The 225,115-nt window shown below is 65.9% G+C and carries 206 protein-coding genes, 1 pseudogene and 1 riboswitch (1 of these 208 cut by a window edge); of the genes and pseudogenes, 101 read left to right on the plus strand and 106 right to left on the minus strand.

What is annotated here, in order from left to right; all coding sequences use genetic code 11:
• The 9 genes from OIN59_RS00005 to OIN59_RS00045 form a co-directional block, all read right to left on the minus strand.
• On the minus strand, positions 1 to 148 hold a 148-nt coding region (locus tag OIN59_RS00005; protein ID WP_274107136.1), incomplete at its 3' end, for a GTP-binding protein.
• Positions 149 to 290: 142 nt separating this feature from the next.
• A complete protein-coding gene (fusA, locus tag OIN59_RS00010; RefSeq protein WP_274105843.1) occupies positions 291 to 2,393 on the minus strand; it encodes an elongation factor G in 2,103 nt (700 codons plus the stop codon).
• Positions 2,394 to 2,543: 150 nt separating this feature from the next.
• Positions 2,544 to 3,017 (minus strand): 30S ribosomal protein S7, encoded by a 474-nt coding sequence (rpsG, locus tag OIN59_RS00015; RefSeq protein ID WP_005798541.1) that lies wholly within the window; start codon positions 3,015 to 3,017, stop codon positions 2,544 to 2,546.
• A 173-nt stretch (positions 3,018 to 3,190) separates the two neighbouring features.
• Positions 3,191 to 3,568 carry a 30S ribosomal protein S12 gene (gene rpsL, locus OIN59_RS00020; protein ID WP_008905797.1) on the minus strand — a complete coding sequence of 126 codons (378 nt, stop codon included), beginning with the start codon at positions 3,566 to 3,568 and terminating at the stop codon, positions 3,191 to 3,193.
• A 266-nt stretch (positions 3,569 to 3,834) separates the two neighbouring features.
• Positions 3,835 to 5,004, minus strand: coding sequence for a D-alanyl-D-alanine carboxypeptidase family protein (locus OIN59_RS00025; RefSeq protein ID WP_274105864.1), 1,170 nt, complete (start codon positions 5,002 to 5,004; stop codon positions 3,835 to 3,837).
• Positions 5,005 to 5,101: 97 nt separating this feature from the next.
• The gene (locus tag OIN59_RS00030) at positions 5,102 to 5,752 is read right to left on the minus strand and encodes an alpha/beta hydrolase (protein WP_274105865.1); all 651 of its coding nucleotides are present in this window, start codon (positions 5,750 to 5,752) and stop codon (positions 5,102 to 5,104) included.
• 87 nt (positions 5,753 to 5,839) lie between these two features.
• Positions 5,840 to 6,199: a (2Fe-2S) ferredoxin domain-containing protein gene (locus tag OIN59_RS00035; protein WP_015012182.1), complete on the minus strand. Its 360-nt coding sequence runs from the start codon at positions 6,197 to 6,199 to the stop codon at positions 5,840 to 5,842.
• A 105-nt stretch (positions 6,200 to 6,304) separates the two neighbouring features.
• Positions 6,305 to 7,408, minus strand: coding sequence for a VanZ family protein (locus OIN59_RS00040; protein ID WP_274105868.1), 1,104 nt, complete (start codon positions 7,406 to 7,408; stop codon positions 6,305 to 6,307).
• 18 nt (positions 7,409 to 7,426) lie between these two features.
• Complete coding sequence (locus OIN59_RS00045) at positions 7,427 to 7,855, minus strand: CopD family protein (RefSeq protein ID WP_274105870.1); 429 nt, start codon at positions 7,853 to 7,855, stop codon at positions 7,427 to 7,429.
• Positions 7,856 to 8,181: 326 nt separating this feature from the next.
• Between OIN59_RS00045 and hemB the strand changes: the two genes are divergently transcribed.
• Together hemB and OIN59_RS00055 are read left to right on the plus strand one after the other, a co-directional pair.
• A complete protein-coding gene (hemB, locus tag OIN59_RS00050; RefSeq protein WP_274105872.1) occupies positions 8,182 to 9,189 on the plus strand; it encodes a porphobilinogen synthase in 1,008 nt (335 codons plus the stop codon).
• A gap of 61 nt (positions 9,190 to 9,250) precedes the next feature.
• Positions 9,251 to 10,477, plus strand: a complete 1,227-nt coding sequence (locus OIN59_RS00055; RefSeq protein ID WP_274105874.1) for a magnesium transporter CorA family protein — start codon at positions 9,251 to 9,253, stop codon at positions 10,475 to 10,477.
• A gap of 89 nt (positions 10,478 to 10,566) precedes the next feature.
• Here OIN59_RS00055 and OIN59_RS00060 read toward each other — a convergent pair whose 3' ends face one another.
• Positions 10,567 to 12,117 (minus strand): tetratricopeptide repeat protein, encoded by a 1,551-nt coding sequence (locus tag OIN59_RS00060; RefSeq protein ID WP_274105875.1) that lies wholly within the window; start codon positions 12,115 to 12,117, stop codon positions 10,567 to 10,569.
• A 270-nt stretch (positions 12,118 to 12,387) separates the two neighbouring features.
• Positions 12,388 to 13,401: a porin gene (locus tag OIN59_RS00065; protein ID WP_274105877.1), complete on the minus strand. Its 1,014-nt coding sequence runs from the start codon at positions 13,399 to 13,401 to the stop codon at positions 12,388 to 12,390.
• Between the two features lie 542 nt (positions 13,402 to 13,943).
• Between OIN59_RS00065 and OIN59_RS00070 the strand changes: the two genes are divergently transcribed.
• On the plus strand, positions 13,944 to 14,624 hold the full coding sequence (locus tag OIN59_RS00070; protein WP_274105879.1) for a heavy metal response regulator transcription factor: 681 nt from the start codon (positions 13,944 to 13,946) through the stop codon (positions 14,622 to 14,624).
• A gap of 55 nt (positions 14,625 to 14,679) precedes the next feature.
• Entirely contained in the window at positions 14,680 to 15,795 is a 1,116-nt protein-coding gene (locus OIN59_RS00075) for a heavy metal sensor histidine kinase (protein ID WP_274105881.1), read from the plus strand.
• A 38-nt stretch (positions 15,796 to 15,833) separates the two neighbouring features.
• On the opposite strand, the gene OIN59_RS00080 is transcribed toward OIN59_RS00075, so the two are convergent.
• Together OIN59_RS00080 and OIN59_RS00085 are read right to left on the minus strand one after the other, a co-directional pair.
• Positions 15,834 to 16,697 carry an amidohydrolase gene (locus OIN59_RS00080; protein WP_274105883.1) on the minus strand — a complete coding sequence of 288 codons (864 nt, stop codon included), beginning with the start codon at positions 16,695 to 16,697 and terminating at the stop codon, positions 15,834 to 15,836.
• An 80-nt stretch (positions 16,698 to 16,777) separates the two neighbouring features.
• Positions 16,778 to 17,467 (minus strand): dienelactone hydrolase family protein, encoded by a 690-nt coding sequence (locus OIN59_RS00085; protein WP_274105885.1) that lies wholly within the window; start codon positions 17,465 to 17,467, stop codon positions 16,778 to 16,780.
• A gap of 171 nt (positions 17,468 to 17,638) precedes the next feature.
• On the opposite strand from OIN59_RS00085, the gene OIN59_RS00090 reads away from it, so the two are divergent.
• The 3 genes from OIN59_RS00090 to creB all read left to right on the plus strand — a co-directional run bounded on the left by OIN59_RS00090 (position 17,639) and on the right by creB (position 19,896).
• Positions 17,639 to 18,385 carry an SDR family oxidoreductase gene (locus OIN59_RS00090; protein WP_274105887.1) on the plus strand — a complete coding sequence of 249 codons (747 nt, stop codon included), beginning with the start codon at positions 17,639 to 17,641 and terminating at the stop codon, positions 18,383 to 18,385.
• Between the two features lie 177 nt (positions 18,386 to 18,562).
• Positions 18,563 to 19,198, plus strand: coding sequence for a MarC family protein (locus tag OIN59_RS00095; RefSeq protein ID WP_274105889.1), 636 nt, complete (start codon positions 18,563 to 18,565; stop codon positions 19,196 to 19,198).
• A 5-nt stretch (positions 19,199 to 19,203) separates the two neighbouring features.
• Positions 19,204 to 19,896 carry a two-component system response regulator CreB gene (gene creB / locus OIN59_RS00100; protein ID WP_274105892.1) on the plus strand — a complete coding sequence of 231 codons (693 nt, stop codon included), beginning with the start codon at positions 19,204 to 19,206 and terminating at the stop codon, positions 19,894 to 19,896.
• Between the two features lie 163 nt (positions 19,897 to 20,059).
• Here the strand turns inward: creB and OIN59_RS00105 are convergent, their stop codons facing one another.
• Positions 20,060 to 21,322, minus strand: a complete 1,263-nt coding sequence (locus OIN59_RS00105) for a porin (RefSeq protein ID WP_274105894.1) — start codon at positions 21,320 to 21,322, stop codon at positions 20,060 to 20,062.
• Positions 21,323 to 21,753: 431 nt separating this feature from the next.
• Here OIN59_RS00105 and creC point away from each other — a divergent pair, with 431 nt between their 5' ends.
• The 3 genes from creC (at position 21,754) to OIN59_RS00120 (ending at position 25,125) form a co-directional block, all read left to right on the plus strand.
• Entirely contained in the window at positions 21,754 to 23,220 is a 1,467-nt protein-coding gene (gene creC, locus OIN59_RS00110; RefSeq protein WP_274105895.1) for a two-component system sensor histidine kinase CreC, read from the plus strand.
• A 112-nt stretch (positions 23,221 to 23,332) separates the two neighbouring features.
• The gene (creD, locus tag OIN59_RS00115; protein WP_274105897.1) at positions 23,333 to 24,769 is read left to right on the plus strand and encodes a cell envelope integrity protein CreD; all 1,437 of its coding nucleotides are present in this window, start codon (positions 23,333 to 23,335) and stop codon (positions 24,767 to 24,769) included.
• Positions 24,766 to 25,125 carry a hypothetical protein gene (locus tag OIN59_RS00120; RefSeq protein WP_274105899.1) on the plus strand — a complete coding sequence of 120 codons (360 nt, stop codon included), beginning with the start codon at positions 24,766 to 24,768 and terminating at the stop codon, positions 25,123 to 25,125. Before creD ends, OIN59_RS00120 begins: the two co-directional genes overlap by 4 nt.
• Positions 25,126 to 25,473: 348 nt before the next feature.
• Here OIN59_RS00120 and OIN59_RS00125 read toward each other — a convergent pair whose 3' ends face one another.
• Both OIN59_RS00125 and OIN59_RS00130 read right to left on the minus strand, forming a co-directional pair.
• Positions 25,474 to 26,010 carry a hemerythrin domain-containing protein gene (locus tag OIN59_RS00125; RefSeq protein ID WP_274105901.1) on the minus strand — a complete coding sequence of 179 codons (537 nt, stop codon included), beginning with the start codon at positions 26,008 to 26,010 and terminating at the stop codon, positions 25,474 to 25,476.
• A gap of 286 nt (positions 26,011 to 26,296) precedes the next feature.
• The gene (locus tag OIN59_RS00130; protein WP_015012165.1) at positions 26,297 to 26,515 is read right to left on the minus strand and encodes a CsbD family protein; all 219 of its coding nucleotides are present in this window, start codon (positions 26,513 to 26,515) and stop codon (positions 26,297 to 26,299) included.
• 384 nt (positions 26,516 to 26,899) lie between these two features.
• Between OIN59_RS00130 and OIN59_RS00135 the strand changes: the two genes are divergently transcribed.
• The 3 genes from OIN59_RS00135 (at position 26,900) to OIN59_RS00145 (ending at position 31,702) form a co-directional block, all read left to right on the plus strand.
• Complete coding sequence (locus OIN59_RS00135) at positions 26,900 to 28,774, plus strand: DUF1800 domain-containing protein (protein WP_274105906.1); 1,875 nt, start codon at positions 26,900 to 26,902, stop codon at positions 28,772 to 28,774.
• 8 nt (positions 28,775 to 28,782) lie between these two features.
• A complete protein-coding gene (locus tag OIN59_RS00140; protein WP_274105908.1) occupies positions 28,783 to 30,237 on the plus strand; it encodes a DUF1501 domain-containing protein in 1,455 nt (484 codons plus the stop codon).
• Between the two features lie 88 nt (positions 30,238 to 30,325).
• A complete protein-coding gene (locus OIN59_RS00145; protein ID WP_274105910.1) occupies positions 30,326 to 31,702 on the plus strand; it encodes an NAD(P)/FAD-dependent oxidoreductase in 1,377 nt (458 codons plus the stop codon).
• 77 nt (positions 31,703 to 31,779) lie between these two features.
• On the opposite strand, the gene OIN59_RS00150 is transcribed toward OIN59_RS00145, so the two are convergent.
• The 4 genes from OIN59_RS00150 to OIN59_RS00165 form a co-directional block, all read right to left on the minus strand.
• Positions 31,780 to 32,472 carry an ABC-type transport auxiliary lipoprotein family protein gene (locus OIN59_RS00150; RefSeq protein WP_274105912.1) on the minus strand — a complete coding sequence of 231 codons (693 nt, stop codon included), beginning with the start codon at positions 32,470 to 32,472 and terminating at the stop codon, positions 31,780 to 31,782.
• A gap of 55 nt (positions 32,473 to 32,527) precedes the next feature.
• Positions 32,528 to 33,496 carry an MlaD family protein gene (locus tag OIN59_RS00155; protein ID WP_274105914.1) on the minus strand — a complete coding sequence of 323 codons (969 nt, stop codon included), beginning with the start codon at positions 33,494 to 33,496 and terminating at the stop codon, positions 32,528 to 32,530.
• Positions 33,496 to 34,371: an ABC transporter ATP-binding protein gene (locus tag OIN59_RS00160; RefSeq protein ID WP_274105916.1), complete on the minus strand. Its 876-nt coding sequence runs from the start codon at positions 34,369 to 34,371 to the stop codon at positions 33,496 to 33,498. Before OIN59_RS00160 ends, OIN59_RS00155 begins: the two co-directional genes overlap by 1 nt.
• A 153-nt stretch (positions 34,372 to 34,524) precedes the next feature.
• Positions 34,525 to 35,649, minus strand: coding sequence for an MlaE family ABC transporter permease (locus OIN59_RS00165; RefSeq protein ID WP_274105918.1), 1,125 nt, complete (start codon positions 35,647 to 35,649; stop codon positions 34,525 to 34,527).
• Between the two features lie 286 nt (positions 35,650 to 35,935).
• On the opposite strand from OIN59_RS00165, the gene OIN59_RS00170 reads away from it, so the two are divergent.
• Positions 35,936 to 37,627 (plus strand): GMC family oxidoreductase, encoded by a 1,692-nt coding sequence (locus OIN59_RS00170; protein ID WP_274105920.1) that lies wholly within the window; start codon positions 35,936 to 35,938, stop codon positions 37,625 to 37,627.
• A 14-nt stretch (positions 37,628 to 37,641) separates the two neighbouring features.
• A complete protein-coding gene (locus tag OIN59_RS00175) occupies positions 37,642 to 37,992 on the plus strand; it encodes an antibiotic biosynthesis monooxygenase family protein (protein ID WP_274105922.1) in 351 nt (116 codons plus the stop codon).
• Positions 37,993 to 38,028: 36 nt separating this feature from the next.
• Here OIN59_RS00175 and OIN59_RS00180 read toward each other — a convergent pair whose 3' ends face one another.
• Together OIN59_RS00180 and OIN59_RS00185 are read right to left on the minus strand one after the other, a co-directional pair.
• Complete coding sequence (locus OIN59_RS00180; RefSeq protein ID WP_274105924.1) at positions 38,029 to 38,358, minus strand: hypothetical protein; 330 nt, start codon at positions 38,356 to 38,358, stop codon at positions 38,029 to 38,031.
• Positions 38,359 to 38,522: 164 nt separating this feature from the next.
• The gene (locus OIN59_RS00185) at positions 38,523 to 39,875 is read right to left on the minus strand and encodes an ammonium transporter (protein WP_274105926.1); all 1,353 of its coding nucleotides are present in this window, start codon (positions 39,873 to 39,875) and stop codon (positions 38,523 to 38,525) included.
• A 342-nt stretch (positions 39,876 to 40,217) separates the two neighbouring features.
• On the opposite strand from OIN59_RS00185, the gene OIN59_RS00190 reads away from it, so the two are divergent.
• The 5 genes from OIN59_RS00190 to OIN59_RS00210 all read left to right on the plus strand — a co-directional run bounded on the left by OIN59_RS00190 (position 40,218) and on the right by OIN59_RS00210 (position 44,661).
• A complete protein-coding gene (locus OIN59_RS00190; protein WP_015012153.1) occupies positions 40,218 to 40,976 on the plus strand; it encodes a sulfite exporter TauE/SafE family protein in 759 nt (252 codons plus the stop codon).
• A gap of 274 nt (positions 40,977 to 41,250) precedes the next feature.
• Positions 41,251 to 42,015 (plus strand): ABC transporter substrate-binding protein, encoded by a 765-nt coding sequence (locus OIN59_RS00195; protein WP_274105929.1) that lies wholly within the window; start codon positions 41,251 to 41,253, stop codon positions 42,013 to 42,015.
• Between the two features lie 127 nt (positions 42,016 to 42,142).
• Complete coding sequence (locus tag OIN59_RS00200; protein ID WP_274105931.1) at positions 42,143 to 42,925, plus strand: amino acid ABC transporter permease; 783 nt, start codon at positions 42,143 to 42,145, stop codon at positions 42,923 to 42,925.
• The gene (locus OIN59_RS00205) at positions 42,922 to 43,677 is read left to right on the plus strand and encodes an amino acid ABC transporter ATP-binding protein (RefSeq protein WP_274105933.1); all 756 of its coding nucleotides are present in this window, start codon (positions 42,922 to 42,924) and stop codon (positions 43,675 to 43,677) included. The genes OIN59_RS00200 and OIN59_RS00205 overlap by 4 nt, the downstream gene beginning before the upstream one ends.
• 96 nt (positions 43,678 to 43,773) lie before the next feature.
• Positions 43,774 to 44,661: a DMT family transporter gene (locus OIN59_RS00210; RefSeq protein WP_274105935.1), complete on the plus strand. Its 888-nt coding sequence runs from the start codon at positions 43,774 to 43,776 to the stop codon at positions 44,659 to 44,661.
• 114 nt (positions 44,662 to 44,775) lie between these two features.
• Here the strand turns inward: OIN59_RS00210 and mrdA are convergent, their stop codons facing one another.
• From mrdA to OIN59_RS00230, 4 genes are all read right to left on the minus strand, one after another.
• The gene (gene mrdA / locus OIN59_RS00215; protein WP_274105937.1) at positions 44,776 to 46,716 is read right to left on the minus strand and encodes a penicillin-binding protein 2; all 1,941 of its coding nucleotides are present in this window, start codon (positions 46,714 to 46,716) and stop codon (positions 44,776 to 44,778) included.
• 93 nt (positions 46,717 to 46,809) lie between these two features.
• Positions 46,810 to 47,328, minus strand: coding sequence for a rod shape-determining protein MreD (mreD, locus tag OIN59_RS00220; protein WP_274105939.1), 519 nt, complete (start codon positions 47,326 to 47,328; stop codon positions 46,810 to 46,812).
• 43 nt (positions 47,329 to 47,371) lie between these two features.
• Complete coding sequence (gene mreC, locus OIN59_RS00225) at positions 47,372 to 48,295, minus strand: rod shape-determining protein MreC (protein WP_274105941.1); 924 nt, start codon at positions 48,293 to 48,295, stop codon at positions 47,372 to 47,374.
• A gap of 132 nt (positions 48,296 to 48,427) precedes the next feature.
• Positions 48,428 to 49,471, minus strand: coding sequence for a rod shape-determining protein (locus tag OIN59_RS00230; RefSeq protein ID WP_008907364.1), 1,044 nt, complete (start codon positions 49,469 to 49,471; stop codon positions 48,428 to 48,430).
• Between the two features lie 207 nt (positions 49,472 to 49,678).
• Between OIN59_RS00230 and gatC the strand changes: the two genes are divergently transcribed.
• Genes gatC through gatB form a run of 3 tightly spaced genes read left to right on the plus strand, consistent with a single transcriptional unit; the run spans position 49,679 to position 52,941 of the window.
• The gene (gene gatC, locus OIN59_RS00235; RefSeq protein ID WP_274105946.1) at positions 49,679 to 49,978 is read left to right on the plus strand and encodes an Asp-tRNA(Asn)/Glu-tRNA(Gln) amidotransferase subunit GatC; all 300 of its coding nucleotides are present in this window, start codon (positions 49,679 to 49,681) and stop codon (positions 49,976 to 49,978) included.
• Positions 49,979 to 49,985: 7 nt separating this feature from the next.
• Positions 49,986 to 51,488 carry an Asp-tRNA(Asn)/Glu-tRNA(Gln) amidotransferase subunit GatA gene (gene gatA / locus OIN59_RS00240; RefSeq protein WP_274105948.1) on the plus strand — a complete coding sequence of 501 codons (1,503 nt, stop codon included), beginning with the start codon at positions 49,986 to 49,988 and terminating at the stop codon, positions 51,486 to 51,488.
• A 1-nt stretch (position 51,489) separates the two neighbouring features.
• A complete protein-coding gene (gatB, locus tag OIN59_RS00245; RefSeq protein ID WP_274105951.1) occupies positions 51,490 to 52,941 on the plus strand; it encodes an Asp-tRNA(Asn)/Glu-tRNA(Gln) amidotransferase subunit GatB in 1,452 nt (483 codons plus the stop codon).
• A 118-nt stretch (positions 52,942 to 53,059) separates the two neighbouring features.
• Here gatB and OIN59_RS00250 read toward each other — a convergent pair whose 3' ends face one another.
• Positions 53,060 to 53,755, minus strand: a complete 696-nt coding sequence (locus OIN59_RS00250) for a DUF4124 domain-containing protein (protein WP_274105952.1) — start codon at positions 53,753 to 53,755, stop codon at positions 53,060 to 53,062.
• Between the two features lie 5 nt (positions 53,756 to 53,760).
• Entirely contained in the window at positions 53,761 to 54,459 is a 699-nt protein-coding gene (gene pyrE / locus OIN59_RS00255) for an orotate phosphoribosyltransferase (protein ID WP_274105954.1), read from the minus strand.
• A gap of 10 nt (positions 54,460 to 54,469) precedes the next feature.
• Here pyrE and OIN59_RS00260 point away from each other — a divergent pair, with 10 nt between their 5' ends.
• From OIN59_RS00260 to OIN59_RS00295, 8 genes are all read left to right on the plus strand, one after another.
• Positions 54,470 to 55,273: an exodeoxyribonuclease III gene (locus OIN59_RS00260; RefSeq protein WP_274107137.1), complete on the plus strand. Its 804-nt coding sequence runs from the start codon at positions 54,470 to 54,472 to the stop codon at positions 55,271 to 55,273.
• A gap of 26 nt (positions 55,274 to 55,299) precedes the next feature.
• Positions 55,300 to 57,207 carry a GspE/PulE family protein gene (locus OIN59_RS00265; RefSeq protein WP_274105956.1) on the plus strand — a complete coding sequence of 636 codons (1,908 nt, stop codon included), beginning with the start codon at positions 55,300 to 55,302 and terminating at the stop codon, positions 57,205 to 57,207.
• Between the two features lie 191 nt (positions 57,208 to 57,398).
• Positions 57,399 to 57,950: a molybdopterin-dependent oxidoreductase gene (locus tag OIN59_RS00270; RefSeq protein WP_274105958.1), complete on the plus strand. Its 552-nt coding sequence runs from the start codon at positions 57,399 to 57,401 to the stop codon at positions 57,948 to 57,950.
• Positions 57,931 to 59,598 (plus strand): sensor domain-containing diguanylate cyclase, encoded by a 1,668-nt coding sequence (locus OIN59_RS00275; protein WP_274105960.1) that lies wholly within the window; start codon positions 57,931 to 57,933, stop codon positions 59,596 to 59,598. The genes OIN59_RS00270 and OIN59_RS00275 overlap by 20 nt, the downstream gene beginning before the upstream one ends.
• Before the next feature lie 23 nt (positions 59,599 to 59,621).
• Positions 59,622 to 59,984 carry a response regulator gene (locus OIN59_RS00280; protein ID WP_274105962.1) on the plus strand — a complete coding sequence of 121 codons (363 nt, stop codon included), beginning with the start codon at positions 59,622 to 59,624 and terminating at the stop codon, positions 59,982 to 59,984.
• Position 59,985: 1 nt separating this feature from the next.
• Complete coding sequence (locus OIN59_RS00285; RefSeq protein WP_274105964.1) at positions 59,986 to 60,600, plus strand: chemotaxis protein CheC; 615 nt, start codon at positions 59,986 to 59,988, stop codon at positions 60,598 to 60,600.
• A 145-nt stretch (positions 60,601 to 60,745) separates the two neighbouring features.
• Positions 60,746 to 61,384: an MBL fold metallo-hydrolase gene (locus tag OIN59_RS00290; protein WP_274105966.1), complete on the plus strand. Its 639-nt coding sequence runs from the start codon at positions 60,746 to 60,748 to the stop codon at positions 61,382 to 61,384.
• A 246-nt stretch (positions 61,385 to 61,630) separates the two neighbouring features.
• A complete protein-coding gene (locus OIN59_RS00295) occupies positions 61,631 to 62,731 on the plus strand; it encodes a GGDEF domain-containing protein (RefSeq protein ID WP_274105968.1) in 1,101 nt (366 codons plus the stop codon).
• A gap of 16 nt (positions 62,732 to 62,747) precedes the next feature.
• Here the strand turns inward: OIN59_RS00295 and OIN59_RS00300 are convergent, their stop codons facing one another.
• Positions 62,748 to 63,599 (minus strand): M48 family metallopeptidase, encoded by an 852-nt coding sequence (locus OIN59_RS00300; protein ID WP_274105970.1) that lies wholly within the window; start codon positions 63,597 to 63,599, stop codon positions 62,748 to 62,750.
• A gap of 130 nt (positions 63,600 to 63,729) precedes the next feature.
• Between OIN59_RS00300 and OIN59_RS00305 the strand changes: the two genes are divergently transcribed.
• The 3 genes from OIN59_RS00305 to OIN59_RS00315 all read left to right on the plus strand — a co-directional run bounded on the left by OIN59_RS00305 (position 63,730) and on the right by OIN59_RS00315 (position 67,339).
• On the plus strand, positions 63,730 to 65,112 hold the full coding sequence (locus OIN59_RS00305; protein WP_274105972.1) for an AmpG family muropeptide MFS transporter: 1,383 nt from the start codon (positions 63,730 to 63,732) through the stop codon (positions 65,110 to 65,112).
• 150 nt (positions 65,113 to 65,262) lie between these two features.
• Positions 65,263 to 65,985, plus strand: a complete 723-nt coding sequence (locus OIN59_RS00310) for a response regulator (protein ID WP_056643106.1) — start codon at positions 65,263 to 65,265, stop codon at positions 65,983 to 65,985.
• Between the two features lie 97 nt (positions 65,986 to 66,082).
• Positions 66,083 to 67,339 carry a HAMP domain-containing sensor histidine kinase gene (locus OIN59_RS00315; protein WP_274105976.1) on the plus strand — a complete coding sequence of 419 codons (1,257 nt, stop codon included), beginning with the start codon at positions 66,083 to 66,085 and terminating at the stop codon, positions 67,337 to 67,339.
• 24 nt (positions 67,340 to 67,363) lie between these two features.
• On the opposite strand, the gene OIN59_RS00320 is transcribed toward OIN59_RS00315, so the two are convergent.
• Positions 67,364 to 68,608, minus strand: a complete 1,245-nt coding sequence (locus OIN59_RS00320) for a YbfB/YjiJ family MFS transporter (RefSeq protein WP_274105978.1) — start codon at positions 68,606 to 68,608, stop codon at positions 67,364 to 67,366.
• A 72-nt stretch (positions 68,609 to 68,680) separates the two neighbouring features.
• On the opposite strand from OIN59_RS00320, the gene OIN59_RS00325 reads away from it, so the two are divergent.
• On the plus strand, positions 68,681 to 69,565 hold the full coding sequence (locus tag OIN59_RS00325; protein ID WP_274105980.1) for a LysR substrate-binding domain-containing protein: 885 nt from the start codon (positions 68,681 to 68,683) through the stop codon (positions 69,563 to 69,565).
• A gap of 35 nt (positions 69,566 to 69,600) precedes the next feature.
• Entirely contained in the window at positions 69,601 to 70,692 is a 1,092-nt protein-coding gene (locus OIN59_RS00330) for an NAD(P)H-dependent flavin oxidoreductase (protein ID WP_274105982.1), read from the plus strand.
• A gap of 83 nt (positions 70,693 to 70,775) precedes the next feature.
• Here OIN59_RS00330 and OIN59_RS00335 read toward each other — a convergent pair whose 3' ends face one another.
• The 7 genes from OIN59_RS00335 to radA are packed head-to-tail and all read right to left on the minus strand — an operon-like array spanning position 70,776 to position 76,923.
• Positions 70,776 to 71,750, minus strand: a complete 975-nt coding sequence (locus tag OIN59_RS00335; protein WP_274105984.1) for a glycosyltransferase — start codon at positions 71,748 to 71,750, stop codon at positions 70,776 to 70,778.
• A gap of 12 nt (positions 71,751 to 71,762) precedes the next feature.
• Complete coding sequence (locus tag OIN59_RS00340; protein ID WP_274105986.1) at positions 71,763 to 73,046, minus strand: O-antigen ligase family protein; 1,284 nt, start codon at positions 73,044 to 73,046, stop codon at positions 71,763 to 71,765.
• Positions 73,043 to 73,858 (minus strand): glycosyltransferase family 2 protein, encoded by an 816-nt coding sequence (locus OIN59_RS00345; RefSeq protein WP_274105988.1) that lies wholly within the window; start codon positions 73,856 to 73,858, stop codon positions 73,043 to 73,045. Before OIN59_RS00345 ends, OIN59_RS00340 begins: the two co-directional genes overlap by 4 nt.
• A 3-nt stretch (positions 73,859 to 73,861) precedes the next feature.
• The gene (locus OIN59_RS00350; protein ID WP_108617894.1) at positions 73,862 to 74,065 is read right to left on the minus strand and encodes a zinc-finger domain-containing protein; all 204 of its coding nucleotides are present in this window, start codon (positions 74,063 to 74,065) and stop codon (positions 73,862 to 73,864) included.
• 5 nt (positions 74,066 to 74,070) lie between these two features.
• Positions 74,071 to 75,009 (minus strand): branched-chain amino acid transaminase, encoded by a 939-nt coding sequence (locus OIN59_RS00355; RefSeq protein ID WP_274105993.1) that lies wholly within the window; start codon positions 75,007 to 75,009, stop codon positions 74,071 to 74,073.
• A 39-nt stretch (positions 75,010 to 75,048) separates the two neighbouring features.
• Complete coding sequence (locus tag OIN59_RS00360) at positions 75,049 to 75,483, minus strand: glycerate kinase (RefSeq protein ID WP_274105994.1); 435 nt, start codon at positions 75,481 to 75,483, stop codon at positions 75,049 to 75,051.
• Between the two features lie 60 nt (positions 75,484 to 75,543).
• Positions 75,544 to 76,923, minus strand: coding sequence for a DNA repair protein RadA (radA, locus tag OIN59_RS00365; RefSeq protein WP_274105995.1), 1,380 nt, complete (start codon positions 76,921 to 76,923; stop codon positions 75,544 to 75,546).
• 126 nt (positions 76,924 to 77,049) lie between these two features.
• Between radA and hpaI the strand changes: the two genes are divergently transcribed.
• The 3 genes from hpaI (at position 77,050) to OIN59_RS00380 (ending at position 79,637) form a co-directional block, all read left to right on the plus strand.
• Positions 77,050 to 77,880: a 4-hydroxy-2-oxoheptanedioate aldolase gene (gene hpaI / locus OIN59_RS00370; protein WP_274105996.1), complete on the plus strand. Its 831-nt coding sequence runs from the start codon at positions 77,050 to 77,052 to the stop codon at positions 77,878 to 77,880.
• Positions 77,881 to 77,959: 79 nt separating this feature from the next.
• Positions 77,960 to 78,937, plus strand: coding sequence for a 2-dehydropantoate 2-reductase (locus tag OIN59_RS00375; protein ID WP_274105998.1), 978 nt, complete (start codon positions 77,960 to 77,962; stop codon positions 78,935 to 78,937).
• A 76-nt stretch (positions 78,938 to 79,013) separates the two neighbouring features.
• The gene (locus OIN59_RS00380) at positions 79,014 to 79,637 is read left to right on the plus strand and encodes a glutathione S-transferase family protein (RefSeq protein WP_274106000.1); all 624 of its coding nucleotides are present in this window, start codon (positions 79,014 to 79,016) and stop codon (positions 79,635 to 79,637) included.
• Positions 79,638 to 79,709: 72 nt separating this feature from the next.
• Here the strand turns inward: OIN59_RS00380 and OIN59_RS00385 are convergent, their stop codons facing one another.
• Both OIN59_RS00385 and OIN59_RS00390 read right to left on the minus strand, forming a co-directional pair.
• Positions 79,710 to 81,290 carry an ABC transporter substrate-binding protein gene (locus OIN59_RS00385; RefSeq protein WP_274106002.1) on the minus strand — a complete coding sequence of 527 codons (1,581 nt, stop codon included), beginning with the start codon at positions 81,288 to 81,290 and terminating at the stop codon, positions 79,710 to 79,712.
• Between the two features lie 88 nt (positions 81,291 to 81,378).
• Positions 81,379 to 81,987 carry a LysE/ArgO family amino acid transporter gene (locus OIN59_RS00390; RefSeq protein ID WP_274106004.1) on the minus strand — a complete coding sequence of 203 codons (609 nt, stop codon included), beginning with the start codon at positions 81,985 to 81,987 and terminating at the stop codon, positions 81,379 to 81,381.
• 77 nt (positions 81,988 to 82,064) lie between these two features.
• Between OIN59_RS00390 and OIN59_RS00395 the strand changes: the two genes are divergently transcribed.
• Complete coding sequence (locus OIN59_RS00395; protein ID WP_274106006.1) at positions 82,065 to 82,952, plus strand: LysR family transcriptional regulator ArgP; 888 nt, start codon at positions 82,065 to 82,067, stop codon at positions 82,950 to 82,952.
• A gap of 21 nt (positions 82,953 to 82,973) precedes the next feature.
• Here the strand turns inward: OIN59_RS00395 and OIN59_RS00400 are convergent, their stop codons facing one another.
• On the minus strand, positions 82,974 to 83,783 hold the full coding sequence (locus OIN59_RS00400) for a siderophore-interacting protein (RefSeq protein ID WP_274106008.1): 810 nt from the start codon (positions 83,781 to 83,783) through the stop codon (positions 82,974 to 82,976).
• A gap of 71 nt (positions 83,784 to 83,854) precedes the next feature.
• Here OIN59_RS00400 and OIN59_RS00405 point away from each other — a divergent pair, with 71 nt between their 5' ends.
• Positions 83,855 to 84,346 (plus strand): MarR family winged helix-turn-helix transcriptional regulator, encoded by a 492-nt coding sequence (locus OIN59_RS00405; protein ID WP_274106010.1) that lies wholly within the window; start codon positions 83,855 to 83,857, stop codon positions 84,344 to 84,346.
• A 92-nt stretch (positions 84,347 to 84,438) separates the two neighbouring features.
• Here OIN59_RS00405 and OIN59_RS00410 read toward each other — a convergent pair whose 3' ends face one another.
• The gene (locus tag OIN59_RS00410; RefSeq protein ID WP_274106012.1) at positions 84,439 to 85,317 is read right to left on the minus strand and encodes a hypothetical protein; all 879 of its coding nucleotides are present in this window, start codon (positions 85,315 to 85,317) and stop codon (positions 84,439 to 84,441) included.
• A 137-nt stretch (positions 85,318 to 85,454) separates the two neighbouring features.
• Positions 85,455 to 86,570: an alanine racemase gene (alr, locus tag OIN59_RS00415; protein WP_274106014.1), complete on the minus strand. Its 1,116-nt coding sequence runs from the start codon at positions 86,568 to 86,570 to the stop codon at positions 85,455 to 85,457.
• 156 nt (positions 86,571 to 86,726) lie between these two features.
• Here alr and lplT point away from each other — a divergent pair, with 156 nt between their 5' ends.
• From lplT to OIN59_RS00430, 3 genes are all read left to right on the plus strand, one after another.
• Positions 86,727 to 88,031, plus strand: coding sequence for a lysophospholipid transporter LplT (gene lplT / locus OIN59_RS00420; RefSeq protein WP_274106016.1), 1,305 nt, complete (start codon positions 86,727 to 86,729; stop codon positions 88,029 to 88,031).
• A 284-nt stretch (positions 88,032 to 88,315) separates the two neighbouring features.
• Positions 88,316 to 89,212 (plus strand): DMT family transporter, encoded by an 897-nt coding sequence (locus OIN59_RS00425; protein WP_274106018.1) that lies wholly within the window; start codon positions 88,316 to 88,318, stop codon positions 89,210 to 89,212.
• A gap of 72 nt (positions 89,213 to 89,284) precedes the next feature.
• Entirely contained in the window at positions 89,285 to 89,773 is a 489-nt protein-coding gene (locus OIN59_RS00430; protein ID WP_274106020.1) for a glutathione peroxidase, read from the plus strand.
• Between the two features lie 455 nt (positions 89,774 to 90,228).
• Here OIN59_RS00430 and OIN59_RS00435 read toward each other — a convergent pair whose 3' ends face one another.
• The 12 genes from OIN59_RS00435 to OIN59_RS00490 form a co-directional block, all read right to left on the minus strand.
• Positions 90,229 to 90,963 (minus strand): helix-turn-helix transcriptional regulator, encoded by a 735-nt coding sequence (locus OIN59_RS00435; protein ID WP_274106022.1) that lies wholly within the window; start codon positions 90,961 to 90,963, stop codon positions 90,229 to 90,231.
• A 99-nt stretch (positions 90,964 to 91,062) separates the two neighbouring features.
• Positions 91,063 to 91,587 carry an MGMT family protein gene (locus OIN59_RS00440; protein ID WP_274106024.1) on the minus strand — a complete coding sequence of 175 codons (525 nt, stop codon included), beginning with the start codon at positions 91,585 to 91,587 and terminating at the stop codon, positions 91,063 to 91,065.
• Positions 91,588 to 91,613: 26 nt separating this feature from the next.
• Entirely contained in the window at positions 91,614 to 92,096 is a 483-nt protein-coding gene (locus OIN59_RS00445) for a GyrI-like domain-containing protein (protein WP_274106026.1), read from the minus strand.
• Positions 92,097 to 92,386: 290 nt separating this feature from the next.
• Entirely contained in the window at positions 92,387 to 92,683 is a 297-nt protein-coding gene (locus tag OIN59_RS00450) for a DUF2798 domain-containing protein (protein WP_274106028.1), read from the minus strand.
• 173 nt (positions 92,684 to 92,856) lie between these two features.
• A complete protein-coding gene (locus OIN59_RS00455; RefSeq protein ID WP_274106030.1) occupies positions 92,857 to 93,513 on the minus strand; it encodes an alpha/beta fold hydrolase in 657 nt (218 codons plus the stop codon).
• Positions 93,514 to 93,599: 86 nt separating this feature from the next.
• A complete protein-coding gene (locus OIN59_RS00460; RefSeq protein ID WP_274106032.1) occupies positions 93,600 to 94,526 on the minus strand; it encodes a ProQ/FINO family protein in 927 nt (308 codons plus the stop codon).
• A gap of 130 nt (positions 94,527 to 94,656) precedes the next feature.
• The gene (gene glcF / locus OIN59_RS00465) at positions 94,657 to 95,919 is read right to left on the minus strand and encodes a glycolate oxidase subunit GlcF (RefSeq protein ID WP_274106034.1); all 1,263 of its coding nucleotides are present in this window, start codon (positions 95,917 to 95,919) and stop codon (positions 94,657 to 94,659) included.
• A gap of 50 nt (positions 95,920 to 95,969) precedes the next feature.
• Complete coding sequence (locus tag OIN59_RS00470; RefSeq protein WP_274106036.1) at positions 95,970 to 96,818, minus strand: YoaK family protein; 849 nt, start codon at positions 96,816 to 96,818, stop codon at positions 95,970 to 95,972.
• A gap of 28 nt (positions 96,819 to 96,846) precedes the next feature.
• Positions 96,847 to 97,974 carry a glycolate oxidase subunit GlcE gene (gene glcE / locus OIN59_RS00475; RefSeq protein ID WP_274106038.1) on the minus strand — a complete coding sequence of 376 codons (1,128 nt, stop codon included), beginning with the start codon at positions 97,972 to 97,974 and terminating at the stop codon, positions 96,847 to 96,849.
• 279 nt (positions 97,975 to 98,253) lie between these two features.
• Positions 98,254 to 99,798, minus strand: coding sequence for an ammonium transporter (gene amt, locus OIN59_RS00480; protein ID WP_274106040.1), 1,545 nt, complete (start codon positions 99,796 to 99,798; stop codon positions 98,254 to 98,256).
• Positions 99,799 to 99,834: 36 nt separating this feature from the next.
• Positions 99,835 to 100,173, minus strand: a complete 339-nt coding sequence (gene glnK / locus OIN59_RS00485) for a P-II family nitrogen regulator (protein ID WP_015012094.1) — start codon at positions 100,171 to 100,173, stop codon at positions 99,835 to 99,837.
• 43 nt (positions 100,174 to 100,216) lie between these two features.
• Positions 100,217 to 100,927 carry a TorF family putative porin gene (locus OIN59_RS00490; RefSeq protein ID WP_274106044.1) on the minus strand — a complete coding sequence of 237 codons (711 nt, stop codon included), beginning with the start codon at positions 100,925 to 100,927 and terminating at the stop codon, positions 100,217 to 100,219.
• 214 nt (positions 100,928 to 101,141) lie between these two features.
• On the opposite strand from OIN59_RS00490, the gene OIN59_RS00495 reads away from it, so the two are divergent.
• Together OIN59_RS00495 and OIN59_RS00500 are read left to right on the plus strand one after the other, a co-directional pair.
• Positions 101,142 to 102,686, plus strand: coding sequence for a YifB family Mg chelatase-like AAA ATPase (locus OIN59_RS00495; RefSeq protein WP_274106046.1), 1,545 nt, complete (start codon positions 101,142 to 101,144; stop codon positions 102,684 to 102,686).
• Between the two features lie 151 nt (positions 102,687 to 102,837).
• Positions 102,838 to 103,335, plus strand: coding sequence for a MarR family winged helix-turn-helix transcriptional regulator (locus tag OIN59_RS00500; protein ID WP_274106048.1), 498 nt, complete (start codon positions 102,838 to 102,840; stop codon positions 103,333 to 103,335).
• 60 nt (positions 103,336 to 103,395) lie between these two features.
• On the opposite strand, the gene OIN59_RS00505 is transcribed toward OIN59_RS00500, so the two are convergent.
• Positions 103,396 to 104,283 carry an amidohydrolase family protein gene (locus OIN59_RS00505; RefSeq protein ID WP_274106050.1) on the minus strand — a complete coding sequence of 296 codons (888 nt, stop codon included), beginning with the start codon at positions 104,281 to 104,283 and terminating at the stop codon, positions 103,396 to 103,398.
• Between the two features lie 160 nt (positions 104,284 to 104,443).
• On the opposite strand from OIN59_RS00505, the gene OIN59_RS00510 reads away from it, so the two are divergent.
• The 6 genes from OIN59_RS00510 to OIN59_RS00535 all read left to right on the plus strand — a co-directional run bounded on the left by OIN59_RS00510 (position 104,444) and on the right by OIN59_RS00535 (position 112,769).
• A complete protein-coding gene (locus OIN59_RS00510; protein ID WP_274106052.1) occupies positions 104,444 to 105,226 on the plus strand; it encodes a crotonase/enoyl-CoA hydratase family protein in 783 nt (260 codons plus the stop codon).
• A 40-nt stretch (positions 105,227 to 105,266) separates the two neighbouring features.
• Positions 105,267 to 107,144, plus strand: a complete 1,878-nt coding sequence (locus OIN59_RS00515) for a feruloyl-CoA synthase (RefSeq protein ID WP_274106053.1) — start codon at positions 105,267 to 105,269, stop codon at positions 107,142 to 107,144.
• A 29-nt stretch (positions 107,145 to 107,173) separates the two neighbouring features.
• Positions 107,174 to 107,959, plus strand: coding sequence for an SDR family NAD(P)-dependent oxidoreductase (locus tag OIN59_RS00520; RefSeq protein WP_274106054.1), 786 nt, complete (start codon positions 107,174 to 107,176; stop codon positions 107,957 to 107,959).
• Between the two features lie 104 nt (positions 107,960 to 108,063).
• The gene (locus tag OIN59_RS00525; protein WP_274106055.1) at positions 108,064 to 109,053 is read left to right on the plus strand and encodes a Bug family tripartite tricarboxylate transporter substrate binding protein; all 990 of its coding nucleotides are present in this window, start codon (positions 108,064 to 108,066) and stop codon (positions 109,051 to 109,053) included.
• A gap of 121 nt (positions 109,054 to 109,174) precedes the next feature.
• Positions 109,175 to 110,902, plus strand: coding sequence for an acyl-CoA dehydrogenase family protein (locus OIN59_RS00530; protein WP_274106056.1), 1,728 nt, complete (start codon positions 109,175 to 109,177; stop codon positions 110,900 to 110,902).
• 151 nt (positions 110,903 to 111,053) lie between these two features.
• Entirely contained in the window at positions 111,054 to 112,769 is a 1,716-nt protein-coding gene (locus OIN59_RS00535; RefSeq protein ID WP_274106058.1) for a tannase/feruloyl esterase family alpha/beta hydrolase, read from the plus strand.
• Positions 112,770 to 112,827: 58 nt separating this feature from the next.
• Here OIN59_RS00535 and OIN59_RS00540 read toward each other — a convergent pair whose 3' ends face one another.
• Entirely contained in the window at positions 112,828 to 113,277 is a 450-nt protein-coding gene (locus OIN59_RS00540; protein WP_108499637.1) for a carboxymuconolactone decarboxylase family protein, read from the minus strand.
• A gap of 613 nt (positions 113,278 to 113,890) precedes the next feature.
• On the opposite strand from OIN59_RS00540, the gene OIN59_RS00545 reads away from it, so the two are divergent.
• Both OIN59_RS00545 and OIN59_RS00550 read left to right on the plus strand, forming a co-directional pair.
• Positions 113,891 to 115,474 (plus strand): anti-phage dCTP deaminase, encoded by a 1,584-nt coding sequence (locus OIN59_RS00545; protein ID WP_274106062.1) that lies wholly within the window; start codon positions 113,891 to 113,893, stop codon positions 115,472 to 115,474.
• Positions 115,467 to 115,643 (plus strand): hypothetical protein, encoded by a 177-nt coding sequence (locus OIN59_RS00550; RefSeq protein WP_274106064.1) that lies wholly within the window; start codon positions 115,467 to 115,469, stop codon positions 115,641 to 115,643. Before OIN59_RS00545 ends, OIN59_RS00550 begins: the two co-directional genes overlap by 8 nt.
• Positions 115,644 to 116,272: 629 nt before the next feature.
• On the opposite strand, the gene OIN59_RS00555 is transcribed toward OIN59_RS00550, so the two are convergent.
• Positions 116,273 to 116,542: a hypothetical protein gene (locus tag OIN59_RS00555; RefSeq protein ID WP_274107169.1), complete on the minus strand. Its 270-nt coding sequence runs from the start codon at positions 116,540 to 116,542 to the stop codon at positions 116,273 to 116,275.
• A gap of 308 nt (positions 116,543 to 116,850) precedes the next feature.
• Positions 116,851 to 118,023: a 4-hydroxybenzoate 3-monooxygenase gene (gene pobA / locus OIN59_RS00560; protein WP_274106066.1), complete on the minus strand. Its 1,173-nt coding sequence runs from the start codon at positions 118,021 to 118,023 to the stop codon at positions 116,851 to 116,853.
• A 111-nt stretch (positions 118,024 to 118,134) separates the two neighbouring features.
• Here pobA and OIN59_RS00565 point away from each other — a divergent pair, with 111 nt between their 5' ends.
• From OIN59_RS00565 to OIN59_RS00575, 3 genes are all read left to right on the plus strand, one after another.
• On the plus strand, positions 118,135 to 119,028 hold the full coding sequence (locus OIN59_RS00565; RefSeq protein ID WP_274106068.1) for a helix-turn-helix domain-containing protein: 894 nt from the start codon (positions 118,135 to 118,137) through the stop codon (positions 119,026 to 119,028).
• Between the two features lie 85 nt (positions 119,029 to 119,113).
• The gene (locus OIN59_RS00570; RefSeq protein WP_274106070.1) at positions 119,114 to 119,491 is read left to right on the plus strand and encodes a VOC family protein; all 378 of its coding nucleotides are present in this window, start codon (positions 119,114 to 119,116) and stop codon (positions 119,489 to 119,491) included.
• A gap of 31 nt (positions 119,492 to 119,522) precedes the next feature.
• Positions 119,523 to 119,951 carry a VOC family protein gene (locus tag OIN59_RS00575; protein ID WP_274106072.1) on the plus strand — a complete coding sequence of 143 codons (429 nt, stop codon included), beginning with the start codon at positions 119,523 to 119,525 and terminating at the stop codon, positions 119,949 to 119,951.
• A 37-nt stretch (positions 119,952 to 119,988) separates the two neighbouring features.
• On the opposite strand, the gene OIN59_RS00580 is transcribed toward OIN59_RS00575, so the two are convergent.
• Entirely contained in the window at positions 119,989 to 120,438 is a 450-nt protein-coding gene (locus tag OIN59_RS00580) for an Lrp/AsnC family transcriptional regulator (RefSeq protein ID WP_274106074.1), read from the minus strand.
• Between the two features lie 101 nt (positions 120,439 to 120,539).
• On the opposite strand from OIN59_RS00580, the gene OIN59_RS00585 reads away from it, so the two are divergent.
• On the plus strand, positions 120,540 to 121,160 hold the full coding sequence (locus OIN59_RS00585) for a LysE family translocator (protein WP_274106076.1): 621 nt from the start codon (positions 120,540 to 120,542) through the stop codon (positions 121,158 to 121,160).
• Positions 121,161 to 121,383: 223 nt separating this feature from the next.
• A complete protein-coding gene (locus OIN59_RS00590) occupies positions 121,384 to 121,938 on the plus strand; it encodes an EVE domain-containing protein (RefSeq protein WP_274106078.1) in 555 nt (184 codons plus the stop codon).
• 497 nt (positions 121,939 to 122,435) lie between these two features.
• Here the strand turns inward: OIN59_RS00590 and OIN59_RS00595 are convergent, their stop codons facing one another.
• The 12 genes from OIN59_RS00595 to OIN59_RS00650 all read right to left on the minus strand — a co-directional run bounded on the left by OIN59_RS00595 (position 122,436) and on the right by OIN59_RS00650 (position 137,532).
• Entirely contained in the window at positions 122,436 to 126,191 is a 3,756-nt protein-coding gene (locus OIN59_RS00595; RefSeq protein ID WP_274106080.1) for a molybdopterin cofactor-binding domain-containing protein, read from the minus strand.
• Positions 126,188 to 126,697 (minus strand): (2Fe-2S)-binding protein, encoded by a 510-nt coding sequence (locus tag OIN59_RS00600; protein ID WP_274106082.1) that lies wholly within the window; start codon positions 126,695 to 126,697, stop codon positions 126,188 to 126,190. The genes OIN59_RS00595 and OIN59_RS00600 overlap by 4 nt, the downstream gene beginning before the upstream one ends.
• Positions 126,698 to 126,714: 17 nt before the next feature.
• Entirely contained in the window at positions 126,715 to 127,872 is a 1,158-nt protein-coding gene (locus tag OIN59_RS00605) for an ABC transporter substrate-binding protein (RefSeq protein WP_274106084.1), read from the minus strand.
• Between the two features lie 135 nt (positions 127,873 to 128,007).
• Positions 128,008 to 128,733: a bifunctional nicotinamidase/pyrazinamidase gene (gene pncA, locus OIN59_RS00610; RefSeq protein WP_274106087.1), complete on the minus strand. Its 726-nt coding sequence runs from the start codon at positions 128,731 to 128,733 to the stop codon at positions 128,008 to 128,010.
• A gap of 75 nt (positions 128,734 to 128,808) precedes the next feature.
• A complete protein-coding gene (locus OIN59_RS00615) occupies positions 128,809 to 129,552 on the minus strand; it encodes an ABC transporter ATP-binding protein (protein WP_274107138.1) in 744 nt (247 codons plus the stop codon).
• 2 nt (positions 129,553 to 129,554) lie between these two features.
• Positions 129,555 to 130,340: an ABC transporter ATP-binding protein gene (locus OIN59_RS00620; protein WP_274106089.1), complete on the minus strand. Its 786-nt coding sequence runs from the start codon at positions 130,338 to 130,340 to the stop codon at positions 129,555 to 129,557.
• The gene (locus OIN59_RS00625; RefSeq protein ID WP_274106091.1) at positions 130,337 to 132,244 is read right to left on the minus strand and encodes an ABC transporter permease; all 1,908 of its coding nucleotides are present in this window, start codon (positions 132,242 to 132,244) and stop codon (positions 130,337 to 130,339) included. The genes OIN59_RS00620 and OIN59_RS00625 overlap by 4 nt, the downstream gene beginning before the upstream one ends.
• A gap of 167 nt (positions 132,245 to 132,411) precedes the next feature.
• Positions 132,412 to 133,617, minus strand: coding sequence for an ABC transporter substrate-binding protein (locus OIN59_RS00630; RefSeq protein WP_274106093.1), 1,206 nt, complete (start codon positions 133,615 to 133,617; stop codon positions 132,412 to 132,414).
• 67 nt (positions 133,618 to 133,684) lie between these two features.
• Positions 133,685 to 134,269: an amino acid synthesis family protein gene (locus tag OIN59_RS00635; RefSeq protein ID WP_274106096.1), complete on the minus strand. Its 585-nt coding sequence runs from the start codon at positions 134,267 to 134,269 to the stop codon at positions 133,685 to 133,687.
• Between the two features lie 36 nt (positions 134,270 to 134,305).
• Positions 134,306 to 134,947, minus strand: a complete 642-nt coding sequence (locus OIN59_RS00640) for an amino acid synthesis family protein (RefSeq protein WP_274106098.1) — start codon at positions 134,945 to 134,947, stop codon at positions 134,306 to 134,308.
• A gap of 21 nt (positions 134,948 to 134,968) precedes the next feature.
• Positions 134,969 to 135,889, minus strand: coding sequence for a UPF0280 family protein (locus tag OIN59_RS00645; protein ID WP_274106100.1), 921 nt, complete (start codon positions 135,887 to 135,889; stop codon positions 134,969 to 134,971).
• A gap of 11 nt (positions 135,890 to 135,900) precedes the next feature.
• Positions 135,901 to 137,532: a 6-hydroxynicotinate reductase gene (locus tag OIN59_RS00650; protein ID WP_274106102.1), complete on the minus strand. Its 1,632-nt coding sequence runs from the start codon at positions 137,530 to 137,532 to the stop codon at positions 135,901 to 135,903.
• Positions 137,533 to 137,707: 175 nt separating this feature from the next.
• Between OIN59_RS00650 and fdxA the strand changes: the two genes are divergently transcribed.
• The 4 genes from fdxA to OIN59_RS00670 all read left to right on the plus strand — a co-directional run bounded on the left by fdxA (position 137,708) and on the right by OIN59_RS00670 (position 140,919).
• Positions 137,708 to 138,037, plus strand: a complete 330-nt coding sequence (fdxA, locus tag OIN59_RS00655; RefSeq protein ID WP_274106104.1) for a ferredoxin FdxA — start codon at positions 137,708 to 137,710, stop codon at positions 138,035 to 138,037.
• 76 nt (positions 138,038 to 138,113) lie between these two features.
• Complete coding sequence (locus OIN59_RS00660) at positions 138,114 to 138,890, plus strand: ferredoxin--NADP reductase (RefSeq protein WP_274106106.1); 777 nt, start codon at positions 138,114 to 138,116, stop codon at positions 138,888 to 138,890.
• A gap of 52 nt (positions 138,891 to 138,942) precedes the next feature.
• Positions 138,943 to 139,659: a TetR/AcrR family transcriptional regulator gene (locus tag OIN59_RS00665; RefSeq protein ID WP_274106108.1), complete on the plus strand. Its 717-nt coding sequence runs from the start codon at positions 138,943 to 138,945 to the stop codon at positions 139,657 to 139,659.
• A 72-nt stretch (positions 139,660 to 139,731) separates the two neighbouring features.
• Entirely contained in the window at positions 139,732 to 140,919 is a 1,188-nt protein-coding gene (locus OIN59_RS00670) for an amidohydrolase family protein (RefSeq protein ID WP_274106110.1), read from the plus strand.
• Positions 140,920 to 141,000: 81 nt separating this feature from the next.
• Here the strand turns inward: OIN59_RS00670 and OIN59_RS00675 are convergent, their stop codons facing one another.
• Positions 141,001 to 141,792: an outer membrane lipoprotein gene (locus tag OIN59_RS00675; protein WP_274106112.1), complete on the minus strand. Its 792-nt coding sequence runs from the start codon at positions 141,790 to 141,792 to the stop codon at positions 141,001 to 141,003.
• Between the two features lie 296 nt (positions 141,793 to 142,088).
• Complete coding sequence (locus tag OIN59_RS00680; RefSeq protein WP_274106114.1) at positions 142,089 to 143,075, minus strand: YihY/virulence factor BrkB family protein; 987 nt, start codon at positions 143,073 to 143,075, stop codon at positions 142,089 to 142,091.
• 332 nt (positions 143,076 to 143,407) lie between these two features.
• On the opposite strand from OIN59_RS00680, the gene OIN59_RS00685 reads away from it, so the two are divergent.
• From OIN59_RS00685 to OIN59_RS00705, 5 genes are all read left to right on the plus strand, one after another.
• Positions 143,408 to 144,181, plus strand: a complete 774-nt coding sequence (locus tag OIN59_RS00685; RefSeq protein WP_274106116.1) for an SDR family oxidoreductase — start codon at positions 143,408 to 143,410, stop codon at positions 144,179 to 144,181.
• 154 nt (positions 144,182 to 144,335) lie between these two features.
• A complete protein-coding gene (locus OIN59_RS00690) occupies positions 144,336 to 146,036 on the plus strand; it encodes a long-chain fatty acid--CoA ligase (RefSeq protein ID WP_274106118.1) in 1,701 nt (566 codons plus the stop codon).
• Positions 146,037 to 146,143: 107 nt separating this feature from the next.
• A complete protein-coding gene (locus OIN59_RS00695; protein ID WP_274106120.1) occupies positions 146,144 to 147,295 on the plus strand; it encodes a serine hydrolase domain-containing protein in 1,152 nt (383 codons plus the stop codon).
• Positions 147,296 to 147,544: 249 nt separating this feature from the next.
• A complete protein-coding gene (locus OIN59_RS00700; protein ID WP_274106122.1) occupies positions 147,545 to 148,087 on the plus strand; it encodes a shikimate kinase in 543 nt (180 codons plus the stop codon).
• 123 nt (positions 148,088 to 148,210) lie between these two features.
• Positions 148,211 to 148,360 carry a hypothetical protein gene (locus OIN59_RS00705; protein ID WP_274106124.1) on the plus strand — a complete coding sequence of 50 codons (150 nt, stop codon included), beginning with the start codon at positions 148,211 to 148,213 and terminating at the stop codon, positions 148,358 to 148,360.
• A gap of 104 nt (positions 148,361 to 148,464) precedes the next feature.
• Here OIN59_RS00705 and OIN59_RS00710 read toward each other — a convergent pair whose 3' ends face one another.
• Positions 148,465 to 148,845, minus strand: a complete 381-nt coding sequence (locus OIN59_RS00710; RefSeq protein ID WP_274106126.1) for a hypothetical protein — start codon at positions 148,843 to 148,845, stop codon at positions 148,465 to 148,467.
• 410 nt (positions 148,846 to 149,255) lie between these two features.
• On the opposite strand from OIN59_RS00710, the gene OIN59_RS00715 reads away from it, so the two are divergent.
• A complete protein-coding gene (locus OIN59_RS00715; RefSeq protein WP_274106128.1) occupies positions 149,256 to 149,735 on the plus strand; it encodes a VOC family protein in 480 nt (159 codons plus the stop codon).
• 116 nt (positions 149,736 to 149,851) lie between these two features.
• On the opposite strand, the pseudogene metH reads toward OIN59_RS00715, so the two are convergent.
• Positions 149,852 to 152,614 (minus strand): annotated as a pseudogene (metH, locus tag OIN59_RS00720) (methionine synthase); the annotation flags it as partial.
• Between the two features lie 11 nt (positions 152,615 to 152,625).
• A riboswitch (S-adenosyl-L-homocysteine riboswitch) is annotated at positions 152,626 to 152,739 on the minus strand.
• A 34-nt stretch (positions 152,740 to 152,773) separates the two neighbouring features.
• Positions 152,774 to 153,205, minus strand: a complete 432-nt coding sequence (locus OIN59_RS00725) for a PACE efflux transporter (protein ID WP_274107139.1) — start codon at positions 153,203 to 153,205, stop codon at positions 152,774 to 152,776.
• A 107-nt stretch (positions 153,206 to 153,312) separates the two neighbouring features.
• On the opposite strand from OIN59_RS00725, the gene OIN59_RS00730 reads away from it, so the two are divergent.
• Both OIN59_RS00730 and OIN59_RS00735 read left to right on the plus strand, forming a co-directional pair.
• On the plus strand, positions 153,313 to 154,239 hold the full coding sequence (locus tag OIN59_RS00730) for a LysR family transcriptional regulator (RefSeq protein WP_274106130.1): 927 nt from the start codon (positions 153,313 to 153,315) through the stop codon (positions 154,237 to 154,239).
• Between the two features lie 230 nt (positions 154,240 to 154,469).
• Positions 154,470 to 156,638 carry a TonB-dependent siderophore receptor gene (locus tag OIN59_RS00735; protein WP_274106132.1) on the plus strand — a complete coding sequence of 723 codons (2,169 nt, stop codon included), beginning with the start codon at positions 154,470 to 154,472 and terminating at the stop codon, positions 156,636 to 156,638.
• Positions 156,639 to 156,686: 48 nt separating this feature from the next.
• Here the strand turns inward: OIN59_RS00735 and OIN59_RS00740 are convergent, their stop codons facing one another.
• Positions 156,687 to 157,511, minus strand: a complete 825-nt coding sequence (locus OIN59_RS00740) for an MBL fold metallo-hydrolase (protein WP_274106134.1) — start codon at positions 157,509 to 157,511, stop codon at positions 156,687 to 156,689.
• Between the two features lie 88 nt (positions 157,512 to 157,599).
• Here OIN59_RS00740 and OIN59_RS00745 point away from each other — a divergent pair, with 88 nt between their 5' ends.
• The 3 genes from OIN59_RS00745 to OIN59_RS00755 all read left to right on the plus strand — a co-directional run bounded on the left by OIN59_RS00745 (position 157,600) and on the right by OIN59_RS00755 (position 161,325).
• Positions 157,600 to 158,598: a GlxA family transcriptional regulator gene (locus OIN59_RS00745; protein WP_274106136.1), complete on the plus strand. Its 999-nt coding sequence runs from the start codon at positions 157,600 to 157,602 to the stop codon at positions 158,596 to 158,598.
• 172 nt (positions 158,599 to 158,770) lie between these two features.
• Complete coding sequence (locus OIN59_RS00750) at positions 158,771 to 159,682, plus strand: PPK2 family polyphosphate kinase (RefSeq protein WP_274106138.1); 912 nt, start codon at positions 158,771 to 158,773, stop codon at positions 159,680 to 159,682.
• A 335-nt stretch (positions 159,683 to 160,017) separates the two neighbouring features.
• Positions 160,018 to 161,325 (plus strand): Glu/Leu/Phe/Val family dehydrogenase, encoded by a 1,308-nt coding sequence (locus OIN59_RS00755; RefSeq protein ID WP_274106140.1) that lies wholly within the window; start codon positions 160,018 to 160,020, stop codon positions 161,323 to 161,325.
• A 266-nt stretch (positions 161,326 to 161,591) separates the two neighbouring features.
• Here the strand turns inward: OIN59_RS00755 and OIN59_RS00760 are convergent, their stop codons facing one another.
• The gene (locus OIN59_RS00760) at positions 161,592 to 162,686 is read right to left on the minus strand and encodes a hypothetical protein (RefSeq protein ID WP_274106142.1); all 1,095 of its coding nucleotides are present in this window, start codon (positions 162,684 to 162,686) and stop codon (positions 161,592 to 161,594) included.
• 204 nt (positions 162,687 to 162,890) lie between these two features.
• Here OIN59_RS00760 and OIN59_RS00765 point away from each other — a divergent pair, with 204 nt between their 5' ends.
• The gene (locus OIN59_RS00765) at positions 162,891 to 163,535 is read left to right on the plus strand and encodes a hypothetical protein (RefSeq protein WP_274106144.1); all 645 of its coding nucleotides are present in this window, start codon (positions 162,891 to 162,893) and stop codon (positions 163,533 to 163,535) included.
• 91 nt (positions 163,536 to 163,626) lie between these two features.
• Entirely contained in the window at positions 163,627 to 164,223 is a 597-nt protein-coding gene (locus OIN59_RS00770) for a hypothetical protein (protein ID WP_274106146.1), read from the plus strand.
• Between the two features lie 77 nt (positions 164,224 to 164,300).
• On the opposite strand, the gene OIN59_RS00775 is transcribed toward OIN59_RS00770, so the two are convergent.
• Positions 164,301 to 165,272 carry an IS481 family transposase gene (locus OIN59_RS00775; RefSeq protein ID WP_274106148.1) on the minus strand — a complete coding sequence of 324 codons (972 nt, stop codon included), beginning with the start codon at positions 165,270 to 165,272 and terminating at the stop codon, positions 164,301 to 164,303.
• Between the two features lie 202 nt (positions 165,273 to 165,474).
• Here OIN59_RS00775 and OIN59_RS00780 point away from each other — a divergent pair, with 202 nt between their 5' ends.
• The gene (locus OIN59_RS00780; RefSeq protein ID WP_121730591.1) at positions 165,475 to 165,900 is read left to right on the plus strand and encodes a PaaI family thioesterase; all 426 of its coding nucleotides are present in this window, start codon (positions 165,475 to 165,477) and stop codon (positions 165,898 to 165,900) included.
• A gap of 45 nt (positions 165,901 to 165,945) precedes the next feature.
• On the opposite strand, the gene OIN59_RS00785 is transcribed toward OIN59_RS00780, so the two are convergent.
• The 5 genes from OIN59_RS00785 to OIN59_RS00805 form a co-directional block, all read right to left on the minus strand.
• The gene (locus OIN59_RS00785) at positions 165,946 to 167,316 is read right to left on the minus strand and encodes an SH3 domain-containing protein (protein WP_274106150.1); all 1,371 of its coding nucleotides are present in this window, start codon (positions 167,314 to 167,316) and stop codon (positions 165,946 to 165,948) included.
• Between the two features lie 146 nt (positions 167,317 to 167,462).
• A complete protein-coding gene (locus OIN59_RS00790; protein ID WP_274106152.1) occupies positions 167,463 to 168,500 on the minus strand; it encodes a M48 family metallopeptidase in 1,038 nt (345 codons plus the stop codon).
• Between the two features lie 197 nt (positions 168,501 to 168,697).
• Entirely contained in the window at positions 168,698 to 170,158 is a 1,461-nt protein-coding gene (gene trhP, locus OIN59_RS00795) for a prephenate-dependent tRNA uridine(34) hydroxylase TrhP (protein ID WP_274106154.1), read from the minus strand.
• Positions 170,159 to 170,194: 36 nt separating this feature from the next.
• On the minus strand, positions 170,195 to 171,145 hold the full coding sequence (ttcA, locus tag OIN59_RS00800) for a tRNA 2-thiocytidine(32) synthetase TtcA (protein WP_274106156.1): 951 nt from the start codon (positions 171,143 to 171,145) through the stop codon (positions 170,195 to 170,197).
• Between the two features lie 178 nt (positions 171,146 to 171,323).
• Positions 171,324 to 172,388, minus strand: a complete 1,065-nt coding sequence (locus OIN59_RS00805; protein ID WP_274106158.1) for a homocysteine S-methyltransferase family protein — start codon at positions 172,386 to 172,388, stop codon at positions 171,324 to 171,326.
• A gap of 185 nt (positions 172,389 to 172,573) precedes the next feature.
• Here OIN59_RS00805 and recQ point away from each other — a divergent pair, with 185 nt between their 5' ends.
• Complete coding sequence (gene recQ / locus OIN59_RS00810) at positions 172,574 to 174,433, plus strand: DNA helicase RecQ (RefSeq protein ID WP_274107141.1); 1,860 nt, start codon at positions 172,574 to 172,576, stop codon at positions 174,431 to 174,433.
• Positions 174,434 to 174,496: 63 nt separating this feature from the next.
• Here the strand turns inward: recQ and ipdC are convergent, their stop codons facing one another.
• From ipdC to OIN59_RS00840, 6 genes are all read right to left on the minus strand, one after another.
• Positions 174,497 to 176,155 (minus strand): indolepyruvate/phenylpyruvate decarboxylase, encoded by a 1,659-nt coding sequence (gene ipdC, locus OIN59_RS00815; protein ID WP_274106160.1) that lies wholly within the window; start codon positions 176,153 to 176,155, stop codon positions 174,497 to 174,499.
• Positions 176,156 to 176,322: 167 nt separating this feature from the next.
• Positions 176,323 to 176,970, minus strand: coding sequence for an anaerobic ribonucleoside-triphosphate reductase activating protein (locus OIN59_RS00820; RefSeq protein WP_274107143.1), 648 nt, complete (start codon positions 176,968 to 176,970; stop codon positions 176,323 to 176,325).
• Positions 176,971 to 177,013: 43 nt separating this feature from the next.
• Positions 177,014 to 177,217: an anaerobic ribonucleoside-triphosphate reductase gene (gene nrdD, locus OIN59_RS00825; RefSeq protein WP_274106162.1), complete on the minus strand. Its 204-nt coding sequence runs from the start codon at positions 177,215 to 177,217 to the stop codon at positions 177,014 to 177,016.
• A 95-nt stretch (positions 177,218 to 177,312) separates the two neighbouring features.
• The gene (locus OIN59_RS00830; RefSeq protein WP_274106164.1) at positions 177,313 to 179,331 is read right to left on the minus strand and encodes a ribonucleoside triphosphate reductase; all 2,019 of its coding nucleotides are present in this window, start codon (positions 179,329 to 179,331) and stop codon (positions 177,313 to 177,315) included.
• 256 nt (positions 179,332 to 179,587) lie between these two features.
• Positions 179,588 to 180,016 (minus strand): hemerythrin domain-containing protein, encoded by a 429-nt coding sequence (locus OIN59_RS00835; protein ID WP_274106166.1) that lies wholly within the window; start codon positions 180,014 to 180,016, stop codon positions 179,588 to 179,590.
• A 72-nt stretch (positions 180,017 to 180,088) separates the two neighbouring features.
• Positions 180,089 to 182,374, minus strand: a complete 2,286-nt coding sequence (locus tag OIN59_RS00840; protein ID WP_274106168.1) for a nitric-oxide reductase large subunit — start codon at positions 182,372 to 182,374, stop codon at positions 180,089 to 180,091.
• A 238-nt stretch (positions 182,375 to 182,612) separates the two neighbouring features.
• Between OIN59_RS00840 and norR the strand changes: the two genes are divergently transcribed.
• From norR to OIN59_RS00865, 5 genes are all read left to right on the plus strand, one after another.
• On the plus strand, positions 182,613 to 184,178 hold the full coding sequence (gene norR / locus OIN59_RS00845) for a nitric oxide reductase transcriptional regulator NorR (protein WP_274106170.1): 1,566 nt from the start codon (positions 182,613 to 182,615) through the stop codon (positions 184,176 to 184,178).
• A gap of 114 nt (positions 184,179 to 184,292) precedes the next feature.
• Complete coding sequence (locus OIN59_RS00850; protein WP_274106172.1) at positions 184,293 to 185,492, plus strand: threonine ammonia-lyase; 1,200 nt, start codon at positions 184,293 to 184,295, stop codon at positions 185,490 to 185,492.
• Between the two features lie 76 nt (positions 185,493 to 185,568).
• Positions 185,569 to 185,715: a hypothetical protein gene (locus tag OIN59_RS00855; RefSeq protein WP_165836532.1), complete on the plus strand. Its 147-nt coding sequence runs from the start codon at positions 185,569 to 185,571 to the stop codon at positions 185,713 to 185,715.
• Positions 185,716 to 185,806: 91 nt separating this feature from the next.
• Positions 185,807 to 186,517 carry a 7-cyano-7-deazaguanine synthase QueC gene (queC, locus tag OIN59_RS00860; protein ID WP_274106176.1) on the plus strand — a complete coding sequence of 237 codons (711 nt, stop codon included), beginning with the start codon at positions 185,807 to 185,809 and terminating at the stop codon, positions 186,515 to 186,517.
• A 301-nt stretch (positions 186,518 to 186,818) separates the two neighbouring features.
• Positions 186,819 to 188,690 (plus strand): phosphoenolpyruvate carboxykinase (GTP), encoded by a 1,872-nt coding sequence (locus OIN59_RS00865; protein WP_274106178.1) that lies wholly within the window; start codon positions 186,819 to 186,821, stop codon positions 188,688 to 188,690.
• A 182-nt stretch (positions 188,691 to 188,872) separates the two neighbouring features.
• Here OIN59_RS00865 and OIN59_RS00870 read toward each other — a convergent pair whose 3' ends face one another.
• Entirely contained in the window at positions 188,873 to 189,313 is a 441-nt protein-coding gene (locus OIN59_RS00870; RefSeq protein ID WP_274106180.1) for a hypothetical protein, read from the minus strand.
• Positions 189,314 to 189,450: 137 nt separating this feature from the next.
• Between OIN59_RS00870 and OIN59_RS00875 the strand changes: the two genes are divergently transcribed.
• The 3 genes from OIN59_RS00875 to OIN59_RS00885 all read left to right on the plus strand — a co-directional run bounded on the left by OIN59_RS00875 (position 189,451) and on the right by OIN59_RS00885 (position 191,822).
• Positions 189,451 to 190,428, plus strand: coding sequence for a LysR family transcriptional regulator (locus tag OIN59_RS00875; protein ID WP_116748536.1), 978 nt, complete (start codon positions 189,451 to 189,453; stop codon positions 190,426 to 190,428).
• A gap of 12 nt (positions 190,429 to 190,440) precedes the next feature.
• Positions 190,441 to 191,286: a metallophosphoesterase gene (locus OIN59_RS00880; protein ID WP_274106183.1), complete on the plus strand. Its 846-nt coding sequence runs from the start codon at positions 190,441 to 190,443 to the stop codon at positions 191,284 to 191,286.
• Between the two features lie 113 nt (positions 191,287 to 191,399).
• Positions 191,400 to 191,822: a universal stress protein gene (locus OIN59_RS00885; RefSeq protein WP_015011999.1), complete on the plus strand. Its 423-nt coding sequence runs from the start codon at positions 191,400 to 191,402 to the stop codon at positions 191,820 to 191,822.
• 92 nt (positions 191,823 to 191,914) lie between these two features.
• On the opposite strand, the gene OIN59_RS00890 is transcribed toward OIN59_RS00885, so the two are convergent.
• Together OIN59_RS00890 and OIN59_RS00895 are read right to left on the minus strand one after the other, a co-directional pair.
• Complete coding sequence (locus OIN59_RS00890; RefSeq protein ID WP_274106188.1) at positions 191,915 to 192,538, minus strand: TetR/AcrR family transcriptional regulator; 624 nt, start codon at positions 192,536 to 192,538, stop codon at positions 191,915 to 191,917.
• A gap of 117 nt (positions 192,539 to 192,655) precedes the next feature.
• Positions 192,656 to 193,567, minus strand: a complete 912-nt coding sequence (locus OIN59_RS00895) for a LysR family transcriptional regulator ArgP (protein ID WP_274106190.1) — start codon at positions 193,565 to 193,567, stop codon at positions 192,656 to 192,658.
• Between the two features lie 121 nt (positions 193,568 to 193,688).
• Here OIN59_RS00895 and OIN59_RS00900 point away from each other — a divergent pair, with 121 nt between their 5' ends.
• On the plus strand, positions 193,689 to 195,026 hold the full coding sequence (locus tag OIN59_RS00900; protein ID WP_274106192.1) for a D-amino acid dehydrogenase: 1,338 nt from the start codon (positions 193,689 to 193,691) through the stop codon (positions 195,024 to 195,026).
• Between the two features lie 8 nt (positions 195,027 to 195,034).
• Here OIN59_RS00900 and OIN59_RS00905 read toward each other — a convergent pair whose 3' ends face one another.
• A complete protein-coding gene (locus OIN59_RS00905) occupies positions 195,035 to 195,760 on the minus strand; it encodes a hypothetical protein (protein WP_274106194.1) in 726 nt (241 codons plus the stop codon).
• A gap of 88 nt (positions 195,761 to 195,848) precedes the next feature.
• Between OIN59_RS00905 and OIN59_RS00910 the strand changes: the two genes are divergently transcribed.
• Together OIN59_RS00910 and OIN59_RS00915 are read left to right on the plus strand one after the other, a co-directional pair.
• On the plus strand, positions 195,849 to 196,502 hold the full coding sequence (locus tag OIN59_RS00910; protein ID WP_274106196.1) for a TetR/AcrR family transcriptional regulator: 654 nt from the start codon (positions 195,849 to 195,851) through the stop codon (positions 196,500 to 196,502).
• Positions 196,499 to 197,074, plus strand: coding sequence for a flavodoxin family protein (locus OIN59_RS00915; protein ID WP_274106198.1), 576 nt, complete (start codon positions 196,499 to 196,501; stop codon positions 197,072 to 197,074). The genes OIN59_RS00910 and OIN59_RS00915 overlap by 4 nt, the downstream gene beginning before the upstream one ends.
• 2 nt (positions 197,075 to 197,076) lie before the next feature.
• Here the strand turns inward: OIN59_RS00915 and OIN59_RS00920 are convergent, their stop codons facing one another.
• Both OIN59_RS00920 and OIN59_RS00925 read right to left on the minus strand, forming a co-directional pair.
• Complete coding sequence (locus tag OIN59_RS00920) at positions 197,077 to 197,835, minus strand: YdcF family protein (protein ID WP_274106200.1); 759 nt, start codon at positions 197,833 to 197,835, stop codon at positions 197,077 to 197,079.
• Positions 197,836 to 197,951: 116 nt separating this feature from the next.
• Complete coding sequence (locus OIN59_RS00925; protein ID WP_274106202.1) at positions 197,952 to 198,743, minus strand: alpha/beta fold hydrolase; 792 nt, start codon at positions 198,741 to 198,743, stop codon at positions 197,952 to 197,954.
• Positions 198,744 to 198,852: 109 nt separating this feature from the next.
• Here OIN59_RS00925 and OIN59_RS00930 point away from each other — a divergent pair, with 109 nt between their 5' ends.
• Together OIN59_RS00930 and OIN59_RS00935 are read left to right on the plus strand one after the other, a co-directional pair.
• Positions 198,853 to 199,374 (plus strand): flavin reductase family protein, encoded by a 522-nt coding sequence (locus OIN59_RS00930; RefSeq protein ID WP_274106204.1) that lies wholly within the window; start codon positions 198,853 to 198,855, stop codon positions 199,372 to 199,374.
• On the plus strand, positions 199,371 to 199,961 hold the full coding sequence (locus OIN59_RS00935; RefSeq protein WP_274106206.1) for an MOSC domain-containing protein: 591 nt from the start codon (positions 199,371 to 199,373) through the stop codon (positions 199,959 to 199,961). The genes OIN59_RS00930 and OIN59_RS00935 overlap by 4 nt, the downstream gene beginning before the upstream one ends.
• A 43-nt stretch (positions 199,962 to 200,004) precedes the next feature.
• Here OIN59_RS00935 and yccS read toward each other — a convergent pair whose 3' ends face one another.
• The 5 genes from yccS to minC all read right to left on the minus strand — a co-directional run bounded on the left by yccS (position 200,005) and on the right by minC (position 204,684).
• Positions 200,005 to 202,203 (minus strand): YccS family putative transporter, encoded by a 2,199-nt coding sequence (gene yccS, locus OIN59_RS00940; RefSeq protein ID WP_274106208.1) that lies wholly within the window; start codon positions 202,201 to 202,203, stop codon positions 200,005 to 200,007.
• A gap of 82 nt (positions 202,204 to 202,285) precedes the next feature.
• A complete protein-coding gene (locus OIN59_RS00945; RefSeq protein ID WP_274106210.1) occupies positions 202,286 to 202,678 on the minus strand; it encodes a VOC family protein in 393 nt (130 codons plus the stop codon).
• Between the two features lie 108 nt (positions 202,679 to 202,786).
• The gene (gene minE, locus OIN59_RS00950) at positions 202,787 to 203,053 is read right to left on the minus strand and encodes a cell division topological specificity factor MinE (RefSeq protein WP_015011987.1); all 267 of its coding nucleotides are present in this window, start codon (positions 203,051 to 203,053) and stop codon (positions 202,787 to 202,789) included.
• Between the two features lie 3 nt (positions 203,054 to 203,056).
• Positions 203,057 to 203,872, minus strand: a complete 816-nt coding sequence (minD, locus tag OIN59_RS00955; RefSeq protein ID WP_274106212.1) for a septum site-determining protein MinD — start codon at positions 203,870 to 203,872, stop codon at positions 203,057 to 203,059.
• Positions 203,873 to 203,916: 44 nt separating this feature from the next.
• A complete protein-coding gene (gene minC, locus OIN59_RS00960) occupies positions 203,917 to 204,684 on the minus strand; it encodes a septum site-determining protein MinC (protein WP_274106214.1) in 768 nt (255 codons plus the stop codon).
• A gap of 154 nt (positions 204,685 to 204,838) precedes the next feature.
• Here minC and OIN59_RS00965 point away from each other — a divergent pair, with 154 nt between their 5' ends.
• Positions 204,839 to 205,762, plus strand: a complete 924-nt coding sequence (locus OIN59_RS00965) for a DMT family transporter (RefSeq protein WP_274106216.1) — start codon at positions 204,839 to 204,841, stop codon at positions 205,760 to 205,762.
• A gap of 219 nt (positions 205,763 to 205,981) precedes the next feature.
• Positions 205,982 to 207,490: a hypothetical protein gene (locus OIN59_RS00970; protein WP_274106218.1), complete on the plus strand. Its 1,509-nt coding sequence runs from the start codon at positions 205,982 to 205,984 to the stop codon at positions 207,488 to 207,490.
• Positions 207,491 to 207,640: 150 nt separating this feature from the next.
• Here the strand turns inward: OIN59_RS00970 and pssA are convergent, their stop codons facing one another.
• Together pssA and OIN59_RS00980 are read right to left on the minus strand one after the other, a co-directional pair.
• Positions 207,641 to 208,270, minus strand: coding sequence for a CDP-diacylglycerol--serine O-phosphatidyltransferase (gene pssA / locus OIN59_RS00975; RefSeq protein ID WP_274106220.1), 630 nt, complete (start codon positions 208,268 to 208,270; stop codon positions 207,641 to 207,643).
• Entirely contained in the window at positions 208,267 to 209,229 is a 963-nt protein-coding gene (locus OIN59_RS00980; RefSeq protein ID WP_274107145.1) for a LysR family transcriptional regulator, read from the minus strand. Before OIN59_RS00980 ends, pssA begins: the two co-directional genes overlap by 4 nt.
• 116 nt (positions 209,230 to 209,345) lie before the next feature.
• Between OIN59_RS00980 and OIN59_RS00985 the strand changes: the two genes are divergently transcribed.
• Entirely contained in the window at positions 209,346 to 211,310 is a 1,965-nt protein-coding gene (locus OIN59_RS00985; RefSeq protein WP_274106222.1) for an acyl-CoA synthetase, read from the plus strand.
• Between the two features lie 87 nt (positions 211,311 to 211,397).
• Positions 211,398 to 212,402: a Bug family tripartite tricarboxylate transporter substrate binding protein gene (locus tag OIN59_RS00990; protein ID WP_274106224.1), complete on the plus strand. Its 1,005-nt coding sequence runs from the start codon at positions 211,398 to 211,400 to the stop codon at positions 212,400 to 212,402.
• 148 nt (positions 212,403 to 212,550) lie between these two features.
• On the opposite strand, the gene OIN59_RS00995 is transcribed toward OIN59_RS00990, so the two are convergent.
• Complete coding sequence (locus tag OIN59_RS00995) at positions 212,551 to 214,623, minus strand: acetoacetate--CoA ligase (protein ID WP_274107147.1); 2,073 nt, start codon at positions 214,621 to 214,623, stop codon at positions 212,551 to 212,553.
• A 467-nt stretch (positions 214,624 to 215,090) separates the two neighbouring features.
• Between OIN59_RS00995 and OIN59_RS01000 the strand changes: the two genes are divergently transcribed.
• The 3 genes from OIN59_RS01000 (at position 215,091) to ubiM (ending at position 218,844) form a co-directional block, all read left to right on the plus strand.
• Positions 215,091 to 216,671, plus strand: coding sequence for a BCCT family transporter (locus OIN59_RS01000; RefSeq protein WP_274106226.1), 1,581 nt, complete (start codon positions 215,091 to 215,093; stop codon positions 216,669 to 216,671).
• Positions 216,672 to 216,930: 259 nt separating this feature from the next.
• Positions 216,931 to 217,362, plus strand: a complete 432-nt coding sequence (locus tag OIN59_RS01005) for a hypothetical protein (protein WP_274106228.1) — start codon at positions 216,931 to 216,933, stop codon at positions 217,360 to 217,362.
• 186 nt (positions 217,363 to 217,548) lie between these two features.
• The gene (gene ubiM, locus OIN59_RS01010) at positions 217,549 to 218,844 is read left to right on the plus strand and encodes a 5-demethoxyubiquinol-8 5-hydroxylase UbiM (RefSeq protein ID WP_274106231.1); all 1,296 of its coding nucleotides are present in this window, start codon (positions 217,549 to 217,551) and stop codon (positions 218,842 to 218,844) included.
• A gap of 100 nt (positions 218,845 to 218,944) precedes the next feature.
• Here the strand turns inward: ubiM and OIN59_RS01015 are convergent, their stop codons facing one another.
• Complete coding sequence (locus OIN59_RS01015; protein WP_274106233.1) at positions 218,945 to 219,859, minus strand: class I SAM-dependent methyltransferase; 915 nt, start codon at positions 219,857 to 219,859, stop codon at positions 218,945 to 218,947.
• A gap of 175 nt (positions 219,860 to 220,034) precedes the next feature.
• Entirely contained in the window at positions 220,035 to 220,787 is a 753-nt protein-coding gene (locus OIN59_RS01020; protein WP_274106235.1) for a zf-TFIIB domain-containing protein, read from the minus strand.
• A 167-nt stretch (positions 220,788 to 220,954) separates the two neighbouring features.
• Here OIN59_RS01020 and OIN59_RS01025 point away from each other — a divergent pair, with 167 nt between their 5' ends.
• The 3 genes from OIN59_RS01025 to OIN59_RS01035 form a co-directional block, all read left to right on the plus strand.
• The gene (locus OIN59_RS01025; RefSeq protein ID WP_274106237.1) at positions 220,955 to 222,244 is read left to right on the plus strand and encodes a solute carrier family 23 protein; all 1,290 of its coding nucleotides are present in this window, start codon (positions 220,955 to 220,957) and stop codon (positions 222,242 to 222,244) included.
• A 135-nt stretch (positions 222,245 to 222,379) separates the two neighbouring features.
• Positions 222,380 to 223,921 (plus strand): acetyl-CoA hydrolase/transferase family protein, encoded by a 1,542-nt coding sequence (locus OIN59_RS01030; protein WP_274106239.1) that lies wholly within the window; start codon positions 222,380 to 222,382, stop codon positions 223,919 to 223,921.
• 189 nt (positions 223,922 to 224,110) lie between these two features.
• Positions 224,111 to 225,115: the 5' portion of an ABC transporter substrate-binding protein gene (locus tag OIN59_RS01035; RefSeq protein WP_274106241.1), read on the plus strand. It continues 147 nt past the right edge of the window; 1,005 of the gene's 1,152 nt are visible here — the first part of the coding sequence; it begins with the start codon at positions 224,111 to 224,113; the stop codon falls past the right edge of the window.

Genomic DNA, 225,115 nt, shown 5'->3' on the forward strand with positions numbered 1-225,115 from the left:
TCTGGTCGTAGGCCTTGGCTTCGCCGCCGAACTTGGCGGACAGCACGGTAGCGATGGCTGCCGTCAGGGTCGTCTTGCCATGGTCCACGTGACCGATCGTGCCCACGTTGACGTGGGGCTTGGTACGTTCAAACTTACCTTTTGCCATTTCATTTCTCCAAAGAGCAATCCCTGTGTAGTGGTTTTACGTCTGCATCTGGTTGCTGATTCACTCCGCACAGGGAACAGAGTGGCACCGGATCGCAGACAAAACAAAGCCCGGGCCACAAAGACCCGGGCGAAGTGCTTACTTACTTAGCGCGTGCTGCCATGATGGCTTCAGACACGTTGCGAGGCGCTTCGCTGTAGTGCTTGAATTCCATCGAGTACGTGGCGCGGCCTTGCGTCGCAGAGCGCAGCGAGGTCGAGTAGCCGAACATTTCCGACAGTGGCACTTCGGCGCGGATGGCCTTGCCACCGCCTGGGATGTCGTCCATACCCTGGACCATGCCACGGCGGGAGGACAGATCGCCCATCACCGTACCGGCGTAGTCTTCAGGCGTTTCCACTTCCACGGCCATCATGGGTTCCAGGATGACCGGGTTGGCCTTGCGGCAGCCTTCCTTGAAGCCGAAGATGGCAGCCATCTTGAACGCCAGTTCGTTCGAGTCCACATCGTGGTACGAACCGAAGTGCAGCGTGACCTTGACGTCCACCACAGGGTAGCCAGCCAGCACGCCTTGCGTCACGGCTTCGTTGATACCCTTTTCCACGGCTGGGATGAATTCGCGAGGAACCACGCCACCCTTGATCGCGTCGACGAACTCGATGCCCTTGCCGGCTTCATTGGGTTCGATCTTGAGCACGACGTGACCGTACTGACCCTTACCACCGGACTGGCGCACGAACTTGCCTTCGGCTTCTTCCACCGTCTTGCGGATGGTTTCGCGGTAGGCCACCTGGGGCTTGCCCACGTTGGCTTCCACGCCGAATTCACGCTTCATGCGGTCAACGATGATTTCCAGGTGCAGCTCGCCCATGCCAGCGATCAGCGTCTGGCCCGATTCTTCGTCGGTCTTCACGCGGAAGGATGGATCTTCTGCCGCCAAGCGCTGCAGCGCGATGCCCATCTTTTCCTGGTCAGCCTTGGTCTTGGGTTCCACGGCCTGCGTAATCACGGGCTCAGGGAACACCATGCGCTCCAGAATGATCTGGGAGTCGATGTCGCTCAGCGTTTCACCGGTCGTCACGTCCTTCAGGCCCACGCAGGCAGCGATGTCGCCGGCGCGGATTTCTTCGACTTCCTGGCGCTCGTTGGCGTGCATCTGCACGATACGACCGATACGTTCCTTCTTGCCCTTGATGGGGTTGTAGACGGTGTCGCCCTTGCTCAGAACGCCGGAGTACACGCGCACGAAGGTCAGCTGACCCACGAATGGGTCGGTCATCAGTTTGAATGCCAGGGCCGAGAACTTCTCGTTGTCATCCGCCTTACGAGTGACTGGCTTTTCGTCTTCGTCGGTACCCGTCACGTCAGGAATGTCCGTCGGTGCTGGCAGGTAGTCGATCACGGCGTCGAGCATGCGCTGTACACCCTTGTTCTTGAACGCGGTGCCGCACAGCATTGGGTGGATTTCCGTAGCGATGGTGCGCGTACGCAGGCCGAACTTGATTTCGGCTTCGGAGAGGTCGCCCTCTTCCAGGTACTTGTTCATCAGCTCTTCGGAGGCTTCGGCAGCAGCTTCCACCATCTTTTCACGCCATTCCTTGGCGGATTCGACCAAGTCAGCCGGAATTTCTTCGTAGGTGAACTTCATGCCCTGCGAGGCTTCGTCCCACAGGATGGCCTTCATCTTCAGCAGATCGACCACGCCGGTGAACTTGTCTTCAGCGCCAATTGGGATCACCACGGGCACAGGGTTGGCCTTCAGGCGCAACTTCATCTGCTCGTAGACCTTGAAGAAGTTGGCACCGGTACGGTCCATCTTGTTCACGAAGGCCAGACGAGGCACCTTGTACTTGTTGGCCTGGCGCCAAACGGTTTCCGACTGGGGCTGCACGCCACCCACAGCGCAGTACACCATGCAAGCGCCGTCCAGCACGCGCATCGAACGCTCCACTTCGATCGTGAAGTCCACGTGGCCGGGGGTGTCGATGATGTTGAAGCGGTGCTCTTCGTAAGAGTTGTCCATGCCCTTCCAGAAGCAGGTCGTGGCAGCGGACGTGATCGTGATGCCGCGCTCTTGTTCCTGCTCCATCCAGTCCATGGTGGCAGCGCCATCGTGCACTTCACCAATCTTGTGGCTCACGCCTGTGTAGAACAGGATACGTTCGGTGGTCGTGGTCTTGCCAGCGTCAATGTGGGCCGAGATACCGATATTGCGGTAGCGCTCGATGGGAGTCTTGCGAGCCATGGTGGATCCTTGGATGGGTCGTGTTATTCGGGGGACAGGGCAGCCATTGTGGTGGTGCATCCCGTCAATTTTGTGACCGCCTCAATCGCCACAAGGCTGCAGGCAAAAATGCCGGCAGCCTTGCGCTTGACGACGAAGCGACTCGTCGATTTAGAAGCGGAAGTGGCTGAATGCCTTGTTGGCTTCGGCCATGCGATGCACTTCGTCACGCTTCTTCATGGCGCCGCCACGGCCTTCAGTGGCCTCGAGCAGCTCGTTAGCCAGACGTTGGGCCATCGACTTTTCACCGCGCTTGCGGGCGGCTTCCTTGATCCAGCGCATGGACAGGGCCAGGCGACGGACAGGGCGCACTTCCACAGGCACTTGGTAGTTGGCACCACCAACGCGGCGGGACTTCACTTCCACCATGGGCTTCACGTTGTTGATGGCAACGGTGAAAGCTTCCAGAGGGTCCTTATCAGGGTGCTTCTTCTCGATCAGTTCCAGGGCACCATAAATGATGCGCTCTGCAACCGCCTTTTTGCCGCCTTCCATGATCACGTTCATGAATTTGGACAGCTCTACATTACCGAACTTTGGATCCGGCAGGATTTCACGTTTGGGGACTTCGCGACGACGTGGCATTTTTCACCTCTATCTTTGCTTCAGTTGGCGTCTTTTCAGACACCGCGAGAGTCATTGAAACTCCCACTTACTCGACCCGCGCAGAACACCTGCGTTTGGGGTCACTACGCTGCACCTTCCGCGCCACGCGGAAAAACAGCACCGAAAATTCTTCAGACCAGAAGGGCCAGGGCTTACTTGGCCTTTGGCTTCTTCGCGCCGTACTTGGAGCGCGACTGCTTGCGGTCTTTCACGCCTTGCAAGTCGAGCGAACCGCGCACGATGTGGTAACGCACACCAGGCAAGTCCTTGACACGACCGCCGCGAACCAGCACGACGCTGTGTTCTTGCAGGTTGTGGCCTTCGCCGCCGATGTAGGAGATGACCTCAAAACCGTTGGTCAGGCGCACCTTGGCGACCTTGCGCAGAGCGGAGTTAGGCTTCTTAGGCGTCGTGGTGTACACACGGGTGCACACGCCACGGCGCTGTGGAGAGTTTTCCATCGCGGGGCTCTTGGACTTGGTCTTTTCGACCTCGCGCCCCTGACGGACCAGTTGATTAATGGTTGGCATGAAATACGTCCCTAAACGTGAATTTGCTTCGTGAAAGCGAAAACGTGAATCCCTTCGGAAATTCCGAAAAGCCTTCTAATGTAGCAGGATGCCTCCTTAAAGGCAAGCCTGCTGCGGCTTGCGGCACCTGCGTGCCCCCGCAGTTCCCCATGTGATCTGACAGGAACCAGCAGCAAACGGGGTGAAAACACAGGCCCAACGCATGCAGGACCTGTGCTGCCAGCTATGGTTTCAGAAGTGACTCACCGCCCTCCGCACCGCTGGCGTTACTTGATCCAAAGGCGAATGGCATCCCACGCGCGACCCAGAATGCCCGCCTGCTCCACGGCCTCCAGCGCCACCAGAGGCACTTCGCCGATGGACTGGTCGGCCAGCATGACCTTGAGGGTGCCGATGGCCTGGCCCTTGGTGTAAGGCGCCACCAGCGGATCGGGGCGAGCGATCTGGGTGGTGATCTTGCCCGCGCTGCCTGCAGGCACGGCGACCACGATGGCTTCTTCGCGGCCAATCTTCAGCACGCTGTCCTTGCCTTTCCAGACGGCGGGGGTGGCCACAGGCTTGCCCGCGTCGAACAGCTTGACCGCTTCAAACGCTGTGTACCCCCAGTTCAGCAGCTTCTGGCTTTCGTTGGCGCGCGCGTTTTCACTCGCCGCCCCCAGCACGATGGACAGCAGGCGGCGCTGGCCCACACCGGGGAATTCACGCTTGGACGTGGCCACCAGGCAGTAGCCTGCCGCAGCGGTATGACCGGTCTTGAGGCCATCGACCGTGGGATCGCGGAACAGCAGCGAATTGCGGTTGCTGCCATTCGATGCCGGGGTGCCGGGGTAGCTGTACTGCTTGGTGGAGTAATAGTGCATGTACTCCGGGAAGTCCTTCATCAGCCGCATGGCCAGCACGGAGAGGTCACGCGCCGTGGTGGTGTGGCCGGGTTCGGTCAGGCCTTCGGGGTTCTTGTAGCTCGTGCCCTTCATGCCCAGCGCCTGCGCCTGGTCGTTCATGAGCTTGACGAAGTTCTCGGCCGTGCCGCCCACGCCCTCGGCCAGGGCCATGGTGGCGTCATTGCCGGACTGCACGATCATGCCCTTGATGAGGTCTTCGACCGGCACCTGCATCTTGGGGTCGATGAACATGCGCGAGCCGGGCATCTTCCAGGCGCGCACGCTGACGGGGAGCTTTTGGTCCAGCGCGATTTTCTTGGAGCGCAGCGCGTCAAACACCAGGTAGCCCGTCATGAGCTTGGTGAGCGAGGCCTGCTCCACCGGCGCGTCGATGTCCTTGGCGGCCAGCACCTGGTTGGCGGTGACATCCACCAGCAGGTAGGTGCGCGCGGCGATTTCGGGGGGCTGGGGCGCCTGGGCCAGGGCGCCGAAGGCAGCAGGGGCCACCACAGCAAAGACGGCCAGGGATCGCAACGCAGACAGGATTCGTTTCATGGGGCAGGAAGGGGCTGGAGAGGCTCGAAAAAAGAGTGGGAGAGAAGGCGAGAGAGGGGGGACGGCGGACGGCCGGAGCCAGTCCGGGCGGCGCCCCTCAGGCGCCCGATTGCAGGTGGCGGACCACCAGATTCTTCAGAAGCGGCAATTGTCCGTGAAAGAAATGCCCCCCTGCGGGGACGACTGTGACAGGCAGTATCTGGGGCCGGGCCCAGTCCATCACGGAGGACAGCGGCACGGTGTCGTCCTGCTCGCCGTGCACGACCAGCGTGTGCAAGTGGGCTTCGGGCGGCACTGGGGCCACGGTGAAGCGGCTGGCGGCCGTGCCGACCAGCACGGCTTTTTCCACGCGCCCCGTGGGCCAGAGTTCCGCCAATGCATGGCTGGTGACAAACGAACCGAAAGAAAACCCCGCCAACGCAATGGACTGGCCCGCAGCGGCGGGAGCCACCTGCTCCACCACCGCCAACAGGTCTTGCAACTCACCTCGGCCTTCGTCGTACACCCCGGCCGTAGCACCCACACCGCGGAAGTTGAAGCGCACCGCCGTCCAACCACACTGCACAAACGCGCGCGCCAGTGTCTGCACCACCTTGTTGTCCATGGTGCCGCCAAACAGCGGGTGGGGGTGGGCAATGATGGCGACGCCACGGGGCGCCGCGCCATGAGCGAGGGTGGCGCTGTCGCGCACGGCCTCGATGGCGCCTGCGGGGCCGGACAGGGTCAGGCGTTCGGTCTGGGCATTCACGGATTTGCTACTTAATCAATAGCAGCAGGAGCATGACTATCTAGCGCCTGCTGCCAAAATCGTTTCAAGACAGGGATGGAGCCGCGCTCAGCGGCCAAGTTCCGCCGGAGTGACCAGACGTTCCACCACCTGCCCGTTCTTGAGGTGCGATTCGACGATTTCGTCGATATCCGCCGCATCCACATACGTGTACCAGGTGCCCTCGGGGTACACCACGGCCACGGGGCCGCCCGCACAGCGGTCCAGGCAGCCCGCCTTGTTCACGCGCACCTTGCCGGCACCCGCCAGTCCGGCGGCCTTGACCTGCGCCTTGCATCGGTCAAAACCCGCCTGTGCGTTGTGATGGGCACAGCTGTCTTCACCGTTGGTGCGCTCGTTGAGACAGAAAAAGATGTGGCGCTGGTAATAACCGGGCGCTGCGGCCGGTGCGGAAGGGGTGTCGCTCATCCCTGCATTTTACGGACCCACGCCCGACGGACCCTACGGAGCCCAGCCCTAAACCCCTGCGCGGCAATACAGGGCGCGAGAGGCTGTCGCCCTATGACCTATGACTCAGGCGGCGCCCTCTCGCCTAGACACCCGCAACACCACATACAGCAGCGCCACATAGGGCCACAGCCAGCCCAGCCACTGGCCCAAGCCATAAAAGCGGATGAAGCGACCCTGCTCCCAGATCTGCAGGGTCTGGGCAAAGTAGGCGCTGGTGGGCGCCTGGTTCAGCAGTGCCAGGTGCCAGGTCAGCGCCAGCAGCAGCACGGCGGCACAGGCCCGGCGCGGCAGGGCCAGCATCAAGAGGGCCAAGGCCAGTGCCGCCCACACGCCCACGCGGACGGGCAGATCCATCCACTCCCAGGCGTGCACAGGCCCCCAGCTCAACGCTGCGGACAGCGCCGTCAGCACGATGCCCACCCCCACCACCGCCAGCGCAAACAGGGCGCGCCGCCCCATCTGGCGGATCACGCAGTACCCCAGCAGGCAGGGGATGAGCAGCCCCAGCGTGACGCACAGCAGCTCGCCGCTGGGCGACAGGGGGTCCAGCTCGGTCTCGCGCAGGGGCAGCCAGTCGAGAAACGGGGTGTCGGCCAGCAGGTCGATGAGCGCAGCCTCCAGCCGCTCCAGCACCTGGCCCAGGCCAAACGGAACAGCGGCCGGAAACAGCAGCGCCAGCGGCCACAGCGCCAACAGCACCATGCCGCCCGAAGCGTCGGACACGAACCAGCGCGCCCGAAAGTCGCTCCAGCGGTCCAGCGCCCCCAGCCGCTCCAGCAGGGCGGCACTCAGCGCCCCGGCCAGCGTACCCAGCGCGTTGAGCGCCAGATCCAGGTTGGACGGAACGCGCCGGGGCAGGTAGATCTGCAGGAACTCCAAGCCCAGCGACAGCAGCGTGCCCACCAGCGTGGCCAGCGCCACTGCCCCCAGCCCCCGCCGCCAGCCCGAGCGCAACATGCCCAGCACCAGCAAAAAGCCCAGGGGGGCGTAGCCCAACAGGTTGGTGACCACGTCAAACCCCGTCCAGTACGGCGGAGGCAACCGGGCCAGCAAGAAGACCAGGGGATCGATGCCCTGTTCGCGCCACCCGTCAAACGGGAACAGGCTGGCAAAAACGACCAGCGCCGTGTAGGACAGCGCGAGCGGCCAGGCAGAGGTTTTGTGCATGCGCCCTCTGCGTCTCCGTCAAAAGGGCTTGACCACCACCAGCACCACCGCCACCAACAGCAGCAGCACCGGCGCTTCGTTGAACCAGCGGAACCACACATGGCTGCGGCGGCTGGTGCCGTCGGCCAGCTTGCGCAGCAGCACACCGCAGGCATGGTGGTAGCCGATGACCAGCACCACCACGGCCAGCTTGGCGTGCATCCAGCCATTGCCTGGGCCCCGGCCGATGCCGTAGCCCAGCCACAGCCACAGCCCCAGCGCAATGGCAGGCACGGCCAGCAGGGTGGTAAAGCGCATCAGCTTGCGCGCCATGAGCAGCAGGCGGTCGCGCTCGGCCGCCGAGCCGGGCGCCACCATCGCCAGGTTGACGAAGATGCGCGGCAGGTAGAACAGACCAGCAAACCAGCTGGCCACGAAAACGATGTGAAAGGCTTTGACCCAGAGCATGGGGGCAGTTTACGGTGCCCTGCCTACCCGCCAGCGCTGCGCCAAAAAAAAGCCCGGCAGATCCGCCGGGCCGAGAAAGCCTGTTCCGCATCGCTGCAGCCCAGGTCCCGCTCAGGGAGGAAAAGCGGGGGGCGGCAAGCCGCCCGGCCCCAATCTAGCACTGGGCATGGACGGTTACAAGCGGCTTTTCCAGGGCGCGCAGGGGCGCCAACAACCGCCGCCGCCCCCTGCCAGTGCCACCGTGGATCCGGCTCTGCCGGTCCAGGGGTGGCGCCCCCCCCGAGGGGAAGGCGCGCAGCGCCACAGGGGGGCTTCATAATCCCGTGATGCATCTCCAAAGCCCTGCCCCCTTCCCCCAGAACCGCCCCCGCCGCCTGCGCCGCGATGCCTTCACCCGCCGCCTGGTGCGCGAGAACGTGGTCACCGCCGACGACCTGATCTACCCCGTGTTCGTGCACGAAGGCCAGGGCCGCAGCGAAGCCGTCACCTCCATGCCCGGCGTGGACCGCCTGAGCCTCGATCTGCTGCTGCCCGTGGCCGAGGATTGTGTGAAGCTGGGCATCCCGGTACTGGCGCTGTTCCCGGCGATTGACCCGTCGCTCAAGACGCCGGACGGCAAGGAAGCCTTGAACCCCAACGGCCTGATCCCGCGCGTGGTGCGGGCGCTGAAGAAGGAATTCCCCGACCTGGGCGTGATGACCGACGTGGCACTGGACCCCTACACCAGCCACGGCCAGGACGGCGTGCTGGACGAGACCGGCTACATCATCAATGACGAGACGGTGGAGATCCTCACCGGCCAGGCGCTCACGCATGCCGAGGCAGGCGTGGACATCGTCGCCCCCAGCGACATGATGGACGGCCGCATCGGCGCCATCCGCGAGGCGCTGGAGGTGCAGGGCCACATCCACACCCGCATCATGGCCTACAGCGCCAAGTACGCCAGCGCCTTCTACGGCCCCTTCCGCGACGCGGTGGGCACACGCGGCGCCCTGGGCAAGGCCGACAAGAACGTGTACCAGATGGACCCCGGCAACAGCGACGAGGCCCTGCGCGAAGTGGCCATCGACATCGCCGAAGGCGCCGACATGGTGATGGTGAAACCCGGCATGCCCTACCTGGACATCGTGCGCCGCGTGAAGGACGAGTTCCACGTGCCCACCTTCGCCTACCAGGTCAGCGGTGAATACGCCATGATCAAGGCCGCCGCCGCCAATGGCTGGCTGGACCACGATGCCGTGATGATGGAAAGCCTGCTGGCCTTCAAGCGTGCGGGCGCCGATGGCGTGCTGACCTACTTTGCGCGCGACGTGGCGCGCAAGCTACAAAAATAATAGCTACCCGCGCATATTCCACAAGCGCCAAGGGCGCTTTTGACTGAAAACCACGGTGTCCATGCGCATCTTTCACATCCACGGCAGCGGCGTGCAGGAGCTGACGACCCTGCCCGCGCAGATGCCCGCACAGGGCTTCGTCTGGATCGCCTGCACCCGCCCGGCCTTCCAGATGCGGCTGGCCGAGATCCAGGGCAGGCTGCAGGCGTTGATCGGGCTGCAGCTGGTGGACCTGCACGTGTCCGACCTGCTCAACGCCCAGTTGCCCTCGCACTACGACTACACCTCGCAGTACGACCTGCTGGTGTTCCGCCGCCTGGCCACAGCGCAGGGCGACGTATCGCCCACCACGCCCCCTACCCCTGCGGCCCACGCCGCCGTGGCCGAGCCCGACAGCCCCAACACCCCCGTCAAGCGCAGCGGCCCGCCCGTGCTGCGGCGCATCGACACCAGCCCCGTGGGGTTTGCGGTGTTTGACCAGCTGCTGCTGACCGTGCACCCCACCGACTGCGCCGTGCGCGATGCCTACGCGATGCGACTGCTGGCTGCCACCCCCGCCAACGGCAACAGCACGACCACAAGCCCCAGCACCAGCCACGCCGCCCACGGCAACACGCACGGCAGCCTCAGCATGGGCGAGGGCCGCAGCAGCCCGATCTCCGGCGCCCGGCTGCCCACCAGCCCAGCCGACCTGATGCTGCGAGTGGTCAACCAGATGGTGGACGGCTACCTGGACCTGCGCCGCGAACTCACGCGCCAGCTGGACCACTGGCAGACCGAGCTGCTCAAGCCCCGCGCGCGTTTTGTGAACTGGACCTCCCTGCTCGAAGCGCGCCTGTCGCTGCACATGCTCGACGAGATCTGCGAAGACCAGCGCACTGCCGTGCAGGACTGGATCGACGCGCTGGAAACCTGGGCCCAGCCCGACACCCCGGCCGGCCTGCGCGAGCTGGACCTGCTCAAGGTGCGCAGCCGCGACGTGCTGGAGCACATCGAGCGCGTGGTGCACCACGTGCAGCGCCTGGAGCAAAGCACCGAAACCGCCGTGCAGATGCACTTTTCGGTGCAGAGCAACCGCACCAACGACATCATGCGCACCCTCACGGCGCTCACGGCCGTGTTTTTGCCGCTCAACCTCATCGCGGGCATTTTTGGGATGAACTTCGAGTTCATCCCACTGGTACACAAAGCCGATGGCTTCTGGTGGGCCATGGGGTCGATGGTGTTCATCGCCGTGGCGCTGGTGCTACTGTTCTGGCGCAAGCGGTATTTGGCGAGAACAAGATAGCTACGAGGGCGAAGGCACTCAGCTGACAGAGCCCGACAAGCCCTTGCAGCCAGACGTCCTTCGCAATCGCATCTGTGTCAACGCGGCCGTCAACCCGCCAACGCCAGGGCCAGTGGCTGCCGTGCACGAAAAGCCCACTTTGGCCCCAGGCGGAAGGCCTCCAGACTGCGTGATGAAGCGGTCGCAAAGAAGAAGTCTTCGGACAAATTCAAGCGCTCGAATACCCGCCGCTGGCGCACCGAGCGACGGCGCAGATCCCCCTCAAAGGCATTGCCATCTCCGCGCGATTGCTCAAAAAAAGCGGCCGCGCGCGCCAGGTTCTGCAGCGCCTCCGGCGTCAATGCTGGTACGGCACGCGGTGCAGACAGGCGGGCCTGCGCGATGAACGGGTTTTGCCCCACCAGCAGACCCCATGGCCGACGGCCCTCGACGGGATCGACACTCAAGGCTTCCAGCTTGGTCAAACCAAAGTCACGCGCCAGTGTCAGCCGCACAGCCAACCAGGGATCCCCTTGACGCACTTGCTCGATCGCCGCACGCGCCACCGACTCGTTGCCCTGCAGCGGCAGCACCAGTGAACCCAACAAGCGCTGCGCATGGGCATCGCCTTGGTTCGCAGCGGCATGCAGCCACGCAATGGCCTGTTCCGACTCCATCACCGAATTCGACGCGCGCAAGATCAGGGCCCCCAGCTTGCGCTGCGCCTCGGACTGCCCCGCCATCGCCGCCTTCTCCAGGAAGAAACGGGCCATCTGCGGGTTGGACACCGATGAACGGTGGTCCGCATGCGTCGCGTACAAGGCAAGCCACGCATCATCACGACCAGCATCCGCAGCGCGCAACAACAGGGCCACGCCTTTGCGCAGATTCAATGAAGTGGTCAGCCGCGCTGGCGTCAGCGTACCGCTGTCAAGGCCGCAGCGTGCACGGCCGAGCAGACAAGCAGCATCCCGGTCACCCCGTACGACGGCCAGTTCCAGGCTGGCCTCAATCTGGTCTGGCGCCAGCCCGCGCAAGGAATGCTTCTCGCGTTCGGCCCACAAGACAGCCGCCACCACCAGATCGGACAGGGCGTGCGTCAGGCGTGGCGCCACCATCAGCGCCACCCGCAGACAATCGACCAACTGGTCCAGCCCCCCTTCGTCACGCGCCTGGCGCGCAGCGATCACCGCGACCTGCACCACGTCCACTGCGGCGCTGGATTTGATCGACTCCACCAACGCCTCCAGTGCGCGGTCCGAACGTGCATCCTCCACGGCCGCCATGACCTGGCAGGCCTCGACATGGCCGGCTGCGGCGGCGGTCTCCAGCCACGGCTGCCCCGCCGCGACGCGACTGCGCGTCAACGCCATCCACACGCCCAACTTGAATTGCGCCAAGGGACTGCCCACAGCGGCGGCCTTGTGCAACGCCTCTTCCTGTTTCAGTTCCAGCAAATCCTGCAGCGGCAAACTCTCTGCAATGGCACACGCGGTTTCTGGCAACTCGCGAACGCTGGGGTGTGAGAGGTACTCAATCCCCGTGGCGACATGGCGCGGGAAGCCATCGCCCCCCACCAGATAACGTCGGCCCGCTTTGCTGCGGGCGGCTGCATCGCCCTGGCGGGCCAGGGTCAGCAATTGAATGTCTTGTCTGCGCATGCTTGGCTCTCTTCAATGTGTTGCGGGGGCGGCACACTGAAGCGGCCTTTGGCACGCAAACCGGCAAACACCCCCTGCTTTCGACAGGTTTGAAGAATAGAAATGCACGCCTGACAGCGGGATGGCGTAAACATGACATTTCGGTAATGAACCGCCTGGTTGGCCCACGCCACGCTCCATGCAAAAAGGCCCGCGTCCCCTGAGGGGAAGCGGGCCAAGCGTTTACCTTGGAGACAATTGCCCATCGCGATGGGCAAGAGGGGAATCGCCTTAGAACGTGTGGCGCAGGCCGATGTCGAAGCCCTTGGAGTTATCACCAGCACTGGTCTTCGCACCGTTCAGCGCCAGCGCAGCGCCGTTCTTGTTCTTCAGGTACGCAAAGGTGGTGTACAGGGCAGTGCGCTTGGACAGGTTGTGCACATAACCCACGGCAAACTTGTTCGCCTGCACATTGGTGTCCTGAACGTTGACACGGGACCACGAAGCGCGGACCAGACCCACACTACCCACAGGGGCCGTTGCGCCGATCAGATAGTGGCGGGCCTTCTCGTCGCGGGCCTTGGACTCATCTTGCCCCGCTTCAACCAGCAGCTTGGCCACACCGAAATCGTAGGAACCACCAATGTTGGCATTCGTCACGTCGCCATACGCGCCAAGGCTGGACACAGCGCCATAGCTCACACCCACATTGAGGGGGCCGTTTTCATAGCCAGCGCGCAGCCCATAGCCGTTTCCATCATTGGAGCCGTTGGCGGCCTCACCACGGTAATACTGCACCTGGCCAAAGAACCCACCCAGATTCTTGGGGGTGAAATACGACACGGCATTGCTGGTGCGGGTCTGCATGGCATAGCCATAGTTGCTGCCCAGCGAGGTCGTCTTCAGAAGAGCGCCAACGCCGTTGTCGCCGAATGCGTCGTAAATGTTGTTGTAGGTCGCGGTGAAGTCACGGCCCAGGCGAACTTCGCCCCAGCGGTCGTCCATCAAGCTGACGGTCGAGCGACGGTTGAAGTTGAAGGTATTACCGACGCCTGTGCCGTCGTCCAGGTTGTAACCGGCTTCCAGCCAGAAGCCAGCCTTCATGCCGCCCCCCAGATCTTCAATGCCGCGGAAACCGAGGCGATTGGAAGCCAGACCGCCGCTGCCCAGGCTGGTCCGGTTCGTTTCGCTGCCGCGGCCCACCTGCATGGTCACGTCAGCCACGCCAAACAGCGTGACAGACGATTGTGCGTAAGAGGTTGCGCTGACGGCTGCAAGCACAGCCAATGTGGCGAATTTTTTCATGGTCATCCTTGTTAAGTGGGTTCAATCGGAGTCATGTCCCACGCCTTCTTGGCAGGACATGGTGCAAGCGTAGGCATTGCTCCCTCGCACCCACAGGCCGCAAGGCTCAACGATGGGGGATGCGCATGCACAACCCCCCCGATTCAGGACCACGCCGTTTCACAGGTGCCACATTCCCTGCGGTTTGAGGGCCTGTTCACGATCTCCCGGCGGGTGCGCCGCTGGCAGCCCAGCCATCCACAAGAACCACAAGTGCCACAACGCCGCAGGCAAAGGCCGCTGCCCGACGGGTTGGCGCGAAATCGGGCCCGAACCTTGGAGTGATGACACCCCAGTTGCTGGGATGGGCATGAGCCCGTGCGGCGAGATCGCAAACAAGCGCTTGCGACTGTTCGTGAATCCGCAACAGTGCATTTCGATTCGACAAGCTTCTCAAATCCACACGGCTATCCAACAATCCACCAAAGTCAATCCACAGCTTCCCTTATTCAGCCTGCCGCCCCTCTTTTTTAAAAATTGAGAAACCGCCGGGATCTCGTCACATGCGCTTGCTTTCCATTGAAGACGAACGATCAACCGCCGCCTATCTGTACAAAGGCCTGACCGAGCATGGCCATGTCGTAGACACCGCATTCGACGGAGTGGAAGGCCTGCACCTGGCCACCTCTGGGCACTACGACCTCATCCTGCTTGACGTGGGGCTGCCCGGCGCCAGCGGCTGGGACGTGCTGCAGGGCATTCGCACACAACACCAGACTCCGGTGTTTTTCCTATCGGGCCGCGATGAGGTCGAAGACCGCGTCAAGGGGCTGCTGCTGGGGGCCGATGACTACATGGTCAAGCCCTTTGCATTTTCCGAACTACTGGCACGCATCCAGGTGGTTGCGCGCCGCCGCGCACCCATGTCCGCCCCGGAGGGGCTGCTGCGCGTGGGCGAGCTGGAAGTCGATACCGCTCGCCGGCGCGTCAAGCGAGGCAAGCAGCGCATTGACCTCACCACCCAGGAGTTTGTTCTGCTGGACTACCTGGCCCGCCATGTCGGCCAGGTCGTATCGCGCACCCTGATCGCGCAGAACGTGTGGGACATGCACTTTGACAGCGACACCAATGTGGTCGATGTGGCGGTGCGCCGACTGCGTGCCAAGGTCGACGAGCCCTTCCCGGAGAAGCTCATTCACACCGTCAGGGGCGTCGGCTATGTCCTCGAACACCAGAACGCCTAAGGCGAGGACTTTCCTACGCCGCTCTCTGCCCCTGAAAATCGCGCTGGCAATTTCTTTGATCACCCTGCTGTTGATCGCGGCCAGTTTCTGGATGGTGATCTACCTGCTGGGCCAGGATTACAACGACCTCCAGCCGCTGCTCGCCAGCGCCGGTGGCATGGTCCATATCCCTGCGGAAGATCTGCAGGCGCGGCGCCATGCCTTTGCCCTGCGCTCATGGCGTGTCTTCGCCATCACGCTCGGTATCGGTGCGCTGGCCGCCAGTCTGTTCGCATGGTGCACCGCCAGGCTCATTCTGTCCTCGGCCCACCGCCTGGCCAACACCGCCAATCGCATCAGCGCCCATGCCTTGCACGAGCGGCTGGCGCCGGAGAACAACATTGCCGAGCTGGAACCCGTGGCCAGAGCGTTCAACCACATGCTCGACCGGTTGCAGGATTCCTTCACCCGCCTGTCGGGCGTCTCGTCCGACATTGCGCATGATCTGCGCGCCCCCGTCCACCGCCTTCTGATGGTCGCCCAGGTTACGCTGGACCGCCCCCGCAGTGCCGACGAATACCGTGCGGTGATCGAGTCAGCCGTGCCGACGTATGAACGCATGGGACGAATGATCGAGAACATACTGTTCCTGGCACGCGCCGAGAGCCAGCAAAGCGCCGTCCACGCCACCCTCGTCCCGCTGGAGCAACGGCTGGGGGCCATCGCAGCCTTCTTTGAACTGCTAGCGCAGGAGCGGGGTTTGGAGCTGGCGCTTCAGGTAGAGAAGAACACCCATGTCTGGGCCGATGACACCCTGCTCACCCGAGCCACCGGCAACTTGCTGACCAATGCCATTCGCCACGCGCGCCCAGGCAGCACGGTCGTACTCTCGAGCAAGGTGTCATCGAACGGCGGCTGTCATATCTCTGTCTCCAACGAGGGCGAACCCATCGCCCCCGAGCACCAAGCCAAGATTTTTGAACGTGCCTATCGGGTCGAAAGCCCAAGCCAAGAAGAAACACCCGGCGCAGGCCTGGGGCTGGCCATCGTCAAGAGCACGATGGAACTGCATGGAGGGTTCGTCCGCGTGCGCAGCGCCCCAGGCCATCCAACGGTGTTCACCCTGTGGCTACCGCCATCGCCGCCGCATGCACCGGAGGTTGGGCCATCACGCGGGCGCATCAGCCGGTAGCACGGGGTGCGATCGGGCTGGGACCTTCGGTCGCGACGTCAGCGGGGCGCCGTGACGCCAAACAACCCCGCCCCGTTGTCCCACGCCACCTTGCGCGCCACATCGGCAGGCAGGCCGCCCAGCCATTGGCGGTAGCCCTGCATCAGGCTTTCGTAGTGTTGCCAGCGCTGGTTCACCCAGGTGTCCGAGCCGATCACGAAGCGTGTGGGGTATTTGAGCAGCAGCGCGCGCCAGGCGGGGCACAGCTGGTTGTCGTCACACACCAGGCCCGGACGGTACGAGAGTTCGCCCACCAAGCCGGGGTAGCGGGCCATCAGGGCGTCCACGCGCTCCACCGGCGCGCCGCCGATGCCGGTGTGGGCCCAGATCAGGCGCGCCTTCTGGCCTTGGGACGGGGTGTTGGCCATCAGCAGGTCGATGGCGGCATCGTCCACATGGGCCAGCACCACCAGGTCACGCTCTTCGGCCAGCGCCATCAGCTTTTTGGCCACGGGGCCGTTGGCATGAGCGCTGTCGTACAGGTGGAACTCGCCAATGCCCCGGTACGGCCCGGCCGCCGTGCCGCGCGCCAACTCGGTCTGCACCATGGTGTAAATGGTGTCGTCGGCAAACCAGCCGGTGTAGTCGGCCCGGTTGCGGTACAGCCGCACAAAGGGCACCACGGTAACGCCCGCCTCGCGCGTCTGCGGCAGGCCCGCCAGCGTGAGCGAACCCGCGTTGGGCCGCGAATTGGCCACGATGGCCCGCACGCCGCTGGCCTTCATGCGCGCCAGCACATCGGCAGGGGGGTGGGGGCCGGTTTGGCCGTCCCAGGCTTCCTCGTTGTAGTGCAGGTGGGCGTCGAACAACGGTCCGGTGTAGTCAGCCGCGTGGGACAGCGCTGCAAATGCTATTAAAAACATAGCTATCAGCGCTTTTAGTACGGGCGCTACAGGGCAAAAAAGCTTGAAACCCGCCATGGCAGCCCCCCTTGTCAGTGGTCTCAGCTCAGATGCTTGGCAAAGAAGGCCAGCGTGCGCTCGCGCGCCGTATTGGCTGCCGCCTCGTCGTAGCTGCCGCGCTGGTCGCAATTGAAGCCATGGTCGGCGGCATACACATGTACCTCGACCTCGGGGTGGGCCTTGGCGAACGCATGCGCGCTATCGAGCGGAATCCAGTGGTCGCGCTCGCCAAAGTGGGCCAGCACGGGCACCTGGGGCTTGCGCGCCACTTCGCCCGGGGTGGTCACGCCGCCACCGTAATAAGGCACCGCAGCCGACAGGCCCTGGAGCAGGCTGGCCGAGCGCCAGGTCAGCAGGCCACCCCAGCAGTAACCCACGATGCCCACCTTGCCGCCACTTTGCTGAGCGGCGTAGTCGATGGCGGCCTGGATGTCCGGCAGCACGCCCGGTGCGGGCAAGCCTTCGACCGCCGCCTTGAGCGCAGAACCCGCCTGCATGTCATCGGCCGTGTAGCCCAGATCCACACCCTGTTTAACGCGGTGGAAGGTGGACGGCGCCACGGCCAGGTAGCCGCTGGCGGCGTACCGGTCGGCCACCGAGCGGATGTGCGAGTTCACGCCAAAAATCTCCTGCAGCACCACGATGGCGCCACGGGGTGTGCCCTCAGGCCGCGCCACCCAGGCGGGGGCCACAAAACCATCGCTCGACGTCAGATCGACAAACTGTCCCATGCTGAATGCTCCTTGAAAAGAATGGTGAACGGATGGGCCGGGATGCGTGCAGAGGGACTGCGCGTCGAGCGGACCTTGCCCCTGGGGCCCGCGCCATCTGCCATCTGTCTGGCGGCCCATCAGGGCGCAGAACCTGTTCCAATGCGCCATTCTTGCAGGAGACCCCAACCGATGGAGAAGATCGCATTAATCACCGGCGCCAGCCGGGGCATTGGCGCCGCCACCGCACTGCTGGCCGCACAACATGGCTGGGCAGTGGCCGTGAACTACCTTGCCAACGAGGCCGCCGCACAGGCCGTGGTCGATGAAATCCGTGCCGGCGGCGGCACGGCCATCGCCGTGCAGGCCGATGTGGCAAACGAGGGGGAGATTCTGGCCATGTTCCAGGCCGTGGACACCCAGCTCGGCCGCATCGGCGCACTGGTCAACAACGCGGGCGTGGTGGACGTGACAGCCCGGGTGGACGAGATGAGCACCGACCGCCTGCGCCGCATGTTCGACACCAACGTGATCGGCAGCTTCGTGTGTGCCCGCGAGGCCGTGCGGCGCATGAGCAGGCGCTATGGCGGCACGGGCGGAGCCATCGTCAATGTGTCCAGCGCCGCATCGCGCCTGGGCTCGGCCCACCAGTATGTGGACTACGCAGCGGCCAAGGGCGCCATCGATACCTTCACCATCGGCCTGGCCCGCGAGGTGGCGGCCGAGGGCATCCGCGTGAACGCCGTGCGCCCGGGCCTGATCGAGACCGACATCCACGCCAGCGGTGGCCTGCCTGATCGTGTGCGCGACCTCTCGCACCAGGTGCCCATGTTGCGCGGCGGCACGGCCAACGAGGTGGCCGAGGCCATCGTCTGGCTGATGTCACCCGCAGCGAGCTACACCACCGCCACGTTGATGGATGTGTCGGGCGGGCGCTGACGGCTGCACACAGCCGCCGTCTGCTGGGCGCAAGCCCGCTGCAGCGCAACATGCCCGACGGCCAAACCGCGCAGAAAACACCGCATACTCGCGCACAGCCCGGGCGGCGCCACCCTCGCCTGCCTCCGGTCCGAGCCCGACAAACCACCCTGCCCACTTGCCCTTGGGAGCGCCCTGATGGACCTCAAACCCCTGATCACCCTGCTGGCCATCGTGAACCCGCTGGCCATCGTTCCGTTTTTCATCCACTACACCCAGGGCTTCTCGTCCCCGCAGCGGCGCCGCACCATCCAGGTGGCCAGCTTCAGTGTGTTCTGCGTGATTGCGGCCTGTGCGCTGCTGGGCCTGCAGATCCTCGATTTCTTCAACATCTCGCTGCAGAGCTTTCAGGTGGGCGGCGGCATGCTGCTGCTCATCAGCGCGATGAACATGCTCAACGCCCAGCCCGCCGAGGCCAAGCCCAGTACCAACGAATATGAAGAAGGGGCCGAGAAGGCCGCCGCTGGTAGCAGCATTGCCGTGGTGCCACTCACCATCCCGCTGCTCACGGGCCCGGCCAGCATGTCCACCGTGGTGATTTATGCCGACCGCGCCCAGACCTTCTGGCAGCACGCGGCGCTGGTGGGCTACGGCGTTGTGATTGCGCTGGCCACCGCCGTGTGTTTTGCCCTGGCCGACCCCATTGCGCGGGTGCTGGGCAAAACCGGCATCAACGTGATGACCCGGCTGATGGGGCTGATCCTGGCCGCGCTAGCCGTGGAGGTGATGGCGGATGGGCTGGGCAAGTTGTTCCCCATCCTCGTTGCACGTTGACCACCATGTCGGCCCGGCTGCTGCTGCTCGAAGACGACCCCGCCATCGCCCGCACCGTGGCCTATGCACTGGAGCGCGACGGCCTGGCCGTGACGCACAGCCTGCTGGTGCACGACGCGCGCCAGCAGCTGCAGCGCAACCGGTTTGATCTGCTGGTGCTGGACGTGGGCCTGCCCGACGGCAGCGGGCTCGATCTGCTGCGCGATGTGCGCAATGCCGCGCAGACCTCCACGGTGCCCGTGCTCATGCTCAGCGCCCACGGCGAGGAGATCGACCGCGTGCTGGGCCTGGAGCTGGGCGCCGACGACTACCTGACCAAACCCTTCAGCCCGCGCGAACTGGCGGCCCGCGTGAAGGCGCTGCTGCGCCGCGCGGGCAACGGGCACGCCCCAGCGCCTGCAGCAGCCCCAGCCCCCTTGTTCCACGACGACGAGGCCGGCCAGCGCATCAGCCTGCGCGGCCAGCCCCTGCCGCTGACCCGGCGCGAATACCGCCTGCTGGCCCACCTGCTGCGCGGCGCAGGCCGCATCCACTCGCGCGACGCCCTGCTGGCCGCCGCTTGGGGCGACGACAGCGAGAGCACCGACCGCACGGTGGACACCCACATCAAGACCCTGCGCGCCAAGCTGCGCGAGGTGGACCCGGCGCGCGAGTACATCAGCACGCACCGGGGCATGGGGTATTGCCTTAATTTTTAGAACCACACGCGCCCCAGTCGATTGCGCCAATGCAATGGCCTGCACTCACCGGTAGAGGAAATGTTGCCCGCAACACCGCGCCGCGCTGGACACAGAAAACTGTGACTGTTTGGGATAGGGCTGGCGGGGCACTGCACGCGCAAGAGCCCCTGCGCTGCAGGCCTCAGAAACGATGGCGAATCGACAGTGCCAAGCTGTTGACATTTTTTCCGGGCGATGCCGCAACGCCGCCCAGGAATCCGTTGCCGCCCAACATCTCTTGCGACGTGTTTTTGTTGTTCAGGTGTGTGAGTACGGCATTCAGGTCGGTGCGCTTGGACAGGGCATACGTGTAAGCCACACCATATGAAGAGCGATCCGCATTGAACGGGCGTTTGTCGTTCATGTTGTTATAGGCCACGACCACCGTGTGCACGCCGCTGGTGATGCGGTAGCCAATCTGGAACAGGCGTGCGTCTTGCCGGAAACCCTGGATGAATGCGTTCTGCACCAGGCTGGCAACGGGTGCCGTGGCGGGATTGGCCGACAGGACGGCGGCTATGCCGGACAGGTTGGTGGGGTGATCGTCCTTGATGGTGCTGAATTGGCCTGACAGCGTGCCCGGCCCGACATCCACCGTCGCGCCCAGAACGGCGGTCGTCAGCGACTTTTCGCCCAGCTCGTTGTTGCGGTTGTTGTAGCCACCGCCGAAGGAATAACCGTTGCCCTTGTACATGGCCATGGCACCCCACAGCCGCCCTGCGCTCGAACGGCCTGCGACTTCTCCAGCGGCGTACATCGCGGTGGCGGTGAACCCGTCTAGCTGCAGCCCGTACTGGAGGGAGTTGCTCACGCGAATATCGAACGAAGCTGGAATAGCCACCAACTGCCCAAGTGACAGGCTGGACTCGGTCTTCATCGCGTCAAAGTTGGCGTTGGCCAGGTAGCCCGGTGTGTACTGTCGCCCGAATGTGAAGGCCCCGAACGGAGTGATCAGGCCGGTGAATATTTGCCGGTCAAAGAAATTGTTGCCCAAGTTGACGCCCACGGAATTACCGATCTGGGTGGCCACGGCAGAAACGGCGGGCTGCAGCGCAGCTGGCAGGCCCAACGACCCTGCATTGCTCAGTCGGTCCGGCAGCCGCCCTTGGGAAATGGGGCGATTGCTCAGTGCGCCGGTGTCTGCTTCCAGCCGCGATTCGAGCGTGAAGACGGCGCGGTATCCACCGCCCAGGTCTTCATTTCCCTTGAATCCGAGGCGCGAGCCTTGCATGTTTCCGCTGGTGAAGCTGGTCATGGAACCACCGGATGCTCCGGTGACATGGTTGATGCCAATGTCGACGATGCCGTACATCGTGACACTGCTCCCGCCAGCCGCGCTTTGCGCCATGCAAAACGACGAAAAGCATCCGAGCACGGCTGCTGATAGGGCACGCATTTTTTTCATCACTTGTCTCCTGTTGCTGCATGAAATTGGCAGATGCCCACGCCACATCGTGGGCAGCTCCGGGTTCAGCCTAGGTGACAGGTCTCAAGCGGTAACAGCGGGTCGCTCTGGATCGTTGGAGCAGCCCAGTCGTACTGACCTGTTTTCGCGCGAAAACGTTGCACGTTTGCAACTTCTGTGGACCGCGCAACAGGCTTTGCGTCCCCAAGGTGCATCTCGCGCCAGATGGCAAGGACTGCGTCGCAGCATCACGCACAGGAAGCTCGCATCGCGTTTGCCAAGTTCACCTTGCGATTCAACCGCCTGTACGATCTGGCAAGCATGTCCGCTAGGCTGCTACGCACTGCCATCCCCATATCGTCTTGCTTCATCCCGAAACTCAGGGCTTCTGAGACGCTTTGCCGGTCAAGATTTTTTAAGAGAACTGCCCCATGCGCCTGGGCATCCGCCTGCTGTTCGCCTTCTTCCTCATCAACGGCATTGCCGCGTTTTTTGTGCTGCGCGTGTTCATGGCCGAGATCAAGCCCAGCGTGCGCGAGGTGATGGAAGACATGATGGTGGACACCGCCAACATCCTGGCCGAGCTGGCGAGCGAAGACCTGGCCGCAGGACGCCTGGCGGTGGATGCCGACAACAGCAGCGCCAGCCCGTTTGCGCAGCATGTGCGCCGCTATGCCACGCGGCCCATCGACGCGGCGATCTGGGGTTTCTCCAAGCAGTCGCTGGACTACCGCATCTACGTGACCGACACCACCGGCCGCGTGTTGTTCGACTCCGAAAACCGCGCCATCGGTGCCGACTATTCGCAGTGGCGCGACGTGGCACGCACGCTGCGCGGCGAGTATGGAGCGCGCTCCACGCGCGAGGTGGAGGGCGACGACACCAGCGGCGTGATGCATGTGGCCGCGCCCATCTACGTCAAAAGCCAGATCGCGGGCGTGCTCACCGTGGCCAAGCCCACACGCACGGTGCAGCGCTTCATCGACCGCGCCGAGCGCAAGGTGTTCATGGGCGGGCTGCTGCTGCTGGCACTCTCGGCTGCCGTGGGCGTGGCGGTGACGCTGTGGATGGTGTGGAACGTGCGCCGCCTGCGCGACTACGCCTTGAGCGTGCAAGGCCCGGCGGATGGAGAGCACCACGACCCCGCCGCCCCACCCACCACCGCCCTGGCCGTGCCCGAGGTGCCCGGCGAGCTGGGCGACCTGGCCCGTGCCATGGACCGGATGCGCGCACGGCTGGAGGGACGCGACTACATCGAGGGCTATGTGCGCGCCCTCACGCACGAACTCAAAAGCCCCGTGGCCGCCATCCGGGGTGCGGGCGAACTGCTGCAGGACGAGCTGCCCGCCGCCGACCGCACCGAGTTCGCCACCCAGGTGGTGCAGCAAAGCGAGCGCCTGCAGCGCATCATCGACCGCTTGCTGGAACTGTCCAAGCTGGAGCAACGCCACCATGCCGAAGGCCGTGCGCCGGTAGCGCTGCGCGACTGCGCCGAAGCCGCCATTGCCCAGACCCGCGCCCGCGCCGGACATCGCGGCATCACCCTGGCGCTGGAGGGCCACGGCACCAGCGGCCCGTGGGAAGCCGAGCTGGTGACGCTGGCCCTGACCAACCTGCTGGACAACGCAATCGACTTTGCGCCCGCTGGCAGCACGGTGCGGGTAGAACTGAATGGCGCCACGGTGGCCGTGCAAGACAGCGGCCCCGGCGTGCCCGACTACGCACTGGCGCGCCTGGGCGAACGCTTTTTCACCACCGCACGGCCTGGCGGCGAGCGCAGCGGCTCGGGCTTGGGCCTAGCCATCGTCCAGCGCGTGATGGCGCTGCACGGCGGCAAGATGGTGGCGCACAACACGGCCCCGGGCCTCAGGGTAGAGCTGGTGTACCGCGCCGCCTGAGCGGCGGAAGACACGGTCAACGCTCCCCACTTCACACTGGCCTCACAAACTTCATAGCGCCCTCACAGCGCGCCACAACACTGCCTCCACAACATCATTTGTGGAGGAACCCTTGCTCAAACACCCCCTGTTCATCAAACTGGCGGCGCTGCTCGCCATCACCGTGCTGCTGCTCTTTGGCCTGGGCCTGATCGAAGACGTGGTGCGCGACCGGCTGCGCTACCGCAGCATCACCGCGCAAAGCGTGGCCGAGAGTCTGGCCGGGCCGCAGACCATGATGGGCCCCATGATCCACAGCGCCTGCGTGGAAAGCTGGGATGAAGAAGTCGGCAAGGGCGACGAGCACCGCATGGTCGAAAAGCGCCGCGAGTTCATCCTGACCGCCATGCCCGAGCAGCTCAAGCTCACCACCGGCGCCGCGATGGAAGAGCGCGCACGCGGCCTGCACAAGGTGAACACCTACAACCTCAAGGCCAACGTGACGGCGCAATGGGGTTCGCTGGCCAGCCTGCTGCCCCAGAGCAGCATGAAAAATTCACGCATGCACTGCGGCGCGCCCATTGTGATGATGGCCGTGGGCGATGCACGCGGTATCCGCACTGCGCAGTTCACCATGGGCAGCCAGACGCTGGCCCTCAAGCCCGGCACCTTCCACCCCACCTACAGCCGGGGCCTGCACGCGGTGCTGCCCGAATCCGTGCGTGGCAAGGCCGATGGCCTCACGGCCACGCTGGATCTGGAACTGGTGGGCACCGAACGCCTGGCCATCGTGCCGCTGGGTGGCAACACCGAGGTGCTGATGACCAGCAGCTGGCCCCACCCGTCGTTTGCCGGGCGCTTTCTGCCATCGGAGCGCGAGGTCAAGAAGACCGGTTTCTCGGCCCAGTGGCGCCTGTCGTCGCTGGCCACCACGGCACAGGCCGACATTGCGAACGGCAAGCGCATCTGCCTGGGCGCGGATGAGGGCAGCGACTATGCACACAGTGGGGCCACACCGGGCGACTGTGCCGACAGCTTCAGCGTGGCCTTCATCGACCCGGTCAATCCCTATTCCCTCTCGGACCGCGCGACCAAGTACTGTGTGCTGTTCATTGCCCTCACCTTTGTGGCCGTGGGCCTGTTCGAGCTGATGCAGAAACTGCGCGTGCACCCGGTGCAGTACCTGCTGGTGGGCAGCGCGCTGTGCAGCTTCTTCTTGCTGCTGGTGAGCCTGTCGGAGCATCTGCCGTTTGGCATTTCGTACGCGGTGGCCGCCAGCGCCTGTGTGCTGCTGCTGGCCTATTACGCCAGCCACATGCTGGGCGGGCTCACGCGCGGGGTTCCGCTGGGCGCGGGCATTGCGTTGCTGTATGGCCTGCTGTACGTGCTGCTGCAGCTGGAGCAGACGGCGCTGGTGGTGGGTGCGATTGCGCTGTTCCTGGTGCTGGCTGCGGTGATGGTGCTGACGCGCAAGGTGAACTGGTACGGCCTGGCGTCCGGCGGCACGCCCCCGCGCGCCACCACGCCACCCGTCCAGCGCCCTGCCGCGCCCCGCACGGAGGCCGCATGAACGCCGCCGCTCAAACCACCCGCTGGGCCCAATACCTGGCCCAAGCCCAGACACTGACGCCGCCTGCGAGTGACAGCCCCGCAAGGGGCCCCGCGCTGACCGATGCCGAAGCGGCCCGTGTGCAGCGCCACCGCGACCGGCTGATGGCAGCCCTGCGGTCGCAGGACCGACGGGCCTTGCAATGCGCCAAAGAGCAGGTGCTGGACGCGGCCTTTTGCCCGCGCAGTGCAGACGCAAACCACCCCCACGGAGGACCTGCTGGTGTTGCCGCAGATTCACCCGCCCTTCGCAGGGCGCTGCGCGACCTGGCGTGGCGCACGGCAGGCCTGCTGTTGCCGCGCCACCCAGGGTTCTGAAAGCCCGGCTGCAGGGCCATGGACAGGCCCCGCCAACCGAATTTCGGTCAAATAGGGTGATAGCGCCCATGCAATATGCACTAACAGCTATCAAAAACGGAGCATTTGCACCACTATCGCCGTCCGGCTGCGTCCCTCACGTTTGGCGGTGTAAAACCCCTGGTCCAACAGGCGCAGAGGTATCCCTAGCCCTACCGGCCGCAGCGGGTCGACCCGCACGAGTCCCATGCTGAACAACAGCGCCAGCGCCGGGTCGGGCCCTGAGGCGGATCGGCACGCCACACCAGCGCCGTTGCTGCCCGGGTGAAAGCCCCGTGCATCTGCATCACGGGGGGACCAGGGCAGTGGTCAGGCGGGCACGGCGGGCGCAGTGGCGGGGTGAGCGGTGGACTCGTCGGCACCCGGAGCGTCGGAGTCCGAGCAGGTGGTGCCGCCACAACCGTGGATCAGCGCGCCTGGCAGCGCTCCGGGGGCGTGCACCACGCCCGTCGCCGGGTCAAACCCCACGCGGCGCAGGTGCAGGGCCAGCGAGGCATCCATGCTCTGCGCATGCTGCGGGAACCACAGCGCCAGTTCGCTGGCCATCACGCGCAGCACCTGGAGGTCGCCCTGCTCGGCGCGTGCCGTGCCTTCGCGCATCACCTGCAGCACCACCTTGTGCTGCATGCTGTGGCAGTTGCCCGAGGCAAAGCGGGTGGAGGACATCCAGTCGTCTTCCTGACCAAAATGCTGCTCGGTGTGCTCCACCAGCGTCCGCCAGCGGGACAGCAAGTCAGCGTCACCGGCCTGGTCCACGGCGGCCAGCAGATCGACAAACTCCCGATGGGTGTCATCCATCAGGGGCAGGTCGAGGTTCAACGCATCAGACCATTCGAGGTGGGCCATGGGACTCCTTGGGCGGGCAGATCAAACGAAGGCGCGAGCTTAGAAGCCCCCGCCCGGCCGCGTGTTGACGCAGGTCATGGCATGGCGCCATGGGGTGGATCGGGCAACCTAGCCCCTTACACCACCGCACCAGCGCATCGCCAGAAACAACAAGACCCTGCACCGCGCAGCGGGCAGGGTCTTGTCATGCTCTGAATGGAATCAGGTCAGGCGCCCTGCGCCCCGCCCCGATGGGGTCATGGCAAAAGCGGTGGCAGCCATCGGACCCGCAGCGCAGGCGGCGCTATCAGTCGTTGAAGCGGAAGTCAGGATGGCGGTCCTGCCACTCCTTGAGCTGCTTTTCTGCCGCATCGCGGGCGATGCCCTGGCGCTCTTGCAGCTTGCCCAGGAACTGCTCGCGCTTGCCGTCAATGACATCGAAGTCGTCGTTCGTGAGCTTGCCCCACTGCTCGATCATCTTGCCCTTGAACTGCTTCCAGTTGCCCTTGATGGTGTCTTCATTCATGGTGTGATTCCTCAAAAAACTTCGCTTCAGCCATCCACTCGGAATGCGTGGAACCTTTGCGTGATGCGATGAAGTTCACTGTAGAAATGATCTGGGGCAGACACCGTAGTCCATGCCACGCAGCACGCGTCAGCACAGGACTACGGGCGTGACGGACGTCACCGATGCAACGGCGCCCGCCCTCGGGGGGGATCCCAGCCAAGAACACCAAAGAAGCACCCCAGGAGTACAAAGTGTTGCAACCGCCCATCAGTCCGCGCACCGCCTGCGGGCCCCTTACCAAGGTTTGTTTCGCTTGGTAACACTTGTGTTTCCAGGCGGGCACCGCCTGTGATTTAGTCGTGGCTGTGCTTGCCCGACTGCGCACTTTTCACCACGACCAACATGACACATTCATACGAGGAGACTCTGACAACTGCGGTTGCAGAGGCACCAGAGGGCCAGCCCCTCACCCCCGAACACGCCACGACCGCCAGCGGGGCCCACGCGCCCTTGTTGACGGCGCTGTTTGCGTCCACCGCCCTGGCCGCCTGCGGTGGCGGGGGTAGCGACAGCGCGCCGGGCACAGGAACACCTAGTGCACCCGCGCCATCCACGCCCACGCTGGGCAACTACGCCCATCCCTCGGCCACGACGGACAACGAGGCCGCCCGTTTTCTGCTGCAGGCCCAGCTCTCTGCCTCGACTACCGAGATCGCAGCCCTGCGCGCCACCACCTATGCCGACTGGCTGGACAGCCAATTCAGTGCGGGCCTCAGCCAAGGCGGCTGGGACTGGCTGAACCAGCGCGGCTACGCGGACATCAGCAACGACACGGCCTACTACGACAACTCCTACCCCGCCGACTACATGATCTGGTACCAGCTCATGAAGTCACCCGACGGGCTGCGCAAACGCGTGGCACTGGCGCTGTCCGAGATCTGCGTGGTCTCGCTCAGCGGCGTGGACATCACCTGGCGCTGCCATGCCATGGCCTGGTACTGGGACCAGCTGGTGAACAACGCGTTTGGCAACTACCGCTCGGTACTGGAGAACGTGACGCTCAACGCGGCCATGGGCTACTACCTCAACACCCGTGGCAACCAGAAGGAGAACCCCGCCACGGGCCGCCAGCCTGACGAAAACTACGCCCGCGAGGTCATGCAGCTCATGTCCATCGGGCTGGTCGAGCTGAACCCCGACGGAACCCCCAAGAAAGACGGCGCCGGCAAGCCCATCGACAGCTACACCATGAACGACGTGACCCACCTGGCACGGGTGTTCACGGGCTACGACTACGACCAGACGCAAAACGTGCCCACCACCGTGCCGGGCACCACGCGCGTGGTGTCCAACACCACTTTTGCGCGACTGCCCATGGCGCTCAATGCCTCGCGCCACTCCACGCTGGCTGCCACCTTTCTGGGTACCACGGTGCCCGCCAATACGCCGGGCGCTGCGGCCCTCAAGACCGCGCTGGACACCCTGTTCAACCACCCCAATGTGGGCCCCTTCATCGGCAAGCAGCTGATCCAGCGCCTGGTCACCAGCAACCCCTCGCCCGCCTATGTGGCCCGCGTGGCGGCCGCCTTCAACAACAACGGCGCCGGGGTGCGTGGCGACCTGCGCGCAGTGATCAAGGCCATCTTGCTGGACGACGAGGCACGCTCGCCCACCGGGTTGCCTCAGCCCGGCTTTGGCAAGCTGCGCGAGCCCATGCTGCGCCTTGTGCAATGGGGCCGCACCTTTGGCATCAACTCGGTGCAGGGCAGCTGGAAGATCGGCGACCTGAGCGACCCTGGTTCGCGCCTGGGCCAGAGCCCGCTGCGTTCGCCCTCGGTGTTCAACTTCTTTCGCCCAGGCTACGTTCCGCCGTCCACGGCCCTGGCGGCTGCGGGCGCCGTGGCCCCCGAGTTCCAGCTGGTCAACGAAAGCAGCGTGGGGGGTTACCTCAACTACATGCAGGGCGTGATCCGCAACGGCATCTACGTGAACGCCCCCGAGCTACCCAACAACGGCAGCACATCCAACAACGGGTATGACATCAAGGCCAGCTACACCAACGAGCTGGCCATCGTGGCCGACGCAGACGCGCTGGTCGCCCGCACCAACCTGCTGATGTGCGCTGGCCAGCTGTCCGCCGCCACCGTCAAGCTCATTGCGGACGCACTGAAGGCAACGCCCGTCACCGCCGCCAGCACCGACGCGGTCAAGCTCGACCGCGTGGCGGCCGCCATCTTCCTGGTGATGGCTTCGGCCGAATACCTCGTTCAAAAGTAAGCCCTGCCATGCACCTGCTTCAACCCGAACTCCACACCCGCCGCGCGTTCTTGCGCCGCTCCACCCAGTTGGGCCTTGCGGGCACGGCCCTGCCCTTTGCGCTCAACCTGGCCGCCATGGGCGAAGCCGCCGCCTTCAACGCCACCGACTACAAGGCGCTGGTCTGCGTGTTTTTGTATGGCGGCAACGACTATGCCAACACCGTGGTCACCTACGACGACGACAGCTACAACCGCTACAACACCATCCGGGGCGGTGGCTCTGGCCAGACGGCAGGCGGCATTGCACTGGCCAAGGCGGCCCTCGCCCCCACGCTGCTGACGCCCACCACGCCGCTGCCGGGTGGCCGCCAATACGCACTGCACCCCGCCATGACGGGGCTGGCCGGTCTGTTCAACAGCGGTAAGGCCGCCGTGCAGCTCAACGTGGGCCCGCTGGTGGTGCCGCTGACCCGCGCGCAGTACAACAGTGCCGACCGTGCCACCTACCCCGTGCCGCCCAAGCTGTTCTCGCACAACGACCAGCAGTCGGTGTGGCAATCGTCGTCGCCCGAGGGCTCCACCGTGGGCTGGGGCGGCAACATCGGCGACCTGGCGCTGTCGTCCAACGGCAACTCGCTGTTCACCTGCATCTCGGTCACGGGCAATGCGGTGTTCCTGTCGGGCGACTCGGCCCTGCAGTACCAGGTCAGCACCAATGGGGCCGTAGCCATCAACGGTGTGAAGAACCGGGTGTACGGTTCTTCGGCGGTGCAGAGCGCGCTCGCGTCGCTCATCCAGCAGCCACGTGCGCAGACGCTGGAGAACGAATACAACCGTATCACCGCCCGCGCCGTGACGGCCGAAAGCCAGATCACCAACGGACTCGCGGGCGTGACGCTGTCCACCACCTTCCCCAACAACAACTCGCTGGCCAACCAGCTCAAGATGGTGGCCCGCCTGATTGGCGCGCGCAACAGCCTGGGCAGCAAACGCCAGGTGTTCCTGGTGTCGCTGGGCGGCTTTGACCTGCACGACAACCTGATCGCGCAACAGCCCGTGCTGATGCAGCGCGTGAGCGAGGCCATGACGGCGTTCTACAACGCCACGGTGGAGTTGGGAGTGGCCGATAAGGTCACGGCCTTCACCGCATCTGACTTTGGGCGCACGCTCAGCTCCAATGGCGACGGCTCGGACCACGGCTGGGGCAGCCACCACCTGGTGGTCGGCGGCGCGGTCAAGGGCAAGGCCTTCTACGGCAGCGCACCGCCGGTGAGTGTGGGTAGCACCGCAGCGCCCGAAGACCAGTGGCACGTGGGCCAGGGCCGCCTGCTGCCGTCCACCTCGGTGGACCAGTACGCGGCCACCCTGGCCAAGTGGTTTGGTGTGGCCGACAACGAGATGGCGGGGGTGCTGCCCAACATCACGCACTTTGGCGCAGCGGCGGGGCGGCCGGACTACCCGGTAGACCTGGGGTTCCTGTAGCCCTGTCCAGCCCTCGCAATGCGGGGGCTACCCGGCCTCGATCATGGCAAGGTCCTGGGCCACCACCCGGCTCCCCAATAATCGCCCCATGACGACTCCCTCGGCTTCCCCGCTTCACCCCCGCGTGGTCATCATTGGCTGCGGATTCGGCGGCCTTGAAGCCGCTCGGGCCCTGCGCGGCGCGGCGGTGGATGTGACCCTGGTGGACAAGACCAACCACCACCTCTTTCAGCCCCTGCTCTACCAGGTGGCCACGGCCGGGCTGTCGGCCCCGGCCATTGCGGCGCCCATCCGGCACCTGTTCCGGCAGCAGCGCAACGTGACCACCCTGTTGGGCGAGGTCACGCGCATTGACGTCGGCCAACGCACCGTGCACCTGGCGGACGGCGCGACACTGCCATATGACCACCTCATCGTTGCCGCCGGTGCCACCCACAGCTACTTTAGCCGCGACGACTGGGCGGCCTACGCGCCCGGCCTCAAGACGCTGGAGGATGCCTTCGAGATCCGCCGCCGCATTCTGCTGGCGTTCGAGGCGGCCGAGAAGGAGCCCGACCCCGCACGCCGCGCAGACTGGCTCAACTTTGTGGTCGTGGGCGCGGGCCCCACAGGCGTGGAGATGGCCGGCACACTGGCAGAGATTGCGCACCATACGCTGCCCGGCGAGTTCCGCCACATCGACCCCGCCAGCGCGAAGATCATCCTGCTCGAAGGCGGTGCACGCGTGCTGCAGGCCATGCCCGAGGCCCTGAGCCAGCGCGCCAAGGAGCAACTGGAAAAGCTGGGCGTGGACGTGCGCCTGAACGCCCGCGTCACCGCCATCGACAGCGATGGCCTGAAGGTCGAATCGCTTGCAAGCGCTAGTACATCAAGCGCAAACAGCTATCAAATAAATAGCAAATGCATTGTATGGGCCGCTGGCGTGGCAGCGTCACCTCTGGGCCGCCACCTGGCGGATGCCACCGGTGCCAGCATCGACCGCGCGGGCCGCGTGGTGGTGGAGCCCGACCTGACGTTGCCCGGCCACCCCGAGATCAGCGTGATCGGCGACCTGGCGGCGGCCAAGAGCCACGTGGCGGGCCATGAGCCCACCCCCGTGCCCGGCGTGTCGCCCGGCGCCAAGCAGATGGGCCGCGCCACGGCGGCCAACATCCTGCGGCGCCTGGCGGGCCAGCCCACCCAGCCGTTTCGCTACCGCGACTACGGCAACCTGGCCACCATCGGCCGCAACTCTGCCGTGGTGGACCTCACCTCGCCCGCCGGGCCGGTGCGGTTCTCAGGCTACTTTGCGTGGCTGTTTTGGCTGTTTGCGCACGTGTACTTTTTGATCGGCTTTCGCAACCGGCTGGTGGTGCTGCTGGACTGGGCCTGGGCATACTGGAGCTTTGCGCGCTATGCGCGGGTGGTGACGGGCATTGAACGCCATGAGACCGCGCCCCCGTCCCCGACACCGCCGGGCACCTGACGGCCACGCGCGCCGAGTGGCGCAACGGCCAAAGCCAGCGCCTTGACTGCAGGCTCTCGCCACAAAGACCTGTTGCGTTACTGCCCCACCTGCTCCACCCACGCCGCCAGCTCACTGGCCAGCTGGCCCGACGCCGCTGCCAGAGCGGCCACGCCGCCCGCCGCATCGGCCGAACGTGCGGGCTGCTGCACGATGAACACGCGCTGCCCGCGCAACGATTCGCCTGCCGGGGTCAACTCAACCACCGTGGCGCGAAGGCGCACTACGCCCGCGCTGTCGCTCGGGCTGGTGAACAGGTGGCTGAACTCCTCCAGCTCGGTGCGCAGCACCAAGGGCAACTTGTTGCCCTGGGCCGACTCGCGCGCCTGGGCGGCGCCGTCGTCGGCCTTGAGCACGGCGCGGCGCTGGCCCAGTTGTTCGCGCAGGCGCTGCTGCAGCAACTGTGCAGGCGGCTGGCTCCAGCGGGCCTGGCTGTAGGGGCGCAGCTGCTGGGCGTCGGCATAGGCCAGGCGGTAGAGCACGGCATTGCCCCCCTCGGGCAGGCCGGGTGCATCCATATCGGCCATCGCCAGCGGCGGCAGGGATGCACGGCGGTCGGTGGGCGCCGTAGCCAGCGGGCCGGGGCCAAAGTCATACAGCGCCGGGCGGGCCGGAGGCGCTGGCAAGGCAGAGCAGCCCGTGAGCACCAATGCCGCAGCCAAACCACAGCCCCACAGCAGGATAGCGCCCGATGTATATGCCTTGTTTGCTATGTCTTTAATAGTAATCATGATCACTCCTCACAGAGGGCCTGCACCGCCGATGCGGCGCGGGAGGGGGTGCAGCTCACGGGGCGCTGCCAAACCCTGGCTCACCCGGCCCGGGCGGGATGCGCCCCGAGCCATAGATGAACAACTGCGGGTTGTCGCTGATGCCGCCCGCCGCGCGGCCCATCTGGCGGGCGGCGCGGGCCGTGTCGTCGGCAGCGCGGTTCACACGGGGCAAGGTCGCTGTGCTGAACTGGTCCGCCGCACGCGCCAGGGACTGGGTGCCGGTGGTGATCTGGTCGATGGCGCCGCCCTCGGCGTTGAGCCGCTGGTTGGTCTTGCCCAGGTCCACCGCCAGGGCCGACACACTGGCGCCCGCCTGCTGCAGCGACTGCAGCGTCTGGCGCGCATCGCTGGCCAGTGGAGGCAGCGCGGCCAGGGCCGGGTCCAGGCGCTGGGCCACGGTGGCATCGAGCCGCTGGGTCAGGGTGTTGACGCTGCCTGCGGCCTGGCCGATGTGGGTGAGCGCCTCGGTGAGCTTTTGCTGGTTGTTGTCGCCCAGCAGCTGGTTGATGCGGCGCGTGGCCTCTTCGACCTGGCCCAGGATGGCGGGCGCCTGCTCGGCCAGCTTGCCAAACGGCGAGGGCTTGAGCGGCAGGCGCGGCAGGCCGCTGGGGCCGGGAGGCAGCTCGGGGTAGGGTTGCTCGGCGTCATCCAGCAGCACATGGGCCAGACCCGTCACGCCCTGGTAGCCCAGCACCGCAAAGGTGGTAGGGCTGATGGGGGCCTGCTCGTTGACCGCAATGCGGATCAGCACGTTGCCCGTGACCTGCGGATCGAACCCAATGCGGGTGACCTTGCCCACGGCCACGCCCTTGTAGCGCACGGCAGCCTGGGGCTGCAGGCCACTCACGCCGTCGCGGGTGGAGAGTTCGTACTGCTCGTAGTTGGCGTTGTCGCGCGTGAGCCAGACGGCCAGGCCGGCCAGCATGGCGGCCACCACCAGCACAAAAAGGCCTGCGGCGAGGGCGTGGGATTTGTTTTCCATCAGGGATGTTCCTTGTCGGGCGCAGGCGCGGCGGCAGTCTGCACCGGGGCTTGCTGCACAGGGGGCACGGGGGCCATGGCGCGTTGGCCACGTTCGCCCATGAAGAAGTGCTCGATGAACGGGTGCGAAAAGTGCGCCACCTCGTGCGGCGGACCGGTGACGATGACTTTCTTGTCCGCCAGCACGGCCACGCGGGTGCTGAGCGCAAACAGCGTATCCAGATCATGCGTGACCATGATCACCGTCAGGCCAAGCGCCGCGCGCAGCTCGCGCAGCAGCGCGCAGAAGTCGTCGGAGCTGCTCGGGTCCAGGCCCGCCGTGGGCTCATCGAGCAGCAGCAGCGGCGGGTCCATGATGAGTGCACGCGCCAGCGCCACGCGCTTGACCATGCCGCCTGACAGGTCGGCCGGCATGCGCGTGGCGTGTTCGGGCTGCAGGCCCACCATCTGCAGCTTGACCAGCGCGGCGTCGCGCACCAGCTCGGGCGGCAGCGTGCCCTGCTCGCGCAGCGCAAAGGCCACGTTGTCGAGCACATTGAAGGCCGAGAACAGCGCGCCGTGCTGGAACAACATGCCCACCCGGCTGGCCGCGCCCTCGCGCCCCATCTCCGACGCGGGGCGGCCCAGCACCGTGACCTGCCCGCGCGTGGGCCGGGCCAGGCCCAGAATCTGGCGCAGCAGCACCGTCTTGCCCGTGCCCGAGCCCCCCACCAGCGACAGCATCTCGCCACGCTGCACGCTGAAGTTCAAGTCCTGGTGCACGGTGAAGGTTTCGTCGCCCTTACCAAACTGCGACCAGAGGCCTTGTACGTCCACGATGGGCGGCTCGCCCGGCGCGACGGCGATGTGCTCGGGCTTGGCGATGCGCTCAGTCATGGCCGCGCTCCCCGTCCACTATCAATAGGCCCGAAGCGCACGATACCGGCACGTCCCCATGCCAGTGCCACCGTGGAGCTGGCTTTGCCAGGCCACGGGTGGCGTCCCCCCATCGGGGGGATGACGCGAAGCGGCTCAGGGGGGGCTTCCTGGTCATATTCCGATGTTCTTGAACGCTATGGCAAACAGCGCGTCCACGATGATCACCATGGTGATGGACGACACCACCGACGCCGTCGTGCCTTCGCCCAGGCTCTGGGTGTTGGGCTTGACGCGCAGGCCCCAGTGGCAACCGATCAGCGCAATGAACGCGCCAAACACCACCGACTTGGCCATGGCCAGGCCCAGGTTGCCCACCTTCACCGCCGCAGGCAGCGCCTGCACAAAATACGACGGCGAGATGTCCATGGAGATGTCGGCCGCCAGCATGCCGCCAGCCAGTGCGGCCAGCGTGGTCCACACGCTGATGAGCGGCATCGCCAGCGCCAACGCCAGGGTGCGCGGCATCACCAGCCGGAACCCGTGCGGGATGCCCATCACGCGCATGGCGTCCAGCTCCTCGGTCACGCGCATCACGCCGATCTGCGCGGTGATGGACGAGCCCGAGCGGCCCGCCACCAGGATGGCCGCCAGCATGGGCCCCAGCTCGCGGATCAACGAGATACCGAGGATGTTGACGATGAACGACTCGGCACCAAACTGCCGCAACTGCAGGCTCATCAGGTAGGCCAGCACCACACCGATGAGAAACCCCACCAGCGCCGTGATGGGCAGCGCCGTGGCGCCCATGCGGTACAGGTGACCCGACACATCACGCCACGGCCCCTTGCGCGGTGCGCGTGCCAGGCGCCCCAGGTCCAGCACCAACTGGCCCACCATCTCCAGCAGGTGGCGGGCGTGGTCCACGCCGTGCAGCACCAGCACGCCCAGGTGATCGATCTGCTCGCCCAGGCGCCAAGGCTCTGGCGGCGGTGCAACACAGGTGAACTGCGCCACCCGCGCCAGCATGGTGCGCTGGCTGTCGGTGCAGGCCAGTTGCGCGGGCCAGGCGTGCTGCCAGTGGTTCCACAGCAGTTGCGCCCCCACATGGTCCAGCCACTGCAGCTCCCGCAGGTCCCAGCCCAGTGCGGGGGCGGGTGGCGCACCACGCAGCTGGTCCGACACGGCCTCCCATTGCGCCGCGTTGCCCAGCTCGGCCGCGCCCCAGCGCCCACGCAGCTGCGCACACGGCCCTTGGGGCGTATCGGCGCGAACGATGTGGGGGGCGTGGTCGGTCATGGGTCTGGCCGCCAGGGCAGCCGCAGGGGTAGGGTCGTCAAGAAGCAGCAAGGAAGAGCGTGCATGGTAGCGGAGCAAACCTTGCACGCCCTGTCGAACATCAGTCTGCCAAGCACAGACAGGTCGCGATGGCGTGTAATTATTATCAAATCGACGCCAAGCGCAATCAATACAAGCACCAGTAGCTACAAATAATGTAGCAATAGGCACACACCCTATCGACAGGGCCTGCCCCATCCGCACAATGGCCCTCCGTGTCCACCCTTGATCTGCACCGCCCCTCACCATGAGCGATACCACGTTTGACACCATCATCATCGGCGGGGGCACAGCCGGTGCCCTGCTGAGCAACCGCCTGAGCGCCGACGGCCGCCACCGCGTGCTCCTCATCGAGGCTGGCCGCAAGGACGACTACCACTGGATCCACATCCCTGTGGGCTACCTGTACTGCATCGGCAACCCGCGCACCGACTGGCTCTACAACACCGAGCCCGACGCGGGCCTGAACGGCCGCACCCTGCGTTACCCGCGCGGCAAGACGCTGGGCGGCTGCAGCAGCATCAACGGCATGATCTACATGCGCGGCCAGGCGCGCGACTACGACCAGTGGGCCGATCTGACGGGCGACGCCAACTGGCGCTGGGACAACGCCCTGCCCTACTTTCGCCGCCACGAAGACCACTGGCGGCTGGACCAGCCCGGCGGTGTGAATGAAAATTTCAAACGCCTGCATGGCAACAAGGCCACCGGCAGCACGGGCGAGTGGCGGGTAGAAAAACAGCGCCTGCGCTGGGACGTGCTCGACGCCTTTGCCCAGGCCGCGCAGCAAGTCGGCATTCCGGCCACCGACGACTTCAACAGTGGCAGCAACGAAGGCGTAGGCTACTTCGAGGTCAACCAGAAAAGCGGCTGGCGCTGGAATACCGCCAAGGCCTTTTTGCGCCCCACCTGCTACGGCCGACCCAACTTCGAGATGTGGACCAGCGCGCAGGCTACCAAGCTCCTCATCGAGACCCAGCCCGACGGCACCCAGCGCTGCACCGGCGTGGTGGTGTGGGACGGCCACGAGATGGTCACGGCCCGCGCGGCGGGCGAGGTGATTCTGAGCGCAGGCGCCGTCAACTCGCCGCAACTGCTGCAGCTGTCGGGCATCGGCCCGGCCGCGCTGCTGCGCCAGCACGGCGTGGATGTGAAGGTGGACCTGCCGGGCGTGGGCGCCAACCTTCAAGACCATCTGCAGATCCGCGCGGTGTTCAAGGTGCAAGGGGTGCAGACGCTCAACACCATGGCCAACTCGCTGGTGGGCAAGGCCAAGATCGGGCTCGAATACGTGCTCAAGCGCAGCGGCCCCATGAGCATGGCGCCCTCGCAGCTCGGCGCGTTCACCCGCAGCAGCGCCGACCAGCCCTACCCCAACATCGAATACCACGTGCAGCCCCTGTCGCTCGACGCGTTTGGCGAGCCGCTGCACAGCTTTCCGGCCTTCACCGCCAGCGTGTGCAACCTCAACCCCACCAGCCGGGGCACGGTCAACATCAAGAGCGCCGACTTCAAGGCCGCGCCCGCCATTGCGCCCAACTACCTCAGCACCCCCGAAGACCGCCAGGTGGCCGCCGACAGCCTGCGCGTCACACGCCGCATCGTGGCCCAGCCCGCGCTGGCCAAGTACCAGCCGCAGGAGTGGAAGCCCGGCGTGCAGTTTGAAAGCGACGAAGACCTGGCCCGCCTGGCGGGCGACATTGCCACCACCATCTTCCACCCCGTGGGCACCACCAAGATGGGCCGTGACGGCGACCCGATGGCCGTGCTGGATGCCCAGTTGCGCGTGCGTGATGGGCGTGGCGGCGTGGTGGCAGGCCTGCGCGTGGTGGATGCGGGCGCCATGCCCACCATCACCAGCGGCAACACCAACTCGCCCACGCTGATGATTGCGGAGAAGGCGGCGGAGTGGATCATCGCGGCGCGGGGTCAACGGTGACTACCATCGCGCCGATGTACTCCTCCACCTTCATTTTTGCGACCAAACAGTTCGACGACGCCTTCCACCGCCTGGACCAGGCCATTGCCACCGCCGCCCGCTCCATCGATGGCTACCTGGGGGAGGAATCGTGGGAAGACACGGGCAAGGGCCTGGTGTCCAACGTGTACTACTGGCAGTCGCTGGAGGCGCTGCAAATGCTGATACAACACCCCGCGCATCTGCAGGCCAAGGCGGCGCAAGCGCAGTGGCTCAACGGCTATCAGGTGGTGATTGCGCAGGTGCTGCGCACCTATGGCGACAACAAGCTGGCCGGGCTGCTGCCCACAGCCGCGCTGTTCACGCAGGGCACGGCGCCCCACTGATCTCTCCCGCCCCCACCGCAGAGACCGCTGCCCAGTTCAGCGGATGCCACCCACGTAGCGCGGCACCTCGGGCGCGGGCTCAGGGGGCGGTGCGGGGCGCGAGCGCACAGCTTGCGCAGCCACATCCAGCAGCGGACGGCGCAACGCGACAGGGGGCGCGGCGTGCAGGGCATGCTCCAGGCGGTCAGCCCATTCGGCCAGATCGGGGGCGTTGTCTTCCGTGGCGCGCTGGCGCGCAAACCGCACGATCTCCTGCGCATAGTCCGCATTGACCGCCATCCATTCGGTATCGGTCACCCGCCCCGTTTTTCGCCGCAACAGCACATGCAGGTGGGCGGCAATTGCCAGCTTGTCGGAATCGGACATGGTCGGCTCCTTAATGCAGTTGAGTCATCCGTTGGGCTGCGTGGCACCCGTCGACCGTGGCACGGGCCTGGCTCAGACCAGTGCCACCGTGGAACTGGCTTCGCCAGGCCACGGGTGGCACCCCCTGCGGGGGAAGACGCGAAGCGGCTCAGGGGGGCTTCCATCTAGCCGCCGAGGCGCTCGCGGTGCTGGGCAATGTCCAGACCCGTCTGTTCGCTTTGTTCATCCACCCGCAGGCCCATCGCAAAGTTGATGACCCACAGCAGTGCGGCCGTCACCACCAGGCTGTAGGCCGCCACGGCGCCCACGCCGATGGCCTGGGTCAACAGGCTGCCCGCCACCCCGCCCACGGTCTTGCTGGCCAGCACACCGGTGAGCAGTGACCCCACGATGCCGCCAACGCCGTGCACGCCAAACACATCGAGCGAGTCATCCACACGCAGCAACCGCTTGAGCCCTGTCGCGCCCCAGTAGCAGGCCAGCCCGGCCACCAGGCCAATCACCACGGCCGAGCGCAGCGTGACAAAACCCGCTGCGGGCGTGATGGCCACCAGCCCCGCGACCAGCCCCGAACACAGACCCAGCAGCGAGGGGCGTCCGCGCACCACCCACTCGCCCAGCATCCACGACAGCGCCCCGGCGGCGGCGGCCAGGTGCGTGACCGCCATGGCCAGCCCGGCACGCCCATCGGCTGCGACGGCAGAGCCTGCGTTAAAACCAAACCAGCCCACCCACAGCATGCCCGCGCCCGCCATGGTGAGCCCCAGGTTGTAGGGCTCGAACGGCTCGCGCCCATACCCTGCGCGGCGGCCCAGGAACCATGCACACACCAGCCCCGCCACACCGGCGTTCACGTGCACCACCGAGCCGCCTGCAAAGTCCAGCGCGCCCATCTGCGCCAGCCAGCCACCCGGCTCCCACACCCAGTGCGCCACCGGCGCGTAGACCACCAGGGTCCAAAGACTGATGAACACCAGCATGGCCGAAAACCGCATGCGCTCGACAAACGCGCCCACCAGCAGCGCGGCCGTGATGATGGCGAACGTGAGCTGGAACATCGCGTACACCGACTCGGGAATCAGCGGCGCAATGTGGCTCACGGCCAGCTTGCCCGCCTCCAGCTGAAAGTCGAGCCCTGCAAAGCCAGCACGGTCCCAGCCACCCAGCCAGGAGCTGCCCGGTGTGAAGGCCAGTGAATACCCCGCTGCAAACCACAACAGGCTGACCAGCGCTGCAATGGCCACCACGCTGGCCATGGTGTTGAGTACGTTCTTCCTGCGCACCATGCCTGCGTAAAACAGCGCAATGCCTGGCAGCGTCATCAGCAGCACCAGGGCGGTGGAGGTCATCATCCAGCCGGTGTGGGCGGCATTCACCGTGTCCTGCGCTACCAGGGTGGGGCGTGTGAGGGGCGCCGCCACGGCAGGGGCCTCCGGCACACTCTGCGCCAGGGCGCAGGTACACAGCCCCAGACACAACGACACGACCGTAACGACCCGATGGTTGACTGCACGCATGCACGCTCCCTTTCGCAAATTGTTACAAGCGCATTGCACGAGCCATGCCAGCCAACTGCCACCGAATCGGGGCACAAGACGCCCCAGCACGCCCTCCGGCGCCCAACAAAGGGGGGCGGGAAACCCCCAATGCACCAGCAAAGTGCAGCCGTTACAGTTGCGGCACTCGAAAGCGCGCTTCGGTGTGCCAAGCGAGGGGCCCGAGGAGACAACCTTTCTACCAACAACCACATTCCAAACACCCAACGAGGTGTGCACCCTTTCAGGCGCTGGCGATCCCAGCGCCTTTTTCTTGCCCGTTCGATCCTGAATCGATAGCAGACCCGGTGCGACAATCCTGCGATGGAATGGATTTTGATGACCCTGGCCTCGCTGCTCGCGGGCTTTGTGGATGCGATCGTGGGGGGCGGGGGACTGGTGATGGTGCCCGCGTTGTTTGCGGCTTTTCCGGGGGCGCCCCCGGCCACGCTGCTGGGCACCAACAAGGCAGCGTCGGTGTGGGGCACCGCCATGGCCACCTGGCAATACAGCCGCAAGGTGCAAATCCGCTGGTCGGCCATGCTGCCCGCCGCAGCCGCCGGTTTCGCCGGGTCGTTTGTGGGCGCCTGGGCCGTCACGGTGGTGTCGGCCGACTTCTTGCGCAAGCTGCTGCCCCTGGTGCTGCTGGGCGTGCTGCTCTACACCCTGGCCAAGAAGGAGCTGGGGCGGCACCACACCCCCCGGTTTGCAGGCCGGGCCGAAGTGATCGCCGCCTGCCTGATTGGCGTGCTCATCGGCTTTTATGACGGGTTCTTTGGCCCCGGCACGGGCAGCTTCTTCGTCTTCTTGTTTGTGCGGCTGCTGGGCTACGACTTTCTGAATGCATCGGCGTCGGCCAAGCTGCTCAACTGCGCCACCAACATCGCCGCCATCGCGCTGTTTGCCGCCAAAGGCCATGTGTGGTGGCACTTTGCGGTGACGCTGGCCGTGGCCAACGTGCTGGGCAGCCTGCTGGGCACCCACATGGCGCTCAAGCATGGCACCGGCTTTGTGCGGGGCATCTTCATCGTGGTGGTGAGCACCCTGATCCTGAAGACGGGGTACGACGCTTTCCTGCGCTAGGCACACCCTCCCCCCACAAGAGGGCCCATGGCGCGGCGCTTGCCAGGGGTGGCACCAAGCTTGCATCGCGCAGCATGGCCTACCACCAGGGCGCTCCGAGGTCATCGGGGTTGCCCTGCATGGCCCGGATGTGAACGTGCGTCCTATAATTTCCGCACGTTTCCGTTTGATGACGAGACCCATCGCCAATGGCGATGCCCGCATCCGCCCGCTCCGGCTTGCCTACCCGCATGCCGGATTTTTTGTACCTGAACCACCCCCACAGGAACCTGTCATGCAATTTTTCAAGTCTGCCGTTGTCACCGCCGTGGCGCTGTGCGCCGCCCTCGCCGTCCAGGCCCGCACGCTGGACGAAATCAAGAAGGACGGCAAGATCATCGTGGCCACGGAAGGCCAGTTCGCCCCGTTCAACTTCTTCGAAGGCACCAAGCTGACGGGTTTTGAGGTGGAAGTGGCGGAGCTGGTGGTCAAGAAGATGGGCCTGAAGCTCGAATGGAAAACCCTCGGCTTTGACGCCCTGCTGACCGGCCTGGGCCAAAGCCGCTGGGACGCCGTGATCGCATCGCACGGCGTGACCGACGAGCGTTCCAAGGCCGTGACCTTTGCCAACCCCCACTACTGCTCGGGCGGCATCATCGTGGCCATGGACGACAAGATCCGCAATGCCAAGGACTTGACGGGCAAGGTCGTGGCCGTGCAGACCGGCACCAGCTATCTGGAGCAGGTCAAGAAGGTCAGCGGCGTGAAGGAAGTGAAGAACTTCCCGCAAGACACCGACGCCCAGCGCGCCCTGATCTCCAAGCGCGTGGACGCCTGGGTCAGCGACAAGTTCGTGGCCAAGGAAGCCGCCGCCAAGAACGCCAAGGCCGGCTTCAAGCTGGGCGACATGCTGTTCATCGAGCGCATCGCCCCCGCCATGGCCAAGGGCAACACCGGCCTGGCCGATGCCTGGAACAAGGCGTTTACCGAAGTGCTGGCCGATGGCAGCTACGCCGCCGTCTCCAAGAAGTATTTCAACGAAGACGTGCGCTGCAACTGATGTGACGGCACACAGGGTGCGCAGAGGGCCCAGGCCTGATGCGCACCCTTTGCCGTTTCTGGTGGTGGAGCATGATCGCCCTGCCGCCAGTCCGATTCCCAACCTAGACCTTCCGGTCGTCTGATCCATGCTTCTCGCTCTTTGGCCACAAGGCTGGTCCCGGCAGCAGCGCAGCAATGCCACGCTGGTCGCTGCACTGGTGGTGATGGTGCTGGCCCTCTCGTTGCTGGGCCAATTGCTGTCGTTCTTTCCTGACCCCATTGGCCCCAACGCCCAAGCGTTTTCTGAGGGTGCGCGCACCACGCTGTGGCTCACGCTGGTTAGCGGGGCCGTGGGCCTGGTACTGGGCACGGCAGCGGCGCTGGCCCGCACGGCCCGCTGGACGCCCGTGCGCTGGGTGGCTGGCGTGTACATCTGGGCCATTCGCGGCACACCGCTGCTGGTGCAGATTTTGTTTGTGTACTTTGCGCTGCCGGTGCTGGTGCCGGGGCTGAACCTGCCCGACTTTGCCGCCGCCGTGGTGGCCCTGGGACTGAACGTGGGCGCCTACAACGCCGAGGCGCTGCGCGCCGGCCTGCTGGCCGTGCAACGCGGCCAGACCGAAGCCGCGAGGGCGCTGGGCCTGGGGCGGGTGCATGTGTTTCTGGACGTGGTGTTTCCGCAGGCGTTCAAGATCTCGTTGCCACCGCTGGTGAGCAACTTCGTGGCGCTGCTCAAGGACTCCTCACTGGCCTATGCGATTGGCGTGGTGGAGCTGACCAACGTGGGCAACCGCATCCAGTCGGCCACCTTCCAGCCCATTGCCACGCTGACCACGGTGGCCATCACCTACCTGCTGCTGACCACGCTGGTCACACAGATCTCCAACGCCGTCGAATACCGTTTTGACGTGGAAGGGCGCAACCGATGACCGCAACGACGAACCAGCCCAAGCCCTACATCGTGGCCGAGCGGGTGTGCAAGTCGTTTGGCGCACACCAGGTGCTCAAGGACGTGTCCACCGTGTTCCACACCGGCGAGGTGACGGTCATCATCGGCGCCTCGGGCTCGGGCAAGAGCACGCTGCTGCGCGCCATCAACCGGCTGGAGCCCCACGACAGCGGGAGCATCACCATCGATGGCGTCGAGGTGTGCGACGACATCGGCACCCTGCAGCGCCAACGCTGCGAGGTGGGCATGGTGTTCCAGCAGTTCAACCTGTTCGGCCACATGAGCGTGCTGGACAACGTGACGCTAGCCCCCCGCCGCATCCGCCACACGTCGCGCCCCCAGGCCAATGACGAAGCCATGCAGCTGCTGCGCCGCGTGGGCATGCAGGACCACGCACACAAGTACCCCTGGCAACTGTCGGGCGGGCAGCAGCAGCGGGTGGCCATTGCGCGGGCACTGGCCATGCAGCCCAAGGTGATGCTGTTTGACGAGCCCACCTCGGCGCTGGACCCCGAGATGGTCAAGGAGGTGCTGGACGTGATGCGCGGCCTCGCGCGCGGCGGCATGACGATGATTGTGGTCACCCACGAAATGGGCTTTGCGCGTGAAGTGGCCGACCGGGTGATGTTCTTCGACCAGGGCCGCATCGCCCACGACGCGCCGCCGCAGGAGTTCTTCAACAACCCGGCCAACGACCGCATCCGGGCGTTCCTTGGACAGGTCAGCCACTGAACCCAAGGTTCTGTGGCACTGCCACACCGAGGGCCGCCGGGCAACCGGTGGCCCTTTTCTCTTTTTGGCGCTTTCTGGTTTTGGAGATTGCTTGCGATGCGTACTGAACGCTGGGGCCTGATGGCCTTGTTGGCCGTGACCGTGGTGTGGGGCACCACCTTCCCGTCGATGAAACTGCTGTCGGCGCACCTGGACGCACTGCAGATCATCTGGCTGCGGTTTGTGATCGCGCTGGTGGTGCTGGCGCCGCTGTGGCGCGGCATGCTGCGCCACGAGCGGCGCTGGGGCTGCGCCCTGGGCCTGCTGCTGTTTTTGGCCTTCTGGCTGCAGATCGAAGGGCTGGCCCGCACCAGCAGCAACCGCAACGCGTTTGTCACCGGGCTCAATGTGCTGGTGGTGCCGCTGATCGCGATGGCTGTGCTGGGACGCCGCTATGGCTGGCGGCTGTGGGGTGCCTGCGTGATGGCACTGGCGGGCATGGCGCTGATGTTCCACGAGAACGAGCCCTGGAACCTGGGCGATACGTTGACGCTGGCCAGCACCGTGTTCTACGCGCTGTACATCCTGGCACTGGAAGAATGCGCGCGCCGCACGGCCGCGCAGCCGCTGCGCGCCACCCGCATGGCCGCCGCACAGGCCACGGTGATGGCGCTGGCCTCCACCACACTGCTGCTGGTGCAAAGCGGCAACATGGACTGGCTGCGCTCCGTTGCCGACCTGCCGGTGGATGCCTTGCTGGCACTGCTGTATCTGGGCCTGCTGGCCAGCGTGGTGGTGGTGACGCTGCAGGCCTGGGGCCAGCAGCGCGTGGATGCCATGCGCAGCGCCATCGTGTTCGGGCTGGAGCCGGTGTTTGCCGCGCTCACGGCCTGGGTCTTGCTGGGCGAGCAGCTGGGCTGGGCCGGGCTGAGCGGGGCGGCGCTGATTGTGGCGGCGCTGGTGTTCAGTCAGCTCCAGCCGTCACCGCGCGCTGCCAGCGCTTAGGGCAACGCGGAACAAGGTCCGCAGGCACTCCGTGGTGGATTTGAAGCCCAAATAGCCCGCAGCGCCCGTACTTATTGCGCAAACAGCTATCAATTTAATTGCAAACAGAGTGAATCAGGGTGCCACCAATGGCACCTCGCTGGCCTTGCGGGGCTTGCCTATGGGGGCACTGGCCAGGCCCTTCTGTGCGGCGGCGATGTCTTCTTCGCTGGGGTATTCGCCCATCAGCCAGTAGTCAAACACGCGCCGCGCGATCGGGGCGGCGTGGGCGGCGCCAAAGCCTGCGTTCTCCACAATGGCCGCCAAGGCGATGGTGGGGTTCTCGGCCGGAGCAAAGGCGGTAAACAGCGAGTGGTCGCGCTGGTGCTCTTCCAGCGCCTTGGCGTTGTACTTCACGTTCTGGCCCATGGTCACGGCCTGGGCGGTACCCGTCTTGCCGGCCGAGGTGTAGGGCGCACCCATGAACACCCGGGTGCCCGTGCCGCCCTTGTTCACAGCCACCAGCGCGTTGCGCACCAGATCCACGTTTTTGGGCTGGTAGCCCAGGTTGATGCCGGGGGGCTGCACGATCTCGGTAACGGCGCCGGTGACCGCATTCTTCACGGCCTTGGCCATGTGCGGGCGGTAGCGGATGCCGCCGTTGGCCAGCGTGGCCTCGGCCAGCGCCAGCTGCAGCATGGTGAAGTTGTTGTAGCCCTGGCCAATGCCCAGCGACACGGTCTCGCCAGGGAACCAGCGCTTCATGTCGGCACGCTTGTAGGCGTTGCGCTTCCACTCGGTGCTGGGCAGCGTGCCCCGCACCTCGCCGTTGAGGTCGATGCCCGTGATTTGGCCAAAACCCAGCGGCTTCATGAAGTCGTGGATAGCGTCCACGCCCATGTCCACGGCCAGTGAATAAAAGTAGGTGTTGCTGGAGAACTGGATGGCGCGGTGCATGTCCACGCCACCCAGCCCGCCCTCGTGGCTGCGGAAGGTGTGGCCGCCAAAGGTATAGAACCCCGGGTCGTTCACCACCAGGCTGGGCGAGCGCTTGTTCAACTGCAGCGCCGCCAGCGCCATGAAGGGCTTGTAGGTGGAGCCGGGCGGGTACGTCCCCCGGAGGGCGCGGTTGAGCAGCGGCTTGTCGATGGACTCGTTGAGCGCCGCCCAGTTTTCGGCATCGATGCCTTCAACAAACAGGTTGGGGTCGAACGTGGGTTTGCTCACCAGCGCCAGGATTTCGCCATTGCGCGGGTCGATGGCCACCAGGGCGCCCCGGCGGCTGCCGTACAGCTCTTCGATGAGTTTCTGCAGCTTGATGTCGATGGTCAGCATCACGCTGTCGCCCGGAGTGGCCGCGTGGCTGGAGAGCTTGCGCACGGCCCGCCCGCCCGCCGAGGTTTCCATTTGCTCCACGCCGGTGGCGCCATGCAGGGCCGACTCGAAACTGTGCTCGATACCGAGCTTGCCGATGTACTCCGTGCCCCGGTAGTTGGCCTCGTCCTCCGAGTCCTGGATGCGGGCCTTCTCGGCCTGGTTGATGCGCCCGATGTAGCCAATCGCATGGCTGGCCACGTCGCCCAGCGGGTAGTTGCGAAACAGCCGCGCCTTGATGTCCACGCCCGGAAAGCGGTAACGCTGCGCCGTGAAACGCGCCACCTCCTGGTCGGTCAGGCGGGTGCGGATGGGCAGGGACTCGAAGTTGCGCGACTCCTCCATGAGCCGCTTGAAGCGGCGGCGGTCGCGCGCCTGGATGTCCACCACCTTGGACAGGGCATCGATCGTCTCGTCCAGCACGCCAGCGCGCGACGGCGTGATCTCCAGCGTATAGGCCGAATAGTTGGTGGCCAGCACCACGCCATTGCGGTCCAGGATGAGCCCCCGGTTGGGCACGATGGGCACCACGGCCGTGCGGTTGCTTTCAGCCTGCGCGGCCAGGTCTTCATGGCGCACCACCTGCAGATAGACCAGGCGCGCCGCCACCAGGCAAAACGCAGTCATCACCAGCAGGCCCACCACCACGGCGCGCACCCGGAACCGCGAAGCATCGGCTTCGCTGCTGCGCACCTCGGTCATGCGCAAACTCCAGGGCGCCACACCAGCGCAGAAGACCACGCCACAGGCGCAGCACAGGACAACGACTCGAAGCAGCTCAAACGGTGCGTCATGTCACAACGGCCGGTTCTGGTCTTTATCGGGCGGGCGGCGCTGGGGCGCCAGCAGCACCCAACTGGCCAGGGGCCACAGCAGCGCCTCCAGCAAAGGGGCGAGGAAGCTCCAGAACCCCGGGAAGATCCCCCCGGCCACCATGCGCAGCAGCAGCTCGATCGCATGGGCAATGGCAAACAACGGAAACACCTGCAGCGCCTGCGACGGCACACTGAACCACAACAGACGGCGATGAATGGCGATGGCGCCGAACGACAGCACGGTGTAGGACAGCGCATGCTGGCCCAGCAGCGCGGACTGGCTCACATCCATGCACAGGCCCAGCACAAACGCCGCGCCCATACCAATGCGCAGCGGCTGGTGCACGCCCCAGAACACCAGCAGCACCATCAGCAGGTCGGGCATCCACACCACGCGGCCCAGCGGCAGCATGTTGATGGCCAGGCCCGCAGCCAGACTGGCCCAGATGAACACCGGGTTCACCGGCATCAACAGGGGCTCACCCCGCGGCATGATCATCGCGGGCCTCCTTGGGTCAGGGTCATCGGGGTAAGGCAGCGGCTCATTTGCGGCCTCCGCGTTTGTTCGCGGGCGCAGCGGGGGCCGCATCCGGGCGGGGCAATTCGTTGTCGGCCAGGGGCTTGAGCACCACCACGTGGCGCGCGCCCTGCACCTGGGCCAGCGGCGCGCAGTAGATGCGTGCAAACGCGGAGTCGGCCCGGCGCTCCACCCGCACCACGCGTGCCACCGGCAGGCCAGGCGCATACAGGCCGTCCACACCACTGGTGGTCAACAGATCGTCCTCGCGGATGTCGGCATTGGCGGGCATGAAGCGCAGCTCCATGCCGCCGCCATGGCCCGCCACCGGGTCGCCATAGGCCACGCCGCGCACGCCGGTGCGGATGTTCAGCACCGGAATCGCCTGGTCGCGGTCCACCAGCAGCGTGACTTCGCTGACCAACGGAAACACGCGGGTGACCTGGCCCAACACACCGGCCTCGTCCATCACAGGGGCGCCCAGCTCCACGCCCCCCAGCTGCCCCCGGTCCAGCACCACACGGCGTGTGTAGGGGTCGGCGGTGTCGTAGATCACCTCGGCCGCCTGGGCGGGTGTTTGCAGCCGGTCGCGCAACTCCAGCAGTTTGCGCAGCCGCTGGTTTTCCATGGTCAGCTGATCGGCCTGGTTGGCGCGCTGGCCCATCACGGTTATCTTCTTGCGGGCGGCATCCAGGTCTTCTTGCGCGGTTTGCAGCGACTGGAAATAGCTGCGCCCGTGGCTGGCGAACTCCACCGGCTGCAGCATGAGCCACTGCACCGGATACAGCACCGTGGCCACGGCCTGGCGGAAGGGGCCGGTGATCTGAAAGCGTGCGTCGGCCACCATGAGGAACAGCGCCAACGCGCTGAACACGGCCAAACGCGACAGGGCCGAAGGGCCCTGTTTGAAGAAAGGGGGAGCGCTGCGCTCCAGAGTACCCAGGGGCATGGTGCGCAGCGGTCAAGGTCTGCCGCGTGGAGCGGGTTCCACGGGCGGGTGCTCAGAAACAAGCATTGGAGCAGGTGCAGTCATGCAATTCAGAGCGCAAAAAAAGTGCCTGCAGCATACAGGCCTGCCAGCTTACTCGCTCGTGAAAATGCTGCCGAGACGGTCCATGCGCTCCAGCGCAATACCGCAGCCACGCACCACGCAGGTCAGCGGGTCTTCGGCCACCAGCACCGGCAGGCCGGTTTCTTCGGCCAGCAGGCGGTCCAGGTCGCGCAGCAGCGCGCCGCCACCGGTCAGCATCATGCCGCGGTCGGCAATGTCGGCGCCCAGCTCGGGGGGGGTTTGTTCCAGCGCGTTCTTCACGGCCGAGACGATCTGGTTGAGCGGGTCGGTCAGGGCTTCGAGCACTTCGTTGGAAGAAATGGTGAAGCTGCGTGGCACGCCTTCGGACAGGTTGCGGCCCTTGACTTCCATCTCGCGCACTTCGGAGCCTGGGAAGGCCGAGCCGATGTTCTTCTTGATGGCTTCGGCCGTGGGCTCGCCAATCAGCATGCCGTAGTTGCGGCGGATGTAGCTGATGATGGCTTCGTCGAACTTGTCGCCACCCACACGGACGCTGCCCTTGTAGACCATGCCGCCCAGCGAGATCACGCCGACTTCGGTGGTGCCACCGCCGATGTCCACGACCATGGAGCCCGAGGCCTCCGAGACGGGCAGGCCCGCGCCGATACCAGCGGCCATGGGTTCTTCGATCAGGTACACCGCCGTGGCGCCCGCAGCCTCGGCCGCGTCCTTGATGGCGCGGCGCTCGACCTGGGTGGACCCGCAGGGCACGCAGATGATGATGCGCGGGCTGGGGGTGAACAGCGTGCGCGGGTGCACCATCTTGATGAACTGCTTGATCATCTGCTCGGTGATCACGAAGTCGGCGATCACGCCGTCCTTCATGGGCCGGATGGCTTCGATGTTGCCGGGCACCTTGCCCAGCATGGCCTTGGCCTCGTGGCCTACGGCCTGGATGACTTTCTTGCCGTGGGGTCCGCCTTCGTGGCGGATGGCGACGACAGAGGGCTCGTCGAGCACAATGCCTTTGTCGCGGGCGAAGATGAGGGTGTTGGCTGTGCCAAGGTCAATGGCCAGGTCGGTGGAGAAATACCGACGGAAAGCTCCGAACATTCAAAAATCCTCTCGGGCACGGCATGCACGTCGGCCTGCCATCGCCAGGTATTCAGGGGGGTGTTTATGGGCTTTTTTCGCACAACGCCTAGCGGTTTGGAGGCTATTGCGGCAAAGCCGGGATAATACCCCATCCCCTGTGAATAACTCCCTCCGGCGCGGTCCGGATCACAGCTTTACTTCTGGTTTCTCTAGATTCTCCTCCCTATGGCACTGACCCCCCAGGACATCGGCCGCATCGCCAATTTGGCACGGCTTGAGCTGACACCCTCCGAAAGTGAGCGCATGCTGACACAGCTCAATGGCTTCTTTGACATCGTGGAACAGATGCGGGCTGTGGATACCTCGGGCGTCACGCCCCTGGCGCACCCCGTCGCGGCCATCCAGGACGTGGCTTTGCGACTGCGCGAAGATGTGGCCAGCGAGCCCAACCAGCGCGAAGCTAATCAGAAGAGCGCCCCTGCCGTGGAGCGTGGCCTGTTCCTCGTCCCCAAAGTGATCGAGTGAGGCCCGCATGAGCACAACCACCACCCAAGCCCTGCACGACCTGGGCGTTTCCGAGCTGGCCGCCGGCCTGCGCGACAAGCAGTTTTCTGCCGTCGAAGCTGCACAGCATTTTCTGGCCCGCGCCAAGGCGCACCAGAACCTGGGCGCCTTCGTGGCCCTGAACGAAGACACCACCCTGGCACAAGCCCGAGCGGCGGATGCCCGCCTCGCCGCAGGCACGGCAGGCGCGCTGGAAGGCGTGCCCATCGCACACAAGGACATTTTTGTCACCCGCGACTTCCCCAGCACGGCAGGCTCCAGGATGCTCGCGGGCTACCAGTCCCCGTTTGACGCCACCGTGGTCGCCAAGCTCGCCGACGCGGGCGCCGTGACGCTGGGCAAGCTCAACTGCGACGAGTTCGCCATGGGCTCGGCCAACGAAAACTCGGCCGTCGCCCCCGTGGGCTTCGACGCCCCGGCCCCCGTGCGCAACCCCTGGGACACCAGCCGCATCCCCGGTGGCTCGTCCGGCGGCAGTGCCGTGGCCGTAGCCGCGCGCCTGGCCCCTGCAGTGACGGGCACGGACACCGGAGGCTCCATCCGCCAGCCTGCATCGTTCTGTGGCATCACCGGCATCAAGCCCACCTATGGCCGCGCTAGCCGCTACGGCATGATCGCGTTCGCCTCCAGTCTGGACCAAGCCGGCCCGATGGCCCGCTCGGCCGAAGACTGCGCGCTGCTGCTGTCCGCCATGTGTGGCCCGGACCTGGACCGCGACTCCACGTCGCTCGATGTGCCTGCCGAGAACTTCAGCGCAAAGCTCAACGACAGCATCGACGGCCTGCGCATCGGCATCCCCGCCGAGTTCTTTGGCGAAGGCCTGACGCCCGATGTGCGCGCTGCGGTGGATGCCGCCCTGAAGGAATACGAGAAGCTCGGCGCCAAGCTCGTGCCCATCAGCCTGCCGCGCACCCAGCTGTCCATTCCGGTCTACTACATCATTGCCCCGGCCGAAGCCTCGTCCAACCTCTCCCGCTTTGACGGTGTGAAGTTCGGCCACCGCGCCAAGGACTACACCGACCTGGTGGACATGTACAAGAAGACGCGCGCCGAAGGCTTTGGCGACGAGGTCAAGCGCCGCATCATGATTGGCGCCTACGTGCTGAGCCATGGCTACTACGACGCGTACTACCTGCAGGCGCAAAAGATCCGTCGCATGATTGCCGACGACTTCCAGAATGCCTTCAAGGACTGCGACCTGATCGCAGGCCCCGTGGCGCCAACTGTGGCCTGGAAGCTGGGCGACCACGGCAACGACCCGCTGGCCGACTACCTGGCCGACATCTTCACCCTGCCCGGTTCGCTGGCAGGGCTGCCCGGCATGAGCGTGCCCGCAGGTTTTGGCGAAGGGGGTTTGCCTGTAGGCCTGCAGCTGATTGGCAACTACTTCCAGGAAGCCCGCCTTCTGAACGCTGCGCACCGCCTGCAGCAAGCCACCGATTTCCACCTCCGCCAACCCGGAGGTCTGTGACATGACGACCAGCAAATTGATCCACGGGTATGAAGTCGTTATCGGCTTCGAAACCCACACCCAGCTTGCCACGCAGAGCAAGATCTTCAGCCGCGCCCCCACTGCCTTTGGCGCCGAGCCCAACACGCAGGCCTGCGCGGTAGACCTGGCCCTGCCGGGCACCCTGCCTGTAATGAACCGCGAGGCGGTGGCCTGCGCTATCAAATTAGGACTGGCTCTGGGCTCCCACATTGCGCCCGTGAGCATTTTTGCCCGCAAGAATTATTTCTACCCCGACCTGCCCAAGGGCTACCAGATCAGCCAGTTCGAGATCCCGGTGGTGCAGGGCGGCGAGGTCGAGTTCTTCTTGGGCGACGAAAAGAAGACCGTGCGCCTGGTGCGCGCCCACCTCGAAGAAGACGCGGGCAAATCGCTGCACGAGGACTTCATCGGCCAATCGGGCATCGACCTGAACCGCGCCGGAACGCCGCTGCTGGAGATCGTGACCGAGCCCGACATGCGCTCGTCCGACGAGGCCGTGGCCTATGCCAAAGAGCTGCACAAGATCGTGACCTGGATCGGCATCTGCGACGGCAACATGCAAGAGGGCAGCTTCCGCTGCGACGCCAACGTGTCGGTGCGCAAGCCCGGCCAGCCGCTGGGTACCCGCCGCGAGATCAAGAACCTGAACTCGTTCAAGTTCATGCAGCAGGCCATCGACTACGAGATCCGCTGGCAGATCGAGCAGATCGAAGACGGCCACGCCATCCAGCAGGCCACCGTGCTGTTCGACCCTGACACCGGCGAAACGCGCGCGATGCGGACCAAGGAAGATGCGGCGGACTACCGCTACTTCCCCGACCCGGACCTGCCTCCGCTACACATTTCAGAGCAATGGGTGCAAGAACAACGTGCGCTCATGGCCGAATTGCCTCGCAGCATGGCGGCACGTTTTGTGGCGGACTACGGCCTGCCCGAGTACGACGCCACCACGCTCACGCAGAGCAAGGCTATGGCTGCCTACTTCGAAGCCGTGGCCAAAGCCTGCGGCCAGCCCAAGCTGGCCAGCAACTGGATCATGGGCGAGGTGTCGCGCCGCCTGAATGCTGGCGAATCCGGCATCGAGCAGGCGCCGGTCACGGCAGCCCAACTGGCCGCATTGATCGGCCGCATTGCCGACGGCACGATCTCCAACAACGCCGCCAAGCAGGTGTTTGATGCGCTGTGGACCGGCGATTCGAACGACGTGGACGCCGTCATCGAATCCAAGGGCCTCAAGCAGATGAACGACTCTGGCGCGCTGGAGAAGATCATCGACGAGGTGATTGCTGCCAACACGGACAACGTGGCTCAGTTTCGTGCGGGCAAGGACAAGGCCTTCAACGCACTGGTCGGCCAGATCATGAAGGCCAGCAAGGGTAAGGCCAATCCGACGCAGGTCAACGAACTGTTGCGCGCCAAGCTGGCGGGCTGACCCACGCCGACGGGCAACAACGCAAACAACAAAGGGCCTCACAGCCCTTTGTTGTTTGGACGTTCTGGTGGACTTTGTAGGCCAAGGGCGGGAGGAGTGCTCTCAGCGCCTTACTGCCCTACCGCGTGGCGGCCGGTGCGGCGTCGCTGGCGGGCGCAGCGCCCGACAAGGGCATGCGCTGGGCGTCCCACAGCTTGCGCAGCTGGGCCAGCTCCACATCAAAGCGCTGGTGTACGCGGCGCTTTTCCTGGTCTTGCCCGGCAATGAACCGTTGCTGCTCGGCAATGCTTTCTTCGTTCTCAGCAATCTTGCGGCGCAGTGGCATGGGGGCCTTGTTGAGGTCCTTTTTGTAGAACTCCAACTCGACATCAAAGGCTTTGCGCTGCTGGGTCAGTTCGATCAGGCGCTTTTCGGCAGTGGCGGTCACGTCATCGACGAGCTGGATGGCCGCAGCGCGCTCCACGTCGTGGGTAGCCTTGTCGGGGTAACGGGCCGTCAACGCGCGTTCGCGGCGGCGCTCTTCCAGTTCGCGTGCACGGGCTTCGGCCTCTTTGCGGCGCTGTGCCTCTTGCGCGGCACGCTCCTGCTCGGTCAGCGAGGGGCCGATTTGCCGCCGCACGATGCCCGAGGGGCCGAGCTCGCGCTGCTCGCGGTCCAGACATTCAGCGATAGGTCGGTCGGCCGTCAAGCGTCGGCCATTGCGGTCCACGCAGGTGTAGATGCCGCTGGATGTCCCGGGGGTTTGCGCCCACGCCAAATCAGCGCCCAGGGTGGCCAACAGAACCCCGCCCATGATCCACGCCGATTTGCTCAAACCGTCTACCCCTCGTTGACGCCATACCGCTGGCGGTAGGCCAGCACTTTTTCGTGATGGGAACGCATCCCCTCCGCCCCGTTGTGCTCCAGGTACAGCAATAAGTCTGCCAGCCGTGCAATGGCGCAGACCTGCATGCCCAGTTGCTCGCGCACGTACTGCACGGCGCTGTGGTCCACGTCCTGGCCATTCTCGGTGGCTTTTTCCTGGCGGTCCAGTGCAATGGCGACCGCATGGGGCGTGGCGCCAGCGGCACGGATGATGGCGATGGACTCGCGGGCAGCGGTGCCCGCCGACATCACGTCGTCCACGATGAGCACCCGGCCCTGCAGTGGCGCGCCCACCAGCGTGCCGCCCTCGCCGTGGTCCTTGGCCTCCTTGCGGTTGTAGGCAAAAGGCACATTGCGGCCCAGCCGGGCCAGTTCCACCGCCACGGTGGCAGCCAGCGGAATGCCCTTGTATGCGGGGCCAAACACCATGTCGAATTCGATGCCGCTGGCCAGCAGGGCTTTTGCATAGAATTCCGCGAGCCGCCCGATCTTGCGGCCGTCGTCGAACAGACCGGCATTGAAAAAGTAGGGGCTCAAACGCCCAGCCTTGGTCTTGAATTCACCAAACCGCAGCACGCCCGACTCGACGGCAAAACGGACGAAATCCTGCGCCAGCTGGCCCTGTTCGGGGGTTTGCACGCCAACATCCACCATGGGGAAATCCTTGTTCAAGTTAACCAGCCTCAATCTCAATGGCATCCGCTCGGCCACCAGCAAAGGCGTGGAAAGCTGGATGGCAGCCACGCGGCCGGATTGTATTTGTGTGCAGGAAGTCAAGGCCCAGGCCGCCGACATGGCCAACCGGTTCGAGCGCCTAGCCGACCTGCAGGGACACTTCCAATTTGCCCAAAAGAAGGGCTATTCGGGCGTAGGCATCTACACCCGGCACCAGCCATCGGATGTAGTCATTGGCTATGGATCGGCAGAGTTCGATGCAGAAGGACGATATGTCGAGCTGCGTTTTGACACGCCCGCCCGCAAGCTGTCCATCATCAGCGCGTACTTTCCCAGCGGCTCCTCAGGTGAAGAGCGCCAGTTGGCCAAGTTCCGCTTTCTGGCCGAGTTCCACCCCCACCTCATGCGCCTGAAGGCCGAGCGCGACTTCATCCTGTGTGGCGACATCAACATTGCGCACCAGCAAATCGACCTCAAAAACTGGCGCAGCAACCAGAAGAACAGTGGTTTTTTGCCCGAAGAACGCGCCTGGATGACAAAGTTGTTACACACAACTGATGAAGGCGGCGGCATCATAGACGTTTACCGTCAGTTACAACCTACCGCCACCGACACCGCCTACACCTGGTGGAGCAACCGCGGTCAGGCCTATGCCAACAACGTGGGTTGGCGGCTGGACTACCACCTGGCTACCCCTGCGCTCGCGGCGCTGGCGCGCGCTGAACATATTTACAAGGGCGAGAAATTCTCGGACCACGCACCCATCACGGTGGACTACGCACTGACTCTATAAGCCTCAGCCCCAGACACTCCGCCCCGATGACCGACGCCAGCACCTCCGCCCCGCCTCCCGCCCACAGTTTTCGCCCCCAAAGCGCCGAGGCGCTGTGGCGTCAGATCTCCACCCCCCACCCCATGGTGGGCAAGGCACGGCACCTGGGCGAGGCGCTGGTGCACGCAGGACTGCTGTCCACCCCGGACCTGGCAGAGGGCCTGCAGGCGCAGCAAGAAGAGCGTGGCAACGGCGTGCAGCGGCCCATCGGCCAGATCCTGGTGGACCGGGGGGCCCTCACCCAAGACCAGCTGCGCAGCGTGATTGCCACCTGGCTGGGCGAATACACCGTGCACCCCGGCGACATCACGCCCGAAGCGTCGGCCCTGGCGCTGATCCCCCGTGCCGTGGCCGAGCGCGAGTCCGTGCTGCCCCTGATCGCACGCGAAGACGCGCTGGTGCTGCTGATGGCCGACCCCTGGGACCGTGTGCTGATCGACGAGATCCGCTTTCTGACCCAGCGGCGGCTGATTCCGCTGCGGGCGGCGCCCGGCACGCTGATGCCCGCCATCCACAAGGCCTACCGCACCCGCCCCACCGACGCAGGCGGCGCGGCAGCGGGCGCACGCGCCACCTCGCAAGAGCTGCTGACCAACCTGAACACCACGTCGCCAGACGCCGACACCGAGCAGGCCGACGTGATCAGCGAGTCGGACAACACCCTGGTGCGGCTCATCAACTCGGTGATTGACGAAGCCATCAGCCACCGTGCCTCGGACATCCACATCGAGACCGAGCCCGCCCCGCACAACGTGCGTGTGCGCCTGCGCATCGACGGCGACCTGGTGCCCTACCTGGAGCTGCCCGCGCGCTACCGCTTTGCAATGGTGGCGCGCATCAAGATCATGGCCAGCATGGACATCTCGGAGCACCGCAAACCGCAGGACGGCAAGATCGACTTTGCCCGCTTTGGCGGCCCCCCGGTGGAGCTGCGCGTGGTCACCGTGCCCACCTCGCGCGGGCTGGAAGACGTGGTGCTGCGCCTGCTGGCGGGCGCCAAGCCCCTGCCGCTGGAGAACATCGGCCTGAGCCAGCCCAACCTGCTGGCGCTGCGGGCAGTGGTGCAGAAAAGCTATGGGCTGGTGCTGGTGTGTGGCCCCACGGGCTGTGGCAAGACGACCACGCTGCACTCGGTGGTGCGCGACATCAACACCGCAGGCCGCAAGATCTGGACGGCCGAAGACCCCATCGAGATCACGCAGGAGGGGCTGCGCCAGGTGCAGGTCAACGCGCGCATCGGCTGGACCTTTGCGGCGGCCATGCGTACCTTTTTGCGCGCCGACCCGGACGTGATCATGATCGGCGAAATGCGCGACGAGGAGACTGCGCGCATCGCCATCGAGGCCTCGCTCACCGGCCATCTGGTGCTGTCCACCCTGCACACCAACTCGGCACCCGAGAGCATTGCGCGCCTGCTCGAAATCGGCCTGGACCCGTTCAACTTCTCGGACTCGCTGCTCGCCATCCTTGCGCAGCGCCTGGTGCGGCGCCTGTGCACCGCCTGCCGCGAGCCGCGTGTGGCCGACGATGACGTGTTGGCGGGCCTCGCGTCGCAGTATCTGGAGAGCGGCACCCACAACACCACCGAAGCCCGCCAAGCGCAAATCGTGCGCTGGCGCCAACAATACGGCGGCGCGCAAGGCGAGCTGCGAATGTGGCGCCCCGTAGGCTGCACCCAGTGCGAGGGCCACGGTTATCGCGGCCGTCTGGGCATCCATGAGCTGATGATGTGCGACGAAGCCATTCGCCAGCACATCCGCCACCGCGCCCCCGCCTCGGATATCCGGCACTCCGCCCTGACTGCCGGCATGCTCACCCTACGGCAGGACGGCATCGAAAAGGTACTGCAGGGCCTGACCGACATGAACGAAGTGGTGGCCGCGACCAACCTGTAGTCCCCATCAGCCACCCGCCAACCCGCAAACACCGTTAACAATTGTCAAAACCACCCGCCATGCTGCAATTTTCCATTGGACGGCGATCGGCTTTCCTGCTTTCGCGGGCATAGTCGGGCCGTGCTACTACCCCATAACCGGAGCCATTCCGGGCCCCGACGCGTGGGCAAGAAGATGTGAAAGTGGAGACGATGTTGTTCAGACTCCTGGCTGCCTTGCGGTCCCGCGCAGGCGCCGCCTTGCTGGCCCTGATAGGGCCCCTGAGCCTGTGCCTGCCGCAGTGGGCTCACTCCGCCCCCGTGTGCCCCACTCCTCAGGGGCGCGGGGTGCTGCAACTGCAATCACCCGGCGAAGGCCGGGCCCAGGCCTGCGATCTGCAGGCCCTGGAGCGGCTGCCCGCGCGCGATGTCACCACCACCTTGCCTCCAGCGCTGGGTCTGGCCGGTGAACACCGCTGGACCGGGGTGCCACTGCGCCAGTTGGTCGAGCACCTGGGTGGCGGCGAACGCAGCCGTATCGTGCTGACCGCCTTGAACGACTATACGGTGGAGATCCCCTGGAGCGACCTGCTCCGCTACGACCCCGTGCTGGCCTACCGGCGCGACGGCGAGCGCATGAGCATCCGAGACAAGGGGCCGCTGATCCTGATCTACCCGTTTGGCGCGGCCCACCCCGCCCTGCAGCAGGGCCAGGACTACGTCAACCGCACCATCTGGCAGGTCCATGCCTTATCCGTCCGCTAAGCGGCAGACCCTCGCAAGCAATTCCAGCGGCACGCCCGCCGCCAGCGGCCCACGCACCACCTACCGACTGCTGGTCTTGGTGGTGGCCATGGCCCTGGGCACGTCAGCAGCCCTGTGGTGGACGCTGCGCCAGGCCCAGGACCTTGCACAGCCCCACCAGCAAAACGATCTCTGGTACATCTCCAGCGTGCACAACGAACTGGCGCGGGTGAGCCTGTTGGCGCGCCAGCTGCGGGGCCGGGAGGCCAGTGCACAAGACCTGACCGACCGGCTGGACGTGCTGTACAGCACCCTTGACACCTCGGGCCGCGGGCCGCGCGTGAGCACCCAGTTGCGCGAAGCGCTGCCGGGCACGGCACAGAGCCTGGACGAGTTGCGCACCCTGGTCGAGCAGTGGTCCGAACAAGCCATCGCCAGCACGCCCGGCAGCAGTGCGGCTCGGCCCCAACGGGCCACAGCGACGCCACAGGCCGCCGTGCGCGTGGCAGAGGACATCAGCCGCCAGTCCGACACCTTGCTGGAGCGCCTGCGCCAAGCCGTGGCCACGGTGCACCTGTTCAGCAACCAGCAGACCGACCACGCACGCCAGCAGCTACACCAGCGTTTCATCGTGCTCAGCGTGGTGCTGAGCGGCCTGCTCGGGGGCACCGCGTTGCTGATCGCCAAGCTGGTGAAAGACGCGCGAGCAGCCACCGCTGCATCCCGGCGGTTGGCGCAAACCAACCGCGAACTGGAAGACCTCGTGGCACGGCGCACGCGCAAGCTCGAAGAAGGCCGCGCGCTGCTGGGCTTCATCCTGGACACCAGTCCCAGCGACGTACTGCTGACCGAGGTCGAGAGCGGCCACGTGCTTTTCATCAACCACCGGCTGACCGAGCGCCTGGGGTTGAAGGCAGCACCGAAGACCCTGTTTCTGCCCGACCTGCTGTACGACCTCGACACACGCCAGCGCTTCATGCAGACCCTGGACCAATACGGCCAGGTCGACGCCATGGAGGCGCAGATTGGCTCCCAAACCCCGTGCTGGAGCTCACTATCGGCCCGCCTCATCGACGTCGAGGGTCAGCTGGCCCACCTGCTGTGGGGCTTTGACATCAGCACCCACAAGGCCCTGGAGGCCCAGCTGCGCGAACTGGCCACGCGCGACGCGCTCAGTGGCCTGCTGAACCGGCGCGCCTTCATGGAGCGCAGCACCGCGCTGTTTGACCACTGCCGCCGCCATGGGCAACCCTGCACCGTGCTGATGATCGACATCGACCACTTCAAGCGCATCAACGACTTGCACGGCCACCAGATGGGCGACACCGCCATCCGCGCCTGCGCCGATGCCATCGGTCAGGCCCTGCGCGAGGCCGACCTTCTAGGTCGCCTGGGTGGCGAGGAGTTCGCCGCGCTGCTGCCCCACGCCAGCGCCAACAGCGCGCAACAGGTCGCCGAGCGCATCCGGGGCGCCATCGCACAACTGGGCCTGGTGTCTCCTGCAGGAGAGCCGGTCACGTTCACCATTTCCATCGGCATGGCCACCAACGAGCGCTACCACACGGGCATCGAACCACTGCTGGCCGACGCCGACGCGGCGCTGTACCGCGCCAAGGCCACCGGTCGCAACAAGGTGCTGGCCCACGAGGCGGCCGTCCCCTCCCCTTAACCCTCAACCAACACATGACCACCATGAGCCTGCGCCTTTTGATTGTGGATGACAGCCGCATGTCCCGCCTCATCCTGCAGGGCCTGGTGCTGCAGGCCCACCCCGACTGGACCATCGTGCACGCAAGCAGCGGCGAAGAAGCCTTGCAACTGGTGCGCGAGAGCCCCGTGGACCTGGTCTCGATGGACTTCAACATGCACGGCATGACCGGCCTGGAAGCCGCACTGGCGCTGCGCCAGTTGCAGCCCCAGTTGCCGATTGCCATCCTCACGGCCAACGTGCAGACTGCCATGCAGGAGCGCATCGAGGAAGCTGGCATGGTGTTCATCGCCAAACCCATCACCGCCCGTGCCGCCCAACAGCTCGCCGCCCTCGCAGGAGCCTGACATGACCCTTCAGCTAGACGCCGAACAGATTGATGCACTCAGTGAGATCTTCAACATCGGCGTGGGCAAGGCCGCAGCCGCCATGGGTAGCCTCATGCACGACGAAGTACTGTTGTCGGTGCCCCGTATCAGCATCTTCACCGTGAGCGAGGCCGCCCAGCAGCTGGGCGCCGCTGGCAGCACCATGTACGGCGTGCGCCAGCCATTTCGCGGGGCCTTCAACGGCGATGCCCTGCTGATCTTCCCCGGCCACAAGAGCCTGGAGATCGTGCGCATCGTGGCGGGCCAGAGCGTGCCCGGCGAAGACCTCAGTGCCATCGAGCAGGACGCGATGACCGAAGTGGGCAACGTCATGCTCAACGCTTGCATCGCCGCCCTGTCCGACCTGCTGGGCAACGAATTCCAGCTCAGCCCGCCCAGCATTGATGTGGGCGACAGCCGGACCATCCTGGGCACCCGCATCCAGAACCACCTGGTGGTGTTCCTGCACATCCGCTTTGAGCTGCTGAGCAGCCAGATCGAAGGCTTTGTGGTGTTCGTGCTCAACACCACGTCCCTGGAAGGCCTGCGGGCCGCCGTGAACCGGCTGCTGGGACGGCCCATGGACGCAGACTGAAGGCCCAGGGCACACGATACCTGGCAGCGCACACGCCCTGTGCGACACTCGCGCCTATCGCCTTCCGGCCCTGCCGCCACCGCGCGAACCCGCCGCCGCCACCGTTGCAGGCGGCCCTGGCGCGATGGGTTACCGCCTCTTCCCGATGCTCCGCTACCTCACCGTCCCCGTCACTCCCTTTCAGCAGAACGCCTCCATCGTCTGGTGCGACGCCACGCAGCAGGCCGCCGTGATCGACCCGGGCGGCGATCTGGATACCTTGCTGGCAGAGGTGGAAAAACGGGGGCTGCAGTTGGCACAGATCTGGCTCACCCACGCCCACATCGACCACGCGGGCGGCACGGGCGAGCTGGCCCAGCGCCTGGCGCTGCCCATCGTCGGCCCGCACCCAGGCGACCAATTCTGGATCGACGGGCTGCCGCAGCAAAGCGCGATGTTCGGTTTTCCGCCCGCGCAACATTTCATACCCACACGCTGGCTGACGGATGGCGACACGGTGCAGATCGGCAACGAGACGCTGAAGGTGCGCCACTGCCCGGGCCACACGCCCGGCCACGTGGTGTTCCACGCGCCGCAGATCGACCGCGCGTTTGTGGGCGATGTCCTGTTTGCAGGCAGCATCGGCCGCACGGACTTCCCACAGGGCAACCACCAGCAGCTCATCGACAGCATCACGCAGCGCCTGTGGCCGATGGGAGATCAGACGGTATTCATTCCCGGTCACGGGCCGGAGAGCACGTTTGGCCGGGAGCGCCAGAGCAATCCGTATGTGGGCGGCACCTGACCCCAAGCCAAACGCTCTTATATTCATAGCACTTCAGGCATATTCCATGGGCACGATCACCTGGTTTGACTTGAAATCTGTCGCCTGTGCGCTGTCTCATGCCTCTGTCCAGCGCCCCACGCCGCCTGCTGCACAGCGCCAATCAGACCCAGGGATACCCACCAGTTCGGCGCAACTGCCATAGCGCTGGGGGGCTACGATGGTGCGTTTGCTCCCCCTGCATCCCACCCAGAGCCCCTCTGTGCCATGACTTCATCGAACGCACCGCGCCCTCCGCTTGAACCCCAGCGCGGCTCCAGCCTCGCGGGCAAGGCCTACTGGGCCATGGTGCAGCGCGTGGCGCTGACGGCGGCGGCCATCGACGCGGGCTACATCCTGCTGTTTCTGTGGCTGGGCTCGATACCGCTGGCGGCCATCAATGTGCTGAGCATCGCCATGTATCTGGGCGCCTACCGGCTCATCCAGAAGCGCTACAACGCCGCAGCGCTGGCCCTGATCTGGCTGGAGGTGATCGGGCACTCGGCCCTGGGCTCGCTGCTCATCGGCTGGGAGAGCGGCTTTCACTACTACCTGTTGATGTTCATCCCCGCCATCGTGATCGCCAACACGCGGGGCTACGCCGCGCCCATGGTGCTTGCCCTGCTGGCCTACTACCTGGGCCTCCACATGGTGAGCAACGCGGTGGGGCCGCTGCACCCGCTGCCTGCGCAGAGCGTGAAGATCGTGAACTGGGTGCACATCTGCGTGGTGTTTGCCATGTCGGCGGCGCTGTCGGCGTTCTATCGCCGCACCATCCTGATCGCCGAGGCACGCCTGCGCAAGCAAGCCACGCGCGACCCGCTGACCGGCCTGGCCAACCGCAGCCACTTCGACGCGCAAGCCACCGAGGCATTGGAGCGCAGCCAGCAGAGCGGCGCCCCCGTGACGCTGCTGTTGTGCGACGTAGACCACTTCAAGCGCGTGAACGACCAGTACGGCCACGCCGTGGGCGACCAGGTGCTGGTGGCCATGGGCCAGGTGCTGGCAGACAACCTGCGCGAGGGGGATGTGCTGGCACGCTGGGGTGGCGAAGAGTTCTTGGCGCTGATGCCCGCCAGCCCGCTGGACGCCGCAAGCGCCACGGCCGAGCGCATTCGCGCCGCAGTGGCGCTGGCGCCACTGTCCGTAGGCCCCGCGCCCATTGCACTGACCCTGTCATTTGGCGTGGCCCAGGTGCACGGGCCAGACGATCTGCAGGCCGCCATCGCCCGTGCAGACCAGGCGCTGTATGCCGCCAAAAACGCAGGGCGCAACCGGGTGCAGCTGGCGGGCGAAGACACCAGCGCCGCACTGGCGGCCTCCATATAGAAACCAGCTCGGCGGCTTAACCGTTGCGGCGCGCGGCCTCGTACAGGCCCTGCACCTTGGGGACATTGGTCTCCAGCTCGCGGATGCGCGCCGGGCCCGAGGGGTGGGTGGACAAAAACGCCAGCCCGCCCTGTTTGCTGCCGCTGGCATTGCCCATCTTCTGCCACAGGCTCACGGCGGCCGAGGGCTGGTAGCCCGCGCGCGCGGCCAGCTCCAGCCCCACCAGGTCGGCCTCGCTCTCGTCCGAACGGCTGAACTGCAGCGTGAGCAACTGTCCGCCCAGGCCGGCGGCCGCCTGGCCCAGGTCCCCCAGGCCCAGCAGTTGTGAGCCCAGGCGCAGCGCGAGGTTGGTGCCCTGCGTCTTGGCGATGCGCTCGCGTGCGTGCTCACGCAGCGCATGGGCCATCTCGTGGCCCATGATCATCGCGGCCTCGTCGTCGGTGAGCTTGAGCTGGTCGAGGATGCCGGTGTAGAACGCAATCTTGCCGCCGGGCATGCAGAACGCGTTGATCTGCGAGCTACCGATCAGGTTGACCTCCCAGCGCCACTGGCGGGCCCGATCGTTCCAGGGCGTGGCGTACGGGATCAGCCGCTTGGCGATGGCGTGCAGGCGCTGCAGCTGGGGGTGGTTGTCGGGTGCCAGCGCGCGCTTGGCGCGGGCCTGCTGCAGCATCTGCTGGTACTGCTGGGCGGCGGAGTTCTCCAGCGTCTCGGCGGGCACCAGCTTGCGCAGGCTGGACGCCGAGCCCACGTCCACCTGCGCCAGCACCGGCGCGGCCGCACTAGCGCCCGCCGCCAGCAGAAACGCGCGGCGCGCGGACCATGGGGACGACGGTGCAACGGAGGGAGCGGGGCAGAAAAGACACATACAAGGCAATCCCAGAAGGAATAATGAGCAGCGCTGGCACACCACACACCAGAGCCTGCCGTGCAGATGGAGGCCGACGGGCTGGCTACAAGGGTGTGTCGGCGATGATAGACAAAACCTCCGCGCGCCCATGTCAGACACCTCCACTTCATCCACCCCCAGCCTCATCCCTGAGAAACCTCCGCGCACGCCCTGGCTGCAGACGCTGCGCGTGTACCTGGAGCCCGCCAGCCTGCGCATGCTGACCTTGGGCTTTTCGGCCGGGCTGCCGCTGCTGCTGGTGCTGGGCACGCTGAGCTTTCGCTTGCGCGAGGCGGGCATCGACCGCAGCACCATCGGGTACCTGAGCTGGGTGGGCCTGGCCTATGGCTTCAAGTGGGTGTGGGCGCCACTGGTGGACCGCATGCCGATCCCGCTGCTCACGCGGGCGCTGGGCCGCCGCCGCAGTTGGCTGCTGCTGTCGCAGGCGCTGATCGTGGCGGGGCTGGTGGGCATGGCGCTGGCCGACCCGCGCCAGACCCTGGGGCCCATCGTGTGGTGCGCGCTGGCCGTGGCGTTTGGCTCGGCCACGCAGGACATCGCGCTCGATGCCTTCCGCATCGAATCGGCCGATGCCAACCACCAGGCGGCACTGGCAGCGTCATACCAGACGGGCTACCGCCTGGCGATGATCTGGGCCGGGGCGGGTGTGTTGTGGATCGCAGCGCGCTCCGAGGTCGCGCCCGCCGTGGGCCAGGCCATCGCGCAAGGCGCTGCCGCGTACCAGAACGGCGCCTGGCAGGCGGCCTACCTGGCCATGGCCGCGTCGATGGCGGTGGGTGTGGTCACCGTGCTGTTCTCGCGCGAGCCAGTGCCAGTGGCGCTGCCCCCGGCCAAGAACGCAGCCGAGTGGATTCAGGGCGCATTGGTGGCCCCGTTTGCTGACTTTCTGCGCCGCTACGGCTGGCATGCGGCGCTCATCCTGGCGCTGATTGCCGTGTACCGCATCAGCGACGTGGTGATGGGCATCATGGCCAACCCGTTCTACGTGGACATGGGCTTCACCAAGGACGAGGTGGCCGCCGTGACCAAGATCTACGGCGTGATCATGACGCTGGCTGGCGCCTTTGTAGGCGGTGTGTTGTCCATGCGCTTCGGCGTGATGCGCATCCTGATGCTGGGCGCCGTCCTGAGCGCCGCGAGCAACCTGCTGTTTGCCTGGCTGGCGGGCCATGGGCATGACGTGACGGCGCTGATTGCCGTGGTGTCGGCCGACAACCTGGCCAGCGGCATTGCGTCTGCGGCCTTCATCGCCTACCTGTCGAGCCTGACCAACGTGAGCTATTCGGCCACGCAGTACGCGCTGTTCAGCTCGATGATGCTGCTGTTGCCCAAGTTTGTGGCGGGCTTCTCGGGCGACTATGTGGATGCGTTTGGCTACGCCCAGTTCTTCACATCGACGGCACTGCTGGGGCTGCCGGTGCTGGTGCTGGTGTGGCTGGCATCACGCATCCAAAAGATCGGAGGCGCTTGATCTATTTGCCTCTAAAGCTATTGAATCAATAGCGAACCTGGAAGCCTCTCGCCACCCGGTTTACCGGAACTTTACGGGGGCTTCAACACGGGGAGACGGCCCTGCCGGACCATGAAGACAGTTTCAAAGCCTCGCTACTACACTGCCCCCATGAGCTCCCAACTGCTGATGATCGAAGACGACGCCCGCCTCGCGCAGATGGTGGGTGAGTACCTGGGCCAGTCGGGCCTGCAGGTCACGCACCGTGCCGATGGCAAAAGTGGCCTGGCGCAACTGCAGGGGCCCGATGCCGGCCCGCTGCCTGATCTGGTGATCCTGGACTTGATGCTGCCCGACATGGATGGGCTGGAGGTATGCCGCCGCATCCGCTCGCTGCAGGGCAACGCGGCGCAGGTGCCGGTGCTCATGCTCACCGCCAAGGGCGACCCCATGGACCGCATCATCGGCCTGGAGCTGGGCGCCGACGACTACCTGCCCAAGCCGTTTGAGCCCCGCGAGCTGCTGGCCCGCATCCGCGCCATCCTGCGCCGACGCACCGACGGGGGCGGCGCTGCAGCCGCTACCCAGGTGCTGCGCTTTGGCACGCTGGAGATCGACCGCGACGCGCGCACCGTGACGGTGGCGGGGCAGGCGGCAGACCTCACCTCGTACCAGTTCGACCTGCTGGTGGCGCTGGCCGAGCGCGCGGGCCGGGTGCTTACGCGCGACCAGATCATGGAGGCCGTGCGCGGCCGCGAGCTGGAGGCGTTTGACCGCTCCATCGACGTGCACATGGGCCGCATCCGCGCCGCGATTGAGGCCGATGCCAAGAACCCGCGCCGCATCCTCACGGTGCGGGGTGTGGGCTATGTCTTTGCAAAACAGCAGGACTAGATGAAGCACATCCCCCTGAGCGGCTTCGCGGCGGCCACTGGCCTGGGCTGCGCCAGTTTCCAGCAGCGCGCCAACTGCTGACGCCCATCGAACAGTCATGTCTCTTCCCACCCCCTTCTCCCGCCGCCTGTACCTGCGCATCTGGCTCGCTGTCGTCGGCGGCATTGCGGTGCTGACGCTCACTGTGGGCTGGGCCTGGCGCATGGCCGAGGAGCAGAAGGTGCAAAACAACCAGCCGTTTGTGCCGCCCTCGCGCGAGATGGCGGTGCGCGACCCGGCTGGCAACCTGGTGCTGCGCGGCATGGCCACGCGCCAGCCGTCCGAGCCAGGCGAGGTGGTGGAATTCCATATCGAAGGCGAGAACGGCCAGACATTCACGCTGCAGATGGCACCGCGCCAGCCCCGGATGGGCCACAACGGCGGTCGGCCCGGCGGCCCCGGCCAGGACGAGGCCGCCTTCTGGACCCGTCCGCCCTTCGGCTTCTTGTGGCTGCTGGGCATTGTGGGGCTGGCGGTAGCGGTGGGCGTGTACCCCATCATCCGCCGCCTCACACAACGGCTGGAGGCGCTGCAGCGCAGCGTGAAGAAGTTTGGCGAGGGCGACCTGTCGGTGCGGGTGCCCGAGCAAGGCCAGGACGAGGTGGCCGACCTGGCACGCCAGTTCAATGCGGCGGCAGAGCGCGTAGAGACACTGGTCAAGTCGCACAAATCGCTGCTGGCCAATGCATCGCACGAGCTGCGCTCGCCACTCACCCGTATCCGCATGGGGCTGGAGCTGATGGGGGGCCAACAACCATCGCCCGCTTTCCGCGAAGAGATTTTGCGCAACATCGCCGAGCTGGACCAGTTGGTGGACGAGATCCTGCTGGCCAGCCGCCTCGATGCGCGCGAGGCCGACGTGGGCACGGTGGAGCTGGTGGACCTGATTGGCCTGGCCGCCGAAGAATGCGCTCGCGTCGATGCCGACCTGGACGTGGGCGCCAGCCCCGACTCGCTGGAAGTGCGTGGCGTGGCCAAGCTGCTGCGCCGGGCCATTCGCAACCTGCTGGAAAACGCGCGCCGCTACAGCACGGGCGAGATCACCGTGGTGGTGTACCGCCGCCATGGCCACGCCGAAGTGCATGTGTGCGACCACGGCCCGGGGGTGCCACCCAGCCAGCGCGAACGCATCTTTGAGCCCTTCTACCGCCTGCCAGGCGCCAGCGAGCGCGCGGGCGGCGTGGGCCTGGGGCTGGCCCTGGTGCGCTCAATTGCAGGACGCCACAACGGCACCGTGCACTGCCAGGACCGGGCCGACGGCGACAGCGGCGCGTGTTTTGTGCTGGCGCTGCCGCTGGCGCCGTCCACGCATTGATCGAAGCGGGAATCAGCGTGTAAATCAGCGCGCTGCCGGGCGCAGCGCCAGTGGCCAGCGCCACGCCATGGTGGCATACAACACCGCGCCCACCCCCAGCGCGGCAGCGGCCACGGCCAGCCCATACACAAACCCCTGGCCCTGCGTAGCCGCGTGGTGCAGCATCCACGCCACCATGGGCGGGCCCACGATCTGCCCGATGCCATAGGCGGCGGTGAGCAGCCCCGGAAAACTGTCACCCGCCGCAGGCCACACACGCCGCGCCTCCTGCAGTGCATAGAAGGTGATGGCCGTGAACGGCAGTCCCAGCAGCAGGCTGCCCAGCGCAAACCCCGCAGGCCCCGGCCACACCAGGCTGAGCGCAATGGCCCCGGCCTGCACGATGTAAGCCGCCATCAGCAGCCAGCGCCGGTCCCACGCGGCCGGGGTGCGGGTGGTCAACGCCGCGCCCAGCGCCACACCGGCACCAAACAGCGGCCAGAACAGGTCCGGCCAGGGCGACCCGGCGGGCAGTGCTGCGCGCGCAATCACCGGCAAAAAAGTGGCGGTGACGATGTAGCCCAGCCCCGCCAGCCCGTAGGCCAGCGTGAGCCCCGCGCGCGCCCAGGGCCCATGGCCGGGGGTAGAGCCGTCCACCACAGGCCCGGAGGCTGCCGCCGACGCGGGCAAGGCCACGCCCTGCAACACCGGCCAGATGGCGGCGCACAGCCCCACACTCAGCAGGCCAAACACGCCCCAGCCCGCCGCTGCGGGCCACTGCAGGGCCACCATGGCACTGGCCGACAGGCCGGTGAGCACGATGCCCAGCCCCGGCCCACAAAAGATCAACCCGCCCAGAGCGGGCTGGCCCAGCGCCACCAGCCGCAGCATGCACCACACCGAGACGTTCAAAAACACCAGCGCACTGGCCACCCCTGCTGCAAACCGCAGCGCGGGCCAGGTGCCCGGCAGCGGCAGCGCCATGCCCAGCGTGAGCAGCACCGTGGCCGCAAGCCCCCAGCGCGCCAGCCGCGCCGCGTGCCACCGCTGGCGCGCACGGGGCGCCACCCAGGGCAGCGCCATGCAGGCCAGCGCCCCGATCAGGTACCCCAGGTAGTTGGCCGTGGCCAGCCAGCTCCCCCCCGCCAATGTGACCACGCCGTCGTGCAACATCATCGGCAGCAGCGGCGTGAAGGCAAACCGGCCTACGCCCATGGCCACCGCCAGGGCGGCCATGCCCGCCAGTGCTACGGCCAGGGGGCGGTCTTGGGGGGCGGTGCGCGGTTCCATGCAGGCGGTTTCCAGTCTATGATTCTTTTTTGAGATTTATTTTCTTTTAATCATCTCATAACAAGAATATCCATGGACCTTGCCGCACTCGAAATTTTCCGGGCCGTTGCGCAGGAAGGCAGCGTCACCCGCGCGGCCGAGCGGCTGGGCCGTGTGCAGTCCAACGTGACCACGCGCGTGCAGCAGCTGGAAGAACAACTGGGCGCCACGCTGTTTCTGCGCGAAGGCAAACGCATGGTGTTGACGCCCGCAGGAGAGTCGCTGCGCGGCTACGCCGACCGCCTGCTGACGCTGGCCGAAGAGGCCCGCCAGTCGGTGCACCCCGGCCAGCCCGGTGGCCGACTGCGCCTGGGCGCCATGGAAAGCACGGCCGCCGCACGCCTGCCGCAGCCGTTGGCCCGGTTGCATGCGCAGTGGCCCAGCCTGGTGCTGGAGCTGTCCACCGCCCCCTCGCGCCAGTTGGTGGAACAGGTGCTGGCCCACCAGATCGACTGCGCGCTGGTGGCCTGGCCGCCGCCGGGCATCGACGCCGATGCGCCGGTGGAGCACACCGCCGTGTTTGCCGAGGCCCTGCTGCTGGCCCTGCCCGCCGACCACCCGCCTGTGCACACGCCCCAAGACCTGCAGCTGGACACCCTGGCCGCATTCAGCAACGGCTGCACCTACCGCCGGATGGGCGAGGCGTACATGCAACAGAAGGACGGCAGCCCGCCGCACGTGCTGGAGCTGGCCTCGTACCACGCCATCCTGGCCTGCGTGGCCGCCGGGCGCTGCGCGGGCGTGGTGCCCCAGGCCGTGATCGACCTGATGCGCGAGCCGCCCGCGCTGCGCCTGGTGCCCCTGGCCCCCTGCAACACCGTGCTGGTGCACCGGCGCGGCTACCAGTCGCCTGCACTCGACGCGCTGCTGGCCGCATTGACCTCCAGCAAGACGCCCGACCCAGCCGCATCGACCTGACCCCACCACCCCCACGGACTGCACAAGGAGCCCCCATGCCCCCAGCCTTCACCACCCACCTGGGCCTTGCGCTGCCCATCATCCAGGGCCCCATGACCGGGTCGGACACGCCCGCGCTGGCTGCCGCCGTTTCGCAGGCCGGTGGTCTGGGCATGCTGGGCTGCGGCATGCGCTCGCCCGCCGCCATGGCCGAGGTGGCCGCCGAAGTGCGCCGCCGCACCGACCGGCCCTTTGGCATGAACCTGTTTGTGCAGGCCACGCCCACGCCCGATGACGCCACGGTGCAAGCCGCGCTGCAGCGCCTGGCGCCGTTCTATGCCGAGTTCGGCCTGGTGCCCGAACGGCCCGCACAGTGGTGTGAGGACTTCGCGGCCCAGTTCGACGCCCTGGTGGCCGCACGCCCGGCCGTGGCCAGTTTTACCTTCGGCATCCTGACGGCGGCGCAGGTGGCACGGCTGCAGGCGGTGGGTTGCACTGTGATCGGCACCGCCACCACGGTGGCCGAGGCGCAGGCCTGGGCCGCCGTGGGCGCGGACGCCGTCTGCGCATCGGGCATGGAAGCCGGGGGGCATCGTGGCACGTTCCTCACCCCCACGCAGCCCAGTGCCACCGGGGCGGCCCCATCACTGGCCGACTTTGCTGCCAGCATGGTGGGCACGCTGCCGCTGGTGGCGCAGTGTGTGCAGGCCCTCTCTATCCCGGTGATCGCTGCGGGCGGCATCATGGACGGGCGCGGCATCGCAGGCGCGCTGGCGCTGGGTGCCCAGGCGGTGCAGATGGGCACGGCGTTTCTGACCTGCCCCGAATCAGCCATTGGGCCCGCCTACCGCGAAGCGCTGACACACGCCCAGGCCACCGACACGCGCACCACCCGCATCTTCTCGGGCCGACCGGCGCGCGGCATCGTCAACCGCATGATGCAAGCGCTGCAGGCCGACGAGGCCACCGTGCCGCCCTACCCCGTGCAGAACGCACTGACCGGTGCCCTGCGCCGTGCGGCTGCGCAGGCGGGCCGGGCGGACTGCCTGTCGCTGTGGGCAGGCCAGGGCGTGGCCCAGGTGCGGCCCATGCCTGCGGCCGAGCTGGTGGCGGTGCTGGCGGGGGAACTGCAGGCAGCCAGCGCCTGACGTATGCTACGTTTTTAATAGCTTAAAGCGCCTACCCAATGGGCGCAAGCGGCCATTTTCATCAAAGCCCTGGGGCTGCCCTGTCAGTTCTTCCAGGGCAGCTCGCGAGCGGGCCCCTGAATGACTGGGGCCTGAGCATTGAGGGTTTCGCCCGCCAGCACCCGTTCGTACATGCGCAGGTAGTTGCGGGCCATGCGTTCGGCGCCAAAGTGCTCCACCACATGCTGGTGGCAGGCGCGCGGGTCAAAGCGGTTGCCCCGCACCGCCTCAGCCAGCACCGAGGCCTGGTCTGACAGTACGCCGCAGTGCACGGGCACCAGCTCCGGCAAGGCGCCGTAGGGGGTGGAAAACACCGGGCACCCAAAGTACAGGCTCTCGATCACCGCCAACCCGAACGGCTCGTGCCAGCGCACCGGAAAGATCAGCCCGCGCGAGGCGTTGAGCAGGCCCGTCTTCTGCGTGCCGCCCACCATGCCGTGGAAGTGGATCTTGCGCGACAGGGTCCAGCGAAAGCCGCGCTTGAAGTTGATGCGGTTGCCGCCCAGCACGTCCAGCTCCACCCCGGCGAGCTTGGCCACGCGGATGGCGCCGCGCACGTTCTTCACCCCCCAGGCCGCCTTGCCCAGGAAGTGGTAGTGCGAGCGCGGGCGGTCAAAGTCCACCGGGCCATAACCGGCCCAGTCCAGCCCGTTGTAGACGAACTCGCTGGAGCCATAACGCGCCGCGTGGTCGCGCGACAAAAACACCGTGTTGCGCGGCAGCGGCTTGGGCTTGCGGGCATTGCCGTGTTCGGTCACCAGGTAGGGCTTGGACAGCTCGGAGCGCGGGTTGAACTGGAAGTGCGTGATGTCCACGTCAGCCGGGATCTGGCCCTCCCAGGGCTCGTCGGGCCGGATGGGCAGCACCTGGCCGAAGTCGCAGGTCGAGCCCTCGGGCACCAGGTAGCTCACGCGGTGGCCCTGCTGCACCAGCGTCTTGCCCAGGTCCCAGATCACGCGCTCGGTGCCGCCGTAGCCATACACCGGGATGGGAGAGTTATTGACCAGCAGGATGTGCATGGCAGAGGTCCTTCAGGAAATGGCGGCGGCCTGCCCGGGCGCCTGCAGACGCTGGTGCTCGCGGCCTTGCAGGATGGCAAGCACCAGCATGCCCATGAACAGGTAAAACATGGTGCCGCTGTTGTGCCCCAAAAACACCTGGGTGGTGCCAAAGCCCATGTAGGACACGGGCAGCAGCACCCCGATCATGCGCAGGCACAGGCCCTCGGTATCCAGCACGCCCTCACTACCCGGGAACACGCGGCGCCGCGTGGGCCAGAACAGCACCAGGGGCACACCATAGAAAAACAGCAAGACCACCACGCCGGGGATGCCGCGCTTGGCAAAGATATCCAGCACCTCGTTGTGGGCGTGGCTGAAGTGCAAAACAATCGGGTGGGCCTCGCCTGCAGCCACGCGCCGCTGCTTCTCGGCCTCATAGCCGTAGCGGCCCCAGCCGGTCCAGGGGCGGTCCAGGCCCATGCGCCAGGCCAGGCCCCAGTGCGCCAGGCGCTGGCCCACCGAACTGGCCGCGTCGCCCCGCGACTCGTACTGTGTGATCTCTTGCCGCGCCTCGTCCACCCGCAGGCGCACCTCGCTGGCCTTGAAGGCCATCAGCCCGACCGCACCCGCTACGACCAACACGGCGCCCACGATGGCCAGCTTGCGCTGGCCACACCGGGCTTGCAGCCAGGCGCACAACAGCAGCGCCATCGGCAGCACCACCCAGCCCCCGCGCGACTCGGACAGCAGCGACCCCTCCAGGCCCAGCAAAATGCACACCGCCCAGCCCCCACGCTGCCACGGCTTCCAGCGGTCCCACAGCACCAGCAGCGCGACCGAGCACATCAACCCCAGCAACAGGCTGAGCCCGCCGTACTGGATGGCGTTGGTGAACCCATTGGCACGCGGCAGGTGCAGCACCATGGCCTGGTACATGCCGATCAGGCCCGCGCCGCAAGCGCCCACGGCAATACCTGCCCAGAGCCAACGCACCTGGGGGGGGTAGGCCAGCACATACAGCAGGCACGGCAGCGCCAGCAGGTATTTGGCGGGCCGGTCCAGGTTGGACCAGCTGCCCTGGGCCGGGTCAAAGTCGAGGGCCCACACACAGCCCATGGCCACGATGGAGGCAAAAAGCAGCCAGGCATCGCGCCCCGGCCGGCGCCGCAGCCACACCCCGGCGGTGGCCAGGCTGCACAACAGCAGCACCACCGCCCCCCAGGAATAGCCCGAGCGCACCCACAACGCCAGGCCCGGCACCATGAAGGCCGCCACGCCCGACAGGCGCACAAAAATTTCGTCAGCTTTGGTCAACGGCGCACGCTCTCGCTCAGTTGCTGGTGGTCATATTCCAAGGCGGCGTACCGGAAGAACGCCTCCAGCGCCACAAACAGGCAATACAGAAAACCCGCCCCGCCACACAAAAAACCCAGCCGAAACACATACAGGCGCAGGAACATGCTGGTGCCCGAGGCCAGGCCCCGCACCACGCCGCCCTTTTTGCCCGCTGCGGCCCGCTTGGCGGCGCCGAGCATCGCGTATTGGGTGAGCTTTTCCAGGCTGCCGCGCACCGTAGTGCGCGAGTAGTGCAGCAGCCGCGCCTCGATCAGGCGGCGCGGCACAGCGCCGCCGCCTGGCGGTGGCAACAGCTCGGCCTGCTCGTGCACCACGCCCGTGAACTCCCGGACCATGGCACGCACAAACAGGCGCTCGATCTGCGACTGCGAGCGGAAGTGCTTGAGCTCGTGCCCATACGCCACCATGCGCCAGCGAATGGTCCACACGGCCTGCGCGCCAGAGCGCACGATGGCCTGCAGCTCCTGGGCGAACGCAGGTGTCATCACCTCGTCGGCATCCAGAAAAAAGATGTAGTCACCCCGCGCATGAGCCAGCAGCCGGTTGCGCTGCACGGCAAAGCCCTGCCAGTCGGGGTAGCTGTGGACTTCCGCGCCCAGGCGCTGGGCCAGCGCCACGGTGTCATCGGTGCTGCCGCTGTCCACCACCAGCAGCTGGTCGGCGAACGCAGCGCTTTGCAGGCAGGCTTCAATGCGGTGCGCCTCGTTGAGGGTCAGCACCGCAACGGTCAACGTGGGCGGCGCTGATGCGCCGCCGGGTCCTGCGGGCATCAATCAATGACCGTGGAAATGCTCGCCCGCCTTCAGGCGATAGACGGTTCCGCAGTAAGGGCACTTGGCCTCGCCCGTGCGGGCCACGTCCAGGTACACCTTGGGGTGGCTGTTCCACAGCTTCATGTCGGCCTTGGGGCTGGGGCAAAAAACGCCACCCTGGGCGTTCAGGTCTTTGGCCAGGAGTTCAACGGTAGCTTGCGACATGTTCTTCAAACCTTGCTCAGCCAATGGGCGTATTTGGGATTGCGGCCACCAACGATGTCGAAGAAGGCGCTTTGGATTTTTTCGGTGATCGGGCCGCGCGATCCGCTGCCCAGCTCGATGCGGTCGAGTTCGCGGATGGGCGTGACTTCAGCGGCTGTGCCGGTGAAGAAGGCCTCATCGGCGATGTACACCTCGTCGCGCGTGATGCGCTTTTGCACGATCTCCAGGCCCAGGTCCTTGGCGATGTGGAACACGGTGTTGCGGGTGATGCCGTTCAGGGCACCGGCCGACAGGTCGGGCGTGTAGATCACGCCGTTCTTGATCACAAAGATGTTTTCGCCCGCGCCTTCAGACACAAAACCCGAGCTGTCCAGCAGCAGGGCTTCGTCGTAGCCGTCGTCCGTGGCTTCCATGTTGGCGAGGATGGAGTTGGTGTAGTTGCTCACCGCCTTCGCCTGCGTCATGGTGATGTTGACGTGGTGGCGGGTGTAGCTGCTGGTCTTGACGCGGATGCCGCGCTTCATGCCCTCTTCGCCCAGGTAGGCACCCCAGGCCCAGGCGGCCACCATCAGGTGGATCTGGTTGCCCCTGGGGGAAACGCCCAGCTTTTGCGAGCCGATCCAGGTCAATGGGCGCAGATAGCAGGATTCGAGCTTGTTTTCGCGCACCACGGCCTTCTGTGCTTCGTTCACTTCTTCTTTGGTGAACGGGATCTTCATGCGCAGGATCTTGGCGCTGTTGAAGAGGCGGTCGGTGTGCTCTTCCAGGCGGAAGATCGCCGTGCCATTGGCCGTGTTGTAGGCGCGCACGCCTTCAAAGGCGCCGCAGCCGTAATGCAGGGTGTGGGTCAGCACGTGGATCTTGGCGTCGCGCCAATCGACCATCTGGCCGTCCATCCAGATCTTGCCGTCACGGTCGGCCATCGAGGGAACTACGGGGCTCATGGGTGTCCTTTGGTTGCTGTGGGTCGCAAAACCAGGATTTTACGGGGCGGCGGGGGGCGCGCCTTCACCGTCAGCGGCGGGGTTGTCCTGGGGGCGGACCAGGGTCCATGCCACCAGCTTGCCCTGCTGAAACTCGCAGGTCACGTGCGAGCGGGTGCCGTCGGTCCAGCGGTAGACCTCAGGCTGCGCGTTTTCGGCCGACACGCGCTCACCCAGGGCCTGGGTCATGGCTACCACGTGCATGAGGTTCACGCCCTTGGACAGCCGGGCGTTGAGCATCACGGCGCTGCCCACGTACCCGATGGGTCGCTTGGCGGCCTTTTGCATCACGCTCATCAGCCGCGTGAAGTGCAGCAGCCCCCACATGAGCAACCCGCCGACCACGGCAGCCACCCCGGCCCAGCCGTAGGCATAAAAACCAAACCCGATCAGGGCTACCGCCCCCAGGGGCACCAGGATATTGCGCAAGTTCATAGGTCGAGATTGTCTTATGGCGCCATGGGCACGGCGCTGTGGGCATTGCGTAGATGCGGTTTACAGCCCGCGCACCACGTTCATGGCCTCTTCCACCCGCTCCACGGCGTGGATGGTCAGCCCTTCGATGGGTTTTTTGGGCGCATTGGCCTTGGGCACCACGGCCACGCTGAAGCCCAGCTTGGCGGCTTCCTTCAGGCGCTCTTGCCCACGCGGTGCGGGGCGCACTTCACCGGCCAGCCCCACCTCACCAAAGGCCAAGAAACCGCGCGGCAACGCCTTGCCGCGCAGGCTGGAGGTGATGGACAACATCACCGCCAGGTCGGCAGCAGGCTCGCTGATGCGCACGCCACCCACCGCATTCACAAACACGTCCTGGTCCATACACGCCACCCCCGCATGGCGGTGCAGCACGGCCAGCAGCATGGCCAGGCGGTCCTTGTCCAGGCCCACCGACAGGCGCCGGGGGCTGGGGCCGCCGCTGTCGACCAGCGCCTGAATCTCCACCAGCAGCGGGCGTGTGCCCTCCAGCGTCACCATCACGCAGCTGCCGGGCACGGGCTCGGAATGCTGGCTCAAAAAGATGGCGCTCGGGTTGCTCACGCCCTTGAGGCCCTTTTCGGTCATCGCAAATACGCCAATCTCGTTGACGGCGCCAAAGCGGTTCTTAATGGCCCGCACCAGCCGAAACTGGCTGTGCGTGTCGCCTTCGAAGTACAGCACCGTGTCCACCATGTGCTCCAGCACGCGCGGGCCAGCCAGCGCACCTTCCTTGGTCACATGGCCGACCAGGATCACAGCGATGCCCGTGCTCTTGGCCATGCGCGTGAGGTGGGCCGCGCATTCGCGCACCTGGGCGACCGAGCCCGGCGCGCTGGTGAGCTGATCGGAGTAAGTGGTCTGAATGGAGTCGATGACGACCACGGACGGTTGTGTGGCCTCGACGGTCGCCAGGATCTTTTCGAGCTGGATCTCGGCCAGCAGCTGCACCTGGCTGCCGTCGATGCCCAGGCGGCGCGAGCGCAGCGCCACCTGCGCTCCACTCTCCTCACCCGTCACATACAGCGTGGGCAGGCCCGCGCGCTGCAGCGCGTCCATGGCCTGCAGCAGCAGGGTGGATTTGCCAATGCCCGGATCGCCGCCTATGAGCACCACGCCGCCTTCCACAATGCCGCCGCCCAGCACGCGGTCCAGCTCGTCAATGCCGCTGGGGGTGCGCGCCACATCCTGGGCCTCGATGGCGGCCAGCGGCAGGACGGGTTGCGCGTTGGCCAGGCCCGCGTAGCCTTGTGGCGTGCTCAGGCGGTTCTTGCCCGGCCCGGCCTCGGCCACCTGTTCGATCAGCGTGTTCCAGGCGCCGCAGGACGGGCATTTGCCCAGCCAGCGCGGGCTGGAGCCGCCGCACTCGGTACAGATGAACGTGGTTTTTTCTTTGGCCATGGCAGATAACGGTAGGGAGCCCCGAGTGGGGCAGCCGACGACTATAGCGGCCGCGGCGGACGCGCCCACAGGCACTGGCAACAGCCCGTACGATGGCGGGCTTGGCAACGCCGCATGGAGTTCAGATTGCAGACACCCACCAACCGCTTCAAACAGGCCATGGCCCAGGGCCAGGCGCAAATTGGCCTGTGGCTCGGGCTGGCCGACGCCTACAGCACCGAAATCCTTGCGGGCACCGGTTACGACTGGCTGCTGGTCGATGGAGAACATGCGCCCAACGACCTGCGCTCCATCCTGCACCAGCTGCAGGCCATTGCCAGCGCGGCCAGCGCCCTGCCCCCCGGCGCGCAAGCGCCCCACCCCATTGCGCGTGTGCCCGTGGGCGACACGGCCCTCATCAAACAGTACCTGGACATCGGCGCACAAACCCTGCTGGTACCCATGGTGGACACCGCCGAGCAGGCGCAGCAGTTGGTGCGCGCCACGCGCTATGCCCCCGAAGGCGTGCGCGGCATGGGCAGCGCCCTGGCCCGCTCGTCGCGCTGGCAAGCCTACCCCCAGTATGTGCATGAGGCCAACCAGCAGGTCTGCCTGCTGGTGCAGGCCGAAACGGTGGAAGCCATGGCCAACCTGGACACGATTGCCGCCACGCCCGGTGTGGACGGCGTGTTCATCGGCCCGGCCGACCTGTCGGCTTCCATGGGCCACCCCGGCAACCCAGGGCACCCTGACGTACAGGCCGCCATCCACGACGGCATCACCCGCATCCTGCGGGCGGGCAAGGCGCCAGGCATTCTGGCCACCACCGAATCCCAGGCGCGCCAGTGGCTGGCGGCGGGTGCACTGTTTGTGGCCGTGGGCGTGGACACCATGCTGCTGGCCAGTGCTGCGCAGGATTTGTTGGCGCGCTTTCGCACCGGCACCGGGGGCACGCCATCGCGCCCTGCGGGCTACTGAAGCACTCAAAACAAACGCACAAGACGCCACTCACACCGATTCATCACAACACTTACCGCAAGACAAAGGCACTACCACCATGAAAGTTTGTATTTACGGCGCGGGCGCCATCGGCGGCTGGCTGGGCGTGGCCCTGGCGCAAGCGGGCCACCCGGTGAGCATGGTGGCGCGTGGCGACACGCTGCGCGCCCTGCAGGCCGAGGGGCTGCGTCTGCGGCGCCCCGATGGCACGCTGGCGCAGGTGGCTGTCACCGCCCACAACGATCCGGCGGCACTGGGCGTGCAGGACCTCGTCGTGGTGGCCGTCAAGGCCCCCGGCCTGCCCGACGTGGCGCGTGCCATGGCGCCACTGATCGGTCCCGATACCATCGTGCTCACCGCCATGAATGGCGTGCCGTGGTGGTTCCTCGACGGCTTTGGCGGCGCTGCGCAGGGCCATGCCCTCGAATCCGTGGACGCGGGCGGCGTGATTGCCCAAGCCATCCCGGCGCGCAATGTGGTGGGTAGCGTGGTGCATACCAGCTGCTCGCTGGAGGCACCGGGTTTCGTCAAACAACATTTCGGCAACCGCCTCATCGTGGGCGAGCCCGATGGCAGCCGCAGCCAGCGCCTGCAAGCGCTGGCCGACACGCTGCAGCGCGGCGGCATCGATGTGGAGGTGAGCGACTGCATCCAGCGGGACATCTGGTTCAAGCTGTGGGGCAACCTGACCATGAACCCGATCAGCGCCCTGACCGGAGCCACCACCGACCGCATCCTGGACGACGATCTGGTGCGCGGCTTTGTCAGCGCCGTGATGCTGGAGGCCAAGGCCATTGGCGACAAGCTGGGCCTGCCGATTGACCAGCAGCCCGAAGACCGCCACGCCGTCACGCGCAAGCTGGGTGCGTTCAAGACCTCGATGCTGCAGGACGTGGAGGCGGGCAAGCCCATGGAGATCGATGCGCTGGTGGGCGCCGTGCGCGAACTGGGGCAGATCACCCACACGCCCACGCCCCACACCGACGCGCTGCTGGGCCTGGTGCGGCTGATGGCACGCACACGCGGCCTGTACTGAACCAATTTTAGTCAAATAGGCCGCTGGCGCCCGTGCAATAAGCGCTAACAGCTATTCAATTTATAGCAAACAAACCATGACCACTCTCACGCTGTACTACACCCCCGGCACCTGCGCGCAGGCAGTGCGCATCGCTCTGGAAGAAGCTGGGGCCCCCTACACACTGGCCCGCGTGGACTTTGCGGCGGGCCAGCAGCGCACGCCCGAGTACCTGGCCGTGAACCCCAAGGGCCGCGTGCCCGCGCTGGCCACGCCCCACGGCACCTTGACGGAAACCACGGCACTGCTGGCCTATGTGGCGCAGAGCTTCCCCGAGGCACGCCTGGCGCCCACCGATGCCCACGGATTTGCGCGACTGCAAGAGTTCCACAGCTACCTCGCGTCCACGGTGCACATCGCCCATGCCCACCGCCCCCGCGCCAGCCGCTGGGCCGACGAGCCCGAGGCCCAGGCCGCCATGCAGCGCAAGGTGGCGCAGAACATGACCGACTGCTTCAACCTCATCGAACACCACTACCTGCCGCCTGCGGACCAGGGCCCCTGGGTGATGGGCGAGCAGTACACCGTGGCCGACGGCTATCTGTTCACCATCGGCACCTGGCTGCACAGCGATGGCGTGGACATTGCCCAGTTCCCGAAGGTGTTTGCGCACACGCAGCGCATGCTGGAACGGCCTGCGGTGCAGCGCGCGCTGGCCTGACACGTTCGGCCATCGCCATAGAAAAAGCCCCGGTGCTTTGGCAGCACCGGGGCTTTTGGTTGGCACCTGCAATCAATTGACCTTGAGGTAACGCCAGTCGATGCGGTTGTCCGCGCGATGGATGATGTCCACCTTCTTCGTGGCAGCCCAAGGGATCACCTGGTTGTACAGCGGGATGTGCGAGACCAGCTCGTGCTCCTTGATCAGCGCCTGCTCGATCAGCTGGTTGCGTGTGGTGGCGTCGGTTTCCTTCTTCACGCGCTCAATCAGTGCGTCGATCTGCGGGTCAGAGAAACGGCCCAGGTTGAAGTTGCCATCGCCCCCCGCACCCGTCGTGCGCACCAGCGACTGCAGGCTGTAGAACGCGTCGAACGTGGGCACGCCCCAGCCCAGTAGGTAGATGCTGGCTTCGTTGCGCTGGATCATCGGGAAATAGGTGGCAAACGGCAGCGAGCGCAGCTTGGCCTTCACGCCCACCTTGGCCCACTGCGAGGTGATGGCCTGGCACAGCTGTTCGTCGTTGATGTAGCGGCCCGCGCTGCAGGCAAAGTCCACTTCAAACCCGTTGGGGTAGCCCGCATCGGCCAGCAGCTTTTGTGCGGCCTTGGCGTCGTAGGGGTAGCGGACATCGGCCTTCTTGCTCCAGCCATTGACCTGGTTGGCAATCAGCGTGCCCGTGGGCTGCGCCAGGCCGCGCAGCACCACGCGCTGGATGGACTGGATATCGATCGCCTGGTACAGCGCCTTGCGCACGCGCAGGTCCTTGAGCGGGTTCTTGCCCTTCACGTCCGAGCCGGGCAGCTCGTCGCGGAACTGGTCGAGACCCAAAAAGATGGTGCGGTACTCCGGCCCTTCCAGCACCTGCAGATTGGGCGTCTGCTTGATGCGCGAGAGGTCTTGCAGGCTGGGGTCGATCACAAAATCCACCTCACCCGACAGCAGCGCCGCCGTGCGCGTGGCATCGGCCTTGATGGGGGTGTAGACGATCTCGGTCAGGTTGGTGGGGTACTTGCCCTTGCCCCACCAGTGGGGGTTGGGCTCCAGCACCACGCGCTGGTCGGGTGCCCACTGCTTGAGCTGGTAGGGGCCGGTGCCCAGCGCGTTGCGGTGGGCAAAGTTCTCGTCCTTGGTCTTGATGTCCTTGGGTTCGACCGATTTGTTCTTCTCGGCCCAGGCCTTGCTCATGATGCGCAGCTCGGTGAGCTGGTTCACCAGCACCGGGTTGGGCAGGTCGGAGTGGATATCGATGGTGTAGGCATCGACCTTTTCCACGCGGTCAATGCCCTGCGTGTAGACAGCGAAGTTGGAGCTTTTGGCCTTGGCGCGCTCCAGCGAGAATTTGGCGTCGTCGGCCGTGAACTCGCTGCCGTCGCTGAACTTCACGCCCTTGCGCAAAGTCAGGCGCAGCTGCGTGGGCTTGATGAGCTTCCACTCGGTGGCAAGCGAAGGCTCGGGCTTGAAGGTCTTGCTGTTGTATTCGACCAGCGTGTCGTACACCGCGCCGTGCATGGTGTTATTGGGGCCCACGTTCTGGGCATGGATATCCCAGGTGGAAATGTCTACCGAGCGGGACCAGCGGAAGGTGGCGGACTGTGCGGCCAGGGGCAGGGCAGCGGCAACGGCGACTGCGAGCAGGAGGTGTTTAAAGCGCATGGGTACAAGGATAGGCAAAAAGGCCAAAGAATGCTGAATGGCCGCACTATCCCCCAAGCGGCTCCGCGTGGGAACGAACTTATCGTTCTTAGCTTAGACCCATCACCCCTGCCAGCACCAGCATGGTGGTGGCCGTCACCGCATCCAGCACCCGCCAGGCACCGGGTGTGGCAAACAGCGGCGCCAGCCACCGGGCGCCCAGGCCCAGCAACAAGAACCACAGTGCGCTGGCCAACGAGCCGCCCGCCGCAAACAGCGCACGGCCCCAGGCCGGGTACGGCGTGGCCATGGTGCCCAGCAGCACCACGGTGTCCAGGTAGACATGCGGATTGAGCCAGGTCAGCGCCACCACGGTGGCCAGCGTGGTGCGCAGGCTGGCGCCGGGGCCGCTGGTGGCGACCAGCAACTGGCCTGGGCGCAAGGCGCGCGCGGCTGTCTGCGCGGCGTAAACAAACAAAAACAAGGCACCCGCCCAGCGCATGAACTGCGCCCACTCGGGCTGGGCCAGCAGCACACCGCCCATGCCCCACACGCCCACCTGCAGCAGCACCGCGTCCGACAGCGCACACACCAGCACCACGGGCATCACATGCTCGCGCCGTAGGCCCTGGCGCAGCACAAACGCGTTCTGCGCGCCAATGGCCATGATGAGCATGGCGGTGGAAGTGAAACCGTGAACGAAGGCAGTGGAGACCATGGGCCCGGATTCTGGCCAAGGGCCTGCGTTGACGCCAGCTATACTTTTTAACGATCCGTCAAAATGGCTAACCACCCATGCAACTCGACTCCGCCCAGCTCAACGCGTTTGCCACAGTGATCGATGAGGGCAGCTTCGAGCGCGCGGCGGCCGTGCTGCATGTCACACGCTCGGCGGTGTCGCAGCGCATCAAGCTGCTGGAAGAGCGTGTGGGCCAGGTGCTGGTGCGCCGCGCCACGCCCTGCACGCCCACCGAGGCCGGGCAGGCGCTGTACCGCCACGCGCGTGAGGTGGCACTGAGCGAGGCCGATGCGCTGGCCACCATTGGCGGCGGGCAGCACAGCACCACGCGGCTGGCGATTGGTGTGAATGCCGACTCGCTGGCCACGTGGTTCCCCCACGCCATGGCGCAGGCGGCCGAGGGGCAGTCCATTACCTTCGACATCCATGTGGAAGACCAGGACCATTCGGCCAACCTGCTGCGCGAAGGCCGCGTGATGGCCGCCGTGACGGCCGACCCCCAGCCCGTGCAGGGCTGCCAGGTGCTACCGCTGGGCACGCTGCGCTACCGCGCGCTCGCCAGCCCTGCGTTCATGGAACGCCACTTTGCCCAAGGGGTGAACGCCGCCACTTTGGCGCAGGCGCCCATGCTGGTGTTCAACCGCAAGGATGCGCTGCAGGCGCGTTTTGTGGGCCGCATCACGCGCCACAAGCTGGCGCCGCCCGTGCACTGGCTGCCCGAGGCGCATGCATTCGTCAAAGCCACGCGCGCCAGCCTGGGCTGGGGCATGACGCCCGACCCGCTGGTGGAGGATGACCTGAAGACAGGTGCCCTGGTCGAGCTGATTGCGAACAAGCCCGTGGATGTGCCGCTGTACTGGCAGTGCTGGCGCCTGAACGTGCAGGCGCTGCAGCACGTGACGCAGGCGGTGCAGAAGGCGGCGGCCCTGACGCTGCTGCGCTGAGAGCAAAGTAACGAGCGCCGACTACGCAGCGCTCGCCAGGTCCTCGTGGTGATCCGCCGCGCCGCGCTTCCAATAGGCGGAGATGCGCATGCGTTTCGGGTCCACACCCGGCTTGGCCAGCACTGCACGGCGCACAGCGGCCATGTCGCTGTGTTCGCCCGCAGCCCACACAAAGCCAGCGCCGGCGGGCAGCGCCAGGGCTTCGACGGCGGCAGGCAGCGCGCTCACCCACTGCAGATCCACCTGCGCCGCACTCGCCAACACCCGCTGGTCGGCCGGGTTGTTCAGTTGTATGCGCACGGTGGCCGCCGCGCTGGCGGGCAACTCGGCCAGGCGGCGGGCAATGGCGGGCAGCGCGGTTTCGTCGCCCAGCAGCCAGTGCCAGTCAAACCCGGTAGGCACCACCATGCTGCCGCGCGGCCCGGCAATGCCCACCCACTGGCCGACAGCGGCACTGGCGGCCCAGTCGGTGGCCGGGCCGGCGTCGTGCAGGGCCACTTCGATGTCCAGCTCGCCCGCAGCGGCGTCAAAGCGCGCAGGGGTGTAGTCGCGCAGCGTGGGGCGCGGGCCGTCAAACACGGGGCGGCCGTCCTGCAGCGTGGGCAAGGTGGGGCGGTCTTGCCCGGGCGAGGGAAGGATGAGCTTGAGGTGGTCGTCAAACCCGGCGCTGACAAACCCTGCCAGCTCGGGGCCGGCCAGGGTCAGCCGCACAAAGCCGGGGCTGACCTGGGTGCGGCGCACCACCTGAAGGTGGCGGCCCTGCAAAGGGTGGCGAATGCGCTCAATGGCGAGGGAGGGGGCCGTGGCGGCCAGGGGCAGAGGTGCGTTCATGGCGTAAAATGTTGATTTAATCAACTAAATCATCCGCCATTCAGTTGACTTTGTCAACCGATAGCCACGCCATGCCCCCACGCGCCCGCCCCGATGTGTTTGAAGCCCTGCACGACCTGATGCACGCCTACCGAGCGCGCATGGTGCGCGCCATGACCTCCGTGCACCCGGACCTGACCTTCAACGAGGTGCGCGCGCTGAACTTCATTGGCCGCCACCCCGGCGCCACGCAGAAAGAGCTGGTGCGCCACAGCGGCGCCGACAAGGCCCAGGTGGCGCGCATGCTGGGCCTGCTGCAGGACAAGGGCTGGCTGGAGCGCCAGCCGCACGCCGAGGACCGGCGCAGCCTGTGCCTCACGCTGAGCGCCGAGGGCCAGGCGCTGTACCAGGCGCTGCAGACCGCGCGGCAGACCCTGTCGGCCCAGGTGCTGGCGGGCTGCGACGACGCCACCCAGGCACAGCTGCTGGCCCTGCTGGCGCGGGTGCGGGCCAACCTGGATGCGCTGCCGCCTGTGGAGCCCGGCGAAGTCTGCGGCCACGGCGCGGGCCGGTCCCCCCGGTAGGGGCGGCTCAGGGGGTTTCAGACGCTTTTGAAACGTTTTCGACCCCATGCGCTAGTGCTACATGCCTTAGCAGCTATCAAAAATAGAGCAATTCACCGCCCCTGGATCACCCGCAATGCCTCGGGCAGCGAATGCACATGGGGCAGGAAGTGGTCAATGGTGGCGCCCAGCAGCACAGCGCAGACCAGCGCCCCCAGCAGCGGCTTCCAGGTCAGGCGCACGGCGGCGCCCAGCCAGCCTTCGCGCTCCACCCCCACCGCTGCGCGGGCCGTGGCCACCGAGAAGGCAATCTCCACCGCCACCGTGAGCAGCACGTCCCAGCCAAAGAACAGCATGGCGAGCGAGCCCGCGCCCAGGACCAGCGCCGCGCCGATGAGAAAGATGGCCACCACGGGCACGACCACCACGGCGCCCTCGTCGGCGCTGCCCAGCGCATCGGCCGCGCCCCCGGCAATATCGCCCAGCACGCTGGAGTCGCTGCCCGAGCCCCCGCTAGACAGGCCCTGCGTCCACCCGCCGCCAAAATCGCCCGATGCGCCACCGCCGCCAAAGTCGCCACCACCCGTGCGCGGCAAGGGCACCTGGCCGCCGCTCCCACCGGCTGGCGGGCCATTGCCACTGGGCCAGGAGATGTCGGGCAATTCCACACTACTGCCGTCGCCGGACGGCCCGTCCCGCCGCACCAGCCGCGCCGCCCAGGCGCGCAGCACCAGCAGATAGCCAACGTAGCCCACCGACAACGTGACCAGGTACCGCAGCGCCAGCGAATCCACGCCCAGCACCATCTGCAGGTGCGAGGTGGTCCACATCAGCAGCAGCGTGAAGCTGCCGATCAGCAGCCCATGCCAGCGCAGGCTGTAGCGCTGCTGCAGGGTGCGCGCCACCGCGCCGTGGTGCGGCATGCGCACCGAGCGCCAGGTGGAACTGCTTTTTTTCTTGGAGCCAGAGGAGTTGCTGCGGGGTGTGGCCATGGAAGGAGCGCGCTGCGCGCGGTGGCAAACAGACGGCGCCATTTCACACCAGTTTGCGGCCACCCCGCGCGCAGACTGCCCCCGCTGCGTGAACTTCTGCGCGAACCGCAGGGGCAGACAGACAGGGAGGGAGGACGTCAGGCCCCGCCGTCCACCACCACCGGCACGCGCTGCGCCAGGGCACACATCAGTTCATAGCCCACAGTGCCTGCCGCCTGCGCCACCTCGTCGATGGACAAAACGACTCCATTGCTGGCACGCCCCCAGAGCGTGACCTCGCTGCCAAAGCCCACGTCCACACCCGCTTGTTGCAGGGGGGTCAGGTCCACCGTCACCATGTCCATGCTCACCCGCCCCACCAGGCGCGTGCGCACGCCGTTCACCAGCACCGGGGTGCCGGTATCGCAGTGGCGCGGGTAGCCGTCGGCATAACCACAGGCGGCGATGCCGATGGTGAGCGGGCCGTCGGCCGTGAAGCGCGAGCCATAGCCCACGGTGTCGCCCGCCTGCAGCTGCTGCACGCCGATCAGGCGCGTGGCCAGGGTCATGGTGGGCTGCAGGTTCCAGTGGCTGGCGTTGTGCTCGGGGAAGTCGGGGGCGCTGCCATACACCACGATGCCCGCGCGCACCCAGTCGGCGCGCACGCCCACGTTCTGCGCGTGGCGCAGCGTGGCGGCGCTGTTGCTCAGGCTGCGCTCGCCGGGCAGGTCTTGCGCGGCGGCGGTAAAGGCCGCCATCTGGTGCGCGATGCCACGGGGGCCGTCGGCGTCGCTGAAGTGGGTCATGAACGAGATCTCGTCCACCTGCGGCAGCGCGTTCAGCCGGGCCCAGGCGCTGCGGTAGCGCTGGGGCGTGAAGCCCAGGCGGTTCATGCCCGAGTTCATCTTGAGGAACACCCGGTGGGGCACCTGCGTCTTGTGGGCGGCCAACATGTCGATCTGCTCGTCGCAGTGCACCGCATGCCACAGGCCCAGGCGCGAGCACAGCTCCAGGTCGCGCGGCTCGAACACGCCTTCGAGCAGCAGGATGGGCCCGCGCCAGCCCAGGTGGCGCACGCGCTCGGCCTCGGCCAGGTCCAGCAGCGCAAAGCCGTCGGCGCCGCGCAGGCCTTCGTACACCCGCTCAATGCCGTGGCCATAGGCATTGGCCTTGACCACCGCCCACACCTTGGCGTCCGGCGCCGACTGGCGCACACGCTCCAGGTTGTGATGCAGGGCCGTGGTGTGGATGGTGGCAGCAATGGGACGGGGCATGGGACAGACCTGATGGAGCGAGGGATTTACCGGGGGACCAGCGCCGGATTCTGGCACTGTGGCCGTTTATCCGCGTGATATAACCGCCTGTCCCTCGCTACGATTCCTCACATTTACCAGGGCATCAGCCGAACTGATGCACCCACCAGCCATTCGATGAAGCGCGGTTTCTACACCATCATGTCGGCGCAGTTTTTCAGCTCGCTGGCCGACAACGCACTTTTCGTAGCCGCTGTGGAACTCCTGCGCACCGGGGGCGCCCCCGAGTGGCAGCGCGCGGCCCTGGTGCCCATGTTCGCGTTGTTCTATGTGGTGTTGGCGCCCTTCGTGGGCGCCTTTGCCGACGCGCTACCCAAGGGCAAGGTCATGTTTGTCAGCAACGCCATCAAGGTGGCGGGTTGCCTGATGATGCTGTTTGGCTCGCACCCGCTCATGGCCTACGCCGTGGTCGGCCTGGGGGCTGCGGCCTACTCGCCCGCCAAGTACGGCATCCTGACCGAGCTGTTGCCCGCGTCCCAGCTTGTCAAGGCCAACGGCTGGATCGAGGGCCTGACCATTGCATCCATCATCCTGGGTGTTCTGCTGGGCGGCCAACTGGTGGGGCAGCAGCTGTCGGGCATGCTGCTGGGCTTTGACTTCCCCGTGGTCAACACCGGGGTGGACACCCCCGCCGAGGCCGCCATTGCAGCGCTGATCTTCGTATACGCCCTGGCCGCCTGGTTCAACACCCGCATCCCGCACACCGGCGTGGAGATGCGCCCCCTGCGCGCCGACCCGTCGCGCAGCGTGGTGGCCAACACGCTCAACCTGCTGCCCGACTTCTGGGCCTGCAACAGCCGCCTGTGGCGCGACAAGCTCGGCCAGATCTCGCTGGCCACCACCACCCTGTTCTGGGGCGCCGGGGGCAACCTCAAGTTCATCGTGCTGGCCTGGGCCGCCGTGGCCCTGGGCTACAACACCACGCAGGCCTCGGCCCTCACCGGTGTGGTGGCCATCGGCACCGCCGTGGGCGCCGTGGTGGCATCGATGCGCATGCGCCTGGACATGGCCACCCGCGTGATCCCGCTGGGCATTGCCATGGGGCTGCTGCTGATTCTGATGGTGTTCATCAGCAACATCTGGCTGGCCATTCCCTTCCTCATCGTGCTGGGCGGCCTGGGCGGCTACCTGGTGGTGCCCATGAACGCGCTGCTGCAGCACCGGGGCCACAACCTCATGGGTGCAGGCCGGTCGATTGCGGTGCAGAACTTCAACGAGCAGGCCTGCATCCTGGGGCTGGGGGCGTTCTACAGCCTGTCGCTCAAGCTGGGCCTGTCGGTGTTTGGCGCCATCACCACCTTCGGGCTGGTGGTGGCGGGCATCATGTGGGTCATCCGGCGCTGGCACCAGCGCAACTGCGTGAACCACCGCGACGAAGTGAACCACTTGCTGGACATCGCGCGGCACGATACGCACCATTGACTCCTGATTGCGAAGCCCCCCTGTGCGGCTTCGCCGCTTCCCCCGACGGGGACGCACCCGGTGGCCTGGAGCTACTGAAGGCTCCCCCTGAGCCGCTGCGCGTCTTCCCCCTCTCTCGCTGCGCGGGAGGGGGACGCACCCAGTGGCCTGGCAAAGCCAGTTCCACGGGTGCACCGGCCTTGGGGCGTGCCAGTTTTAACGGCTGTGCGGCACGGAACTATTTGCTACATAATTTATAGCTATTAGCGCATACCCATCAAGCGCTATAGCCCTTTTTATTCTCAATGCACTCTCCGCTCCCCTTCGCCGCCCTGCTGTTCAACGCCTTTGTCTGGGGCCTGGCGTGGTGGCCGTTTCAGCACATGCACCAGGCGGGGCTACACCCCTTGTGGGCCACGGCCTGCATGTATGCGGTGGTGCTGCTGGCGTTGCTGGCGTGGCGCCCAGGCATCTTGCAGCAGGTGCGCGCGCATCCGCAGCTGTGGCTGCTGGCACTGGCCTCGGGCCTGAACAACGTGGCCTTCAACTGGGCCGTGACCATTGGCGACGTGGTGCGCGTGATCCTGCTGTTCTACCTGATGCCCGCCTGGGCCGTGCTGCTGGCCTGGCGCATTCTGGGCGAGCGCCCCACGCCCGCGGCGCTGCTGCGCCTGGCGCTGGCCTTTACTGGCGTGGTGCTGGTGTTGCTGCCTGCGGGTGCCCCCGCATCACGCCTGCTGCAGAACCTGTCGCTGGCCGACGGACTGGCACTGCTGGGCGGCTTCATGTTCGCACTCACCAACGTCACACTGCGCCGCCTGCATACCGTGCCAGGGCCCGCACGCATGTTCTCGATGTTTGGCGGCTGCATGCTCATGGCGCTGGCCGTGGCCAGCATTGGCCTGCAAGTGGGCGTGGTGGAGCCCTTCCCCGCCGTCAACAGCACCTGGGTCGTTACCGGCCTGCTGCTGGCCGGGGTGCTGATGCTGGGCAACTGGGCGCTGCAATTTGGCGCCGCCCGCCTGGCGGCTGGCACCACGGCGCTGGTGATGCTGTCAGAGGTGATGTTTGCCAGCGTGTCATCGGCCCTGCTCGGCGCGGCCACGCTCGACACGCGCACCGTGCTGGGGGGGGCGCTGATCCTGCTGGCGTCTCTGCTGGCAGCGCTGCAGTTTCGCCGCCCGGGCGCCACGGCCCATTGAGCGGTCCGCGGCCGCACGCTGATCGGCGGCAAGGGCTACCATGGCCCGTCATCCCAACCCCGGAGGTTCCGCATGCCCACCAGCATCTACGACTTTGAAGCCCAGCAGATGAACGGCAAGACCGTGCCCTTGTCGCAGTACGAAGGCAAGGTGCTGCTCATCGTCAACACCGCCAGCGCCTGCGGCTTCACGCCCCAGTTTGGTGGGCTGGAAGAGCTGCACAAGGAATACGCCGACAAAGGCCTTGTCGTTCTGGGCTTCCCCTGCAACCAGTTCGGCGCCCAGGACCCCGGCAGCAACGACGAGATCGCCAGCTTCTGCCAGCTGAACTACGGCGTGAGCTTTCCGATGATGGCCAAGATCGACGTGAACGGCGCCAACGCCTCGCCCCTGTACCAGTGGCTCACCGCCGAGGCCCCCGGCCTGCTGGGCAGCAAGGCCATCAAGTGGAACTTCACCAAGTTCCTCGTCGGCAAAGACGGCCACGTGATCCGCCGCTATGCGCCACAGGATGCGCCGAAGAAGCTGGCGGGGGATATTGAGGCGGCGCTGGCGGGTTGAGAGGGGGACCCGCCCCGAAATACCGATTTCAGCACCGGGGGCGCTGATGTACACGCTGTGTGGGCACCAATCTGCGCTGCAACGGCCATTTGCGGCCTCGAGCAGACATTGACTTGATTGGAGAACCGATGGGATGGATCTGGATTGGCCTCGGTGCAATATTGCTCTGGATGGGATGGGATGCCGTCGGCAGGCTTAGGACAAAACGCCTGTCAAACCGTGAGATAGCGGAGCGGGTTTACGGTGCTGGCGCTCCAGAACTACCTGAGCACCTTGAGCTTCGAGTAAGAACAAGTTGGCTAATTCAAGGCTCTTCGCTTGCCTCGCTCATGGGGCTTGTCTTCTGCGCTTGCGGATTGGCATGTATCGTCGGCGGCATCGCGCTTATCTTGGAGTAGCTCGCCGGGAAAAGATGTCAGCTTCGGGCCCATCCCCGTCTTCTGGCGTTTCTCCCCTCAGGTATTTGCCACTGCTCCCGGCGTAGTCCCCCCCTCCGCCGGTCGCCCCTCCATCTCCCCCTCCACCTTGCGCAGCAAGTCCGCCAGGGTCTTGCCGGGCTCCTGGCGGAACTGTTCGTCCAGCACGGTGATGGCCGAAATGCGGTCGATGCGGAAGCCGCGAAAGTCGTTGCGCAGCTCGCACCAGGCCGACAGTGTCCAGACCTTGCCCCAATAAAAGCAGCCCAGCGGGCGCAGGCGGCGCAGGCTGGGGCGGCCATTGACGTCGGCGTAGTCGATCTGCACCACGTGGCGGCTGTGCACTGCCTCGCGCAGGGTTTGCAGGGTAGCCTGCACGCGCGGGTCCGGGCCCACAGACGGCGCATACAACGCCTGCGCCTCGGCCGCTACACGTGCGGCCGGGGGCAGCACCGACAGAATTTTGCCCAGCGCCCCTTCCACCTCGCGGGCCAGTCCAGCGTCGAGCCAGGTCTGGGCCAGACGTGCGGCCGCCACCAGGGCGTTGGCCTCGCCTTGGCTGAACATCAGTGGCGGCAACTCAAAGCCCGCGCCCAGGCGGTAGCCCACACCGGCCTCGCCCTCAATGGGCACGCCCTGGTGCTGGAGGTCCGCCACATCGCGGTAGATGGTGCGGACCGAGACTTCGAGCCGCTCGGCCAGGAAGGCGGCCGTGGACAGGCGCCGCCCACGGATGAGCTGGACGATCTGAAAAAGGCGGTCGGCGCGGCGCATGGGCGGGATGGATTTACGGTTTTTGGCTGCTACCGCTTGATCTATAAGCGCTATCAGCTATTAAATATATAGCAACCATGCGTAAGCCAGCGAGTGCCACTATGCAGCACCACCCCGGCGCCCCCGGCGAGCGGTGGCAACAGGGCGGTACCCCGGCCCATCCTGCACACGCAGTAGGCGGCCTTGCTGCACGACCACGTGGCCTTCAGCCTCCAGGCGTTCCATCTGACGCTCAACCCCGCCAGGATACTTGGGGTTGAGACTGCCATCGGCCTTGAGCGTGCGCCAGTATGGCGTGGGCGCGGTATCGCCCGCGCGCTCGGCCTCGTCGGCCGCACGAGCCACCAGCGTGGCAAAGATGCCCGTGGTCACCACGCAGCCCGCGTTCACCCCCTGCGCCACCGCCAGCTCGGCCGCAAGGGCCCGCACAGTCATGAGCTGCCCTGGCGGGATGCGGCGCATGGCAGCGTCTACGTCTTGCGGGGAAGGCACGACAATGAGCCCTTCGCCCAGCTGCTGCTTCTTCGGCTCGGGAATCGGTTTGATCTGAGGTAGGTGCTTGTAAGCCGCCAGCTTGCTGCGCCAGGGCGTGGTGCTTTGCGACGAGGAGCGTGGTGTAGGCATGGCGGAGCACTCTGCGAACGCCGGGACTACGACTTAACGCCGATGTGGATGGCAACCTTGTCCGGGCCCTCGTAGGCCTCGAAGTCGGTAGCAAAGCGACGCTGCACCTGAGGGTTCTCGGCAAAGTAATGCCAGATGCGGACCCAAGTGTCGATCACCATCTGCGGCATGTCGCCCTGGCCGGTGAAGACCAGGTAGTCGCCTTCCTGAATATCGATGCGGGCGGCACCGGGCACAGCCTGAGCCCGATCCGGGTCAGCCACGGCCACACCGGCGGTCACATCGAAAGCGCCATGTTCGTTGGACTCGTAGCCGCTGTACACACCGAAGATACGCCCGTCGTCGCCCCGGCTGGGCAATTTGCGCTCCCAGCTCTGACTGAAAAATCGGTTCCACAGGCCTCCGAGGCGTGCGATCGCGGGGTTCATCTCTTCGCTGTTGCGCGTGCGCACGGCAATACCGGCCACACTGAATGCGGGAATCTGGAGGGTGTCAGGGGTAGCAGTCATGGGCAGGTCCTCTCTGGTCAATGAATGGAATCAACGGATGCGCCGACAACGCGCAACTGCAAGGGAGGAATGGTGCAGACCCACTGCTGACAGCCTGATGTCAGTAGGGTACAAATGCCTACGCGCCAGGCGATGGGCTGCTGACAAAGGGGCCAGCTCCGCGCCTTCAGGCATGGGAGTCGGCGAATCAGCGGAATGCGTGTGCAACGGTTGTGGTGTTGTTGTGGCGCAGACCGTACTTTCGGTACGGCCAGACGCGACAACAACGCCAGAAGCGCTTGTCAGTGGCGTTACCTCTGTTGCTCCACGAGGACGGAGGTGGCCCGGCGCACCAGTGGCAGCACCAGCAGCAGCGTTGGGAACGCCACCAGCCAGGACAGCGCCCAGGAACTCATCCAGAGACGGGGCACGTCCATCGACAAGCCCACCACACGCAGGGTGCTGATCAGGGACACGATGAAGGTCATGAGCAGCGAAAGCAGCAGCGGCGTGACCCAGGCCGCAGAACGCGCAGGGAGTTTGCGCAGGCCGAAAAAGGTCCTGGAGGACGAGGACGCAGGGGTGCGAAGAGACGAGGGTTGGTTCATTGAAGTTCCAGAAAGCAAACCGGTCAAGCAAGGCGCCGCCCCCAGCCCGCCCGCACGACCTGCCGTGCCACTTGCGGACCGAGGACCACCACCCCGGCAGGGCCGGTGTTGGTTGGCGCGTTGATTGACGTAAACGCTTACGGCAACCCATGAACCGGGTCGCAACTAGGATTCTAAGCCGTCCGCGCGTACGCCCTGGGGCGCTGTGCTGCGCCCTGCAGATGGCCTGCAATGTGCTCAGCCACGGCCCCCGCGTGGGTCACGGCCAGATCGTGGCCACCGCCCGCCAGCACGTGCATCTGGCTGTGGGGCAGCAGCCCGGACAAACGCTGCCCCACGGTAGTGGGGCTGATAGCGTCCGCATCCCCCCAGAAAAGCAGGGTGGGTGCCTGCACCGAGGGCAGGCGGGCGGACAGGTCCAGGCGCACATCGGCCATCCACTGTGGAAACGCGGGATTGGATTGCAGGAAGCCTGGGCGCCAATCCTCGGGGTGCAGATCGTCAATGGGGACTCCGCCCGAAGTCGCCACCAGCACCAGGTGCGTCAGCCACTCGGGCCGCTCCAGTGCGGCCAGCAGGGCCACCACGCCTCCCATCGATTGCGCAATGAGCGCGCAGGGCCGGTCCATGTGCACCGTGGTGGCCTCCACGAGGTCCTGCATATCCCGGGCGCCCGTGGCGGGCAAGTCGGCCGGGGACGCGGCGCCAAACCACGGCCAGCCGAGCAGCACCCGCGCCGCAGGCTGCGGTAATGCACCCGCCACGGGCTGCCAGAAGGCGGGATTGCCCCCGACGCCGGGGAGGAAGATGAGTTTTTCAGGCACGCGCATCGCAGTCTTTCAAACGCCCATGCAGGTGGCACTGGCCACCAACACGCACGTGGTCACACCCAACAGCGCAGCCTGCAGCCGGCCGGTTATGCGCCTTCGGGCGCAGGTGTTGTTGCCGTTGCTGCGGCGGCCGCCGATGCCAACCGGCGCGCACGCTCCAGCTGCTGCCCCACCGTGCGGGGCACCATGCCGTACATGTCCGCAAAGGCATCCAGCGTCTGGCCGCTGGCTTCAAAGGCGCGCAGCAGGGCTTCGTCCTTGGCGTTGCGGGCCGACCATTCGGCAAAGGCTTCCTCCAGGATGGCGTTGGCGGCTTCGTCGCGGCTCAACACCAGCCCGGTATAGGCCTCGCGCGTGAGGCCCGAAGCCTCGAACGCGGCCATCATGCGGTTGCGCAGCTTGGGCAGCAGGTCTTCGGTGGCACGCGCCTTCTTGCGGCGGTAGACCTCCAGCAGCGCGTGGTGCACGTGCTCGGGGGCCATGTCTTCCACGGGCTGGCCTTGCAGGTCGTGGCGCTTGTCACCCGCCGCCACGCTTTGCAGATAGCGCGTGGAGCGGGTGTGCAGGCCCAGCGCCACTTTGAGCGCCTCGCGCTCGAACAGCTCGGGGTGGGCCGCCAGGATGTCCTGGAAGATGCCGCGCTTGAGCGGGCGGAACACGGCACCAAACAGGTGGGGGTAGAGCCCCGCCAGCTGCTCCAGCGCGGGGTGCACGCGTTGCGGCGCGCGTGGGCCTGCTCCCGGGCCACCTGCGGGCGCTGCGGCGTCTGCCGCGCCGCCAGCGCTGGCACGGCCCTGTGGCGCCTGGCGCCCTTCGGGTTTGCGGCGGTTGCGGCCGCCCCGGCGCGAGCCGTCCTGGCGCCGCTGGGGCGCACCGGCTTCGGCCGGCGCAGCAGGTTCAGAGGCCGCCACGGCGACCGCAGCAGCCTCGGTCGGCACAGGCGCTGCCTGGGGAGCGGCAGGCGCGACGGGTGCGGTTTGGGGTTGTTCTTGTGCGGACACGGAGTCGGTCATGGCAGTGCAGTTCGGGGGCAAAAGGGAGACGACAAAACCCTCGATCATGCCAGCGTTGGGTCGGCGGGCGCGAAACAGCCTGTAGCGGCAGCCTGATTGCCCCCTTGCCAGCGCGTCAAGACAGGCAGGGTCAGCCCAGGCGCAGCGCCTCGTCCAGCACCTCCACCCAGTGCCGTACCGGCGTGCCGGTACCGCTTTGCAGGTGGGTGATGCAGCCGATGTTGGCCGATAGGATCATGTCGGGCGGCTGATTGCCAAAGGCCTCGCCGAGCACGTCGAGCTTGCGGTCGCGCAGCTGGTGAGACAGGTCGGGGTTGAGCACCGAATACGTGCCGGCCGAGCCGCAGCACAGGTGGGCATCGTTGCGCGCCGTGCGCAGCTTGAAGCCGAGCTGGTTCAGGTGCGCCTCGACCCCGCCGCGCAGTTTCTGGCCGTGCTGCAGCGTGCAGGGGGGGTGGTAGGCAAACAGGGTATCGGGCCGCTGCACGCGCCCGGCGAGCTTGTCCGCCAACTCGGGCAACAGGTCGGGCAGCAGCTCCGACAGGTCGCGCGTGAGGGCGCTGATGCGCTCGGCCTTGGCTGCGTACAACGCGTCGTCCTTCAGGATGTGGCCGTATTCCTTGACGGTGACACCGCAGCCTGAGGCGTTCATGACGATGGCCTCGACCCCACCCGCCCCGTCCGGGTCCACCAGAGGCCACCAGGCGTCGATGTTGGCGCGCATCTCGGCCTTGCCGCCCTCCTGGTCGTTGAGGTGGAACTTGACGGCGCCGCAGCAACCCGCCTTGGGCGCGATCACGGTCTGGATGCCCACGGCGTCGAGCACACGGGCAGTGGCGGTGTTGATGTTGGGCATCATGGCCGGTTGCACGCAGCCCGCCAGCAAAAGCACCTTGCGCGCATGTTCGCGCGTGGGCCAGGCCCCCGCCTGCTGGGGTGCGGGCACCTTGGCCTTCAGCGCTTCGGGCAGCAGGCCGCGCACCATTTGCCCTGCCTTCATGGCGGGGGCAAACAGGGGCGAGGGCAGGCCTTCCTTCAGCGCCCAGCGCAGGGCTTTTTCGCCCACGGGGCGGGGCACTTTTTCATCGACGATCTTGCGGCCAATGTCCACCAGGTGGCCGTATTGCACACCGCTAGGGCAAGTGCTTTCGCAGTTGCGGCAGGTGAGGCACCGGTCCAGGTGCATCTGGGTCTTGCGGGTGGGCGTCTCGCCTTCGAGCACCTGCTTGATGAGGTAGATGCGGCCGCGCGGGCCGTCCAGCTCGTCGCCCAGCAGCTGGTAGGTGGGGCAGGTAGCGGTGCAAAAGCCGCAGTGCACACATTTGCGCAAGATGGATTCGGCCTCCAGGCCATCGGCGCGGGCGGCGTATTCGGGGGCGAGCTGGGTCTGCATGGTGCGTGCTGGATCAAAACGAAAACGAAAACCGGCCGGGCCAACCCGGATCAGCGGGGCGGGTGCGCGTCGGGATGGGGTTGCGCAGGCGCGGCAGGTGCATGGGGGGCCGTGGGCGGCAACGGTGCTGCAGCGCCCGTGCGCCACTGCACCAGCAACTGCTGCAGCCGTTCGCGGTCGGCCCACAGGGGCGGCAGCGACAAGGCCAGCAGCACCAAGGCCAGGGGCACGACAAAAATGAACCCCACATGCTTGAAGCCGGCGGCACCCACCAGCCCTCCGGCGAGGAACATGCTCACCAGCCCCGCAAACAGCCGCAGCCGCTCGCGGTTGGCCCGCACCTGCTGCTCGGGCGCGGTGCCCTGGCGGTTCCAGTAGAGCATCTTGCCCATCTCGATGCCCAGGTCGGTCACCACTCCGGTCATGTGGGTGGTGCGGATCTGCGCGGACGACATCTTGGTGACCACGGCGTTCTGCAAGCCCATGAGGTAGGCCAACAACAGCACCGTGAGCGGCACCGAAAACGGCGTACGCCACCCCAGGGTGATGGCGCCAATCATCCCGAACAGCAGCATCAGCGCAGCCTCGATCAGCAGCGGCAGCGCGTAGGTACTGCGCAGGTGGTGGTGGCGCGCCCAGTTGACCAGAATGGCCGTGCTGCCCGCGCCGGACATGAACGCCCACAGCGCCCCCACTGCGCCCAACACCAGCTTCATGTTGCCCAGCACCAGGTTGTCGGCCAGGGACGAAAGAAACCCCGTCATGTGCGAGGTGTACATGTGCACCACCAAGAACCCGCCCGCATTCACCGCCCCCGCGTTGAAGGCCAGCAGCAGGCCCAGCACGCGGTTGCTGGCGACGGTGCGGCGGTGTCCGGTGAGATGAAGAAGGCGACGCATGCGAAGCAGAACGGTGATGGCGGTGCGGCTACCAGCCTGCGGCCATGCGGCCGGGGTTGAAGATGCCTGCGGGGTCAAAGCTTTGCTTGAGCCTGGCGTGGATCTGCTCCAGGGCGGATGATTTCAGATCAAAACCGCCGCTAGCGCTTGATTCATCAGCGCTAGCCGCTACAAATAGTGAAGCACTTCCACCCACCGCACTGGCGGCTTCGCGCAGGGCATCGCCCGCAGATGCGGGGGCCTGCACCCAGCGCAGCGCACCGTGCCACTCCACCAGCGGCTGCGCGCCGCCCGGCAAGCTCAGCGCCGGGGCCGTGGCTGGCACGGACAGACGCCACAGTGCGTGGCCGGGCCGGGCAGCGCGGGCGGCGAACCAGGGCAGCGTCTGCTCGCGACAGGCGGTCCAGTCGGCGGCCACTGTGGCGTTGTCCATGCGTGTGCCGCCCATCGACTTGCAGGCGGCCTCCACCGCCGCCACGGCGCCGCGCAGGCGCACATAGAGCGTGCCCACACCGTCGTCTTGCACCCAACAGCTGGCGTTGAGTGGCAGTGGCAGGCCACCCCAGGCGTGCAATTTGCGCAAGGCGTCTGCCTGGTTGATGCCATCGAACCGCAGCGTGGCCTCGCCAGGCGCCACGGGCAGCACCTTGAGGCTCACTTCGGTCAGCAAGCCCAGCGTGCCCCAGGCACCGGCCATGAGGCGCGACACGTCATAGCCCGCCACGTTCTTCATGACCTGGCCGCCGAAGGTCAGCAGCTCGGCCTTGCCGTTGAGCAGGGTCACGCCCAGCAGGTAGTCACGCACCGCGCCCACGCTGGCGCGGGCCGGGCCCGACAGGCCTGCCGCGACCATGCCGCCCACGGTGGCGGCGTCTTGTGGGGCCTTGGCGAAATGGGGCGGCTCAAAGGGCAGGCACTGGCCTTGTTCGGCCAGCGCGGCTTCCAGCTCGGCCAGCGGGGTGCCTGCCCGAGCGGTGACAACCAGCTCGCTGGGCTCGTAGCTCACGATGCCACGCAACACCCGGGTGTCCAACACTTCACCGTGCAGCGCCAGGCCATGAAAGTCCTTGGTGCCCCCGCCACGGATACGCAGAGGGGTCTGGTCGGCGGCGGCAGCGCGCACGCGCTCAGTGATCGGGGCAAGGGAGAAGTCCATCCGTGCATCGTAGCGGCAGCGGTCGGTGGCGCAGCGCCCGGAGCGCGTGAATTTTTTGAACAGCGGGTGTGCAAAGGACTGGCGAAGGCCCTGGGGCGCATGGGCCCCACGGTTTCGCCCAGCCGAAAAACAAGGTGCAAAAAGAAAGCGAGTCCTCGCCTGGTACGAAAAAAGCCCGCCGGTGGTCGGCGGGCTGAAATAACCAGAGGAGTCACTCGCTTGTTCTTATTGCGACGCCACGGTGCCACCAGACACCGCAGCGCGTAGGGCGCAGAGCGATCAGCGGTTGTACGCCGTTTCGCCGTGCGAAGTAATGTCCAAACCTTCGCGTTCGTCTTCTTCCGAGACACGCAGGCCCACCGTCAGGTCAACCACCTTGTAGGCCACGAAGGACACCACGCCCGACCACACGATGGTCAGCAGCACGGCCTTGGCCTGGACCCACACTTGGGCTGCGATGGAGTAGTCGGCAGAGGTCACCATGGTGGCGGTCACCCAGTCGGCCACATAGCCAGGGCCACCCAGGCCAGGAGCGTTGAACACGCCGGTCAGCAGAGCACCCACGATACCGCCGATGCCGTGCACGCCGAACACGTCGAGCGAGTCGTCCGCACCCAGCAGCTTCTTGAGGCCGTTGACACCCCACAGGCAGGCAAAACCACCCACCAGGCCGATGACAAGCGCACCGCCGATACCGACGTTACCAGCCGCAGGCGTGATGGCCACGAGACCGGCCACAGCACCCGACGCTGCACCCAGCATCGAAGCCTTGCCACGCATCAGCGCTTCACCCATGCACCATGCCAGCACGGCAGCAGCGGTAGCCACCAACGTGTTGATGAAGGCCAGGGCTGCGAAGCCGTTGGCTTCCAGGGCAGAGCCAGCGTTGAAGCCGAACCAGCCCACCCACAGCAGCGAGGCACCCACCATGGTCAGCGTCAGGCTGTGAGGCGCCATGGCTTCCTTGCCGTAACCAATGCGCTTGCCCACCATGAACGCGCCCATCAGGCCCGCCACAGCGGCGTTGATGTGCACCACGGTACCGCCAGCAAAGTCCAGAGCACCCCACTGCCAGATCTGGCCGGCCTTGCCGGTCATGGCGTCGGCCACTTCCTTGGAGGCGTAGGCGTCAGGGCCCATCCAGAACCACACCATGTGGGCGATCGGCAGGTAGCTGAACGTGAACCACAGGACCATGAACAGCATGACGGCGCTGAACTTGATGCGCTCAGCGAACGCACCGACGATCAGGGCGCAGGTGATGCCTGCGAACGTGGCCTGGAAGGCGGCAAACACCACTTCCGGAATCACAACACCCTTGCTGAACGTGGCCGCGTTGGCAAACGTGCCTGCCGCGTTGTCCCAGATGCCCTTCATGAACAACCGGTCAAAACCACCGATGAAGGCACCGCCTTCGGTGAAGGCCAGGCTGTAGCCGTAGATGAACCACAGCACCACGATCAGCGAGAACGTGACCATGACCTGCATCAGCACGGACAGCATGTTCTTGCTGCGCACCAGGCCGCCGTAGAACAGTGCCAGGCCGGGCAGGACCATCAGGATCACGAGGATGGTGGAGGTCATCATCCAGGCGGTGTCGCCCTTGTTGGGGACCGGGGCAGGCGCTTCTGCGGCGGGCGCTGCAGGAGCAGCAGCGGCGGCGGCAGCCGGTGCTGCTGCTGCGGCAGGTGCAGCAGCTTCAGCCGCTGGTGCAGCCGCGGCGGGTGCCGAGGCCTCTGCCGTGGCGGGCGCCTGGGCGAGGACGGCCGATCCACCGGACAGCAGACTCAGCCCCAGAATGAAGGAAGCAAGCAATTTTTTCATGGCGTTTCTCTTCTTGGATGTGATGCGGCTTCGCCCTTACAGGGCTTCCTTGCCGGTTTCGCCAGTGCGGATGCGCACCACCTGCTCCAGGTGGGTCACGAAAATCTTGCCGTCACCGATCTTGCCGGTGCGCGCTGCGGTCTCGATGGATTCGATCACGCGGTCCACCAGGTCGTCGGCCACGGCGGCTTCGATCTTGACCTTGGGAAGAAAGTCCACCACGTACTCTGCACCGCGGTACAGCTCGGTGTGGCCCTTTTGGCGGCCGAAGCCCTTGACTTCGGTCACTGTGATGCCTTGCACGCCGATGTCGGAGAGCGCTTCGCGCACCTCGTCGAGCTTGAAGGGCTTGATGATGGCTGTCACCATTTTCATTTTCAGATCCTCCGGAATGGGCGCCTGCGGCGCCCATTGAGACTTACAGGGTTTTGGTGAGCGTGACGATCACGCGCGACTTGTTGACGGGGCCGAAGTAGTCCTTCTTGTTGGCGCCGACCACGGCAGCGCCGAGGGACACACCACCGCCGAAGTCATACGCACCACCCACGCTGTAGTCCATGTAGTTGGGGGCTGCGATGTCGCCACCGAAGCGGGTGAAGCCCACCGAGGCCTTGAGCGTGATGCTGGGCGCCACTTCCTGGGCAAAAGCCAGGTTCAGGTAGCCGGTGTTGCGGCCCTTGAGGCCAGAACCTGCGTAGGCGAAGTAGTCCTTGGACAGGGTGTGCGAGTACTTGGCAGTCACGGGGCCGAAGGTGGCAGCGCCATAGACTTCGGTGGTGTTGCCCGCGCTGTTGCCGGGGTAGATGTAGGTCAGCAGGCCCACATCCAGGTCCACGCCACCAGCCTTGAACTTGTAGCCGCCGTACAGGTCGGCTTCGAGCGAATTGCCAGACAGCCAGTCCACGCTGGAGTTCCAGTTGCCCACGTAGAAGCCGGTTTCGCCAAACGCGTAGTCAAAGCCACCTTGCAGGGCGGGCTTGACGGCCTTGACCTTGGAGGCATCCTGGTCTTGGCCACGGAACTTGTAGTTCGTGGTCAGGCTGACGTTGGCGGTGAGCTGGGCGCTGGCCAGCATGGGAAGGGTTGCAACAAGGGCAACGCCCAGGGTCTTGATGATGGCGCGGGTCATGTTTCCTCCGGTTGGACAAAGTAAGGACAAGCGCTTTAAGCACGGACCGTGCCACACCAAGGTGCACAGCCGGTCATATGGTTGCGTTGCGTTACAACAATCCCCAGTACAGTGGTGGCGAGCGCATCCCACGCACCGCACCCAACTGGTGCATATGTCCGTGAGGCCACGCTAAAAAACCATAAAACGCACCCGTCTGGGGAGAAATTGCTTCATGAGTCTTGCTTTGGTGCAAAGCCGCGCCCTTCTGGGGCTGCAGGCACCTGCTGTCACCGTCGAAGTGCATCTGGCCAACGGCTTGCCCAGCTTCACGCTGGTGGGTCTGGCCGAGGTGGAGGTGAAAGAGGCCCGCGAGCGCGTGCGTTCGGCGCTGCAGAACGCGGGGCTGGAGTTCCCGACGAACAAACGCATCACCGTCAACCTCGCGCCTGCGGATTTGCCCAAGGACTCCGGGCGCTTCGATCTGCCCATCGCCTTGGGCATCCTGGCCGCCAGCGGACAGGTGGATGCCAGCCGCCTGGCGGGCTATGAGTTTGCGGGCGAGCTGTCGCTGTCGGGCGAACTGCGCCCCGTACGCGGCGCGCTGGCCACCAGCCTGGCACTGCAGACGCAGCAGATCGACACCCAGCTGGTGTTGCCGCCCGGCAGCGCCGAAGAAGCCGCCCTGGTGCCCGCCGCCCGCGTGGTGCGCGCGCGCCACCTGCTGGATGTGGTGCGAGCCTTTTTGCCCCCGGGCAGCGTGGCAGGTGGCGATGCCGACGTGGCCAACGACGGCTGGACCCGCCTGCAGGCCACCGCGCTCACAGCCAACACCACCGGCCCCGACATGGCCGACGTGAAGGGCCAGGCGGGTGCCAAACGAGCGCTGGAGATTGCAGCGGCCGGCGGCCACAGCGTGCTGATGGCCGGCCCGCCCGGCTCGGGCAAGTCAATGCTGGCGCAGCGTTTTGCCGGGTTGTTGCCTGCGATGACGGTGGAAGAAGCCCTGGAGAGCGCTGCCATTGCCAGCCTGGCAGGCCGCTTTCGGCCAGAGGCCTTTGGGGTGCGCCCCACGGGCCAGCCCCATCACACGGCCAGCGCGGTGGCGCTGGTGGGCGGCGGATCGCCACCCAGGCCGGGCGAAATCTCGCTGGCCCACCAGGGTGTTTTGTTCCTCGACGAACTTCCGGAATTCCCCCGGGCTGCGCTGGAGGCCCTGCGCGAGCCGCTGGAAACCGGCCACATCACCATCGCCAGGGCGGCGCAGCGGGCGGAGTATCCGGCCCGGTTCCAGATGATCGCGGCCATGAACCCGTGCCCCTGTGGCTTTCTGGGCTCCACGCAGCGCGCCTGCCGCTGCACGCCCGACCAAGTCCACCGTTACCAAGCCAAGCTCAGCGGCCCGCTGCTGGACCGCATCGACCTGCATGTCGAGGTGCCTGCCCTGCCCGCCGAGCAACTGGTGCAAGCGCCTGCGGGCGAGTCCACGGCGAGCATTCGCGCCCGGGTGGAGCAGGCCCGCGCCAAGGCACTGGCGCGCCAGGGCACCACCAACCAGGCGCTTCAGGGGCAACAGATCGATGTCCACTTGCACCTGGACGATACGGCCGCCAAGTTCCTCAACACCGCCGCTGCCCGTCTGGGCTGGTCGGCCCGCAGCACGCACCGGGCGCTGAAGGTAGCGCGCACCATCGCCGACCTGGCGGGCGCGCCCACCACCGAAGTCAGCCATGTGGCCGAAGCCGTGCAATACCGCCGCGTGCTGCGCAGCCCGGTGTGAGCGGTGGCGGCACTTAATATCAAATTAATAGCAGCCAGCGCATATAGAAACTGCGCCTGCGGCTGATTTTGCTCAAAAGGGGCGCACTCCCGGCGTCCCAGGCTGTTCACGCCCGGCGCGTGGGCCCAAGCGCCCGGCACAATCTCCCCCCATGTCCAGCGTCCGTTCCCCCAAAAAATCCCCGTCGACTCCCGGCCCCGCAGACACCACACCACCCGCTGGCGAGCTGGTGGACACCGGCTTTTTGCGTACGCTGGTGGGCTACAACACGCGGCGCGCGGCGCTGTCCATCATTGCCGTGTTCATGGACCGCATGGCCGTGTACGACCTGAAGGTGGTGGATTTTTCGGTACTGTCGCTGGTGGAACACAACCCGGGCATCACCTCACGGCAGCTGTGCGCCACGCTCAGTGTGCTGCCGCCCAACATGGTGGGGCTGATTGCGGCGCTGGAGCGGCGCGGCCTGATCGAGCGCCGCCCGCACCCCAGCGACGGGCGCGCCATGGGCGTGCACCTGACGCCCGCCGGGGTGGAATTGACCGCGCAGGCCGCGCAGACGGCCGCGCAACTGGAAGAAGACGCCACGAACCGCCTCACGGCGGCCGAGCGCAAGACGCTGATTCGGCTGCTGCAAAAAGTCTACGACTGACCCTGCGGCCGCAGCGGGCTTGGCTGCAGTTGCGTCTCAGACAGTCAGGCAGCCGGGCGATCAGGCGGCGGGTGCCGCCTGGGCCTTGTCCAGCCCCAGCAACCGCACCGCGTTGCCTTTCAGGATGCCGGGCATCACCTCGGGCTTGAAGCCCGCTTCCTGGAAGTCCTTCATCCAGCGCTCGGGCGTGATGAGCGGGTAGTCGCTGCCGAACAGGATGCGGTCTTTGAGCAGCGTGTTGGCGTACTGCACCAGTTGCTTGGGAAAGTATTTGGGGCTCCAGCCCGACAGGTCGATCCAGACATTGGGCTTGTGCGTGGCCACCGAGAGGGCCTCGTCCTGCCACGGAAAGCTGGGGTGCGCCATCACGATCTGCATGTCAGGGAAGTCGATCGCCACATCGTCCAGGTGCATGGGGTTGCTGTACTCCAGCCGCAGACCGCCGCCACAGCGCATGCCGCTGCCAATGCCGCTGTGGCCGGTGTGGAAGATGGCGGGCATGCCGTACTCGGCAATCACCTCGTAGATGGGCCAGGCCATCTTGTCGTAGGGGTGGTAGGCCTGCACCGTGGGGTGGAACTTGAAGCCCTTGATGCCGAACTCCTCAATCAGGCGGCGGGCCTCGCGCGCGCCCATCTTGCCCTTGTGCGGGTCGATGCTGGCGAACGCCGTCATCATGTCGCTGTTGGCCTTGGCGGCTTCGGCGATCTCTTCGTTGGGGATGCGGCGGCGGCCCATCTTGGACTCGGCGTCCACCGTGAACATCACCAAGCCAATCTTCTGCTCGCGGTAGTACGCCACCGTCTCGGCAATGGTGGGGCGGCGGCCGTTCTTGAAGTATTTGTCTGCGGCGCGGTCGTACTCCTCGCCGTAGTTGTCAAACGGGTTCCAGCAGCTCACCTCGGCGTGCGTGTGGATGTCGATGGCGATCAGGTTTGCGTGGTCCATGCGTGTCTCCTGGGTTGACGCCCGTCGGTACGGCCTCAAACCCTCAGCATGCGCCATGGGGCATGACGCAGATCAAGGGTAAACACCAATAAAAAACGGGCTTTGCTTGCTTGAATTGGTTATGAACTATAACCACAATTCAACCAACACGAAAGCCTCTATGACCCATCCAGACATCCATTTCGAGCTGCGCGGCGACCACCAGGAAGTGGCCGTGATCCGCCTGACCCGCGCGGCCAAGCGCAACGCGCTGAACGACGGCCTGATCCTCGCGCTGCGCGACCTGTTCGAACAAATGCCCAGCACCGTGCGCGCGGCCGTCATCGATGGCGACGGCCCCCACTTCTGCGCCGGGCTGGACCTGTCGGAGCTCAAAGAGCGCGACGCCGGCCAGGGCCTGCACCACTCGCGCATGTGGCACGCCGCGCTGGAGCGTGTGCAGTACGGCCCCGTGCCGGTCATCGCTGCGCTGCATGGCGCCGTGGTGGGCGGCGGGCTGGAGTTGGCCAGCGCCTGCCACATCCGCGTGGCCGACGAATCCACCTTCTACGCACTGCCCGAAGGCTCGCGCGGCATCTTTGTGGGCGGCGGGGGGGCGGTGCGCATCCCCAAGCTCATCGGCGCTGCACGCATGACGGACATGATGCTGACCGGCCGCGTCTACAACGCGCAGGACGGCGAGAAAGTGGGCTTTGCCCAGTATCTGGTGCCCGAAGGCCAGGCCTTTGACAAGGCCTTTGAGCTGGCCGTGCGCGTGGCCCAGAACGCGCCACTGACCAACTACGCGCTGATGCACGCCCTGCCCCGCATTGCGGAGCAGCCCGCCGACCAGGGCTTCTTCACCGAAGCCATGATGGCGGCCATCGCCCAGAGCGCCCCCGAAGCCAAGTCCCGCCTGGCCGACTTTCTCGAAGGCCGCGCCGCCAAGGTCCGCAAGGACTGAGCCCGCCCCCAGTCACCCCTTGCCCCAGCTGGAACCCCCTATGAGCGACCTCTCCACCCCCCTCGCCCCGGCCCGCTACCGCCCCGTGAACTTCGGCGTGACCCGCGTCAGCCTGCGCGACGGTGCGCAGGGCGTGCGTTACCTGCAAGCCGACTTGCCCCTGGGCGCCTTTGCCCGGCGTGTGACGGACTACCTGGTGCACTGGGCCGAGTCCACGCCCGACCACAGCTTTCTGGCGCGCCGCGAGCAGCTGCCCGGCGGCAAGACGGGTGACTGGCAGCACGTGAGCTACGCCCAGGCGCTCGACGCTGCGCGCAGCATCGGCCAGGCCCTGCTGGACCGGGGCCTGAACGCCGAGCGCCCGGTGGTGGTGCTGAGCGAGAACACCATCGAACACGCGCTGCTGGCGCTGGGCTGCATCTACGCCGGTGTACCCTACTGCCCTGTGTCGCCCGCTTATGCCACCGTGAGCCAGGACTACGACAAGCTGCGCCACGTCATCGACACCCTCACCCCCGGCCTGGTGTTTGCCGCCGATGGCGCACGCTACGGCAAGGCCATCGCGGCCACCGTGGCGCCCGATGTCGAAGTGATCCTGGCCCAAGGCGCGCTGGAGGGCCGCAAGGCCGACACCTTCCAGAGCCTGCGCCACACCCCCGCCACACCGACTGTGGACGCGGCAATGCACGCCACCGGCCCCGGCACCATCGTGAAGTTCCTGTTCACCAGCGGCTCCACCAAGATGCCCAAGCCGGTCATCAACACCCAGCGCATGTGGTGTGCCAACCTGCAGCAGATCACGCTGTCCCTGCCCGTGCTGGCCGAAGCCCCGCCGGTGCTGGTGGACTGGCTGCCGTGGAACCACACCTTTGGCAGCAACCACAACTTCGGCCTCACGCTGCAGCACGGCGGCACGCTCTACATCGACGACGGCAAGCCCACGGCTGCGCTCATTGGCGAGACATTGCGCAACCTGCGCGAGATTGCGCCCACGGTGTACTTCAACGTGCCCACGGGTTTTGAAATGATTGCCGAGGCGATGAAGACCGACGCGCAATTGCGCAGCAACCTGTTGTCGCGCGTGCGCATGTTCTTCTATTCCGGCGCTGGCCTGGCCCAGCCCGTGTGGGACAGCCTGCACGCCACGCAAGAGGCCGCCATTGGCGAGCGCATCGTGATGGCCACCGGCCTGGGCATGACCGAATCGGCACCGTCTGCCATGTTCGTCAACAGCCCCGATGTCCGCTCCGGCCACATCGGCGCGCCCGTGCCGGGCATGGTGCTCAAGCTGGTGGAGGTGGATGGCAAGACCGAGGTGCGCTATCGCGGACCCAACGTCACGCCCGGCTACTGGCGCTCCGACGCGGCCACACGCGACGCTTTTGACGACGAAGGCTACCTGTGCACCGGCGATGCCGTGAAGTGGATTGACGAGAACGACATCCACCGGGGCCTGGCGTTTGACGGCCGCATTGCCGAAGACTTCAAGCTCTCCACCGGCACCTTTGTGAGCGTGGGCCCCATGCGCGCCAAGATCATCGTGGCGGGCGCGCCCTACATCCAGGACGTGGTGCTCACGGGCCTGAACATGAAGGAAGTCGGCGCCCTGCTGTTCCCGTCGCCCGCTTGCCGCGAAGTCGCTGGCCTGGGGCCGGACGCACCCTGGGCCGACGTGGTGGCCCACCCCGCCGTGCGCCAGCGCATCGCGGCGGTGCTGGACGAGCTGGCCCGCGAAGCCACCGGCAGCGCCAGCCGGGTGGCCCGAGCCCTGTTGGTGGCCGAGCCGCCCTCCATCGACAAGGGCGAGATCACCGACAAGGGCTCCGTCAACCAGCGAGCCGTGCTCAAGCACCGCGATGCGCTGGTCACGGCCTTGCACGACGGATCGGCACCCGGCATCCTCCAACCCGGCGCCTGAAACTCCACCCATCACAGGACAGACACACCATGCAGATTCAAGGACAAGCCGCCCTCGTGACCGGCGGCGCATCGGGCCTCGGCGAGGCCACCGCACGCGAACTGGCCCGCCTGGGCGCCAAGGTGGCCGTGCTCGACCGCAATGCCGAGCTGGCCGAAAAGGTGGCCGCGGACATTGGCAAAGAATTTGGAGACGGCTGCGCCGTGGCCTGCCCCTGCGACATCACCGACCCCGCCAGCGTCACCGCTGCGCTGGAGAAAGCCGCTGCTGCTCACGGCCCCGCCCGCATCCTCATGAACGTGGCGGGCATCGGCAGCGCCAAGCGCGTGGTGCAGCGCGACGGCAGCGCCGCGCCGCTCGAAGACTTCGTGCGCGTGGTCAACATCAACCTGATCGGCACCTACAACGTGAGCCGCCTGTTTGCCGCCGCTTGCAGCAAGCTGCCGGTGCTGGACAACGGCGAACGCGGCGTGATGATGTTCACCGCCTCCGTCGCGGCCTTTGACGGCCAGGTGGGCCAGCAGGCCTACAGCGCCTCCAAGGCGGGCCTGGCGGGCATGACGCTGCCCATGGCACGCGACCTGGCGCAGCACGCCATTCGCGTGTGCACCGTGGCGCCCGGCCTGTTTGCCACGCCGCTGATGAAGGAGCTGCCCGAGGCCGTGCAACAGTCGCTGGCGGCCAGCATCCCCTTCCCGCCACGCCTGGGCAAACCCGAAGAGTTTGCCGAGCTGGCTTGCCATATCGTGACCAACGGCCACCTGAACGGCGAAGTCATTCGCCTGGACGGCGCCTTGCGCATGGCGCCCCGGTAAACAGCGAGCGCCACACATAGCCATACATAAATAACAAGAGGGCGCGCAAGCGCCCCAGCTTGACCCCAGAGATTTCCGTCAGACACACACCAGGAGACATCACCATGACCACCACACGCCGTCAATTTGTTCAGGCCCTTGGCGCCAGCGCCGCGCTGGGCGCCTTCCACCCCTTTGCTGCCCATGCCCAGGTGGAGCAGGTGAAGGTGTACTTCGGCTTCCCCGCTGGCAGCTCGGGCGACACCGTGGCCCGCCGTGTGGCAGAAAAATGGGGGGGCACCGCCTTCAGCAAAAACGCTGGTGTGGTGGAGAACAAGCCCGGTGCGGGCGGCCGCATTGCGCTGGAGACGCTCAAGGCAGCACCCGCCGACGGCTCGGTGCTGGCACTGGCGCAGGTGTCGGCCCTGGCCAACTACCCGCACATCTACAGCAAGATGAACTACACCGACAAGGACTTCGCGCCCGTGTCGATTGCCGCCGTCATGCACCACGGCCTGGCCGTGGGCCCCATGGTGCCCGCCAGCGTCAAGACGGTGAAGGACTTCCTGGCCTGGGCCAAGGCCAACCCCAAGGACGCCAGCTACGGCTCGCCCGGCGCGGGCTCGACACCCCACTTTTTGGGCGCGCTGCTGGGCATCAACAGCGGCGTGGACCTGCGCCACGTGCCCTACCGTGGCTCCATCCCCGGCGTGACGGACGTGGTGGGCGGCCAGGTGGCGGCCATGGTCACGCCGCATGGTGACTTCATCGCCAACTACAAGGCCGGCAAGCTGCGCATCCTGGCCACCTCGGGCCCCAAGCGCTCCATCTACGTGCCCGACGTGCCCACGTTTGCCGAGCAAGGCTTCCCTGAGCTGACCACCGAAGAATGGTTTGGCTTCTACGCCCCGGCCGCCACGCCCAAGCCGGTGATCGCCGCCGCCAACGCCGCCATCAACGCAGCGCTGAAAGAAAAGTCGGTCATCGACAGCCTGGCCATCGTGGGCCTGATGCCGCACGGCTCCACCCCTGAAGAACAGGCCCGCTGGCAAAAGGCCGAGTACGACAGCTGGGGTCCGCTGATCAAGAAGATCGGCTTCACCGCAGAGTCTTAATCCCCCCTGCGCCGCAGGTCCGGACTGCCCCCCAGTCCGGGCTGCCGCATGGCAAAAATACAAAAACAGCCGCTAGCGCCCATCCACAAAGCGCAGACAGCTATCAATAAGAGAGCAACTCATGCAAGCCCGCCAGACCCTTGCCGACATCCAGCACCTGCTGACCACCGTGCTGAAGGCGCCCGCGCGCTGGCAGGGCCTGGCGCCGTTTGCGGATACCGATGGCGACCTGGCGGCCCAGGTGCTGGACGAGGCAGCCAAGTTTGTGGACAGCGCCATCGCCCCGCTGCAGCGCAGCGGCGACGAAGAGGGCTGCCGCTTTGATGCCGGGCGCGTGCATACGCCCGCAGGTTTTCGCGACGCGTACCAGGCCTTCTGGCAGGCGGGCTGGCCGTCGCTGTCTTGTGCGCCCGACGATGGCGGCCAGGGCCTGCCTGCGGTGCTCGAATGTGTGCTGTTTGAATGGCTGGCCGGTGCCAACCACGGCTGGACCATGGCGCCCGGCCTGCTGCACGGCGCGTATGAATGCATCAAGCACCACGCCAGCGACGAACTCAAGGCGCAGTACCTGGAGAAGGTCGCCACCGGCGAATGGCTGGCCACCATGTGCCTCACCGAAGCCCATGCGGGCAGCGACCTGGGAATGGTGCGCACACGCGGCGTGCCGCAGCCCGACGGCAGCGCGCGGGTGAACGGCAGCAAGATTTTTATCTCGGGCGGCGAGCACGACCTGACGGACAACATCGTGCATCTGGTGCTGGCGCGTTTGCCCGATGCACCTGCGGGGCCCAAGGGGCTGTCGCTGTTCCTAGTGCCCAAGGTGCTGCCCGACGCCAGCCGCAACGCCGTGGTCTGCGAGCGCATCGAAGAAAAGATGGGCCTGCACGGCAGCCCCACCTGCGTGATGCGCTTTGACGACGCCACCGGCTGGCTGGTGGGCGAGCCCAACAAAGGCCTGAACGCCATGTTCGTGATGATGAACGCCGCGCGCCTGCACGTGGGCCTGCAAGGCATCGGCCTGCTGGAGGCCGCGTGGCAAAAGGCCAGCGCCTACGCCGCAGAGCGCCGCCAGATGCGCGCCCCCGGCGCCAAGGACACCAGCCTCATTCAAGACCACCCCGCCATCCGCCGCATCCTGCACACGCAGCGCGCCTGGATCGACGGCGGCCGCGTGCTGGCCTACCACACCGCCCTGCAGCTCGATGTGGCCAAGCACAGTGCCGACGCGGGCGAACGCGCCGCAGCACAGCGCTGGTGCGCGCTGGTCACGCCCGTGCTCAAGGCCGCCCTCACCGACCAGGCCTTCCACGGCGCCAGCGCCTGCCTGCAGGTGTTTGGCGGCCACGGCTATGTGCGTGAATGGGGCATCGAGCAGATCGTGCGCGACGCGCGCGTGGCCATGATCTACGAGGGCACCAACGAGATCCAGGCCATCGACCTGCTGGTGCGCAAGGTGCTGGCCGATGGCGGCCAGGGCCTGGCAACGCTGCTGACCACACTGCCCGGCGCCGCCCCCAGCGCCGCTGCCAGCGCACGCCGCCATGCCCTGGTGGAGATCACGCAGACCCTGGCGATTGCCGCGCAGTCCGACCCCGAACTGCCCTACTGGGTGGCCGACGACTACCTGCGCGCCGTGGCGCTGGTGCTGCTGGAATGGGCCTGGGCCCAGATCGGCGCCGCCCGCCCCCACCGCGCGGAACAATCCACGGCCGCCACAGACCGCTGGACCACACCCACCCAGGCCTTCGCCCAGTGGGTGCTGCCCGAATTCGACCTGCGCACCGCCATCCTGCGCCAGCGCATCGCCCAGGCGTTTGAATTCAGGCCCCAGGAGGCCGTAAGCGCTTGATTGATATGCGCCAGCAGCTCCTGATTCAGTAGCAAAACACCTTCCATCGATCTCCCACCCACAGCGTGTTGAGGCCACGTTGCGGGTTTCCTTGCGCCTCGAAAAAATCACTGGAGACAAAACCATGCGCTTGAAGATGAGAAGAACCCGGATGCGTGCATCACAACCCCTGGCACTCTCGGCCGCAGCCGCCGCCTTGCTCATGGGCTGCGGCGGCTCGTCCGATGCCGCCCTGCCCCAGCTCACTGCCGCCACCCCGGCCACCCTGCAGTCGTGCGCCACCCTGGCCAGCAGCCTGGCGCTGCCCGACACGCGCATCACCTCTGCCGAGCAGGTGCCCGCAGGCCCACTGACCCTGCAGGGCAACACCACACAAGCGCCCGCACACTGCCTTGTCAAAGGCAAGATGAAAGAGCGCACCGGCCCCGTGGATGGCGCCAGCTACGCCATCGGTTTTGAGATGCGCCTGCCCGTGGAGTGGAATGGCCGCTTTCTGCACCAAGCCAATGGCGGGCTGGACGGCAGCGTGGTCACCGCGCTGGGCTCGGTGAGCGGCGCCGCACCCGTGGCACCCGGCCTAGTGCAAGGCTTTGCGGTGCTCAGCTCTGACGCAGGCCATGGCGCACCCACGCCCTTCTTTGGTGTGGACCCGCAGGCCCGGTTGGACTACGGCTACCAGGCCGTGGGCACCCTCACCCCCATGGCCAAGAACCTTATCAAGAGCGCCTACGGCAAAGCGCCCGACCGCTCGTACCTGGCCGGCTGCTCCAACGGCGGCCGCCACGCCATGGTGGGAGCATCGCGCTATGCCGAACAGTACGACGGCATCTTGGCGGGCAACCCCGGCTTTCACCTGCCCAAGGCCGCCACCACCCAACTGTGGAAGGCGCAGCAGTACGCCAAGGTATCCACCAAGGACGCGACCAGCGGCCTGCCCGACCTGACCACCGCCGTGAGCCCGGCCGAGTTCAAGCTCATCAGCAGCAAGATCGTCGCCAAGTGCGACGCACTGGACGGCGTGACCGACGGCCAGGTCAACGACGTGGCCGCCTGCCAGGCCGCCTTCAACCTGCAGACCGACGTGCCCACCTGCACCGGCGCGCGCGACGGCTCGTGCATCTCCGGCGACCAAAAGAGCGTGCTGGCCAGCATCTTTGCCGGCCCCAAGAACAGCAAGGGCGAAGCGCTGTACACAGGAACCTGGTTCGACCCCGGCATTGCGGGCGCCAACTTTGCATCGTGGCACTTTGGCTCGCCCGCCACGCGTGACGCAGGGGCTGTGGCCTTCATCTTCACCTCGCCCCCATCCAGCGTGGCAGCGTTCACCGCCATCCCCGGCATGCAGTACGCGCTGAACTTCAGCATGGAGACGGACTACCCCAAGATGTTCGCCACCAACGCCACCTACACCGAGTCGTCCTGGTCGTACATGACGCCGCCCAACGAAGCTGACCTGAGCGCACTGAAGAACCGGGGAGCCAAGATGATCGTCTTCCACGGCGTGGCCGATGGCGTGTTCTCGCCCATGGACACCGCCAACTGGATGGACCGCCTGCAGGCCAACCACAGCGGCAAGGCCGATGCGTTTGCCCGCCTGTTCCTGGTGCCCGGCATGAACCACTGCTCCGGCGGCCCCGCCACCGACCAGTTCGACATGCTGGCCCCGCTGGTCGCCTGGGTGGAACAAGGCAAGGCACCCGACAGTGTGACGGCGAAAGTGCGCGGCGCAGGCGCCAACGTGGTCAACGCCGAGCTGCCCGCCAGCTGGTCCGCCAACCGCACCCGGCCGCTGTGCGTTTACCCCAAGGTGGCGCGTTACAACGGCACGGGGGATGTGGAGAGCGCAAGCAGTTTCAGCTGCAAGTGATCAGCGCTTGAAAAGCGGGAAGTCCGGCGCAAGCCGGGCTTCCCTTTTTCTTTACCTTTTACGCCTTGGCGCGAGGCTTCATGCGAAAGCTGACGCCCATGCGGTTGATGGCATTCATGGTGGCAATCGTGAGCGTCAGGTCCACCAGGTCCTTCTCACCAAACACGGCCAGTGCGGCCGCATAGGCCTCATCAGAGGCATGGGTCTCGCTCACGCGCGTCACCTCCTCGGCCCAGGCCAGTGCGGCGCGCTCCTGCTCGGAGAACAGATACGCCGCCTCATGCCACACAGGAACCAGCACCACCTTCTCCACCGACATGCCTTCGGCCAGCAGGTCACGCGTGTGGATGTCGATGCAGTGCGCGCACCCGTTGATCTGCGATACGCGCAGAAAGACGAGGTGCGTCAGCAAGCTAGGCAGGCCTGTGTCCTGGGTGACAAAGTGGTGCAGCGTCCCGATGGCCTTGGCCCCCTCGGGCGATACGTTGAACCAGACAGCGCGATTCATACAGCAGTTCCTTCACATTGAATGTTGGGCGGAGGGCGATATCGGCTCCTGCTCTTAAGACGTGTGATGTGAGGGTGCTGTGACAGACGCTGGCGCAATGAGTGCGGGTCCGTCCGTGGTCGCCCGTGTGACAGCGAAGGAACGCGGCGCCGGGGCCAATGTGGTCAACGCTGAGCTGCCCGCCAGCTGGTCTACCCACCACATCCGGCCGCTTTAGCAAGCGACAACTGCATAGGGGACGTGCAGAGTGCGAGCAGTGCCAACTGCAAGTGATGACCGCTTGAAAGTGCAAAGCCCGGCATGTGCCGGGCTTTTTCCACTGTGAAGATTGGCTTACGGGGTCCGCTCGGTGCGCCATTCCTGATCCCGTGAATTGATCACACCATCAGGTGCACGCTACAGCCTATACACCCGGGTCAAACGGCCGGTTTGTCAGAGTAGCGTCATCGTCGTACAGAAATAGCCATGTCATCCACTTAGTCTTGATGCAGCAGCACTTTTCTGCATGTGCACCTGCTCGCTCTAGTCAAACATCAACGCTTCCCCCAACGCGAAAAAACGTGCATTTTTCATAAGAACCGCTAGAGTGTAATTTTTCGAAACACTAACGGATATGACCGAAACCGCGACTGTAGGCAATACCCCATCTTTAGAACGACCAGAATTGGTGTTTGGCTTAATCGGACCTATTGGCACCGATCTTGAGGCAGTCTGTACGGCACTGGAACAGAGCATATCGGTCGCAGGTTATAGGACTTCACTTGTCAGAGTGAGCAAGGAAATAGAGAGCATTTTCGGCCAATCTTTTGAAAATGTTACCGAGGACGAAAGAATATCCAGCCTCATGGACCTTGGAAACAAACTAAGAGTTGACGGCAAAAATGCTGCAGCAGCAGCTATTATTTCCATTATGAAAATAATGGAAATACGAAAAAACACTCCTTTGGAAAATCATATTGATGGCAATCCAAAAGGCAATGCATATATTCTACGCTCCATTAAAAATCCACAAGAAATAGAACAACTTCGACTTGTATATGGAAAAGGATTTATTGCCATCTCTGTTTCCGCCCCCAGGGAAGAGAGACTATATGCAATAGCACAGCGAATTGCCAAGTCCTACTTAGGAAGCCGCCCCCAAAGCAGCGCTGAAGCGTTAGCAAAGCACCTCATTGATCGTGACGAAAGCGAAGATAATAGCAACCATCAAAACGTCAGAGATTGCTTTCCTTTGGCTGATTTTTTCGTTGACGCCTCCAACAAGGAGTTAATGCGCAAGCAAATCCGCCGATTTCTTTATCTCACTTTTGGACATCGATTTCACACACCATCAATTGATGAACATGGAATATTTCAAGCCTCAGCTGCCGCATTGCGATCGGCGGATTTAAATCGACAAGTGGGTGCCGCAATCGTTCGGACTACCGGAGAAATTATCGCCGTTGGCTGCAACGATGTTCCGAAAGCAGGCGGCGATCAATACTGGGACGGAGATGACGCCGACATGAGGGATTTTGTCTTAGGTGTGGATTCCGGCGCACAACAGCGAGAGGAAATGCTGAGTGAGTTACTTGGTCGCCTAAGAGAAGGGGGAATATTGAATGCCAGTATTGAGAAGCAAGAGATTGAGAAATTGGCAAAGTCTTTACTCTACGGAGCTAACAAACAGAAGCTGAAGGGCGCGAGCCTCATGAATCTTCTTGAATTTGGTCGCAGCGTGCATGCCGAGATGGCAGCTATCACTACAGCAGCTCGACTCGGACTGGCAGTCAAAGATGCCACTTTATACACCACAACATTCCCTTGTCACATGTGCGCGCGGCATATTGTTGCCAGCGGGATAAAGGAAGTCGTTTATATTGAACCCTACCCAAAAAGTCGAGCCAAACAACTTCACAAAGATTCAATTGACACCGATGGCACATTTAACCCAAAGGGCAATTACGTAAAGTTCAGGCCTTTCCAAGGAATTGCTCCTCGTCAGTATCAAACGATTTTCATGGCCAATGATATGAGAAAAGATGGGCAAGGAAGAGCTATAGAATTCGCGATGACAAATGGCAAACTACGCTGGCAAAGATTTAACAACAGTTACATGCAGAATGAAGCAGCCTTGATTGAAGTCGTCTTACCAGATATAATTGCAAACTTAAAAGCCGAGAAAGCAGCCTCACCCAAGGAGAAAACAAATGAATGAACAATCTTTTGAGGAAAGAATGAAATTAATTTTGGAAGAACTGAACCGAAGGAAAATTGATACCTCTCCTCCAATGCCTCGCCTAGAAGGTACCGATGAGTTCCATGAGCGGGCCAAGCTATCCCATTATGACGATCCAGTTCACCTGATTGCTGCTCTGGCTCATTGAAATAATCCGCTGGTGCAAATCTTGATTCAGAGTCTAAAAAGAAGGGCATCGATGCGTTGCCCGGTAGGTGGATTTAAGCATTTGCCTTCTGATATCTTCGTATATCAAAAATAACACGACTTAGATCATCCTAAAGCTGCAACGCAGGTTTCCTTGCTACCGACATAAAGCCAACTATATAGCACTTGCACTCAAGCAATTTCTTTAAAGAGGCCAATAAGGCGATAAGTGTCGGTACATTTGACCTGTGCACATCAAAAGGCCTGCAAGGATGTTATGTTGCACGCTTTGCCTACTGACTTTACAGATAGTCGCCCATAGACAACTGTAAAATCTACTAATCAAAATGTCCGCGCACAGTTCGGGGCCGGAGACCCCCGCGTATTCACTAACGCGAACAGACATGGCAAGTCTGCGTCCAGTAGCTTCTGGTCATGGGTGGACGATTAGAGAAATCTGCGCAGCATGGTCGTAATCCACTACGCGAGTGCAATGCCTTTCACGCGTGCGACAGGGCCCACACGAGCATTTGTCGAGCCCGCCGCTGTCGCCGTTGTGTGACGGGAAATAGAGTGATACAGGCGAATTGAAGTCTGATACCCCGCACACCATCGAGGCGCACTAGCCACCTACTTGGACCCGTCCGGCGTACGTTCTGCCGACGTCAGCGATCTGCTGGCCTCTTCTTTGGCCTTCGTCCCTTGGTCGTGATGCCACTTGATGGCGTAGAACATGCAGGTGCCGAACACGAGCACCTTGAAGGTGATGAAGACTATCGGGACCCAATCCATTGTTGATGGCTTTCCTGGTTGTTGATGGGCACCCACTACCGTCCAGTGCAGTGCTTCAAAAAGCTGCGTCAGCAGCTCCATCGTGTTCAAGCCATCGTCGATTTGCACATCGACAGCACGGGGCCAATGATCTGAAAACTTGGTGCGATGCTATCGAGCCTGCTGTGCGGGCGTAAGCATCAGTTCTGCCTAAATTTTGCGTAGCAGATGGCGATTGCCGTGCACGGGGGCTGCATAGAAAGCGGCTTTGTCATTGGGTCCCGCAAGGGGGCCGCAGTACGCAGGCCGTAGGGCGCGCCGCGTGAGCAGACGGAACGCCGGTTGCACGCAACGCCGACCGGGCACACACACTAAAGGCCGGCATGAGAGAACCCCATGCAGGCCTTTGATTGGATGGCAGTGCTAATCCCAAGTGCTCAGAACGGCAACCCCACGTAGTTCTCCGCCAGCGACCCCAGCGCCTTCTCGGACGAGAACAGGTACGCCAGATCCGTGTCCTGCAGCTTCTGGTCGTACGCGATGGAATCCGGGAAGGTGTGCAGCATGGTCGTCATCCACCACGAGAAGCGCTGGGCCTTCCACACGCGGGCCAGGGCCTTCTCGGAGTATTTGTCGAGGCCGGTGCTGTCACCATTTTGGTAGTGCGCCACCATGGCATGGTACAGGTAGTAGATGTCCGACGCGGCACTGTTCAGGCCCCGTGCGCCGGTGGGCGGCACGATGTGGGCGGCGTCGCCCGCCAGGAACAGGTTGCCGTAGCGCATGGGCTCGGCCACGAAGGAGCGCAGGGGGGCGATGGACTTTTCGATGGAGGCACCCGTAATCAGCTTGGCGGCCACCTCGGCGGGCAGGCGGCGCTTGAGTTCAGCCCAGAAGGCTTCGTCGGACCAGTCTTCCACGGTGTCGGTCAGCGGCACCTGGATGTAGTAGCGGCTCAGCACCTGCGAGCGCAGCGAGCACAGCGCAAAGCCGCGTTCGTGCTTGGCGTAGATCAGCTCGGGCGAGACGGGCTTGGTGCGCGAGAGCACGCCCAGCCAGCCGAAGGGGTAGACCTTTTCATACTCCTTGAGCACATCGCGGGGGATGGACTTGCGGCTCACGCCGTGGAAGCCGTCGGCGCCGATGACGAAGTCGCAGTCGATGCGCACCACCTCGTCGCCGTTGCGGTAGGTCACATACGGGTTGGCACTTTTCAGGTCGTGCGGCTGCACGTCTTCGGCGTTGTGGATGACGATGCCCTTCATGCGGTCGCGCGCTTCGTACAGGTCGCGCGTCAGCTCGGTCTGGCCGTACACCACTACGGAGCTGCCGCCGCTGTACTTGTGCAAATCGATCCGGTCCATCTTTCCGTCGTGGGCAATGATGAAGCCGTCGTGGATCTCGCCTTCCTTGTCCATGCGCTCGCCGCACTGGGCTTCGCGCATCAGCGCGGCAAAGCCGTGCTCCAGCACACCGGCGCGGATGCGGCCCAGCACGTATTCGCGGCTTTGGCGCTCCAGCACGACGGTGTTGATGCCTTTGAGGTGCAAGAGCTGCGAGAGCATCAGGCCCGAGGGCCCTCCGCCAATGATGCAAACCTGGGTTTTCATGGATGTCTCCTGGGGGATGTGGTTCATGGGTGGTTCATGACATTGATCAAACGGACCACCCAAAGATACGTGGCACAGTCGCTGCCTTGAATGGACGGATGGAGCCAGAACATGCACTTTTCGAACATGGCCGAGAACATCAGCAGCATTCAGTCGTACAGCCTGTTTGGCGAGTCGCAACACCTGCCCGACGTGTTGCACTGCGAGACGATTGCCGAGCGCTCGGTGCTGCACGACTGGGAGCTGGCGCCGCACCGGCACACGCGGTTGCACCAGGTGTTGTTGATCGAGTCGGGCGGTGGCGTGGCCCACCTGGATGGGGAGCAGCACCCGCTGTTTGCCGGAGCGCTCATCAACGTGCCGCCCGGCCATGTGCACGCGTTTCGGTTCACGCAGCACACACAGGGCTGGGTGACCACGTTGGCGGATGAGCTGATGGACGAGATTTTTGTGCGCGTGGGCGATGTGCGGCGCGACCTGGCGCGGCCCGCCGTGGTTACCGCCAGCCCGCACATCAGCCAGGCCATGGGCCAGATCTGGCAAGAGTTCTCGGGCCGCGCCAAGGCGCGTGCGCTGGTGCTGCGCGGCCTGAGCGCCACGCTGCTGGGCTGGGTGGCGCGCGCCATCGAAGACCACAGCCCCGACGACACGGCGGCGCCAGAGTCCAGTCTGGTGCAGCGGCTGGAGGCGCTGATAGAAGCGCATTTTTTGGAACACTGGCAGGTGGCGGACTACGCGCGGGCGCTGGCTGTGTCGCCCACTCACCTGAGCCGCGTGGCGCGTGCCACCACGGGCGTGTCGGCACAGCGGCTGATGGAGGCGCGGCTGATGCGCGAGGCGCGGCGCAACCTAGCCTACACGCACCTGGGCGTGGCGACCATTGCCTACACACTGGGCTATGCCGACCCGGCGTACTTCACCCGCGCCTTCACGCGCGATGCGGGCCTGTCGCCCCGCGCGTTTCGCGCGCAGGTGGCAGCGTCGGCACCCGCCAGTGCGCCGTGATGCCGGTGACATGCTGCTGACACGCCGTTGTCAGTAGCCCCCGCTCACCATCGAGGCTTCTTTCTTTCACACACAAGGAGCTCTTATGAAAAACGCCATCGCCTGGTTTGAAATCCCCACCACCCAGCTGGACCGCGCCCAGGCCTTTTACGAAGCCGTGCTGGGCCAGCCCATGCGCCGCGAGAACATGGGCCCGAGCGAAGGCGCTGTGTTTGCCTACGACCCCGAAGCCGATGGCGCCGGGGGCGCGCTGATGATGGGCCCCACGGCACCGCAGGTGTCGGGCAGCGGCACGCTGGTGTATCTGGACGCATCGCCCTCACTCGACGCCGCGCTGGAACGCGCGGTGGCCCAAGGCGGCCGCGTGGCCCTGCCGCGCCAGGCGCTGCCACCGGGCATGGGCTTCTTCGCCCACATCCATGACCTGGATGGCAACCGCGTGGGTCTGCACGCACCGTCTTGAAGTAAGAACGCGTCTACGAAAGGAGCACGGCATGGAAGCGCAAGAAATCCACCGAGGCAGGCTGTTCGACCACGTGCAGTTGGTCGTGCGCAACCTGGCTGCCAGCCAGGCCTTCTACACCGCCGTGCTCGGTGCACTGGAGGTGCCTTTGGGCGGTGCGGCCGAGGGCTACTTCTGGGCGGACGAGCTGTTTGTGTCGTCTGCCAACAGCCCCGCTGCGCAAGGCCACCTGACAGGCCGCACGCACCTGGCCTTCCAGGCGCGGGACGAGGCCATGGTGAGGGCGTTCCACGAAGCCGCACTGGCCCACGGTGGCACCGACAACGGCGCGCCCGGACTGCGCCAGTACCACCCCGGCTACTACGCTGCGTTTGTTCTGGACCCGGACGGCAACAACATCGAGGCCGTGTTCCACGGTGACGCGCAACGCAGTGCGCCGTCGGTGAAGATCACGTTTTGAGGGGCGGGTGAGCCGTTTGAACGGCCCACCCGCCGTATCAATCCGCCTCCGGCCGAGCCAAGCCGCGCAGCGGTATCGGTGTGGAGAACACGATGGACGTGCGTGTTTCTCCATAGCCGTTGATGTCGCCCAAGAACCGCTCCAGATCGGGCAGGTCACGCGCGACGACCTGCATCACATACGAGTCGTTGCCACTGACATGGTGGCATTCCAGCACCCGATGTGACTGACACAGCTTGTCGATCAGCGCCTTCTTGCCGGGCTGCGGCACGTTGATGCCCACCACCGCCCGCACACCGTAGCCGACCTTGGCGGGGTCGATGTCGGCATGCACGCCGCGCACCACACCCGCCTCTTGCAGGCGGCGCAGGCGCTCCAGCGTGGCGGGCACCGACAGGCCCACGGCCTCAGCCAGTTCTTTGAGCGAGGCACGGCCATCGGCCTGCAGCGCGCTGATAAGGCGCCAGGCCTTGTCATCGACTTCCATAAAAGCCTTTCTCGATCAACGCAGAAAAATACGAAATCAAATTCTGGAATCACCGAATTTTCTGCATTCTCCATCGCAAGCCACCGCCCTAGCATCGGTGCATGGACTTGACCTCACTCACCGTGTTTCTCCAAGCCGCCATCGTCGGTGTGCTCATCGCGGCCCCTGTGGGCCCCATTGGCCTGTTGACCATGCAACGCACCCTGGAGCGCGGCCTGGCAGCCGGGCTGGCCACGGGCCTGGGCGCCGCTGCTGCAGACGCGGTGTATGGCGCCATTGGCGCCTTCAGCGTGCGCTGGCTCATCGACGGGCTGACCCAGGCCAAAACCCCCCTCGCACTGGGCGGGGGCGCGCTGCTGCTGGTGCTGGCCTGGCGCACCTGGCACGCGCCCGTGGCCCAGACCGCCGCATCGGTGCGCAATGCGCGGGGCCTGCTGGGCCTGGCTGCGGGCACGTTTGCGCTGACGCTGGCCAACCCGGCCACCATCGTGTCGTTCATTGCGGTGTTCGGCTCGTTGGGCGGCGGCCAGCGCGCCATGCCGTCCCCACTGTGGATGGTGGCGGGCGTGCTGGCGGGCTCGGCAGCGTGGTGGCTGCTGCTGACAGGTGTCATCGCCCACCAGCGGCAGCGCTTTACGCCCGCCTGGCGCCAGCGCATCAACCGGGCGTCCGCTCTGCTGCTGGGCGGGTTTGCGTTGTGGCAATGGGGGCAACTGGTCTGATGCCGGTCCGCATACAAAAATCCGTTCACGCTGAGCTTGGCGAAGCGCCGCGCGAGGCTTAGACGAGTTCACTCAGCCCGAACGGATCAGATGGATCAGATGGATCCAGAGCGAATCCGTCCGTGAGTCGGCGCCGTCAACAAGGCAATACTGCAAAGGTACTGACACTGCGGTGTCAGTAGCCCGGCCGCACCATCAAGGCTTCTTATCCAAGGAGCCTTTCATGACCGACGCCATGCTGCAACAAGCCCTGTGGCGGGACGCTGAGCCCCTGCACCTGTCCACGCCAACTGCACCCGCACCCACCGTGGCGGCGACCTCTGCGGACCCCGCGCGCCGCAACTGGATCGCGGTGGCCAGCGCCCAGCACGCCCGCAGGGGCTGCGCCACGCCTGACGCGGGCTACATGCAGGTGTGCCATGGCAAGGTCGCCCCGCTCAAGCGCATACGCCCCGGCGACCGTGTGGCGTATTACGCGCCCACCGTCACCATGGGTGGCAAGGACCGGCTGCAGGCGTTTGTCTCCATCGGCATCGTGCTGCCGGGCGCGCCGTATGCGTTTGACATGGGCGGCGGGTTTGTGCCGTCACGCCGGGATGTGGCCTATGTGCCAGCCAGGGAGGCCGCGATTGCGCCGCTGCTGGACGACTTTGAGTTTGTGGAAGACCGCACGCACTGGGGCGGCAAGTTTCGCTTTGGGCTGTTCGCCGTCAGCGACCACGACATGCGCCTCATTGCGCAGGCGATGCAGGTTGAATTGCAATCGCTACATTTTTAGTAGCTATCAATGCAATCAGCAAAAGCGCCAGCGCCCTCAATGGGCCGCAAGCGCCCCTGATAGACACGCTGCGCGTCAACACACCGCCATCAACGCGTCCACAATTTTTCGTTGGGCTGCGTCCAGGGCGGCATAGCCTTCACGCAGCAGTCGTAGCACGATCTCGTGGATTTCCAGTTCACCAGCGGACATGGTCTTCTCCTTGAACGACAGTGGGCGGCTGCCGCCTGGGCAGGCCGATGACGTGGGCGCCTGCTACAAAGATGCGGGCGCCCGGGCCTGCCCCACCATGGACCAAGCCCCGATGCCACTGTGCCCACGCGGCGCGGGGTTGATGCGGCGATGTGAGGGGGAATGGCGGCGCTGTTCGGCGCGGTTCCTGCTCAACGCGGTCCTCAACGGATCACGGTCGCGGCATTGCGCTCACGTCATTTGCTTCTGTTTTGATAGCTGCCTGCGCTTATTTATTGAGCGCAAGCAGCCTAAAACCCTACAAATCAAGGATGCGCAGGCCCCGCCCGCACACGTGCCAGGGCCTCGGGCACATCGCGCCACGCCGGGCGGCCGGGGGCGTAGCGCTGGCGCATGTAGCCTGCCAGCTCGGTGATCTGCGCGTCGCTGAGCGCGTGGCCGAAGCCGGGCATGAAACCAATGTCGCGCGCAGCGGGCTCGCGGATGCCGTGCACGATGACCTGCAGCAGGTTGTCGGGCCGGTCGCTGTGCAGGTTGCTGTTGAGCGCCAGGGGCACGTTCACGCCCAGCAGCTTCGGGCCATCGCCGTCGTGGTGGCAGGCGGCGCAGGCGCCGTCGAACAGGCGCTGAGCCTGGCCGGGCTGCGGGGCAAGCGCGGCGGCCTGGGCCACGGCGGTTTGTGCGCGCTGCTGCGGGTCAGACACAGGCTGGGTGGCTGGCTGGGTAGCCGCGTCCGTAACGGTGAACGAGGCCAGGTAGCCCGCCATGGCGCGGATGTCGTCGTCGGGCAAGTGGGCCAGCTCGCGCACCACCGGCGCCATGGGGCCGGAGGCGCTGCCGTGCTGCGGGCTGTGGCCGTGGCGCAGGTAGCCATACAGCGCATCGGCCGTCCAGGGCACGGGCGCCTTTGACAGGCCGGTGAGCGCAGGCGCCTCCCAGCCATCAATCATGGCGCCCGACAGAAACGCAGCGCCACCCAACTCGGCCCCCAGCGCATTGCGCGGCGTGTGGCAGGCGCCGCAGTGGCCCACGCCCTGCACTAGGTAGGCGCCCCGGTTCCATTCGGGGGGGCGTGTCGGGTCCGGCTGGAAAGGCGTGGCATCGTGGAACAGCGCGTTCCAGCCTGCCATGAGGGGGCGCACGCTGAAGGGGAAGGTCAACTCGGTCTTGGGAACCTCGGCCCGCACGGCGGGCTGCGCCATCAGGTAGGCGTACAGCGCGGTCAGGTCGTCGTCGCTCATCTTGGCGAACGAGGTGTAGGGGAACGCGGGGTACAGGTGTTTGCCGTCGCGCGAGATGCCTTCGCGCATGGCGCGCTGGAAGGCGCTGAAGGACCACTGGCCGATGCCCGTTTCAGCATCAGGCGTGAGGTTGGTGGTGTAGACCTTGCCGAACGGCGTGTCCATGGCGCGGCCCCCCGTGTTGGGCGTGCCGCCCGGTGCGGTGTGACACACCACGCAGTCGCCAGCGGCGGCCAGCAGGCGGCCCCGCTCGATGGTGGCGGCGTTGTAGACCGAGGCCCCGGCCGTCTGCACGACGGGCGCGATGGACGGGCGCCAGCCCAGCAGTGCGGCGCCCATGGCGATGCCACCAGCGACGAGAGCGAGCGCGCGGGCCCAGGGGCTGCGCTGTGTGGGCCATGTAGCGCTGGCGGGCACGGTGGGCGCGGGCAGTTCCAGCGTGGGCAATACCTCGGCAGGCTCGGTGGGTGGCGTGCTGCCTGCTGCGGCCTCGCCTGCGCCACCGGGCAAGGGATTGAGCCCGGCGCGCACCACCTCGGGCGTGAACGGCGGCGCACGAAAGCGCACGCCCGTCGCATCAAAAATCGCGTTGGCAATCGCCGCTGTGCCTGGCACCGAGGACGACTCGCCGGAGCCCAGCGGCGCCTCGTCCTGCCGGGGCATGTGCATGACCTCGATGACAGGCACATCGCGGAAGCTCAGGATGGGGTAGCTGCCCCATTCGCGGTTGTCCACGGCCTGCTTGACGGGCTCGAACGTCACCTGCTCCTTGAGCGCGCGGCTGGTGGTCTGCAACACGTTGCCGTGCACCTGCTGCTCCACGCCTGCGGGGTTCACCATCAGGCCCGCGTCGTGCCCCACAACCACGCGGCGCACATGCACTTCGCCGGTCTTTTTGTTGACCTCCACATCGGCCACCCAGGCCGCCCAGGCGGCGCCAAAGCCGGGCCATTTGCTGTGGATGTAGCGGGCATAGGCAAAGCCCTGGCCTTGCACCCAGTCTCCATCCAGCTCGCGCTGCTGCGGGCCGGTGCGGCGAATCCAGCCCGCCTTTTCGGCCGTGGCCTGCACCAGCTCGGCAGCGCGCGGGTCGTTCAGCAGTTGCAGACGAAACTGCACCGGGTCCACCCCCGCCGCCGTGGCCAGTTCGTCCACATACGATTCGTGCGCAAACGAGTTGGGCAGGGCCGACACGCCGCGCAGCCAAGACGCACGCACGATGGGTGGCATGTCGTTGACGGCCACACGCAGGTTGTCGTACTGGTAGGGCGGGCGCGCGGTGCGGTCGCCCATTTCGTAGGCCTGGGCCACGGGCTCGATGGTGCGGGTGAGCAGCAGGGCCAGCGTGGGCGCGCCGTTGGAGGGGTAGGACGTTTCGAAGTCGTACGCCGCCACGGTGCCATCGGCCTTGAGCCCGCCGCGCACCTGCATCAGCTGCGCCGTGCCTTTGGGCTCCCACAAATGTTCTTGCTCGCGCGTGAGCTGCACGCGCACCGGGGCGCCCACGGCACGCGAGAGCAGTGCGGCATCGGCCGCCACGTCATCGGCGCCGTTGCGGCCATAGCAGCCTGCGGCCTCCATGCGGATGAGGTCGATGTCCACATCGGGCAGGCCCATCAGGCGGGCCAGGTCGGCGCGCAGCACATGGGGGTTCTGCGTGCCTGCCCACACGGTCATGCGCGGGCGGCCCGTGCTGTCATCACTGCGCCATTCGGCCACCGCGCACGACGGGCCGATGGAGCCGTGCATCTGGTACGGCCACACATAGGTGCGGGGCATGGGCTGGCCGCCGGCGGACAGCGCGGCCAGGGCGCCCTCCACGTCGCCTTCGTCCACCAGGCGGCGCTGCGTGGCGGGGTTGGCGCGGATGGCCTGCTCCAGCGCCTCGGCGCTGTCCTGGCGCGGGAAGCCCGGCCAGTCCTTCCAGCGCACCTTCAGCTCGCGCAGGGCCTGCTCGGCCTGTTCCTCGCGCTCGGCCACGATGCCCACAAAGTCGCGAATCACCACCACGGCGCGGACGCCGGGGATGTGCGCGATGGACTGCTGGTCCACCGATTCGAGCGTGTTGCCGATGAAGTCGCCATGGTCCGCCCCCGCATACGGCGGGCGCACCACGCGGCCGTGCAGCATGCCGGGCACACGCATGTCGTGCACAAACACCAGCTCGCCGCTGACCTTGGCGGGGATGTCCACGCGCGGCACAGACTGGCCGACCACGGTGTAATCGGCGGCGGCCTTGGTGGTCGTGGCGTCCACCAGCTCCAGCGTGGTGTGTGCGCCTGCCAGCAGCGCGCCGTAAGCCAGTTGGCGCGCCGGGTCTGCAGTGACCTGCACCACCCCCGCACGCACCTGCAGTGCCTCCACCGGCACGCCCAGCCGCGCTGCGGCCTGCGCCACCAGCCAGTGGCGCGCCTGCGCGGCGGCGGTGCGCAATGGCTTGGCGTGAATCTGGATGGATGCGCTCGCAATGGTGGCGCCCTGGTTAGGCGCGCGCGTGGTGTCGCCCAGCACCATGTTCACCTGGGCCAGCGGCACGTCCAATTCTTCGGCCACGATCTGCGCAAGTGCGGTGCGGATGCCCGTGCCCAGGTCCACGTGGCCGTTGAGTGCGGTCACGCTGCCGTCGTCCCACACGGCAATCAGTATCTCCACGCCTTCGGCCGGGTTGCCCGCCACCAGGGCGGGCTGACCCTTGACGGGCGGCGGCGCCGGCGGCGGGTTGCGCACCACCAGCAGCACGCCCTGGGCGGCATGGAAGTCGGCGCGGGTGAGCGGGCTGTGGGCGCGCAGGGGTGCGGCGTTGTCAGGTGTGGCGCTCATGCCTGGGCCTCGCGCATCAGCACCGCCGCGCGCAGCACGGCGCGGATGATTTCGACATGCGTGCCGCAGCGGCACAGGTTGCCCGACAGCTCGCGGCGCACGGCGGCTTCGTCAGGGTCGGGGTTGCGCTCCAGCAAGGCCACGGCCATCATCACCATGCCGTTCAGGCAGTAGCCGCACTGCGCGGCCTGCTCATCAATGAATGCCTGCTGCACCGGGTGCAGGCCTTGGCTGTGGTGGCCGCAGCGCGCAGGCAGCCCTTCCAGTGTGGTCACCTCGCGGCCCGCCACGCCCTGCGCCGGGATCACGCAGGCCCGTGCAGCCACACCATCCACCAGCACCGTGCACGCACCACACTGCCCCAGGCCACAGCCGTACTTGGGGCCGTTGAGCAACAGGTCGTTGCGCAGCACATGCAGCAGCGAGGCACTGGCCAATGTGCTCTGCGGCAAAACACAGGGCTGGCCGTTGACGACCACGGTAGGGGGCAAAGCGGGCGCGAGCATGTCTCTTTTGGCCGCCCTCAGCGTCGCAGCGACCCGCTGCGCGTGTACATCTCCAGGTCCACAAAGTTGGAGCCATTGTGGTTGTTCGGGCCGTACTGCAGCGGAAAGTCACCGATCTTGGTGGTGCCCATGTCTTCCATGGCCTTGATGAAGCCCTCGCGCGTAAGCGCTTTGCCCGCGCGTTTGAGGCCCTCTACAAACACACGCGCGGCGATGTAGCCCTCCAGCATGGTGTAGCTGTCGATCTTCTCGCCCGCGTCCGCACGGTCCTTGCGGTAGTCGGCCACGATGGGCAAACGGCTGGCTTGCGGCGAGGGCACGATGCTGGCCGTGACGAGGCCCTCAATGCCACCGTTCAGGCGCTGCGCAGAGCCCGGTGCGTCGGTAATGCCCACCGAGATGGTGTAAAGCGGCGACGCCGCGCCCGCTGCACGGTAGTCGCGCAGGAACACCTCGACCATCTTGCCCGCCATGATCATCACCACGGCGCCCGGCTGGGCCTTGGTGAGCTGCGCCACCTGCGGCTTGGCATCGGTGGCGGCGATTTCCAGGGGCACGGAATCGACCACCTTGACCTTCAGGCCCTGCGCAATCTGCAGGCAGGTTTCGAGGTTGGATTTGCCAAACGCACTGTTCTGGTAGATGACCGCGATGTTGTTGATGCCCAGCGTGGCGAGGTGGCCCACGATCTTGCGCAGCTCGGTCTCGTAGCTGGCGCGCACATGGAACAGGTAGCGGTTGTGTGTGGTGCGAAACGAGGTGGTGCCCACCAGCGGCGCAAACATGGGTACACCGGCCTTTTCGGCGATGGGCATGGCAGCGATCAGGTTGCCCGTGGCGACATAGCCGATGAGGGCGAATACCTTGTCCTCGTCGATCAGCTTTGTCGTGTTCTCGGCCGTCTTCTTTGGCTCGTAGGCATCGTCGTGGGAGACCAGCTCCAGCGTGCGCCCTTGCACCCCACCGGTCTTGTTCACCTTGTCGAACGCCAGTGCAATGCCCGCCTTGTAGTCCACCCCAAAATCCTTGGCAGGGCCGGTGAACACGGCCGACTGCCCCACCTTGATGCGGGTGTCCGTCACACCGGTCTCGGCCGCGGCCGGGCCCGCAGCCCCCAGAGCAGCGGCGGCCAGGGTCGTCAGCACCGCGCGACGATCGATATTCCCGTCATCCATCCCACGACATTTCATGAAACGCTCCTTACATCAAATGCGCAAGTTTCCCTGCAAGCGGAGCGGGTGCGCAACCATTTCTGCGAGGTGTTGTGAATCCGTCAAACCCCGGCGCCGAAGCACCGGGGCGTTGCACCATCAAGCGACATCGATGTCGCTGGACTGGATGCGTTTGACGCCTTTGGCCTTCATGTTTTTCCAGGCGGCGTCGAGCGAGCCGTTGAGGTCAATAGCGCGGGTGGCGTCTTCGACCACATAGGTCTCAAAGCCCAGGCGTTTGGCGTCCAGCGCCGTCCAGGCCACGCAGAAGTCGGTGGCCAGGCCGGTGACAAACACCGTCTTGATACCACGCTGCTTGAGGTAGCCAGCCAAGCCGGTCGAGGTCTTGCGGTCGGCCTCTTCAAATGCCGAGTAGCTGTCCACATGCTGGTGAAAGCCCTTGCGCAGGATCACCTGGGCCTTGGGCACCTTGAGGTCCTTGTGCAGGGCGGCATCGTCGGTGCCCTGCACGCAATGGTCGGGCCACAACACCTGCTGGCCGTAGCTGAGTTGGGTGGTTTCAAACGGCTTCTTGCCCGCATGGGTGCTGGCAAAGGAGGCATGGCCCTGGGTGTGCCAGTCCTGCGTGACCACCACGTTTTCAAACGCTGTGGCAATGCGGTTGATGACGGGCACCACCTCATCACCCTTGGCCACGGGCAGCGTGCCGCCCGGGACAAAACAGTTCTGCACATCGACCACGATGAGCGCCGCTCGCTCACCGGGTTTGATCTTGCCTGCCGCCCAGCTGGCAGGGAAGCTGGCCCCGGCCACGGTGAGCGCGGCCGATTGAAGAAGAAAGCGACGACGTTGCGCAGTTTGCATGGTGAACACTCCGGTTGGGAACGCACTGACACATCGGCCACGGCCCGGTAGGGCCTGGGCCGGGGAACTTCTTATTCACACGCTGAGGTAAGCGCGCCGCACTTCTTCGTTGGCGGCCAGCTCTTCCATGCTGGCCTGGTAGCGGATTTGGCCCTTTTCGAGTACATAGGCGCGGTCGGACACCAGCTCGGCAAAGTGCATGTTCTGCTCGGAAAGCAGGATGCTGACGCCCTGCTCTTTCAGCTCCAGGATCATGTGCGCCATCTGCTCCACGATCACGGGGGCCACACCTTCAGAGGGCTCGTCCAGCAGCACCAGGTAGGGGTTGCCCATGAGCGTGCGGGCCACGGTGAGCATCTGCTGCTCGCCACCGCTCATGCGGCCGCCGGGGCGCTGGGGCATCTCGCCCAGGTTGGGGAAGAGCTTGAACAGGCGCTCGGGTGTCCACACCGGGGCGGCCGTGCCGTCGGGCCAGGTGCGGGCGGGCTGGCGGCCCACCTCCAGGTTCTCCATCACCGTGAGGTCGGTGAACACGCGGCGGTCTTCGGGCACAAAACCCAGGCCCAGGCGCGCGGCATCGTGCGGGTCGCTTTTGGAGATGTCTTTGCCCATGAACTGGATGCTGCCCTTGCGTTTGGCCAGCATGCCCATCAGTGTCTTGAGCGTGGTGGATTTGCCAGCGCCGTTGCGGCCCATCAGGGCCACGACTTCGCCCCGGCGCACGTCCAGGTCCACGTCATACAGGATTTGCGCCGCGCCATACCAGGCCTGCAGCCCCTTGGCCTGCAGCAGCAGTTCTTTGGGTTCGTTGGTCGTCATGCTCATGCGGCCTCTGCAGCAGCGGCTGCCGTTTTCTTCTCGAAGGTCTTGCCAGTGCCGAAGTAGACCTCCTGCACCTTGGGGTGGTCACGCAGCTCCAGCGGCTTGCCCTCGGCAATCAGGCGCCCACGCGCCAGCACGATCATGCGGTCGGCATAGGCAAACACCACGTCCATGCTGTGTTCGGTGAACAGCACGGCCATGTGGCGGTCGATCACCAACTGCTTAGTGAGCGCCATGAGTTCGTTGCGCTCCTTGGGCGCCATGCCAGCGGTGGGTTCGTCCATGAGCAGCAGCTTAGGGCTGTTGGCCATGGCAATGGCCAGCTCCACGCGCTTCACATCGCCATAGGCCAGCACGCTGCAGGGGCGGTCGGCCTGCGACTTCATGCCCACCTGGTCCAGCAGCGCCAGGGCCTCGTCGCGCTTGTGGTCGGCCGCCTTGCGCCACATCGCAAACAGGCGGTTGTCGTTGGAGATCAGCGCCATCTGCACGTTCTCCACCACCGTGAGCGACGCAAAGGTTTCGGCGATCTGGAAGGTGCGGCCCACGCCCATGCGCCAGATGTCGCGCGGCTTGCGGCCTACCAGCTCCTGGCCATTGAGCTGGATCGAGCCCACGTCGGCGGGCAGCTGGCCGTTGACCATGTTGAAGGTGGTGGACTTGCCCGCGCCGTTGGGGCCGATGAGCGCCAGCAGCTCACCGGCAGCCAGCTCAAAGTGGATGCCATCCACGGCTTTGACGCCGCCAAAGGATTTGCCCAGGCCAGAGACTTTGAGCAGGCTCATGCCGACCCCTCCTTCGTGTTCTTTGCTTCGCGCTGGTTGTCAAAAAGCTGCTTGATGGCGCCCGCAATGCCCTGCGGGAACAGCAGCACCAGAATCAGGATGATGGCGCCCAGCATGGCGCGCCAGTAGTCGGTGTTGCGCGCCACGGTGTCGTGCAGCCAGGTGAAGGTGACGGCACCCACCACGGGGCCCGCCAGCGTCTGGATGCCGCCTAGCAACACCATGACCAGGCCATCGACCGAGCGCCCCACATGCAGCGTTTCGGGCGAGATGCTGCCTTTGGAAAACGCGAACAGTGCGCCGCCCAGGCCCGCAAACAAGCCAGCGATCACGAAGGCCGTCCACTGCATGCGCTTCACATCGATGCCAATGGCGTCGGCCCGCAGCACCGAATCACGCCCGGCGCGCAGCGCATAACCAAACGGCGAGAACAGCACGCGGCGCAGCAGCAGCACACCGCCCACCACGAGGGCCAGCGTGAGGTAGTAGTAATTGCGTTTGTCCGACAGCCACTCGGCCGGCCACACGCCCGTGAGGCCATTGCTGCCGCCCGTGAAGCCGTCCCACTGGTAGCAGATGGCCCAGGTGATCTGGGCAAACGCCAGCGTCAGCATGGCCAGGTAGACGCCCGACAGGCGCACGCAGAACCAGCCATAGAGCAGCGCACCCGCAGCCGCCGCCAGCGGCGCCAGCACCAACGCGAGTTCCATGGGAATACCCGCCGAGCGCACCAGCAGCGCGGCCGCATAAGCGCCCAGGCCGAAGTACGCCGCATGGCCAAACGAATGCATGCCCGCCGGTCCCATGATGAAGTGCAGGCTGGCCGCAAACAGCGCGGCGATCAGCAGGTCGATCATCAGCACCGTGAGGTACGGCGAGCCTGTGGTCAGCAACGGTAGCAGCACCAGTACCGCCACCAACGCCGCGCCACCGATCTTGAACCAGCGCTCGGGCTGGCGCAGCGGCGCCTCGGGCAGGCCAGTATTGCGGCTGACGCCCTGTGGCTTGCCCAGGAGGCCCCAGGGGCGCCAGACCAGCACCACAGCCATCACCAGAAACTCCACCACCAGCGTGAGCTTGGAGAACGATACGCTGAAACCGAAGATGTCCACCACGCCCAGCCAGATGCAGATGGCCTTGATTTCGGCGATCAACAGGGCCGCGACATATGCGCCCGGAATGGAGCCCATGCCACCCACCACCACCACCACAAAGGCGGCGCCAATGGTGTTGAGGTCCATCTCCAGCGTGGCAGGTTCGCGCGGCAACTGCAGCGCACCGCCCAGGCCCGCCAGCAGAGCGCCCAGCGCAAACACCGCCGTGAACAACCAGGCCTGGTTCACGCCCAGCGCGCTGACCATCTCGCGGTCTTGTGTGGCGGCGCGCACCAGCGTGCCCCAGCGGGTGCGGGTGAGCAACAGCCAAAGCAGGCCCAGCACCACCGGCCCGACAACGATCAAAAACAGGTCGTAGGATGGAAACTGCCGGCCCAGGATATTGACGGAGCCCGACAGCCCCGGCGCGCGTGGGCCCAGCAGCTCTTCAGGCCCCCAGAACCACAGCGCAGCGTCCTTGATGACCAGCACCAGCGCAAACGTGGCCAGCAGCTGGAACAGCTCGGGCGCCTTGTAGATGCGGCGCAGCAGCACCACCTCCACCAAAGCGCCCAATGCGCCCACCACCACGGCCGCCAGCAGCAGCGCAGGCCAGAAGCCCAGGCCCGTACCCAGCTTGGCTACCAGCGAATAGGCGACGTAAATGCCCACCATGAAGAACGAGCCATGGGCAAAGTTCACGATGCGCGTGACGCCGAAGATCAGCGAGAGCCCGGCGCCCACCAGGAACAGCGAGGAAGCCCCCGCCAGTCCGTTGAGCAGCTGAACGATAAAACTCGAAAAACTCATCTAAGTCTCCGCGGCGCAACCTGCGCACCGCCCACAGCCTAAAAAACCGGCGCGGCCTCAGCGAGGGCCGCCGCGCAAGGGCCGCCCCGCCGCGCTGGCGGCGTCCCCCTTCCCGCGCGGAGCGCGAGAGCAGGGGGAAGCGGCGTAGCCGCTCAGGGGGATGTCACCTATTCAGGGCGCATTTTCTTGACTTCGTCGTTCGAGGGCTGGACTTTGCTGCCATCCACATAGCGGTAGTCCACCATCACGCCCTTGCCGCCTTCGTTCTTGGTGCGGCCCACATAGCCGCCCATCGTGGACTGGTTGTCCTCGGGGCGGTAGGTGATGCGGCCAAACGGCGTGGGCACCTGCAAGCCCTTGAACGCTGCCACGAGTTTTTCAGTGTCGGTGGAGCCCGCCTTCTTCATACCTTCGGCCAGCGACTTGATGGCGCTGTAGCCCACGATAGAGCCCAGGCGCGGGTAGTCGTTGAACTTGGCCTGGTAGGCAGTCTGGAAGGCCTTGTGCTCGGGCGTCTGGATGCCGTACCAGGGGTAGCCCGTAACGATCCAGCCGTTCGGCGCTTCGTCCTTGAGCGGGTCCATGTATTCGGGCTCGCCCGTCAGCAGGCTGACCACTTCACGGCCCTGGAACAGGCCACGCGTGTTGCCTTCGCGCACAAACTTGGACAGGTCGGCACCGAACAACACGTTGAAGATCGCATCGGGCTTGGCGTCGGCCAGGGCCTGCACCACGCTACCGGAATCAACCTTGCCCAACGGGGGCGCCTGCTCGGCCACAAACTCCACATCGGGCTGGGCCGCCTTGAGCAGCTGCTTGAACGTGGCCACGGCCGACTGGCCGTACTCGTAGTTGGGGTAGACCAGCGCCCAGCGCTTCTTCTTGAGGGCCGCGGCCTCGGGCACCATCATCGACACCTGCATGTAGGTGGAAGGGCGCAGGCGGTAGGTATAGCGGTTGCCGTTCTGCCAGACGATCTTGTCGGTCAGTGGCTCACCGGCCAGGAAGAAGAATTTCTTTTGCTTGGCAAAGTCGGTCAGCGCCAGCCCGATGTGCGAGAGGAACGAGCCCGTGAGCACATCGACCTTCTCGCGCGACACCAGTTCTTCGGCGGCGCGCACGGCGTCGCCAGGGTTGGCGTTGTCATCGCGGATGATGAGCTGGACCTTCTTGCCCAACACCCCACCCGATGCATTGATCTCATCAACCGCCAGCTCCATGCCTTTCTTGTAGGGCTCCAGGAAGGCGGGTTGCGCCTTGTAGCTGTTGATCTCGCCAATCTTGATGACATCCTGGGCATGTACCACAGGGGCCAGCGTGAATGCCAGCGCGGCTGCGGCCGTGGCACGCATGAGGTTTCGTCGCATCGTCATGGGGAAACTCCTGAAAGGTGGGTTGGGAAGGGGAACCGGTGAGACTGCTCGGGATGGTAGTGCGCGCTCAGCGCAGTCCATCCTCGCCTTTGATTTCGGAGGCCTGAAGACCACCGATGCGCGCCAGCGGTCGGCCACTGTCGGTCACGACAATGGCCACCACGATTTCGTTGGCGCGCGGCGCATCGGCCACGCGGGCTTCCATCGCGTCGAAGTGGCTGCGCACATAGGCGGCATCCTTGTGGCCCAGGGGCACGTCAATGGCCGTGCCCAGGCCGCCGATCTTCTTGCTGGACGGCACCAGTGCTGCGCCTTTCTCGACCGCCACACGCAGTGGCGCGCCCAGCTTGGGGTGCAGGATGGCGGCGGCATGTTCCAGCTCGCCCGCCTCGCCCACGATGGCGGCCTTGCCGTAGCTCTGGGCTTGGCCGGGCTCAATGCCCAGGGCTGCAACGCAACGCGCACCCAGCAGTGCGCCCAGCTCTTCGCCGATGGCCACCAGTTCGTCGAGGTTCTCGACATAGCGACCTGCGCAGGGGTTCTCGATCACGGCCATGGCCAGGGCTTTGCGCACAGGCGGCTGTACGTCGCGCCCCATCTCCACGCGGACTTCGTCGGTTTGAACAATGATCTTGCGGATCTTGGCGGGCATGTGTGGGTCTCCTAGGGTCTTGTGGTTGGCAGTGGATCAGCGCAGGCCGTTCCACTGGCTGATGTCTGCGGCCTTCAGGCCGCCAACGCGTGCATGGATACGAGCGCCGGTGGACATGGCCAGGATGAAGACGATTTCATCCGATGTGGGTGCGCCGGGTACCCGCACTTCGATGGCATCGAAATGGCTGCGCACGTAGCTCGCGTTGATGTGGGTCAGCGGCACATCCAGCGCGGCGCCGGGGCCGCCCACTTTCTTGGTGGAAGGCACGATGGACAGCGCATTGGCAGGCTGCCCCGTCTTCTCTTCGGCCTCACCTTTGGCGTAGGCGTTGCGGTCGCCCTTCCAGCCCAACAGTTCGCGCATGGCGTACCCACCGGGCACATGCCACAGCGCACCATGCTCCAGCTCGCCGGCCGCCCCCACGATGGCACCTTTGCCGTAGGTCTCGATGCGCTCGGCAGGCACGGCCATGGCCTTGAGCAAACGCTGGGCCATGTCCAGCCCCACGTCCTGCAGGGCATCCATCATGGGCAGGATGTCGGGTTCGTACCGGCCCGCAAACGGGTTGGTCAGCACCGCGCCAATGGCACCACGCAGCAGCGGCACGTCGGCCACCGGCCCGAATTCGTGCCTGATTTCCTCAAGATGGGTGAAAACGCGTCGTATCTGGATCATTTTGGAGACCTGTGCAATTCATTAAGCAAATACTGAACCAACTTCCGATTCCATCACCGCTTGGGGTGGCCACACGGCACCAGCCAGGGTTTGTGGCGCCGTAGTCGCCACAAACTGCCCCTGGCACGCCAGCAGTGCAAACCACAGCAGGCCGCTGGACTGCAATTCTTGCGCCTTTTGCAACCCTTGCTGCAAGGCCCGGCGAACCTGCTCATCGGGCAAGGCGGGGACATCCACGGTGACCACAATGCCCCCCAGATCACTGTCGTCCCGCACCTGCCACGCTGGCAGACGGGCAATCCTCTCATCCGCCACATCGACCGCGTTGGCCACGATGGTCGCTGCCGCATCGGCCTGCGCAGCCGTGCGCGCCAACACCGTGACGCTGTCCGCAATGCCCAGCGACTGGCTGCGCCCGCGCCACCCACTAGTGGCCACACCGCGCACCGGCATGGCGCTGTCGATGCGGATCTGCCCATCCAGCACCAAGCCGTTGCGCAACTGTGCAGCGTTGAGTGCAGCGATATCAGCGTACACCCCCACCGTGACCGACTGGCCCGGCGCCAAGTGCAGCGCAATGTCGCCCCCGTTGTTGACCCAGGCGCGGTCTATGCCCGGCTGCTCGTAGCACGCCAGAATCTCCTGCGCCACAGCACCCGCCACCGCCGCCATCGACGTGATGAAACCTGCGCGATAAGGACTGCAGGCGGCCCACATGCGGCGCGCCACCACGCCCTGCAAAGCACAGCGCTCACCCACCGGCGCCCGCAGGCCGGCGAGTTCATTCACCAGTTCCTGCAACAGCCCCTCAAAGCACTGCCATGCGCGCTCGTGCGCCTGCGCCACGGCATTGCGCTCCCCTTCGGCCTGAAGGATGAGGTCCATCGGCCCATGCTGAAAATGCCAGCGGCCATCGGACAGGAGCTTGCGGCAAGCGTTCATGCGCGGTCCAGTCAGCCCAGCAGAGGTGGGCGACCCAGCGGCCACGGGTTGGCGGCGGGCAAGGTCTGCCACACGCGCGCCTGCGGTGCACCGTCGTTGTGCCACGCACCGCGCTCCAGCACTTCGCGCAGGCTGCGAATTTGTTCGGTGTGCCCGCCCAGCGCTTCGTAGTCCGCACGGCGCATGCTGAACTCGATGGGCGCCACGATGGCGGGGGTGGGCACAGTGCCAAAGCTGTTGTCCGGCATGCGCAGCACGTCGGCCATCACGGTGATACCGCCGCCCGGCCACACATAGGCGGGGGCACCGCCACAGGTCACATTGACCAGCGCGTTCTTGATGGAGCGCGTGAGCAGCACCGGGTTCTCGGTAACCCCGGCGCGCAGGCTGCCGCCCGCGCCGCCCAGGAACAGCACGGACGCGAGCGACGGCTCGCAGTTTTCGCCAATGCGGTCCACGATGCGGCGCACCTCGGCAGGCATCTCGGCTTCCACCGGATTCAGTTGCTCGTCCAGCACGTACCAGGATGCGTGCTCCCCCGTGGTGGAGGTCATCAAGAGGCGCAACCCGGGCCAGGCCACGGATTCGTCCCAGCCTTCGATGATGGACAGCGGGTCGGCAATGTCGGTGCCGCCCCAGCCTGTGCCCGGGTTGGCCACCTGGAAGTAGCGGCCCGGCGTGGATTTGCGCCCGCGCATCTGGATGCCCGAGGGCTTCATGTCCAGGCAACGGCCCGCCTGGTGTTCGGTAAGCACGCCGGTGATGTGGTCGTCCACCACCACCACCTCGTCGGCATGGCTGAAGAACTGGCGCGCAAAAATGCCGATGGCCGCCGAGCCGCAACCCACACGCATGCGCTGTTCGGCCACACCGTTGACGATGGGTGCGCGCCCGGCCTGGATCACCAGCTGTGAGCCACCGTCGATGGTGAACTCCACGGCCTGCTTGTTGCCCAGCAACTGCATCATCTCGGCGGTGATGCGCCCCTCCTTCTTGGTGCCGCCGGTGAGGTGGTGCACGCCACCCAGCGACAGCATCTGCGAGCCGTATTCCGCCGTGGTCACATGGCCCACTACCTCGCCCTTGCAACGCACATTGGCCTGCTCGGAGCCGAGGAAGCGGTCGGTATCGATCTTCACCTTGAAGCTGCAGTAGCTGAAGATGCCCTCGGTGACCACGGTGACCATGTCCACGCCATCGGTTTTGGAGCCCACGATGAATGGCGCAGGTTTGTAGTCTGGGTAGGTGGTGGACGAGCCCACGCCCGTCACAAAGACCTCTTCGGTCAACAGCAAGTCGCCCGACCAGGGCTGCGGCGCGACCGCAGGCGCCGCCTCGGCGCCCTCCTGCCCATCGCTCGCCTCCGCACGGCCTGCAAACGGCACCAGCGTGGCCTCGCCCGCCTCCAGGGTCTTGCGCAGCACCACCACCGGTTCCAGCCGCACGAGCACGCCCGCATGGTTGGCATAACGGTCACACGCACCTGCACGGCCTTCGGAAATCTGGCACAGCACCGGGCACGCGTTGCACTCGACCTTGGCGGCGTTCATGCGCTCGTTGCGGGGCCGGGCGCGCTCCAGCACCTGCGGCAGCTCTGGCGCATCCATCCCCGGTAGCCCATCGGTCTTGGTATGTTCAGTCATCGTGGCGGCCCATTCATTGCATGGTTGCAAGCGCTTGTACGCGCATTGCATTTTGTGTAGCATTCACTTAACTTAAATGTTGTGAACACTACATTCGATGTCAATGTAGCGGAATCAACCAGACTCTGCAATGGTGTTTTTGCGCCCCCAAAAATGGTGCATGAGGAGCCCCAAAATGACGCACGTTGTGACGGACGCATGCATTCGGTGCAAGTACACCGACTGCGTCGATGTGTGCCCTGTCGATTGCTTCAAGGAGGGCCCGGAATATCTGGTGATTGACCCCGACGAATGCATCGACTGCGCGGTGTGCATCCCGGAGTGCCCAGCCAACGCCATCTACGCCGAAGACGACCTGCCTGATGGCATGGAAGTCTTCCTGCAGTTCAACAAAAAGCTGGCGCCCACGCTGCCCACAATTACCAAAAGAAAAGCGGCTTTGCCAGATGCGGAACAATGGAGGGTTGTGAGCCACAAGCTTTCAGGCCTGAACATTGCGCTGTAGAGCGCTTGGGGCCCTGAATCCGAGCCAGTTTCAGCCAAATTCCTTATTTGCTTCCAACTTTTCCATCTAACGCACCATGAGCGCCTTTCTTGACGAACGCGTCCTGACGGTCCACCACTGGACGGACCGCCTTTTCTCCTTCACCACCACACGCGACACCGCGCTGCGCTTTTCCAACGGGCATTTCACAATGATCGGCCTGCGCGGCGAGACGGGCAAACCCCTGCTGCGTGCCTACAGCATCGTGAGCCCCAACTACGAAGAGCACCTGGAGTTCCTGTCCATCAAGGTGCCCGACGGCCCGCTGACCTCGCGCCTGCAGCACATCAAGGTGGGCGACACCATCGTGGTGGGCAAGAAGCCCACCGGCACCCTGCTGATCGACTACCTGCTGCCCGCCAAGCGCCTGTACATGCTGTCCACCGGCACGGGCGTGGCCCCGTTCCTGAGCCTGATCCGCGACCCCGAGACCTATGAGAAGTTCGAGGAAGTCATCCTGGTGCACGGCGTGCGCGAGGTGAAGGAGCTGGCCTACCACGACTACATCACGCAGGAGCTTCCGCAGCACGAGTTCCTGGGAGAGATGGTCACCAAGCAGCTCAAGTACTACCCCACCGTGACGCGCGAGCCCTTCAAGCACCAGGGCCGTGTGACCACCGTCATCGAAAACGGCCAGATGGCCCGCGACCTGGGCCTGCCCGCACTCAACCCCGCGGAAGACCGCGTGATGATCTGCGGTAGCCCCGAGATGCTGCGCGACCTCAAGCACATGATGGAAGAGCGTGGCTTCAACGAAGGCAACACCACGAAGCCCGGCGACTTCGTGATCGAACGCGCGTTCGCAGAGCAGTGATCCCCGGCTGGCCCGCCCTGCGGGGGGCCAGCCTCATCCACCAGGACCCGCCATGTCTGCCACTCCCACCAAGACCCGGACCGCGTCCCCCCGCTCCGCATCCGCCCGCAAGACGGGCGTGCGCGAACAAGCCGCACAGACCACGCGCGACAACATCCTGAAGGCGGCGACCAAGGTGTTCGCGCGCTACGGCTACGAAGGTGGCAGCGTGGAGAAGATCTCCAAGGCGGCCAAGTCCTTCGACCGGATGATCTACTACTACTTCGGCAGCAAGGAAGGTCTGTTCATCGAGGTGCTGGAGGAAACCTACCGGCGCATGAACGATGCGGAATCCAAGCTCGACCTGGACACTGCCAAACCGTTCGAGGCGCTGCAGGCCGTGATCCGCTTTGTGGTGGGCTACTACCGCAAGAACCCCGAATTCATCACGCTGCTCAACACCGAGAACCTGCACAAGGGCAAGCACATCTCCAAGTCCATGCGGGCGCGTGAATACTCGTCGCCGGCCATCGAGGTGATCCGCCGCGTGCTGGAGAGTGGCCAGGCGCAGGGCCTGTTCCGCAAAGACGTTTCGGCACGCGACGTGTACCTGCTGATTGCCGCCACGGGCTACTTCTACATGTCCAACCGGCACACGCTGTCGGCCTTTCTGGGCGAAGACCTGGAGACGCCCGAGGCGCTGGCGAACTGGGAGACCTTCGTCATCGACAGCGTGCTGCGCACCGTGGCGCCCGGCCCCAGTCTGCCCAAGGGCAAAACAGCGGCCTGAATGAATCAGTAAGAGATTTTTCCCTGCGGGGTGCCGTGTGGTGCCCCGCCCACCACCCCACGAGGAGAATCCATGGCAGAAGTAGCAGCAGGCGGCAAGTCGGGCAAGGTCGTCATTCAGAACATCGGTCTTTTGTTGTCGGGCGACCTGGACCGTCCCATCCTCGACGCCGACACCATCGTGGTGAATGATGGCCTCATCGTGGCCGTGGGCCGCTACAAGGACTGCGACACCGAACATGCCAACACTGTGATCGACGCGCGCCAGACCTGCGTGGCACCCGGCCTCATCGACAGCCATGTGCACCCTGTGTTTGGCGACTGGACGCCGCGCCAAAACCAGATCGGCTGGATCGACTCGACCATGAACGGCGGCGTGACCACCATGGTGTCGGCCGGCGAAGTGCACCTGCCCGGCCGCCCCAAGGACATCGTGGGCCTGAAGGCTCTGGCCATCACCGCGCAACGCTCGTTCGACAACTTCCGCCCTGGTGGCGTGAAGGTGATTGCAGGCGCCCCGGTCATTGAAAAGGGCATGACCGAGCAGGACTTCAAGGACCTGGCCGATGCGGGCGTGACGCTGCTGGGCGAAGTGGGCCTGGGCTCCGTCAAGGCGGGCTACGAGGCCCAGCAGATGGTGGCCTGGGCGCGCAAGCACGGCATCCAGAGCACCATTCACACCGGCGGGCCGTCCATCCCCGGCTCGGGTCTGATCGACAAGGACGTGGTGCTGGAGGCCGATGCCGACGTGATCGGCCACATCAACGGCGGCCACACCTCCCTGCCCTGGAAGCATGTGTGCGAGCTGTGCGAGAAGTCGTCCCGCGCCATCGAGCTGGTGCACAACGGCAACGAGAAAATCGCCATCCAGGCCGCGCGGGCGGCCATCGAACTCAAGTGCCCACACCGCGTGATCCTGGGCACCGACGGCCCGGCTGGCTCGGGCGTGCAGCCGCTGGGCATGCTGCGCATGATTGCGCTCATATCGAGCTTTGCCGACATCCCTGCCGAGCTTGTCTTCTGCTTTGCCACGGGCAACACGGCGCGCATCCGCAACCTGAACTGCGGCCTCATCGAAGTGGGCCGCGCAGCCGACTTCGTGTTCATGGACCGGGCGCAGCACACCGCCGGTGCCACGCTGCTGGAAAGCGTGCAGCTGGGCGACATCCCAGGCATCGGCATGGTGATGATTGACGGCTTGGTGCGCTGTGGCCGCAGCCGCAACACCCCGCCTGCGACCGAGATCCCGGTGGTGCTGTAACCCGTCCGCCAGTCAGCAATCGCCCGGAAAAAACAAAGCCCGCATTTGCGGGCTTTGTTTTGGAGTAAAGGACTGACTGGCTCAGTAGGTGTCCGACACCCGCACCGCACCCGGCTGGGGCTGTGGCTGTGCATAGGGGTCTGCAGCGCGGGCCGAGCCGCCCTGGTCCACGCGGAAGCCCTTGCCTTGCAGCACAACGGGCGTGCCCACGGCGGTGGGCTCTGCGCGCTGGAAGTGGCGCAGCGAGCCGTCTTCCATACGCACCGCCACCTGGTACACCGTGTGGGTGCGGGTGCGCTCTTCGACCTTGTGGCCCACATAACCGCCGCCCACAGCGCCCAGCACGGTGGCGGCGGTGCGGCCGCTGCCCTTGCCGATCTGGTTGCCTACCACGGCGCCCAGCACACCACCGGCTACCGCCCCCACGCCCGTAGCAGGGGCGGCCTGTTGAACGGCCTGCACCGACTCGACACGGCCGCAGCTGCGGCACACCGGCGTTGCAGCACGCACGGGCTGGGCGACACCCCCGGGGGCCATGCCACCCGCCATGTCACCGGATCGGCCCGCGCTGCCGCCGGTTTGCGGACGGTAGTTTGCTCCGCTATTCATAGCATTCTGCGCAGATACTACCGGCGCTTTCGGCCGTTTTTCCTCAATAATTTCGGATTCGGGCGTGCGGGGTGCCGCCGCCAGGGTGGCCGGGGTCGCCGCCTCGGCCGCCGAGGGTGCGCGTTGCTGCATCACCAGGGTGGCGCCCAGGGCCAGCACGCTCACACCCAACACACCAATGGCCGCCCACATCCATTTCAGGGCCGGTCCGGCGGGGGCAGCAGCAGGTACGGGCGGGGTGGGAGAAGAAACCGTCAGGTTCATGGTCATTTCCTTGTTCATGTCGAGAGAGTCCGCAGGGGGTAGGCGTGTAGATAACCGCAGTAAGCCCGCTACGGAATGGGGCCGTGGTGTTTCAACGGCTTGGATGGTGCAAAGGTACACAGCGGTGGGCACTGTGGTGTGGCCGGTTTGTAAGCGGCAGTAAGCAGCGGTAAACCCACTTTGCCAGCACTTGCGGCGTCAGCCCTCGCGTGCGGGCCCTGCCCGCGCAGCCCGGCAGCGCAACGGGTACCGCCGAGACAGCCTGCCGCCCGCTTGCTGTGCGCTGTTGCCAACATTTACAGCTCCTGCCCCCGTGCCTGTACCCGCGCACGGGCAGATGCCGTCCACCGGGCCCATGCCGCAGGGCGGCGGGGGCCGGAGTGCAGGGCATCCTCCAGAGCCTGCGCGCAGCTGGCAGAAAAGAGCAGGATGGCCGATGAAAAATAGATCCACATGAGCAGCACCACCAGCGACCCCGCCGCACCGTAGGCCGACACCACGGCAGCGGTGGACAGGTACCAGGCCAACAACTGCTTGCCGACCGTGAACAGCGCAGCCCCCACCACGGCGCCCATCACCAGGTAACGCAGCGACGGCTTGGGCCCTGCGCCGATGCGCATCAGCCCCACAAACAGGGCCACGGCAAACCCGAAGGCAATGGCTTCGTTGATGACCTGCAGCAGCGGTGCCAGGGGCACCAAGGTGGGCAGGTGTGCCACGGTCAGCCGCTCTCCAGCCCAGCCCGCCAGCAAGTGGATCAGCGTGGACAGCGCCAGCGACACCATGAGCAAAAAGCCCAGCGCCAACACATAGGCCAGCCCCCGCAGCCGCAGCGACGCCATGCGCCACCACGCGGCCCGCTGGGGCGGCGTGTAGCCATCCTTGCGCCACAGCCGCTCCAGCGCTGACTGCAGCTCTACAAACACGCCGGTGGCGCCCGAGACCAGCACCACAAACCCGATGGCCGATGCCAGCCGCCCCTCAGACGGAGCCTGGGCGCTGGCCATGGCCTGGCGCACCACATCGGCCACCTGCTGGCCCATCACCGACTGCACCTGGGCGACGAGGCTGCTCTCCAGGTAGCTGCGGTCCACCCACCAGCCCAGCACGCCCACCAACAGCAACAGCAGGGGCGCCAGGCTCAGCATGCCGTAGAACGACATGGCGGCGCTCATGCGCAACCCGTCGGCGTCCAGCCACATCTGCGCTGCGCGCCAGAACGGCTGCACCAGGCGCCAAAGCGGCTGCAAGGGCTGGGCGATGCGGGCGAGCAAAGTCGCCATCGGGGACGGAGGGGGAACGGTCATCCCCGCGAGCCTAAGGCTTTGCGGCCCCCCTATCCATCCGCTGTGGCCGCAAGGCGGGGTAGGCGCTGTCCCACACGCAGCGGGCCTGGCTGTGGCGCGCAGAGTTTCAAAGGTGACAGCACCGGTTTTACACGGGGGCGGTGCAGGGCTAGCATGAGGCGCTGACCGGCTTAGCCGACAGCCATTGACACGGCGGCCACCACCGCCCTCACCGCACCTCTTCACCCACCTTGCAGGCCACGAGCCACCAGGGCCCGGGCTTGGCATTCATTCACCCTCATCCCTCTCTGCACGAAAGCGTTTTCTCCATGAGCGTCAAGCAACTCTTCGATCTCACCGGCCAGGTCGCCCTGGTCACCGGCGGCTCGCGCGGCCTGGGCCTGCAGATGGCCGAAGCCCTGGGCGAGATGGGCGCCAAACTCGCCATCACCGCGCGCAAGGCCGACGAACTGGCCGAAGCCCAAAAGCACCTGGAAGGCCTGGGCTACGAGGTGCTGACCGTGGTGAACGACCTGCAAAAAACCGAGGACATCCCCGGCCTGGTGGACCAGGTGGTGGAGCGCTTTGGCACCATCGACATTCTGGTCAACAACGCGGGCGCCACCTGGGGCGCCAAGGCCGAGGACTACCCCGACGCCGCCTGGCACAAGGTGATGGACCTGAACGTGAGCGCCCCGTTTTTCCTGTCGCGTGAAGTGGGAAAACGCTGCATGATCCCGCGCGGCAAGGGCTCGATCATCGTCACAGCCTCGGTGGCGGCGCTCAAGGGCACACCCCCCGGCATGAACACCATTGCCTACAACACCTCCAAGGCCGCCGCGCTGCACTTTGCGCGCACGCTGGCGTCGGAGTGGGGGCACTACGGCATTCGCGTCAATGCAATCTGCCCCGGCTTCTTTCCGAGCAAGATGGCCAGTGGCCTCATCGAAAAACTGGGCCCTGCGATGATCGAGCGCACGCCCCTGCGCCGCATCGGCGGCGAAGAGGACCTCAAGGGCGCGGTGGTGTTTCTGGCGTCCAACGCCTCGCGGCACATCACGGGCGAGTCCATCGTGGTGGATGGTGGTGCCAGTTTGATTTGATTTGAAGCCCCCCTGAGGCGCTGCGCGCCTTCCCCCCGGAGGGGGGACGACGCCCTCACTGCGGGGCGGCCCTTGCTTGGCGCCCCTCGCCTGGGGCGCGCCCTATCTTGTACAGCCTGCGCCCTGCACGAACCAACCCAGAGTTCCGTATCCCATGTCTGACCGCCACCTCGCCCATTGGCCACCCGGCCTGTCGCGCCACCTCACGCTGCCGCAGACCCATCTGTTCCACAACGCCGAGGTGTCGGCCGCGCGCTACCCGGACAAGCCTTTTCTGGTGTTCTACGACACGCTGGTGACCTTCCGCCAGTTCCAGCAGCAGGCCGAGCACATTGCGGGCTTTTTGCAGCAGGTGTGTGGCGTGAAAGCGGGCGACCGCGTGCTGCTGTACATGCAGAACAGCCCGCAGTGGATCCTGGCGTTCTACGGCATCCTGCGCGCCAACGCGGTGGTGGTGCCGGTGAACCCCATGAACCTCACCGACGAACTGCGCCACTACGTGCAGGACAGCGGCGCCACCGTGGCCTTTGTGCCGCAGGACCTGCATGCGCAGGCCCAGCCGCTGGTGGATGTGACGGGCGGTGAATCTGGTGGGGGCAAGCTCCGGCACCTCATCGTGGCCGCCTACAGCGACTACCTGCAGGTGCCCACCGACCTGCCCGTGCCCGCCTTTGTCAGCGCACCGCGCCAGGCCATAGATGCCCCCGGCGTCACGCTGTGGAGCGACATGCTGGCGCAGCAGCGCACCCCCGGCCCCATCACCACCGGGCCCGACGACCTGTGCGTGATGCCCTACACCTCCGGCACCACGGGCCACCCCAAGGGCTGCATGCACACGCACCGCAGCGCCATGAGCACCTTGGTGGGCGGCGTGCAGTGGTTTGCACGCACGCAGGATTCGACCTACCTCACGGTGCTGCCGCTGTTCCATGTCACCGGCATGTCGGGCAGCATGAACGGGCCGCTGTTTGTGGGCGCCACGGTGGTCGTGCTGCCGCGCTGGGACCGTGACGCGGCTGCCCAGCTCATCCAGCGCTACCGGGTCACCATCTGGCAGGCCATCTCGACCATGGTGGTGGACTTTCTGGCCAACCCGCGCATCGCCGACTACGACATCAGCAGCCTGCAGGCCATGCGCGGCGGCGGCGCGGCCATGCCCAAGGCCGTGGCGCAGCGCCTGAAGGACCTGACCGGGCTGGACTACGTGGAGGGCTACGGCATGTCCGAAACCATGGCCGCCACGCACATCAACCCGCCCCACCGCCCCAAGCCGCAGTGCCTGGGCATCCCGGTGTTTGATGTGGACTCCCGCGTGGTGGACCCGGCCACGTTCACCGAACTGCCACCGGGCGAAATTGGCGAGATCGTGGTGCATGGCCCGCAGGTCATGTTGGGCTACTGGAACAACCCACAGGCCTCGGCCGACAGCTTTGTGATGCTGGACGGCAAGCGTTTTCTGCGCACGGGCGACCTGGCGCAGGTGGATGAGGACGGCTACTTCTTCATGGTGGATCGGCTCAAGCGCATGATCAATGCGTCGGGCTTCAAGGTCTGGCCCGCCGAGGTCGAAGCCATGATGTATGCCCATCCGGCGATCCAGGAGGTGTGTGTGATCGCCGCACACGATGAGCGCCGGGGCGAAACCGTGAAGGCGCTGGTCGTGCTGCGCGACGCCTTCAAGGGCCAGGTGAGCGAGCAGTCCATCATCGACTGGAGCCACGAACACATGGCGGCCTACAAAAGCCCGCGCATCGTGCAGCTGGTGGACAGCCTGCCCAAGTCCGGCACGGGCAAGGTGCAGTGGCGCGAGCTGCAGGAGCAGGAGCGCAGCCGCGCCGCTGGTGCTGCGTCCTGAAGCAGCCATCGACAGCCCCTGCCAAACGCTCTGTTTTTGATAGCTATCAGCGCAATATCCATAAGCGCCATCGGCCAAAAACACCTCAAAACACACGCCCAACCACCATGAACCCCACCGCCCTCGCCCGCCTACGCTCTGTGCTGCAAACCCATGTGGACCAGGGCCTGCTGCCCGGTGCCGTGGCCCTTGTCCATCACCAGGGCCACACGGTGCTGCACACGGCGGTGGGCCACCAGCGCCCGCCCAGCGCCGAGTCGGCGGTGCCCGCGATGGCGCCCGACACGGTGTTCCGCATCTATTCCATGACCAAGCCCATCGCCTCGCTGGTGGCGATGATGCTCATGGAAGAAGGCCGCCTGCTGCTGTCGCACCCCGTGTCGCACTACCTGCCCGCGTTTGCAGGCCAGCGCGTGTACGACGAAACCACCGGCACCACCGCCCCGGTGCAACGCGAGGCCACGGTGCACGACCTGCTGCGCCACACCGCTGGCCTGAGCTACGCGTGGGAGGCAGGCACCGTGCCCGACGCCTACCGCACCGCCCGCATCGGCTCGCGCCGCCACAGCAATACCGAGCTGGCCGCCGCGCTGGGCCCCTTGCCCCTGGTCCACCAGCCCGGCACCCGCTGGGAATACAGCCGCGCCACCGATGTGCTGGGCGCGGTGCTAGAGATCATCGAGGGCGAAAGCCTGGGAGCCCTCCTGCAGCGCCGCGTGTTCGGCCCTCTGGGCATGCACGACACCGGTTTTGCCGTGCCCGCCGCGCAGCAGCACCGCCTGGCCGAAGCCTTTGAGCGCGACCCGCAGACCGGGCTCGGCATGCCCCTGATCGACGTGACCGCCCCGCCCGCGTTCGAGTCGGCGGGTGGCGGGCTGGTGTCCACCGCCAGCGACTACGCGCGCTTCTTGCAGCTCATGCTGGGCCGGGGCACCGCCCCTGGGCCCGATGGCCCCGTGCGCCTGCTGGGCCGCACCACGGTGGACTTCATGACCGCCGACCACCTGGGCAGCCTGCCCGTTGCGGGCGACATCCTGCCCACCGGCTACGGCTTTGGCCTGGGTGTGGCTGTGCGCACCGCCAAGGGGCAGGCCACCCGCCCCGGATCGGCCGGGCACTACAGCTGGAGCGGTCTGGGAGGCACCTTCTTTTTTGTGGACCCTGCGGAAGACCTGTTCGCCATCCTGCTCACCCAGGCGCCCGGCCAGCTGCGGTATCTGTGCGAGCTGTATCCGGCGCTGGTGTATGCCGCACTGTGATTGGGACACCCCCCTGAGGAGCTGCGCTCCTTCACCCCCGCTCTCGCGCTGCGCGCGGGCAGGGGGACGACGCCCTCGCTGCGGGGCGGCCCTTGCTCGGCGTCACTGGCGGGGGTAGCGCCAGTTGCAAAGGCTGCGCTCTACATCCGGCGCCAGAGGGTGCAGGCTTACACTCAGCGTCCAGTCACGGCACGCAGCGGCCACACACACCGCTGGCAAGCCCGTCCCCCAGACCTCTTTTTTGAACCTATGCAGATTCGCTGCGCACTGGTCGGCATGCCCGGCTCGGGCAAATCCACCGTTGGCCGGCAACTGGCCCACCGGGCGGGTGTGCCCTTCATTGACCTGGACCACCGGCTGGAACACACCCTGGGCACCACCATCCGCAGCTTCTTCGAGGCCGAGGGCGAAGCCCGCTTTCGCGACATCGAATCCCAGGTGCTGGCCGAGGTAGCCCGCCAGCCCGGCGGCATGGTCCTGTCCACCGGCGGCGGCGCCGTACTGCGCCCCGAGAACCGCGAAGTGCTGCGCCAGTTCGGCAACGTGCTGTACCTGCGCGCCTCGCCCGAAGAGATCTACAAGCGCGTCAAACACGACAAGACCCGCCCCCTGCTGCAAGGCGGCAACCCCATGGACAAGCTGCGCGACCTCTACGCCCAGCGCGACCACCTGTACCGCGAAACCGCCCACTACGTGATCGAGACCGGGCGGCCGTCGGTGCACACGCTGGTCAACATGGTGATGATGCAGCTGGAGATGGCCGAGAGTGCGGGTGGGGCGGGGCCGCACTGAGGGCCAAGACAATGCGCGGGTCCCGGCGCGGTTAAAGACTTATCGACTCAGACAACCAACGGCAGACAACGGCCAGAAGCGGACATTCAGTGCTGCGTCCTATTCACCTTCACGCGACACACCATGGAAACACCCAACGAACGCAAAGAGCGAATGTGGCAAGAAATTCAGAAAAAGTCCGGGCTTGGAAAACCAAGCAATGATTTCAGGGCACTGCTCGGTGTGATTGCTGTCATTCTCGGCGCTCTAGTCGTGGCAGCTATCTTTCGGTAGTCTGGCTCATATCGGCCAGGAGCTGTCGGTTGCGGCAAGGAGAAGCAGACGTTCAAAGTTGGAGTTACTGCCGCTCGCGAAGCGTTTCGGCGTTGAACGACTTGTTAAGGCGCATACCCACTGACCACTAACCCTGCTGAGGTGATCCGGTACGGGTATTGCCCCAGCGAATCAATTTCCGCCTGAACTCTACCTATATCTTGGCGCTCATACCGATGCTGAGGTTGAGCATGGGGCCACCTTGTAGCCTTGTCGGGGATGAGCAGCCACTCAATCTCCGAGTATTGAAATGGGCCGCCCGTTACCGCGCCACAATCACCGACACCTAGTTCAGTGAGGCAATCTAGTGCGGGAAGAAAGCCTTCTCTGGAGTTCTCCCACTCCAGCAATTTCCATATGCAGTGGCTAGCCACATCTGCTTGAGCCAGATGGGACAAAAGCTTCTTCCATTTGGTGTTGGACATCAGCCCAATCATTTCTTTCATTTCTCTGCCTAGCTGGGCCCCAGCACAATTTGCCCCACACAACCTGCGGGCAAGCTGGGCGATAGGAGTTACTTTGGGACTCTGATTGCTCCTGAAAACGGAGTGGAGCGCGGATTTGCAAGTGCGGGGCTGTTGCAGCATTCCATACAAACATTACGGCAATCCCCGCAGGATTCATGAAGACAAACTATAGCCTGCGGACTAGCAAAGCCAGGGCTCTCGACAGTCACGTTTTGAACTGTGAGCAAGCGATAAGAATCAATGACTGTCTTGGGGAAGGGTAATCACTGGCGGCTCCGGGCCCATTCCAGCCCAATCACAAAGAGCTATTCGGTACCGCACAAACTGCCAGAATCACGGCTCCAGCCCGTTCAACCCGAGCATCCTCCGGCCCCCAACAGGAGTACCCCATGTCCCCCAAAACCACCCTCTGCCTCTGGTTCAACGGCACGGCGCTGGAGGCGGCGACGTTCTACGCAGCCACCTTTCCCGACAGCGCCGTGGGCCGGGTGATGCATGCCCCCGGCGACTATCCCGCAGGACACCAGGGTGACGTGCTGACGGTGGAGTTCACGGTGCTGGGCATTCCGTGCCTGGGGCTGAACGGCGGCCCGGCCTTCACGCACAGCGAGGCGTTTTCGTTTCAGGTAGCGACGGATGACCAGGCCGAAACCGACAGGCTGTGGAACGCGATTGTGGGCAACGGCGGACAGGAGAGCGCCTGCGGCTGGTGCAAGGACCGGTGGGGTCTGTCGTGGCAAATCACGCCACGGGTGTTAACGCAGGCCATCAACGACCCCGACCGCGCTGCGGCCAAGCGGGCCTTCGACGCCATGATGGGCATGCGCAAAATTGATGTGGCGGCCATTGAGGCGGCGTGGCGTGGGTGACGGCCGCACGGCGAGTTACCACGGTGTGCCCGAGGTACTTCACCACAGAAATTTTTGCATGAAATAGGCTGCTAGCGCTTACTCAAAGTGCGCTAACAGCTATCCAATCCATAGCACTACAAATTCGGCGCCAGCAACCGCTCCAGCACCTTCTCGTCCATGCCCCGGCGCTGGGCCATGTCGTGTAGCTGGTCTTCGCCGATCTTGCCGACGTTGAAGTACACGGCGTCGGGGTGGCCGATGTAGAAGCCGCTCACGCTGGCGGCGGGCATCATGGCCAGGCTTTCCGTCAGGCTCATGCCGACCTCTTCGCACTGCAGCACGCGGAACAGCTCGGTCTTGGCGCTGTGGTCCGGGCAGGCGGGGTAGCCAGGTGCGGGGCGGATGCCGTGGTATTTCTCGGCAATCATGTCGTCGTTGCTCAGCGCTTCGCCAGCGGCATAGCCCCACAAGTCGGTGCGCACGCGGTGGTGCAGGGCTTCGGCAAAGGCTTCGGCCAGGCGGTCGGCCAAGCTTTTGAACAGGATGGCGGAGTAGTCGTCCAGCGCATCGATAAAGGCCTTTTCCTTCTTCTCGATGCCCAGGCCCGCCGTCACGGCGAACAGGCCCGCGTAGTCGGCAATGCCGCTGGATTTTGGCGCCACAAAGTCGGCCAGGCAGCGACTGGGGCGGGTCACGCCGTCGATGGTGTGTTTCTCGGCCTGCTGGCGCAGGCCGTACCAGGTCATGGCCACCTCGGTGCGGGTGTCGTCGGTGTAGAACTCGATGTCGTCGTCGTTCACGCTGTTGGCGGGCAGCAGGGCCATCACGCCACTGGCGGTGAGCCAACGGCCTTCGACGATCTTCTTGAGCATGGCCTGGCCGTCGGCGAACACGCGCGTGGCTTCCACGCCCACGATCTCGTCGGTGAGGATGGCGGGGTACGGCCCGGCCAGGTCCCAGGTCTGGAAGAACGGGCCCCAGTCGATGTACTTGGCCAGCTCGGCCAAGTCGAAGTTCTTGAACACACGGCGGCCCAGCGCGCGGGGCACAGCGGGCTGGTAGGCCGACCAGTCCACGGGTGTCTTGTTGGCGCGGATCTTGGCCAGGGGCCACAGGGGCGTGGCTTTTTTGTTGGCGTGCTGGGTGCGCACCTTGTCGTAGTCGGCGTTCAGCTCATCCACGTAGCTCTGCACGCCGTCGCCCAGCAGGCTTTGCGCCACGCTCACGCTGCGGGACGCATCGGGCACGTAGACCACGGGGCCTTCGTAATGCGGCGCGATCTTGACGGCGGTGTGTACGCGGCTGGTGGTGGCGCCGCCGATAAGCAGAGGGATCTTCTTGATGCGGAAGTGCTCGTCCTTCTGCATCTCGCCGGCCACGTACTGCATTTCTTCGAGGCTGGGAGTGATCAGGCCCGACAGGCCCACGATGTCGGCGCCCTCGACCTTGGCGCGCGCCAGAATTTCATGGCAGGGCACCATCACGCCCATGTTCACCACCTCGAAGTTGTTGCACTGCAGGACCACGGTGACGATGTTCTTGCCGATGTCGTGCACGTCGCCCTTGACGGTGGCAATGACGATCTTGCCCTTGCTGCGCACGTCGCGCCCGGCCAGTTCGTCCTGGCGCTTTTCTTCTTCGATGTAGGGGATCAGGTGGGCCACGGCGGACTTCATCACCCGCGCGCTTTTCACCACCTGGGGCAGGAACATCTTGCCCGCGCCAAACAGGTCGCCCACCACGTTCATGCCGTCCATGAGCGGGCCTTCGATCACGTGCAGCGGGCGGCCACCCTTGGCCAGGATGGCACGGTAGGCCTCTTCGGTGTCTTCGGTGATGAAGTCGGTGATGCCATGCACCAGGGCGTGGCTCAAGCGCTCACCCACGGTCTTGGGGTTGTCCGGCGTGCCGCGCCATTCAAGCTTCTTGCTCTCGTCCTTGGCGCCGCTCTTGGCGGTTTCTGCAATCTCGACCAGGCGCTCGCCAGCATCCGGGCGACGGTTGAGCACCACGTCTTCCACACGCTCGCGCAGCACGGGCTCCAAGTCGTCGTACACGCCCACCATGCCCGCGTTGACGATGCCCATGTCCATGCCCGCCTTGATGGCGTGGTACAGGAACACCGTGTGGATGGCCTCGCGCACGGGGTCGTTGCCGCGAAAGCTGAACGACACGTTCGACACGCCGCCCGACACCTTGGCGCCCGGCAGGTTCTGCTTGATCCAACGCGTGGCTTCGATGAAATCCACCGCGTAGTTGTTGTGCTCTTCGATGCCGGTGGCCACGGCGAAGATGTTGGGGTCGAAGATGATGTCTTCGGGCGGGAAGCCGACTTCATCGACCAGGATGCGGTAGGCGCGCTCGCAGATTTCGATCTTGCGCTCGTAGGTGTCGGCCTGGCCTTTTTCGTCGAAGGCCATCACCACCGCAGCGGCGCCATAGCGGCGCACCAGGCGTGCCTCGTGCTTGAACTTGTCCACGCCCTCCTTCATGGAGATGGAGTTGACGATGCCCTTGCCCTGCACGCAGCGCAGCCCGGCCTCAATCACCTCCCACTTGGAGCTATCCACCATGATGGGCACGCGCGCGATGTCGGGCTCAGACGCGATGAGCTGCAGGAACCGCACCATGGCGGCCTTGCTGTCGAGCATGGCCTCGTCCATGTTGATGTCGATGACCTGCGCGCCGTTCTCTACCTGCTGGCGCGCCACGGCCAGGGCCTCTTCGTACTGGCCGTTCAAAATCATCCGCGCAAACGCCTTGGAGCCGGTGACGTTGGTGCGCTCGCCGATGTTGACGAACAGCGTGCCCTCGCCGATGGAGACAGGCTCCAGGCCGGACAACTTCATGGGGGGCAGGGAAAGGGCAGACGCGGACATAGGACTCACCTGTGCAGGGGCAGCAGAAAAACAGGTGAGCGTCGTTGCGGTGGGGCCGGGACCTGGTACAGGCCCTGTGTGCCCAAGCCTGACGACCGCCCCCGCGAGGGATGGGATGGGCCGCTGCAACGCTCCTTGGACAGCCCGCGATTTTAACGGCTGGCGCGCGCCAGCGGCTCAGGCGGCGGCAGGCTGCGCCGAGGCAGGCAAGCCAAACACGCGGTCGAACCCCCAGTTGAAGACAAAGGTGTAGACAAGAAAAAAGACGATGAGCGCCAGGTCCATAACAAAGGCCTGCCACAAAGTCACGCCAAACCACCAGGCAAACAGCGGCACCAGGGTAAAGACCAGCCCCCCCTCAAACCCCACCGCATGGGCCATGCGGCGCCAGACGGTGCGGCCCCGCACGGCCTGGCGGGCCTCCCAGCGCTCGAAGGCCCAGTTGAACAGCAGGTTCCACACCACGGCAATGACCGAGGCCGCCACCGACGCCACACCGGAGTGCGCCGCACTCTGGCCGGTGAGCACGGCCAGCCCGAAGGTGGCCACCACGATGGCGATCAGCTCGTACAGGGCGACATACAGCACGCGGCGGCGAACGCCCTGCAGACCGGGCGCGGAGGAAGACGGAGAAACATTCATGGGGTGCACTTTATGTGCGCCACGCTGATATATAAAGTCAGCTTATTTCAGAATTACTGATAGATAACCCACCCATGGCCTTCTCATCCGACAGCGTGCAAGTGTTTCTGGCAGCACTCGACCACGGCTCGTTCTCGGCCGCTGCGCGGGCGCTATCGCGGGTGCCTTCGGCCGTCAGCATGACCATTGCGCACCTGGAGGCCGAACTGGATGTGCAGCTGTTTGACCGCAGCGGGCGCGAGCCCCGGCCCACCGCCGCCGCCCGTGCGCTGGAGCCCCAGGCCCGGCTGCTGGCAGGACAGCTGCAGCAGCTCAACGCCCAGGCGCTGGCGCTCACCCAGGGGCTGGAGGAGCGGCTCACGCTGGCCATTGCGCCCGAGCTGCTGGCCTCGCGCTGGACGGAGGCGCTGGCGGCATTGGCGCAAGAGCACCCGCTGCTGCAGATCGAGGTGCTGGCTGCGCCACAGGTGGATGCGCTGGCGCTGCTGCACAGTGGCCGCGCGCAGCTGGCGCTGGTGTTTGAGCGGCCCAGCATCGACGGGCGTGAGGGGTTTCAGGAGGTGGGCACCGAAACCCTGGTGGCCGTGATGGCGCCGCAGCACCCGGTGCTGGTGGCCGCCCGCGCTGCCGCACAGGCCCGGGGCGAGCCAGCGCAGCGCGCCATGCTGCGCGAGGAGCACCTGACCACCACGCGCCAGATCGTGGTGGCCAGCCGCGACCTGGCGCAGACCGATCCGCGCTTTGTGTTTGCCCGCCACCACTGGCGCACCGACAACCACCTGGCCGCGCTGGGCCTGATCGAGGCCGGGCTGGGCTGGGGCTGGCAGCCCCGTGCGCTGGTGCAGCCGCGCATCGAGGCTGGGCGGCTGGTGGAGATGCCGTTTGAGAACCTGAGCAACGGCACCGCGCTGTGGGTGGACGTGGTGTGGTCCAAAGAGCGGCCGGTGGGCCTGGGCGCGGCACGTTTTGTGGCGCTGATGGGTACGGCGGTCAAGGCGTAGCCTCGCTGAACATCGCCCAGCAAGGCTGGGCACTGCCCGCCCCCTCGCGGCCCAGGAAGGCAGCGGAATACCGCCGAGGAAGCAAATACGAATTGTTTGCATTTGCATTGATAATGGCGGCCGTTGGTTCGCACCCCACCCGTGCCCCCCTCTAGCAGGCCCCGTCCCATGCGGCGGTTGACACGGTACGCGGCAGCAGGCCTCGCCGTTTTTCTCTACCCATCAGCACCATGCATCCCTCGATTTCCCGGCCCGCACGGCACACCGCCGTGGCCCGCGCCACCCTGGCGCTGTGCGCCTTCACCGCCAGCGCCGCCATGGCACAGACGGCCCCAGCGGCCTCAACGACTCCAACGGCGCCACCGACCGACATCACCACCAGCCCCGCACTGTCTGAAGTGCAGGTGCGCGACACCCCCGCCACCCAGGGCTACCAAGGCGCCCAGCGCAACACGGCGGCCACGCGCACCGACACCCCGCTGATCGAGACCCCGCAGTCCGTGCGCGTGGTGCCCCAGCAGCTGATGGAAGACCTGGGCGCCCGCCGCCTGGCCGACACGGTGGACTTTGTGAGCGGCATCACCCGCCTGAACGACTTTGGCGGCACCTGGGACAACTATGCGATCCGTGGCTTCAGCAACACCGACGGCGGCCAGCTGCTCAACGGCTTTGCGTCCAACCGGGGCTATGGCCCGCAGCGCGACGTGAGCTCGGTCGAGCGCATTGAATTCCTCAAAGGCCCGGCGGCTGCGCTGTATGGCAGCAGCGAACCGGGCGGCACGCTCAACGTGGTCACCAAAAAGCCGCAGTTCACCCCCGCGCACAAAGCGGGTGTGCAGGTGGGCGGGCAGGGCTATCGCCGCGCCACGCTGGACACCACCGGCCCGCTGAGCAGCAACCTGGCCTACCGGCTGAACGTGGCAGCCGAAGACGGTGCCAGCCGCACCGCGCTGGTGGACAACCGCAAGATGGTGGTGGCCCCCGCCCTTACCTGGAACCTGGGCGCCAACACGGTGCTGAACTACGAGGCCGAGTTCATCCGTATCCGCACCCCGCTGGACCGCGGCATCGTGCAGGTGCGGGGCAACGTGGGCGCGCTGCCGCCAGACCGCTACCTGGGCGACCCCAGCCGCGACAACCTGCACGTGAACGGCGACACGCACCAGCTCACGCTGGACCACGACCTGGGCCAGGGCTGGCGCACCCGCGTGGGCGCGTCGTACCGCGAGACGGATCTTTACGGCTCGGCCGTAGACCTGACCGGCTCGCTGCAAGCCGACGGCCGCACCCTGACGCGCCGCGACAGCTGGCGCAGCCTGCCCGCGCGCGATGCATCGCTGCAGGCCGAGGTGGAGGGCAAACTGCGCACCGGCGGTCTGGCCCACACCGTGCTGGCGGGTGTAGAAACCTCGCGGTTGACGGCGGCGCAGGACATCCGCTACTCCAGCCTGGCCAGCCAGCCGTTTGCCATCGACATCTACAACCCCGTGTACAACCAGCCGGTGGGCAACCTGACGCCGGGTTTTGACCTGGTGGACCGCACCCGCGCCACGGGCGTGTTTGTGCAGGACCAGATCGACCTGAGCGAAAAATGGAAGCTGCTGGCGGGCGTGCGTTTTGACCGCTTTCACCAAGACAGCGAGAACCGCCTGACCACCACGCGCCAGGTGCAAGCGCATTCGGCCACTACGCCGCGCATCGGGCTCACCTACCTGATCAACCCCAACACCTCGGTCTACGCCTCGGCCGGGCGCTCGTTCCGCCCCAACGCGGGTACGGACGAAAGTGGCAAGGCGTTCGACCCGCAAAAGGGCCAGGCCCTGGAACTGGGCGCCAAGTGGCAGTCGGCCGACCAGCGCCTGAACGCGAGCGTGGCGCTGTTCGACATTCGCAAGACCAACGTGCTCACGCGCAGCCCCACCAACGCCAACTTCAGCATCGCGGCGGGCGAGGTGCAAAGCCGGGGCCTGGAGCTGGATGTGGCCGGGCAGATCGACACCCACTGGCGCATGGCGGCCAACATGGCCTACACCAACACCGAGGTGACCCGCGACAACAACCCCGCCTTGCTGGGCAAGCGCCTGCTGAACGTGCCGCGCGTCAGCGCAGGGCTGTTCGCCATCCGCGAAGACCAGGCGCCCTGGGGGGGCCGCTACGGCGTGGGCGGCGGGCTGGTGCATGTCGGCGAGCGCACAGGCACCGCTACCGATGCCTACAGCCTGCCCGCCTACACCACGGCGCGCATCACCGGCTACTGGCAAATCGACAAGCGCACGCGCCTGACGCTGGACGTACACAACCTGTTCGACAAGACGTACTACACGGCATCGTGGGGTGCGCTCACCGTCATCCCCGGCCAGGGGCGCCAGGTGGTGGCGGGGGTGCAGGTGGTCTTTTAGTCAAAATGGCCTCTGGCGCCTATTCATAAAGCGCTAATAGCTACCAATTTAATAGCATTCTGCTGCCACGCCACTGGCCACGCGGCAACGGAACTCTCTGCTTTCGCCGTCCTCCGGCACCCAGAGGCGGTCGGCCCAGCCGCCGTCCATCGCCAGCTGGCGCACGGCGGCGCGCGTGGTGGGGCAGTGGTCCAGCGCCTGCAGGTGGTTCACCACCAGCGTGCCGCGCGTCAGCAACGCGGCCTCGGCCACGCCTGCGGCGTCCATGAGGATCTCTGCCCCCACGTCGAAGCGGGCCCCGCCTGCGGGCAGCACCGACACCTGCGGCTGCAGGCGAGCCAGGCAGTCGCGCACCGTGGGCGTGAGCACGGTATCTCCCGCCAGGTAGACGCTGGGCTCGCCCGGCAGCTCCAGCAGGTAGCCGTGGCCGTGCTCCATGAAGCGCCCCACCCAGCCGTCACCGTGCACACACGGGACCGGCGTGACATGCCCGCCCAGCGCCAACGGCTGGCGCCCCGGCCCTGCCAGCGGCAACACCCGCAGGCCCCGCTGCGCCAGGTAGTCGGCATCGCGCGGCATGCACAACACGGGGATCTGCCGTTCACGCAAAAAACGCTTGCCCGCGCGGTCCAGGTGGTCGAAGTGGCCACGCTGGCAGTGCGTGATGAGGGCGTGGGTCACGCGCTGCAGCAGCGCGTCCGCCCCCTCGGGCAGCTCCACGATGGGGTTGCGCTGGCGCCCCACGCCCAGGTAACGCAGGGCAGGCAGGGTGCCCCGGGGCGCGAGCATGGGGTCCACCAGCAGGCCTATGGGCTGCCCCTCGGACTGGAACTCCAGCAAAACGGTGGCGTTGCGCAATTGGGTGATGAGCATGGGAGCTTTCGGGGTGATGTGGTGCTGCCATTGTTCAAAACCGGCCTCCGCCCGAAAATGGCGCAGTTTGACAATCTCTTGCCCATTTATGCCACCCACCGCTTCCACCCCGCAGTCACGCACCCAGCCCCTGCGCCTGGCGCTGCTGCTCTACCCCGGCTGCATGCCCACTGGCCTGTTTGCCGCAGCCGACATGGCGCGCGCTGCCAACCTGCGCGCACAGGCCAGCGTAGTGGACATCTGCTGGGCTGGGGTGGACCTGTTGCCCGTACCCACCTGGCAAGGCCCCGCCCTGGCCCCCGCAGTGGCACTGCAGCACGCAGGGGCGGATGTGGTGCTGGTGCCGGGCCTGTGGCTCTCGTCGCCCGACCAGCTGCAGGGGCCGCTGCAGCAGCTGGCACCGGTGATACAGGCCCTGCGGGCCCTGCCCCGGCGCACCCAGGTGTGGAGCTACTGCGCGGGCGTGGTGCTGGCCGCCGCCAGTGGCCGGCTGCGCGGCCAGGGCGCCACGGCCACCTGGTGGTTGCGTGCCGCGCTGGAGCAGCAGTTTGCGCCGGTGGACTGGCGCTTTGACGAACCGCTGGTGGTGGGCCCCACCGCCACCACGGCCGCCGGGGCCAATGGCTACCTGCCGCTGATGCTGCACGCGCTGGCCGCCCGCCTCACGCCCCAGGCGCTGACCGACCTGCAGGAGCTGCTGATGCTGCCCCGGCCCCGCACGGCACACCCGGCGTTTGCCGGACATGACCTGATGACGCTGACCGATGCCGACTTGCGCCGCGCCATGCTGTGGGTGCAGCGCAGCCCCGCAAGCGACTTGCGGCTGCCAGCGCTGGCCCAGGCGCTGGGGCTGTCACCCCGCACGCTGGCGCGGCGCGTGCAGGCCCACACGGGCCTGTCGGCGGCCTTGTGGATGCGCCGCATCAAGCTGCGCCAGGCCAGCGAGGCGCTGTGCGACACACCGCTGCCGCTCAAGCGCATTGCCGAAGACTTGGGCTTTGCCAGCGAGGCCGGACTGCACCGCGCGTTCCGCCAGGCCACGGGGCAGACGCCGCTGGCCTACCGCATGGCGCATGGCGCGCGCTGAGCGGCCCATCGCGCCGCAAACCGACCTGCTGCGGCCAATTTCTCACGCAATCTGCCCCAAGCGCCCATGAATCATGCACAAATAGCTATCACTTTAATAGCATTGAAATCTTTGAATGGGTGGAAGGCCACGCCAGCGCCGCTGACTTACCATGGCCCATCCAGGAGCCCGCATGAACCACCCGTTTCAAAGCAGCAACAAAGACGTGGCCCAGCGCTGGTCCAAATGGCAGCCCGACGCGCCGCAGCACGACGATGGCAAACAACCCGACGGCCAGCCCGAACGGCGCAAGGCGGGCAAACACCGCCGCACGGTGTCGCTCAAGGACTTTGATCCTTCAGCCAAGCCGTTTTCGCTGGGCGACAAGCTCAAGGACAAGGCCGCCACCGAGTCGATTGCGCAGGAGCTGGACACCCTGCAAAACCTGTTTTACGCCGACAAGCGCTACAAGCTGCTAGTGATCTTGCAGGGCACGGACACCGCAGGCAAGGACGGCACCATCCGGGGCGTGTTTGGCCGCATGAGCGCGCTGGGCGTGCACGCCGTGGGCTGGAGCGCTCCCACCGAGGTCGAGCGCGCCCACGACTACCTGTGGCGCATTCACCAAAAGGTGCCCGGCGCGGGCGAGATCACGGTGTTCAACCGCAGCCACTACGAGGATGTGCTGGTGCCCGCCGTGAACGGGTGGATCACCCCGGAGCAGCACCACCAGCGCTTTGGCCACATCAACGACTTTGAGCGCATGCTCACGCACACCGGCACCATCGTGCTCAAGTTCATGCTGCACATCAGCGCCGACGAGCAGCGCGAACGCCTGCAGGAGCGCCTGGACGACCCCGCCAAACACTGGAAGTTCTCGATGAGCGACATCGAGGCGCGCAAGCAGTGGAGCCAGTACCAGAAGGCCTACGAGATGCTGCTGGCCGCCACGCACACGCCCTGGGCGCCGTGGACCATCGTGCCCGCCAATTCCAAGACGCATCGCAACCTGATGATCGCCACGCTGGTGCGCGAGGTGCTTGCGGGCCTGGACCTGCGCTACCCGCCGGGCGACCCGGCGCTGCAGAAGATCCGCATCGAATAGCCCCCCTCCCGCTGCACAGCACAGCACAGCACAGCACAGCACAGCAAGGCTGTCGCCTGGCGCCGGCACGGTGGCGTCGGCAGATGCAGATGCAGCGGCCGCTGGGCGTGCGCGTTCGGACTTGATGATTTCTGCCACCGGCGCGGCGCAGGTGGGGGCAGACCCTGCAACGCGCGGGCCGTCACCCAGCCCGTTGATTGCCGCACTGCAGCATTGAAAGGCGTCCTGCCAATGTATGCATTAAATGCATAACCCACAAACACACTGGCCTTGGACAGTGCCCCAGGCCAGGCATAAGCTTCGCAGCCTGAACTGATCCCACAAGGAAATTCACCATGTCGCAACCCGCTGGCGCCCCCGCCGCACAATCCCACCCCCTGCCCTCATACCTGCAGGCCGACCACCTCGGCCCCTGGGGCAACTACCTGCAGCAGGTAGACCGCGTCACCCCCTACCTGGGCAGCCTGGCGCGCTGGGTGGAAACGCTCAAGCGCCCCAAGCGCATCCTGATCGTGGACGTGCCGATCGAGCTGGACAACGGCACCATCGCCCACTACGAGGGCTACCGCGTGCAGCACAACCTGAGCCGGGGCCCCGGCAAGGGCGGCGTGCGTTTCCACCAGGACGTGACACTGTCCGAAGTGATGGCCCTGTCGGCCTGGATGTCGGTCAAGAACGCCGCCGTGAACGTGCCCTACGGCGGTGCCAAAGGCGGCATCCGCGTGGACCCCAAGAAGCTGTCGATGGGTGAGCTGGAGCGCCTGACGCGCCGCTACACCAGCGAAATCGGCCTGCTCATCGGCCCCTCCAAGGACATCCCTGCGCCTGATGTGAACACCAACGGCCAGATCATGGCCTGGATGATGGACACGTATTCGATGAACACCGGCGCCACCTCCACCGGCGTGGTCACCGGCAAGCCCGTGGACCTGGGCGGCTCGCTGGGCCGTGTCGAGGCCACCGGCCGCGGCGTGTACACCGTGGGCGTGGAAGCCGCCAAGCTGACCGGCCTGGCGCTGGACGGCGCCCGCGTGGCGGTGCAGGGCTTTGGCAACGTGGGCGGCATTGCTGCCAAGCTGTTTGCCGAAGCAGGCGCCAAGGTGGTGGCCGTGCAAGACCACACCGGCACCATCTTCAACAGCAAGGGCGTTGACGTGCCTGCACTGCTGGCCCATGTGAAGACCCGTGGCGGCGTGGGCGGCTTTGCTGGCGCCGACGTGATGAAGGCCGAAGAGTTCTGGGGCGTGGACTGCGAGATCCTGATCCCCGCCGCCCTGGAAGGCCAGATCACCAAGGACAACGCGGGCCAGATCAAGGCCAAGCTGGTGATCGAAGGCGCCAACGGCCCCACGACCACCGAGGCCGACGACATCCTGCACGACAAGGGCGTGCTGGTGCTGCCCGACGTGATCGCCAACGCTGGCGGCGTGACGGTGAGCTACTTTGAATGGGTGCAGGATTTCTCCAGCTTCTTCTGGAGCGAGGACGAGATCAACGCCCGCCTGGTGCGCATCATGCAAGAGGCCTTTGCGGGCATCTGGCAAGTGGCGCAAGAGCACAAGGTGAGCCTGCGCACCGCCACCTTCATCGTGGCCTGCCAGCGCATCCTGCACGCCCGCGAAATGCGCGGCCTGTATCCATGATGCCTGCCGTGGTCTGAATTTTCTCGCAGCGCTGGCCCACCGCCAGCGCCCCGAATCCAGGTGCGCCAAAAGCGCCCGGCAAAGCCGCCCTCACCACAGGGCGGCTTTTTTTATGCCTGCCTCTTTTCTTTCTTGACGGGCCATTGAGTCGGCATCTTTGCACATGAGAAATCCGTTCGGGCTGAGCTTGTCGTAGCCCTGCGCGGCGCTTCGACAGGCTCAGCGTGAACGGTTTGCGTAAGTTCACGCCAAGCACGTGCGCAGCGTCAAGCCCGATCTATCGGAGGCACCGGCTCCACCCGCATGGCGTGGCAAAACGGCTGCTCGCAAGGCGCGCGGCCAGCGTAGGGGCAGCCTGGGGTATCGCAGTGGCCGCGCGCGCGGCGGCGCTGTTCGGCCTCCTCCTCATCGCGCCCGTAGCCGCTGGCCTGCAGCGCCAGCATCTGCAGCCATGGGTCGTTGCGCGCCTGCAGTTGCTCGCGCCCGTACACCAGGCTGGCGGCGGCACCCGCCCACGGGGCCAGCTCCAGCGCCAGCAAAGCACTGGTGTGCCCCCCCACGGGAGCACCACCGTGCGCATCGCCCGCCAGCACCGTCGGTTGCAAGACCAACGCAAACAAGCCGCCCGCCAACGCCTGGGGCCGCCCGGCAAAGGCGGCTTGCAGCGTGCTGGCAGAGCCCGGTGGCGCTGCGGCAGGCGCGGCAGGTTGCGCCTGCAACCACGCCGCTGGCACACGCAGCGTGGAGGAGAAGGCGCGCTCACCCTGCTCGGTAAGCACACGGCCCTGACCCACCAGCCAGGTTTGCAGCGGGGGCACATCGGCATCGGCGGCCACGCCACCGCCCGCCGCAGGCCCCCAGGGCTGCGCCACCACCACGCGCGGTGGCGCCGCAGGGGCAAGCTGCTGCACCAGCGCCTGGAGCAGCCCCCGCATGGCGGGCGACACGCCCTGCGCAGGCCATGCAGCACCCTCCACCGCTTCAGCGCCGCCAGCAGCCGCGGCCGCCAAGGTGGCTGCAGCCGCAGGGGGCAAAGGCGCGGCCCGGGGCGCGGCCGGTGCTGCGTTGCCCTGCGCAACCCCACCCTGGCCTTGCGCCTGCAGCGCCTGGCTGGCGCGGGGCGACAGGCTCACCCGGTCGGCCAGCGCCGGGTCACGGGCCCCCTCGGGCAACGGCGGCGGGGCCAAAGGCGTGGCAGGGATTGGCGTGGGGGACGGCGGAGCCCCAGGGGTGGGCGCCGCCACACCGGTGCCCCCTTTGTCTGCGCCCAGCAGCATGCTTTGCCGCTGCAAAGCAGCTTCGGCCAGCACCTGGGCTGCGGCGGGCACAGGGCTGCGGGGGGGATCCATTTGGATGGACATGGCGGCAAGGCGGTGTGGCTGAACGGTGGGGCGCAAGGCCAAGCCTGGCCCAGTGCAGCGGAGATGCCAGATTCTGTTCCCATTCAACCCGCATGAAAAGCGGCTGCCCAATCACTATCAAAACAATAGCTGCCAGCGCTTTCATATCAAGAGCTAGAGGCACTTTTTATTAACAATCTTACGGGTTTGGCAGACAATCGGCCCATGCCCCACGCTGCGCCACCTACACCGCTGCCCCGCCATCGCCCCAACCCCCACCGCGGCGTGGCGCCCGCGTTGCTCGCCGCCGTGCTGGGCTACCTGCTGCTCAGCGCCTGGGTCTACGCCCCCGCGTGGGAGCGCGCCTTCCGCTCGGACGCCTCGCCCGTGGCCTGGCTGTCGAGTGCGCTGCTGCTCACGCTCAGCATCACCGCCCTGCGGCTGGTGGGCGAACGCGCCCTGCCCCGCCTGCTGGGGGCGTGGCTGGCGGTGGCGTTTTTGGTGCTGGCGCTGGACGAGCAGTTCATGCTGCACGAGCTGTGGAAGTTCCGCTGCCACGAATGGACCGCCGCCTGCCAGTACAGCACCGTGCGCGAGGCCCCCATGCTGGCCGTGGCCGTCATCGGTCTACTCACCCTGGCCTGGCTGCACCGCGCCTTGGGCCACCGCAGCACGCGCGCCCTGCTGTGGGCGGGCCTGGCCGTGGGCTGGCTGGCGATTGGCGTGGACCAGTGGCCTGAAGTGCAACCGCGCCTGCCGTGGCTGCCCGAGTTGCCGCCGCTGCTGGCCACGCTGGAAGAAGGGCTGGAAGTGGTGGCCGAGGCCCTGGTGCTGACAGCGCTGCTGCGGCAGCCGGGCACCCAGGGGTGATCCCACACGGACACAGCACTAAACACTTGCATTCATGAGGCACCGCATGCGCTCCATCCAACGCATTTCCACCACCATCGCTTGCCTAGCCATGGCGGCGGTGGCATACGCCCAGCCGCCTGAATTTGCCAGTGCCAAAGCGGCGGTCGCGGCCCTGTTTCCGCAGCAGACTTTCGTGGAATGGACCTCCACGACGGGCGACTGGAACGGAGATGGCGTCCAGGACCTGGCCCTGCTCCTCAACGAAGTCAATGGACCCTCGGATGCGCCGATGGAAATCCGCCTCGTGGTGCTGACAGGCACGCCAGGCGGCCAGTACACGCTTCTGTCTGCCTCTGCCAGCTATTGCAAGGCACAGAAGTTCTTCAACCTGGAGGCCAAGGGCTCATCGCTTTTTGTCACCGCTGTGGACAAAGCCGAAGGCGATGTGTCGGCTACCACGGCGCTTCAATTCCGTTTCAGCCCACAGCGTGGCGACTTTGAGCTGATCGGCAAGGAAAACCTTTGGGAGGTGCAAGGCAAGGAGTACGGGCGCACCAGCGTCAACTATCTGGCAGGCAAGCTCACGCTCTACGAGCGGGTGAAAGGACGCGTCAAAGTCAACAAGGAAAAGCGCTTTGAGGCACCCAGGCTGGCAAGGCTGAATGGATTTGATTGCAATAGCTACGACGATGGCGTGTCGAATTGAAAACCCGACCGATTTCTTTGGGCCAATGAAGCAATAACCCCCATGTTGACTGTGGCCTCGCGGTGGTTGATGCAGGGCTATTTGTCGCATCCCGGACGATCATATGGCCGCTTGTGAAACAGATCCGGCCTCTCCTGGTACCACTGCTTTATGGCGTGCATCGGCGTGTTGCTCTTGAGCGCTGATTGCGGCAGCTGGTGGTTGTACAAGGCCACATAGCGCAACAAGGTCTGCTCCATATCCTCACGGCTGTTGAATCGGTGGGTCTTCAGAACGTCAGCAATGCGCCCATTAAAGCGCTCCACCATGCCGTTGGTTCTGGGCGTCCTGGGCTGAGTCAGCCGGTGCTCTATGCCCAGCTCCTGGCACAGCTGGTCGAACTCATGGTTGCCGCTGGGTTCGCGTTCCTTGCTGGCAAACAGGCGGTCCGTGAACTCCTTGCCGTTGTCGGTCAGCAGCTTGTTGATCTTGATCGGACAGGCCTTGTGCAGTGCCTTCAGGAAGGCCTGCGCACTGGCAGCCGTCTTGTTGGCATTGAACTGCACAAACACCCAGCGCGTGGCTCTGTCGATGGCCACGAACAGATAGCGCCGACTGCTCTCGTCTTGCATCTGGGGCAGGTACTTCACATCCACGTGCACATAGCCTGGCTCGTAGTTCTTGAAGGCCTTGTAGGCCACAGCAGGCTCCTGGGGCTTGAGGGCGTTGAGGTTGCCCGCTCCATGGCGGCGCAGGCACCTGTCCAGGCCCGAGCGTGAGACATGGGGGCAAATGAACTCGCGCGTGACCGCCAACAGGTCATCCAGGGGCAACAGCAAGGTACGCCGCAGGTGCACCACCACGGTCTCTTGCGCAGGCGTGAGCACGGTCTGCAGACGATGGGCCGTGTGCGAGCGGTCCCCAAAGACGGAGCGCTTCTTCCACTTGTAAACCGTCTGCTCGGTGATGCCAAAGCGCTGGGCCAGGACACTGGCTGTCTCGTCGCTGGCCGCGATCTCGGCGCGCACGGCAGGCGTGGTACGGGCGTTCTTGTGCAGGGCAATCAACATGGCTTCACTCCCCGGGTGGATTGCAACGACTCTATCAACTCTTGCAAAACGGCTCTGGCCATGAAGAGCGGATAGCGGTTTGAGTCTATGCAATCATCCGGGATGCGACAGCTATTGAACAAGATCGCCTGTCGCCGCGTTGACAGCCGCCACACGCGCCCAAACCTACATTGCCGTTGTCCACCTGCCTGGAGGCAACGCGATGCATTCACTTCACGACCCCCTCGCGCAAATTCGCGCAATCAACCAGACTGCCGCCTTCAATCGATGGTGCAACATGGAGGTCATCAGCGCGGAACCCGGCAAGGTCGAAATCGCCATGCCTTGGCGACCGGAAGCCGGCCAGTACGCGGGCTTCTTGCACGCAGGCCTGGTCGGCGCGCTCATCGATACGGCTTGCGGCTTCGCTGCCGCCACGGTGGTCGGGCGGGTGTTGGCATCGCACTATTCGGTCAACTGCCTGCGCCCAGCAGTTGGCGAACGATTCATTGCCCGAGCCCGTGTCGTCAAGCCGGGCAAAACACAGGTCTTCACCGCCTGTGAGTTGTATGCCCAGGCTGGAGGCGCCGAGAAGCTGGTCGCCACCGGTGAAACGCTGCTCTCGGTGGTGACAGGCGAAGTGGCCTGAGCGGTGCTTTCGGTGGGCCAGTTAGTGGCCCAGCCTCCACAAGCATCAAGTGCACTCTTGATCCTCCCAAGCCCCCGCGCGAAACCACTGGCCGTTGATATTGAGGTACCACCGCCAGTCAAAAATCGGCTCTAAGCTCATGCCGCCGGGCGCGGGGGTGTCGATGCGCAGGATGTCTGCAATGCCATCGCGGTCCAGGTCGATTTCATGCACCAGCACGGCGGTGGATTTGCGCTGGGGTTTGGGCCGCTCAGGCGGTTCTGCGGGGATCATCCAACTGGTGGGGTAACGCTGGGTCTTGACCTTCACGGCGTCGGGCGGCAGCTTGCCGGGTACCACGAGGCGCACAAGCACTTCGGCGGTGTCTGGCAGTTTGGCGTAGCCGCGCACCGGCTGGGCTTCTTCGCCAGGGTCGTTGAACCCACGGCCTGGGTAGTGGCCGCCGCAGTAGTGGGCTTCGTTGCTGATGTCCCAATAGCGCTGGCGCATGGCGTGTGCGCCCACCAGGCCCTGGTGGGTGATGGCGTAGAGGCTGAGCGCGGGGGCAAAGGCCTGGTCGGCAGTGCCTACGTCCCAGAAGCCGGTGATGTAGTCGATCTCTGGGCCTTGGTGGCGGGTGAACCGGCCCACGGGCGCCCCCGTGGGGATGACGCTGATGCGCGTGCCCGCCACGGCCGCCAGCCCGTCGGCATCGGTCTCGTGCAGCAGGGCCACGCTGGCGTGGCTGCGAAAGTACGACGGCGCAATCGCAGGCAACACAGGTTTGGTGGCCAGAGGGGCCACGGCAGGCTGGTACTCCGTGCCGCGCGTGGCCAGTTTCAGATCGTCCAGCGGGTTGATGGGGCGGCCTCGGTCGATCTCTTGTTCAGGCCGCAACAGCACGCCAGTGCGCAGCAGCTTTTTGGCGGCTTCAAACTCAGGGCGCGTGGGGTACTGCACTGGCATTTCATGCGCGTGGCTTTTGACCAGCGCGGGCAATTGCAGCGCAGGCGGGCGCGGCAGGGCGTTGCCGTAAGCGCGCAAGCGGTTAGGCGATGGGGCGACCCAGAAGGCACGGGCAGCGTCTTTGCCCGCTTGGGCCAGGGTGAGGGGTTGGTCGGCCAGCAGGTTGCAGGCGATGTGGGCTTGCAGGGGCTCAGGCAAAGGCGGTCCCAAGCGCGCATCGCCTGCGTAGAGCACAGCGCACCAGCCATCGCGTTCGATGAGCTGCTGCAGCACCGTGTTGGCGGGCACCTGGGCCACGATGCGAGACTGCGGCTGGGCCGACTCGCGCAGGTTGACCCATGAGCCCTGCACGTAGCGCGGTTTGGCGGGCGCCACGCCTGGCGCCGTCTGCTGGGCGCTGGCGGGCGACAGGCAACACAAGGACGCCCAGAGGGCAACAACAGACAAACGGAAACGTTCGGGGTGCAGCATGGTCGGTTCGCGGGGGGGGTCGCAAGGGGAACGCGCCCCACAGGCCCGCAGGCGCGTGGTAAACGGCGCCGTGGCATCGTAGTGCAAGGCGCGAACACCCCGCAATGCCGCGTTGCGTGTGCGCCTCGGCGCCTCAGCGCACCGCCTTACCGCTTGAAGAAGCCTGTGGCTGAGGCCTTCCACTTGTCCACCGTGTCAGCGCCTGCCGCCAACAGGGGCTTGGCTGCGGGTGCATCGGCCGCGCCTGCCGCAACTGCGGTGGCATCGGTGCCACCATCGGTTGCATCCGTGGCCGGGGCGGCCAGGGCCTTTGGCTCGCGGTCGTACTGGCCTGCCAGGATCTGGCGGTACGCGTCACTGTGCGCGTACTCTTTGAGGGCCTTCAGGCGCAGCGGGATGAAGGGGTGCGTGGTGCTGGAGTTTTCGAGGATCGACACCAGCAGCACCAGTTTGTTGACCTCTTTGTGGGCCTCGGTCTGTGCAATGGACTCTTCGATGTTGCGCTCGTCCTCGTACCCCGCCACCTTGCCCGAAAGTTGGGCCAGCGCGCTCAGGCCAGGGGCGGCATCTTGCACGCACAGCAGGCCCGCGCGGTCGCAGGTGAATTCGGCGCGGCGGTACCACTCCCAGTAGGCCAGCAGCAGCGGTATGCGCAGCAGGCCCACACCGGGGATGGGCACGACGGACGACAGGATGTCCCAGTAGCGGATCAGCATGTCGCCCAGCTGGCGGTACAGGCCATGCGCGGCCTTGATGTGGCCGATTTCGTGGCCGATGACAAAGCACAGCTCGTCGGGCGTGAGGGCCTCGACCAAGGCGCTGTGCAGCACGATGCAGGTGCGCCGCTGGCCCGAGGTGTAGGCGTTCATCTCCGGGTTGGTGGTGATGTACACATCAGGCACCTTGCACGAGAGGATGGCGCAGCAGCGCTCGACCAGTGTAAACAACGAGCCATAGTTGTTGGCGTTGACCCGCACCATCTGCTCGTTGTTGTTGAGGTGGGTGATCTGCTCGGAGAAATTGGCGTCCAGCCAGGCCAGCAACGGGCCGGCGCCGGGGATGGCCTTGAGCGCGGCCAGGGCCTCCTGGTCACCAGGGTAGGTGAACGAGGTGTAGGAGATGTCGGAGAGAACGACCTGGTGGCTGGAGTACACCAGGGCATCGGCGTGTTTGAGGGCGGGCATGGATCGCTTTCTGTGGGAAGGTCTCAGAGCCGCGATTGTTGCCAGCCCCTGCGGGCTCGCAGGGGCCTGCGCCCGTCAGAAACGCCAGTGCAGTGAACTAGTTCCGCATTGACACATTGAATACCTCGCACATGGGGCACACCGTTGCGTGCGGGCATCACACAGCGGCCCCAGGCGGCATCGCCGCCTTGCCTGGATCAATGCGCGGCCAATGCCGCTTCGGCCGTTGCAGCGGGCGCGACGGGTGGTTGCGACTCGATCACACGGGTCAGCAAGGCGCCGCTGTAGAGCGCAGGCAGCGGAATCCACACGCGCACCGGGCTGCCCTGGGCCACTTGCACGGGCTGGCCTTCCAGGTTGCGCATCTCCTGTAGCCGCACGGTGATGTTGCCGCTGGGGTGCACCACTTCGATCAGGTCGCCCACGGCGAAGTGGTTCTTGGTTTCGACCAGCACCCATTCCTGGTTCAGACCGCTCAGGCCCGCTTCAACCAGGCCCTCGGTGCCGAGCACCTCACCCACGTACTGGCTGCGCTGCGTGAGCGAGTGGCCGCTGATGTAGTTTTGGTAGTCGTTGCTGGGGCGGCGCTCCAGCAGGCCGCCGGTGTAGCCACGGTTGGACAGGCCTTCCAGCTCAATCAGCAGCTCGGGGTTGAAGGGGCGCCCAGCCACAGCATCGTCAATCGCGCGGCGGTACACCTGGGCGGTGCGGGCCACGTAGTACAGGCTCTTGGTGCGGCCTTCGATCTTGAGCGAATCGACGCCGATCTGCGCCAGGCGCGCCACATGCTCCACCGCGCGCAGGTCCTTGCTGTTCATGATGTAGGTGCCGTGCTCGTCTTCCATGATGGGCATCATCTGCCCGGGGCGGCCGGCCTCTTCGATCAGGTAGACCTTGTCGGCCTTGGGGTGGCGCTCGCCGTTGCCGGTGGTGGATGCGAAGGCCTGCTCGGCCTTTTGCTGCGCGGCCTCGAAGTTAAAGTCGCCTTCCATCTTCTGCGCAATCGCTTCGCCGGTGGTGGGGTCGATGTCGGCGTCGTGCGTGGCGTAGTTCCAGCGGCAGGCGTTGGTGCAGGTGCCCTGGTTGGGGTCGCGGTGGTTGAAGTAGCCGCTGAGCAAACACCGGCCCGAGTACGCAATGCACAGCGCGCCGTGCACAAACACTTCCAGCTCCATGTCGGGGCATTCCTGGCGGATTTTCTCAATCTCGTCCAAGCTGAGTTCGCGCGAGAGGATGACGCGCTCCACGCCCATCTTCTGCCAGAACTTCACGGCCGCCCAGTTGGTGGTGTTGGCCTGCACCGAGAGGTGCACCACCTGCTCGGGCCACTTCTCCTTGACCATCATGATCAGGCCCGCATCGGCCATGATGAGGGCGTCGGGCTTGCAGTCGATCACGGGCTCGATGTCGCGCAGGTAGGTGCGGATCTTGTCGTTGTGCGCAATCAGGTTGCTGGTCACAAAGAACTTCTTGCCGCGTGCGTGCGCCTCGTCAATGCCTTGCTTGATCTGCTCCAGGCGGAACTCGTTGTTGCGCGCGCGCAAGGAGTAGCGCGGCTGGCCTGCGTACACGGCATCGGCGCCAAAGTCGTAGGCGGCGCGCATCTTGTCGAGCGAGCCAGCGGGCAGGAGGAGTTCGGGGGCTTTGAGCGTGGTCATGGGGTGGCCCAATAAAAAAATCGTCGGGGGTCGGGTTCAACGGGGCATCAGGGGCAGGCCGCCGAGCATGCCCACGGCCTGGGCTGGAAACTCTTCGGCATCAAACGCCTTGTCGCCATCGGCATCCTGCACGCCGTTGGGCACCAGACCTTTGAAGTCGAACTGGCGCGGGTCCATGAAGTGCGAAGGCACCAGGTTGCGCAGCGCCACGGCCATGTTCTCGATGCGGCCGGGGTAGAGCTGCTGCCAGTCGCGCAGCATCTGGCCGATCTGCTTGCGCTGCAGGTTCTCCTGGTTGCCGCACAGCGAACAAGGGATGATGGGAAATTGCTGGATCTCGGCCCAGCGGGTCAGGTCGCTCTCGGCCACATAGGCCAGGGGGCGGATGATGAGGTGGTCGCCCCGGTCGCTCTGCACCTTGGGCGGCATGCCCTTGAGCTTGCCGCCGAAGAACATGTTCAAAAAGAAGGTCTGCAGCATGTCGTCGCGGTGGTGGCCGAGCGCAATCTTGGTGCAGCCCAGCTCGTCGGCCACACGGTAGAGGATGCCCCTACGCAGGCGGCTGCACAGGCTGCACATGGTCTTGCCTTCGGGGATGTGCTCCTTGACAACGCTGTAGGTGTCCTGCGTTTCGATGTGGAAGGGCACGCCCACCTTCGCGAGGTAGTCGGGCAGCACATGGGCCGGAAAGCCGGGCTGCTTCTGGTCGAGGTTGACGGCCACCAGTTCAAAGCGGTGGCCGTTGCGCTGTTGCAGCTTGTGCAACACGTCGAGCAGGCCATAGCTGTCCTTGCCGCCCGAGACGCACACCATGACCTTGTCACCGTCTTCGATGAGGCCAAAGTCGCCAATGGCCTGGGCCACCTGGCGCACCAGGCGCTTTTCGAGCTTGAGCGCAGCGTGGGCGGCGCCCTTGGCAGCAGCCACTGCGGCTGCGTCGTCGCCTTCAGCGGAGGATTGGGCGGGCGGAGTGGCGGTGTCGAGCATGGGGTGAACGGGCCAGGGACGGAAACGGGAAGGCGCGATGGGCTGGGGACTGCAAGGTTGCCGCACCGGCCACCGCCCTGCAATGGGCTGCCACACTGCGCCAGTGCGGCATTTGCTACTTTTTATATAGCTGCTAGCGCTTATTGAATAAGCGCCAGAGGCCAATTTGACTCCGAACTCAGGCTTCCGCGGGGTAGAACATTTTGCGGGCCGGAACCTTTTCCACCGCCTTCGCGATAGCACCAATGTGGTCGGGCGTGGTGCCGCAGCAGCCGCCCAGAATGTTCACCAGCCCCTCGGCCGCGAACTCGTGCACCAGGCGGCTGGTGATCTCGGGGGTTTCATCAAACCCGGTATCGCTCATGGGGTTGGGCAGGCCCGCGTTGGGGTAGCAGCTGATGAAGGTGTCTTCGGCCACACGGTTCAGCTCCTGGATGTAGGGGCGCATCAGCGTGGCGCCCAGCGCACAGTTCAGGCCAATCGCCAGCGGGCGTGAATGGCGCACGCTGTGCCAGAAGGCAGTCACGGTCTGGCCGCTCAGGATGCGCCCCGAGGCGTCGGTGACGGTACCGCTGATGATCAGCGGCAGGCGCTGGCCGCTCTTTTCAAAGAACTCGTCGATGGCGAACAGCGCGGCCTTGGCGTTCAAGGTGTCGAAGATGGTTTCGACCAGCAGCACGTCGGCACCACCTTCGACCAGCGCCTCGGTCTGGTCGTAGTACGCGGCGCGCAGTTGCTCAAAGTCGATGTTGCGAGCGCCGGGGTCGTTCACGTCGGGGCTGATGCTGGCCGTCTTGGGTGTGGGGCCCAGGGCGCCAACCACAAAGCGGGGCTTGTCGGGCGTGCTGTATTTGTCGCAGGCGGCGCGGGCGAGCTGGGCCGAGCGCAGGTTCATCTCGCGCGCCAACTCGGCCATGTGGTAGTCCTCCTGCGCCACGGTGGTGGCGCCGAAGGTGTTGGTCTCGATGAGGTCGGCGCCAGCGGCCAGGTAGCGCTCGTGGATGTCGCGGATCACGTCGGGCCGGGTGATGCTGAGCAGCTCGTTGTTGCCCTTCACGTCGTACGCAAAGTCCTTGAACCGGTCGCCCGCGCCATCCGGGCCCGTGTAGCCCTCACCCCGGTACTGCGCCTCGCCCAGCTTGAAGCGCTGGATCATGGTGCCCATGGCGCCGTCGAGGATGACGATGCGTTGGGCGAGGATGTCGGGCAGCTGCGCGGCGCGGGTGTAGTGAAGGGCTTGCATAGGCCGCTATTGTAGAAAGTGCGGCCCGGTGCGCGGTGCAGCGCACAATATGCGCCTGCCGCGCGCGGGGCCAGCCCCTGGCGCGCCAAAGAATTCCCGTCCTATCGGCACCAGGCGCTTGCTGGTCATGCGCTGGCAGCTATCAATTTCAGAGTACCCGCTTGTCTTCCCGCCTGTCCCCCGCTTTGTCCCCCGCCCACACCGTCCTGCAGGACGTTTTTGGCTACGAGCAGTTTCGCGGCCCGCAGCAGGCCATCGTCGAGCATGTGATTGCGGGCTGCGACGCGCTGGTGCTCATGCCCACGGGCGGCGGCAAGTCGCTGTGCTACCAGGTGCCGGCCATCGTGCGCCAGCAGCAGGGGCGCGGGGTGACCATCGTGATCTCGCCGCTGATCGCGCTGATGCACGACCAGGTGGGTGCGCTGCACGAGGCGGGGGTGGACGCGGCGTTTCTCAACTCCACGCTGAGCTTTGACGAGGCGCAGGACGTAGAGCTGCGGCTGCAGACCGGCGACATCACCCTGCTATACGCCGCGCCCGAGCGGCTGAACACGCCGCGCTTCCTGGGCCTGCTCGACAGCCTGTACCAGGGCGGGCACCTCTCGCTGTTTGCCATCGACGAGGCACATTGCGTGAGCCAATGGGGCCACGACTTTCGCCCCGAGTACCGAGCGCTCACCGTGCTGCACGAGCGCTATGCGGGGGTGCCGCGCATCGCGCTCACAGCCACGGCGGACGACCTCACGCGCGCCGACATCATCGAGCGCCTGCAGCTCGAAGACGCGCGGCTCTTCATCAGTAGCTTTGACCGGCCCAACATTCGCTACACCATCGTCGAGAAGAAGGACGCCACCACGCAACTGCTGCGCTTCATCGAGCGCGAGCACGCGGGCGAGGCGGGCGTGGTGTATTGCCAGTCGCGCAAGCGCGTGGAAGAGCTGGCCGCCACGCTGAGCGACGCGGGCATCACCGCCCTGCCCTACCACGCGGGGCTGGACACGAAAGTGCGCCAGAAGAACCAGGACCGCTTCCTGCGCGAGGAAGGCATCGTGATGGTGGCCACCATCGCTTTCGGCATGGGCATCGACAAGCCTGATGTACGTTTTGTGGCCCATGTGGACATGCCCAAGAACATCGAGGGCTACTACCAGGAGACGGGCCGCGCAGGCCGCGACGGTCTCAACGCCGATGCCTGGATGGCCTACGGCCTGAACGACGTGGTCAACCAGCGCCGCATGATCGACGAGAGCCCGGCGGGCGAGGAGTTCAAGCAGGCGCTGCGCGGCAAGCTCGACGCGCTGCTGGCGCTGGCCGAGGCCACCGACTGCCGCCGCGTGCGGCTGCTGGCCTACTTTGGCGAAGCCTCCACGCCCTGCGGCAACTGCGACAACTGCCTGACGCCGCCCGCGATCTGGGACGCCACCGACGCGGCGCGCAAGCTGCTGTCCACCATCTACCGCGTCAACCAGGCCAGCGGCATCAGCTTTGGCACGGGGCACATCATGGACATCCTGCGCGGCAAGAAGACCGAGAAGGTCACGCAGTTCGGGCACGAGAAGATTTCCACCTTCGGCATTGGCGCGGACCTGTCGGAGCCGCAACTGCGCGGCGTATTGCGCCAGCTGATCGCCACGGGCGCCCTGGGCCTGCAGAAGGTGATGCTGGACAGCGGCCACAGTTTTGACACGCTGTGCCTCACCGAGGGCTCGCGTGCGGTGCTCAAGGGCGAGGTGCCGGTGCAGCTGCGCGAATCGGTGTCCTCCGCCCCCGCCAAACGCACGCGCAAGGGCAGCGCCCCACCCGCCGCTGCCGCCAACCTGGGGCCCGATGCGCAGGTGCGCTTCATCAACCTCAAGGCCTGGCGCGCCGAGGTGGCGCGCGAGCACAACCTGCCTGCGTATGTGATCTTTCACGACGCCACGCTGGCAGCGATTGCCGAGCGCAACCCTGCTTCGCTGGACGACCTGCAGGGGATCAGCGGAATGGGGGCGAAGAAGCTGGAGGCGTACGGGGCAGACGTGCTGCGCGTGGTGCGCGCGGGTTAGCCAAGCTGCCGAGCGTGGCTGCGCCGCGATGCGTGCAGGGCTACTTGAGCAGATCCCTCGAACTCAGGCGGCCGACGCTGCTCGCGCCCGCAGCGCCCGGATGCCCTCCGAAAACCGCCGCAGTGTGGGTGTGCTGTCACCGGGCGGCACCATCAACTCGATGAGCTGAAAGCGCCCGCGCTCGGCAAACGCAGCATCGAGCGCGGCCTTGAACTGCGCGCGTGTGTGCACCCGGTGGCCGCGCCCGCCCAGGGCATCGGCGGCCTGGGCCAGGTGCCAGTCGCCCAGAGCCGCGCAGCGCGATTCGGTCTGGAAGGCGCGGATCATTTCCCAGGTCTGGTTGTTGAGCACGATGACCACGGGGTCCAGCCCCAGGCGGGGACAGTTGCCCAGCTCCCAGCCCGTCATTTGAAAGGCGCCATCGCCCACCAGGATCAGGCTGCGCTGGCCCGTGGCCACCTGGGCGCCGATGCCAGCCGGCACACCGAAGCCCATGGACGCGTAGTAGCCCGGCGCCACCAGCGGCGTGGGCAGCAGCTCCATGGCGGCAAACAGGCAGTCGCCAATGTCCGCCACGATGTGCATGGGCCCGTGGGCGCGGATGCGGTCATTGAGCGCGCGGGAGAGGTCGGCCGCACACACGGGCGTGTCGTCTGCCACCAGGCCTTCGGGGCAGGTGGGTGGGGGCGGCAGGGCACGCGGCGGCTTGGCGGCGGCGGCCGGGGCGCGGGCCAGCAGCGCCTCCACCAGCGCGGCCAGGGGGATGTCTTGGTACAGGTGGTGGCCCACGCGCGCCTCGCGGTGCGCGGCGATGAGCGCGCGGCGAAAGTCCATGCGCTGGGCGCTCACACCGAAGTTGCTGTCCGACAGGATGGCGCCCAGCATCACGGGCAGGTCGGACTCGTCGAGCAGCGCGCTGGTCTCGGGCGCGCCCGCCACGCCCAGGTAGGTGCCGTGGAAGGGCACACCGGCCGCGCCGCCCTCCGCCGCCAACAGGCCCCGGCCCATGAAGGTGGTGAGCACGGGCAGTTGCAGGCGGCGCGCGAGTTCGGCCACGCGCGACTCCAGGCCAAAGCGGCGCACCTCCACGTCCACCACCAGCACGGGGCGCAGGGCAGCGTCGATGCGCGCCATCCACTCGTCGGCGCATTCGGCCACAGCGGCTGCGTTGAACGGGCTGGGCGGCAGCACGGGCACGTTGTCCATGGGGTGTAGCGTCATGTCGCGCGGCACCTCGATGAGCACGGGCTGCGAGTATTCACGGCAGCTGCGCAGCACGCGGGCCAGCTCCGCAGGCGCGGTGGCAGGGTCGGACAGGCGCACCTGGTCGCAGGTGATCTCGCGGAAGATGCGCCACTGCGAATCGACATGCCGCACCTGGTGGTGCAGCACCAGGCCCGAGTGCGCCTCCACTTCACCAGGGCAACCGGCCAGCACCACCAGCGGCGAGCGCTCGGCATAAGCCCCCGCCACGGCGTTGACCACGTTGAGCGCGCCTGCGCCGTAGGTGACGGCCACCACGCCCAGGCCGCAGTGCATGCGCGCGGCGGCATCGGCGGCAAAGCCCAGCGAGGGCTCGTGGCTGAGCGTGACCAGCGGCAGGATGCCACTCTCCTCGATCTGCGCAAACAAGGGCAGGATGAAATCACCGGGAATGCCAAAGATCTCGCGCGCGCCGTGGTGTTTGAGCGCGTGCAGCAGCTGGAGGCCGAGGGGGTTCATGGAGGATTTCCTAACAAGGTGGTGCCGTTGTGCGGCGGTGGCGCGAATGATCCGCGCGGGCCACCCCCAGCGCCTCTGATGCGCATCAAAGCGTGCGCAGTAGAGGCCATGTTTGCATGTTTATTTCATAGAGTGCATTTGCAACGCAGTAAATTTGTGCACGGCACTCACATCCTGCGCAAGGTGAATCCGGAAAACAGCGCGGCCAGCTGCTGCTGGTGCGCGCCGGTCAGCGCCCAGGCCGGGGCGCCGGGGGTGCTGCATTCCTGCAGCGCCCAGCGGCGCACGCCACGCGCGGCCAGGGCCTGGGCCAGGTTCAGCAGCTCGTCCACGCTGAACAGCCCGGCGTGCCAAGTGGTGCGGCATTCGTGGTCGATGCCGTGGGCCAGCACCGCATCCAGCGCGGCCCAGGCGCGTGCACCGCTGCCGGGCGTAGCGGTGATGGCGTCGTAGCGCTGCGGCAGGGCCTTGATGTCCAGGCCCACCCAGTCCAGCTGCGGCAGCAGCGCCGCCAGCCGCTCGGGGTACATGCCGCCAGTGTGCAGGGCGGTCTGCAGGCCCAGGCTGCGCACTGCGTTCAGCGCCGCGCCCAGGCCCGCCTGCAGCGTGGGCTCGCCACCCGAGAACACGACACCGTCCAGCAGACCACGGCGCTTGTGCAAAAAGGCCAGCGCCTGCGCCCAGGGCAGCGCCCCCGCGGCGGTGGCATCCAGCAGTTCCGGGTTGTGGCAATAGCCGCAGCGCCAAGGACAGCCCTGGCAATACAAAACGGCCGCAAGGCGGCCGGGGAAGTCGATGGTGGTGAGCGGCGTCATGCCGCCCAGCCGCAGCGCGGGCGCGGGCGCGGGCGACCTTGCCTCAGCAGGCGTTGCTGCTGCAGCCACGGCCCAACTCGGCAAAGAAACGGCGCTCGGCGTGCTCGCCCTGCTTGCCCGTGTTAAAGCTGGCCACGGGGCGGTGGTAGCCCATCACGCGGGTCCAGACCTCGCAGGGCTGGCGCTCGTCGTTGGTGAGCTGCACGGCGGCGAGGGCGGCCTGTTCGGGGGTAGAAAAATGGCTCATGTAAACTCCTTCAGGGTTAAAAAATGCTTCTATATTGATAGCTATCAGCGCTTTATTGATAAGCGCTATAGGCCAATTTGGCTTGAAATCCGAGGTCAGGCCGCCAGACGGCGCCGCTTGGCGTCCAGGCGCTCTTCGTCGCAGCGCGGGCAGAACGGGTGCTCGCCCGCCAGGTAGCCGTGCGTGGGGCAGATGGAGAACGTGGGCGTGACGGTGATGTACGGCAGGCGAAAGCGCGTGAGTGCGCGCTTGACCAGCTCGCCGCAGGCCGCGCCGGTGGACAGGCGCTCGCCCATGTACAGGTGCAGCACGGTGCCGCCGGTGTATTTGGACTGCAGCTGCTCCTGCCGCATCAGCGCTTCGAACGGGTCGTCGGTGAAGCCCACGGGCAACTGCGACGAGTTGGTGTAGTAAGGCTGCTCGGCCGTGCCCGCCTGCAGGATGCCGGGCCAGCGCTTTTTGTCTTCTTTGGCAAAGCGGTAGGTGGTGCCCTCGGCGGGCGTGGCCTCCAGGTTGTAGAGGTGGCCGGTTTCTTCCTGAAACTGCGTCATGCGCTCGCGCACGTGGTCGAGCAGGCGCACGGCAAAGGCGTGGCCCCAGTCGCTGGTGATGTCGTGCTGGTCCGCCGTGAAGTTGCGCACCATCTCGTTGATGCCGTTCACGCCCAGCGTGCTGAAGTGGTTGCGCAGCGTGCCCAGGTAACGCTTGGTGTAGGGGAACAAGCCCTGGTCCATCAGGCGCTGGATGAGCTTGCGTTTGGTCTCCAGGCTTTGTTTGCCCAGTTCCATCAGACGGTCGAGCGCGGCGAGCAGGCCCGCTTCGTCGCCCGCATGCTGGTAGCCTAGGCGCGCGCAGTTGATGGTGACCACGCCCAGGCTGCCCGTCTGCTCGGCGCTGCCGAACAGGCCGTTGCCACGCTTCAAGAGTTCACGCAGATCGAGCTGCAGGCGGCAGCACATGGAGCGCACCATGTTCGGCTCCAGCTCGGAGTTGATGAAGTTCTGGAAGTACGGCAGGCCGTACTTGGCCGTCATCTCGAACAGCAGCTGCGCGTTCTCGCTCTCCCACGGAAAATCCTTGGTGATGTTGTACGTGGGGATAGGGAAGGTGAACACGCGGCCCTTGGCATCGCCCGTGGTCATCACGTCGATGTAGGCGCGGTTGATGAGGTCCATCTCCACCTGCAAATCACCGTACGCGAAGGGCATCTCTTTGCCAGCGATCACGGGCACCTGCTCGCGCAGGTCCTCGGGGCAGGTCCAGTCGAAGGTGAGGTTGGTGAACGGCGTCTGTGTGCCCCAGCGCGAGGGCACGTTCAGGTTGTAGACCAGCTCCTGGATGCACTGGCGCACTGCGGCGTAGTCCATGGCATCAACGCGAACAAAGGGCGCCATGTAGGTATCGAACGACGAGAACGCCTGCGCACCCGCCCACTCGTTCTGCAGCGTGCCCAGAAAGTTCACGATCTGCCCCACGGCGGAGCTCATGTGCTTGGGCGGCCCCGCCTCCACCTTGCCCGGCACGCCGTTCAGGCCCTCGTGCAGCAGCGTGCGCAGCGACCAGCCCGCGCAGTAGCCGCTGAGCATGTCGAGGTCATGGATGTGGATGTCACCGTTGCGGTGCGCCTCGCCAATCTCGGGCGTGTAGACATGCGACAGCCAGTAGTTGGCCGTGACCTTGCCCGCCACGTTCAGGATCAGCCCGCCCAGCGAGTAGCCCTGGTTGGCGTTGGCGTTCACGCGCCAGTCGGCGCGCGTGAGGTATTCATTGATGGAGCTTTCCACATCGACCAGCGTCTGCTTGTCCGCGCGCAGCGTGGCGTGCTGCTCGCGGTAGACGATGTAGGCGCGCGCGGTGGCCAGGTGGTTGGCGGCGATGAGCGTCTGCTCGGCCACGTCCTGAATCTGCTCCACCGTGGGGGCTTCGCCATGGAAGCGGTGGATCAGCACCTTGGTGACCTGCGCAGTGAGCAACGCGGCTTCTTCGGCGCCATATTCGCCCGAGGCTTGGCCCGCAGTGGCCAACGCGGAGCGGATGCGTTCGGTATCAAAAGGAACGCGCTGGCCACTGCGCAGCACAACATCGCGGGGCAAGGTGACAAGGGTGGACGCCATGGGTTCGACCAATCTATGGAACGGGTTAAAAACACTACCTATGGTGTCCACGATACCCATCAAACACTATAGGTAGTTTGACCCAACACAAGCGGGGAGGTAAGCAGGGGTAAAAAAAAGCCGGCGCAAAGGCCGGCGAAAGGAAGGTGCCGTCAGGCCCTACCGATGGATTCAATGGATGGAACAGGCGTCCTTCAGGGACAAGGGATGTGCCACAAGCTCAGCCCGAACGGTTCGGAGGTGGGTGACGCCAGATTCAGAAGCAGCCAGCGGTCTCCTCCTCTTCGATGCGGGGATAGAAGTCATGGTCCTCGCGCTGCATGCGCTCGAACACGCGGCGCAGCACCACGTTGGCCTCGTCCCGAAAACCCTGCGCATCGCGGCGCACGGCCTCGGCGGTGTTCCAGCGGCGCGCAAAGGCGTCGTAGGCGCTGGCTATCGAGGCCATCTCGTTCTGGTACTGGCGGCCCAGGCGCGCCAGTTCGGCGTTGCCGCCGCGCTGCAGTGCGGGGTACAGCACCTGATCTTCCACCGCCAGGTGCAGCTTGATGGTGCCGCTCATGGCCACGATGCCCTGGGCAATGGCCGTGGCGTTGGCCTGCGCACCTGCCTGCGCCAAGGCACGCAAGGTGGCGATGCTGCGCAGGATGTCGGTGTGCTGGTGCTTGAATTTGTCGAGGTTCATGGTCAGTCCTTGTGGGATGAATGAAGGGCCTGCGCTGCTGCCGAGGGTGGTGGCCGCAGCGCGTGGCGCGGGTCAGCGGCGGGACTCCGCCAGGTAAACGCCTGCGTGTGCCGCCGGGGCCCGCGAACCGAACACACCGCTCACCACCTGCCAGGCCATGGCCAGCGCGCCAACGATGAAGACCACGTCGCCAAAGGTGCGCACCCAGCGCAGGGTCTGCATAAAGGGCTGCTGCATGAAGGCTTCGCCCCGGGCGTACCACAGGCCTTCGCTCACGCTGGCGTGGAACTGGAACAGCCCGATGGGCAGCAGGCTGGTGGCAATCATCAGCACCAGGCCCGCGTTGAGCCACCAGAAGCCCGTCTTCATGAGCCGCTCGCTGAACACCAGCTGCGGCCGGATGTAGCGCAGCACCAGCAGCGTGAAGCCCAGCGCCAGGAAGCCATACACCCCGAACAGCGCAGCATGGGCGTGCACCGGCGTGGTGTTCAGGCCCTGCACGTAGTACAGCGAGATGGGCGGGTTGATCATGAAGCCGAAGACGCCCGCGCCCAGCATGTTCCAGAAGGCCACGGCCACGAAGCACATCAGCGGCCAGCGCAGACGGGCCATCCAGGGTGTGCGGTGCTGCAGGCGCCAATGTTCCCAGGCCTCGTGGCCCAGCACGACCAGCGGCACCACTTCGAGCGCGCTGAAGGCTGCGCCCACCGCCATCACCGGGGTGGTGGTGCCCGCGAAGTACAGGTGATGGAAGGTGCCGGGCACGCCACCCAGCATGAACAGCGAGGCCGAGGCCAGGCTGGCCGTGGTGGCCATGCGTACCGACACCAGCCCCAGCGTCGAGAAGATGAAAGCCAGTGCCGTGGTGGCGAAGACTTCGAAGAAGCCCTCGACCCACAGGTGCACCACCCACCAGCGCCAATACTCCATCACCGACAGGTGGGTACGCTCGCCATAGAAGAAGCCCGCGCCATAGAACAGGCCAATGGCCACCACCGACGCCGTCAACAGCGCCAGCAGGTTCTTGTCGCCGCCGGGCGTGCGCAGCGCCGGCACAATGCCGCGCAGCATGAGCACCAGCCAGAAGGCGATGCCGGTGAACTTGCCGATCTGCCACAGGCGGCCCAGGTCCACGTATTCATAGCCCTGGTGGCCCAGCCAGAAGTTCCACTCGGGCGGCATGATCTGCGCGATGGCCAGGTAGTTGCCCACGAATGAGCCGACCACCACAACCACCAGCGCCCAGAACAGGATGTCCACGCCCAGCTTTTGGTAGGCCGGGTCCTTGCCGCCGTTGATGAGCGGCGCGAGGAACAGGCCCGCAGCCAGGAAGCCCGTGGCGATCCAGAACAGCGCGCTCTGGATGTGCCAGGTGCGCACCAGCGAATACGGGAACCACTGCGACACGTTGATGCCGTAGAACTGCTGGCCCTCTACCGTGTAGTGCGCCGTGAAGCCGCCCAGCAGCACCTGGAAGCTGAACAGCGCGACGATGAGGAACAGATACTTTCCCAGCCCGCGCTGCGACGGCGTGAGCGGCACGCGCGAGAGCGGGTCGTGCTGGGGTGGTGTGGGCTCCACCTCGTCGTGTTTGCGCAGGAAGGCCCAGCCCCACACGAGGAAGCCCACGCCCGCCATCATCACGACCACGCTCATCACCGACCAGACCATGTTCTCGGCCGTCGGCTTGTTGCCGATCAGCGGCTCGTGGGGCCAGTTGTTGGTGTACGTTGCTGTCGTTCCGGGGCGCTCGGTGGCGGCGGCCCAGGCCGTCCAGAAGAAGAAACCCGTCATCTGCGCGCGCCGCTCGGCGCTGGGCAGGGTGTTCTCCTTCATCGCGAAGTGCTCTCGGGTCTTGTGCAGCGCGGGCACGTCGCTGAAAAGCTGGTCGTAGTACAGCGCCGTCATCGCAATGGCATCCGCACGCACCGAGGACACCGTGGCCACGCCCGTCTCAGGGTTGTAGGTGTTGGTGCGGTACTCGGTCTTCATGCGGTCGCGCAGCACGGCCTGTGCGGCGGCGTCGATGTCTGCAAACGGCTTGCCATGGGTGCGCTCGGACGCCACTTCCAGCCAGTTGAGCAGCTCGCGGTGCAGCCAGTCGGCCGTCCAGTCAGGTGCTTGGTACGCGCCATGGCCCCAGATGGAACCCAGTTGCATGCCGCCCACCGATTGCCAGGCGGTCTGTCCGTCGAGGATGCTGTCGTGGGTGTAGAGAACTTCGCCCCCGGCCGTGGCGATCTTGGCGGGGATGGGCGGCGCGGTGCGGTAGACCTCGGCGCCGTAGTAGCCCAGCAGGCTGAAGGTGACGATGAGCACGCCGATCAGCGTGAACCAGAGCTTGCGGTAGTTACCCATGGCGGGCCTCCTGCTTCAGCAGCACAACAACGGAGGGGCGGCGCCAGCGTGCGCTGGCGGCATGGGGTCGGGGTTTTGTGGTCATGGCTTTTCTGAACGAGTGAATGGGTGTCACTGACCCCATCGCAAGCGCCGGGCCAGGGCTGAAGGCCCATCAAATCAACCACTTACATCGGTCATGGTTTTTTTAACCATTCACAAATAGGGTTTAATTCACCTAATAAAGGTAAATTTCACCATGGACCACAGCCCCCTGCTGGCCGACCTGGCCATCGACCTGCCCCAGGCCGTGCGCCTACAGCGACTGGTAGACCACCTGCGCACCTGCTTTCATTGCGGGGCCGTGGCGCTGCTGCAGCTGGAAGAAGACCACCTGCGCCCCGTGGCCGTGGAGGGCCTGGTGCGCGAGGCGCTGGGCCGACGCTTTTCGGTCGGCCAGCACCCCCGGCTTGCAGCCATCCTGGCGCGGCGCGAGGTGACCTGTTTTGACCACGACAGCACCCTGCCCGACCCCTACGACGGCCTGCTCGACACTCTGGTGGGCGAGCCCCTGCCTGTGCACGACTGCATGGGCGTATGCCTGCAGGTAGACGGCCAACCCTGGGGCGTGCTGACGCTCGACGCACTGCAGACCGGCACCTTTGGCGAGGCCGCACGCGCCGCGCTGGCCGACTGCAAGGTGCTGGTGGAGGCGGCCGTGCGCATCTCGCGGCTGGAGCGCGAGGTGCAGGCGCTGCGCAGTGCCCCCCACACCCGCAGCGCCGACGACGAGCGCACCACCCGCGCGGGCGATGGCGACATGGAGATCGTTGGCCAGAGCGAGCCCCTGCTGCGCCTGCTGCACGAGCTCACGGTGGTGGCGGGCTCGGACCTGCCCGTGCTGTTGCTGGGCGAAACCGGTGTGGGCAAGGAGCTGTTCGCGCGCCTGCTGCACCGCCAGTCCACGCGCGCTACCCGCCCGCTGGTGCACGTGAACTGCGCGGCGCTGCCGGAGTCGCTGGCCGAGAGCGAGCTGTTTGGCCATGTGCGCGGCGCGTTCTCGGGCGCGGTGACTGACCGGCCGGGGCGCTTTGAGGCGGCCGAGGGCGGCACGCTGTTCCTTGATGAGGTGGGCGAGCTGCCCCTGGCCGTGCAGGCCAAGCTGCTGCGCACGCTGCAAAACGGCGAGATCCAGCGCCTGGGCGCCGACCGCCCGCGCCGCGTGGACGTGCGCGTGATCGCCGCCACCAACCGCAACCTGCGCGACCAAGTGCGCGATGGCGCGTTCCGCGCCGACCTGTACCACCGGCTGTCGGTGTACCCCGTACCCATCCCGCCGCTGCGCGAACGGGGCAACGATGTGCTGCTGCTGGCAGGCCGCTTTCTGGAGCTGAACCGCGCCCGCCTGGGCCTGCGCAGCTTGCGGCTGTCGGCCAGCGCGCAGGACGCTCTGCGCCGCTACCCCTGGCCCGGCAACATCCGCGAGCTGGAGCATGTGGTCAGCCGCGCCGCGCTCAAGGCCCTGAGCCGGGGCGTGAACCGCGCCGACATCGTGACGCTGGAACCCGCGCTGCTTGACCTGGACGCCGACGCCGCCAGCGTGGCCCATACCCCGCTGGACGCGGGCGCCCCCGCCTCGGCCACCGAGCCGCCCACCACCGCCACCCCCGACGGCCCGCTGCGCGACGCCGTGGATGCCTGCCAGCGGCTCGCCATCACGCAGGCCCTGGCCCGCCACCAGGGCAACTGGGCCCAGGCCGCGCGTGCGCTGGAGGTGGACGCGAGCAACCTGCACAAGCTGGCGCGCAGGCTGGGGATTAAATAAGTAACTTCAAAAATGATAGCTGCTAATGCTTAATAGATAAGCGCCTGAGGCCGATTTGATGCCAAATCACACACCACAGGGCCGCTGCGAACGCCACTGCGCCACAATCGGCCCATGCTGACCCTTCAAGACATCCGCGACGCCGCCACCCGCCTACAAGGCCACGTGCTGGACACTCCGTGCGTTGAATCCAAGACGCTTTCGCAAATCGTGGGCGCGCAGGTGTTTCTCAAGTTCGAGAACCTGCAATTCACCGCCTCTTTCAAGGAACGCGGCGCCTGCAACCGGCTCACGCTGCTGACCGACGCAGAGCGCGCACGCGGCGTGGTGGCCATGAGCGCGGGCAACCATGCGCAGGGCGTGGCGTACCACGCGCAGCGACTGGGCCTGCGTGCCGTGATCGTGATGCCGCGGTTTACCCCCGGCGTGAAGGTGGAACGCACGCGTGGCTTTGGCGCCGAGGTGGTGCTGCATGGCGACACGCTGGAAGAAGCCCGCGCCCACGCCTACGCGCTGGCCGATGCGCAAGGCCTGACCTTTGTGCACCCGTATGACGATGAAGGCGTGGCCGCCGGCCAGGGCACGTTGGGCCTGGAGATGCTGCAGGCCGTGCCCGACCTGGACACGCTGGTGATCGCCGTGGGCGGCGGCGGGCTGATCTCGGGCGTGGCCACGGCGGCCAAGGCGCTCAAGCCCGGCATCGAGATCATTGGCGTGCAAACCATGCGGTTTCCGGCCATGGTGAATGCGGTGAAGGGCACCCACCACCCGCAGGGCACCTCCACCATCGCAGAGGGCATCGCCGTAGGCACGCCGGGCAAGATCACGCAAGAGATCGTCAAGCGCCTGGTGGACGACCTGGTGCTGGTGGACGAAGGCGACATCGAGCAGGCGGTGCTGATGCTGCTGGAGATTGAAAAGACGCTGGTCGAAGGCGCAGGCGCTGCAGGCCTGGCGGCGCTGGTGCGCTACCCCGAGCGCTTCAAGGGCAAGCGCGTGGGCCTGGTGCTGTGCGGCGGCAACATCGACCCGCTGCTGCTGGCGGCGATCATTGAGCGCGGCATGGTGCGTTCGGGGCGCCTGGCTCGCATCAAGGTCAGCGCGCGCGATGTGCCTGGCGTGCTCGCGCGCATCACCGCCACCGTGGCCGACGCGGGCGCAAACATCGAGGAGGTGCACCACCAGCGCGCCTTCACCATGCTGGCCGCGCAGAACGTGGAGATCGAACTGGTGCTGCAAACCCGGGGCAAAACCCATGTGGATGAGGTGCTGGGCCAGCTGCGCTCTGCGGGCATGCAGGCCGACCTGATCTGAGAGGCCACAAGGTTTTACGCGCCGCGCAGGTTCTCGCGGCTAGAATTGCGCAAGTTTTAAGCATCTGGAGCCCACCATGTCTGACCACAACACCTCGCACGCCCCCGCAACGCCATCGAACGACCCCGTGGAAAACGTCGTTCACGTGGTCCCCGTGGTGCTGCCTGTGGTGGGCGGCATCATGATGTTCCTGCTGGCGTTCATCGCCGTGATGATGGCCTGACCGCTTCGGCAGCCATCGCACCAGCCCCGCAGCGCGGGGCTTTTTTTCGTCCCCCACCACCCCTTATCCCCGTCTGACCTGGAGAGCTCCCATGAGACCCGGACACGCACTCGTTTTATTTTCCGGCGGTCAGGACTCCACGACCTGCCTGGCCTGGGCGCTGGAAAACTTTGCCCATGTCGAAACCATCGGGTTTGACTACGGCCAACGCCACCACATCGAGCTGCAGGCGCGGCAGACGGTGCTGTCGTCGCTGCGCGCGCAGTTTCCGCATTGGAGCGCACGGTTGGGCGACGACCACATGCTCGACCTGTCGGTGCTGGGCCATATCAGTGACACCGCCCTGACCAGCGACACCGAGATCCAGATGACCGCCGCCGGCCTGCCCAACACCTTTGTGCCTGGGCGCAACCTGCTGTTCTTCCAGTTGGCTGCCGCCGTGGGCTACCGGCGGGGCCTGCACACGCTGGTGGGCGGCATGTGCGAAACCGACTTCTCGGGCTACCCTGACTGCCGCGACGACACGCTCAAGGCGCTACAGGTGGCGGTGTCGCTGGGCATGGGCCAGCGTTTCACCATCGATACCCCGCTCATGTGGCTGGACAAGGCCGAGACCTGGGAACTGGCCCGCTCCCTTGGCGGGCAGGCGCTGGTCGATCTGATCGTGAACGACTCGCACACCTGCTACCACGGCGTGCGCGACACGCTGCATGCCTGGGGCTATGGCTGTGGCACCTGCCCAGCCTGCGCGCTGCGCAAGGCCGGCTTTGAGCGCTGGGTCGGTGCGGCCACCGCCACGTAGCCCAAGAGCTCTAGGGGCGCAAATTTTATTGCATAACCCTATGTTTTTTTTGCATGGTTTTACCCCCTGTCTGACAGACAAACGGGCGGCAGATTCATAAAATCGACATCCCAGCCGACCCGCGGAATCCGTGGAACTAGCCTCCACCCGTGGGGCCGACACACGCTCCCGCCCGCCGACTGAGCAAGAAAGCCGTTTTTTCAAAGGCAGCGCTCAGCACCGCAACTGCGCCAGGCCTCGCCGCGATCCGCTGGGTCCGCTTCCTTTGAAAAGACTGTTTTTCAACTTAGGAAGCTCCCCGATGAACGCACCCACGATGCAGGGCCTGAATCTCAACGCCCCCGCTTACGTCAAAAACGCCCGGCTGCTCGCCTGGGTGGCCGACATGGCCGCCCTGTGCAAGCCCGACAGCATCTACTGGTGCGACGGCTCCAAGGAAGAGTACGACCGCATGTGCCAGCAGCTCGTGGATGCGGGCACGTTCAAGAAGCTCAACCCCGCCAAGCGCCCCGGCAGCTTCCTGGCCTGCTCCGACCCGTCCGACGTGGCCCGCGTGGAAGACCGCACCTACATTTGCTCGGCCGCCAAGGAAGACGCTGGCCCCACCAACAACTGGATGGCCCCCGCCGAAATGCGCGCCACGCTGCAGCCCCTGTTCGATGGCTGCATGAAGGGCCGCACCATGTATGTGGTGCCGTTTTCCATGGGCCCGCTGGGTAGCCACATTGCCCACATCGGCGTGGAGCTGACCGACAGCGCCTACGTGGCCGTCAACCAGAAGCTGATGACCCGCATGGGCAAGGCCGTGTACGACGTGCTGGGCGTGGATGGCGAATTCGTGCCCTGCATGCACACCGTGGGCGCACCGCTGGCCGCTGGCGAAAAAGACACCACGAGCTGGCCCTGCAATCCCAAGGTCAAGTACATCGTCCACTACCCCGAAACGCGCGAGATCTGGAGCTATGGCTCGGGCTACGGCGGCAACGCGCTGCTGGGCAAGAAGTGTCTGGCCCTGCGCATTGCCTCGACCATGGGCCGCGACCAGGGCTGGCTGGCCGAGCACATGCTCATCCTGGGCGTGACCAACCCCCAAGGCAAGAAGTACCACGTGGCTGCGGCCTTCCCCAGCGCCTGCGGCAAAACCAACTTCTCGATGCTGGTGCCGCCCGAGGCAGGCTTTGCAGGCTGGAAGGTCACCACCATCGGTGACGACATCGCCTGGATCAAGCCCCATGCCGACGGCAAGCTGTACGCCATCAACCCCGAGGCCGGCTACTTCGGCGTGGCCCCCGGCACCAACATGCACACCAACCCCAACTGCATGCGCAGCCTGGACAAGGACGTGATCTTCACCAACGTGGCCCTGACGGACGACGGCGACGTGTGGTGGGAAGGCATGGAAAAGGACACCGGCAAGCTGCCCGATCACCTGATCGACTGGCAGGGCAAGGACTGGACGCCCCAGATCGCCAAGGAAACCGGCGCCAAGGCCGCCCACCCCAACTCGCGCTTCACGGTGGCTGCCACCAACAACCCCGCGCTGGACCCCCAGTGGGACGACGCCAATGGCGTGGCGATTGATGCCTTCATCTTTGGCGGCCGCCGCTCCACCACCGTGCCGCTGGTGACCGAAGCCCGCACCTGGACCGAAGGCGTGTACATGGCCGCCACCATGGGTTCCGAGACCACCGCCGCCGCCTTTGGCGCCCAGGGCGTGGTGCGCCGCGACCCGTTCGCCATGCTGCCATTCTGCGGCTACAACATGAGCGACTACTTCCAGCATTGGCTGAACATGGAAGGCCAAATTGCCGCCACCGGCAAGGCACTGCCCAAGGTCTTCTGCGTGAACTGGTTCCGCAAGGATGAGGCTGGCAAGTTCGTCTGGCCTGGCTATGGCGACAACATGCGCGTTCTCAAGTGGATGATCGACCGCATCGAAGGCCAGGCCGCAGGCCAGGAAACCATGTTTGGCGTGGCCCCGCAGTACGCCGAAATCACCTGGACGGGCCTGGATTTCAGCGCCCAACAGTTTGCCGCCGTCACCAGCATCGACCAGGCCGCATGGGCGGATGAATTCAAGCTGCACACCACGCACTTTGAGCAACTGGCCTACCACCTGCCCCAGGCCCTGCTCGATACCAAGGCACAACTGGAAAAGCGCCTGGCTGCCTGACGCTGCTGCAGCACCCCATTTAGGAAGCTGCCCACTCCAAGCCGTCCCGCCCTCGCGGGGCGGCTTTTTTTGCCCCATCGCCACGCGCTGCAAGAACACCACCGAACAGGGCAAAAAAAAGCCGTGGCGTTTGCCACGGCTTCGAATCCTCTTACTTGCGCAGCCTGGGCCGCGCCGGGGGTTCAGTAATACTTGCGAATGCTGTCTACCGTGGGGATGCCCATGGCGTGGTTCAATTCAGCCATGATGCGGGGGTCCTTCAAGGCGACTTGCCAAGTGCGCTGATCTTCAGCAGCGCGGCGGCGGCTTTCGGCCCATGCCAGGACGGTGCCGCGCAGCGCCACACCAGCGCGACGTGCGGGGCTGGTCAGCAGGGCCAGCGCAGCAAAGGCCACGAGCCACAGCACCATCCACGCGGCCAACAGGTGGCCTTCGGTCCAGGTGTCGATGACCTGGTTGGCTACCACCAGCAGCGCAGAGACCACGGCGGCCAGCAACAAAGAGGCTGCGCCACGCGCGCCGTCAAAATGGGCGGCAGCGCTCTTCAGAGCAGCGGCTGCGTTTTCGGCGCGGACAACGCCGGGGTGTTCGGTGGGGTACTCAACGTGTGCAAAGCTGGTCATTTCGGTTTCCCTTTTCTAACGCTTGTGGCGAGATTGCCGGGCGATGGGGTGATATTAGGGTTTACCCTTTGCATGTTCAAGTTTATATTTTGAATCATTGATATTCATGCTAGTGATGAATATGCTCTTGGGTCACCATGACTCCCTTGAACTTCCGCTCCCTGGACCTGAACCTGCTGCGCGTCTTTGACGAGGTGATGGCCGAGCGCAGCCTCACCCGGGCAGCGCACAAACTGTCCATCACCCAGCCCGCCGTCAGCAACGCCATGCGGCGACTGCGCGATGTGGTGGGCGATGAGCTGGTGGTGCGCAGCGGCCAAGGTGTGGAGCCCACGCCACGTGCACTGGCCCTGTGGCCGCCCGTGCGCGAAGCCCTGGCCCATCTGCAGGAGTCGCTAGCGCCCGGGCACTTTGACCCGGCAACGGCCGAATCCACTTTTGTGCTGGCGATGGCCGATGCCACGGCAGCCACGCTGGTGCCTGCCTTGGTGGAAATCATCGAACGCGAGGCCCCCGGCATCTCCATCCGCGTGCTGCCCCTCACCACCCGCGACCCTCGGCGCCTGCTGGAAGAAGAGGCTGCCGACATGGCCGTGGGTTACTTCCCGGCCGCGCTGGCCGACCTCACCGCGCGGGCGCAGTCCGGCGGCGTGGTGGCCTTTGAGAGCCGCCGCCTGTACGACGGCGAATACGTGTGCGTGATGCGCCAGGGCCATCCCCTGGCCGATGCGCCCCTGACGCTGGACACCTACTGCGCAGCGCGGCACATGCTGGTGAGTTTTTCAGGCCGCCCCTTTGGCTTCATTGATGAAGCCTTGGCGTCGCTGGGCCGCGAGCGCAAGGTGGTGATCACGGTCAACCAGTTTTTCACGGCGGGGCGGGTGGTGTCGGGATCGGACTTGCTGACCGTGCTGCCGCGACACTTTGTCCCGGTCACCGGCATTGCCGACGCCCTGGTGCAACGGGCCTTGCCGCTGGACGTGCCCGCCGTGCACGTGGATGCCCTGTGGCGCCGGCGCGGCCCCCAGCAGGCCGCGATGACCTGGCTGCTGCAGGCGCTTGCACGGTCAGCACGGCGCACCTTTCCGGAGCAGGGCCTGCACGGCACGCCTTAGACTGCAAGGCTGATGAATATCCAGCTTTTGTCCGACCTCCATCTGGAGGCGCACCCGCACTTTGTGCCCGAACCTGCCCCTGGCGCCGATGTGCTGGTGCTGGCCGGTGACGTGGGCTCCTACCAGCAAGGCTCACAACTAGGCGACGACGACTTCGGCCTGGCCCGGTTTTCGCCGTTGTCCCAATATGCAGGCTGGCCGACCCCCGTGCTGTTTGTGCCCGGCAACCACGAGTACGACGCCCAGGACTTCGATGCCGCGCACCTGCGGCTGCGCCGGACCTGCGACCGCCTGGGCATCGCTTGGCTCGAACGTGAAACCCTGGCGCTGCAAGGCGTGCGTTTTGTCGGCACGACGCTCTGGAGCGATTTCGACGCGCTGGCCGACCATGAAGGCACCACCGACCTCACCCGCCGGCTCAAGCTGCGCGACAAGGCTTTTCGCGCGGCCAACTTCTACCTGCGCAAGACCGGTGGCACGCGCCATGCAGAGCCGTTTCTGGCCGAACCCATGCGCGAGCAGGCGCTGGCCTGCCAGCAATGGCTGCGCGATGCATTGCAGCAGCCGTTTGACGGCTCCACCGTGGTCGTGACCCACTTTGCGCCCAGCCTGCGCAGCGCCGACCCCCGCTATGGCCTGGTGCCTGGCACGGCGGGGTTTTGCAACGCGCTGGACGACTTGCTGATGTACGCCCCGCTGTGGCTACACGGCCACCTGCATGCGCCCAGCGACTACACCGCCCAGGGCGCGCGCCAAGACGGCGCTGCCTGGCAGTGCCGGGTGGTGGCCAACCCGCTGGGTTATGCGCGCAAGGGAGAGCAGGTGGCGTTCAGGCCGCGCTGCGTGGTCACCGTATGATCGGTGCGCGGTTCGTACGAATTCGCCACGCGCCGGACAAAACAACATGACCCAGGTCAAGACAACAGGCACCCGCGCAGAGTAGTCTGCCTCATCCCTTTTCGGAGAACACCATGAACATCCTGCTTGCTGTCGATGGCAGCGCCTACACCAAGAAAATGCTGGCCTATCTGGCCACCCACGAAGAGCTGCTGGGCGGCACCCACACCTACACCGTGCTGACGGTGCAGGCACCGCTGCCTCCCCGCGCGCGCGCCGCACTGGGCAAGGAAGTGGTAGACAACTACCACGCCGAAGAAGCGGAGAAAATCCTGGCCCCCGTGTGCAAGTTCCTGGGCCGCCACGGTGTGGATGCCAAGCGCAGCGTCAAGGTGGGTGCCGTGGGCGAAACCATCGCCAAGGTGGCAGACACCGGCAAGTTCGACCTGCTGGTCATGGGCTCGCACGGCCACGGCGCCATCGCCACGCTGGTGATGGGCTCGGTGACCACCCAGGTGCTGGCCCACAGCAAGGTGCCGTTGCTGATCGTGCGCTGAGCGCACTGATCCTCTGCGCACCACAGCGCAGCACCATCAAGCCCTGCTTTTGCGGGGCTTTTTTATGGGTGCGGCTTACGCGGTTGCGAGGCTCAACGCGCCGCCAGGCCGTCAAAACAGGTGCGCACCACCAGTTCCACGATCTCGGCGTCCGAATACTGGCCGCCTTCCTTGAGGAAGCTCACCACCGGGTCACAGGCGCGCGCATACAGGGTGTACAGCACCACCAGCGGCGGCAACGTGGGACTGATTACGCCCTGGGCCTGGGCCTGGGTGATCCATTCACCGATCTGGTCGCTCACAGTCACCAGGCCGTTGAGGTAGTCCTTGTTGGCCATGAGCACGGCACGCAGTGTGGAGTTGCGGCTGGGCAGCAGAGGCATCTCATTGGTCAGCAGACGCTCCAGCGACCAGCGCACCAGCGCATGCAGCTTTTCCAACGGTGGCATGTCGGCCGGCAACCCCGCCAGGTAGGCCTGCACCCGCTCCAGAATCTGCACCATGGCGGCGCTGCACAGCTCCTCCTTGCTGCAGAAGTGCTTGTACAGGCTGGCCTTGGCAATGCCCACGGCATTGGCCACGTCGTCCATGGTCATGGCGTCGAAGGCCTTTTCACCCAGCAGGCGACAGGCCGACTGGAGGATCGCATCCTCACGGGCCTGGTGCATCTGCTCCTTGAACGAGACTTTGGGTTGCGGCGTTTGCATGGCTTCCATTTTATACATCGCAGTAAAAAAATAAATGACCAAGTTGCAATGCAACTTGGTCGTTCACGCTTATGCCAGCACAAACCGTGCCTCGCACCGCACCGCCGGGGTGGAACGAACGCTACGTCAGGACACCAGGGCCTGGGCGGCCGCGCCCGTCAACGCTGCTGACAACGCATCCAGCAGTTCGGACTCCAGGTTCCAGCAATGCCAGTAGAGCTGGATCGGCAGCGAACGCCCCGGGGCCAAGTCCACCATGCTGCCATCGGCCAGCGCCTGCCGCGCCATCAGCTCGGGCATCACCCCGACGGCCCAGCCCGCCGCCACCGCACGCATCTGCGCCTCGGAGCCCGGCACAAACAGGTGGTTGAGCGCCACGCGCTTGAGCCCGAATGCACGCGCCACAAACTCGGCCGCCATGTCGTCCTTGCGGTTGAACGACAAAAACGACACCTCCCTGAAGTTGTGCGGCGTGAGCCCTTGCGGCAGGTACTGCTGCGCGTAACTGGCCGACGCCACCGCCACGTAGGGCATGGCGCCCAGCGGCACCATCTTGCAGCCGCGCAGCGCCTGCTTGAGCGTGGTCACGCAGCCCAGCACCTGGCCCGAGCGCAGCCACTCCTGCGTAAAGTCCTGGTCGTCCACGATGATTTCGAGCGGCAAGCGCTGGCGCACCAGATCGTGCAAAGCACCCAAGGCCCAGGTGGCAATGCTGTCGGCGTTGATCGCAATCGATATGCGCTCGTCTTCGCGCGACCCCCCCGGTGCACTGGGCGCCAGCTCCTGCAGGTCGCGCTCCAGGTCGGCACGCAGCAGGCGCATCTGCTTGGTGTGCTTGAGCAGCAGTTGCCCCGCCGACGTGGGCCGCAGCGGGCGGCTGCGCACGATGAGCACCGAGCCCACCTGTGCCTCCAGCGCGCGCAGCCGCTGCGAGACGGCCGACTGCGTGACATTCAGGCGCTGTGCGGCGCGCTCAAAACCGCCCTCTTCGACGATGGCGGCAAGGCATTCCAGGGCGGCGGGATCGTAGGTGCTCATGGTCTCTGGCTCGAACAAATGCGGGTTGTTTCCACAGCGCTTTTCATTAGGTGCGCTGATGTTTTTGGAGTAAGTTTAATTTTGCTTTTAGTTGAATGCAATGTCGCGCAAACTCCGCGCCATGAAAACCATTGTTCTCGGCGCCGGCATCATCGGCATCAGCACGGCGTGGCACCTGCTGGAGCGCGGTCACGAAGTCATCGTGATCGACCGCCAGCCCGACGCTGCACTCGAAACCAGCTTCGCCAACGCTGCGCAGATCTCGGTGAGCTACTGCGAGCCGTGGGCCAACCGCGAAGCGCCGCTCAAGGCGCTCAAGTGGATGTTCGACAAAGAAGCCCCTCTGCTGTTTCGCCCGCAGATGGACTGGCAACAATGGCGCTGGGGCCTGCAGTTCCTGGCGCAGTGCAACGATGCGGCGTTTGAGCGCAACGTGCAGCAGATCGTGGCGCTGGGGGCCTACAGCCATGCAGCGCTCAAGGACCTGGTCAGCGCCACGGGCATCGAATACAACCGGCTCGAACGCGGTATCGCCCACTTCTACACCGACCAGAAATCGTTTGATGCTGCGGGCCACGCCGTGGAGCTGATGCGCAAGCACGGCGTGCAGCGCCGTCTGGTCAGCCGCGACGAACTGCTCAAAATCGAGCCCGCCTTCAAAGCCTACGGCGACAAGATCACCGGCGGCACCTACACCAGCACCGACGAAAGCGGCGACGCCCGCGTCTTCACGCAGGAACTGGCCCGCCGCTGCGCGGCACGCGGCGTGCAGTTCCTGTACGGCCACGATGTGCTGCGGCTGAACAAGATTGGCAATGCTATTGATTCAGTAGCAGTCATGCCAAATTCCACTAGCGCAAGCGGCAAAAAAGACTTCATATTGAAGGCCGACGCCGTTGTGGTGGCCTGCGGCTCCTACAGCGCGCCGCTGCTGCGCAGCGTGGGCGTGGACCTGCCAATCTACCCCGGCAAGGGCTACAGCGCCACGTTCCCGCTGCTCAAGCCCGAGGGCGCGCCCATGGTCTCCACCATCGACGACGGCAAGAAGATCGCCATGAGCCGCCTGGGCAACCATCTGCGCGTGGCGGGCACCATCGAACTCAACGGCTGGGACCTGACACTCGACAGCTCCCTCGCCCGCGCGCGCTGCCACATGCTTTCGCGCCGCATCGAAGCCATCTTGCCCGGTGTGTGCGACACCCGCACCCCCGAAGAAGGCGGCGACCCGCAATACTGGACCGGCCTGCGCCCCGCCACTCCCACCAACATCCCGTTCATCGGCCGCACGCGTGTGGGCAAGCTCTGGGTCAACGCGGGCCACGGCACGCTGGGCTGGACGCATGGCGCGGGCTCTGGCAAGGCGATGGCCGAGCTGATCAGCGGCCAGGTCCCGGCCATGAACTTCGGTTTTTGTGGGATGGAAAACGGCTCACGCCCGCTGACCGCCAAGGCCGCCTGACCCCGACCTCATCCAAAGCTTGCACCCCCACCCATGACGGCAAGGACGCGGGTGGGGGTCTCAGCGTCCCGGAATCCGCCCGCGGCCCGCAGATCCAGCCCATCGAATCCACCCGCCAGCAGCGCTACCAGGCAGGCCGCCAGCAGCAGGCCCACCAGCATGGCACCCGCCAGAGCCCGCGCACTTTGGGGCTCTGACAGGTTCCAGTACAAGGCGCAGCCCACATGGGTGCCCAGCGCCCACACGGCGAGAAAGTAGTACGGGCCAAAGAACCACTGCCAGGGTGGTGTGTGCATGCCCGCCGCCGCAAACTGCAGGTTGGTGTCCACGCCCTGAAACCGGCCCACCCACACGGCCGTCACGTGGACCAGCAGGAACAGCGCCAGGTAGCCCCCCGAGATGGCCTGCATCCACGCCACGCCCCCACGGCGCTGGCCGCGCCCGCGCCACAGCAAGGTCAGGCCGCTGCCGACCTGAAACAGCACACAGCCCAGCAGCAGGCCCTCGACCAGCGGCTGACGGTAGACCAGGCGCAGGGTTTCCAGCACCGACTGGTGCGCTGCCGCTCCGGCCAACCCCGCCAGGTGACCCAGCAAATGGGTCGCCAGGAACGATGCCAGCGCGATGGCACTGGCGCGGTGCATGGGCCTCAGCGCAAGGCGCAGGCGCCATGCCCAGGTGCCAGCCAGGCCGGCGGCGGTGGCGCCCAGGGCGGGTTGACTGGTTTCGTGCATGAGGGGCTTCTCCGGGTGTTGCATGGGACTGGCTGCAGAATACGCAGCGGCGCTGTCGCCGCCTACTCGCATTGCGCTCAGGTTTTCCATGCCCGCTGCCTCTTCTGCCCCCCGCCGCTCGCCCCGACAGGAACGCTCGCAATTCACGGTCGATGCCATTTTCGAAGCCGTCGCACGCATCGTGGCGACACAGGGCGAAGGCGCGCTCACCACCAACCGCATCGCCGAGCTGGCCGGTGTGTCCGTGGGCTCGCTGTACCAATACTTTCCGAGCAAGGACGCGATCCTGCTGGCGATGCTGGACCAGCACTGCGACCGGGTGATGCTGGAGCTGGACGCCCTGCTGGCACGCGCCGAGGCCTGGACGCCCGAGCAGCAGGTGCGCCTGTATGTGCGCCACTACCTGCAGGCCTTTGGCGGCGGGCCGCATGAGGGGCGCGCACTCGCCCGCCTGTCCTGGAAACTCGACTACCGGGAGTCCGTGCTGATCTCGGTGCGCGGCACCAGTGAGCGGCTGGCGTTGCACCTGCAGCGCATGGCGAAGGAGCAGCAACTGCAGGCACCGTCGGCCGCACAGCTGTTTGTGCTCACCCGCGCCTTCATGGGCGCAGTGCGCTCGGCGTCGCTGGAGCAATCGCCCCTGCTGGACAGCGGCGAGTTCGAGGAGGCGCTGGTAGGGCTTTGCCTCGCAACCCTGGCGCCCGGCGCGGGTCTGCGGGGCGGCGCTACGATGGCGCCATGACCACGCCCACCGCACCGTACTACCTCTTTCTCACCACCTCCACCCGCGAACCGGGCCACACCGGCAACACCGAATGGCTGGCCCGCCAGGCCGCTGCCGCATTGCCCCCGGGCACCCCGCAGACCTGGCACCACCTGGCACAAATGCACATGCCGCCTTTTGTGGACCAGCGCCACACCTCGGGCACCTACGCACCGCCCGAGGACGACATGAAGACCTTGCTCGACGCCACGCTGGCGGCCACACACATCATCTTTGTGGCACCGGTCTACTGGTACAGCATCCCGTCGCCGCTCAAGACCTACCTCGACCACTGGAGCGCCTGGATGCGCGTTCCCGGCCTGGACTTCAAGGACGCCATGGGCCGCAAGACGCTGGCGCTCATCACCACCAGCGGCGACCGCACCAAGGCCCAGCCCATGATCGACTCGGTGGCACTGTGTGCGCAGTTCCTGTCCATGACCTGGGGCGGCGCGCTGTGGGGCAAAGGCGGGCCACCGGGCGCCGTGCAGGCCGATGCGCAGGCGGTGGAGGCGGCCAGCCGCTTCCTGGTCACCCCCGCTGTAGGTTGATCTCAGCGGTCCAGCGAAGCACGCTGGGCCACTATACCCAGCCATTCATGCAGCGCCAGGCTGCTGTCGGACAGGGCCGAGGCGCGGGGCAGCACGCGATAGAGCTTGCGTGACTGCCCCCCTTTGAAGCCCATGGGCGCAGGCAGCACCTGCAGCCCGGCGTGTTCAAAGTCCTTCACGGCCCGAACCATGTGCCAGCCGTGGGTGACGAGCGCGATGCGCTCGATGCCAGCGGCCTTGAGCAACACGGCCGATTTTTCGGCGTTGTTGCGGGTATCGAGAGATTCCACTTCGGTCCAACGCACACGGCCCTTAAATTCGCGCTCCACCACATCCTTCATCACCAAAGCCTCGGCCCGCGTGCCCCCCGTGGAGCCCCCCGTGGCCAGGATGGGCAGGCCGGTCTGCTGCTGCAGGTAGGCCGCATAACGCACGCGTTCGCGCGCTCCCCGGCTGAGCACATCCACGCCGTATTCGGGTGCGACAGTGTCAGCCCCACCGCCCAGCACCACGATGGCCTGCACCTTCGCCTCGGGCAACTGGCGCGGAGTGACAGCGGGGTACCGCTCCAGGCTGCGCACCAGCATGTCAGCCACCGGCGGCCAGGACAACACCAGCACCGACAACAGCGACAGCACCACCAGCGTGGTGCCGGTGCGACGGTGGTAGCGCGCAATCCACAAGCCGAACAACGCCAGCAGGATGCTGGACACCGGAGGCAACAACAGCGCAGACAGGATTTTCTTGAGGGCAAACAACATGGAAAAGCAACGTTCGCGCCCAGGCGCGGCGGCCCGGTACATCGAGATCGGAAGGGTCAGAAGGCGTGCATGAATTCGGCGGGACGAGCGGACATGGCGGGTTCGTTCACACCTTCTCAGTGCAGCGTGCGCCGGTGGGCCAGAAAATCCAGCAGCGCAGCGTCAAAACCTTCGGGGTCTTCCAGCTGCGGCCAGTGCCCCACATGCGGCAGCAGCACCGTCTGCGCATCCGGCAGTACCTGGGCCAGGGCTTGCAGGGCTGCGGGTGGAGTGCAGCGGTCCTGGTCGCCCCCCACCAGCAACACGGGCATGGCCAGGTGCGCCAGTGCGGAGGCGCCCCGGTCAAACGTGGGCAGAGCCGCCAGCGCGCGGCGGTAGGCGCCCGGAAACACCCGGCCCAGCGCGTGGCCCGCCAGGCGCACCCCTTCGGGCAGGGCGCCGGTGCCAATGCACTGTGGCACCAGGGTCTGCGCCAGTTGCTCCATGCTGCCGCCCGCATTCAGGGCCTTGAGGGCGTGCTCCCGCGGCGCCACCCAGTCTTGCACGGCCTGGGCATCCAGCGCCGGGCCGCCTGCGCACAGCACCATGCGGCGCACCCGCGAGGCGTCGCGCACGGCGGCCTCCAGCGCCACCATGGCGCCCATGCCATGGCCCACCAGCGTGACCGGACCGCAGCGCAGGGCATCGATCAGCGCCAGGCAGCTTTGCGCCAGCGCCTTGAAGGTGTAGGGCTCCACCGGCGCACTGCGCCCATAGCCAGGCATATCCCACGCCACGGCGCGGTAGCCAACCGTGGCCAGGGTCTCCACCTGGGGCGCGAAGGTGAGGTGGTCGCCGTCGGCATCGTGCAGCATGAGCACGGTGGGGCCGGAGCCCAGGGCGGTGAAGGTAGGAAGCAATGCAGCCATGCGGTGAAAAGCAGAAGTAAACCCCGCAACAGCGCGGCGGAGGGTGGCGCCTGATAATAGGTCCTGTCGCTTGCCCCCACGCCGCCACTGCTGGCGCCGCTTTTCTTTTGTGAACCCTTCGCCCCCCCGCCCCGCCCTCGCCCTGCCGCCGAGCTTTTCGACCCGCGAATTTCGCGATGCGCTGGGCATGTTCGCCACGGGTGTGACCATCGTCACCGCCCGCAATGCGGCGGGCGAACTGGTGGGGCTCACGGCCAGCTCGTTCAACTCGGTGTCGCTGGAGCCCCCGCTGGTGCTGTGGAGCCTGTCGCACGGCGCCAGCACCATGCCGGCCTTTGCCAACGGCTCGCACTACGCCATCCATGTGCTGGCCGCCGACCAGAAAGACCTGGCCGAACGGTTCGCCACCCGCGGCATCGACCGCTGGGCGGGCCTGGAGCACCGCCCCGGTATCAGCGGCGCGCCACTGCTGGCCGGTGCCGCCGCCACGTTTGAGTGCTTCAACCGCAGCCAGTACAAGGAGGGTGACCACACCATCTTCGTGGGCGAGGTGGAGCGCTGCGAGCACCGCGAGGGCGCATCGCCCCTGCTGTACCACGGCGGCAAGTTCTACACCGAGCACCCGCTGTGACGACGCCCTCTGTCGTCCTGCGCCACCTGAACATCGGCACGGGCCGCCGCCTGCAGGTGGGCGAGCGGTCGGTGCTCACCGCCATCGACAAAACGCCTGTCACTGGTCCTGTGGCCGTGGGCCCGCTGGGGCTGGCGGGCGACGAGCAGGCCGACCTGAGCGTGCACGGCGGCCTGGCCAAGGCGGTATATGCCTATCCCGCCGCGCACTATGCGTTCTGGCAGGCGCAGCGCCGCGACCGGGGCGTGAGCCTGTTCGACGAAGCGCTGCCACCGGGCTTCATGGGCGAAAACCTCACCATCGACGGACCGCTGGAGCATGAAGTGTTCGTGGGCGACGAATGGCATTTCCCTGACTGCGTGCTGCGCGTCACGGCGCCGCGCGAGCCGTGCTTCAAGTTCGCGGCGGTGATGGGCTTTGCCCAGGCGGGCCGCGCCATGGCGGTGGCGGGCTGCTGCGGCTACTACCTGGCGGTGGACCGGCCCGGCACCATCGCCGCCGGGCAGACCGCCACGCTGGTGGCGGGACAACGCGGGCTCAGCATTGCACAGGCTTTTGCGGGCAAGTTCGCCAAACACGCGCGATGACCCCGTTGCGGCCGCCCTTGCACGCCGCAGGCCCTACACACTGCTATTCCGCAGTCACCAACTGGCGCGCCTGCGCTTGCAGCTGCGGAAACACCTTGCCCACCAACTGCAGCTGCGCCGCCATGAGGCTGTGCGCACTGGGCGCTGCGGGCACCGTGCCCCACTCGCGCAGCACTTGGGCCACTGCCGGGGCGCTGTGGGCCTTGCGAACCCGGCCTGACTGCTGCGCGCGCTCCAGCTCCAGCGCCAACTGCTGCAGGGACGCCAGCAGGGTTTGCGCCAGCTCGCGTGTGGTCTCGTCCATGGGCTGGGCCGCCGCGCCACCGCGTTGAGCGCCCAGGGCCGACAGGTAGTTGAGCTGGGTGTGCGACAGGCACAGAAAATGCGCCACCACCTCGGCGTTGCCACGCACATGCAAGGGCTCCTTGAGCATGGCGCTGTACGAGTTGGACAGCGCGGCATCGGCATTGTGCGCATTGCGCCGGGCCAGGCGGTAGGCCAGGTGGTCACACTTGCCGCCCTGGTACTGGGCCAGAATCTCCCGCAGATACAGCGCCTGGGTCTGCAACACCTGGGCGGCCAGCCGGGGCCAGTGGCGCGACTGCCACGACGGCAGCACCAGCCATGAGGCCACGGCGGCGATCACGCAGCCCACCACGGTATCGAGCAGGCGCGCGGAGATCACGCCGCTGGCCGCACCCATCTGGTGAAAGCTGAGCAGCAGCAAGGTGGTGACAGCCGCCGTAGCCAGGGTATAGCGGGTGTGCCGCGCCCCAAAAAACACCGCGCCCCCCAGCACCAGCAAGGCGGCCTGCACCAGCTCGCCCGGAAACAGCTGGATCACCGCCCACCCCAGCGCAAGCCCCATGGCGGTGCCCTTGGCGCGCTCCATCAGCCGCGTCTGCGTGGCCGCGTACTGCGGCTGGCTCACGAACACGATGGTCAGCAAGATCCAGTACCCGTGCGAATCGGCCGTGGCCTGCATGATCGCAAAGCCCACCATGAGGGACAGGCTCAGCCGCAGGCTGTGGCGCAGCCAGGGAGACTGCAGCTGCCAGTGCGATCGCAGGCGTGTCCAGGCATCGCGCAGGCTGCGGGGCTCGCGGTCAAACAGTGCGTGGTCCACCGCCACTTCGGCGTTGCCAGCTGGCAGCGCCAGCGCACCGGCAAACACCCCGGCCAGCGCGGTCAGGTTGTCGGCCAACGCATGCAGTGACCGCAACGCCCGCGACTGGGCGGGAAGGGACGCGGCACCGGCGGACTGCGCCTGGGACGCCAGGTGCGCCACGGCGGCCTGCATGTCCTCGATGGCGCGGGCCGTGACGCCCCAGTGCTGCGGCACTGTCTGCGCCTCGATGGCCCCCGACAGCTTGAGCGCCTGCTCGCCCAGCAGCGTGAGCACGCGCTGGCAGCGGTACAGCACATCGCTGTGAAAAAACGACTGCGCCAACAGGTCGTAGTGCTCGTGCGACGAACTCACGCGCTCGTGCACATCCTGCGCGGCCAGGTACTGGTGCATGGCCGCCTGCAGCCACAGCGGGGGCGTGCCGGGGCCCATGCGGCTGATCAGGCTCTCCTTGGTGGCGTTGAGGGCATCCACCACGCGCCCGTTATGCAGCGCCAGTGCCATGCGGCGGCGCTCCAGGTCCACATCACGCACGGGTTCGAGCAGCAACGCCTTCAGGCGCAGGTATTCGCCCAGCATGGCGTAGAGCTTGGCCAGGCGGTAACGCACCGGCGCACGCGGCAGCACGGCATGCCACAACACCGACACCACCCCATACCAGGCAGCGCCCGCCAGCATGCGGGGGATGGCCTCACCCGCACCAGCGCGACTGCTGTGCGCGGCCAGCCCCGCGTAGATGAACAGGATGAGCGAGCCAAAGGCAATGGCGCGGTAGCGCTCGCTCAGCGCCCCCAGCATGGTGATGCCAAAGGCCAGCACCGCCATCACCCCCATCAACCCCCAGGGCCAGGACACCGCAGCCCAGACCGCACCGGCCATGAGGCCAAAACACGCCAGCGCCAGGCACTGTGCCCGCAGGCGCCCGCGCCAGCTGTCGTCGGTTTCGGTGAGTGCGCTGGCGATCACGCCCAGCAGCACCGGCATCAGCTCGGCCTGCCAGTCCACCCACCATCCGTAGGCGAGCACCACGGCCAGAGCCACAAAGGCCCGGGCACCGCGCGTAACACCCTCATGGTTGCGTGCGCGCTGCCAGCTGAGTTTCCAGGTTGTATCCACCGATAGGCCTCTTAGGGTTAACCCTAAATTTCCAGCAATTATCGGGCCACCGGATGTGGGAAGAGGCAGTGGCCAAGATCATTCAGGCGTCGCCGTGGCAGCAGACGCAGAGCTTGTTGCCCTCGGGGTCGCGGAAATACGCCCCGTAGTAATTTGCGTGGTACTCGGGCCGCAGGCCGGGCGGGCCCTCACAGGTGCCGCCGTGGACCAGGGCCTGCGCGTACACGGCGTCCACCGTGGCGCGGTCGGCGGCCAGCAGCGCGTTCATGGCGCCGTTGCCCGGCGTGGCGGGCTGCCCGTCAAAAGGCCGACCAATGAGGAACAGCGGGCGCGCGACGCCGGGGGTTTGCCACCCGGCCCAGGGGCGCGCGGACTCGGTAAAGCGCAGCACCAAACCCAGACGTTCCAGCACGGGGCTGTAGAACCCCATCGCCCGGTCAAAGTCGTTCACGCCGATGAACACATGGGACAGCATGGCAGGGCCTTTCGCTCGGATCACAACACCAACACATCGGGGCGCCTCAGCGCCCCGATATAACACCCACCGAATCACCCAGCCGCATCACGGCGGGCGCGCGGCGCTTTAACGCACGGTATCGGGCAGCTCGATCTTGACTTCGAGCACCTCCAGGTTGTCCTGGCGCTCCAGGTGCACCTTGAGGTCGTCGGGGTTGATCTTGACGTACTTGGAAATCACGGCCACCAGTTCGCGCTGCAGCGCGGGCAGGTAGTCGGGCTCGGAGGCGTTACGACCATTGCGCTCGTGCGCCAGGATGATCTGCAGGCGCTCTTTGGCCACGCTGGCGGTTTTTTTCTTTTCGCCCAAAAGGAAGGAGAGGAACGAAGCCATGGCTTACTTGCTCCCGAACAGGCGTTTGAAGAAACCGGGCTTTTCCGCATCAATGAAACGCAGCGGCTTGTCCTGCCCCAGGAAGCGGTCGATCACGTCCTTGTACGCCTCGGACACGTCGGTGCCCTGCGCGTGGATGGCGGGCGTGCCCTGGTTGGACGATTGCAGCACCACCTCGGATTCAGGAATCACGCCGATCAGTTTGATGCGCAGGATGTCCTGGATGTCTTCCAGGCTCAGCATCTGGCCGTCCTGCACGCGGCTGGGGTTGTAGCGCGTGATGAGCAGGTGCTCCTTGATAGGCTCGCCACCGTCGATGGCACGCTTGGTCTTGCTGCCCAGCATGCCCAGAATGCGGTCCGAGTCACGCACACTGGAGACTTCGGGGTTGGTCACCAGCAGTGCCTCGTCGGCAAAGTGCATCGCCATCAGGGCGCCACTTTCGATGCCGGCGGGCGAGTCGCAAACGATGTACTCAAAGCCCATCTCGGCCAGGTCCTTGAGCACCTTTTCGACGCCGTCTTGCGTCAATGCATCCTTGTCGCGCGTCTGGCTGGCGGCCAACACGAACAGGTTGTCGCACTGCTTGTCCTTGATGAGGGCCTGGTTCAGGTTGGCCTCGCCATGGATGACGTTGATGAGGTCATACACCACGCGGCGTTCGCAGCCCATGATGAGGTCGAGGTTGCGCAGACCGACGTCAAAGTCGATCACGGCGGTCTTGTGGCCGCGCAGGGCGAGGCCGGTGGCAAAGCTGGCGCTGGTGGTGGTCTTGCCCACGCCACCCTTGCCGGAGGTCACGACGACGATTTTGGCCATGTGTTGCAGATTCTCTGTGGGGTTGATACGAATGAAAGAAGAACTCAGGCCAGCGGCTCGATGATGAGCTTCTCGCCGTCTAGCCGCACCTGGGCCGGCTTGCCACGCACATCGGCGGGCAACTCGGTCTCGGTGGTGCGGTAGATGCCCGCGATAGAGACCAGTTGCGGCTCCAGGCAGGTCGAAAAAATACGCGCTTCGGTGTTGCCACGCGCACCGGCAATCGCGCGGCCGCGCAGCGGGGCATAGACATGGATGTTGCCGTCGGCAATCACCTCGGCGCCAAAGCTGACCACGGCCATCACCACCAGGTCGGCGCCGCGCGCATACACCTGCTGGCCTGAGCGCAGGGGCTTGTCCACCACCACGGTGCCGGGGCCGGGTACGGGCACTTCACGCACCACTTCGACCTCGACCTCGCGGATCACCTCGCGCACGACTTGCTGCATGGGCGCGGCCGGGGCTTCGGCACGAGCAGATGGGGCATCGGGCGCTGCGGTCAGCCCTGCGGCGCGCGCGGCGTCCATCTGGGCGGGGCTACCGCCGCGCACGGCCACGGGCAAGGTGTTGTGCTGGCGCAGCGCGGCTGCGATGGCGGCAAAGTCGATGGGCGCTTCGGCCTCACGCACGGGCGCCAGGTCGATCAGTACGGGGTCGTTGTCAAAAAAGCCCGGGGCGTCGGCCACACGCTCGGCCAGATCGGCTGCGAACTGGGCAGCGTCGGTGGTCTTGAGCAGCACAGCCACCACAGGCAGCGAGGCGCTTTTGAGGTCAAAGCTGGTGCGGGACTGCGCCGCCGTCGTAAGGGCCATGAATGGGGTGTGGAAAGGAGCGCGGAAACCGTTTCAGAAGGCGCAAAGTGTACCGTGGGCCTGTGTAAGCGCCTGTTTAACCTGCTCTGGCAGTGGTCTGGGCGGCGCCGCGCAGGTGACCGCCCGCACGCAGCGCCCCTTTGATAATGCCCAGATGCCCTCCACCCGAAAAACACACATCGACTTCCTCGCCATCTCCGTGCTGCTCGCCTGCTGCATGTTCTGGGGCTTTCAGCAGGTGCTGGTGAAGGCGACGGTGGTCGAAGTGGCGCCCGTGTTCCAGGCGTTTGTGCGTTTCGCACTGGCCACGGTGGCCGTGGCGGCCTGGTGCCTGTGGCGTGGCGTGCGGCTGTCCAGCGCGGGCGAGCCCGCCGGGGCCACGCGCGCCGGGCTGCTGGCCGGGGCGCTGTTTGCGGGCGAGTTTGCATGCATCTACCTGGGCCTGCAGTACACCACCGCATCGCGGCTCACGGTGTTTTTGTATGCGTCGCCCTTCTGGGTGGCCCTGCTGCTGCCGCGTTTCATCCCGGGCGAACGCCTGCAGGGCTGGCAGTGGCTGGGTCTGGCCGCCGCGTTTGTGGGCGTGGGGCTGGCGCTGGGCGACGGGCTGCTGGGCCCCGCCAATGCCGCCCTGCCCCAGGCCTGGCTGGGTGACCTGCTGGGGCTGGCGGCCGGGCTGATGTGGGCGCTGACCACCGTGGTCATCCGGACCACGCCGCTGGCGCGTGTGGCCCCTGCCAAGCAACTTTTCTATCAAGTGGCGGTGAGCACTGCGGTGCTGCCGGTGCTGTCGCTGGGCCTGGGCGAGGCCTGGGTCTGGCAGTTCAGCAGCTTTGCCTGGGGCTCACTGCTGGTGCAGGCGCTGGTGGGTGCGTTTGTGAGCTATCTGGCCTGGATGTGGATGCTGGCGCACTACCCGGCCACCAAGATCTCGGTGTTTGTGTTCCTCACGCCCGTGTTTGCGCTACTGTTTGGCACGCTGTGGCTGGGTGAGCCGGTAACGCCCGGTCTGGTGGTGGCCCTGGTGCTGGCGGCGGCGGGCATTGTGCTGGTCAATCGGCGGGTGGCTGCAACGTAGCGATGCAACCCATGGACCAAGAGGCATGCGAGCGATTGAGCCAGCGCCCGACCAGCAGGTGTCGAAAGGAGCACTTTTGGCAGCCCCTGCGATCCAGCAACGCCAGGGCAGTGCGTAACAAAGCATTTCATGGGTAGCGAGCCCCAACTGTCTCGCTAAAGTACACCGCACGCGGCCGCCAAAACGGCCTTCCTTTGTTGACCCAAAGAAAGAGCATGCATGACTGACAGCGCCTTCTTCCGTCCTTCTCCCGACCGATCACGACACGACCTCCGTCCGACCAAAGCCGCACTAGCTTTGGGGGTTGCCACGCTAATCCTCGCGGGCTGCGGTGGGGGTTCTGACTCTACAGAGACACCGACCACACCAACGCCGACACCCTCCGCGCTCGCAGCGCCCGAGAACTTCACCGTAGGTCAGTCCTTGTCCTTTTCCTGGACCCCCACGGTGGCTGCAACCCGCTATGAACTGTTTGTAGACCCGGACGGCACGGGGCCCCTTCCAGAATCGCAGGTCGAGCCGCAACGGTTTAGCTATTCTGCGGCCCCCAACGGGGGAGCATTCAATGGCTCGCTCGGCACCACCGTCAATGTGGTTGACGTGATCAATGCCAGTTACCGCCTGCGCGCTTGCAACGCCAGCGGATGCGGGGCCTTCACGGACGCCAAGGCATTCGACGTCACCAAAGGCATCAGCTATGAATTTGCGTCGGGGTATGCGCCCCTCGTCAATTACTTTTCCGCTGGCGGTCAACTGCGCACGGGCATGTTGTCCAAGGACGGGCTCACCTTGGCGTTGCGCGGAGTAAGTTATGGCGCCAACACCACGACGCTCGTTTTCGCGCGCAGCAGCAAGAATCAGCCGTGGCAGCAACAAGCCTCGCTGCGCTCCGGTGACTACTACATCGATCAGTCCGTGCTGTCGGCAGACGGGAATACCTTGGCCGTACGGGCCCTGAAGCAAATCAGGACCAGCACGAACTCCCTCGTCGTCACAGACGCGGTGTATGTCTACCAGCGCAGTGGCGGCGCATGGAGCCAGCAAGCCCGCCTGGACAGTACCTCTGCACCATCCGCATGCCCACAGCCCTGCCAGGCCGAAATTGCCGACCACATGGCGCTGTCCGCCGATGGCAACCTGCTGGCTGTCTCTGCGGTGGTTTCCTCCGGCGCCACCTCTTCCAGCGCAGTGTTCACCTACACCCGCACGGGTACTGCCTGGGCCCCCCAGACTTCGTTGAGCGGCGAAGGTACCTTTATCGCGAGCATGGCTCTGTCGGGCGATGGCCGCACGTTGGCGGTGACCGATCGCGATTTACTCAAGACTTCTGCCAACCCCCTGGTCCTTGTGTTCTCACAAGATGGCGCCGGCGCCTGGACACAGCAGGAACGGATTCCAGCTACGTTGTACGCATACTCCCCACCGATCTCAGGAGGGCCTGAGTACGGGGCCATGGTGCTGTCTGGCGACGGCAGCACGCTCGCCGTCAATACCGCCAAGGTATCCGGACAGGTGGCGTGCGGTGCTTCTGCCGCTGACAACGGCGAAACCCAACGCATTGCGCTGTATGCGCGTACCAGTGGTGCATGGAACCTGCAAGGGCAGGCCGTCGTGAGCACAGGCACATCGCGGCCATCGACCCTTTGGGCTCTTGCCAACGATGGCGGTGCGCTGATCTACGGCAGCACACGCTTCACGCGCAGCAGCGGAACCTGGGCTTGCAATTGATCCGCCTGGTAGTTCATCCGTGACAGTGGCTGCGGGCAGTGTGGGAGCCTCACATGCCTGCAGCCACCTACGACATGGATACGGACAATTCGTACACCCGTGTGAATGAAATCAGTGTTTGGTGCTTACTCCGAAAAGCGCTCAGCAGCATCAAAACTTCGGAATCTTGATCCGACTGATCATCAGCGACCCCGACACCGCAAACACCAGCACCAGCGGGTGCAGCGTAAAGCCGCCAATCAGCACCTTGCCAAACCACAGGTGCTCGCGCACCGCGCCCATTGCACCCGCCAGCGCCAGCAGGCCCACCAGCACGATGGAGGTGGGGATGGGTGTGCCCTCAAAGTATTTGACCTTGCCGTCGTCGCCCGACAGGGTTTCGGCCGTGACGTTGTAGCGCGCCAGGCGCGACACGCCGCAGGCCACAAAGTAGGCCAGCACGATGCGGTCGTACAGGCCCTGCATGCCGCAGCCGTAGGCAATGATGGCCGGAGCCACGCCGAAAGAGATCACGTCGGCCAGCGAATCGAGCTCGCGGCCCATGGCCGAGCTTTTCTGGCGCCAGCGGGCGATGCGGCCGTCCAGCACATCAAAGATCAGCGCAGCCAGCACCAGGGCGCAGGCAAAGTACACATGCACCACATTGCTGGTCTCCAGGTACGACATCACCGAGAACAACGCCCCCACGCCGCAGAACGCGTTGCCCAGAGTGAACCAGTCCGCCAGGTGGAACTCACGGATCATCGAAAAACGCTTGGGGGCTACTTGGGGTGTGTTCATGGAAGGGGCGCAATCGCGCGCGCAGTGGAGGTCAACGGCATTATGGGCGCGCCGCCGGGGGGAGCCGCACGGCCTTCGCCCACCTTGGCGAGAATGAAATCGATCAGTGTGCGCACCGAGCTGGTCTGGTAGCGGTTGGGCATGTAGAGCAGAAACATCTGCGTGCCGAACACGCTCAGGCGGTAGTCGTCCAGCGCGGTCACCAGGTGGCCCTGGTCCACCAGGTCCTGCACCACATAGTCGGGCATCAGGCCCACGCCCAGGCCCGCCAGCACTGCGTCGCGCAGAAACAGCATGTTCTCGGACAGCAGCGTGGGCCGGGGCAGCACCTCTTCGCGCTGGCCGTTGCGGTAGGCGGCCACACGCAGTTCGCGGCCGATAAAACCTGCGGAGATGAGGGGCACCGCGCCCAGGTCGCTGAGCTGCCGGGGCAGGCCCTGCACCTGGGCATAACCGCTGGAGGCGCAGACCACATAACGCACGGCCCCCAGCGGGCGGGCCACCAGCGTGGGCGGGGGCTCGGTCATGATGCGGATAGCGATGTCCACGTCCTCGCGCACCAGGTCGCTCACGCGGTTTTCGAACATCACCTCCAGCAGGATGCCGGGGTACAGGCGCTTGAACTCGATCAGCCACCCGGCCATGACCACCTGGCCGTAGCCCACGGGCATGCTCAGCCCCACGCGGCCTTGCAGGCTCTTGCCCAGGGTGGCGATGGTCTCCTGCGCGGCCAGGATCTCGTTGACGATGCTGCGGCCATGTTCGTACAGGCGCAGCCCGACCTCGGTAGGTTCCACGCGCCGCGTGGTGCGGCGCACCAGCTGCACACCCACCGACTTTTCGAGCTGAGCGAGGTGGTAGCTCACGTTGGCACGGCTCATCTTGAGCTTGCGCGCGGCCAGGCTGAGGTTGCCTGCGTCCAGTATCTCCACCAGCAGGGTCAGGGCCGAGAGGTCCAGGCGGTCTGCGGCCGGTGGTTTGTCAAAATTTTTCATACAGAGTGTCAATGCTTCATGGGATTGTCAAGAAATCCTGTCGCCACAACAATGGCTGTCCTGCTCCCCCTGATGCGTCCATGGCCACGACCCCTGCTCTGCAACCGTTCCCCCCTCTCCATTCCCCGTTCACCCGGTCCGCCCCCATCCGCAGCCTGCAGGACGTGCAGCGGCTCGAAGCCCGGCCCCTGGCCGATGCGCAGCCGGTGCAAAGCACCTACGAAATCTTCGTGAACTCGGCGGCGGCGTTTGGCGACAAAACGGCGCTGACCTTTTTACCCACCGCCGATCTGGCGGCCGAGCCCATCTACTGGTCGTACGCCCAGTTGCTCACCGGCATCCACCAGACGGCCAACCTGCTGCACCACCTGGGCGTGGGGCCAGAGGACGCCGTGGCCGTGCTGCTGCCCGGCTGCCTCGAATACCACCTGGCCCTGTGGGGCGGCGAGGCGGCGGGCATCGTGCAGCCGCTCAACCCCATGCTCACCGACGAGAAGATCGCGGCCATGATGACCTTGGCCCGCGCCAAGGTGCTGATTGCCTACGGCGGCGAGGGCGACCTGGGCTACTGGAGCAAGGCGCTGCGCCTCCGCGCCCTGGTGCCCACGCTGACCACGGTGCTGCGCGTGGCGCCGCACGATGAGGCGCCGGGAGCAGCGCCCGCCCTGCCCGCAGGCGTGCTGGACCTGGCCGCGCGCCACCAGCACCCTGGCGACCATCTGGTGAGCGGCCGCCGCATCGCAGCCACGGACATCGCCGCGTACTTCCACACCGGCGGCACCACCGGCGCGCCCAAGCTGGCCCGCCACAGCCACGGTGCGCAGGTGTTCACCGCCTGGGGCAGCGTGCAGATGCAGGGTATACGGCCCGAGGACGTGGGCATCAACGGCTACCCGCTGTTCCATGTGGCGGGCGTGCTGCCGGGCTCGCTGGCGGCGCTGTCTGCGGGGGTGGAAACCATCATCCCCACCACCGGCCTGTTCCGCAACCGCGAGGTGATTGCCAACTACTGGCGCCTGGTGGAGCGCTACCGCTGCACCTATCTCTCGGCCGTGCCTACAGTGCTGGCGGCGCTGGCCAATGTGCCGCTGAATGGGGCCGACATTTCCACACTGCGCTACTGCCGCACAGGCGCGGCCATCCTGGCGCCCGAGCTGGCGGCGCGGTTTGAGCGCCTGTTTGGCCTGCACATCCACGAAAGCCTGGGCATGACGGAGATGGCGGGCATCTCCACCATCACGCCCCCCGGCGTGAACGCGCCCGCAGGCTGCGTGGGCTGGCGGCTGCCGTACACACAGCTGCGCGTGGTGGCGCTCGATGCACAGGGCAATGCGTCCAACCAGGACCTGCCGCAAGGCCAGCCGGGCATGGTGCTGTTCCAGTCGCCCAACCTGTTCTCCGGCTTTCTGGACGCAGCCGACACGGCCAAGGCCTTCACGCCCGATGGCTGGCTGGCCACGGGCGACCTGGGCTTTGTGGACGAGCAAGGCCGCCTGCACCTGAGCGGCCGCTCCAAGGACCTCATCATCCGCAGCGGCCACAACATCGACCCCAAGGTGATCGAAGACGCCCTGGGCGCCCACCCTGCCGTGCAGCTGTGCGCCGCCGTGGGCGCGCCGGATGCCTATGCGGGCGAGCTGCCCGTGGTCTACGCCACCCTGCGGCCCGGCGCCCAGGTGACAGAAGCCAAGCTGATGGCCTTCACCGCCGAACGCGTGGACGAGGCCGTGGCCCGCCCGCGCTGGGTGCAGGTAATCGAGACCATGCCGGTGACCAATGTGGGCAAGATCTACAAGCCCGAGCTGCGCCAGCGCGCAGCGTGCCACACGGTGCAGGCGTTGGTCGATGGTGTGTGCGCCACCGAAGCCCCCGGCCTGCCCCACCCCCAGGTGCAGCCCGACGGCGACAACACGGTGCGCGTGACCGTGGCCCCAGGCCCTGACGCAGACACGCTGCAGTCCCGCCTGCGCGAAGTGCTCGCGCCCCTGCCCCTCACCATCCGCGTCACTACTACCCCCGCCACAGGGAGCCCCCCAACCGCATAAGCCCATGGCGTGACAGCCAGCCCCCGGCCCGCCACCATGCAAGGCGGAGCCCGTTCGATTTCTAACAACCAAAACCGGAGACAACGCATGCCCTACCCATCCCCCTGGACCCGCCGCACCTGGCTCAGCGCTGCCGCGCTGGCCGCCGCCACCGCCTGCACCGGCACCGCCGCCTGGGCGCAGGCCGCATACCCCAACAAGCCCATCAAGGTGGTGGTGCCCTTTGCCCCCGGCGGCGCCACCGATGTGCTGGCGCGTGTGCTGGCCGAGAAGATGGCCGTGGGCCTCGGCCAGCCGCTGGTCATCGACAACAAGCCCGGCGCCGCCGGCATCATCGGCACCGACGCCGTGGCCAAGGCCGCGCCCGATGGCTACACCCTGCTGCTGGGCCTGAGCAACTCCATGCTCACCAACCAGTTCCTGTACACCAAGCTGCCCTACAGCCCCGAGAAGGACATCGCGCCCATCTACCAGATCGCCATCGCGCCCCTGGTGCTGGTGGCCCACCCCAGCGTGCCGGTGGCCACCGGCCCCGAACTGCTGAAGTACATCGCCGCCAACAAAGGCAAGGTGGCCTACGGCTCGTACGGCACGGGCGCCTACCCGCACCTGGCCGGCGCGTACATGAGCCAGTCGCAGAACGCCGACATGAGCCACGTGGCCTACCGGGGCGAGGCGCCCATGGTGCAGGACCTGCTGGGCGGGCAAATCCAGATAGCTTTTGCCAGCGCACTGCAGGTCAAGGCGCACATCGACGCCGGCAAGCTCAAGGCCATTGGCGTAAGCGGCGAGCGCCGCATGGGCACGCTGCCCAACGTGCCCACGCTGGGCGAACAGGGCCTGAACGACGAGGCCTACCGCGTGGCGGGCTGGCTGGCGTTTGGAGCCCCCGCAGGCACACCGCCCGCCATCCTGGAGCGCGTTGCGGCCGAGGTGCGCAAAGCCACCGAGCATCCCGATGTGGCCCAGCGCATCACGGCCATGGGCTTTGACGTGCAAAAGAGCTCACCGGCTTTGTTCACCGCGGCCATGAACAAGGAGCGCCCGGTGTGGGAGCGGCTGATCAAGGCATCTGGCGCAAGACTTGACTGACCCCCTGAGGCGCTGCGCGCCTTCCCCCTGAAGGGGGACGCCGCCAGCGCGGCAGGGCGGCCCTTGCGCGGCGGCACTGGCATGGCGCCGTGCCAACCCTTGCACAAAAAACAGGCTATAGCGCTTGTTTAACAAGCACCAATAGCTGTCATTTTTGCAGCATGCTCACGCGCTGCGCCGCAAACGCCACATACCAGTCCAGGCACCCCGGGTTGGCCATCGCGTCCTTGTTCACCACCTTCTCGATGGGTTGGCCCAGCAGCAGCTTTTTGATGGGCAGCTCCTGCTTTTTGCCGCTCAAGGTGCGCGGCACCTCGGCCACCACAAAGATGTCGTCGGGCACAAAACGTGGGCTCAGCGCTGTGCGAATGGCTGCGTTGATGCGCGCGCGCAGGGCCTCATCCAGCGCGTAGCCAGGGCGCAGCACCACAAACAGCGGCATGTAGCTCTCGCGGCCCAGGTATTCCAGGTCCACCACCAGGCTGTCGAGCACCTCGGGCAGCGACTCGACCGCGCTGTAGATCTCGCTCGTGCCCATGCGCAGGCCGTGGCGGTTGATGGTGGCGTCGCTGCGGCCATAGATCACGCAGCCGCCGTTGGCACCGATCTTGAGCCAGTCGCCATGTCTCCACACCGCACCCATGCTCGCGGGGCCGTCGCCACCGCCCGGCTGGCGGCCATGGCCTGCGGGGTACATGTCGAAATAGCTCGACAGGTAGCGCGAGCCATCCTTGTCGCCCCACAGGTACAAAGGCATCGACGGAATCGGCTGTGCGCACACCAGCTCGCCCACCGCATCCTGCACGGGGCGGCCCTCGGCGTCCCACGACTCCACGGCCGCGCCCAGCATGCGGCATTGCATCTCGCCGGGCACCTGGGGCATCTCGCGGTTGCCGCCGATGAAGGCGCCGCAAAAGTCGGTGCCGCCCGAGATGTTGTTCCACCAGATATCCGGGGTTCCGATGGCCTCGAACTGCGCCGTGCCCCACTCCTGCACCTCGGGCGACAGCGGCGATCCGGTGGTGCCCAGCGCGCGGATGCGGCTCAGGTCGCCATAGTCCTTGAGCGTGATGCCCGCCTTCATGCAGTTGGCAAAAAACGCCGCGCCCGCACCGAAGAAGGTCACGCCCGTCTCGGCCGCAAAGCGCCACAGCACGCCCCAGTCGGGGTGGTCCTTGCTGCCGCCGGGGTTGCCGTCGTAGATCACGCAGGTGGTGCCCGACAGCAGGCCGCTGAGCTGCGCGTTCCACATCACCCAGCCGGTGGAGCTGTACCAGTGGTAGCGCTCGCCAAAGCTGTTGGGCTCGTAGCTGCAGCCGATATCGTTGTGCAGCACCTTGAGCTGCAGCGCCACCAGCACCGTGCCGCCATGGCCGTGCACGATGGGCTTGGGCAAGCCGGTGGTGCCGCTGGAGTAGACGATCCACAGGGGGTGGTCAAACGGCAGCCACATCGGTTCAAACGCTGCAGTTTCCGCATCATTTTGTGCTGTAGCGCTTGTCCAGCTTGCCCAACCAGCTATCGAAACAGAAGCGTCCAGATTACCCAGCAGCACCGCGTGCTGCACGCTGGGCAGGGCCTCGCGCAGCTCGGCCAGCACGGGGCGGCGGTCGTGGTCGCGGCCACCGTAGCTCACGCCGTCCACGCCGATCAGCACCTTGGGCTCGATCTGGCGGAAGCGATCAAGCACCGCATGGGTGCCCATGTCGGGCGCGCAGATGCTCCACACGCCGCCAATGCTCACCGTGGCCAGGAAGGCGATCATGGCCTCGGGCACGTTGGGCAGGTAGGCGGCCACGCGGTCGCCGGGCTGGATGCCCTGGGCCTTGAGGTGCAGCGCCAGCGACGCGACCTGGCGGCGCAGCTCGGGCCAGCTCAGCTCGCGGTGCTGTCCTTTTTCGTTGCGGCTGATGATGGCGGGCAGGCCAGCGGCGTGTGCGGCATCCACATGCCGCAGCGCCTGGCGCGCGTAATTGACCTGGGCGCCGGGGAACCACAACGCGCCGGGCATGGTGTTTTTGGCCAGCACGGCGGAATGGGGGGTGGGCGACTCCAGCTTGAAGTAGTCCCAAACGCTTTGCCAGAAGGCATCGAGCTCGGTGGTGGACCAGCGCCACAGTGCGTCGTAGCTGTCGAACTGCAGTCCGCGGGTGTCGCGCAGCCAGTTCTGGTACAGACGGATCTGGGGAATGAACGGTGGGGGTTTTTGTGTTGTCTCCATGGCGACGCAGCGTACCAGCGTGCCCGCAGACTGACCATGCCGGGCCGTCCCCGAATTGACAGCATGCATAGCATCCCTGTGCTTGACTGCGGTATTTCCATCGGTCGCCAACGCCGGTTGCCTACACTTGCGGGCTTCTCCTGTCTGCGCACAGCCCCTTGGCTGCCGGTTTTTTTGTTGAATCGGCACGGTGCAGATGTCTTGCCTTGCCGCGCCGCCGTGCGCGCATCGGCTTTGGGCCCACCTTCCCGCCCCAGCGCGCGACGTGTGGCCCACCCTTCGTGATGTGCAACAGCACGCAACCCGTGCTGTCTTTTTAAGCCCCGCGTTCAACGCCAGCGCCATGAGCGCCATCAACATGCGCGCGGCGGCTTGTGTTCTTTCGCCTTTTGGCGCTTCATGGCGGCCACGGGCGCGGTAGACACGGTGTGCGCATCCCTTTTTTGATCTTCCAGAAAGGTGATCCCATGGAACTTCTGATCTCGGCGGGCCTGATCCTCGTCATCGTGCTGTGGGGCGTAATGGCCCCCAGCACTCTGGGCGCCGTGTTCGACACGGCGCTGGCCTCCATCACTCGCAACTTTGGCTGGTTCTACCTGTGGGTGGTGTTGGGGCTGGTGGTCATGGCGCTCATCCTGGCGTTCAGCCGCTACGGCGACCTGAAGCTGGGCCAGGAGGACGATGAGCCCGAATTCTCCATCGCTGCCTGGTTTGCCATGCTGTTTGCCGCAGGCATGGGCATTGGGCTGGTGTTCTGGGGCGTGGCAGAGCCCATCTCGCACTACGGCACGCCGCCCCCCGGCATCTTGCCCAACACGCCGGAGGCCGCCAACGCCGCCATGCGCTACAGCTTCTTTCACTGGGGGCTGCACCCCTGGGCGGTGTACAGCATCGTGGCGCTGGCGATCGCATTTTTTCAGTTCCGCAAAGGCTGCTCGGCGCTTGTCAGTACCGCGGTGATGGCCCTGCCCTGGGCACCGCTGCGGCGCATTGGCCCACTGGTGAACATCCTGGCCGTGATCGCCACCGCTTTTGGCGTGGCTGCCTCCCTGGGCATGGGCGCGCTGCAGATCAACAGTGGGCTGCACGTGGCCTTCGGGCTGCCGGTGGGGGCGGCCTCGCAGGTGGGCATCATTGTGGTGACCACGATGCTGTTTCTGGCGTCGGCGGTGACGGGCGTGTCCCGAGGCATCAAATGGCTGTCCAGCATCAATCTCGTGATGGCAGCCGGGCTGGCGCTGGCGGTGTTTGTGCTGGGCCCCACCGTGGCCATCATCGACACCTTCACCAACACGCTGGGCAGCTACCTCACCGAGTTTGTGCGCATGAGCCTGCGCATGACCCCTTTCCGCGAAAGCAGCTGGGTGGGCGGGTGGACCGTGTTTTACTGGGCGTGGTGGGTGAGCTGGTCGCCGTTTGTGGGCCTGTTCATCGCACGTGTTTCGCGCGGGCGCACGATTCGCGAGTTCATTCTGGGCACCGTGCTGGCACCCACGCTGGCAGCGTTTGTATGGTTTTCGGTATTTGGCGGCACGGCGCTGCACATGGAGATCATGCAGGGCATCCCACTGGCCGAGGCCGTCAAGGCCGATGTCTCCACAGCTCTGTTCGCCATGTTCCACGCGCTGCCCTGGGGCGCTGTCATGTCGTTCGTGGCCACGGTGCTGGTACTGGTGTTCTTCGTCACCTCGGGCGACTCGGCCACGCTGGTGCTGGGCATGATGAGCACGGGCGGGCAGGAGAACCCGTCCGCGCGCGTCAAGATCACCTGGGGCGTGCTGGTGTCGGGCATCGCCATCAGCCTGCTGCTGGCCGGCGGCGTGAAGGCGGTGCAGACCGCCACCATCGTGTTTGCCCTGCCGTTCACGGGCGTCATCTTGCTGATGGCACTGGCGCTGTGGCGTGGCGTGAAGGCCGACTGGGAAGACGATGAGCGCCGCGACCGCGCCCTGCGCAGGCGCATGCGCGAAATGGTGGACCCATCGCCTGCCTCGGCACAACCACCCGGCACGGACACCCTCACGACCAAGCGATCAGCCCCACGGTAGCGGGCGCAGCCCCGCACGGGGACTGCGGGGCTGGCGAACAACGGGGCACCCCGGCGTTTCGCATGTTTTGTGCCGCCAGCGCTCGCCTGCTTTGTGTGGGTAGCTATAAAAAACAGAGTGACACAAAAGACGCAGCCAGGGCGCGTGGGGGTGCGTCTATCATCCGCACCCACACCTGTGTCGCTGCGGCTGTACGGGCATGTTCAGCACCGCCCGTCCTGCAGCAACCGACCGCCCCCACCCCACGACGCCTCCTTCCATGCAAATGCTCCTGTCCGCCTGGCCCGCCCTGGTCCTGTTATTGCCCGTGCTGTGGCTGGTGTCGGCCATCGTGTTCCTGGCCAAAGGCAACCGGCGGGCGTTTGCGCAGCTGCTGGCCTTGCTGGCCTGCTTTCTGATTGGCGCGCTGCTGATGGAGTTCTTCACCTTCATGGGCGCCCTCATGGCCCGCTCGGGCAGCCAGCACGCTACGCCCGCGCTGGGCACCGGCACGCGCCAGTTGCTGGAGACCATTGCCAACCCGCGCTCCATCACCGCGCCACCGCTGTCGCTGGCGGCTTTTGCGGCGTACAGCATCCCGGCGGGCTACCTGTGGCTGCTGGTCACCTGGGTGTTGCACCTGCGCGGCAAGAAGTCAGGCCCGGCCAAGAAGAAGTCCACCAAAACCCCGCGCAAGGCGGCCAAGGACTAATATGCAGGCATACAAGCGTTTTGGCCATCAAGCGCTAGAACCATATGCCCGAGAAGCTATCAAATAGATAGCACAAAACGCCACGGCTTGATGCAGGGCAAACCCTGCCAGCACCCGCCCGCCCACAATGGCGCGCGGCCTCCCCGCCCCGGGGCAGGCGCTTTGTCACCCCGCATCCATCCAGCCATGACCACACACCACAGCGACGTGCTCATCGTCGGCGCAGGCCCGGCGGGCCTGTCGCTGGCCATCTCCCTGGCGCAGGCCGGGTTCACCGCCACCGTGGTGGAGCAGCAGAGCGACAGCGCGCTGGCCGCGCCTGCGCCTGATGGCCGCGAGATCGCCCTCACCCACCCCAGCCGCGACACTTTGCAACGCCTGGGCACCTGGGCATTGCTGGCCGACCATGAGGTGGGCGCCATCAGCGAAGCGCAGGTGCACGACGGCCCGCTGGGGCAGCACAGTGCGCTGCAGCTGAACGCGGCCAGCGGCACCCACGGCGACGTTTCAGCCCCCGGCGCCTTGGGCTTTATCGTGCCCAACCACGCGCTGCGCCGCACGGCCTACGCCGAGGCGGCGCGCACGCCTGGGGTCCACCTCGTCACCAGCGCCCAGGTCACGCGCGTGGCCGCGCTGGCCGGGCATGCGGAGCTGGACTATGTCCCCACCAGTCCTGCAGGCGCGCCACCGGCTGTCAGCGCCCCGCCCCAGCGGCTGACCGCCCCGCTGCTGGTGGCCGCCGACAGCCGCTTTTCGGCCACGCGCCGCCAGCTGGGCCTGGGCGCGCAGATGACCGACTTTGGCCGCACCGTCATCGTCTGCCGCATGCGCCACGCACTGCCCCACGGCGGTGTGGCACACGAGTGTTTTGGTTACGACCGCACGCTGGCCGTGCTGCCCCTGCCCAATGACCCCCAAGACGGGCACCCCTTGTGCTCGGTGGTGGTCACGGCGGGCGCGGCCGATGCGGCCGCGCTGATGGCAAAAAACCCCGAGGCCTTTGCCGCCCAGGTGCAGGCCCAGTTCAACGACCGGCTGGGCCCCATGGCGCTGGTGGGCGAACGCCACGCCTACCCGCTGGTGGCCGTGTATGCGCAGCGTTTTGCAGGCCACCGCTGCGCGCTGCTGGGCGACGCCGCCGTGGGCATGCACCCGGTCACGGCGCATGGCTACAACCTGGGGCTGGCGGGGGTGGAGCGGCTCACGGCCGCGCTGGTCAGCGCGCGCCAGCGGGGGCAGGACATTGGCAGCGCCGACGCGCTGGCCCCCTATGCCCAAGGCCACCACCGCCACGCCTGGCCCATCTACCAGGGCACCAACGCCATCGTGCGGCTGTACACCGACGCCCGCCCAGTGCCGCGCCTGCTCAGGCAACTGGTGCTGCAGGGCGCGCGCCGCCTGCCGCCGCTGCAGGCGGCCATCGTGGGCCAGCTTACGGGCAAGGCACCCCAATGGATGCGCGCACTGGCGCTCAGGCCGTAGCCAACCTCTGCAACGGGCGCGCCCCACGCCCGCGCCACCGTGGAACTGGCTTTGTCAGGCCACGGGTGACGGCCCCCTCAGGGGGACGACGCGATGCGGCTCAGGGGGAGCCGTCCCTTACCCCCAGCGTGGCCAGGCCATACAGCGGCGCACCGAGCCAGGGGCGCCACAACATGTCCATGGCAATACCCGCCCAGCCATAGCCCTCCGCAACACTTTGCTCGCGCAGCAGCCGCAGGCGCGGGTGCACGGCCGCCAGCTCTGCCATGCGGCCCACGCCCCACCGAAACTCTGCACCCGTAGGCCCCACGCTGGCGTGGCGGGCCGCGCAACCCACGGCCTGGCGCGTCATCACGTCCAGCACCATGCGCGAGCCCGGCGGCGCGTGCTGCGCAAACTCGGCCAGCACGGCGTGCACTTGGGTGGGCTGCAGGTACATCAGCACGCCTTCGCACACCAGCAGCACCGGCAATGCATTGCGCTGCACAGGCAGGCCCAGCCGCTGCCACCAGCCGGGTTGCGACAGGTCCAGATCGGCATGGCGCACGCGCGGGCATGGCAGGGGTAACAGCGGCTTGCGCAGCGCCATCACTGCGGGCAGGTCCGCATCGAGCCACTGGTTGGCCCCCGTGTCCAGCCACTGAAAGTGGTGCGTGAGCCCACACCCCAGATTGACGCCCAGGGCCTGCGGATGCTCGGCAAAAAAGGCGCGCCCCGCCTCCTTGATGGCCCGGGTGCGCCACAGCACATGCAGCACCGTGGGCAGGTCGTCCAGGGTGCTGTTCACATCGGCGCCCAGTTGGGTCAGCAACGCCTGGGCCACGGCGTCGTGGCAGTCGAGCCAGGGGAAATAGCGGCCCCCATGGGCACGCGCGGCCAACGGGATGAGCAAGGTGCTGGGCACGGGGGGCAGTTGTGCGCGCTGCAGCAGGCTGCCAGTGCGGCGGGGCGCACGCGCCGGTGGCGCAGGGCTGCGCGGCGATCGGGCTGTGCGTCGGGTGGGGGACTGCGGCACGGAGCGCTCCTCCAGTGGCAGCGGGCGCCACGGTTGCGTGGAATGCGGTGTGGCCCAGGGCGCAGGCCTCGCCCATTCTGAACGGTTTGCCCCAGTCTGTCGCGAATGGCCGCAGCGCATGCTGCGGTATGTCAATGCGCTGGCGGGGCTTGCCGCCCGCGAGGCGCTGAATTCTCTAGTCCTTCACCAGTGCCCACACCAGCGCCACCCCTGCCGCCAGCAAGTCCCCGGTGAACGAGTTGTCATCCGCATCGCTGCTGCTGGTGAACGCGCGCTTTTGGCGCTCCCGTTCGGCGCGGGTGCGGTCTCGCTCCAGGGCCACCAGGGCATCGCCGATGTCCACGGGCGATGCAGGCGTTGCTGCAGAGGCCTTGGCGCGGGCGCCCGCCTGGGCGTAGCCCTCCATGGCGCGCACCACGGCCTGGGGGTCGATGAGGGAGAACGCCGCGCGGCAATAGGGGCAGGCGTGGTCCTTGCGGATGTCCACAGGGGCGCCGCAGCTGGTGCAGTAGATGGCGCCCACACGTTGGGCCAGGTCGTCGATCTCGGGGCGCGTCATGTGGCGCACAAAGCCCTTTTCGACCATGAAGGACGAGAAGGTGCTGAACCGCCCATGCTGGCGCCCACAGCGGTACACCATGTAGCGGCCGCTGCGCACCACGTCAAAACCCTTGGCCAGGCTGGTGTTGCAGCGCGGGCAGGCCATGCTGTCGGCCAGAGGCTGGTGCTGGTCCACGCGGTGCTCGTGCAGCAGACGAAACAGCTCGACCACCGAATGGGGTGTGAGCTTGAGGTTCTCGTGCCGGTCAAACCACAGGCCCTGGCAGGCAAAGCAGATGTCCAGCTCCAGCGAGTCGCCCAGGTTGCTGGCAAAACGGTGGGCCTGCATGGGTTGGCGGCAGGAGGGGCAGGACGGCAGGTGGTGCATGGCGGCGGTGCCCTCGGGGGGCAGAGCGGGTGGTGGCCCAAATGCTAACCCGGCCTCCGGCCGATGCCGCCCATGCGCAGGGAGCCTGTTGACGATCAGGCCCTGAGTCGCCGACCGTCATCACGCATCCACTAGCATCCACGCCTCAATAACAAGGAACCGACAACATGGGATTCATGAACTGGCGCGTGAAAAGCGCTGAGGTGTTGCAACAAGGCGGCGTGATCGCGCCGGACGAGCGGCTGCCCTGGCCGCAGACGGCGGTGATGGGGGTGCAGCACGTGATTGCGATGTTTGGCGCCACGGTGCTGGCGCCAATCCTGATGGGCTTTGACCCGAACGTGGCCATCCTGATGAGCGGCATCGGCACGCTGATCTTCTTCCTCGTCACCGGCGGCAAGGTGCCCAGCTACCTGGGGTCGAGCTTTGCGTTCATCGGCGTGGTGATTGCGGCCACGGGCTATGCGGGCCAAGGGCCCAACGCCAACATTGGCGTGGCACTGGGCGGCATCATTGCGTGTGGCCTGGTCTACACGCTCATCGGCGCGCTGGTGCAGGCCATTGGCACGGGCTGGATCGAGCGCTTCATGCCGCCCGTGGTCACGGGCTCGGTGGTGGCGGTGATTGGCCTGAACCTGGCGGGCATCCCCATCAAGAACATGGCCGCCAGCAACTTTGACAGCTGGATGCAGGTGGTGACCTTTGTGAGCGTGGGCCTGGTGGCCGTGCTCACGCGCGGCATGGTGCAGCGCCTCTTGATCCTGGTGGGGCTGATCGTGGCCAGCATCATCTATGCGGTGCTGACCAACGGCCTGGGCCTGGGCAAGCCGATGGACCTGACCGCGCTGGCCAACGCCGCGTGGTTTGGTTTGCCGAACTTTGCGGCCCCGCAGTTCAGCGGCAACGCCATGCTGCTGATTGCGCCCGTGGCCATCATCCTGGTGGCTGAGAACCTGGGCCACGTGAAGGCCGTGACGGCCATGACCGGCCAGAACCTGGACCGCTACATGGGCCGCGCGTTCATCGGTGACGGCATTGCCACCATGGTGAGCGGCAGCGCGGGCGGCACGGGCGTGACCACCTATGCCGAGAACATCGGCGTGATGGCAGCGACCAAGATCTATTCCACCGCCGTGTTTTTGCTGGCGGGTGTGTTTGCGCTGGTGCTGGGCTTTTCGCCCAAGTTCGGCGCGCTGATCCAGACCATTCCGCTGCCGGTGATGGGCGGCGTGTCCATCGTGGTGTTTGGCCTGATCGCGGTGGCGGGCGCCAAGATCTGGGTGGACAACAAGGTGGACTTTTCGCAGAACAAGAACCTCATCGTGGCGGCCATCACGCTGATCCTGGGCACGGGCGACTTCACGCTCAAGTTCGGCCAGTTCGCGCTGGGCGGCATCGGCACCGCCACGTTTGGAGCGATCCTGCTGTACGCGCTGCTCAACCGCAAAACGGCGTAACTTCGTAGACCGGAATGCATACGTAAGGGTTAACCCTTAATTTGTAAGGAACGAAGGCTAGCATCCTGGGTTTTGTCCACGGGGCCATCCGCTCACCGGGCGGGTGGCCTCTTTTCTTTTTTGCGGAGTTTGTTCATGTCCCTGGCCGATCGGGTGCTGTACCCCGACTTTCTCTCCCGCACCATGTCCGCCGATGAAGCGGCCGCCCTGATCCCCGCTGGTGCCCATGTGGGCATGAGCGGATTCACCGGCGCGGGCTACCCCAAGGCCGTGCCCGGCGCGCTGGCGCGCCGCATCGAAAGCCTGAACGCGCAAGGCCATGGTTTCAAGATCGGGCTGTGGACGGGGGCCAGCACCGCGCCTGAGCTGGACGGCGCGCTGGCCCAGGTGGACGGCATCGAGATGCGCCTGCCCTACCAGTCCGACCCCACGGTGCGCCGCCAGATCAATGCGGGGCAGATGCAGTATGTGGACATCCACCTGTCGCACGTGGCGCAGTTCGTGTGGTTTGGCTTTCTGGGCAAGCTCGACGTGGCCGTGGTCGAGGTGGCGGGCGTGTTGCCCGACGGGCGGCTGATCCCGTCGTCGTCGGTGGGCAACAACAAGACCTGGCTGGACCAGGCCGACAAGGTCATCCTGGAAGTGAATGCCTGGCACAACCCGCAGCTGGAGGGCATGCACGACATCTACTACGGCACCGACCGGCCGCCGCACCGCAAGCCGATCCCCATGACACGGCCTGATGAGCGCATTGGCGAGCCCTACCTGCGCTGCGACCCGAGCAAGGTGATTGCCGTGGTGATGACCAACCAGCCCGACCGCAACAGCGTGTACGCCGCGCCCGACGACACCTCCAACCGCATCGCGGGCCACATCATCGAGTTTTTGCAGCACGAGGTGAAGAAGGGCCGCCTGCCCAAAGACCTGCTGCCGCTGCAGTCGGGCGTGGGCAACATTGCCAACGCGGTGCTGGCGGGGCTGAACAATGGCCCGTTCGAGAACCTCACGGCCTACACCGAGGTGCTGCAGGACGGCATGCTGGACATGCTGCGCTCGGGCAAGCTGGCCAGCGCCTCGGCCACGGCGCTGTCGCTGAGCCCTGCGGCCATGCAGGACTTCAACGACCGCATCGACTACTACAAGCAGCGCATCGTGCTGCGCCCGCAGGAGATCAGCAACCACCCCGAGCTGATCCGCCGCATGGGCCTGATCGCGATGAACGGCATGATCGAGGCCGACATCTACGGCAACGTGAACTCCACGCATGTAATGGGCTCGGCCATCATGAACGGCATTGGCGGCTCGGGCGACTTTGCACGCAACGCCTACCTGTCGATCTTCATGACGCCGTCGCTGGCCAAGAACGGAAGCATCTCCTGCATCGTGCCCATGGCCTCGCATGTGGACCACACCGAGCACGATGTGCAGATCCTCGTCACGGAGCAAGGGCTGGCCGACCTGCGCGGCCACTCGCCCACGCAGCGGGCCGAAATCATCATCGACCGTTGCGCACACCCGGACTTCCGCCCTGCCCTGCACGACTACGTGGCCCGCGCCAAACGCGGCGCCGTGGGCCAGCACACGCCGCACCTGCTGGGCGAGGCGTTGTCGTGGCACCAGCGGTATGTGGAGACGGGCAGCATGCGCAAGCCCGCAGACCCGGCCAGCGCAGCGTAAGAGCGCGCGCCCGCGTCGCGACATGGTCCGTGGGGCGATGGGGGTAATGAGGGTCATAGGCCTTCGACAGCCCATTGCCAGCATGGCCCGATAAAATCAGGGTTAACCCTAGGTCTATCGACCTCCCTACCCACCTCCACCAGCCCCTGTCCGGGGCTGGTGTCCTTTTGTCTGCGAGATTTTTTCACCATGCAACGCCGTCAGTTCACCCAATCCCTTGTGGCCGCCAGCACCGGCCTGCTGCTTGCCACCCCGTCGCGCGCCGTGGGCGTGCAAGACCCGATGGACGCCAAGAGCGTGACCATTGGCTGCTCGCTGGGCACCAGCGGCGCGCTGGCCAGCCTGGGCAAGGAACTGAAACAAGGACTGGATGCCGGGTTTGCCCAGGCCAATGCCAAAGGCATCCACGGCCGCGAGATCAAGCTGCTAGCCATGGACGACGGCTACGACGCTGCGCGCTCCGAGGAGAATGTTCGCAAGCTGATTGCCGATGCCAACGTGGTGTCGCTGATCTCGTGCATGGGCACGGCTAACAACCAGCGCATCCTGCCGCTGGTGGACGAGGCGCAGATCCCTTACGTGGCCCCGCAAAGCGGCGCCACATCGCTGCGCAAGGCCGAGTACCGCTCGGTGTTCCACGTGCGCGCCAGCTACACCGACGAGGCCCAGCGCCTGGCCCAAAAGCTGGTGTCCATGGGCATCACCGACCTGGCCATCGTGTACCAGGACACCGCCTTTGGCCGCGAGTTTCTGGCCGACGTGACCAAGGCCATGGTCGCCGCCAAGCAGCCCGCGCCCAAGGCCTTCAAGCTCGACCCCCAAGGCGCCCAGGTGGCCGACGTGGTGGGCAAGGCCGTGGCCGCCAAGCCCAACGCAGTGCTGCTGGGCACGGCGGGCGACATCACCGCCACGCTGGTCAACGAGTTCAAGAAAGTCTCGCCCAGCACGCCGCTGGCCGCCACCAGCGTGGCGCTGTCGGGCGACAACCTGCGCCAGCTGGGCGGCAAGGCATCGGGCATTGCGCTGTCGATGGTGCTGCCCGACGCGGCCCGCACCAGCGTGGCCGTGGTGCGTGACTACCAGAAGGCCATGCGCGCGCTGGGCTACCAGGAGTTTTCAGCCCGCAGCTTTGAAGGCTATGTGAACGCGCGTGTGCTGACCGAAGGCCTGGAGCGCGCGGGCCGCGACCTGACC

The organism is Acidovorax benzenivorans (genome assembly GCF_028680575.1).
Classification (GTDB): Bacteria; Pseudomonadota; Gammaproteobacteria; order Burkholderiales; family Burkholderiaceae_C; genus Acidovorax; species Acidovorax benzenivorans.

What these genes read in the sequence shown, in the direction of transcription:
- fusA (WP_274105843.1), bottom strand. Translation starts at nt 2,393, where the DNA reads ATGGCTCGCAAGACTCCCATCGAGCGCTACCGCAATATCGGTATCTCG.
- rpsG (WP_005798541.1), bottom strand. Translation starts at nt 3,017, where the DNA reads ATGCCACGTCGTCGCGAAGTCCCCAAACGTGAAATCCTGCCGGATCCA.
- rpsL (WP_008905797.1), bottom strand. Translation starts at nt 3,568, where the DNA reads ATGCCAACCATTAATCAACTGGTCCGTCAGGGGCGCGAGGTCGAAAAG.
- OIN59_RS00025 (WP_274105864.1), bottom strand. Translation starts at nt 5,004, where the DNA reads ATGAAACGAATCCTGTCTGCGTTGCGATCCCTGGCCGTCTTTGCTGTG.
- OIN59_RS00035 (WP_015012182.1), bottom strand. Translation starts at nt 6,199, where the DNA reads ATGAGCGACACCCCTTCCGCACCGGCCGCAGCGCCCGGTTATTACCAG.
- OIN59_RS00040 (WP_274105868.1), bottom strand. Translation starts at nt 7,408, where the DNA reads ATGCACAAAACCTCTGCCTGGCCGCTCGCGCTGTCCTACACGGCGCTG.
- OIN59_RS00045 (WP_274105870.1), bottom strand. Translation starts at nt 7,855, where the DNA reads ATGCTCTGGGTCAAAGCCTTTCACATCGTTTTCGTGGCCAGCTGGTTT.
- hemB (WP_274105872.1), top strand. Translation starts at nt 8,182, where the DNA reads ATGCATCTCCAAAGCCCTGCCCCCTTCCCCCAGAACCGCCCCCGCCGC.
- OIN59_RS00055 (WP_274105874.1), top strand. Translation starts at nt 9,251, where the DNA reads ATGCGCATCTTTCACATCCACGGCAGCGGCGTGCAGGAGCTGACGACC.
- OIN59_RS00060 (WP_274105875.1), bottom strand. Translation starts at nt 12,117, where the DNA reads ATGCGCAGACAAGACATTCAATTGCTGACCCTGGCCCGCCAGGGCGAT.
- OIN59_RS00065 (WP_274105877.1), bottom strand. Translation starts at nt 13,401, where the DNA reads ATGAAAAAATTCGCCACATTGGCTGTGCTTGCAGCCGTCAGCGCAACC.
- OIN59_RS00070 (WP_274105879.1), top strand. Translation starts at nt 13,944, where the DNA reads ATGCGCTTGCTTTCCATTGAAGACGAACGATCAACCGCCGCCTATCTG.
- OIN59_RS00080 (WP_274105883.1), bottom strand. Translation starts at nt 16,697, where the DNA reads ATGTTTTTAATAGCATTTGCAGCGCTGTCCCACGCGGCTGACTACACC.
- OIN59_RS00085 (WP_274105885.1), bottom strand. Translation starts at nt 17,467, where the DNA reads ATGGGACAGTTTGTCGATCTGACGTCGAGCGATGGTTTTGTGGCCCCC.
- OIN59_RS00090 (WP_274105887.1), top strand. Translation starts at nt 17,639, where the DNA reads ATGGAGAAGATCGCATTAATCACCGGCGCCAGCCGGGGCATTGGCGCC.
- OIN59_RS00095 (WP_274105889.1), top strand. Translation starts at nt 18,563, where the DNA reads ATGGACCTCAAACCCCTGATCACCCTGCTGGCCATCGTGAACCCGCTG.
- creB (WP_274105892.1), top strand. Translation starts at nt 19,204, where the DNA reads ATGTCGGCCCGGCTGCTGCTGCTCGAAGACGACCCCGCCATCGCCCGC.
- OIN59_RS00105 (WP_274105894.1), bottom strand. Translation starts at nt 21,322, where the DNA reads ATGAAAAAAATGCGTGCCCTATCAGCAGCCGTGCTCGGATGCTTTTCG.
- creC (WP_274105895.1), top strand. Translation starts at nt 21,754, where the DNA reads ATGCGCCTGGGCATCCGCCTGCTGTTCGCCTTCTTCCTCATCAACGGC.
- OIN59_RS00120 (WP_274105899.1), top strand. Translation starts at nt 24,766, where the DNA reads ATGAACGCCGCCGCTCAAACCACCCGCTGGGCCCAATACCTGGCCCAA.
- OIN59_RS00125 (WP_274105901.1), bottom strand. Translation starts at nt 26,010, where the DNA reads ATGGCCCACCTCGAATGGTCTGATGCGTTGAACCTCGACCTGCCCCTG.
- OIN59_RS00130 (WP_015012165.1), bottom strand. Translation starts at nt 26,515, where the DNA reads ATGAATGAAGACACCATCAAGGGCAACTGGAAGCAGTTCAAGGGCAAG.
- OIN59_RS00135 (WP_274105906.1), top strand. Translation starts at nt 26,900, where the DNA reads ATGACACATTCATACGAGGAGACTCTGACAACTGCGGTTGCAGAGGCA.
- OIN59_RS00140 (WP_274105908.1), top strand. Translation starts at nt 28,783, where the DNA reads ATGCACCTGCTTCAACCCGAACTCCACACCCGCCGCGCGTTCTTGCGC.
- OIN59_RS00145 (WP_274105910.1), top strand. Translation starts at nt 30,326, where the DNA reads ATGACGACTCCCTCGGCTTCCCCGCTTCACCCCCGCGTGGTCATCATT.
- OIN59_RS00150 (WP_274105912.1), bottom strand. Translation starts at nt 32,472, where the DNA reads ATGATTACTATTAAAGACATAGCAAACAAGGCATATACATCGGGCGCT.
- OIN59_RS00155 (WP_274105914.1), bottom strand. Translation starts at nt 33,496, where the DNA reads ATGGAAAACAAATCCCACGCCCTCGCCGCAGGCCTTTTTGTGCTGGTG.
- OIN59_RS00160 (WP_274105916.1), bottom strand. Translation starts at nt 34,371, where the DNA reads ATGACTGAGCGCATCGCCAAGCCCGAGCACATCGCCGTCGCGCCGGGC.
- OIN59_RS00165 (WP_274105918.1), bottom strand. Translation starts at nt 35,649, where the DNA reads ATGACCGACCACGCCCCCCACATCGTTCGCGCCGATACGCCCCAAGGG.
- OIN59_RS00170 (WP_274105920.1), top strand. Translation starts at nt 35,936, where the DNA reads ATGAGCGATACCACGTTTGACACCATCATCATCGGCGGGGGCACAGCC.
- OIN59_RS00175 (WP_274105922.1), top strand. Translation starts at nt 37,642, where the DNA reads ATGTACTCCTCCACCTTCATTTTTGCGACCAAACAGTTCGACGACGCC.
- OIN59_RS00180 (WP_274105924.1), bottom strand. Translation starts at nt 38,358, where the DNA reads ATGTCCGATTCCGACAAGCTGGCAATTGCCGCCCACCTGCATGTGCTG.
- OIN59_RS00185 (WP_274105926.1), bottom strand. Translation starts at nt 39,875, where the DNA reads ATGCGTGCAGTCAACCATCGGGTCGTTACGGTCGTGTCGTTGTGTCTG.
- OIN59_RS00190 (WP_015012153.1), top strand. Translation starts at nt 40,218, where the DNA reads ATGGAATGGATTTTGATGACCCTGGCCTCGCTGCTCGCGGGCTTTGTG.
- OIN59_RS00195 (WP_274105929.1), top strand. Translation starts at nt 41,251, where the DNA reads ATGCAATTTTTCAAGTCTGCCGTTGTCACCGCCGTGGCGCTGTGCGCC.
- OIN59_RS00200 (WP_274105931.1), top strand. Translation starts at nt 42,143, where the DNA reads ATGCTTCTCGCTCTTTGGCCACAAGGCTGGTCCCGGCAGCAGCGCAGC.
- OIN59_RS00205 (WP_274105933.1), top strand. Translation starts at nt 42,922, where the DNA reads ATGACCGCAACGACGAACCAGCCCAAGCCCTACATCGTGGCCGAGCGG.
- OIN59_RS00210 (WP_274105935.1), top strand. Translation starts at nt 43,774, where the DNA reads ATGCGTACTGAACGCTGGGGCCTGATGGCCTTGTTGGCCGTGACCGTG.
- mrdA (WP_274105937.1), bottom strand. Translation starts at nt 46,716, where the DNA reads ATGACCGAGGTGCGCAGCAGCGAAGCCGATGCTTCGCGGTTCCGGGTG.
- mreD (WP_274105939.1), bottom strand. Translation starts at nt 47,328, where the DNA reads ATGATCATGCCGCGGGGTGAGCCCCTGTTGATGCCGGTGAACCCGGTG.
- mreC (WP_274105941.1), bottom strand. Translation starts at nt 48,295, where the DNA reads ATGCCCCTGGGTACTCTGGAGCGCAGCGCTCCCCCTTTCTTCAAACAG.
- OIN59_RS00230 (WP_008907364.1), bottom strand. Translation starts at nt 49,471, where the DNA reads ATGTTCGGAGCTTTCCGTCGGTATTTCTCCACCGACCTGGCCATTGAC.
- gatC (WP_274105946.1), top strand. Translation starts at nt 49,679, where the DNA reads ATGGCACTGACCCCCCAGGACATCGGCCGCATCGCCAATTTGGCACGG.
- gatA (WP_274105948.1), top strand. Translation starts at nt 49,986, where the DNA reads ATGAGCACAACCACCACCCAAGCCCTGCACGACCTGGGCGTTTCCGAG.
- gatB (WP_274105951.1), top strand. Translation starts at nt 51,490, where the DNA reads ATGACGACCAGCAAATTGATCCACGGGTATGAAGTCGTTATCGGCTTC.
- pyrE (WP_274105954.1), bottom strand. Translation starts at nt 54,459, where the DNA reads ATGGTGGATGTTGGCGTGCAAACCCCCGAACAGGGCCAGCTGGCGCAG.
- OIN59_RS00265 (WP_274105956.1), top strand. Translation starts at nt 55,300, where the DNA reads ATGACCGACGCCAGCACCTCCGCCCCGCCTCCCGCCCACAGTTTTCGC.
- OIN59_RS00270 (WP_274105958.1), top strand. Translation starts at nt 57,399, where the DNA reads ATGTTGTTCAGACTCCTGGCTGCCTTGCGGTCCCGCGCAGGCGCCGCC.
- OIN59_RS00275 (WP_274105960.1), top strand. Translation starts at nt 57,931, where the DNA reads ATGCCTTATCCGTCCGCTAAGCGGCAGACCCTCGCAAGCAATTCCAGC.
- OIN59_RS00280 (WP_274105962.1), top strand. Translation starts at nt 59,622, where the DNA reads ATGAGCCTGCGCCTTTTGATTGTGGATGACAGCCGCATGTCCCGCCTC.
- OIN59_RS00285 (WP_274105964.1), top strand. Translation starts at nt 59,986, where the DNA reads ATGACCCTTCAGCTAGACGCCGAACAGATTGATGCACTCAGTGAGATC.
- OIN59_RS00290 (WP_274105966.1), top strand. Translation starts at nt 60,746, where the DNA reads ATGCTCCGCTACCTCACCGTCCCCGTCACTCCCTTTCAGCAGAACGCC.
- OIN59_RS00295 (WP_274105968.1), top strand. Translation starts at nt 61,631, where the DNA reads ATGACTTCATCGAACGCACCGCGCCCTCCGCTTGAACCCCAGCGCGGC.
- OIN59_RS00300 (WP_274105970.1), bottom strand. Translation starts at nt 63,599, where the DNA reads ATGTGTCTTTTCTGCCCCGCTCCCTCCGTTGCACCGTCGTCCCCATGG.
- OIN59_RS00305 (WP_274105972.1), top strand. Translation starts at nt 63,730, where the DNA reads ATGTCAGACACCTCCACTTCATCCACCCCCAGCCTCATCCCTGAGAAA.
- OIN59_RS00310 (WP_056643106.1), top strand. Translation starts at nt 65,263, where the DNA reads ATGAGCTCCCAACTGCTGATGATCGAAGACGACGCCCGCCTCGCGCAG.
- OIN59_RS00315 (WP_274105976.1), top strand. Translation starts at nt 66,083, where the DNA reads ATGTCTCTTCCCACCCCCTTCTCCCGCCGCCTGTACCTGCGCATCTGG.
- OIN59_RS00320 (WP_274105978.1), bottom strand. Translation starts at nt 68,608, where the DNA reads ATGGAACCGCGCACCGCCCCCCAAGACCGCCCCCTGGCCGTAGCACTG.
- OIN59_RS00325 (WP_274105980.1), top strand. Translation starts at nt 68,681, where the DNA reads ATGGACCTTGCCGCACTCGAAATTTTCCGGGCCGTTGCGCAGGAAGGC.
- OIN59_RS00330 (WP_274105982.1), top strand. Translation starts at nt 69,601, where the DNA reads ATGCCCCCAGCCTTCACCACCCACCTGGGCCTTGCGCTGCCCATCATC.
- OIN59_RS00335 (WP_274105984.1), bottom strand. Translation starts at nt 71,750, where the DNA reads ATGCACATCCTGCTGGTCAATAACTCTCCCATCCCGGTGTATGGCTAC.
- OIN59_RS00345 (WP_274105988.1), bottom strand. Translation starts at nt 73,858, where the DNA reads ATGCCCGCAGGACCCGGCGGCGCATCAGCGCCGCCCACGTTGACCGTT.
- OIN59_RS00350 (WP_108617894.1), bottom strand. Translation starts at nt 74,065, where the DNA reads ATGTCGCAAGCTACCGTTGAACTCCTGGCCAAAGACCTGAACGCCCAG.
- OIN59_RS00355 (WP_274105993.1), bottom strand. Translation starts at nt 75,009, where the DNA reads ATGAGCCCCGTAGTTCCCTCGATGGCCGACCGTGACGGCAAGATCTGG.
- OIN59_RS00360 (WP_274105994.1), bottom strand. Translation starts at nt 75,483, where the DNA reads ATGAACTTGCGCAATATCCTGGTGCCCCTGGGGGCGGTAGCCCTGATC.
- radA (WP_274105995.1), bottom strand. Translation starts at nt 76,923, where the DNA reads ATGGCCAAAGAAAAAACCACGTTCATCTGTACCGAGTGCGGCGGCTCC.
- OIN59_RS00375 (WP_274105998.1), top strand. Translation starts at nt 77,960, where the DNA reads ATGAAAGTTTGTATTTACGGCGCGGGCGCCATCGGCGGCTGGCTGGGC.
- OIN59_RS00380 (WP_274106000.1), top strand. Translation starts at nt 79,014, where the DNA reads ATGACCACTCTCACGCTGTACTACACCCCCGGCACCTGCGCGCAGGCA.
- OIN59_RS00385 (WP_274106002.1), bottom strand. Translation starts at nt 81,290, where the DNA reads ATGCGCTTTAAACACCTCCTGCTCGCAGTCGCCGTTGCCGCTGCCCTG.
- OIN59_RS00390 (WP_274106004.1), bottom strand. Translation starts at nt 81,987, where the DNA reads ATGGTCTCCACTGCCTTCGTTCACGGTTTCACTTCCACCGCCATGCTC.
- OIN59_RS00395 (WP_274106006.1), top strand. Translation starts at nt 82,065, where the DNA reads ATGCAACTCGACTCCGCCCAGCTCAACGCGTTTGCCACAGTGATCGAT.
- OIN59_RS00400 (WP_274106008.1), bottom strand. Translation starts at nt 83,783, where the DNA reads ATGAACGCACCTCTGCCCCTGGCCGCCACGGCCCCCTCCCTCGCCATT.
- OIN59_RS00405 (WP_274106010.1), top strand. Translation starts at nt 83,855, where the DNA reads ATGCCCCCACGCGCCCGCCCCGATGTGTTTGAAGCCCTGCACGACCTG.
- OIN59_RS00410 (WP_274106012.1), bottom strand. Translation starts at nt 85,317, where the DNA reads ATGGCCACACCCCGCAGCAACTCCTCTGGCTCCAAGAAAAAAAGCAGT.
- alr (WP_274106014.1), bottom strand. Translation starts at nt 86,570, where the DNA reads ATGCCCCGTCCCATTGCTGCCACCATCCACACCACGGCCCTGCATCAC.
- lplT (WP_274106016.1), top strand. Translation starts at nt 86,727, where the DNA reads ATGAAGCGCGGTTTCTACACCATCATGTCGGCGCAGTTTTTCAGCTCG.
- OIN59_RS00425 (WP_274106018.1), top strand. Translation starts at nt 88,316, where the DNA reads ATGCACTCTCCGCTCCCCTTCGCCGCCCTGCTGTTCAACGCCTTTGTC.
- OIN59_RS00430 (WP_274106020.1), top strand. Translation starts at nt 89,285, where the DNA reads ATGCCCACCAGCATCTACGACTTTGAAGCCCAGCAGATGAACGGCAAG.
- OIN59_RS00435 (WP_274106022.1), bottom strand. Translation starts at nt 90,963, where the DNA reads ATGCGCCGCGCCGACCGCCTTTTTCAGATCGTCCAGCTCATCCGTGGG.
- OIN59_RS00440 (WP_274106024.1), bottom strand. Translation starts at nt 91,587, where the DNA reads ATGCCTACACCACGCTCCTCGTCGCAAAGCACCACGCCCTGGCGCAGC.
- OIN59_RS00445 (WP_274106026.1), bottom strand. Translation starts at nt 92,096, where the DNA reads ATGACTGCTACCCCTGACACCCTCCAGATTCCCGCATTCAGTGTGGCC.
- OIN59_RS00450 (WP_274106028.1), bottom strand. Translation starts at nt 92,683, where the DNA reads ATGAACCAACCCTCGTCTCTTCGCACCCCTGCGTCCTCGTCCTCCAGG.
- OIN59_RS00455 (WP_274106030.1), bottom strand. Translation starts at nt 93,513, where the DNA reads ATGCGCGTGCCTGAAAAACTCATCTTCCTCCCCGGCGTCGGGGGCAAT.
- OIN59_RS00460 (WP_274106032.1), bottom strand. Translation starts at nt 94,526, where the DNA reads ATGACCGACTCCGTGTCCGCACAAGAACAACCCCAAACCGCACCCGTC.
- glcF (WP_274106034.1), bottom strand. Translation starts at nt 95,919, where the DNA reads ATGCAGACCCAGCTCGCCCCCGAATACGCCGCCCGCGCCGATGGCCTG.
- OIN59_RS00470 (WP_274106036.1), bottom strand. Translation starts at nt 96,818, where the DNA reads ATGCGTCGCCTTCTTCATCTCACCGGACACCGCCGCACCGTCGCCAGC.
- glcE (WP_274106038.1), bottom strand. Translation starts at nt 97,974, where the DNA reads ATGGACTTCTCCCTTGCCCCGATCACTGAGCGCGTGCGCGCTGCCGCC.
- amt (WP_274106040.1), bottom strand. Translation starts at nt 99,798, where the DNA reads ATGAAAAAATTGCTTGCTTCCTTCATTCTGGGGCTGAGTCTGCTGTCC.
- glnK (WP_015012094.1), bottom strand. Translation starts at nt 100,173, where the DNA reads ATGAAAATGGTGACAGCCATCATCAAGCCCTTCAAGCTCGACGAGGTG.
- OIN59_RS00490 (WP_274106044.1), bottom strand. Translation starts at nt 100,927, where the DNA reads ATGACCCGCGCCATCATCAAGACCCTGGGCGTTGCCCTTGTTGCAACC.
- OIN59_RS00495 (WP_274106046.1), top strand. Translation starts at nt 101,142, where the DNA reads ATGAGTCTTGCTTTGGTGCAAAGCCGCGCCCTTCTGGGGCTGCAGGCA.
- OIN59_RS00500 (WP_274106048.1), top strand. Translation starts at nt 102,838, where the DNA reads ATGTCCAGCGTCCGTTCCCCCAAAAAATCCCCGTCGACTCCCGGCCCC.
- OIN59_RS00505 (WP_274106050.1), bottom strand. Translation starts at nt 104,283, where the DNA reads ATGGACCACGCAAACCTGATCGCCATCGACATCCACACGCACGCCGAG.
- OIN59_RS00510 (WP_274106052.1), top strand. Translation starts at nt 104,444, where the DNA reads ATGACCCATCCAGACATCCATTTCGAGCTGCGCGGCGACCACCAGGAA.
- OIN59_RS00515 (WP_274106053.1), top strand. Translation starts at nt 105,267, where the DNA reads ATGAGCGACCTCTCCACCCCCCTCGCCCCGGCCCGCTACCGCCCCGTG.
- OIN59_RS00520 (WP_274106054.1), top strand. Translation starts at nt 107,174, where the DNA reads ATGCAGATTCAAGGACAAGCCGCCCTCGTGACCGGCGGCGCATCGGGC.
- OIN59_RS00525 (WP_274106055.1), top strand. Translation starts at nt 108,064, where the DNA reads ATGACCACCACACGCCGTCAATTTGTTCAGGCCCTTGGCGCCAGCGCC.
- OIN59_RS00530 (WP_274106056.1), top strand. Translation starts at nt 109,175, where the DNA reads ATGCAAGCCCGCCAGACCCTTGCCGACATCCAGCACCTGCTGACCACC.
- OIN59_RS00535 (WP_274106058.1), top strand. Translation starts at nt 111,054, where the DNA reads ATGCGTGCATCACAACCCCTGGCACTCTCGGCCGCAGCCGCCGCCTTG.
- OIN59_RS00540 (WP_108499637.1), bottom strand. Translation starts at nt 113,277, where the DNA reads ATGAATCGCGCTGTCTGGTTCAACGTATCGCCCGAGGGGGCCAAGGCC.
- OIN59_RS00545 (WP_274106062.1), top strand. Translation starts at nt 113,891, where the DNA reads ATGACCGAAACCGCGACTGTAGGCAATACCCCATCTTTAGAACGACCA.
- OIN59_RS00550 (WP_274106064.1), top strand. Translation starts at nt 115,467, where the DNA reads ATGAATGAACAATCTTTTGAGGAAAGAATGAAATTAATTTTGGAAGAA.
- pobA (WP_274106066.1), bottom strand. Translation starts at nt 118,023, where the DNA reads ATGAAAACCCAGGTTTGCATCATTGGCGGAGGGCCCTCGGGCCTGATG.
- OIN59_RS00565 (WP_274106068.1), top strand. Translation starts at nt 118,135, where the DNA reads ATGCACTTTTCGAACATGGCCGAGAACATCAGCAGCATTCAGTCGTAC.
- OIN59_RS00570 (WP_274106070.1), top strand. Translation starts at nt 119,114, where the DNA reads ATGAAAAACGCCATCGCCTGGTTTGAAATCCCCACCACCCAGCTGGAC.
- OIN59_RS00575 (WP_274106072.1), top strand. Translation starts at nt 119,523, where the DNA reads ATGGAAGCGCAAGAAATCCACCGAGGCAGGCTGTTCGACCACGTGCAG.
- OIN59_RS00580 (WP_274106074.1), bottom strand. Translation starts at nt 120,438, where the DNA reads ATGGAAGTCGATGACAAGGCCTGGCGCCTTATCAGCGCGCTGCAGGCC.
- OIN59_RS00585 (WP_274106076.1), top strand. Translation starts at nt 120,540, where the DNA reads ATGGACTTGACCTCACTCACCGTGTTTCTCCAAGCCGCCATCGTCGGT.
- OIN59_RS00590 (WP_274106078.1), top strand. Translation starts at nt 121,384, where the DNA reads ATGACCGACGCCATGCTGCAACAAGCCCTGTGGCGGGACGCTGAGCCC.
- OIN59_RS00595 (WP_274106080.1), bottom strand. Translation starts at nt 126,191, where the DNA reads ATGAGCGCCACACCTGACAACGCCGCACCCCTGCGCGCCCACAGCCCG.
- OIN59_RS00600 (WP_274106082.1), bottom strand. Translation starts at nt 126,697, where the DNA reads ATGCTCGCGCCCGCTTTGCCCCCTACCGTGGTCGTCAACGGCCAGCCC.
- OIN59_RS00605 (WP_274106084.1), bottom strand. Translation starts at nt 127,872, where the DNA reads ATGGATGACGGGAATATCGATCGTCGCGCGGTGCTGACGACCCTGGCC.
- pncA (WP_274106087.1), bottom strand. Translation starts at nt 128,733, where the DNA reads ATGCAAACTGCGCAACGTCGTCGCTTTCTTCTTCAATCGGCCGCGCTC.
- OIN59_RS00615 (WP_274107138.1), bottom strand. Translation starts at nt 129,552, where the DNA reads ATGACGACCAACGAACCCAAAGAACTGCTGCTGCAGGCCAAGGGGCTG.
- OIN59_RS00620 (WP_274106089.1), bottom strand. Translation starts at nt 130,340, where the DNA reads ATGAGCCTGCTCAAAGTCTCTGGCCTGGGCAAATCCTTTGGCGGCGTC.
- OIN59_RS00625 (WP_274106091.1), bottom strand. Translation starts at nt 132,244, where the DNA reads ATGAGTTTTTCGAGTTTTATCGTTCAGCTGCTCAACGGACTGGCGGGG.
- OIN59_RS00630 (WP_274106093.1), bottom strand. Translation starts at nt 133,617, where the DNA reads ATGACGATGCGACGAAACCTCATGCGTGCCACGGCCGCAGCCGCGCTG.
- OIN59_RS00635 (WP_274106096.1), bottom strand. Translation starts at nt 134,269, where the DNA reads ATGCCCGCCAAGATCCGCAAGATCATTGTTCAAACCGACGAAGTCCGC.
- OIN59_RS00640 (WP_274106098.1), bottom strand. Translation starts at nt 134,947, where the DNA reads ATGATCCAGATACGACGCGTTTTCACCCATCTTGAGGAAATCAGGCAC.
- OIN59_RS00645 (WP_274106100.1), bottom strand. Translation starts at nt 135,889, where the DNA reads ATGAACGCTTGCCGCAAGCTCCTGTCCGATGGCCGCTGGCATTTTCAG.
- OIN59_RS00650 (WP_274106102.1), bottom strand. Translation starts at nt 137,532, where the DNA reads ATGACTGAACATACCAAGACCGATGGGCTACCGGGGATGGATGCGCCA.
- fdxA (WP_274106104.1), top strand. Translation starts at nt 137,708, where the DNA reads ATGACGCACGTTGTGACGGACGCATGCATTCGGTGCAAGTACACCGAC.
- OIN59_RS00660 (WP_274106106.1), top strand. Translation starts at nt 138,114, where the DNA reads ATGAGCGCCTTTCTTGACGAACGCGTCCTGACGGTCCACCACTGGACG.
- OIN59_RS00665 (WP_274106108.1), top strand. Translation starts at nt 138,943, where the DNA reads ATGTCTGCCACTCCCACCAAGACCCGGACCGCGTCCCCCCGCTCCGCA.
- OIN59_RS00670 (WP_274106110.1), top strand. Translation starts at nt 139,732, where the DNA reads ATGGCAGAAGTAGCAGCAGGCGGCAAGTCGGGCAAGGTCGTCATTCAG.
- OIN59_RS00675 (WP_274106112.1), bottom strand. Translation starts at nt 141,792, where the DNA reads ATGAACCTGACGGTTTCTTCTCCCACCCCGCCCGTACCTGCTGCTGCC.
- OIN59_RS00680 (WP_274106114.1), bottom strand. Translation starts at nt 143,075, where the DNA reads ATGGCGACTTTGCTCGCCCGCATCGCCCAGCCCTTGCAGCCGCTTTGG.
- OIN59_RS00685 (WP_274106116.1), top strand. Translation starts at nt 143,408, where the DNA reads ATGAGCGTCAAGCAACTCTTCGATCTCACCGGCCAGGTCGCCCTGGTC.
- OIN59_RS00690 (WP_274106118.1), top strand. Translation starts at nt 144,336, where the DNA reads ATGTCTGACCGCCACCTCGCCCATTGGCCACCCGGCCTGTCGCGCCAC.
- OIN59_RS00695 (WP_274106120.1), top strand. Translation starts at nt 146,144, where the DNA reads ATGAACCCCACCGCCCTCGCCCGCCTACGCTCTGTGCTGCAAACCCAT.
- OIN59_RS00700 (WP_274106122.1), top strand. Translation starts at nt 147,545, where the DNA reads ATGCAGATTCGCTGCGCACTGGTCGGCATGCCCGGCTCGGGCAAATCC.
- OIN59_RS00705 (WP_274106124.1), top strand. Translation starts at nt 148,211, where the DNA reads ATGGAAACACCCAACGAACGCAAAGAGCGAATGTGGCAAGAAATTCAG.
- OIN59_RS00710 (WP_274106126.1), bottom strand. Translation starts at nt 148,845, where the DNA reads ATGAAAGAAATGATTGGGCTGATGTCCAACACCAAATGGAAGAAGCTT.
- OIN59_RS00715 (WP_274106128.1), top strand. Translation starts at nt 149,256, where the DNA reads ATGTCCCCCAAAACCACCCTCTGCCTCTGGTTCAACGGCACGGCGCTG.
- OIN59_RS00730 (WP_274106130.1), top strand. Translation starts at nt 153,313, where the DNA reads ATGGCCTTCTCATCCGACAGCGTGCAAGTGTTTCTGGCAGCACTCGAC.
- OIN59_RS00735 (WP_274106132.1), top strand. Translation starts at nt 154,470, where the DNA reads ATGCATCCCTCGATTTCCCGGCCCGCACGGCACACCGCCGTGGCCCGC.
- OIN59_RS00740 (WP_274106134.1), bottom strand. Translation starts at nt 157,511, where the DNA reads ATGCTCATCACCCAATTGCGCAACGCCACCGTTTTGCTGGAGTTCCAG.
- OIN59_RS00745 (WP_274106136.1), top strand. Translation starts at nt 157,600, where the DNA reads ATGCCACCCACCGCTTCCACCCCGCAGTCACGCACCCAGCCCCTGCGC.
- OIN59_RS00750 (WP_274106138.1), top strand. Translation starts at nt 158,771, where the DNA reads ATGAACCACCCGTTTCAAAGCAGCAACAAAGACGTGGCCCAGCGCTGG.
- OIN59_RS00755 (WP_274106140.1), top strand. Translation starts at nt 160,018, where the DNA reads ATGTCGCAACCCGCTGGCGCCCCCGCCGCACAATCCCACCCCCTGCCC.
- OIN59_RS00760 (WP_274106142.1), bottom strand. Translation starts at nt 162,686, where the DNA reads ATGTCCATCCAAATGGATCCCCCCCGCAGCCCTGTGCCCGCCGCAGCC.
- OIN59_RS00765 (WP_274106144.1), top strand. Translation starts at nt 162,891, where the DNA reads ATGCCCCACGCTGCGCCACCTACACCGCTGCCCCGCCATCGCCCCAAC.
- OIN59_RS00770 (WP_274106146.1), top strand. Translation starts at nt 163,627, where the DNA reads ATGGCGGCGGTGGCATACGCCCAGCCGCCTGAATTTGCCAGTGCCAAA.
- OIN59_RS00775 (WP_274106148.1), bottom strand. Translation starts at nt 165,272, where the DNA reads ATGTTGATTGCCCTGCACAAGAACGCCCGTACCACGCCTGCCGTGCGC.
- OIN59_RS00780 (WP_121730591.1), top strand. Translation starts at nt 165,475, where the DNA reads ATGCATTCACTTCACGACCCCCTCGCGCAAATTCGCGCAATCAACCAG.
- OIN59_RS00785 (WP_274106150.1), bottom strand. Translation starts at nt 167,316, where the DNA reads ATGCTGCACCCCGAACGTTTCCGTTTGTCTGTTGTTGCCCTCTGGGCG.
- OIN59_RS00790 (WP_274106152.1), bottom strand. Translation starts at nt 168,500, where the DNA reads ATGCCCGCCCTCAAACACGCCGATGCCCTGGTGTACTCCAGCCACCAG.
- trhP (WP_274106154.1), bottom strand. Translation starts at nt 170,158, where the DNA reads ATGACCACGCTCAAAGCCCCCGAACTCCTCCTGCCCGCTGGCTCGCTC.
- ttcA (WP_274106156.1), bottom strand. Translation starts at nt 171,145, where the DNA reads ATGCTCGACACCGCCACTCCGCCCGCCCAATCCTCCGCTGAAGGCGAC.
- OIN59_RS00805 (WP_274106158.1), bottom strand. Translation starts at nt 172,388, where the DNA reads ATGCAAGCCCTTCACTACACCCGCGCCGCGCAGCTGCCCGACATCCTC.
- ipdC (WP_274106160.1), bottom strand. Translation starts at nt 176,155, where the DNA reads ATGAACCCCCTCGGCCTCCAGCTGCTGCACGCGCTCAAACACCACGGC.
- OIN59_RS00820 (WP_274107143.1), bottom strand. Translation starts at nt 176,970, where the DNA reads ATGACGCCGCTCACCACCATCGACTTCCCCGGCCGCCTTGCGGCCGTT.
- nrdD (WP_274106162.1), bottom strand. Translation starts at nt 177,217, where the DNA reads ATGAGCCATTTTTCTACCCCCGAACAGGCCGCCCTCGCCGCCGTGCAG.
- OIN59_RS00830 (WP_274106164.1), bottom strand. Translation starts at nt 179,331, where the DNA reads ATGGCGTCCACCCTTGTCACCTTGCCCCGCGATGTTGTGCTGCGCAGT.
- OIN59_RS00835 (WP_274106166.1), bottom strand. Translation starts at nt 180,016, where the DNA reads ATGAACCTCGACAAATTCAAGCACCAGCACACCGACATCCTGCGCAGC.
- OIN59_RS00840 (WP_274106168.1), bottom strand. Translation starts at nt 182,374, where the DNA reads ATGGGTAACTACCGCAAGCTCTGGTTCACGCTGATCGGCGTGCTCATC.
- norR (WP_274106170.1), top strand. Translation starts at nt 182,613, where the DNA reads ATGGACCACAGCCCCCTGCTGGCCGACCTGGCCATCGACCTGCCCCAG.
- OIN59_RS00850 (WP_274106172.1), top strand. Translation starts at nt 184,293, where the DNA reads ATGCTGACCCTTCAAGACATCCGCGACGCCGCCACCCGCCTACAAGGC.
- OIN59_RS00855 (WP_165836532.1), top strand. Translation starts at nt 185,569, where the DNA reads ATGTCTGACCACAACACCTCGCACGCCCCCGCAACGCCATCGAACGAC.
- queC (WP_274106176.1), top strand. Translation starts at nt 185,807, where the DNA reads ATGAGACCCGGACACGCACTCGTTTTATTTTCCGGCGGTCAGGACTCC.
- OIN59_RS00865 (WP_274106178.1), top strand. Translation starts at nt 186,819, where the DNA reads ATGAACGCACCCACGATGCAGGGCCTGAATCTCAACGCCCCCGCTTAC.
- OIN59_RS00870 (WP_274106180.1), bottom strand. Translation starts at nt 189,313, where the DNA reads ATGACCAGCTTTGCACACGTTGAGTACCCCACCGAACACCCCGGCGTT.
- OIN59_RS00875 (WP_116748536.1), top strand. Translation starts at nt 189,451, where the DNA reads ATGACTCCCTTGAACTTCCGCTCCCTGGACCTGAACCTGCTGCGCGTC.
- OIN59_RS00880 (WP_274106183.1), top strand. Translation starts at nt 190,441, where the DNA reads ATGAATATCCAGCTTTTGTCCGACCTCCATCTGGAGGCGCACCCGCAC.
- OIN59_RS00885 (WP_015011999.1), top strand. Translation starts at nt 191,400, where the DNA reads ATGAACATCCTGCTTGCTGTCGATGGCAGCGCCTACACCAAGAAAATG.
- OIN59_RS00890 (WP_274106188.1), bottom strand. Translation starts at nt 192,538, where the DNA reads ATGGAAGCCATGCAAACGCCGCAACCCAAAGTCTCGTTCAAGGAGCAG.
- OIN59_RS00895 (WP_274106190.1), bottom strand. Translation starts at nt 193,567, where the DNA reads ATGAGCACCTACGATCCCGCCGCCCTGGAATGCCTTGCCGCCATCGTC.
- OIN59_RS00900 (WP_274106192.1), top strand. Translation starts at nt 193,689, where the DNA reads ATGAAAACCATTGTTCTCGGCGCCGGCATCATCGGCATCAGCACGGCG.
- OIN59_RS00905 (WP_274106194.1), bottom strand. Translation starts at nt 195,760, where the DNA reads ATGCACGAAACCAGTCAACCCGCCCTGGGCGCCACCGCCGCCGGCCTG.
- OIN59_RS00910 (WP_274106196.1), top strand. Translation starts at nt 195,849, where the DNA reads ATGCCCGCTGCCTCTTCTGCCCCCCGCCGCTCGCCCCGACAGGAACGC.
- OIN59_RS00915 (WP_274106198.1), top strand. Translation starts at nt 196,499, where the DNA reads ATGACCACGCCCACCGCACCGTACTACCTCTTTCTCACCACCTCCACC.
- OIN59_RS00920 (WP_274106200.1), bottom strand. Translation starts at nt 197,835, where the DNA reads ATGTTGTTTGCCCTCAAGAAAATCCTGTCTGCGCTGTTGTTGCCTCCG.
- OIN59_RS00925 (WP_274106202.1), bottom strand. Translation starts at nt 198,743, where the DNA reads ATGGCTGCATTGCTTCCTACCTTCACCGCCCTGGGCTCCGGCCCCACC.
- OIN59_RS00945 (WP_274106210.1), bottom strand. Translation starts at nt 202,678, where the DNA reads ATGCTGTCCCATGTGTTCATCGGCGTGAACGACTTTGACCGGGCGATG.
- minE (WP_015011987.1), bottom strand. Translation starts at nt 203,053, where the DNA reads ATGGCTTCGTTCCTCTCCTTCCTTTTGGGCGAAAAGAAAAAAACCGCC.
- minD (WP_274106212.1), bottom strand. Translation starts at nt 203,872, where the DNA reads ATGGCCAAAATCGTCGTCGTGACCTCCGGCAAGGGTGGCGTGGGCAAG.
- minC (WP_274106214.1), bottom strand. Translation starts at nt 204,684, where the DNA reads ATGGCCCTTACGACGGCGGCGCAGTCCCGCACCAGCTTTGACCTCAAA.
- OIN59_RS00965 (WP_274106216.1), top strand. Translation starts at nt 204,839, where the DNA reads ATGCCCTCCACCCGAAAAACACACATCGACTTCCTCGCCATCTCCGTG.
- OIN59_RS00970 (WP_274106218.1), top strand. Translation starts at nt 205,982, where the DNA reads ATGACTGACAGCGCCTTCTTCCGTCCTTCTCCCGACCGATCACGACAC.
- pssA (WP_274106220.1), bottom strand. Translation starts at nt 208,270, where the DNA reads ATGAACACACCCCAAGTAGCCCCCAAGCGTTTTTCGATGATCCGTGAG.
- OIN59_RS00985 (WP_274106222.1), top strand. Translation starts at nt 209,346, where the DNA reads ATGGCCACGACCCCTGCTCTGCAACCGTTCCCCCCTCTCCATTCCCCG.
- OIN59_RS00990 (WP_274106224.1), top strand. Translation starts at nt 211,398, where the DNA reads ATGCCCTACCCATCCCCCTGGACCCGCCGCACCTGGCTCAGCGCTGCC.
- OIN59_RS00995 (WP_274107147.1), bottom strand. Translation starts at nt 214,623, where the DNA reads ATGGAGACAACACAAAAACCCCCACCGTTCATTCCCCAGATCCGTCTG.
- OIN59_RS01000 (WP_274106226.1), top strand. Translation starts at nt 215,091, where the DNA reads ATGGAACTTCTGATCTCGGCGGGCCTGATCCTCGTCATCGTGCTGTGG.
- OIN59_RS01005 (WP_274106228.1), top strand. Translation starts at nt 216,931, where the DNA reads ATGCAAATGCTCCTGTCCGCCTGGCCCGCCCTGGTCCTGTTATTGCCC.
- ubiM (WP_274106231.1), top strand. Translation starts at nt 217,549, where the DNA reads ATGACCACACACCACAGCGACGTGCTCATCGTCGGCGCAGGCCCGGCG.
- OIN59_RS01020 (WP_274106235.1), bottom strand. Translation starts at nt 220,787, where the DNA reads ATGCACCACCTGCCGTCCTGCCCCTCCTGCCGCCAACCCATGCAGGCC.
- OIN59_RS01025 (WP_274106237.1), top strand. Translation starts at nt 220,955, where the DNA reads ATGGGATTCATGAACTGGCGCGTGAAAAGCGCTGAGGTGTTGCAACAA.
- OIN59_RS01030 (WP_274106239.1), top strand. Translation starts at nt 222,380, where the DNA reads ATGTCCCTGGCCGATCGGGTGCTGTACCCCGACTTTCTCTCCCGCACC.